The 224,489-nt window shown below is 71.1% G+C and carries 225 protein-coding genes, 4 tRNA genes and 2 pseudogenes (1 of these 231 cut by a window edge); 157 read left to right on the top strand and 74 right to left on the bottom strand.

Features of this window, described 5'->3' with window-relative positions; all coding sequences use genetic code 11:
• The 7 genes from pstB to GA0070619_RS25605 form a co-directional block, all read right to left on the bottom strand.
• On the bottom strand, positions 1-256 hold the 5' end (the start) of the coding sequence (pstB, locus tag GA0070619_RS25635; RefSeq protein ID WP_088950403.1) for a phosphate ABC transporter ATP-binding protein PstB. 521 nt of this gene lie to the left of the window's left edge; 256 of the gene's 777 nt are visible here — the first part of the coding sequence; the start codon lies at positions 254-256; the stop codon falls past the left edge of the window.
• A 17-nt stretch (positions 257-273) separates the two neighbouring features.
• Entirely contained in the window at positions 274-1,362 is a 1,089-nt protein-coding gene (gene pstA / locus GA0070619_RS25630; RefSeq protein WP_088950402.1) for a phosphate ABC transporter permease PstA, read from the bottom strand.
• Positions 1,359-2,450, bottom strand: coding sequence for a phosphate ABC transporter permease subunit PstC (gene pstC, locus GA0070619_RS25625; protein ID WP_088950401.1), 1,092 nt, complete (start codon positions 2,448-2,450; stop codon positions 1,359-1,361). The genes pstA and pstC overlap by 4 nt, the downstream gene beginning before the upstream one ends.
• A gap of 39 nt (positions 2,451-2,489) precedes the next feature.
• Positions 2,490-3,596, bottom strand: a complete 1,107-nt coding sequence (gene pstS, locus GA0070619_RS25620; RefSeq protein ID WP_088950400.1) for a phosphate ABC transporter substrate-binding protein PstS — start codon at positions 3,594-3,596, stop codon at positions 2,490-2,492.
• A 273-nt stretch (positions 3,597-3,869) separates the two neighbouring features.
• Positions 3,870-4,796 (bottom strand): mycothiol synthase, encoded by a 927-nt coding sequence (gene mshD, locus GA0070619_RS25615; protein WP_088950399.1) that lies wholly within the window; start codon positions 4,794-4,796, stop codon positions 3,870-3,872.
• Between the two features lie 61 nt (positions 4,797-4,857).
• On the bottom strand, positions 4,858-5,718 hold the full coding sequence (locus GA0070619_RS25610; protein WP_088950398.1) for a polysaccharide deacetylase family protein: 861 nt from the start codon (positions 5,716-5,718) through the stop codon (positions 4,858-4,860).
• Positions 5,719-5,868: 150 nt separating this feature from the next.
• Positions 5,869-6,588, bottom strand: a complete 720-nt coding sequence (locus tag GA0070619_RS25605; RefSeq protein WP_179781168.1) for a winged helix-turn-helix transcriptional regulator — start codon at positions 6,586-6,588, stop codon at positions 5,869-5,871.
• A gap of 243 nt (positions 6,589-6,831) precedes the next feature.
• Between GA0070619_RS25605 and GA0070619_RS25600 the strand changes: the two genes are divergently transcribed.
• The 7 genes from GA0070619_RS25600 (at position 6,832) to GA0070619_RS25575 (ending at position 11,967) form a co-directional block, all read left to right on the top strand.
• A complete protein-coding gene (locus GA0070619_RS25600) occupies positions 6,832-7,890 on the top strand; it encodes a hypothetical protein (protein WP_088950397.1) in 1,059 nt (352 codons plus the stop codon).
• Positions 7,891-7,994: 104 nt separating this feature from the next.
• On the top strand, positions 7,995-8,783 hold the full coding sequence (locus GA0070619_RS25595) for an LmeA family phospholipid-binding protein (protein WP_088952046.1): 789 nt from the start codon (positions 7,995-7,997) through the stop codon (positions 8,781-8,783).
• A gap of 92 nt (positions 8,784-8,875) precedes the next feature.
• Complete coding sequence (locus tag GA0070619_RS33975) at positions 8,876-8,953, top strand: Ms5788A family Cys-rich leader peptide (protein WP_310503780.1); 78 nt, start codon at positions 8,876-8,878, stop codon at positions 8,951-8,953.
• A 206-nt stretch (positions 8,954-9,159) separates the two neighbouring features.
• Positions 9,160-10,008 (top strand): sulfurtransferase, encoded by an 849-nt coding sequence (locus GA0070619_RS25590; RefSeq protein WP_088950396.1) that lies wholly within the window; start codon positions 9,160-9,162, stop codon positions 10,006-10,008.
• Positions 10,009-10,010: 2 nt separating this feature from the next.
• Complete coding sequence (locus tag GA0070619_RS25585; protein ID WP_088950395.1) at positions 10,011-10,331, top strand: DUF1416 domain-containing protein; 321 nt, start codon at positions 10,011-10,013, stop codon at positions 10,329-10,331.
• A 242-nt stretch (positions 10,332-10,573) separates the two neighbouring features.
• Complete coding sequence (locus GA0070619_RS25580; protein WP_412769123.1) at positions 10,574-11,065, top strand: winged helix-turn-helix domain-containing protein; 492 nt, start codon at positions 10,574-10,576, stop codon at positions 11,063-11,065.
• A 41-nt stretch (positions 11,066-11,106) separates the two neighbouring features.
• Positions 11,107-11,967 (top strand): hypothetical protein, encoded by an 861-nt coding sequence (locus tag GA0070619_RS25575; protein WP_088950393.1) that lies wholly within the window; start codon positions 11,107-11,109, stop codon positions 11,965-11,967.
• A 19-nt stretch (positions 11,968-11,986) separates the two neighbouring features.
• On the opposite strand, the gene GA0070619_RS25570 is transcribed toward GA0070619_RS25575, so the two are convergent.
• The 3 genes from GA0070619_RS25570 to GA0070619_RS25560 all read right to left on the bottom strand — a co-directional run bounded on the left by GA0070619_RS25570 (position 11,987) and on the right by GA0070619_RS25560 (position 14,872).
• Positions 11,987-14,041, bottom strand: a complete 2,055-nt coding sequence (locus GA0070619_RS25570; RefSeq protein ID WP_088950392.1) for an amylo-alpha-1,6-glucosidase — start codon at positions 14,039-14,041, stop codon at positions 11,987-11,989.
• Positions 14,038-14,418 (bottom strand): SCP2 sterol-binding domain-containing protein, encoded by a 381-nt coding sequence (locus GA0070619_RS25565; RefSeq protein WP_088950391.1) that lies wholly within the window; start codon positions 14,416-14,418, stop codon positions 14,038-14,040. The genes GA0070619_RS25570 and GA0070619_RS25565 overlap by 4 nt, the downstream gene beginning before the upstream one ends.
• A 79-nt stretch (positions 14,419-14,497) precedes the next feature.
• Entirely contained in the window at positions 14,498-14,872 is a 375-nt protein-coding gene (locus tag GA0070619_RS25560; RefSeq protein ID WP_088950390.1) for a DsrE family protein, read from the bottom strand.
• Between the two features lie 12 nt (positions 14,873-14,884).
• Here GA0070619_RS25560 and mtfM point away from each other — a divergent pair, with 12 nt between their 5' ends.
• Together mtfM and GA0070619_RS25555 are read left to right on the top strand one after the other, a co-directional pair.
• Positions 14,885-14,989: a small membrane protein MtfM gene (gene mtfM, locus GA0070619_RS33865; RefSeq protein WP_030327764.1), complete on the top strand. Its 105-nt coding sequence runs from the start codon at positions 14,885-14,887 to the stop codon at positions 14,987-14,989.
• On the top strand, positions 14,983-15,573 hold the full coding sequence (locus GA0070619_RS25555) for a heme-binding beta-barrel domain-containing protein (protein WP_088950389.1): 591 nt from the start codon (positions 14,983-14,985) through the stop codon (positions 15,571-15,573). The genes mtfM and GA0070619_RS25555 overlap by 7 nt, the downstream gene beginning before the upstream one ends.
• Here GA0070619_RS25555 and GA0070619_RS25550 read toward each other — a convergent pair whose 3' ends face one another.
• The gene (locus GA0070619_RS25550; protein WP_088950388.1) at positions 15,574-16,452 is read right to left on the bottom strand and encodes an aminotransferase class IV; all 879 of its coding nucleotides are present in this window, start codon (positions 16,450-16,452) and stop codon (positions 15,574-15,576) included.
• 69 nt (positions 16,453-16,521) lie between these two features.
• Between GA0070619_RS25550 and GA0070619_RS25545 the strand changes: the two genes are divergently transcribed.
• The 4 genes from GA0070619_RS25545 (at position 16,522) to GA0070619_RS25530 (ending at position 19,964) form a co-directional block, all read left to right on the top strand.
• The gene (locus GA0070619_RS25545) at positions 16,522-16,950 is read left to right on the top strand and encodes a Fur family transcriptional regulator (RefSeq protein ID WP_088950387.1); all 429 of its coding nucleotides are present in this window, start codon (positions 16,522-16,524) and stop codon (positions 16,948-16,950) included.
• Positions 16,947-18,059 carry a CAF17-like 4Fe-4S cluster assembly/insertion protein YgfZ gene (gene ygfZ / locus GA0070619_RS25540; protein WP_088950386.1) on the top strand — a complete coding sequence of 371 codons (1,113 nt, stop codon included), beginning with the start codon at positions 16,947-16,949 and terminating at the stop codon, positions 18,057-18,059. Before GA0070619_RS25545 ends, ygfZ begins: the two co-directional genes overlap by 4 nt.
• A 23-nt stretch (positions 18,060-18,082) precedes the next feature.
• Positions 18,083-18,910, top strand: a complete 828-nt coding sequence (locus GA0070619_RS25535) for a beta-keto acid cleavage family enzyme (protein WP_088950385.1) — start codon at positions 18,083-18,085, stop codon at positions 18,908-18,910.
• Between the two features lie 94 nt (positions 18,911-19,004).
• Positions 19,005-19,964: an asparaginase gene (locus GA0070619_RS25530; RefSeq protein ID WP_088950384.1), complete on the top strand. Its 960-nt coding sequence runs from the start codon at positions 19,005-19,007 to the stop codon at positions 19,962-19,964.
• A gap of 7 nt (positions 19,965-19,971) precedes the next feature.
• Here GA0070619_RS25530 and GA0070619_RS25525 read toward each other — a convergent pair whose 3' ends face one another.
• Entirely contained in the window at positions 19,972-20,769 is a 798-nt protein-coding gene (locus tag GA0070619_RS25525) for an alpha/beta fold hydrolase (RefSeq protein ID WP_088950383.1), read from the bottom strand.
• 111 nt (positions 20,770-20,880) lie between these two features.
• Between GA0070619_RS25525 and GA0070619_RS25520 the strand changes: the two genes are divergently transcribed.
• The 6 genes from GA0070619_RS25520 (at position 20,881) to GA0070619_RS25495 (ending at position 25,279) form a co-directional block, all read left to right on the top strand.
• Complete coding sequence (locus GA0070619_RS25520; protein WP_088950382.1) at positions 20,881-21,513, top strand: helix-turn-helix domain-containing protein; 633 nt, start codon at positions 20,881-20,883, stop codon at positions 21,511-21,513.
• Positions 21,510-22,289: a hypothetical protein gene (locus tag GA0070619_RS25515; RefSeq protein ID WP_088950381.1), complete on the top strand. Its 780-nt coding sequence runs from the start codon at positions 21,510-21,512 to the stop codon at positions 22,287-22,289. The genes GA0070619_RS25520 and GA0070619_RS25515 overlap by 4 nt, the downstream gene beginning before the upstream one ends.
• A gap of 71 nt (positions 22,290-22,360) precedes the next feature.
• Entirely contained in the window at positions 22,361-22,675 is a 315-nt protein-coding gene (locus tag GA0070619_RS25510) for a DUF2516 family protein (RefSeq protein WP_088950380.1), read from the top strand.
• Positions 22,672-23,559, top strand: a complete 888-nt coding sequence (locus GA0070619_RS25505) for an alpha/beta fold hydrolase (protein ID WP_088950379.1) — start codon at positions 22,672-22,674, stop codon at positions 23,557-23,559. The genes GA0070619_RS25510 and GA0070619_RS25505 overlap by 4 nt, the downstream gene beginning before the upstream one ends.
• Before the next feature lie 11 nt (positions 23,560-23,570).
• The gene (locus GA0070619_RS25500) at positions 23,571-24,308 is read left to right on the top strand and encodes an alanyl-tRNA editing protein (protein ID WP_088950378.1); all 738 of its coding nucleotides are present in this window, start codon (positions 23,571-23,573) and stop codon (positions 24,306-24,308) included.
• A 56-nt stretch (positions 24,309-24,364) separates the two neighbouring features.
• Entirely contained in the window at positions 24,365-25,279 is a 915-nt protein-coding gene (locus tag GA0070619_RS25495) for an SDR family oxidoreductase (RefSeq protein ID WP_088950377.1), read from the top strand.
• Here GA0070619_RS25495 and GA0070619_RS25490 read toward each other — a convergent pair.
• Genes GA0070619_RS25490 through GA0070619_RS25470 form a run of 5 tightly spaced genes read right to left on the bottom strand, consistent with a single transcriptional unit; the run spans position 25,270 to position 29,836 of the window.
• Positions 25,270-26,238 (bottom strand): helix-turn-helix transcriptional regulator, encoded by a 969-nt coding sequence (locus tag GA0070619_RS25490; protein WP_088950376.1) that lies wholly within the window; start codon positions 26,236-26,238, stop codon positions 25,270-25,272. The two genes, GA0070619_RS25495 and GA0070619_RS25490, sit on opposite strands and share 10 nt — an antisense overlap.
• A gap of 24 nt (positions 26,239-26,262) precedes the next feature.
• Positions 26,263-26,904: a response regulator gene (locus tag GA0070619_RS25485; RefSeq protein ID WP_088950375.1), complete on the bottom strand. Its 642-nt coding sequence runs from the start codon at positions 26,902-26,904 to the stop codon at positions 26,263-26,265.
• The gene (locus tag GA0070619_RS25480; protein ID WP_172862115.1) at positions 26,901-28,169 is read right to left on the bottom strand and encodes a sensor histidine kinase; all 1,269 of its coding nucleotides are present in this window, start codon (positions 28,167-28,169) and stop codon (positions 26,901-26,903) included. Before GA0070619_RS25480 ends, GA0070619_RS25485 begins: the two co-directional genes overlap by 4 nt.
• A gap of 11 nt (positions 28,170-28,180) precedes the next feature.
• Complete coding sequence (locus GA0070619_RS25475) at positions 28,181-28,915, bottom strand: ABC transporter permease (RefSeq protein WP_088950373.1); 735 nt, start codon at positions 28,913-28,915, stop codon at positions 28,181-28,183.
• A 12-nt stretch (positions 28,916-28,927) separates the two neighbouring features.
• Positions 28,928-29,836 carry an ABC transporter ATP-binding protein gene (locus GA0070619_RS25470; protein ID WP_088950372.1) on the bottom strand — a complete coding sequence of 303 codons (909 nt, stop codon included), beginning with the start codon at positions 29,834-29,836 and terminating at the stop codon, positions 28,928-28,930.
• Positions 29,837-30,034: 198 nt separating this feature from the next.
• On the opposite strand from GA0070619_RS25470, the gene GA0070619_RS25465 reads away from it, so the two are divergent.
• The 5 genes from GA0070619_RS25465 to GA0070619_RS25445 all read left to right on the top strand — a co-directional run bounded on the left by GA0070619_RS25465 (position 30,035) and on the right by GA0070619_RS25445 (position 33,954).
• Positions 30,035-30,826, top strand: a complete 792-nt coding sequence (locus GA0070619_RS25465) for an EI24 domain-containing protein (protein ID WP_088950371.1) — start codon at positions 30,035-30,037, stop codon at positions 30,824-30,826.
• Position 30,827: 1 nt separating this feature from the next.
• On the top strand, positions 30,828-31,343 hold the full coding sequence (locus GA0070619_RS25460) for an O-acetyl-ADP-ribose deacetylase (RefSeq protein ID WP_088950370.1): 516 nt from the start codon (positions 30,828-30,830) through the stop codon (positions 31,341-31,343).
• Entirely contained in the window at positions 31,309-32,574 is a 1,266-nt protein-coding gene (locus tag GA0070619_RS25455) for an ABC transporter permease (protein ID WP_231927152.1), read from the top strand. The genes GA0070619_RS25460 and GA0070619_RS25455 overlap by 35 nt, the downstream gene beginning before the upstream one ends.
• The gene (locus tag GA0070619_RS25450) at positions 32,571-33,299 is read left to right on the top strand and encodes an ABC transporter ATP-binding protein (RefSeq protein ID WP_088950368.1); all 729 of its coding nucleotides are present in this window, start codon (positions 32,571-32,573) and stop codon (positions 33,297-33,299) included. The genes GA0070619_RS25455 and GA0070619_RS25450 overlap by 4 nt, the downstream gene beginning before the upstream one ends.
• A gap of 70 nt (positions 33,300-33,369) precedes the next feature.
• Positions 33,370-33,954: a TetR/AcrR family transcriptional regulator gene (locus GA0070619_RS25445; RefSeq protein WP_088952045.1), complete on the top strand. Its 585-nt coding sequence runs from the start codon at positions 33,370-33,372 to the stop codon at positions 33,952-33,954.
• Between the two features lie 28 nt (positions 33,955-33,982).
• Here GA0070619_RS25445 and GA0070619_RS25440 read toward each other — a convergent pair whose 3' ends face one another.
• From GA0070619_RS25440 to GA0070619_RS25405, 8 genes are all read right to left on the bottom strand, one after another.
• Positions 33,983-34,879, bottom strand: coding sequence for a GNAT family N-acetyltransferase (locus GA0070619_RS25440; RefSeq protein ID WP_088950367.1), 897 nt, complete (start codon positions 34,877-34,879; stop codon positions 33,983-33,985).
• 1 nt (position 34,880) lies between these two features.
• Positions 34,881-35,294 (bottom strand): RidA family protein, encoded by a 414-nt coding sequence (locus GA0070619_RS25435; protein WP_088950366.1) that lies wholly within the window; start codon positions 35,292-35,294, stop codon positions 34,881-34,883.
• An 82-nt stretch (positions 35,295-35,376) separates the two neighbouring features.
• Complete coding sequence (locus GA0070619_RS25430; protein WP_088950365.1) at positions 35,377-36,384, bottom strand: LacI family DNA-binding transcriptional regulator; 1,008 nt, start codon at positions 36,382-36,384, stop codon at positions 35,377-35,379.
• A 20-nt stretch (positions 36,385-36,404) separates the two neighbouring features.
• Positions 36,405-37,844, bottom strand: a complete 1,440-nt coding sequence (locus GA0070619_RS25425; RefSeq protein WP_088950364.1) for a GH1 family beta-glucosidase — start codon at positions 37,842-37,844, stop codon at positions 36,405-36,407.
• The gene (locus tag GA0070619_RS25420) at positions 37,841-38,674 is read right to left on the bottom strand and encodes a carbohydrate ABC transporter permease (RefSeq protein ID WP_088950363.1); all 834 of its coding nucleotides are present in this window, start codon (positions 38,672-38,674) and stop codon (positions 37,841-37,843) included. The genes GA0070619_RS25425 and GA0070619_RS25420 overlap by 4 nt, the downstream gene beginning before the upstream one ends.
• Positions 38,671-39,660, bottom strand: coding sequence for a carbohydrate ABC transporter permease (locus GA0070619_RS25415; RefSeq protein WP_088950362.1), 990 nt, complete (start codon positions 39,658-39,660; stop codon positions 38,671-38,673). The genes GA0070619_RS25420 and GA0070619_RS25415 overlap by 4 nt, the downstream gene beginning before the upstream one ends.
• Positions 39,661-39,729: 69 nt before the next feature.
• On the bottom strand, positions 39,730-41,037 hold the full coding sequence (locus tag GA0070619_RS25410) for an ABC transporter substrate-binding protein (RefSeq protein WP_088950361.1): 1,308 nt from the start codon (positions 41,035-41,037) through the stop codon (positions 39,730-39,732).
• 184 nt (positions 41,038-41,221) lie between these two features.
• Positions 41,222-41,980 carry a maleylpyruvate isomerase family mycothiol-dependent enzyme gene (locus tag GA0070619_RS25405; protein WP_088950360.1) on the bottom strand — a complete coding sequence of 253 codons (759 nt, stop codon included), beginning with the start codon at positions 41,978-41,980 and terminating at the stop codon, positions 41,222-41,224.
• A 69-nt stretch (positions 41,981-42,049) separates the two neighbouring features.
• Here GA0070619_RS25405 and GA0070619_RS25400 point away from each other — a divergent pair, with 69 nt between their 5' ends.
• A complete protein-coding gene (locus GA0070619_RS25400; RefSeq protein ID WP_088952044.1) occupies positions 42,050-43,132 on the top strand; it encodes a UDP-N-acetylmuramate dehydrogenase in 1,083 nt (360 codons plus the stop codon).
• On the opposite strand, the gene GA0070619_RS25395 is transcribed toward GA0070619_RS25400, so the two are convergent.
• Together GA0070619_RS25395 and GA0070619_RS25390 are read right to left on the bottom strand one after the other, a co-directional pair.
• Positions 43,129-43,929: an SAM-dependent methyltransferase gene (locus GA0070619_RS25395; protein ID WP_088950359.1), complete on the bottom strand. Its 801-nt coding sequence runs from the start codon at positions 43,927-43,929 to the stop codon at positions 43,129-43,131. The genes GA0070619_RS25400 and GA0070619_RS25395 overlap by 4 nt on opposite strands.
• An 80-nt stretch (positions 43,930-44,009) precedes the next feature.
• The gene (locus GA0070619_RS25390; RefSeq protein WP_088950358.1) at positions 44,010-44,777 is read right to left on the bottom strand and encodes an SDR family oxidoreductase; all 768 of its coding nucleotides are present in this window, start codon (positions 44,775-44,777) and stop codon (positions 44,010-44,012) included.
• A 203-nt stretch (positions 44,778-44,980) separates the two neighbouring features.
• On the opposite strand from GA0070619_RS25390, the gene mshA reads away from it, so the two are divergent.
• The 3 genes from mshA to GA0070619_RS33970 all read left to right on the top strand — a co-directional run bounded on the left by mshA (position 44,981) and on the right by GA0070619_RS33970 (position 48,145).
• On the top strand, positions 44,981-46,345 hold the full coding sequence (gene mshA, locus GA0070619_RS25385) for a D-inositol-3-phosphate glycosyltransferase (RefSeq protein WP_088950357.1): 1,365 nt from the start codon (positions 44,981-44,983) through the stop codon (positions 46,343-46,345).
• A gap of 57 nt (positions 46,346-46,402) precedes the next feature.
• Entirely contained in the window at positions 46,403-46,918 is a 516-nt protein-coding gene (locus tag GA0070619_RS25380; protein WP_088952043.1) for a type III secretion system chaperone family protein, read from the top strand.
• A 360-nt stretch (positions 46,919-47,278) separates the two neighbouring features.
• Complete coding sequence (locus GA0070619_RS33970; protein WP_412535425.1) at positions 47,279-48,145, top strand: hypothetical protein; 867 nt, start codon at positions 47,279-47,281, stop codon at positions 48,143-48,145.
• Between the two features lie 371 nt (positions 48,146-48,516).
• Here the strand turns inward: GA0070619_RS33970 and GA0070619_RS25370 are convergent, their stop codons facing one another.
• Complete coding sequence (locus GA0070619_RS25370; protein ID WP_088950355.1) at positions 48,517-49,812, bottom strand: MFS transporter; 1,296 nt, start codon at positions 49,810-49,812, stop codon at positions 48,517-48,519.
• 98 nt (positions 49,813-49,910) lie between these two features.
• Complete coding sequence (locus GA0070619_RS25365) at positions 49,911-51,197, bottom strand: MDR family MFS transporter (RefSeq protein ID WP_088950354.1); 1,287 nt, start codon at positions 51,195-51,197, stop codon at positions 49,911-49,913.
• A gap of 152 nt (positions 51,198-51,349) precedes the next feature.
• On the opposite strand from GA0070619_RS25365, the gene GA0070619_RS25360 reads away from it, so the two are divergent.
• The gene (locus GA0070619_RS25360) at positions 51,350-52,117 is read left to right on the top strand and encodes a phosphoglyceromutase (protein ID WP_088952042.1); all 768 of its coding nucleotides are present in this window, start codon (positions 51,350-51,352) and stop codon (positions 52,115-52,117) included.
• Positions 52,118-52,182: 65 nt separating this feature from the next.
• Here the strand turns inward: GA0070619_RS25360 and phoU are convergent, their stop codons facing one another.
• A complete protein-coding gene (gene phoU / locus GA0070619_RS25355) occupies positions 52,183-52,836 on the bottom strand; it encodes a phosphate signaling complex protein PhoU (RefSeq protein ID WP_088952041.1) in 654 nt (217 codons plus the stop codon).
• 204 nt (positions 52,837-53,040) lie between these two features.
• On the opposite strand from phoU, the gene GA0070619_RS25350 reads away from it, so the two are divergent.
• The gene (locus GA0070619_RS25350; protein WP_088950353.1) at positions 53,041-54,324 is read left to right on the top strand and encodes a sensor histidine kinase; all 1,284 of its coding nucleotides are present in this window, start codon (positions 53,041-53,043) and stop codon (positions 54,322-54,324) included.
• Between the two features lie 23 nt (positions 54,325-54,347).
• Positions 54,348-55,031 carry a response regulator transcription factor gene (locus GA0070619_RS25345; protein WP_030329696.1) on the top strand — a complete coding sequence of 228 codons (684 nt, stop codon included), beginning with the start codon at positions 54,348-54,350 and terminating at the stop codon, positions 55,029-55,031.
• A gap of 237 nt (positions 55,032-55,268) precedes the next feature.
• Here the strand turns inward: GA0070619_RS25345 and GA0070619_RS25340 are convergent, their stop codons facing one another.
• Positions 55,269-56,066 (bottom strand): hypothetical protein, encoded by a 798-nt coding sequence (locus GA0070619_RS25340; RefSeq protein WP_088950352.1) that lies wholly within the window; start codon positions 56,064-56,066, stop codon positions 55,269-55,271.
• 80 nt (positions 56,067-56,146) lie between these two features.
• Here GA0070619_RS25340 and GA0070619_RS25335 point away from each other — a divergent pair, with 80 nt between their 5' ends.
• A complete protein-coding gene (locus GA0070619_RS25335) occupies positions 56,147-57,091 on the top strand; it encodes a Ppx/GppA phosphatase family protein (protein WP_088950351.1) in 945 nt (314 codons plus the stop codon).
• 75 nt (positions 57,092-57,166) lie between these two features.
• Positions 57,167-57,973: a sugar phosphate isomerase/epimerase family protein gene (locus tag GA0070619_RS25330; protein WP_088950350.1), complete on the top strand. Its 807-nt coding sequence runs from the start codon at positions 57,167-57,169 to the stop codon at positions 57,971-57,973.
• 29 nt (positions 57,974-58,002) lie between these two features.
• On the opposite strand, the gene GA0070619_RS25325 is transcribed toward GA0070619_RS25330, so the two are convergent.
• The 3 genes from GA0070619_RS25325 to GA0070619_RS25315 are packed head-to-tail and all read right to left on the bottom strand — an operon-like array spanning position 58,003 to position 60,050.
• On the bottom strand, positions 58,003-58,590 hold the full coding sequence (locus GA0070619_RS25325) for a CGNR zinc finger domain-containing protein (RefSeq protein WP_088950349.1): 588 nt from the start codon (positions 58,588-58,590) through the stop codon (positions 58,003-58,005).
• A gap of 19 nt (positions 58,591-58,609) precedes the next feature.
• Entirely contained in the window at positions 58,610-59,776 is a 1,167-nt protein-coding gene (locus GA0070619_RS25320; protein ID WP_088950348.1) for a glutathionylspermidine synthase family protein, read from the bottom strand.
• A 1-nt stretch (position 59,777) separates the two neighbouring features.
• Complete coding sequence (locus GA0070619_RS25315) at positions 59,778-60,050, bottom strand: hypothetical protein (protein WP_231927149.1); 273 nt, start codon at positions 60,048-60,050, stop codon at positions 59,778-59,780.
• 149 nt (positions 60,051-60,199) lie between these two features.
• On the opposite strand from GA0070619_RS25315, the gene GA0070619_RS25310 reads away from it, so the two are divergent.
• The 10 genes from GA0070619_RS25310 to GA0070619_RS25265 all read left to right on the top strand — a co-directional run bounded on the left by GA0070619_RS25310 (position 60,200) and on the right by GA0070619_RS25265 (position 70,147).
• Positions 60,200-61,120 (top strand): proline dehydrogenase family protein, encoded by a 921-nt coding sequence (locus GA0070619_RS25310; RefSeq protein ID WP_088950347.1) that lies wholly within the window; start codon positions 60,200-60,202, stop codon positions 61,118-61,120.
• Between the two features lie 103 nt (positions 61,121-61,223).
• Entirely contained in the window at positions 61,224-62,024 is an 801-nt protein-coding gene (locus GA0070619_RS25305) for an alpha/beta fold hydrolase (protein WP_088950346.1), read from the top strand.
• Positions 62,025-62,068: 44 nt separating this feature from the next.
• A complete protein-coding gene (locus GA0070619_RS25300; protein ID WP_088950345.1) occupies positions 62,069-63,358 on the top strand; it encodes a hypothetical protein in 1,290 nt (429 codons plus the stop codon).
• Positions 63,359-63,442: 84 nt separating this feature from the next.
• A complete protein-coding gene (locus GA0070619_RS25295; RefSeq protein ID WP_088950344.1) occupies positions 63,443-64,834 on the top strand; it encodes an efflux RND transporter periplasmic adaptor subunit in 1,392 nt (463 codons plus the stop codon).
• A complete protein-coding gene (locus GA0070619_RS25290; RefSeq protein ID WP_088950343.1) occupies positions 64,831-65,769 on the top strand; it encodes an ABC transporter ATP-binding protein in 939 nt (312 codons plus the stop codon). The genes GA0070619_RS25295 and GA0070619_RS25290 overlap by 4 nt, the downstream gene beginning before the upstream one ends.
• On the top strand, positions 65,766-66,950 hold the full coding sequence (locus GA0070619_RS25285) for an ABC transporter permease (protein ID WP_088950342.1): 1,185 nt from the start codon (positions 65,766-65,768) through the stop codon (positions 66,948-66,950). Before GA0070619_RS25290 ends, GA0070619_RS25285 begins: the two co-directional genes overlap by 4 nt.
• Before the next feature lie 212 nt (positions 66,951-67,162).
• Positions 67,163-67,372 (top strand): helix-turn-helix domain-containing protein, encoded by a 210-nt coding sequence (locus GA0070619_RS25280; protein WP_007465625.1) that lies wholly within the window; start codon positions 67,163-67,165, stop codon positions 67,370-67,372.
• A 270-nt stretch (positions 67,373-67,642) separates the two neighbouring features.
• Complete coding sequence (locus GA0070619_RS25275; protein WP_007465623.1) at positions 67,643-67,744, top strand: 30S ribosomal protein bS22; 102 nt, start codon at positions 67,643-67,645, stop codon at positions 67,742-67,744.
• A 173-nt stretch (positions 67,745-67,917) separates the two neighbouring features.
• Entirely contained in the window at positions 67,918-68,991 is a 1,074-nt protein-coding gene (locus GA0070619_RS25270) for an NAD-dependent epimerase/dehydratase family protein (RefSeq protein ID WP_088952039.1), read from the top strand.
• 298 nt (positions 68,992-69,289) lie between these two features.
• Entirely contained in the window at positions 69,290-70,147 is an 858-nt protein-coding gene (locus GA0070619_RS25265) for a lysophospholipid acyltransferase family protein (protein WP_088952038.1), read from the top strand.
• Position 70,148: 1 nt separating this feature from the next.
• Here GA0070619_RS25265 and GA0070619_RS25260 read toward each other — a convergent pair whose 3' ends face one another.
• The 3 genes from GA0070619_RS25260 to GA0070619_RS25250 all read right to left on the bottom strand — a co-directional run bounded on the left by GA0070619_RS25260 (position 70,149) and on the right by GA0070619_RS25250 (position 73,260).
• A complete protein-coding gene (locus GA0070619_RS25260; RefSeq protein ID WP_088950341.1) occupies positions 70,149-71,018 on the bottom strand; it encodes an HAD family hydrolase in 870 nt (289 codons plus the stop codon).
• A gap of 128 nt (positions 71,019-71,146) precedes the next feature.
• A complete protein-coding gene (locus tag GA0070619_RS25255) occupies positions 71,147-72,025 on the bottom strand; it encodes a DUF5667 domain-containing protein (RefSeq protein WP_374224941.1) in 879 nt (292 codons plus the stop codon).
• Between the two features lie 281 nt (positions 72,026-72,306).
• Positions 72,307-73,260: an ECF subfamily RNA polymerase sigma factor, BldN family gene (locus GA0070619_RS25250; protein ID WP_088950340.1), complete on the bottom strand. Its 954-nt coding sequence runs from the start codon at positions 73,258-73,260 to the stop codon at positions 72,307-72,309.
• 572 nt (positions 73,261-73,832) lie between these two features.
• Here GA0070619_RS25250 and GA0070619_RS25245 point away from each other — a divergent pair.
• From GA0070619_RS25245 to GA0070619_RS25235, 3 genes are read left to right on the top strand one after another with little or no spacing between them, the layout of a single operon-like run.
• On the top strand, positions 73,833-74,036 hold the full coding sequence (locus GA0070619_RS25245) for an AMP-binding enzyme (protein WP_088950339.1): 204 nt from the start codon (positions 73,833-73,835) through the stop codon (positions 74,034-74,036).
• On the top strand, positions 74,026-74,280 hold the full coding sequence (locus GA0070619_RS25240; protein WP_030329740.1) for a glutaredoxin family protein: 255 nt from the start codon (positions 74,026-74,028) through the stop codon (positions 74,278-74,280). Before GA0070619_RS25245 ends, GA0070619_RS25240 begins: the two co-directional genes overlap by 11 nt.
• Before the next feature lie 20 nt (positions 74,281-74,300).
• A complete protein-coding gene (locus tag GA0070619_RS25235; RefSeq protein ID WP_088950338.1) occupies positions 74,301-74,963 on the top strand; it encodes an HAD family hydrolase in 663 nt (220 codons plus the stop codon).
• Here the strand turns inward: GA0070619_RS25235 and GA0070619_RS25230 are convergent.
• Positions 74,944-75,597 carry a response regulator transcription factor gene (locus GA0070619_RS25230; protein WP_088950337.1) on the bottom strand — a complete coding sequence of 218 codons (654 nt, stop codon included), beginning with the start codon at positions 75,595-75,597 and terminating at the stop codon, positions 74,944-74,946. The genes GA0070619_RS25235 and GA0070619_RS25230 overlap by 20 nt on opposite strands.
• A 112-nt stretch (positions 75,598-75,709) precedes the next feature.
• Complete coding sequence (locus GA0070619_RS25225) at positions 75,710-77,014, bottom strand: sensor histidine kinase (RefSeq protein ID WP_088950336.1); 1,305 nt, start codon at positions 77,012-77,014, stop codon at positions 75,710-75,712.
• Positions 77,015-77,386: 372 nt separating this feature from the next.
• Here GA0070619_RS25225 and GA0070619_RS25220 point away from each other — a divergent pair, with 372 nt between their 5' ends.
• From GA0070619_RS25220 to GA0070619_RS25195, 6 genes are all read left to right on the top strand, one after another.
• On the top strand, positions 77,387-78,157 hold the full coding sequence (locus GA0070619_RS25220; RefSeq protein WP_088950335.1) for a redox-sensing transcriptional repressor Rex: 771 nt from the start codon (positions 77,387-77,389) through the stop codon (positions 78,155-78,157).
• Positions 78,154-79,551, top strand: a complete 1,398-nt coding sequence (locus tag GA0070619_RS25215) for a glutamyl-tRNA reductase (protein ID WP_088950334.1) — start codon at positions 78,154-78,156, stop codon at positions 79,549-79,551. The genes GA0070619_RS25220 and GA0070619_RS25215 overlap by 4 nt, the downstream gene beginning before the upstream one ends.
• On the top strand, positions 79,548-80,516 hold the full coding sequence (gene hemC, locus GA0070619_RS25210) for a hydroxymethylbilane synthase (RefSeq protein ID WP_088950333.1): 969 nt from the start codon (positions 79,548-79,550) through the stop codon (positions 80,514-80,516). The genes GA0070619_RS25215 and hemC overlap by 4 nt, the downstream gene beginning before the upstream one ends.
• Positions 80,513-82,093: a bifunctional uroporphyrinogen-III C-methyltransferase/uroporphyrinogen-III synthase gene (locus GA0070619_RS25205; RefSeq protein ID WP_088950332.1), complete on the top strand. Its 1,581-nt coding sequence runs from the start codon at positions 80,513-80,515 to the stop codon at positions 82,091-82,093. Before hemC ends, GA0070619_RS25205 begins: the two co-directional genes overlap by 4 nt.
• A 20-nt stretch (positions 82,094-82,113) precedes the next feature.
• Positions 82,114-83,097 (top strand): porphobilinogen synthase, encoded by a 984-nt coding sequence (gene hemB / locus GA0070619_RS25200; RefSeq protein WP_088950331.1) that lies wholly within the window; start codon positions 82,114-82,116, stop codon positions 83,095-83,097.
• 575 nt (positions 83,098-83,672) lie between these two features.
• Positions 83,673-84,194, top strand: a complete 522-nt coding sequence (locus GA0070619_RS25195; protein WP_088950330.1) for a helix-turn-helix transcriptional regulator — start codon at positions 83,673-83,675, stop codon at positions 84,192-84,194.
• A 59-nt stretch (positions 84,195-84,253) separates the two neighbouring features.
• On the opposite strand, the gene GA0070619_RS25190 is transcribed toward GA0070619_RS25195, so the two are convergent.
• From GA0070619_RS25190 to GA0070619_RS25180, 3 genes are all read right to left on the bottom strand, one after another.
• Positions 84,254-87,532, bottom strand: coding sequence for a lamin tail domain-containing protein (locus GA0070619_RS25190; RefSeq protein WP_088950329.1), 3,279 nt, complete (start codon positions 87,530-87,532; stop codon positions 84,254-84,256).
• A 93-nt stretch (positions 87,533-87,625) separates the two neighbouring features.
• A complete protein-coding gene (locus GA0070619_RS25185; RefSeq protein WP_088950328.1) occupies positions 87,626-88,642 on the bottom strand; it encodes a GNAT family N-acetyltransferase in 1,017 nt (338 codons plus the stop codon).
• 75 nt (positions 88,643-88,717) lie between these two features.
• The gene (locus tag GA0070619_RS25180) at positions 88,718-90,073 is read right to left on the bottom strand and encodes a lytic transglycosylase domain-containing protein (RefSeq protein ID WP_088950327.1); all 1,356 of its coding nucleotides are present in this window, start codon (positions 90,071-90,073) and stop codon (positions 88,718-88,720) included.
• A 55-nt stretch (positions 90,074-90,128) separates the two neighbouring features.
• Between GA0070619_RS25180 and GA0070619_RS25175 the strand changes: the two genes are divergently transcribed.
• Positions 90,129-90,344 carry an FmdB family zinc ribbon protein gene (locus GA0070619_RS25175; RefSeq protein WP_088950326.1) on the top strand — a complete coding sequence of 72 codons (216 nt, stop codon included), beginning with the start codon at positions 90,129-90,131 and terminating at the stop codon, positions 90,342-90,344.
• A gap of 152 nt (positions 90,345-90,496) precedes the next feature.
• Positions 90,497-93,337, top strand: coding sequence for an ATP-binding protein (locus GA0070619_RS25170; RefSeq protein WP_088950325.1), 2,841 nt, complete (start codon positions 90,497-90,499; stop codon positions 93,335-93,337).
• A gap of 153 nt (positions 93,338-93,490) precedes the next feature.
• Here the strand turns inward: GA0070619_RS25170 and GA0070619_RS25165 are convergent, their stop codons facing one another.
• Together GA0070619_RS25165 and GA0070619_RS25160 are read right to left on the bottom strand one after the other, a co-directional pair.
• Complete coding sequence (locus GA0070619_RS25165; RefSeq protein ID WP_088950324.1) at positions 93,491-94,030, bottom strand: phospholipase; 540 nt, start codon at positions 94,028-94,030, stop codon at positions 93,491-93,493.
• 180 nt (positions 94,031-94,210) lie between these two features.
• Positions 94,211-95,878 (bottom strand): glycoside hydrolase family 10 protein, encoded by a 1,668-nt coding sequence (locus tag GA0070619_RS25160; protein WP_088950323.1) that lies wholly within the window; start codon positions 95,876-95,878, stop codon positions 94,211-94,213.
• A 206-nt stretch (positions 95,879-96,084) separates the two neighbouring features.
• Here GA0070619_RS25160 and GA0070619_RS25155 point away from each other — a divergent pair, with 206 nt between their 5' ends.
• Entirely contained in the window at positions 96,085-97,581 is a 1,497-nt protein-coding gene (locus tag GA0070619_RS25155; protein WP_088950322.1) for an amino acid permease, read from the top strand.
• 50 nt (positions 97,582-97,631) lie between these two features.
• On the opposite strand, the gene GA0070619_RS25150 is transcribed toward GA0070619_RS25155, so the two are convergent.
• Genes GA0070619_RS25150 through arfA form a run of 5 tightly spaced genes read right to left on the bottom strand, consistent with a single transcriptional unit; the run spans position 97,632 to position 103,399 of the window.
• Positions 97,632-98,657, bottom strand: a complete 1,026-nt coding sequence (locus tag GA0070619_RS25150) for a glycoside hydrolase family 43 protein (protein ID WP_088950321.1) — start codon at positions 98,655-98,657, stop codon at positions 97,632-97,634.
• Positions 98,654-99,511: a carbohydrate ABC transporter permease gene (locus GA0070619_RS25145; protein WP_172862114.1), complete on the bottom strand. Its 858-nt coding sequence runs from the start codon at positions 99,509-99,511 to the stop codon at positions 98,654-98,656. Before GA0070619_RS25145 ends, GA0070619_RS25150 begins: the two co-directional genes overlap by 4 nt.
• Before the next feature lie 10 nt (positions 99,512-99,521).
• Positions 99,522-100,487: a carbohydrate ABC transporter permease gene (locus GA0070619_RS25140; protein ID WP_088950320.1), complete on the bottom strand. Its 966-nt coding sequence runs from the start codon at positions 100,485-100,487 to the stop codon at positions 99,522-99,524.
• Between the two features lie 6 nt (positions 100,488-100,493).
• Entirely contained in the window at positions 100,494-101,825 is a 1,332-nt protein-coding gene (locus GA0070619_RS25135; protein WP_088950319.1) for an ABC transporter substrate-binding protein, read from the bottom strand.
• A 59-nt stretch (positions 101,826-101,884) separates the two neighbouring features.
• Positions 101,885-103,399 (bottom strand): arabinosylfuranosidase ArfA, encoded by a 1,515-nt coding sequence (gene arfA / locus GA0070619_RS25130; RefSeq protein WP_088950318.1) that lies wholly within the window; start codon positions 103,397-103,399, stop codon positions 101,885-101,887.
• 146 nt (positions 103,400-103,545) lie between these two features.
• On the opposite strand from arfA, the gene GA0070619_RS25125 reads away from it, so the two are divergent.
• Positions 103,546-104,553, top strand: a complete 1,008-nt coding sequence (locus tag GA0070619_RS25125; RefSeq protein WP_088950317.1) for a LacI family DNA-binding transcriptional regulator — start codon at positions 103,546-103,548, stop codon at positions 104,551-104,553.
• 17 nt (positions 104,554-104,570) lie between these two features.
• Here the strand turns inward: GA0070619_RS25125 and GA0070619_RS25120 are convergent, their stop codons facing one another.
• From GA0070619_RS25120 to GA0070619_RS25110, 3 genes are all read right to left on the bottom strand, one after another.
• Positions 104,571-105,296, bottom strand: a complete 726-nt coding sequence (locus GA0070619_RS25120) for a methyltransferase domain-containing protein (RefSeq protein WP_088950316.1) — start codon at positions 105,294-105,296, stop codon at positions 104,571-104,573.
• 207 nt (positions 105,297-105,503) lie between these two features.
• Positions 105,504-105,812, bottom strand: coding sequence for a hypothetical protein (locus tag GA0070619_RS25115; protein WP_088950315.1), 309 nt, complete (start codon positions 105,810-105,812; stop codon positions 105,504-105,506).
• Between the two features lie 38 nt (positions 105,813-105,850).
• Positions 105,851-107,488 (bottom strand): ABC-F family ATP-binding cassette domain-containing protein, encoded by a 1,638-nt coding sequence (locus GA0070619_RS25110; protein WP_088950314.1) that lies wholly within the window; start codon positions 107,486-107,488, stop codon positions 105,851-105,853.
• A gap of 62 nt (positions 107,489-107,550) precedes the next feature.
• Between GA0070619_RS25110 and GA0070619_RS25105 the strand changes: the two genes are divergently transcribed.
• The 6 genes from GA0070619_RS25105 (at position 107,551) to GA0070619_RS25080 (ending at position 112,017) form a co-directional block, all read left to right on the top strand.
• Positions 107,551-108,321, top strand: a complete 771-nt coding sequence (locus tag GA0070619_RS25105; protein WP_088950313.1) for an ROK family protein — start codon at positions 107,551-107,553, stop codon at positions 108,319-108,321.
• A 111-nt stretch (positions 108,322-108,432) separates the two neighbouring features.
• On the top strand, positions 108,433-108,801 hold the full coding sequence (locus GA0070619_RS25100) for a tetratricopeptide repeat protein (RefSeq protein ID WP_088950312.1): 369 nt from the start codon (positions 108,433-108,435) through the stop codon (positions 108,799-108,801).
• A gap of 138 nt (positions 108,802-108,939) precedes the next feature.
• Entirely contained in the window at positions 108,940-109,194 is a 255-nt protein-coding gene (locus tag GA0070619_RS25095; protein ID WP_007465523.1) for a Smr/MutS family protein, read from the top strand.
• A 119-nt stretch (positions 109,195-109,313) separates the two neighbouring features.
• Complete coding sequence (locus tag GA0070619_RS25090) at positions 109,314-109,811, top strand: GNAT family N-acetyltransferase (protein WP_088950311.1); 498 nt, start codon at positions 109,314-109,316, stop codon at positions 109,809-109,811.
• 143 nt (positions 109,812-109,954) lie between these two features.
• Positions 109,955-110,971 carry a hypothetical protein gene (locus GA0070619_RS25085; protein ID WP_088952035.1) on the top strand — a complete coding sequence of 339 codons (1,017 nt, stop codon included), beginning with the start codon at positions 109,955-109,957 and terminating at the stop codon, positions 110,969-110,971.
• 104 nt (positions 110,972-111,075) lie between these two features.
• Positions 111,076-112,017 (top strand): threonine/serine dehydratase, encoded by a 942-nt coding sequence (locus GA0070619_RS25080; RefSeq protein WP_088950310.1) that lies wholly within the window; start codon positions 111,076-111,078, stop codon positions 112,015-112,017.
• A 52-nt stretch (positions 112,018-112,069) separates the two neighbouring features.
• On the opposite strand, the gene GA0070619_RS25075 is transcribed toward GA0070619_RS25080, so the two are convergent.
• Positions 112,070-114,490, bottom strand: coding sequence for a M28 family peptidase (locus GA0070619_RS25075; RefSeq protein WP_414855614.1), 2,421 nt, complete (start codon positions 114,488-114,490; stop codon positions 112,070-112,072).
• A 290-nt stretch (positions 114,491-114,780) separates the two neighbouring features.
• On the opposite strand from GA0070619_RS25075, the gene GA0070619_RS25070 reads away from it, so the two are divergent.
• The 7 genes from GA0070619_RS25070 (at position 114,781) to GA0070619_RS25040 (ending at position 123,534) form a co-directional block, all read left to right on the top strand.
• The gene (locus GA0070619_RS25070) at positions 114,781-115,980 is read left to right on the top strand and encodes a PP2C family protein-serine/threonine phosphatase (protein WP_088950308.1); all 1,200 of its coding nucleotides are present in this window, start codon (positions 114,781-114,783) and stop codon (positions 115,978-115,980) included.
• Positions 115,977-117,710, top strand: a complete 1,734-nt coding sequence (locus tag GA0070619_RS25065; protein ID WP_088950307.1) for a sensor histidine kinase — start codon at positions 115,977-115,979, stop codon at positions 117,708-117,710. Before GA0070619_RS25070 ends, GA0070619_RS25065 begins: the two co-directional genes overlap by 4 nt.
• Positions 117,707-118,159, top strand: coding sequence for a response regulator (locus GA0070619_RS25060; protein ID WP_088950306.1), 453 nt, complete (start codon positions 117,707-117,709; stop codon positions 118,157-118,159). Before GA0070619_RS25065 ends, GA0070619_RS25060 begins: the two co-directional genes overlap by 4 nt.
• Entirely contained in the window at positions 118,152-118,961 is an 810-nt protein-coding gene (locus GA0070619_RS25055) for an inositol monophosphatase family protein (RefSeq protein ID WP_088950305.1), read from the top strand. The genes GA0070619_RS25060 and GA0070619_RS25055 overlap by 8 nt, the downstream gene beginning before the upstream one ends.
• Positions 118,962-119,209: 248 nt before the next feature.
• The gene (locus tag GA0070619_RS25050; RefSeq protein WP_088950304.1) at positions 119,210-120,214 is read left to right on the top strand and encodes a coiled-coil domain-containing protein; all 1,005 of its coding nucleotides are present in this window, start codon (positions 119,210-119,212) and stop codon (positions 120,212-120,214) included.
• Between the two features lie 36 nt (positions 120,215-120,250).
• Positions 120,251-121,813: a fused MFS/spermidine synthase gene (locus GA0070619_RS25045; protein ID WP_088950303.1), complete on the top strand. Its 1,563-nt coding sequence runs from the start codon at positions 120,251-120,253 to the stop codon at positions 121,811-121,813.
• Positions 121,814-121,884: 71 nt separating this feature from the next.
• Positions 121,885-123,534, top strand: a complete 1,650-nt coding sequence (locus GA0070619_RS25040) for a serine/threonine-protein kinase (RefSeq protein WP_088950302.1) — start codon at positions 121,885-121,887, stop codon at positions 123,532-123,534.
• A 41-nt stretch (positions 123,535-123,575) separates the two neighbouring features.
• Here GA0070619_RS25040 and GA0070619_RS25035 read toward each other — a convergent pair whose 3' ends face one another.
• The gene (locus tag GA0070619_RS25035; protein ID WP_088952034.1) at positions 123,576-124,208 is read right to left on the bottom strand and encodes a potassium channel family protein; all 633 of its coding nucleotides are present in this window, start codon (positions 124,206-124,208) and stop codon (positions 123,576-123,578) included.
• An 80-nt stretch (positions 124,209-124,288) separates the two neighbouring features.
• Positions 124,289-125,623: a TrkH family potassium uptake protein gene (locus GA0070619_RS25030; RefSeq protein ID WP_088950301.1), complete on the bottom strand. Its 1,335-nt coding sequence runs from the start codon at positions 125,621-125,623 to the stop codon at positions 124,289-124,291.
• 141 nt (positions 125,624-125,764) lie between these two features.
• Between GA0070619_RS25030 and GA0070619_RS25025 the strand changes: the two genes are divergently transcribed.
• The 7 genes from GA0070619_RS25025 to GA0070619_RS24995 all read left to right on the top strand — a co-directional run bounded on the left by GA0070619_RS25025 (position 125,765) and on the right by GA0070619_RS24995 (position 133,017).
• Positions 125,765-126,889 (top strand): glycerophosphodiester phosphodiesterase, encoded by a 1,125-nt coding sequence (locus GA0070619_RS25025; protein ID WP_088950300.1) that lies wholly within the window; start codon positions 125,765-125,767, stop codon positions 126,887-126,889.
• Positions 126,890-127,411: 522 nt separating this feature from the next.
• Positions 127,412-128,611, top strand: a complete 1,200-nt coding sequence (locus GA0070619_RS25020) for a substrate-binding domain-containing protein (protein ID WP_088950299.1) — start codon at positions 127,412-127,414, stop codon at positions 128,609-128,611.
• A gap of 3 nt (positions 128,612-128,614) precedes the next feature.
• Positions 128,615-129,358 carry an ABC transporter ATP-binding protein gene (locus GA0070619_RS25015; RefSeq protein ID WP_088950298.1) on the top strand — a complete coding sequence of 248 codons (744 nt, stop codon included), beginning with the start codon at positions 128,615-128,617 and terminating at the stop codon, positions 129,356-129,358.
• Positions 129,359-129,414: 56 nt separating this feature from the next.
• Positions 129,415-130,140 carry an ABC transporter ATP-binding protein gene (locus GA0070619_RS25010; protein ID WP_172862113.1) on the top strand — a complete coding sequence of 242 codons (726 nt, stop codon included), beginning with the start codon at positions 129,415-129,417 and terminating at the stop codon, positions 130,138-130,140.
• On the top strand, positions 130,140-131,030 hold the full coding sequence (locus tag GA0070619_RS25005) for a branched-chain amino acid ABC transporter permease (RefSeq protein ID WP_088950297.1): 891 nt from the start codon (positions 130,140-130,142) through the stop codon (positions 131,028-131,030). Before GA0070619_RS25010 ends, GA0070619_RS25005 begins: the two co-directional genes overlap by 1 nt.
• Positions 131,027-132,130, top strand: a complete 1,104-nt coding sequence (locus tag GA0070619_RS25000) for a branched-chain amino acid ABC transporter permease (RefSeq protein ID WP_088950296.1) — start codon at positions 131,027-131,029, stop codon at positions 132,128-132,130. Before GA0070619_RS25005 ends, GA0070619_RS25000 begins: the two co-directional genes overlap by 4 nt.
• Positions 132,131-132,270: 140 nt before the next feature.
• Entirely contained in the window at positions 132,271-133,017 is a 747-nt protein-coding gene (locus GA0070619_RS24995) for an SDR family NAD(P)-dependent oxidoreductase (RefSeq protein WP_088950295.1), read from the top strand.
• 72 nt (positions 133,018-133,089) lie between these two features.
• Here the strand turns inward: GA0070619_RS24995 and GA0070619_RS24990 are convergent, their stop codons facing one another.
• On the bottom strand, positions 133,090-133,911 hold the full coding sequence (locus GA0070619_RS24990) for a hypothetical protein (protein WP_088950294.1): 822 nt from the start codon (positions 133,909-133,911) through the stop codon (positions 133,090-133,092).
• Positions 133,912-134,054: 143 nt separating this feature from the next.
• On the opposite strand from GA0070619_RS24990, the gene GA0070619_RS32565 reads away from it, so the two are divergent.
• The 3 genes from GA0070619_RS32565 (at position 134,055) to GA0070619_RS24975 (ending at position 139,217) form a co-directional block, all read left to right on the top strand.
• The gene (locus tag GA0070619_RS32565) at positions 134,055-135,926 is read left to right on the top strand and encodes an AfsR/SARP family transcriptional regulator (protein ID WP_157744081.1); all 1,872 of its coding nucleotides are present in this window, start codon (positions 134,055-134,057) and stop codon (positions 135,924-135,926) included.
• A gap of 39 nt (positions 135,927-135,965) precedes the next feature.
• Complete coding sequence (locus tag GA0070619_RS24980) at positions 135,966-138,089, top strand: RecQ family ATP-dependent DNA helicase (protein WP_088950293.1); 2,124 nt, start codon at positions 135,966-135,968, stop codon at positions 138,087-138,089.
• 201 nt (positions 138,090-138,290) lie between these two features.
• Positions 138,291-139,217: a hypothetical protein gene (locus GA0070619_RS24975; protein WP_088952032.1), complete on the top strand. Its 927-nt coding sequence runs from the start codon at positions 138,291-138,293 to the stop codon at positions 139,215-139,217.
• 125 nt (positions 139,218-139,342) lie between these two features.
• On the opposite strand, the gene GA0070619_RS24970 is transcribed toward GA0070619_RS24975, so the two are convergent.
• Entirely contained in the window at positions 139,343-139,759 is a 417-nt protein-coding gene (locus GA0070619_RS24970) for a helix-turn-helix domain-containing protein (RefSeq protein WP_088950292.1), read from the bottom strand.
• A gap of 244 nt (positions 139,760-140,003) precedes the next feature.
• Here GA0070619_RS24970 and GA0070619_RS24965 point away from each other — a divergent pair, with 244 nt between their 5' ends.
• The gene (locus GA0070619_RS24965; protein ID WP_088950291.1) at positions 140,004-140,462 is read left to right on the top strand and encodes a hypothetical protein; all 459 of its coding nucleotides are present in this window, start codon (positions 140,004-140,006) and stop codon (positions 140,460-140,462) included.
• On the opposite strand, the gene GA0070619_RS24960 is transcribed toward GA0070619_RS24965, so the two are convergent.
• From GA0070619_RS24960 to GA0070619_RS24945, 4 genes are all read right to left on the bottom strand, one after another.
• Positions 140,459-141,619 carry a class I SAM-dependent methyltransferase gene (locus GA0070619_RS24960; protein WP_088950290.1) on the bottom strand — a complete coding sequence of 387 codons (1,161 nt, stop codon included), beginning with the start codon at positions 141,617-141,619 and terminating at the stop codon, positions 140,459-140,461. The two genes, GA0070619_RS24965 and GA0070619_RS24960, sit on opposite strands and share 4 nt — an antisense overlap.
• Before the next feature lie 86 nt (positions 141,620-141,705).
• A complete protein-coding gene (locus GA0070619_RS24955; RefSeq protein ID WP_088950289.1) occupies positions 141,706-143,418 on the bottom strand; it encodes a DEAD/DEAH box helicase in 1,713 nt (570 codons plus the stop codon).
• 597 nt (positions 143,419-144,015) lie between these two features.
• Positions 144,016-144,243, bottom strand: coding sequence for a DUF3107 domain-containing protein (locus GA0070619_RS24950; RefSeq protein ID WP_088950288.1), 228 nt, complete (start codon positions 144,241-144,243; stop codon positions 144,016-144,018).
• Between the two features lie 64 nt (positions 144,244-144,307).
• The gene (locus tag GA0070619_RS24945; RefSeq protein ID WP_088950287.1) at positions 144,308-144,946 is read right to left on the bottom strand and encodes a TetR/AcrR family transcriptional regulator; all 639 of its coding nucleotides are present in this window, start codon (positions 144,944-144,946) and stop codon (positions 144,308-144,310) included.
• A 1,382-nt stretch (positions 144,947-146,328) separates the two neighbouring features.
• On the opposite strand from GA0070619_RS24945, the gene GA0070619_RS34175 reads away from it, so the two are divergent.
• The 6 genes from GA0070619_RS34175 (at position 146,329) to GA0070619_RS24910 (ending at position 153,479) form a co-directional block, all read left to right on the top strand.
• Positions 146,329-148,392, top strand: coding sequence for a hypothetical protein (locus GA0070619_RS34175; protein ID WP_414855645.1), 2,064 nt, complete (start codon positions 146,329-146,331; stop codon positions 148,390-148,392).
• A 23-nt stretch (positions 148,393-148,415) separates the two neighbouring features.
• Entirely contained in the window at positions 148,416-149,390 is a 975-nt protein-coding gene (locus GA0070619_RS24930; RefSeq protein WP_088950285.1) for an alpha/beta fold hydrolase, read from the top strand.
• A 5-nt stretch (positions 149,391-149,395) separates the two neighbouring features.
• Positions 149,396-150,250, top strand: a complete 855-nt coding sequence (locus tag GA0070619_RS24925) for a DUF3152 domain-containing protein (protein WP_088950284.1) — start codon at positions 149,396-149,398, stop codon at positions 150,248-150,250.
• Positions 150,251-150,352: 102 nt separating this feature from the next.
• Positions 150,353-151,174 carry a DUF3152 domain-containing protein gene (locus GA0070619_RS24920; protein ID WP_088950283.1) on the top strand — a complete coding sequence of 274 codons (822 nt, stop codon included), beginning with the start codon at positions 150,353-150,355 and terminating at the stop codon, positions 151,172-151,174.
• 123 nt (positions 151,175-151,297) lie between these two features.
• Positions 151,298-152,479: an adenylyltransferase/sulfurtransferase MoeZ gene (gene moeZ, locus GA0070619_RS24915; RefSeq protein ID WP_088950282.1), complete on the top strand. Its 1,182-nt coding sequence runs from the start codon at positions 151,298-151,300 to the stop codon at positions 152,477-152,479.
• A 58-nt stretch (positions 152,480-152,537) separates the two neighbouring features.
• Positions 152,538-153,479, top strand: a complete 942-nt coding sequence (locus GA0070619_RS24910; RefSeq protein ID WP_088952030.1) for a prenyltransferase/squalene oxidase repeat-containing protein — start codon at positions 152,538-152,540, stop codon at positions 153,477-153,479.
• Positions 153,480-153,535: 56 nt separating this feature from the next.
• Here the strand turns inward: GA0070619_RS24910 and GA0070619_RS24905 are convergent, their stop codons facing one another.
• The gene (locus tag GA0070619_RS24905; protein ID WP_088950281.1) at positions 153,536-154,777 is read right to left on the bottom strand and encodes a glutamate-5-semialdehyde dehydrogenase; all 1,242 of its coding nucleotides are present in this window, start codon (positions 154,775-154,777) and stop codon (positions 153,536-153,538) included.
• A gap of 90 nt (positions 154,778-154,867) precedes the next feature.
• The gene (proB, locus tag GA0070619_RS24900) at positions 154,868-156,025 is read right to left on the bottom strand and encodes a glutamate 5-kinase (protein ID WP_088950280.1); all 1,158 of its coding nucleotides are present in this window, start codon (positions 156,023-156,025) and stop codon (positions 154,868-154,870) included.
• 13 nt (positions 156,026-156,038) lie between these two features.
• Here proB and GA0070619_RS24895 point away from each other — a divergent pair, with 13 nt between their 5' ends.
• From GA0070619_RS24895 to GA0070619_RS24885, 3 genes are read left to right on the top strand one after another with little or no spacing between them, the layout of a single operon-like run.
• Complete coding sequence (locus tag GA0070619_RS24895; protein WP_088950279.1) at positions 156,039-156,353, top strand: MGMT family protein; 315 nt, start codon at positions 156,039-156,041, stop codon at positions 156,351-156,353.
• A gap of 32 nt (positions 156,354-156,385) precedes the next feature.
• Positions 156,386-157,798, top strand: coding sequence for an MFS transporter (locus tag GA0070619_RS24890; RefSeq protein ID WP_088950278.1), 1,413 nt, complete (start codon positions 156,386-156,388; stop codon positions 157,796-157,798).
• A gap of 21 nt (positions 157,799-157,819) precedes the next feature.
• A complete protein-coding gene (locus GA0070619_RS24885; protein WP_088950277.1) occupies positions 157,820-159,298 on the top strand; it encodes a pyridoxal phosphate-dependent decarboxylase family protein in 1,479 nt (492 codons plus the stop codon).
• A 91-nt stretch (positions 159,299-159,389) separates the two neighbouring features.
• On the opposite strand, the gene GA0070619_RS24880 is transcribed toward GA0070619_RS24885, so the two are convergent.
• From GA0070619_RS24880 to GA0070619_RS24860, 5 genes are all read right to left on the bottom strand, one after another.
• A complete protein-coding gene (locus GA0070619_RS24880; RefSeq protein ID WP_088950276.1) occupies positions 159,390-160,574 on the bottom strand; it encodes a hypothetical protein in 1,185 nt (394 codons plus the stop codon).
• The gene (locus GA0070619_RS24875) at positions 160,567-161,127 is read right to left on the bottom strand and encodes an RNA polymerase sigma factor (RefSeq protein WP_088950275.1); all 561 of its coding nucleotides are present in this window, start codon (positions 161,125-161,127) and stop codon (positions 160,567-160,569) included. The genes GA0070619_RS24880 and GA0070619_RS24875 overlap by 8 nt, the downstream gene beginning before the upstream one ends.
• Positions 161,128-161,318: 191 nt before the next feature.
• Positions 161,319-162,263, bottom strand: coding sequence for a hypothetical protein (locus GA0070619_RS24870; protein WP_157744080.1), 945 nt, complete (start codon positions 162,261-162,263; stop codon positions 161,319-161,321).
• A 138-nt stretch (positions 162,264-162,401) separates the two neighbouring features.
• The gene (locus GA0070619_RS24865; RefSeq protein ID WP_088950273.1) at positions 162,402-163,598 is read right to left on the bottom strand and encodes a hypothetical protein; all 1,197 of its coding nucleotides are present in this window, start codon (positions 163,596-163,598) and stop codon (positions 162,402-162,404) included.
• Positions 163,591-164,160: a SigE family RNA polymerase sigma factor gene (locus GA0070619_RS24860; protein WP_088950272.1), complete on the bottom strand. Its 570-nt coding sequence runs from the start codon at positions 164,158-164,160 to the stop codon at positions 163,591-163,593. The genes GA0070619_RS24865 and GA0070619_RS24860 overlap by 8 nt, the downstream gene beginning before the upstream one ends.
• A gap of 135 nt (positions 164,161-164,295) precedes the next feature.
• Here GA0070619_RS24860 and GA0070619_RS24855 point away from each other — a divergent pair, with 135 nt between their 5' ends.
• Together GA0070619_RS24855 and GA0070619_RS24850 are read left to right on the top strand one after the other, a co-directional pair.
• Complete coding sequence (locus GA0070619_RS24855; protein WP_088950271.1) at positions 164,296-164,877, top strand: NADH-quinone oxidoreductase subunit B; 582 nt, start codon at positions 164,296-164,298, stop codon at positions 164,875-164,877.
• A gap of 36 nt (positions 164,878-164,913) precedes the next feature.
• Positions 164,914-166,230: a DUF2252 domain-containing protein gene (locus GA0070619_RS24850; RefSeq protein ID WP_088950270.1), complete on the top strand. Its 1,317-nt coding sequence runs from the start codon at positions 164,914-164,916 to the stop codon at positions 166,228-166,230.
• A 16-nt stretch (positions 166,231-166,246) separates the two neighbouring features.
• On the opposite strand, the gene GA0070619_RS24845 is transcribed toward GA0070619_RS24850, so the two are convergent.
• A complete protein-coding gene (locus GA0070619_RS24845; protein WP_172862111.1) occupies positions 166,247-167,293 on the bottom strand; it encodes a glucose 1-dehydrogenase in 1,047 nt (348 codons plus the stop codon).
• A gap of 106 nt (positions 167,294-167,399) precedes the next feature.
• Between GA0070619_RS24845 and GA0070619_RS24840 the strand changes: the two are divergent.
• Together GA0070619_RS24840 and GA0070619_RS24835 are read left to right on the top strand one after the other, a co-directional pair.
• Positions 167,400-167,996: pseudogene (locus GA0070619_RS24840) on the top strand (NADH-quinone oxidoreductase subunit C); the annotation flags it as partial.
• Positions 167,997-168,238: 242 nt separating this feature from the next.
• Positions 168,239-169,201: a complex I subunit 1/NuoH family protein gene (locus tag GA0070619_RS24835; RefSeq protein ID WP_088950268.1), complete on the top strand. Its 963-nt coding sequence runs from the start codon at positions 168,239-168,241 to the stop codon at positions 169,199-169,201.
• A 9-nt stretch (positions 169,202-169,210) separates the two neighbouring features.
• Here the strand turns inward: GA0070619_RS24835 and GA0070619_RS24830 are convergent, their stop codons facing one another.
• Positions 169,211-170,230, bottom strand: a complete 1,020-nt coding sequence (locus GA0070619_RS24830) for a glutathione S-transferase family protein (RefSeq protein ID WP_088950267.1) — start codon at positions 170,228-170,230, stop codon at positions 169,211-169,213.
• A gap of 89 nt (positions 170,231-170,319) precedes the next feature.
• Between GA0070619_RS24830 and GA0070619_RS24825 the strand changes: the two genes are divergently transcribed.
• A complete protein-coding gene (locus tag GA0070619_RS24825) occupies positions 170,320-170,748 on the top strand; it encodes an ester cyclase (protein ID WP_088950266.1) in 429 nt (142 codons plus the stop codon).
• On the opposite strand, the gene GA0070619_RS24820 is transcribed toward GA0070619_RS24825, so the two are convergent.
• A complete protein-coding gene (locus GA0070619_RS24820) occupies positions 170,729-171,304 on the bottom strand; it encodes a Uma2 family endonuclease (protein ID WP_088950265.1) in 576 nt (191 codons plus the stop codon). The two genes, GA0070619_RS24825 and GA0070619_RS24820, sit on opposite strands and share 20 nt — an antisense overlap.
• A 95-nt stretch (positions 171,305-171,399) precedes the next feature.
• Between GA0070619_RS24820 and GA0070619_RS24815 the strand changes: the two genes are divergently transcribed.
• The 10 genes from GA0070619_RS24815 to GA0070619_RS24770 all read left to right on the top strand — a co-directional run bounded on the left by GA0070619_RS24815 (position 171,400) and on the right by GA0070619_RS24770 (position 181,562).
• Complete coding sequence (locus GA0070619_RS24815) at positions 171,400-172,017, top strand: NuoI/complex I 23 kDa subunit family protein (RefSeq protein ID WP_088950264.1); 618 nt, start codon at positions 171,400-171,402, stop codon at positions 172,015-172,017.
• Between the two features lie 25 nt (positions 172,018-172,042).
• Entirely contained in the window at positions 172,043-172,609 is a 567-nt protein-coding gene (locus GA0070619_RS24810) for an NADH-quinone oxidoreductase subunit J family protein (RefSeq protein ID WP_088950263.1), read from the top strand.
• The gene (gene nuoK / locus GA0070619_RS24805; protein WP_088950262.1) at positions 172,606-172,968 is read left to right on the top strand and encodes an NADH-quinone oxidoreductase subunit NuoK; all 363 of its coding nucleotides are present in this window, start codon (positions 172,606-172,608) and stop codon (positions 172,966-172,968) included. Before GA0070619_RS24810 ends, nuoK begins: the two co-directional genes overlap by 4 nt.
• On the top strand, positions 172,965-174,893 hold the full coding sequence (locus GA0070619_RS24800) for an NADH-quinone oxidoreductase subunit 5 family protein (protein WP_088950261.1): 1,929 nt from the start codon (positions 172,965-172,967) through the stop codon (positions 174,891-174,893). Before nuoK ends, GA0070619_RS24800 begins: the two co-directional genes overlap by 4 nt.
• A gap of 55 nt (positions 174,894-174,948) precedes the next feature.
• A complete protein-coding gene (locus GA0070619_RS24795) occupies positions 174,949-176,457 on the top strand; it encodes a complex I subunit 4 family protein (RefSeq protein WP_088950260.1) in 1,509 nt (502 codons plus the stop codon).
• Positions 176,458-176,512: 55 nt separating this feature from the next.
• Positions 176,513-178,012, top strand: coding sequence for an NADH-quinone oxidoreductase subunit N (locus GA0070619_RS24790; RefSeq protein WP_088950259.1), 1,500 nt, complete (start codon positions 176,513-176,515; stop codon positions 178,010-178,012).
• Between the two features lie 114 nt (positions 178,013-178,126).
• A complete protein-coding gene (gene htpX, locus GA0070619_RS24785; RefSeq protein ID WP_088950258.1) occupies positions 178,127-179,002 on the top strand; it encodes a zinc metalloprotease HtpX in 876 nt (291 codons plus the stop codon).
• Between the two features lie 147 nt (positions 179,003-179,149).
• Positions 179,150-180,409, top strand: coding sequence for an MFS transporter (locus GA0070619_RS24780; RefSeq protein WP_088950257.1), 1,260 nt, complete (start codon positions 179,150-179,152; stop codon positions 180,407-180,409).
• Between the two features lie 127 nt (positions 180,410-180,536).
• Entirely contained in the window at positions 180,537-181,064 is a 528-nt protein-coding gene (locus GA0070619_RS24775) for a dihydrofolate reductase family protein (protein WP_088950256.1), read from the top strand.
• A 228-nt stretch (positions 181,065-181,292) separates the two neighbouring features.
• The gene (locus tag GA0070619_RS24770) at positions 181,293-181,562 is read left to right on the top strand and encodes a zinc finger domain-containing protein (protein WP_088950255.1); all 270 of its coding nucleotides are present in this window, start codon (positions 181,293-181,295) and stop codon (positions 181,560-181,562) included.
• 237 nt (positions 181,563-181,799) lie between these two features.
• Here GA0070619_RS24770 and GA0070619_RS24765 read toward each other — a convergent pair whose 3' ends face one another.
• The gene (locus tag GA0070619_RS24765) at positions 181,800-182,438 is read right to left on the bottom strand and encodes an SAM-dependent methyltransferase (protein ID WP_088950254.1); all 639 of its coding nucleotides are present in this window, start codon (positions 182,436-182,438) and stop codon (positions 181,800-181,802) included.
• A gap of 164 nt (positions 182,439-182,602) precedes the next feature.
• Complete coding sequence (locus GA0070619_RS24760) at positions 182,603-183,097, bottom strand: YajQ family cyclic di-GMP-binding protein (RefSeq protein ID WP_088950253.1); 495 nt, start codon at positions 183,095-183,097, stop codon at positions 182,603-182,605.
• Between the two features lie 147 nt (positions 183,098-183,244).
• Here GA0070619_RS24760 and GA0070619_RS24755 point away from each other — a divergent pair.
• Positions 183,245-183,328: transfer RNA gene (locus tag GA0070619_RS24755), tRNA-Tyr, on the top strand.
• A 282-nt stretch (positions 183,329-183,610) separates the two neighbouring features.
• Here GA0070619_RS24755 and GA0070619_RS24750 read toward each other — a convergent pair.
• Entirely contained in the window at positions 183,611-183,964 is a 354-nt protein-coding gene (locus GA0070619_RS24750) for a hypothetical protein (protein WP_088952028.1), read from the bottom strand.
• A 594-nt stretch (positions 183,965-184,558) separates the two neighbouring features.
• Here GA0070619_RS24750 and GA0070619_RS32560 point away from each other — a divergent pair.
• The 52 genes and pseudogenes from GA0070619_RS32560 to rpsM all read left to right on the top strand — a co-directional run bounded on the left by GA0070619_RS32560 (position 184,559) and on the right by rpsM (position 224,414).
• Positions 184,559-184,699, top strand: a complete 141-nt coding sequence (locus GA0070619_RS32560; protein ID WP_157744079.1) for a hypothetical protein — start codon at positions 184,559-184,561, stop codon at positions 184,697-184,699.
• Positions 184,700-184,749: 50 nt separating this feature from the next.
• Complete coding sequence (locus tag GA0070619_RS24745) at positions 184,750-187,278, top strand: putative bifunctional diguanylate cyclase/phosphodiesterase (protein ID WP_088950252.1); 2,529 nt, start codon at positions 184,750-184,752, stop codon at positions 187,276-187,278.
• A 93-nt stretch (positions 187,279-187,371) separates the two neighbouring features.
• Positions 187,372-187,444 (top strand) — tRNA-Thr (locus tag GA0070619_RS24740).
• A 24-nt stretch (positions 187,445-187,468) separates the two neighbouring features.
• Positions 187,469-187,541: transfer RNA gene (locus GA0070619_RS24735), tRNA-Met, on the top strand.
• A 134-nt stretch (positions 187,542-187,675) separates the two neighbouring features.
• Entirely contained in the window at positions 187,676-187,843 is a 168-nt protein-coding gene (rpmG, locus tag GA0070619_RS24730; protein WP_007073056.1) for a 50S ribosomal protein L33, read from the top strand.
• A gap of 124 nt (positions 187,844-187,967) precedes the next feature.
• Complete coding sequence (locus tag GA0070619_RS24725; RefSeq protein WP_088950251.1) at positions 187,968-188,414, top strand: MaoC family dehydratase N-terminal domain-containing protein; 447 nt, start codon at positions 187,968-187,970, stop codon at positions 188,412-188,414.
• 1 nt (position 188,415) lies between these two features.
• Positions 188,416-188,808, top strand: a complete 393-nt coding sequence (locus GA0070619_RS24720) for a MaoC family dehydratase (protein WP_088950250.1) — start codon at positions 188,416-188,418, stop codon at positions 188,806-188,808.
• A gap of 129 nt (positions 188,809-188,937) precedes the next feature.
• Positions 188,938-189,010 (top strand) — tRNA-Trp (locus tag GA0070619_RS24715).
• Positions 189,011-189,224: 214 nt separating this feature from the next.
• Positions 189,225-189,617, top strand: coding sequence for a preprotein translocase subunit SecE (secE, locus tag GA0070619_RS24710; protein ID WP_088950249.1), 393 nt, complete (start codon positions 189,225-189,227; stop codon positions 189,615-189,617).
• A 39-nt stretch (positions 189,618-189,656) separates the two neighbouring features.
• Positions 189,657-190,379 carry a transcription termination/antitermination protein NusG gene (gene nusG, locus GA0070619_RS24705; protein ID WP_088950248.1) on the top strand — a complete coding sequence of 241 codons (723 nt, stop codon included), beginning with the start codon at positions 189,657-189,659 and terminating at the stop codon, positions 190,377-190,379.
• 186 nt (positions 190,380-190,565) lie between these two features.
• Positions 190,566-190,997, top strand: a complete 432-nt coding sequence (gene rplK / locus GA0070619_RS24700; RefSeq protein ID WP_088950247.1) for a 50S ribosomal protein L11 — start codon at positions 190,566-190,568, stop codon at positions 190,995-190,997.
• Between the two features lie 78 nt (positions 190,998-191,075).
• A complete protein-coding gene (rplA, locus tag GA0070619_RS24695; RefSeq protein WP_088950246.1) occupies positions 191,076-191,792 on the top strand; it encodes a 50S ribosomal protein L1 in 717 nt (238 codons plus the stop codon).
• 79 nt (positions 191,793-191,871) lie between these two features.
• On the top strand, positions 191,872-192,738 hold the full coding sequence (locus tag GA0070619_RS24690) for an ABC transporter ATP-binding protein (RefSeq protein ID WP_088952027.1): 867 nt from the start codon (positions 191,872-191,874) through the stop codon (positions 192,736-192,738).
• A complete protein-coding gene (locus tag GA0070619_RS24685) occupies positions 192,735-193,424 on the top strand; it encodes a hypothetical protein (RefSeq protein ID WP_088950245.1) in 690 nt (229 codons plus the stop codon). Before GA0070619_RS24690 ends, GA0070619_RS24685 begins: the two co-directional genes overlap by 4 nt.
• Positions 193,425-193,764: 340 nt before the next feature.
• Positions 193,765-194,310 carry a 50S ribosomal protein L10 gene (gene rplJ / locus GA0070619_RS24680; protein ID WP_030329872.1) on the top strand — a complete coding sequence of 182 codons (546 nt, stop codon included), beginning with the start codon at positions 193,765-193,767 and terminating at the stop codon, positions 194,308-194,310.
• 55 nt (positions 194,311-194,365) lie between these two features.
• Complete coding sequence (gene rplL, locus GA0070619_RS24675) at positions 194,366-194,755, top strand: 50S ribosomal protein L7/L12 (RefSeq protein WP_088950244.1); 390 nt, start codon at positions 194,366-194,368, stop codon at positions 194,753-194,755.
• A 570-nt stretch (positions 194,756-195,325) separates the two neighbouring features.
• Complete coding sequence (rpoB, locus tag GA0070619_RS24670) at positions 195,326-198,757, top strand: DNA-directed RNA polymerase subunit beta (RefSeq protein ID WP_088950243.1); 3,432 nt, start codon at positions 195,326-195,328, stop codon at positions 198,755-198,757.
• Positions 198,758-198,837: 80 nt separating this feature from the next.
• On the top strand, positions 198,838-202,725 hold the full coding sequence (locus GA0070619_RS24665; RefSeq protein WP_088950242.1) for a DNA-directed RNA polymerase subunit beta': 3,888 nt from the start codon (positions 198,838-198,840) through the stop codon (positions 202,723-202,725).
• 94 nt (positions 202,726-202,819) lie between these two features.
• Positions 202,820-203,188 (top strand): hypothetical protein, encoded by a 369-nt coding sequence (locus GA0070619_RS24660; RefSeq protein WP_088950241.1) that lies wholly within the window; start codon positions 202,820-202,822, stop codon positions 203,186-203,188.
• A gap of 601 nt (positions 203,189-203,789) precedes the next feature.
• Positions 203,790-204,170, top strand: coding sequence for a hypothetical protein (locus tag GA0070619_RS24655; protein WP_088952026.1), 381 nt, complete (start codon positions 203,790-203,792; stop codon positions 204,168-204,170).
• 515 nt (positions 204,171-204,685) lie between these two features.
• On the top strand, positions 204,686-205,060 hold the full coding sequence (rpsL, locus tag GA0070619_RS24650) for a 30S ribosomal protein S12 (protein WP_007465318.1): 375 nt from the start codon (positions 204,686-204,688) through the stop codon (positions 205,058-205,060).
• Position 205,061: 1 nt separating this feature from the next.
• The gene (gene rpsG, locus GA0070619_RS24645) at positions 205,062-205,532 is read left to right on the top strand and encodes a 30S ribosomal protein S7 (protein WP_007465317.1); all 471 of its coding nucleotides are present in this window, start codon (positions 205,062-205,064) and stop codon (positions 205,530-205,532) included.
• A gap of 75 nt (positions 205,533-205,607) precedes the next feature.
• A complete protein-coding gene (gene fusA / locus GA0070619_RS24640) occupies positions 205,608-207,704 on the top strand; it encodes an elongation factor G (protein WP_088950240.1) in 2,097 nt (698 codons plus the stop codon).
• Between the two features lie 212 nt (positions 207,705-207,916).
• Positions 207,917-209,110, top strand: coding sequence for an elongation factor Tu (tuf, locus tag GA0070619_RS24635; protein WP_088950239.1), 1,194 nt, complete (start codon positions 207,917-207,919; stop codon positions 209,108-209,110).
• A 350-nt stretch (positions 209,111-209,460) separates the two neighbouring features.
• The gene (rpsJ, locus tag GA0070619_RS24630) at positions 209,461-209,769 is read left to right on the top strand and encodes a 30S ribosomal protein S10 (RefSeq protein ID WP_007073037.1); all 309 of its coding nucleotides are present in this window, start codon (positions 209,461-209,463) and stop codon (positions 209,767-209,769) included.
• An 11-nt stretch (positions 209,770-209,780) separates the two neighbouring features.
• Positions 209,781-210,446 carry a 50S ribosomal protein L3 gene (gene rplC, locus GA0070619_RS24625; RefSeq protein WP_088950238.1) on the top strand — a complete coding sequence of 222 codons (666 nt, stop codon included), beginning with the start codon at positions 209,781-209,783 and terminating at the stop codon, positions 210,444-210,446.
• On the top strand, positions 210,443-211,093 hold the full coding sequence (rplD, locus tag GA0070619_RS24620) for a 50S ribosomal protein L4 (RefSeq protein WP_007465305.1): 651 nt from the start codon (positions 210,443-210,445) through the stop codon (positions 211,091-211,093). Before rplC ends, rplD begins: the two co-directional genes overlap by 4 nt.
• Positions 211,090-211,392: a 50S ribosomal protein L23 gene (gene rplW, locus GA0070619_RS24615; protein ID WP_007465304.1), complete on the top strand. Its 303-nt coding sequence runs from the start codon at positions 211,090-211,092 to the stop codon at positions 211,390-211,392. The genes rplD and rplW overlap by 4 nt, the downstream gene beginning before the upstream one ends.
• 12 nt (positions 211,393-211,404) lie before the next feature.
• Positions 211,405-212,244, top strand: coding sequence for a 50S ribosomal protein L2 (gene rplB, locus GA0070619_RS24610; RefSeq protein WP_088950237.1), 840 nt, complete (start codon positions 211,405-211,407; stop codon positions 212,242-212,244).
• Positions 212,245-212,256: 12 nt separating this feature from the next.
• Positions 212,257-212,538 carry a 30S ribosomal protein S19 gene (rpsS, locus tag GA0070619_RS24605; RefSeq protein WP_007465299.1) on the top strand — a complete coding sequence of 94 codons (282 nt, stop codon included), beginning with the start codon at positions 212,257-212,259 and terminating at the stop codon, positions 212,536-212,538.
• A 41-nt stretch (positions 212,539-212,579) separates the two neighbouring features.
• Positions 212,580-213,038, top strand: a complete 459-nt coding sequence (gene rplV / locus GA0070619_RS24600) for a 50S ribosomal protein L22 (protein ID WP_007465297.1) — start codon at positions 212,580-212,582, stop codon at positions 213,036-213,038.
• Positions 213,038-213,925 carry a 30S ribosomal protein S3 gene (gene rpsC / locus GA0070619_RS24595; protein ID WP_088950236.1) on the top strand — a complete coding sequence of 296 codons (888 nt, stop codon included), beginning with the start codon at positions 213,038-213,040 and terminating at the stop codon, positions 213,923-213,925. Before rplV ends, rpsC begins: the two co-directional genes overlap by 1 nt.
• 3 nt (positions 213,926-213,928) lie before the next feature.
• The gene (gene rplP, locus GA0070619_RS24590) at positions 213,929-214,354 is read left to right on the top strand and encodes a 50S ribosomal protein L16 (RefSeq protein ID WP_007465292.1); all 426 of its coding nucleotides are present in this window, start codon (positions 213,929-213,931) and stop codon (positions 214,352-214,354) included.
• Positions 214,354-214,590 (top strand): 50S ribosomal protein L29, encoded by a 237-nt coding sequence (gene rpmC / locus GA0070619_RS24585; protein WP_007465283.1) that lies wholly within the window; start codon positions 214,354-214,356, stop codon positions 214,588-214,590. Before rplP ends, rpmC begins: the two co-directional genes overlap by 1 nt.
• Positions 214,587-214,865 carry a 30S ribosomal protein S17 gene (gene rpsQ, locus GA0070619_RS24580; protein WP_030489590.1) on the top strand — a complete coding sequence of 93 codons (279 nt, stop codon included), beginning with the start codon at positions 214,587-214,589 and terminating at the stop codon, positions 214,863-214,865. Before rpmC ends, rpsQ begins: the two co-directional genes overlap by 4 nt.
• 97 nt (positions 214,866-214,962) lie before the next feature.
• Positions 214,963-215,331: a 50S ribosomal protein L14 gene (rplN, locus tag GA0070619_RS24575; protein WP_007465279.1), complete on the top strand. Its 369-nt coding sequence runs from the start codon at positions 214,963-214,965 to the stop codon at positions 215,329-215,331.
• Positions 215,328-215,648, top strand: coding sequence for a 50S ribosomal protein L24 (rplX, locus tag GA0070619_RS24570; protein WP_030489591.1), 321 nt, complete (start codon positions 215,328-215,330; stop codon positions 215,646-215,648). The genes rplN and rplX overlap by 4 nt, the downstream gene beginning before the upstream one ends.
• On the top strand, positions 215,648-216,214 hold the full coding sequence (gene rplE, locus GA0070619_RS24565; RefSeq protein ID WP_088950235.1) for a 50S ribosomal protein L5: 567 nt from the start codon (positions 215,648-215,650) through the stop codon (positions 216,212-216,214). The genes rplX and rplE overlap by 1 nt, the downstream gene beginning before the upstream one ends.
• A 1-nt stretch (position 216,215) precedes the next feature.
• Positions 216,216-216,401: a type Z 30S ribosomal protein S14 gene (locus GA0070619_RS24560; protein ID WP_007465272.1), complete on the top strand. Its 186-nt coding sequence runs from the start codon at positions 216,216-216,218 to the stop codon at positions 216,399-216,401.
• Between the two features lie 116 nt (positions 216,402-216,517).
• Positions 216,518-216,925 (top strand): 30S ribosomal protein S8, encoded by a 408-nt coding sequence (rpsH, locus tag GA0070619_RS24555; RefSeq protein WP_088950234.1) that lies wholly within the window; start codon positions 216,518-216,520, stop codon positions 216,923-216,925.
• Between the two features lie 16 nt (positions 216,926-216,941).
• On the top strand, positions 216,942-217,484 hold the full coding sequence (gene rplF, locus GA0070619_RS24550) for a 50S ribosomal protein L6 (protein WP_088950233.1): 543 nt from the start codon (positions 216,942-216,944) through the stop codon (positions 217,482-217,484).
• Positions 217,481-217,870 (top strand): 50S ribosomal protein L18, encoded by a 390-nt coding sequence (rplR, locus tag GA0070619_RS24545; protein ID WP_088950232.1) that lies wholly within the window; start codon positions 217,481-217,483, stop codon positions 217,868-217,870. The genes rplF and rplR overlap by 4 nt, the downstream gene beginning before the upstream one ends.
• Before the next feature lie 33 nt (positions 217,871-217,903).
• The gene (rpsE, locus tag GA0070619_RS24540; RefSeq protein ID WP_088950231.1) at positions 217,904-218,518 is read left to right on the top strand and encodes a 30S ribosomal protein S5; all 615 of its coding nucleotides are present in this window, start codon (positions 217,904-217,906) and stop codon (positions 218,516-218,518) included.
• Positions 218,518-218,700 (top strand): 50S ribosomal protein L30, encoded by a 183-nt coding sequence (gene rpmD / locus GA0070619_RS24535; protein ID WP_007465262.1) that lies wholly within the window; start codon positions 218,518-218,520, stop codon positions 218,698-218,700. The genes rpsE and rpmD overlap by 1 nt, the downstream gene beginning before the upstream one ends.
• Complete coding sequence (gene rplO / locus GA0070619_RS24530) at positions 218,700-219,143, top strand: 50S ribosomal protein L15 (RefSeq protein WP_088950230.1); 444 nt, start codon at positions 218,700-218,702, stop codon at positions 219,141-219,143. The genes rpmD and rplO overlap by 1 nt, the downstream gene beginning before the upstream one ends.
• A 234-nt stretch (positions 219,144-219,377) precedes the next feature.
• Positions 219,378-220,706, top strand: a complete 1,329-nt coding sequence (gene secY / locus GA0070619_RS24525; RefSeq protein ID WP_088950229.1) for a preprotein translocase subunit SecY — start codon at positions 219,378-219,380, stop codon at positions 220,704-220,706.
• Positions 220,707-221,360 (top strand): adenylate kinase, encoded by a 654-nt coding sequence (locus GA0070619_RS24520; protein ID WP_088950228.1) that lies wholly within the window; start codon positions 220,707-220,709, stop codon positions 221,358-221,360. It abuts the gene before it with no gap.
• An 87-nt stretch (positions 221,361-221,447) separates the two neighbouring features.
• Positions 221,448-222,299, top strand: a complete 852-nt coding sequence (map, locus tag GA0070619_RS24515; RefSeq protein ID WP_088950227.1) for a type I methionyl aminopeptidase — start codon at positions 221,448-221,450, stop codon at positions 222,297-222,299.
• A 169-nt stretch (positions 222,300-222,468) separates the two neighbouring features.
• Positions 222,469-222,997, top strand: a pseudogene (locus tag GA0070619_RS33965) (DUF1707 SHOCT-like domain-containing protein).
• A gap of 342 nt (positions 222,998-223,339) precedes the next feature.
• Complete coding sequence (infA, locus tag GA0070619_RS24505; RefSeq protein WP_007073013.1) at positions 223,340-223,561, top strand: translation initiation factor IF-1; 222 nt, start codon at positions 223,340-223,342, stop codon at positions 223,559-223,561.
• 91 nt (positions 223,562-223,652) lie between these two features.
• Positions 223,653-223,766: a 50S ribosomal protein L36 gene (gene rpmJ / locus GA0070619_RS24500; RefSeq protein ID WP_088952025.1), complete on the top strand. Its 114-nt coding sequence runs from the start codon at positions 223,653-223,655 to the stop codon at positions 223,764-223,766.
• 267 nt (positions 223,767-224,033) lie between these two features.
• Positions 224,034-224,414: a 30S ribosomal protein S13 gene (rpsM, locus tag GA0070619_RS24495; protein ID WP_088950226.1), complete on the top strand. Its 381-nt coding sequence runs from the start codon at positions 224,034-224,036 to the stop codon at positions 224,412-224,414.
• Positions 224,415-224,489: the final 75 nt, after the last annotated feature.

Here is a 224,489-nt window from a genome sequence, read left to right as displayed (position 1 = left end):
TGCGCCGGACCGCGGTGACGTCCACGTCCCGGTCGTAGATGTCCTGGTCGTCGATGGTCAGGCTGCCCTCGACCCGGGCACCCGGCAGCACCTCGTGCATGCGGTTGATCGACCGCAGGAACGTGGACTTGCCGCAACCGGACGGCCCGATGAGGGCGGTGACCGTCTTCGGCTCGACGGTCAGGTTGATGTTCTCGATCGCCTTGAATCCGCCGTAGTACGCGGTGACGTTCGAGGCTGAGACGCGCTTGGCCATGGTGGTACCTCCGGGGTTCATCGGCTGAGCCGGTTGCGACGGGCCAGCAGCTTTGCCGCGATCGTCAGGATGAGCACGAGGGCGACCAGGGTGAGTGCCGCGGTCCACGCCCGTGCCGGTGCGTACTTCGACGCGTCACCGGCCTGCTGGTAGACGAAGAGGGACAGCGACGACTGGTTGTTCTCGAAGGGGTTCGTGTTGATCGCGGCGCCGCCGCCGGCGACCAGCAGCACCGGCGCGGTTTCGCCAGCAGCGCGGGCGATGGCGAGCATGACGCCGGTGACGATGCCGGGCAGTGCCGTCGGCACCACCACGCGCAGGATGGTCTTCCATTTGGGTACGCCGAGCGCGTACGCGCCTTCGCGCAGTGGCGCCGGGACGAGGCGGAGCATCTCCTCGGTCGACCGGACGATGGTGGGCAGCATGAGCACGCTCAGCGCGAGCGCGGCGGCGAAGCCGGAGAAGCTCGGCCGGCCGTCGTTGAACCACGGCGACACGACCAGCACCCAGAACGCCAGCACGAAGAGGCCGGAGACGATCGACGGGATGCCCGTCATCACGTCCACGAAGAACCGGATCGCGAAGGCGAACTTGCCCCGGCCGTACTCGACGATGTAGATCGCGCAGAGAACGCCGAGCGGGACGGTGATCACTGTGGCGATGCCGACCTGCTCCAGCGTGCCGACGATCGCGTGGTACGCGCCGCCGTTGGCGTCCCGGGCCCCGATGTTGTTCATCGAGGTCTGGAAGAAGTTGGCGTCGAACCGCTCGGCGCCCTTGCTGACCAGCGTCCAGACCACCGAGACGAGCGGCAGCACCGCCAGCACGAAGGCGGAGTGGATCAGTGCGCTCCAGGTGCGGTTGCGCGCCGACCGGCGCCCCTCGACCGCGTTGGCGGCGGCGAAGAGCCCAACCAGGTAGAGGACCGCGCCGAGGACGACCACGAGGATCGGGCCGCCGATGTCGGTGCCGTAGACGATCACGGCGGAGAGGACCAGGGCTGCCACGGCGATGGCCGGGGCGGCGTACCAGGGCAGCCGCCTGGCCCGCAGCGAGGCGGGCTGGGCCGGCGGCCGGGTGCGGTGGGAGGTGACGGTTGTGGTCATGCGGCCGACTCCGTGAACTCCCGGCGGCGGTAGATGATCGCCCGCGCCGTGATGTTGACGATCAGCGTGATGGTGAACAGCACCAGACCGGAGGCGATGAGCGCGCCCCGGCCGGTCTCGTTCGCCTCGCCGAACGCGTTGGCGATGTTGGCGGCGATGGTGTTGCCGCCGTTCTGGATCAGGTTGAACGAGATGCCGAAGGTGATGCCGAGGGTGAGCGCCAGGGCGATGGTCTCGCCGAGCGCCCGGCCGAGGCCGAGCATCACCGCGGCGATGATGCCGGGGCGGCCGTAGGGCAGGACCGCGGTGCGGAGCATCTCCCAGCGGGTGGCGCCCAGGGCGAGGGCGGCCTCCTCGTTCGCGGTCGGCGTCTGGAGGAACACCTCGCGGGAGAGCGAGGTGATGATCGGCAGCACCATGATCGCGAGTACCAGGGCACCCAGCATGATCGACTTACCGAACGGGCCGTCGCCGCCGAAGATCGGGATCCAGCCGAAGTACTCGTTCAGCCAGACGGAGAAGTCCCGGACCGGGTTGATGAAGATGTCCCGCCCCCAGAGGCCGAAGACCACGCTCGGCACGGCGGCGAGGAGGTCGACCAGGAAGCCGAGCGCGGTGCCCAGCCGGCGGGGTGCGTAGTGCGAGAGGTAGAGCGCGATGCCCAACGCCACCGGCACCGCCATGAGCAGCGCCAGCGCCGAGCTGAGCACGGTGCCGAAGGCGAGTGTGCCGATGCCGAACTTCGGCTGCGTCTCGTTGGGAGACCAGCCCTCGTAGGACCAGAAGTTCTCGGTGTTGGCGCGGAGGGCCGGCACCGCCTTGGCGATCAGGAAGATCGCGATGGCGGCGATGATGACCAGAACGGCGGTGCCGGCGGCCAGTGTGAGACCGCGGAAGGCCCGCTCGGCGCCGAACTTGCGGCTGCGCGGCAGTGCGCCGCCGCCGCCCAGTCCGGTGCCGCCCGGGGAACGGGTGCTGACTGGTGCCTCGGCCACACGCGCCGAGGCACCGGCGGGCCACTCGTGACTCTGGGTCACGCGCGTCCCGCCGGTGCCGGCGTCGGCCGAGCGGTGAGGGGTTTCACCCATCTGCTCGCTCGATTCGGTTGCGGAGGTGGTGGGGTCGGGTCAGGAGAGGTTCTTGACCGCGGTCTCGACCTTGGTGCGGACCGTCTCGGGCAGCGGGGCGTAGCCCAGGTCGGTCAGCGAGGTCTGGCCCTCGGCGCTGGCGGCGTAGCCCAGCAGACCCTTGACCAGCTTCAACTTGTCGGCCGCGAGGCCCTTGCTGCAGACGATCTCGTACGTCGCCAGGACGATCGGGTAGGCCCCGGCCTCCTTGGTGTTGTAGTCGATCTTCAGCTTGAGGTCGTCGCCCTGGCCGTCGATCGCCGCGCCGGCGATGGTCTTGCCGGCCGCCTCGGCGGTCAGCGCGGCGAACTCGCCCGCGCCGTTACCGATCTTGGCCATCTTCAGGCCGGCGTTCTCGGCGAACGACCACTCCATGTAGCCGATGGAGCCGTCGGCGCCCTTGACCGAGCTGGCCACGCCGTCCGAACCCTTGGCGCCGGTGCCGCCCGGGGCCTTCCACGCCTTGGCCTTGCCGAGGGTCCAGTCGGTCTCGGCGGTCTTCGACAGGTAGTTGGTGAAGTTGTCGGTGGTGCCCGACTCGTCCGAGCGGTGGACGGTCTGGATGGTGGTCGACGGGAGCTTGGCGTCCGGGTTGTCGCCCTTGATCGCCGCGTCGTCCCACTTGGTGACCTTGCCGGCGAAGATCTTCGCCAGGGTGGCCGGCTTGAGCTGGAGGTTGTCCACGCCGCTGACGTTGTAGGCGACGGCAACCGGGCCGATCACCATCGGCAGGTGGATGGCCTTGCCACCGACGCACTTGGCGTCGGCCTGCGGCTGCTCCTCCGGCTTGAGCGCGGAGTCGGAGCCGGCGAAGTCGGCGGTGCCGGCGATGAACGCCTGGATGCCGGCGCCCGAGCCGGTCGGCTCGTAGTTGATCGTGGTGCCCTGGCACTTCTGCTGGTACGCCTTGATCCACTCGGCCATGGCGTTCTTCTGCGCCGACGAGCCCTGGGCGTTCAGCGTTCCGGTAGCGCAGTCGACCGCGGCGGTCGAGCCCGAAGCGCTGGCGCCGGAGGCGGGCTCGTTGTTGTCCGAGCCGCATGCACTGAGGCCGAGCGTCGCGGCAAGGGCGAGGCAGGCAATAGTGCCGTACCGCTGGAGCTTCACCTGAGGGGTTTCCCTTCGCGTCTGACTTGGCGCCCCGATCCCGGGGGCCGAGGACCGGCACTGACCGGCTGACACGAAAGTTAGAAGTGCCAGGTAGCCGGTTCGCCGGTCACAAGTGAACGCAGGGTGAACACGTGCGGCCCCCGAGGTGACCGCTTGCTGAGGGTGAGTTGTCCGTTAAGTGAACCGGGATACACCTGTCGGAAGTATGGGTATATTTCCGGTTCGACGTTATGCCGCCGACGCCCGGCCGTTACCCGCCGGTGACCGCGGTCAGCCCAGGTGGTAGTTGATGTGCGCGGACCAGCGGGCGAAGCCCAGCCGTTCGTAGAGCGCCACCGCTCCGGTGTTCGACTCGTCGACGTAGAGCATCACCCGGTCCAGGCCGCGCTTGTCCCGCAGGTACGCCAGCCCGGCTGTGGTCAGCGCCCGGCCGAGCCCACCGCCGTGCGCGGTCGGCTCCACTCCCAGGACGTACACCTCGCCGATCCGGGCCGACCCGGGGCGCTCGTGCACCTTGGTCCAGTGGAAGCCGAGCAGCCGCCCGGTCGAGGTCTCCTCGGCGAGCAGGAAGCCGGCCGGGTCGAACCACGGCTCGGCAAGGCGGGCCGCCAGGTCGTCCGAGGTCCACCGGCCCTGCTCGGGGTGCTCGGCGAAGGCGCGCGCGTTGAGACTGAGCCAGGTCGCGTCGTCCGCACCGGGTTCGAACGCGCGCAGCGCCACCCCGTCGGGCAGGCGCGGCTCGCCGAGCGGGGCGGCCAGTGGCCGGCGCAACTGCCAGAGCACCCGCGCCCGGGTGAAGCCGAGATCGACGCCGAGGGCGGCGGCGGACGGGTGGTCGCCGTGGGCCCACGCCCGCAGTGGCCCGGTGGCCGAGGCGAGCACGCCCCGGGCCAGTGCGCGGCCGGTGCCCCGCCGTCGGTACGCGGGGTGCACCACCAGCTCGACGCCGATGCCGCCGACGGGGTCGGTCGTGTCCAGGTGCGCGTACCCGGTCAGGGTGCCGTCGTCGGCGCGGGCGATCAGGTGCACGGCCGGGGCGTCCGGGTCGCGCAGTCGGAGCAGGACGTGCTCGTCGAGCGGGTCGGCGCCGTCGGTGTCGCCCGCGGAGCTGGCGAGGGCCAGCACGTCGGCGATGTCCGCCGGTGCCAGTCGGTCGGTCCGGGTCACCTGGTCGCTGGTCGGCTCCGCGCTGCTCATCCCGTCACCGTATCCGTTGCGTGTCGTGACGCCCGGACCGTCGCCGAGCGAATGCTGTGACTCAGGTCGGGTCGGTGGGCAGGGCCTCCAGGTCGAACCGCGCGGTCAGGTCGGGCAGGATCCGGCGCAACGCGTCCACGGTGCCCTGCCGGTCGCCGCCGGCGTCGTGCAGCAGCACCACCGAGCCCGGTTCGGCCTGGCTCAGGACCGTCGCGGTGATCTTGGCAGCGCCGGGTAGATCCCAGTCCGACGGGTCGACCGACCAGTGCAGCGGGGTCATGCCGAGCTGCCGCGCCACCGACACCACCGGGTACGTCCAGGCGCCGCCCGGCTGCCGGTACCAGACGATCGGCGCGTTCGGCACGGCCGCCCTGATCGCCTCGTTCGTGCGCAGGAGATCGGCCCGGATCGCGTCGGCCGACCGGGCGCCCAGGTCGACGTCGTGGTGCCAGGAGTGGTTGCACAGGGTGTGGCCGTCGCCCACGATCGCCTGGACCAGGTCGGGGTGGTTCTGAGCGTTCTCGCCGACCACGCAGAACGTCGCCTTCACATCGAATTCGCGCAGCATGGCGAGGACCTGCGGGGTGTACCGCGGGTCCGGCCCGTCGTCGAAGGTCAGCGCGAGCCGTGGGGAGCCGGTGGTGGCGTGCGCGCCGAACAGCTTGTCGCCGCCGCCGTCCCGCTCCGCCCCGTCCTGGCCGGCCTCGGTGGGGCCGTTGCTGGCGCCGGGGTTCGGGACGTCGCCCGGCTCGCCGTCGCTGGGCTGGTCGGCGTAGTGCGGCCCGTCGGCGTGCGCGGTGGGATGCCGGGGGGTCGGATCGACGACGAGGCTGCGGCCCAGCGCGTACGCCGAGCCGAGCAGCGCCGCCAACACCAGCGTCACGATTCCCGTCGCCCGCGCGGTCGAACTGACCCGCGTCATGGCTTCCGCCCGGTTTGCCGGCCAGGCCGACCCGTCGCCCCCGTGGTCACTGCGCGCACCGTCGCCCCTTTCTCCGACAAACCCGGCAGTCAGAATAGAACCGCCAAGCCGCGCAAAAAGGGCATATAGGAAAGCTGAGTGACTCGTCGATCAGACGGGCAGGGGCGCGTGCTCCGCCTCGGGCAGGGACCGTGACGGCGGGACGACGAACTTGTAGCCGACCTGGCGGACGGTGCCGATCATCGACTCGTACTCCGAGCCGAGCTTGGCGCGCAGTCGCCGGACGTGCACGTCCACAGTGCGGGTGCCGCCGAAGTAGTCGTAGCCCCAGACCTCCCGCAGGAGCTGGTCCCGGGTGAACACCCGCCCCGGGTGCTGGGCCAGGAACTTCAGCAGCTCGAACTCCTTGTAGGTGAGGTCGAGAGGGCGGCCCTTGAGCTTGGCCGCGTACGTGTCGGGGTCGATGGTCAGCTCGCCGGCCCGGATCGAGCCGCCGGCGCCGGCGGTCGCGTTGCTCAGGCGACCGACCGCGAGCCGCAGCCGTGCCTCCACCTCGGCGGGACCGGCCGAGGCGAGGATGACGTCGTCGACGCCCCAGTCGGCGTTCAGTGCGATCAGGCCGGCCTCGGTCACCACCGCGACCAGCGGCACGCCGAGCCCGGTGGCGTGCAACATCCGGCAGGTCGCCCGGGCCTCGCTCAACTCCGACCGGGCGTCCACCAGCACCGCGTCGGGGCTGGGGCCCGCGACCAGGGTGCGGACGTCGCGCGGCGCGGTGCGGACCGAGTGCGGCAACAGGTCGAGTGCCGGCAGCACAGCCGACGGTTCGCCTGCGCGCGCGGTCACCAGCAGCAGGATCTCCACGATCACCTCCGTCCCGGCGGCGCTCGGCCGCACGCGACCAGACACACTCGCGGGGGAGTGTGCTGAGAAATTGCGTGGTCCCGGCGTCGCTGACGGGCGGGGTAACGGGGTTGAGCGTAACCGATCGCCTCGGCCGCGCCGTCTGGCCATTTCCCGTTTGTCTACCTTGCCCCTGATCGTGGAGCAGATTTTAACGTTGCTGAAACCCGTGACCGTCGTGTCCGGCCGCCGGTCTGGCACGATCGGGTCGTGTTTCCCTCCACCTCGCCCGAGGCCGGCCGCGAATCGTGGCCCGCCGGGCCCCACCCGGGCCCGGCCGCCGCAGCGACGCGCGGCAACCCGCCCGCGCCGCGTACCGGTCCGGCCACCACCGACGGCGATCGCCGCGAACGAAGTGGGCCTCGCCGAGCCCGTCGCTCCGGCGAACCGGCGCGCCGATCCGAAGAAGAGATCGACGAGCCGGAAGAGGAGGTCATACCCCCGGTCGAGGTGCACCGTCAGCTCGCGATGACCATCGCCGGCTTCGCCGCGCTGCTCGGCGTCGGCCTGGTGCTCGGCGCGCAGACGTCCGGGCCTGGTCACCGGCTGCCGTTCGCCTTCATCATCTTCGGCGTCCAGTTGCTCTTCGTGCTCGCCTGGACGATCGCCATGCGCCCTCCCGCGATGCTGGTGGTCGCCGGGATCAGCGTCGTTGTCGCCGCACTCGCCGACATCGCCGCGGTGCAGACCGACGTCGCCGGTCTGGCGCCGCTGGGCTACCTGGCCGCCGGCGGCTTCCTCGCCGCGGTGCTCGGCCAGCTGGTCCGCCGCGTCGACCGGGTCCGGGTCACCGACTCCCTCGGCGCCACGCTGCTCATCGTGGTCGGAGTGGTGGCCTTCGGCACCCTGATCGTGCTCAGCCGGATCCCGGCCGGCACCCAGGCGATCACCGTCTGCCTGACGGCGAGCGGCGTCGCGCTGACCGTCGCTCGGCTCACCGACGCCGTACTGCCCTGGCCCCGGCTGGCCCCGCAGGTGCCCAGGGGCGCGGCTGGCGTGGTGGCCGGCGCGATGGTCGGCACGCTGACCAGCGCACTTCTCGGCAGCTACCTGGTGGCACCCTTCACGCCGACCCGGGCCGCCGTGATCGGCCTGGTCGCGGCGGTCGCCGCCGTGCTCTCCGACCTCGCCGTCGGGTACGCCGAGGCGGGCCGGCTGATGGCCGGAGAACCGCCCACCATGTGGGTGGCCCGGCACATGCAGGGTCCGCTCGGCGGTTTCGCCCTGGCGGCACCGGCCGCGTACGCGATGTGCATGCTCTTCCTCTGAGTCACGGTTGAGCCTGGAGCCGGTCGGGTACCTACGGGTGCGCCGCGCAGCGGCACCGGTGTGGACGACCCGTCGCGGTGCGGCGGGTGGAGACAGGAGGCGGCGTGGCGGAGGACTATCCGGCGGAGGGGGCGCGGCCCCGACGGCGCGGCCGCAAGCTGCTCATCGGCCTGTTCGTCCTGCTCCTGGTGGTGGCGGGGTTGCTGGTCGTCGCCGACCGGGTGGCGGTCGGGGTCGCCGAGCGGATGATCGCCGACCGGGTCCGCCAGGAGATCACCAAGCAGGGCGCGCAATCCGCCGAGCCCGATGTGGAGGTGGGCGGCACCCCGTTCCTCACCCAGGTGCTCGATGGCCGCTACCAGCGGATCACCATCAACCTGCGGGACGTGCAGGCCCCGGTCCAGGGCGACGTCGTGCGGCTGTCGGTGCTGGACGTGGACGCCCGCAACGTCCGGGCCTCACTGGACACCCTGCGCTCCGGCCAGGGTGACATCGTGGCGGACACGGTCGACGGCACCGGCACGATCAGCTACGACAGCCTCGCCGCGCTGCTGAAGCGTCCGGGGCTCACGCTTGGCGAGCAGAACGGCAAGCTCGCCGTCACGGGTCCGGCCGACATCCTCGGTCAGAAGATCACGATCAGCGGCACCGCCGACGTCACCGTCGCAGACAACGGCGCCGTCGCCCTGCGCTTCAACGACCTGGACGCCACGGGTCTGCCGAACCTGCCGCTGGCGCGCGGCCTGCTGAACAACTTCGCCAAGGACATCTCCATCGACGTGCCCCTGCCCGACCTGCCGTTCCAACTCGCCGTCCGGGAGGTCCGGCCGCTGGCGGAAGGGTTGGCGGTCACCGCCGACGCGAAGAACGTACCGATCAATTCCGTCAGCTGAGTGGGAACCCCATCCGGCCGGTGATCCGGTCGATTCCCGGATGGTGGTCGACTCAGTGGCAGCCCGGTCACTGGCTGGTAGGCTCCCTGGCCATGGGGACCCACCTCACCAAACGGCGCGCGGTCGACCTGTGCCGCGTGGCCACCTGCCTGTGTCGCCCCGTCATCTGACGGCGGGGCTGTCTCCGGCCGCCTGACGGCGGCCACCGGCACAGGGTTCTCGCACCCTCCGGTGATCCCACCGAATGCCCGGCAGCGGCGCCGTCGCACGAACCCGTGATCCCGTCCTTCCGCTGGGTCCCGCGCGTGGTGCGACAGCTACACCCATCAATGCTCGCGCGTTGGCTCACCATCCATCCTCACCAGGGAGTGATTCGATGAGTCGCGACACCGCACTCGTTTCGGCCGAATGGGCCGAGAAGAACCTCGACGCCCCGGGCGTCGTCTTCGTCGAGGTCGACGAGGACACCTCGGCCTACGACACCGGCCACATCGCCGGCGCCATCAAGATTGACTGGAAGACCGACCTGCAGGACCAGGTCCGCCGGGACTTCGTCAACAAGACGCAGTTCGAGGCGTTGCTCTCCGAGCGGGGCATCAGCAACGACGACACCGTCATCCTCTACGGCGGCAACAACAACTGGTTCGCCGCGTACGCCTACTGGTACTTCAAGCTCTACGGCCACGGCGACGTGAAGCTGCTCGACGGCGGTCGCAAGAAGTGGGAGCTGGATGCCCGCCCGCTGGTCACCGACTCGGTGGCCCGCCCGGCGACGCAGTACGTCGCGCAGGAGCCGGACACGTCGATCCGGGCCTTCCGGGACGAGGTCGTGGCCGCGATCGGCACCAAGAACCTGGTCGACGTGCGCAGCCCCGACGAGTTCGCCGGCCGGCTGCTCGCCCCCGCCCACCTGCCGCAGGAGCAGGCGCAGCGGGCCGGGCACATCCCCACCGCCATCAGCGTCCCGTGGTCCAAGGCGGCCAACGAGGACGGCACCTTCCGGTCCGACGACGAGCTGCGCAAGATCTACGGCGACGCGGGGCTCGACGACGGCAAGGAGACCATCGCCTACTGCCGGATCGGCGAGCGCTCCTCGCACACCTGGTTCGTGCTCCAGGAGCTGCTCGGCCACCGCAACGTCAAGAACTACGACGGTTCCTGGACCGAGTACGGCTCGCTGGTCGGCGTGCCGGTCGCGCTCGGTGACGAACCCGGGGAGGCCTGATCATGACGCTCCCCATCGCCGCGGGTTGCGCCGCACCGGACCAGGCCGCACCGTTGCCGGCCAGTCTGGACCTGGAGAAGGAAACCGTCATCACCGGGATCGTCCGCTCCACCGAGGACGAGCCGGTGCCGGGCGCGTACGTCCGGCTGCTCGACTCGACCGGTGAGTTCACCGCCGAGGTGGTGACCTCGCCAGCCGGCCAGTTCCGGTTCTTCGCCGCGCCGGGCTCCTGGACGCTTCGGGCGCTGTCCCGGCACGGCAACGGCGACACCGCCGTCACCGCTGGCCGTGGCGTCAACGAGGTTGGCGTCACCGTCGCCTGACCCACTGCTCTGATCGACCGGGGCCGGTCACCCTCCTGGGGTGGTCGGCCCCCGGTCGTGTGTTCGGCGATGCGCCGGTGGTGTGGGCCACCGCCGGTCACGGGTCCTCGGCGGTTACCGCCCTCCTGCCGGGACGGGCCGCGAAATCAATCGGCATACGTCACTATCTACTGGTGGAAATCACGGGTGAGGGTGGCATGTCCGGCGAAGAGGTTCCGATCGTCGTCTGCGTCAGCGCGGACATGTCGATGCGGGAGCGGGTGCTGCGTCAACTCGACGGGCTCGGCCCGGTGCTCAGCTGTGCCGACCTGACCGAGCTGCGCGAGCTGCTGTCGTCGCCGACCGCCCCGCCGCAGGCCCACCCCGCGACAGTGTCGCCCGCCGCTCCGGTCCGTCCCGCGATCGTGCCGCCCGGCGTGCCGCAGGGCCTGGTCAGGTGGGGTGAGCTGGTCGTCGACCGGGCAGGACATCGGGTCACCTGGCGCGGGGACCCGCTCCCGCTCACCCCCACCGAACGGGAGCTGCTCGCCCTGCTCATCGGCCCGCCGCTGGTGGTGTGGAGCTACGAACAGCTCTTCGCCGCCGTGTGGAGCGGCCCGTACCGGGGCAGCGCCATCCTGCACTCCGCCGTCAAGCAGCTCCGGCACAAACTGCGTGGTCTCCCGGGAGGGCCGCAGGTGCACACCGTCCAGGGGATCGGCTACCGGCTCGATCCACCACCCCGCTCGACCTGACCGCCGGTGGGCCGGCAGCACACCCGTGACACCATGGCCGGGTGAACGGTGCTGTCCAGACGGGTTGGGCTCCTTCGGCCGGTCCCACCGCGCCGCCTCCTGCCCGGTCGTGGCGGCGTTTGTTGCTGGCCGCGACAGCGGCCTGGGCCGTGTTGCTGGCCCTGCTCACCTGGACGTCGGTCCGCGACGACCCACCGACCGTGCGCGAGCAGCGGTCCCTCGACCAGGCCGGCCCGGTGGTCGACCGGGCGATCGGCGAGCTGGCCCGGGCGGCCGGTGCGGCCGGTCTGCTGGAGCTGGGCCCGGCGCGGATCGCGGAGGGTTGCCGGGTCACCCCGTTCGCCGACGGGGCGAGGTTGCGGCGTGACGTCGGGGTGCTCGCGCCCACCGGCTCCGAGCAGACCGTGCTGAAGGGGATCGCCGAGCGGCTGCCGGCGAGTTGGCGGGCCGGGGTGGGCCCCGGGCTGAACGGCATCGAGCTGTACGCCGACGCCGGAGAGTTCGTGGCCGTCCAGGGACGGCCGACCGCGGACGGTCGGGTGCGAGTGGTCGTCGACACCGGTTGCCGGCCGGTCGGCTCCGGCTACACACCGGTCGCGGCCACGGCAGGCCCGGAGGCCGCCGCCCTGACCGCGGCGCTGCGGGCGCTCGACCGCCCGGCCGACGCCGCGCCGGAGCTGGTCACCGCACCCTGCCCGGGCGGCGGGTCGGCCCACACCGTCCGTTCCGCTGAGGGCCCCGGCCTGGCCGCGCCGACAGCCGCGCTCGCCGCGCTGGCCGGCAACGCCCCACTGCTGGACCAACCCCCGGTGTACGCGTACCGCACCGGCCCGGTCACGGTGCTTGCCGAGCTCAACCAGGACGCGACCCGGTTGGCCGCCACCGTCGGCTGCCCGGGTTGAGCCGGGCGGCTCGCTCGGATCAGCCGCCGCCTGGCTGATCCTCACCGTCACGGCTCCGGCCCAACGCGTCGACCTTCCCCCACCGACCGGGGATGTCCAGCAGCTCGACCCGGCCCATGCCCGGTGGCACGGCCGGGTCGATGATCAGGTGCTCGCCCTGCGGCTCCAGGCCCAGCATCACCCGGAGCAGCAGCAGCGGAGTGCCGGTCGACCAGGCCTGCGGGCTGCACGCGGTCGGGTACTCCACCGGGTAGTCGGTGAGGTCGCGGGCGTAGCCGGCGAACGCCTCCGGCAGCCGCCCCTCGAAATAGCGGGACGCGGCCAGCATCGTGTCGCAGATCAGCCCGGCCTCATTTCGGAAGCCGTACCGCCACAGCCCCCAGGCGATGATCGAGTTGTCGAACGGCCACACCGTGCCGACGTGGTACCCGATCGGGTTGTACCGTCCCTCGTCCTCGGCGAGCGTCCGCACTCCCCAGCCGGAGAACAGGCGCGGCCCGAGCAGGTGCTCGACCACCTTGCCGGCGCGGGACTCGTCCACGATGCCGCTCCACAGCAGGTGCCCGATGTTCGAGGTGAGCGCGTCCACCTGCCGCCCGTCGGCGTCCAGCGCGAGCGCGTAGTACTCGCGGTCGGCGATCCAGAAGTCACGGTCGAACCGCCGCTTGAGGTCGGCGGCCTCCCGCTCCAGCCGGTCGGCGTACGCCGGGTCGTTCCAGAAGGTCCGGGCCAGCCGGGCGGCCCGGATCTTCGCGTCGTACGCGTACCCCTGAAGTTCGCAGGTCGCCCGGGGGAAGCCGGGCATCTCGCCGTCGGCGTACGAGATGGCGTCCCAGGAGTCCTTCCAGCACTGGTTCTGCAGACCGGTCTCCGGGTTGCGGGTCTGGTACCAGAGGTAGCCGGTGCCGAGCAGGTCCCCGTACGTGTCGATCCACTGCAACGCCGCGCGGACCTGCGGTTCCAGCTTGCGGACGAGTGTGGCGTCACCGGTCCACCGCTCGTACTCGTCGAGCAGGATGATGAACAGTGGTGTCGAGTCGGCCGACCCGTAGTACGGCGAGTGTGGCTGCTCCTCGAAGCCGGCGGTCTCGCCGTAGCGCAGCTCGTGCAGGATCTTGCCGGGCTCCTCGTCCCGGAAGTCGTCCACCCGGTGCCCCTGTAGTCCGGCCAGCATCAGGATGGTCGGGGGGACCAGCTCCGGCAGGAACGGCAGCACCTGCAACGAGGTGATGATGCTGTCCCGGCCGAACAGGGTCATGAACCAGGGCAGTCCGGCGGCGATCAGCCGCACGCCCAGGGCGATCGACTCGTAGCGCAGGGCGGCCAGGTCGTTCAGGCTGCGCCGGTACGCCCCGGCCAGTGGCTGGCAGTCGCAGCCGAGCTTCGGCGCCCGGTCGATCAGTTCCTGCTGCTCGGCCCGGATGGCGTCCGCGCTGCGGCTGCCGCCGTAGGGGAGGGTCGCGCGGATGTCCTCACCGCGCGCCCCGAAGACGACGCTGGACACGCGCAGCCGGGTGGTCCACCTGCCGTTGCGGGCTATCCGGATCCGGAAGGTCATCCCGGTGGTGTCGACCTGCCCCGGCGCACTGGTGCTGACCGTCGTCTCCCGGTGGAACGCCTCCCGGCGGTAGGTCAGCCGCAACTCGTTCTCGGCGACCGTGACAGTGGTGCGCCCCTGCTTCTGCCGGCGGTGCTTGATCTCGAACAGGTCGGCGAAGTCGGCCGCGATGTCGATCCGGACGGTGAACTCGACGTCCGCCTCGGTGTGGTTGAGGACGGTCAGTTCCTCCGCGAAGCTGCCCACGATCGCCCGGCTGCGGATCACCGACGCCTTGGCGTCCAGGTAGTGCGTGGGTTCGCCGGGGGCGAGGAAGAACTTGGTGCGGTACGACTGGGTGTCGTCGACGGAGAGGGCGTGCAGCCGCTGGCCGTCCAGGGTGAGCACCCACTTGGACAGGAACCGGGTGTCGAAGGAGAACAGCCCGGTGGGGAAGTCGTAGGACGGCTCGATGTCCCCCCGCCGGTCGCTGACCAGGAAGGTGTTGCCGTCCAGAATGCTGACGAGTTCCTTCACGTCGGTCGCCTGGCCGCCCGGCGGGCCACCTCACGGGGGTCGCGGGTGCCGGGTGGGTCGGGGAAGAACCGACGGAAGGCGAGGAAGAGCACCACGTTTCCGCTGAACGTGCTCTCGTTGCGTAGCACCGCCGCGACACCCTGCGCCTCGCCGGTGATCAGTCGATCGAAGAGGGCGGCGCTGCTGAACCAGATGGCGTCGGCCGGCCCGCGCTCGCGGCTGACCTGCACCGATCCGGGCCGCATCCGGACCAGCCAGTGCTCGGTCCGGTGGTCGCTGCCGAGGTCGATCTGCAGGGTTCCGTCGGCCAGGCCGCCCAGGACGTCCGGGGCGCGCGCCGGCAGTGATTCGAAGAACCTCTCCGCCGCCTCGGTCACATCCGAATCGTAGGCAGCCGTCCGAGATGTCGGGTCGGTATCGGCACTCCGCCCGGATCAGCCCCACCGGGTCGGATGGTCAGTAGACGAGTGCCTGCGCGCCCTCGGCCAACGCCTCCTCGACGAAAACCGCGGCGCCCGCGATCCGCACCCCGGGCAACACGTCGTCCGGGCCGATCTCCCGGCGGGCGGCGCACTGGGTGCAGGCAGTCACCCGGCCACTGGTCAGGATGACGTGCAGCAACTCGGCCAGCGGTGCGGAGTGCGGCAGCTCGAACTGTTGGGCGCGACCGGGCAGCGCGAACCAGGTCGATTCACCGGTCAGCCAGAGCGACACGTCCACCCCGGCCGCGACAGCCGTCGCGGCGACAGTGAATGCCTGCGCGCACCGCTCCGGGGCGTCCGCCCCTGCGGTGGCCTTGACGACGAGAGTGCGGGCCATGTGGCCCAGCATAGGATGGCCGGGATGGTTACCGAGATCGGGTTTGTCAGCCTGTTGGTCGCTGGCCTGGGCGGGCTCGCCGGTGGCCTGGTCTACCTTGCCGTACGCATTTCGAGAGGACGCTGGTGAGCGAGAACCCGCTGCAGCCGCCGTGGCTGAACGCGCCGCCGGTCGAGGAGTACCCGTTCGAGGAGAGCCACGACCTGCGGGTCGGGCCGAAGCTGCACCCCGCGCTGGACGGCCTGCTGCCCTACATCGGGCTGTGGCGCGGCCGGGGCAAGGGTGGTTTCCCCACCATCGAGGACTTCGACTACGCGCAGGAGATCCGGATCAGCCACGACGGCCGACCGTTCCTGCACTACGAGTCCCGCGCCTGGATCCTGGACGAGCAGAGCAAGCCGGTCCGGCCGGCCGGTCGTGAGATCGGCTGGTGGCGGCCGGTGCTGGTGGACGGGCGGGCGACCGACGAGCTGGAGGCGCTGCTGAGCACTCCGACCGGGGTGATGGAGTTGCACCTGGGCAAGCGCACCGGCACCCAGGTCGAGTTCGCCACCGACGCGGTGGTCCGGACTCCGACCGCCAAGGAGGTCACCGGTGGGAAGCGGCTCTTCGGCATCGTCGAGGGTGCGCTGCTCTACGCCCAGGAGATGGCCGCCATGGGCCATGGTCTCAGCCCGCACCTCTCCGCCCGGCTCGTCCGGGTCGGCGGCTGACTAGACCGGGAAACCCAGCAGGGCGTGCAGGGCGGGGGTGCGCGGGCAGCGAGCCCGACGCACCCCGTCCAGCGTGTGCACCTCGGCGGCTCCGCGTAGCGACGAGGTGAACCACAGGCCGTCCGCGGCGTGCAGCTCGGCCACCGTGGCCAGCCGCTCGGCGGTGTTCAGGCCCAGCTCGGCGGCGTGGGCGAGCAACCAGGCGACGGTCGTGCCGGCGAGGATGCCGGTTGTCGCGGCCGGCACCGTGCAGAGCGTGTCGTCGGTGAGCCACACCACGTTGGCCGTGGGGCCCTCCAGCGCGTAGCCGTCGGAGGAGACCCACAGCACGTCGTCCACGCCGGCCCGCCCGGCCCAGCGGCGGGCGGCGCTGCTGACCGCGTACGACGTGGATTTGATCCCGGCCGGCAGCCAGCTCAGCCCGGGGCGAGTGCCGGCGGGCACCCCCAGCGGCAGGGTGGCCACATTGATCCCGTTCCGCCGGGCTGCCCGGGAAGGCGCCGGCACCTCGGCCAGCGTGGCGTAGACCGTCGGGGGGCCGCCGGCCTCCGGGCCCCTCGTGCAGACCAGCCGGAGCGCCCCTTCCACGGGCGTCGGCCAGTCTGCGCGTACCTCGTCGAGCAGGTCGGTCAGCGCTGCGGTGGGGGGTAGGGGCAGGTCGATGGCCAAGGCCGCCGCGACCAGGCGGGCCAGGTGCTCGTCGCGCAGCCACGGCCGGCCGTGCCGCAGGTGCATGGTTTCGAAGATGCCGTCGCCGTGCAGGACGCCGAGGTCGTCGCCGCGAAGCACGGGGTCGCCGGTCGGAATCAGGCCGCGCCCGAGCACGGCGATCCGCGCGGTCGGGCCGGCCGTGACCTCCCCGCCGGACGACTTCACCATGACCGTCGAGCGTAGTGGCGGTCGATCGCGATGTGAGGAGCAGCCTGGTGGCCGAACTATGATCGGACGGTGTCCGAATCCTCCCTCGCGGAAATGCTGCGGGCCCGTGGGCTGCGGCTGACGGCCCAACGGCAGCTCGTCCTCCAGGCGGTGCTCGATCTGGGGCACGCCAGCCCGGAGCAGGTGCACACCGCCGTCCGGGAGGTCGCGGCCGGCGTCAACATCACCACCATCTACCGCACGCTTGAGCTGTTGGAACGGCTCGGCCTGGTCACCCACACGCACCTGTCGCACGGCTCACCGACCTATCACGCGGCCGGTGAGCACCAACACGTCCACCTGGTCTGCCGGGAGTGCGGCGCGATCGACGAGATCGATCCGGAGCTGCTGCGCCCGCTCGCCGACCAGTTGGCCACGCAGCGGGGGTTCCGGGTGGATATCGGGCACGTGTCACTTTTCGGCGTCTGCGTACGCTGCGAGAACGGGGACGACAAATGATCGACATCGCGGGCGCGGTGGCCGTCGAGGGCATCGACGAGGCCAGCCGTGACCAGCCGGATCCGGCGCATGTCGCGGCCGGGGTGCGGGGGGTGGCCGCACACTACGGCGACCCGCTGCGTGAGCAGCGCACCCTGGACACCGAGGTCGGTCTGGTCGACCGGTCGCACCGGGGGATCATCGCGGTGCCCGGGGAAGAGCGGGCCAGCTGGCTGCACACTGTCACCTCGCAGCACCTGAGCGCACTGGCCGCCGGTGAGGGCACCGAACTGCTGGTGCTGTCCCCGCACGGCCACATCGAGCAGCACGCCATGGTCGCGGAGGACGGCGAGACCACCTGGCTGGACACCGAGCCGGGGGCCACCGAGGGTCTGCTGGCCTACCTGAACAAGATGCGGTTCTTCAGCAAGGTCGAGCCGCGCGACGCGACCGCCGAGCGGGCACTGTTGTCCCTGGTCGGGCCGGCGGCGACGGAGGCGCTGAGCACGCTCGGCGTGCCCGGGCTCGCCGCGCCGGACCAGGTCGCGGTGCCGGGTCCGAAGTTCCCGCACGGTGCCGTGCCACTCCGGGCGAGCGCGCGGTACGACGTACGACCGCTGCCGATCGGTGGTTGGGCCCGCCGCGGCCCGCTCGGGGTGGACCTGCTGGTGCCCCGCTCAGCGATGGACCAGGTCGTGGCGGAGCTGCGCGGCGCGGGCGTGCCGGTCGCGGGGCTCTGGGCGTACGAGGCGATCCGGGTGGCCGCGCGCCAGCCCCGGGTCGGGGTGGACACCGACCACCGGACCATCCCGGCCGAGGTGGACCTGATCGGCCCGGCGGTGCACCTGGACAAGGGTTGCTACCGGGGGCAGGAGACGGTGGCCCGGGTGCACAACATGGGTCGGCCGCCGCGCCGCCTCGTACTCCTGCACCTGGACGGGGTGACCACCGACCAGCCGCCGGCGGCCGGTACGCCGGTGACCCTCGACGGCCGGGCGGTCGGCTTCGTCGGCACCGCGGTGCTGCACCACGAGCTGGGTCAGGTCGCTCTCGCCGTGATCAAGCGGAACGTCTCCGACGATGCCGCGCTGATGATCGGCGAGACCGCGGCGGCGATCGACCCGTCCTGAGCGGGCCGTCTAGGATCGCCGGCATGACAACAGGGACGTTGATCACGGTGGCCCCGACCGGCGCTGAGTCGGCCAAGGCAGAGGTGCCGGCGCTGCCGGTGACCCTCGACGAGTTGCTGCTCACCGCCAAGGAGTGCGAGGCGCTCGGCGCTGCCGTGATCCACGTCCACATCCGTGACGACGAGGCGCGGCCGAGCCTCGACCCGGTGCGCCTGGCCGACACGGTGGTGGCGCTGCGGGAGAGCACGGACCTGATCGTGCAGCTCTCCTCCGGCGGCGCGGTGACCGATCCGGAGGCTGCTCGGCTGGCCGTCCTCGATGCCAGGCCGGACATGGCCTCGTGCACGATGGGCACCGTCAACTTCGGCAACGACGTCTTCCTCAACCGCTGGGAGTTCATCGTCGACCTGCACACCCGGATGCAGGAACGCGGGATCGTGCCGGAGTACGAGATCTTCGACCTCGGCCACCTGTCCGCGTTGCAGCGGTTGCTCGGCAGGTACGGCCTGCCGGCCGGCGGGCACGTGCACGTCGACTTCGTGATGGGCGTGCCGGGCGGTATGCCGGGCACCACCGAGACGCTGGTCGCGGCGCACCGGATGCTGCGGGACCTGCCCGAGGGCACCACGTTCTCGGCCACCGGGGTCGGCCGCAGCACGATTCCGGTGCTGCTGGCCTCCCTGTCGACCGGCGGGCACCTGAGGGTCGGTATGGAGGACACAGTGACGTACGCCAAGGGCCGTCCGGTGGAGTCCAACATGCAACTGGTCGCCCGCGCTGTGGGTTTCGCCCAGCTCGCTCAACGCCCGCCGCTGACCACCGCCGAGGCTCGCGAGCTGCTCGGGCTGTAAGGCCGGGCCGGTCCCACGCTCCTGTCACCCGAGCGGAGGACCACCTGGTCACCCCGCCGACGGGCACCCCGGCACCGTCGGTACCGTCCAGCGCGTGACGAAGACGTACGAGGGTGGCTCTCCACTCGCCGAGGTGGTCCGTTCCGGGTTCGTGGAGGGGGCGCACCGAGGTTCGGTGGTGGTGCTGGACGCCGCCGGTGCGGCGGTGGCGTCCGCCGGGGACGTGACGTCGCCGATCTTCCCCCGCTCGGCCAGCAAGCCGATGCAGGCGATCGGGATGCTGCGTGCCGGCCTGCCGTTGACCGACCCGGCCGACGTGGCGCTGGTCTCGGCGAGTCACGCCGGTGAGGACTTCCACCTGGCCAGGGTCGGTGCGTTGCTCCAGCGGGCCGGGTTGGACGCCTCGGCCCTGCACTGCCCGCCCGACCTGCCGGTGGGCGTGGCCGCCCGGGAGGCCGTGCTGCGCGCCGGGGGCGGCCCGAACCGGGTGCAGATGAACTGCTCCGGCAAGCACAGCGGGATGCTGCTGACCTGCGAGGCCGCCGGTTGGCCGCTGGATGGTTACTGGCGGCCGGAGCACCCGTTGCAGCAGCGGTTGCGGGCGGCCATCGAGGAGTTCACCGGCGAGCAGGCGGCGGCGGTGGGCGTGGACGGTTGCGGCGCCCCGGTGCTTGCGGTGTCGCTCACCGGCCTGGCCGGGGCGTTCCTCCGGCTGGTCGACGCCGAGCCCGGCTCGGTGCCGCGAACGGTGGCCGACGCGATGCGCGCGTACCCGGAGATCGTCGGTGGCACCCAGGCCGACGACACCCGCTTGATGCGCGGCGTTCCGGGCCTGCTGGCCAAGGTCGGTGCCGAGGGCGTGATCGCGGTGGCCCTGCCGGGTGTCGGCGCCGTCGCACTGAAGATCGACGACGGCGCCGACCGGGCCCGGATGCCGGTGCTGGTGTCCGCGCTGCGCCGGCTCGGTGTGGACGCCCCGGTGCTGACCGAGTACGCCGAGGTGCCGCTCTTCGGCGGCGGTGTCCCGGTCGGCGCGGTCCGCCCGCTCTGGTGACTGTCGTCTAGCGCAGGAAGTCGAGCAGTGCGGCGTTGACCGGCTCCGGACGCTCCAGCGGCAACAGGTGTGCGGCGTCCGGCACGTCCGGCAGCCGTACCGCGCCGGGGACCTCGGCGGCGATCCGGTCGGCGAGCCGGCTGATGTCCGGTACGTCGGCGGCGCCGGCGGTGACCAGGACGGGCACTGTCAGCTCGCCGAGGCGGCCGATCGCCGGCGGCGTCAGCTCTCCCACCTCGACCGCACCGAGCGCCAACTCGGCGGCGAGCGCACGCTGGTCCATCTCCTGCGCGAACGCGAGGAGCGCGGGGTCGACGTCCTGCGGCTGGCGGCCCGGGCCGACCACCCAGAACCGCACCTCACCGGCAGCGCCGGCGACGAAGTCGTCGGGGTCGACCTCGCCGACCAGGTCGTCCCAGAGGTCGTTCGCCTCCTCGGACCACTCGTTGCCGGAGACCGCCGTGTCGAACAGCGCAAGTGCGCTCACCCGGTCGGGGTGGGCCAGTGCGGTGTCGATGGCGACCGCCCCGCCGAAGGAGCAGCCGACCAGGGCGGCACGGGGCAGGTCGAGCGCGTCCAGCAGGCCGGCCACGTCGTCGTGGTGCGCGAACGGGGTCGGCGGCAGCTCCGAGTCCCCGTAGCCGCGCAGGTCCGGGACGATCACCCGGTGGCGGGCGGCGAGCGCGGGAAGCTGCCCTCGCCACATCCGCCGGTCGGCGATGCCAGCGTGCAGCAGTACGACGGGCGAACCGGTGCCCGCCTCGTCGTACGCGATGCTTGCTCCATTGACTGTGATCTTGTGCACGGACGGACCGTACGGATCGGGGGAGCGGGGCGCAACCGTCCGCTGAGACCTTGCTAACTGTGGCTAGCGTTTTGCTTGCAGGAGCTAGCGCGGCCGGTTAGCGTCGCAGTCATGGCCACACCGAAGGACCTTCCCGACGTCGGCGGGTTCATCCGCGATCTTCGGCGGAACGCCAAGATCTCGCTCCGTCAGCTCGCCGAGCAGGCGGGGGTCAGCAACCCGTACCTCAGCCAGATCGAGCGCGGCCTGCGCAAGCCCAGCGCCGAGGTGCTCCAGCAACTGGCGAGCGCGCTGCGGGTCTCCACCCCGGCGATGTACCTGCGCGCCGGGCTGCTCGACGACAAGGAAGGCCACGGCGTGCTCGCGGCCATCGCCGTTGATGCCGACCTGACGATGGCCCAGAAGCAGTCACTCACCCAGATCTACGAGACGTTCCGCCGGGAGAACACCCGGCTGGCCGACGCCCAGGCCCCCGCCGAGGGCAGCGGCACCGGGTCCACCGGCGGCACGGTCGGGGCGACCACCCCGACCGATGTCGGCGGTCAGCCCGCCGACGTGGCCAATCTGGCCGCCACCGGCCCCACCACCGCAGGCGGCACCCCGACCGAGGCTGTACTCGAGTCGGTCGCCGTCACCGAGGCGGGCACCGCACCCGCCCCGGGCAGCACCAACACCCCCGAGAAGAAGGCCGCCGGGTCGGCGGTCCGCGAGGCCGCCACGGCGGCCGAAGAGGAGACGTCATGAGCGAGCCGAAGACCAACCGCATCCCCGCCCCGATCTACGCCGCCGCTGGCGCCGGTGAGCTGGCCATCGAGCAGTTGCGCAAGCTGCCGGCCGTGGTCGGCGTCCTCAGCACCCGGGTCGTCGCCGACCTGGGCGGTCGGGCCGTGCTGACCGGTTACGAGCTGCGCCAGAAGGCCACCGAGACCCTGCGTACCGCCAACGAGACCGCCGGCACGCTGCGCGAGCGGGCGCAGGCCGAACTGGACCTGGCCAAGCTGCGCGACTCGGCCGAGCTGGCCAAGCTGCGCGAGGCCGCCGACCTGGCCAAGCTGCGCGAGGTCACCGACCTCGACAAGCTGCGCGCCGCCGCGACCCGCAACGCCATCATGGTGTACGCGGGCGCCCAGGCCGCCCAGGAGCGGGCCTTCGCCGCGTACGGTGCGCTGGTCGCCCGGGGTGAGCGCGTCGTCGGCGCCGGTGTGCTGGAGGCCGCCGAGACGGTCAACGCCGACATCGAGGCCACCGAGGGTGTACCGGCGACCACTGCCGCCACCCCGGCTCCCACCGCCACCACGGCTCCCGCCACCACGGCCACGGCTCCCGCCACCACGGCCGCGGCTCCCGCCGCCACGGCCCCGGCCGACGTGCCGACCCCGGCCGACGTGGCCGAGATCGCCGAGGCCAAGCCGGCCGCCGTCAAGAAGGCAGCCCGTGCACCGAAGGCCGCCAAGCCGGCCGCGACCCCGTCGGCGAAGCTGCCCCGGGCCACCAAGCGGACCCGCCCGGCGGCCGAGTAGTTCGCCATGTCGACGACCCCGGCGGCGTCCTTGTCGGACGTAGCCGGGGTCCTCGACATAAGCTTGCCGGCATGGCCAACGCCGCGCCGATCTTCGCGTTCGAAGTCCGCTACGTGATCGAGCTGATCCTGCTCGTCTTCGCGCTGATCGTCCAGGGCGTCGCCCTGGTCCACGCGATCACCCAGCGCTCCGACGCCTTCCCCGCCATCGGGACACTTCCCAAGGGTGGCTGGATCGCCATCCTGGCGGTCTGTCTCGTGCTGACCCTGCTCGGCTTCGGGCCGATCAGCCTCTTCGGACTGATCGGCATCGCCGCCGGTCTCATCTACCTGCTCGACGTTCGGGTCGGCCTTCGCGACCTCAGCGACGGCAAAGGGTTCTGGTGAGAGGTTTCCGCTGGCCACCCCCACCGGACAGCGGCCCCCGCACCTGGGGGCCCGGTCCGGGTGGGCCGCGTACCGGCCGCCCGGCGCTGCCGGAGCCGGACACCGACCTGGTCGCCACCCCGCACGGCGTACGGCTGGAGCGGCTGGTCACCGGCACCGGTGACCCGGTGACCGTGTTCGCGCACGGGCTGGGCAACGGCATCGCCACCACCCGCCCGTTCGGCAGTGGGGTGACCGGCCGCAAGGTGTTCTTCCAGTTCCGTGGGCATGGCCGTTCCGAGGCCCCGGACGGGCCGTGGAACTACCTGGACCTCGCTCGGGACCTGCGGGCGATCGCGGACCTCGGCGGGGCCAGTCGGGCGTTCGGCGCGAGCCTCGGCGCCGGTGCCCTCTGCCGGCTGCTCGTGGAGAGCCCGGACCGTTTCGAGAAGCTGGTCTTCTTCCTACCCGCGGTGCTCGACCGGCCGCGTGGCCCGGTCGCGCAGGAACGCATCACGGACCTGCTGGAGGCGGTGGAGAGCGGGGACGCCTCGGCGGTCGCCGACGTCGTCACCCTGGAGCTGCCTCCTGCGGTGCGTAACACTCCCGCCGGCTGGGCGTACCTGCGGCAACGGCTCGACCAGCTGCTCCGCGACGGTCTGGCCGCCGGCCTGGCGGGCCTCGCCGAGCAGACGCCGTTGCGCGACACCACCGCCCTCGCTGCGGTGACCGCGCCAGCGCTGGTGATCGCCAACGCGGGCGACGACCTGCACCCGGTCGAGGTCGCCGAGCGACTCGCCGCCGCGCTGCCCCAGGCCACCCTGCACGTGTACGACCGGCCCGGCGTCCTCTGGTCGGAACGCGCCGACCTGCGGGACCGCATCGCCGGCTTCCTCAACGAGTAACGTGCCCTGTCATGGGCGTCACACAACATGGCCGGACGCACCGGCTCGACCTAGCTGACCCGACCCTGCGTGAGTGGACGTGCACGGTCCTGCACGCCGACGCCGAGCAGGGCATCGTGCTGGACCGCTCGGCGTTCTACCCGGGCGGCGGTGGCCAACCGCCGGACCACGGCGTGCTGCTGTGGCAGGGCGTGCAGACCCGGATCGTCGGCACCCGCAAGAGCGACGACCCGTACCTGATCCCCGCCGAGGGTGACCCACTGCCCCCGGCCGGCACCGAGGTCGTCGGCGCGGTGGAGGACGAGCGCCGCACCCGGCTGATGCGTACCCACTCCGGGCTGCACGTGCTCTGCGGTGTGGTGTTCCGCGACTTCGGCGCGCTCGTCACCGGCAACTCGATGGAACCGGGCGAGGCCCGGATGGACTTCAACCTCCCCGAGGTCCCGCCCGACTTCAAGAGTCGGATCGAGGAGCTGGTCAACGCCGAGGTGGCCGCCGACCGCTCGGTCGCCACGCGAGTGCTGCCGCGCACCGAGGCGCTGGCCCTGCCGGACATCATCCGTACCCAGTCCAATCTCATCCCGCCGGATGAGCAGGAGGTCCGGATCGTCGACATCGTCGGCCTGGACGTGCAGGCCGACGGCGGCACCCACGTCGCGTCCACCGCCCAGATCGGCAAGGTGCAGGTCGTGAAGGTGGAGAGCAAGGGCCGCGCCAACCGCCGGGTCCGCGTCCGGTTGGTGGACTAGGTCCGGGTAACGAATTCGGACGTCGGTTGTCAGGTATCGCTGACAACCTCGCAGGTATGACACAACCGCTCGCAGGAAAGATCGCGCTCGTCGCCGGTGCCACCCGGGGCGCGGGTCGGCAGATCGCCGTCCAGCTCGGCGCCGCCGGCGCCACCGTGTACGCCACCGGTCGCAGCAGCCGCACCGGTCGCTCGGAGATGGACCGGCCGGAGACCATCGAGGAGACCGCCGAGCTGGTCACCGAGGCCGGGGGCACGGGCATCGCCGTCCAGGTCGACCACCTGGTGCCCGAGCAGGTCCGCGACCTCGTCGCCCGGATCGACGCCGAGCAGGGCCAGCTCGACGTGCTGGTCAACGACATCTGGGGCGGCGACCCGCTGGTCACCTGGGACAAGCCGGTCTGGGAGCAGCCGCTGGACGCGGGCTTTCGGACCCTGCGACTGGCCATCGACACCCACATCATCACCAGCCACTTCGCCCTGCCGCTGCTGATCCGCAAGCCGGGCGGGCTGCTGGTGGAGATGGGCGACGGCACCAAGGCGTACAACGACGACAACTACCGGCTCTCCGTCTTCTACGACCTGGCCAAGGTGTCGGTCAACCGGCTCGCCTTCAGCCAGGCGCACGAGCTGAAGCCGCACGGCTGCACGGCGGTGGCGCTCACCCCCGGCTGGATCCGCTCCGAGGCGATGCTGGAGCACTTCGGAGTGACCGAGGACAACTGGCGCGACGGCGCTGCCACCGACCCGAACTTTCTCATCTCGGAGACCCCGGCCTTCGTCGGCCGCGCGGTGGCGGCGCTCGCCGCCGACGAGGAGAAGGCCCGCTGGAACGGCCAGTCCGTGGACGCCGGCACACTGTCCAAGGTGTACGGATTCACCGACCTCGACGGCAGTCAGCCGGAGGGGTTCCGGTACATCGTCGAGGTGGTCGACGCGGGCAAGCCCTCGGACGTCACCGGCTACCGGTAGAGCGCCCGCAGCCGGTCGGCCGCGTCGGTGAACAACCGCCGCAGCTCGGGCGGGCCGAGGACCTCCACCTCGGGGCCGAGCCCCAGCAGTTGGTGGTAGGCGACCTCGACGGACTCGACGGGCAGCTGGCCCACCACCCAGCCCTGCCCGTCGGGTGCTCCGGCGGCGGCGACCAGCTCGTCGTACACGAAGGGGGCATCCACCAGGTGCCGGAGCTGGCGCAGACCCGCCGGGCTGAGCCGGACGGTGACCTCGGCCCGCAGCACGGTCCGCAGAAACGACCCGGCCTGCTCGCGCCAGTGCCCGGCCAGGTCGAAGCCCTCGTCCCGCTCGAAGCTCTCCTCGCCCACCTCGACCCCGGTCACCCGGTCCACCCGATAGGTGCGGGTGTCGTCGTCGACCCGGCCGACCAGATACCAGACACCACTCTTGAGCACCAGCCCGTACGGCTGGACCCGCCGGGCCACCTCCCGGTCACCGCGCCGGTAGCGCAGCTCCACCACCCGGTCGCGCCAGACCGCCCGGGCCAGCTCGGTCAGCCACGGCGGCGGCGCGGTCTCCCGGAACCAACCCGGCACGTCCAGATGGAACCGCTGCCCGGCACGGGCCGGGGCGTCGCGCAGGGCCGGCGGCAGGGCGGCGAGCACCTTCAACTCGGCGGCGGCGACCGCGTCGGCGAGCCCCATGTCGCCAGCGGGGCCGGGCAGCCCGGAGAGGAAGAGCGCCTCCGCCTCGTCCCGGGTCAGCCCGGTCAGTCGGGTGCGGTAACCGCCGAGCAACCGGTACCCGCCGGCGCGGCCCCGGTCGGCGTAGACCGGCACCCCGGCGGCGGAGAGCGCCAACACGTCCCGGTAGACGGTCCGCTCGGAAACCTCCAGCTCCCGCGCCAGCTCACCCGCCGTCATCGACCCGCGCGCCTGCAACAACAGGAGCAGCGAGATCAGCCGGGACGCGCGCACCCGCCCATCCTGCCCGGCCCTCACTCACCGCCCGCCGGGGGTCAGCAACCCCCTGTCGTACGCGGTGGCCACCGCGGCGGCCCGGTCGTTGACCCCGAGCTTGGTGTACACGTGCAGCAGGTGCGTCTTGACGGTGGCCTCGCTGATGAACAGCCGAGCCGCCGCCTCCCGGTTGGAGGCACCACGGGCCACCAGGGTGAGCACCTCCAGCTCGCGCTGGCTGAGTGGCTCCTCGACCGGTGCACGCAACCGGCCCATCAACCGCCCGGCGACGCTCGGTGCGAGCACCGACTCGCCCCGGGCGGCGGCCCGTACCGCGCGGACCAGTTCCTCGCGGGGCGTGTCCTTGAGCAGATAGCCGGTGGCACCGGCCTCGATGGCGGGCAGCACGTCGGCGTCCGTGTCGTACGTGGTGAGCACCAGCACCCGGGCGGTGCTGCCGGAGCGGGCCAGCCTGCCGATGGCGGTCACACCGTTCATTCCGGGCATCCGCAGGTCCATCAGCACCACGTCCGGCCGGACCGTCGCGACCAGGGTCAACGCCTCCGCGCCGTCCGCGGCCTCGCCGACCACCTCGAAGCCGGGGTCGCCGGTGAACATCCCCCGCAACCCGTCGCGCACCACCGGATGGTCGTCGACGATCAGCAGCCGTATCGGGGCGGTCAACCGGCACCTCCCGGCAGCGCGGGGACGGACGCCGAAATGGCGGTGCCGCCTCCCGGTTCGGATTCGACGGCCAACTCGCCACCCACCCGGGTCACCCGCTGCCGCATCGCGGTCAGCCCGTACCCGCCGCCCGGCTCGCGGGGCGCCGGCTGCCCGGTGACGTCGAAGCCCGTCCCGTCGTCACGGACATCGAGGGTGACCACGTCCGTCATGTACGACAGGGTCAGCCCGACCCGTGACGCGGCAGCGTGCCGGGCCACGTTGGCCAGCGCCTCCTGGGCGGCCCGGAGCAGGGTCACCTCGACCTCCGGATGCAGGGGGCGGGGCGTTCCGGTGGTGGCGACCTCGGCCCGTACCCCGTTCAGAGCCGACCAGCGCCCGCCCAGCTCGACGAGCGCGTCTGGCAGCCGGGCTGTCTCCAACGTCTCCGGGCGGACGGCCCGCACCGAGCGGCGGGCCTCGGTGAGGCTCTCCCGCGCCAGTGCGAGCGCGTTGTCGACGTGCCGCCGCCAGTCGGCGGAGCGGTCGCGGGTCTGCTCGGCCGCCTCCAGTTGGGTGATGATGCCGGTCAACCCCTGGGCCAGGGTGTCGTGGATCTCTCGCGCCATCCGCTGCCGCTCGTCCAGCACGCCGGCCTCCCGTGCCTGGGTGAGCAGTTGGGCGTGCAGCCCGGCGTTCTCCTGGACCGTCTCGGTGAGTTGACGGTTGGCCTCGCCGAGTTCCGCCATCAACCGCCGACGTTTGACGTCCTCCTGTTCGGCGATCATCGCGAACCAGCTCACCGAGCCGGCCACCAGCAGGTTGAAGAGCACCAGCACCAGCCAGAGCAGCCAGTGCGACACCACCACCGACAGACCACCGCCCTGAGACGTGGCGACGAGGGCCGCCGTGGTCACCATCCCGGCGACCCGCCAACGCCCGGGCAGCACCGGGAAGGCGTGGATGTAACCGATCCAGGCGAAGAAGCCGTACCACGGACTGGCGGCCACGAGAGCGGCGGCGAACGTGAGCAGACCGGCGTAGTAGACCGCCATCGGCCTGCGCCGACTTTGCCAGCCGGGGTGCAGGGTCACGAACCAGGCGACCCAGCATCCGGCCGCCACGGCCACAGCGAGGGTCGGCACCGCCCCGGGGCTGGCGGGCGCCGGTGCGACGAGGGCCAGCAGGGTGCCCAGAGCCAGCCCGCCATACGGGAACACGCGATAGAGGGCAGCCTCGCGCTCTCGCCAACTGGTCAGACGGTCGTGCCCACCGCTGCTGGTCATCGCATCTCCGCTCACTCCCAGCGGAACAGTTTCGCCGCGCTGGCGCCGGCCGCCACGGCGATCACCGCCATTATCGCCAGGTGCAGCGGCTGCGGCGACGTGCCGGTCCAGGCGTCCAGAAGCGCCTGCACCCCGGGCGGCGTGTAGTCGCCGATCCGCGCCACGGCGTCCGGAAGCAGGAACCGGGGCAGGTAGACCCCGCCGAAGAACATGGTGACCAGGAACAGCGGCACGGCCAGAGCCTGCGCCGCCTTCGTCGTGCGGGCCACGGCGGCGACCAGCAGGCCGAGCGCCAGCAGCGCCGCCGTGCCGAGGACGAACGCCAGGGTGAAGCCGAGCGGGTGCCGAGGGAACGGCACCCCGAACGCCAACCGGCCGACGACGATGAGCAGCAGCGCGCTGGCCAGGATCCCGGCCAGGGCCAGCACCAGTTGCGCGGCGAGCAGAGCGGCCGGATGCGCCGGAGTGGTCGCCAGCCGACGCAGCACGCCGCGTTCCCGGTAGGTGGCCAGCACCGTGGGCAGCGTGTTCACCCCGACCATGGCGAGGGTGACCACCAGCAGCGACGGTGCGAAGTAGCTGACGAAGGTCTGCCCATCGAAGGTCGGATCCGGCTTGCGGAGCGAGGGGACCAATCCGAGCACCACCAGGATCACTGTGGGCAGCCCGATGGTGGTGAGCAGCGTCGGTATGTCCCGCAGGTAGAGCCGCGCCTCGATCCTCAGGATCTGACGGAAGGCGTGCATGCTTGCCCCTTTTCAGTCGACGGGCCGGTGCCCGGTCAGCTCGACGAAGGCGTCGTCGAGGGTGGACTGCTCCAGCCGCAGGTCGGCGGCGACGATCTGGTGGCGGGCGAGGACCGAGGTGACGGCGTGCAGCAGGTCACCGGTGCCGGTCACCACCACCTGGCTGCCGGTGCGCTGCACGGCGGAAACCTCGGGCAGGTCGGTGAGGAGCCGGTCGTCGACCGGGGCCGACGGCCGGAACCGGATCCGCTGCTCCGGAGCCACCGCCGACACCAGGCCCGCCGGGCTGTCCAGGGCGACGACGCGCCCCCGGTCGATCACCGCGACCCGGTCGCAGAGCCGCTCCGCTTCCTCCATGAAATGGGTGACCAGCACGATCGTCACTCCGCTGTCCCGGACCTGTTCGATGAGACCCCAGGTGTCCCGGCGCGCCTGCGGGTCCAGCCCGGTGGTGAGCTCGTCGAGGATCGCGATCTCCGGGTTGCCGACCAGGGCCAACGCGATGGAGAGTCGCTGCTTCTGACCGCCGGAGAGCTTCTTGTACGCGGTGTTCCGCTTCTCGCCGAGGCCCAGCTTGTCGATCAGAGCGGCCGGGTCGGCCGGGTTGCGGTAGAACGAGGCGTACAGCTCCAGCGCCTCCGCCACCCGCAGCCGGTCCGGCAGTTGGCTCTCCTGGAGTTGCACCCCGACCCGCTGCCGGAGCTGCGCCGCGTCCCGGCGGGGGTCGAGCCCGAGGACCGACACCCCGCCCCCGTCGGGGACACGCAGCCCGGCGACACACTCGACGGTGGTGGTCTTGCCGGCGCCGTTCGGGCCGAGCACGCCGAAGATCTCCCCGGGCTCCACCGTGAACGACACGTCCTGGACGGACACCAGATCGCCGTACCGCTTACTCAGGTGGGTCACCTCGATGACCGACATCGTGCCGCCCTTCCGCCGCTGGCTTCGTACCCCTCAAGGGTTGTCGGGGTGACCCGCCGGCGAATCGACTGGTCGGCGATGTTCGCCGGCGTTCCCGGTGGATCACTCCCGTCCGCCAACCGGTTGATGTGGACGCGAACAGTCGCTGCTACGGCTCCACCCGGCGGACCGGATCATCGCTCGATAGGCTGCTCGATCGTGGATGTCAGCAGAGTCGCCAGCCCGGTCACCGGAGTCGTCGGCCGTTTCTTCGCCGGGGCGGGGCTGCTCGTGCGGGGGCTGGGTCTCTATGTCCGCAGCCCGGGGTTGATGCTGCTCGGGGTCGTGCCGGCGCTGATCTCCGGCGCGTTCTTCCTGGCCGCGCTCGCCGCCCTGGTGTACTTCGTGGACGACCTCGCCGCGCTGGTCACCCCGTTCGCCGACGACTGGTCGAGCACCACCCGCAGCCTGGTCCGGGTGATCGCCGGGCTGGCCTTCCTGGGGCTCGGCGGTCTGCTCGGCGTGCTCACCTTCACCGCGGTCACCCTGGTCATCGGCGACCCGTTCTACGAGAAGATCTCCGAGCAGGTCGAGCAGCGGTACGGCGGCACGCCGGGCGCGGTGGACGTGCCCTTCTGGTCGTCGTTGCGGCGCAGCCTCGCCGACTCGGTACGACTGGTGGCGCTCACCGCGCTGGTCGGGATTCCGCTCTTCCTCGCGGGCTTCATCCCCGTGGTCGGCCAGACGGTCGTCCCGGTGATCGGCGCGGCAGTGGGCGGCTGGTTCCTCGCCGTGGAGCTGGTCGGGGCACCGTTCTACCGGCGCGGTATGCGGCTGCCGCAGCGCCGGACGATCCTGAAGGCCGATCGACCCACCGCGCTCGGCTTCGGGGTTGCCGTCTTCCTCTGCTTCCTCATCCCGCTCGGCGCAGTGTTGATCATGCCGGCGGCGGTCGCCGGCGCCACTTTGCTGGCCCGCCGATCGCTCGGCCAGTCCATCGAGAAGGACTGACATGGAGATCACCCTGGTCGAGGGGGACATCACCACGCAGCAGGTCGACGCCATCGTGAACGCCGCCAACTCGTCCCTGCTCGGTGGGGGCGGGGTCGATGGCGCCATCCACCGACGTGGCGGGCCGGCCATCCTGGCCGAGTGCCGGGCGCTGCGGGCATCCCGCTACGGCAGGGGTCTGCCCACTGGCCAGGCGGTGGCGACCACCGCGGGGGAGCTGCCGGCATGCTGGGTGATCCACACCGTCGGGCCGGTCTGGTCCGCCAGCGAAGACCGGTCGGCGCTGCTGCGCGACTGCTACGCCAACAGTCTCCGCGTGGCCGACGAGGTGGGCGCGACAACCGTGGCCTTTCCGCTGATCTCCGCCGGCATCTACGGCTGGCCGATCGACGACGCGGTCCGGCAGGCACTGACGGTGCTGCGCGCGGCCACGCCCGCCACCGTCGTCGAGGCCCGCCTGGTGCTGTTCGGGGCGGCGACCCATGCCGCGGCCAGCCGGGTCTTCGACGACGCCTGAGCGGTACGCCCGGCCACTGTCCCCCAGCAGGCGAGGCTTTGCCGACAGCGTGTTGATAAGATGCCGACATGATGTCGACAATCCACGAGGGCGGGCGCTGATGTTCCTCGCAATTCGTGAGCTGAGCTTCGCCCGGTTGCGGTTCGCTCTGATGGGCGCCGTGATCGCGCTGATCGCCGTGTTGATGGTGATGCTGTCGGGGCTGTCGGTCGGCCTGGTGCGCGACGGCGTTTCCGGGCTGCAGAACCTGCCGGTCACGTCGTTCGCCTTCGCGCACGGCGTCCAGCGGGACTCCGCGTTCTCACGGAGCGTCGTGGACATGTCGGCGGTCGACAGCTGGGGCGCCCAGCCGGGCGTCGCGGACGCGGCGCCGTTCGGAAACACGCTGGTGAATACTCGTACCGATCGGGGAACTGAGGTCGACCTCGCGCTGTTCGGAGTGCAACCCGACTCGTTCCTGTCGCCCCGGGTCAGCCAGGGTGAGCGGTTGGGCACCGCGGACGGGATCGTGGTGAGTCCCACGGCGCTGGACGCGGGGCTGCGGATGGGCGACACGGTCACCGTGGATCGGGTCGGTACGCGGCTGCGGGTCGTCGGTGTCACCGAGCAACAGGACACCTTCGGGCACGTGGACGTGGCGTACGTGCCGTTGGCGGCGTGGCAGGCGATCAAATCCGGCACCGCCCCCGACGCGGATCTGCCGTCAAGGGCCGCAACGGAGATCACGGCGGTTGCGGTCCGCGCGGACGATGGGAAGTCCGTCGATCTGACTGCGGGCGACGCCGCCACCGGAACCGAGAGCCTGACCCTGAAGGAGTCCTACGGGGCTTCGCCCGGATACACGGCCGAGACGACGACACTGCAGTTGATTCAGGGATTCCTGTACGCGATCTCGGCGCTGGTGGCCGGAGCGTTCTTCGCGGTGTGGGCGATCCAACGCAAGCCCGAGGTGGCCGTCCTGCGGGCGCTGGGCGCCTCGACCGGCTGGGTGCTGCGCGACGCGTTGACGCAGGCGTTCGTCCTGTTGGCGGTCGCTGTCCTCGTCGGCGTGGGGCTGGGGCTGGCTCTCGGTGCCTTCATCACCGGCAGCGGTGTCCCGTTCGCGTTGAGCATGCCGAGCATCTCCGCCGCCGCGATCGGCCTCGTTGTCCTCGGCCTGGTGGGAGCCGCCGCGGCGGTCATCCGCATCACCTCAGTCGACCCGGCCACCGCTCTGGGAGGAAACCGATGAGCAGCAGTCCCGCTCCGACCGCTTCGACCGCACCCGCTGACTCGTCCGAGCGGCTCGGCCTGGTGATGCGTGCGGTGTCCCTGCGGCACGGCGACGCCGCCGAGACCGTGCAGGCGCTCGACGACGTCGACCTGACGGTGCGACCCGGTGAGCTCGCCGCGATCGTCGGCCCGTCCGGTGCCGGCAAGTCCAGTCTGCTGGCCGTCGCCGGCGGCCTGGCCCGGCCCGACCAGGGGACCGTTACCGTGGCCGGTCAGGACATGACAGTGCCGAGCCGCCGCACACGGACCGCCCTGCGCCGCCAACATGTGGGCTTCGTGTTCCAGTCGGGCAACCTGCTGCCCGCGCTGACCGCCGTCGACCAGTTGCGGCTGCCCCTGCGGCTGGGACCACGGTCGACGCGGTCCGGCCGAGACCCGCTGGAGCTGCTCGCCGACGTCGGCATGACCGACAAGGCCGACCGGCGCCCGCACCAACTGTCGGGTGGCGAACGTCAACGGGTCGGGATCGCCCGAGCGCTGGTCACCGAGCCCAGCGTGCTGCTGGTCGACGAACCGACAGCGGCGCTGGACCGGGCGCGCAGCCACGACATCGTGCGACTGCTGGCCCACGAGGCCCGGCAGCGGTCGGTCGCGGTGGTCATGGTCACTCACGACCACGATGTGCTGGAATACTGTGACACCGTCTACGAGATGGTCGACGGCAAGCTCGCGGCCAGCAGCTAGCCACGACGGCAGGGTGCGGGCGCGGCGCACGACCAGGCCGGCCACGTCCGTCCGGAACAAGGGGGGCGGCGTGCCGAAGATCCAGGCCGCGACTGTCGCTGAGCACCGGGCCTCCCAACGCGCCGCGCTGCTCGACGCGGCCCGCACCCTGCTGTCGAAACACCCCGAGCAGATCCCCGGGCTGGCCGAGGTCGCCCAGCATGCCGGCCTCGCCCGATCCAGCGTCTACTCGTACTTCAAGTCCCGCGCCGACATGTTCGACGCACTCGTCATCGACACGTTCCCCCGCTGGTCGGCGTACGTCGAGAAGCACATGGACGAGGCCGCCGCCCCCGGGCCGAAGATCCAGGCGTACGTGGAAGCCAACCTGCAACTGGTTGCCCGAGGCGATCACGCACTGGCCCGTGCGCTGGCATCGGCCGGCAGCAGCGAGACACTCGCCTCGTCCAGTCGGCTCATGCACGACAGCCTGGAAGCCCCGCTGCGGGCCGCGCTCACGGACCACGGCTCGTCGGACCCGGTCCGCATGGCAGAACTGGTCCAGTCGATCGTCTACGCCCTGAGCCGGATGATCGAGGGAGGGCTTCCCCTGCGGACCGCAACCGGCCTCGCCCGCGAACTTCTCAGCCCGTACCTCGATCCCGACAGCGGCTGAAGGGCTCGGCCCGACCGGGCGACGACGATCAGCTCAGGTTGGCCAGACAGGACCACTGGGACGTCACCGGCCGGTAGCCCAGCCGGGCGTTGATCGCCAGCATCGGCGCGTTCGCCTCGTCGTTCGACGTGTACGCGACGCGTACGCCGTTCGCGGCGGCCCGGTGCAGCGCGGCCACCTTGGCCAGCCGCGCCAGCCCTCGGCCCCGGTAGGTCGGGATGCTGCCGGTGTAGTCCGACCACATCCGGTCCCCGTCCCGCTTCACCAGGCTGAACGCGACCACCTCACCACCGACCTCGGCCGCGATGCTGGACGCCTTGTCCAGCCCGAGGTTGTCCCACACGTCGTACTGCCAGCTCTCGTAGCTCTTCGCGTCGACGGGCACATCCCCCGGTTCGTCCGCCGCCGAGGCCACGTCCGCCGCGTACAGGAGGTGCGGGTCCAGGTCGGCGATCGGAAGCAGCCGCACCCCCGGAGGCGGGTCGGGCAGTGCGGGTGCCGGATTCAGGTCGAGCGCCGAGTAGCGCACCTCCCGGCTGGGCTCGTAGCCGTGCCGCCGGGCGTACGGCAGCGCGTCGGGCTGCGCCATGGCACGCACCCGGCGGATTCCCAACGGGCGGAGGAAGTCGGTCGCGGCGGTCAGCAGGGCGGTGCCGATGCCGTGCCGCCGGTGTTCCGGGTGCACGTGCAGCAGGTTGATGCCACCGACGTCCGCCGCCGATGTGGTGCCGATGCGTTCGGCGGACACCCAACCGACCACCCGCTCGTCGACCTCGGCCACGAACGCGGTCCAGTCCTCCTCGGGCGGCGGTTCGGCGATCATCTTCCGGGTCGACTCGACCCCGCGCACCAGGTACGGGTAGACAGTCGCCCGCAGGGCCACCACGGCCGGGGCGTCGTCGGGTCGCGCCACACGGATGCGCATGTCAGGCCTCCGTCCGTACGGCGGCGACGGCCTCTACCTCGACGAGCTGGTCGGTGTAGCCGAGCACGGCGACCCCGAGCAGGGTGCTGGGCGGGTCGTGGTCGCCGAAGAAGTCCCGCACCACCTCCCAGACGGTCACCAGGTCCTTCTGCTGCGACGATGCCACGTAGACGGTGGTCTTGACGACGTCGGTGGGCGTGGCGCCGGCCGCCGCGAGGGCGGTCTCCAGGTTCGCCATCACCTGCCGGGCCTGCGCGGCGTGGTCGCCCGGCGCGACGGTGCGGCCCTCGGCGTCCAGCGGGCACGCCCCGGCGGTGAACACCAGCCGGGCGGGCGGCTCGACGATGGCCGCGTACGCGTACTCGGCGACGTCGGACAGGGCGGGGACGTGCAGCAACGCGACAGGATCCGGCATGCCGGCGAGGCTAGCGACGATCACAGACCTGGGCGAACCATTAACCCCTGAAGTTGCGCGGATCTTGCCGCGGGCGGCGTGGTCAGGCGGAGGCTCGTCGGATCAGCTCGGTGGGGAGCATGACCGCCTGCTCGATCTCCTCCCCGGCGGCCAGCCGGAGCAGTTGGCGGGTCATCCGGCGGCCGAGTTCCACGATCGGCTGCCGGACGGTGGTCAGCGGTGGCTCGGTGTACGCGGCCGTCTCGATGTCGTCGAAGCCGACCACCGCGACGTCGTCGGGCACCCGCCGGCCTGCTTCGCGCAGCGTCCGCAGGGCGGCGTGCGCCATCAGGTCGGAGGCGGCGAAGACGCCGTCCAGGTCGGGGTGCTCGGTGAGCAGGCGCCGCATCGCCGCCGCACCGGACTCGCGGGTGAAGTCGCCGACGGCGATCAGCTCGGGCAGCCCCGCGTCGGCGACCGCGCTGCGGTAACCGCTGAGTCGCTCGATGCCGGCGACCATGTCCTGTGGGCCGGCGATGGTGGCGATCCGCCGCCGACCGATGTCGATCATGTGTCGGACGGCTGTGGTCACCCCGGCCACGTGGTCCACGTCGACGTACGGCACGGGCACGTCGCCGAGCGGCCGACCGCTGACCACCACCGGGATGCCGAGCCGCGCCAGCGTGCCGGGCAACGGGTCGGCGCCGTGCAGCGAGGCGAACAGCACCCCGTCGACGTGCCGACCGGTGGTGTACCGCTCGACCCGCTGATGCCCGGCCGGCGAACCGGCGAGCATCAGCACCAGTTGCTTGTCGGCCGCCTCCAGCTCCTGGCTGACGCCACGGATGATGCCGGGGAAGACCTGGTCGTCGGAGAAGACCCGGGTGGCCGCCTCCGGCATGACCAGGGCGATCGAGTCGGTGCGCTGGGTGACCAGGCTGCGGGCGGCCAGGTTGGGCACGTACCCCAGCTCGGCGACGGCCCGGGTGACCGCCTCCCGGATCGGCTCCGCGACGGTGGTGGAGCCGTTGACCACCCGCGAAACGGTGGCGCGGGACACCCCGGCCCGCGCCGCCACCGCTTCGAGCGTCGGCCGCTGTGCCGTCGTCATCGCGCCCTTCCCCCCGCTTGTCACAGCCCGTTCCGGGAGATCACCTCCTGGTACCACCGGGCGCTGGCCTTCGGTGTGCGCCGCTGGGTCAGGTAGTCGACGTGCACGATCCCGAACCGCTTGCGGTAACCCTCCGCCCACTCGAAGTTGTCCAGCAATGACCATACGAGATAACCGCGCAGGTCCACGCCCCGGGAGATCGCCTCGTGCGCCGCACGCAGGTGCCCGTCGAGGTAGGCGATGCGATCGGTGTCCATGACCTGCGTCGGCCCGTCGGGCGAGTCGGCGCCCGGCTTGTCAGGGAACGCCCCACCGTTCTCGGTGATCAGCAGGGGCACGCCGGGGTAGTCGATGGCGATCCGTTCCAGCAACCGGGTCAGCCCGGCCGGCTCGATCATCCAGCCCATGTCGGTCAGTGGCCCGGTCGGTGGCACGAAGTGCACAGCGCCCTCGGTGCCCGGGTAGGCGTCGTTGCCGGCACCGTCGGGTCGGCCTGCCACGTAACCGGGCGCGTAGTAGTTGATTCCCAGCAGGTCGATCGGTGCGGCGATCAGCTTCTCGTCACCGTCGCGGATGAACGTCGGCTCGATGATCCGCGCCACGTGCTCGCGGACGTCGTCCGGGTAGCCGCCGGCCAGCAGCGGGTCGAGGAAGATCCGGTTGTGCAGGCCGTCGACCAGGCGCACCGCGGCGGCGTCCGCCGCGCTCTCCGGGTCGGCCGGTCGCACGTCGGCCGGGTTGACGGTGATGCCGACGCTGCGCGCGCCGGCGGACCGCAGCGCCCGCGCCGCCAGGCCGTGGCCCAGCAGCAGATGGTGTACGGCGGTGAAGGCCGCTCCCGGGTCCTGCTCGCCCGGGGCGTGCACCCCGTTGCCGTAGCCGAGGTAGGCCGAGCACCACGGCTCGTTGAGCGTGGTCCACACGTCGATCCGGTCGCCGAGGCGGGCGTACACGGCGGTGGCGTAGGTGGCGAAGTGCTCGGCGGTGTCCCGGTTGGTCCAGCCACCACGGTCGCCCAGGGCCTGCGGCAGGTCCCAGTGGTAGAGGGTGACGATCGGGTCGATTCCCCGGTCGAGCAGCGCGTCGGTGAGGCGGTCGTAGAAGTCCAGCCCACGCGGGTTGGCCGGGCCGGTGCCGTCGGGCTGGATGCGGGGCCAGGCGACCGAGAAACGGTACGCCCGCAGGCCCAGTTCGGCCATCAACGCCACGTCGTCGGCGTACCGGTGGTAGTGGTCGCAGGCGACGTCGCCGGTGTGGCCCTGGTACACCTTGCCCGGCGTACGGCTGAAGGTGTCCCAGATGGACGGACCGCGACCGTCGTCGCGGGCCGCGCCCTCGATCTGGTACGCGGCGGTGGCCGCCCCCCAGAGGAAATGGTCGGGAAAACGGAGTTCGTCGACGCCACCGCTTCGCGGCGTCGTCGACGCCTCGTTGCTGTGCCTGCTGGTTCGCTCGCTCACGCCTTGACCGCACCTTCCATGATCCCGCCGATGATCTGCCGGCCGAACAACACGAAGACCAGTAGCAGGGGCAGCGTCGCGATCGCTGTCCCGGTGAACACCTGCGACATGTCCTGGTAGTAACCGTCCGACAGCGCCCGCAGGGAGAGCTGCACTGTGGGATTCGCCGGGTCGTTCAGCACAGCGTACGGCCACAGGAAGTCGTTCCAGGTGGTCATGAACGTGAGCAGGCCGAGCACGGCGGCGGCGGGGCGCAGCGCGGGCACGACGACGTGCCACCAGATCCGGGCGGTGCCGCAGCCGTCCATCCGGGCGGCCTCGATCAGCTCGTCGCTGATGGCCTGGCCGGCGTACTGCCGCATCATGAACACCCCGAACCCGGTGACCAGCACCGGGACGATCACCGCGGGCAGCCGGTCGTTCCACTGCAGCCGGGTCATCAGCAGGTAGAGCGGGATCAAGCCGAGCTGGGTCGGCACCATCATCGTCGCGATGATGACCAGCAGCAGCGCGTTGCGGCCGCGGAACCGCAGCTTGGCGAACGCGAACCCGGCCAGGCTGGAGAAGAACACCACGGACACGGTGACCGTGGTGGCCACGATCGTCGAGTTGATCAGGCCGGTGGCGAAGTACGCGTCGGTGTTGTCGAACAGCCGGGAGATGTTCGCGCCCAGGTTGCCGCCGGGGGTGACCGGGGGTGGCAGTTGGCCCATCGCGTCGTTGGAGCGGCTGGCGACGACGATCATCCACCAGATCGGGAAGATCGACAGGCCGGCCGCGACGACCAGGGCCAGGTAGGTGAGCGGGCTGGCCCGCCAGAGCCGGCTCATCGCGCCGATCCCTTCCGTGCGTCGGGGCGCGATCCGCCGCCGAGGCGGCGCAGGATCAGCACATTGACCACCGCGACGATCGCGATGAGCGCGAAGAGCAGCCAGGCGACCGCCGAGCCGTAGCCGAAGTTGTAGTGCGGGGCGAAGGCGTTCTCGAACATGTACATGGTCAGGGTCTGCGACTCGCGCAGCGGCCCGCCGCGGATCGGGTTGGTGCCGGAGTGGAACATCCGGGGCTCGGTGAAGAGCTGCAACCCGCCGATGGTGGCGATGATGGTGCAGAAGATGATCGTCGGCTTGAGCAGTGGCACGGTGACCGACCAGAACTGCCGCGCCCGGTTGGCGCCGTCGATCGCCGCGGCCTCGTACAGGTCCCTGGGGATGGCCTGCATGGCGGCCAGCAGGATCAGCGCGTTGTAGCCGGTCCACCGCCAGTCGACCATGGCGGAGATGGCCACCCAGGAGGCGAACCGGTTGGACTTCCAGCCGATCGGGTCCATCCCGACCAGGTCGAGCAGCCAGTTGATCATGCCGAACTCACGGCCGAAGAGCACTCCGAACACGATCGCCACGGCGGCGGTGGAGGTCACGTTGGGGACGAGCACCGCCATCCGCCAGCCGGTACGCGCCCGCAGGCCCCGGTTGAGCAGATTGGCCAGCCAGAGCGCGGCGAGCAGCTGTGGGACGGTGGAGATCACGAAGATGCCCAGCGTGTTGACCAGCGCGTGCCAGAAGTCGGTGTCGGCGAGCAGCCGCGTGTAGTTCTCGGCGCCGACGAACGGGTGGTCGGTGCCGAGCAGGTCCCAGTCGTGCAGCGAGACCCAGAAGGTGTACGCCAGCGGGTAGGCCCCGAAGATCGCGAAGATCAGGAAGAACGGGGCGATGTAGAGGTACGGCGAGAACCGGGTGTCGAGCCGGCTGAAGCGACCTGTCGGACGCGGGGGTGCCGGTGCGACCGGCGGGCGGGCTTCGAGCTGGGCGGTCATGCCCGGGGACTCCTTTCGCCGTGCGGGCGGGACTCCGGGGACCGGGGCCCGCCCGCACGATCGCTCGGGCTACTTGGCGGCGGCCTTCTTGGCGTTGGTCACCGCGTCCGTCCAGCCCTGCGCGGGGCTGCGCTGGCCCAGCTCCACGGTCCGCACGGCGTTCTCCACCTCGGTGCGGACGGCCTGGTTCTTCGGGCCCATGTAGACCGGCTTGAGGCTCTTCGCGCCGGTGCCGAAGATCGAGCCGACGGGCGCCCCGGAGAAGTACGTGTTGGTCGCGCCGGTGATCGCCGGGTCGTCGAGCGCCTGCGGGGACGAGGGCAGCGGGCCCTTGGCCTTGAACGCGCCGATCTGACCCTTGGCGCTGGTGAGGAACTTGGCCAGCTCGATCGCCTTGGCCTGGTGCTTGCTCTGCTTCGGCACGGCGAGGTGCGACCCGCCCCAGTTGCCGCCGTTGCCGGGCACCCGTGCGATGTCCCACTTGCCCTGGGCGGTCGGGCCCGCGTTGGCCTCGATGACGCCGGTCATCCAGGCGGGGCAGGCGATGGTGGCGAACTTCGACTGCTTGAAGGCGGACACCCACTCCTCCGACCAGGAGCCGTACTTGCCGGAGAGGCCCGAGTCGATGATGTCCATGGTGGTGTCGTAGGCCTGTCGCACGGCCGGGTTGCTGTCGACGACCAGCTTCTCGCTGGTGTCGTAGTAGCTGTAGCCGCTGCTGTTGCCGGCGGTCTGCAGCAGGATCGTGTTGAACGTGTTGGTGGCCGCGTCGAGGAAGGACGCCCCGGTCTTGGCCGCGGCGAACTTCTCACCGGTGGCGATGTAGTCCGGCCAGGTGGGCCAGAGCTTGGAGACCTCGTCGCGTTCGGTGGGCAGGCCGGCCTTCTCGAAGAGGTCCTTGCGGTAGCACATGGCGATGCCGCCGACGTCGGTGCCGAGGCCGATGAGCTGCTTGCCGTCGGCGGTCATGCCGGCGTTCCACTTCCATTCGAGGAAGTTGCCCTTGAGGTCGGCGGCGCCGTGGTCCAGCAGGTTGACGAAGTTGCCGGGGTTGGCCTTGTACTCGACCATCAGCCCCTCCTCGATGGCCACCACGTCGCCGGCGCCCCGGCCGGCGGCGAGCCACTGGGTGAGCTTCGGTGAGTACTCGTCGAGGTTGGTGCCGGTGCCGCGCTCGACGATCTTCACGTCGGGATTCGCGGTCATGTACTCCTGGTAGAGCTGCTCGTAACCGAACTGACCGAAGACGTCGACGGTCAGGGTGACGGGCCCGTCCCCGCTCTGCTCGTCGCCGCCACCGCAGCCGGCGGTGACGAGCAGGGCGGTGGTCGCGGCGAGGGCTACCGCGGCGAGCCGGCGGCGCGGGAAGACAGCCATGGGTTTCGACCTCTCTCAAGGTGGTCGGTGGTGGCAGATGGTTAAGAGAGCGCTCTCACGGACAGGGTGCTGGGACGTGTCCGGCCCTGTCAAGAGAGCGCTCTCTTTGATATTCGGACGTGACCCACGACGAGTTCGAGGGCGCCCCCCGTCAATGGGTGACGCCCTCGTCGAAGAGGCCCGCTCAGTCGGGGCGCAGACCCTCCAGCAGGCCCCGGTCGCCGGCGACATCCAGCGTCTCGAAGCTCACCCGACCCCAGAGCGCCAGCAGCAGGTCGCTCGCGTTGCCGCTGACCTGCGCCCGGGCATGGTGGTCGTCGTGGTCGAAGATGGTCGCGGTGTCGAGCAGCGCCACCCCCTCGCCGCGCAGCCGCAGATACCAGTCCTGGGCCGCGTCGGTCGCGGAAAGCTGCACCACCCCGTGCCAGTCGCCCGGCACGTGCCGCCGGCCCGCCGGCAGCCAGGTGTCCAGAACCTCGCTCACCCCGTCGGCCGCCAGCTTCGCCTCGACCGGGTCACCGGCCCCGATGGCGAGCTGGGCGTCCCAGCGGTGCACCGCCGTCTCGTGAGCCATCCGACGCGGCCAGAAGCCGGCCTTCTTCGGCTGCGGCGCCCAGTTCCACGCCGGTGCCTCCGGGTCGAGGCCGTCGAAGACGGTCAACAGCCGGTCGTACCCCTGCTGCCAGAGCTGGAGCGGGCTCACGCCCGGGTCCGCCTCGAGCGGCTCGCGGCGGGCCGGCTGCGCGGTCGCGCCGGAGCCGACGAACGACGACACCCAGTGATAGATGCCAGCGAGGTGCAGTGTCAGGTCGTTGACCGTCCAGCCCGGACAGGACAGCACCGGTGTCTCCGGCGGCGCCTCGGCCACCGCCGCCGCGAATGCCGGACCCTCCGCCCGGAGCGCCCCGATCCAAAAATCCTTGCTGCCCTGCAGTCTGCTCATCGCCATCCTCCCGGGGGTGCCGGGCGACCAGTGGGTGCCACGGCTACTACTCAGCCTAAGGTGAAGGGCGTGCCAGACGCCTCCGCCCAGCCGACAACCGCAGCCGATCGTGCCATCCCTGGTCCACTGGCCAGCTACACGACTCTAGGGATGGGTGGGTCGGCCGCCCGCATCGTCGCCGCCGGCAGCGCCGAAGAGATCATCCGCGCGGTCCGGGACGCCGACGAGCAGGTCCTGGTCCTGGCCGGTGGCAGCAACCTGGTGATCGGCGATTCCGGCTTCCCCGGCACCGTCGTCCTGGTGCGCTCCCGGGGCCTGCGCGTCGTCGCGGAGGACGCCGGGTCGGTCACCGTACGGGTCGAGGCCGGCGAACCGTGGGACGACCTGGTCGCCGCCACGGTCGCCAACGGCTGGGCCGGTCTGGAGTGCCTCTCCGGCATCCCCGGCTCGACCGGGGCAACCCCGATCCAGAACGTCGGCGCGTACGGCCAGGAGGTCGCCGAGACGATCACCGGCGTCGAGGTGTACGACCGGGTCGAGGGCACCCGCCAGATCATCCCCGCCGCCGACTGCGGGTTCGCCTACCGAGGCAGCATCTTCAAGTACGCGGACCGCTGGGTGGTGCTCTCCGTCGACTTCCGGCTCACCCGGTCCCCGCACTCCGGGCCGGTGCGCTACGCCGAGCTCGCGAGGGCGCTCGGTGTCGAGGTGGGCGACCAGGTGCCGCTGGCGGACGCTCGGGCGACGGTGCTGCGGCTGCGTGCCGGCAAGGGCATGGTGCTCGACGCCACCGACCCGGACACCCGCTCCGTCGGCTCCTTCTTCACCAACCCGGTGCTCGACGGGGCGACGTACGAGCTGCTCCGGGAGCGCGCCGCCGACATCGGTGACCCGCCCGCCTGGCCGGGAGCCGACGGCATGGTCAAGGTCAGTGCGGCCTGGCTGATCGACAAGGCCGGCTTCACCAAGGGTCACCCCGGCCCGGGCGGGACGGCCATCTCCAGCAAGCACACGCTCGCCCTCACCAACCGCAGCGGCACCGCCCACACCGCCGACCTGCTGGCCCTGGCCCGCGACATCCGCGACCAGGTCCACGCCCGCTTCGGCGTAACCCTCCACCCCGAACCAGTCCTGGTGAACTGCGCCCTCTAACCGACTCGCGCCGGGAGGGGCCAGGGGAGGGTCAACTCGCCCTGGCGCCAGCGGCTGGGGCCGTCGAGGATGGGCCAGCCGGTTTCGCGGAGGCGGCTCACCGCTCTGAGCCAGCGTTGGCGGGGGCCGAAGGTGGCGTACGGGGCGGCGGCCTGCCAGGCGTCGTCCAGCGCGCGGATCAGATCGTGCACCGGCTCACCGGGAACGTTGCGGTGGATCAGCGCCTTGGGTAACCGCTCGGCCAGCTCCGCGGGGCTGCCCAGCGTGGTGAGCTTCGCCGCGAGAGTCAGCGTCCGGGGGCCGTGGGCGTCGATCAGCAGCCAACTGGCGAGGCGGCCCAATTCGTCGCACGTGCCCTCGACGAGCGCCCCACCCGGGGCGAGCGCGGCGGTCATCGTCCGCCAGGCGTCCGGCACCTCGCTCTCGTCGTACTGTCGGAGCACGTTGAACGCGCGGACCAGCACCGGCCGGAGCCCGGCCAGCTCGAACCCACCCCGGGCGAACGTGAGGCCGGGTGGGTCGGCGGCCGGCGCCGCCGCGGCCACCCGGGCCGGGTCGATCTCCAACCCGACCAGCCGTACGTCCGGACGCACCCCCGCCGCCAGCCGAGCGCGCAACTCCACGGCGGTCACCGGGGTGGCGCCGTAGCCGAGGTCGACCACCAGAGGGTCGGCCGCCGCCGACAGCCGGTCGGCACAGGTGGCGACGATCCAGTTGTCCACCCGACGCAGTCGATTCGGGTTGGTCGTGCCCCGGGTGACCACGCCGAGCGGCCGACGCCGCGCCGCGCCGCTCATACCCGGCTCACTCCTCGCGCCTCACTGGCCGCTGGTGTTCGCGACTGCGGGGCTCGCAAACCCGGCTCACTCCTCGCGCCTCACTGGCTGACTCGGTGCACCTTGTGCTGGGCGGCCTGCGCCCGTGGCCGGACCACCAGCCGGTCGATGTTGACGTGCTCCGGGCGGGTGGCGCACCAGGCGATGCAGTCGGCGACGTCCTCGGCGACCAGCGGCCCCGGCACCCCGGCGTAGACGGCGGCCGCCCGTTCCGCGTCACCCTCGAAGCGGACCAGCCCGAACTCGTCGGTCTTCACCATGCCCGGGTCGATCTCGATCACCCGCAGCGGGCGGCCGCACAGCTCCAGGCGGAGGGTGCCGGCGATGGCGGTCTGCGCGTGCTTCGCCGCCGTGTAGCCGCCCCCACCTTCGTAGACGGTCAGGCCGGCGGTGGAGGAGACCACCACGATGGTGCCGGAACCGGACGCCTCCAGCGCGGGCAGCAGCGCCTGGGTGACCCGCAGCGTGCCGAGAACGTTGACGTCGTACATCCACTGCCAGTCGGCGACCGAGCCGGACTCCACCGGGTCCAGTCCACGTGCCCCGCCGGCGTTGTTGACCAGCAGGGTGACCGGCCCGGGTGCCTGGGCGGCGGCCTCGGCCAGCGCGGCCACCGACTCGTCCGAGGTGATGTCGCAGGTCACCGCTGTGGCCTGCCCGCCGGCGGCGGTGATCTCGGCGACCAGGTCGGCGAGGCGTTCGGCGCGGCGGGCGGCGGCGAGCACGTGGAAACCCTCGGTGGCGAGCCGACGGGCGGTGGCCGCGCCGATCCCGCTGGATGCTCCGGTGACGATGGCGACAGAGGTCATTTCGACATTGTCCCCCGGCCGCACGACCCACCCCGACCGGGCGCGGGGGCAACCGTTGACGGCGTCCCGTTGATGAGGTCCGTCACCCGTGGGGGCCGCGCCGGGAATTTCCGAAGCCCGATGGGGAAGATGACATCCGGCGTACAGGTTGACCGAGAAGCGCCGGTCGTGCGGACGGCATCAACCGTGGCAAAGGAGCGGATGTGGCGGAAATGCACACCGGTGTCGGGCGTCAGCGAGGTGCCCAACCGTGGCCCCGGCCTCGCCGCATCGCCACCCTGTCGGTACACACCTCCCCCCTGCACCAGCCCGGCACGGGCGACGCCGGCGGAATGAACGTCTACATCCTCGAAGTCGCCCGGCGGCTCGCCGAGGCCAACGTCGAGGTGGAGATCTTCACCCGGGCCACCTCCGGCGACCTCCCCCCGGTTGTCGAAATGGCGCCCGGCGTGCAGGTCCGGCACATCACCTCCGGGCCCCTGGAGGGCCTCACCAAGGAGGAACTGCCCGGCCAGCTCTGCGCCTTCACCGCCGGGGTGCTGCGTGCCGAGGCGTCGCGCCCGCCCGGGCACTACGACCTGATCCACTCCCACTACTGGCTTTCCGGCCAGGTCGGCTGGCTGGCCAAGGAGCGGTGGGGTGTGCCGCTGGTGCACACCGCGCACACCCTCGCGAAGGTCAAGAACGCCCAGCTCGCTGCCGGTGACCGACCAGAGCCGAAGGCTCGGGTGATCGGCGAGGAGCAGGTGGTCGCCGAGGCGGACCGGCTGGTCGCCAACACCCGGGTCGAGGCCAGTGACCTCCTCGATCGGTACGACGCCGACCCCGCCCGCGTGTCCGTCGTACAGCCGGGTGTCGACCTGGGCCGGTTCCGGCCCGCGCCGGGCGAGCGGTCCGCGGCTGCCCGCGAGGCTCGCCGCCGGCTGGGGCTGCCGGCCGAGGGGTACGTCGTTGCCTTCGTCGGTCGGATCCAACCGCTCAAGGCCCCCGACGTGCTGATCCGCGCGATCGCCGCGCTGCGGGAGCGCGACCCGGCACTGGCCGACCAGGTGACAGTGGTGATCTGCGGCGGGCCCAGCGGCAGCGGCCTGGACCGGCCGACCGCCCTGATCGAGCTGGCCGGCGCGCTCGGCGTCACCGACGGCGTGCGGTTCCTGCCCCCGCTCACCGGCGACGACCTGCCCGCGTTGTACCGGGCCGCCGATCTGGTCGCCGTGCCGTCACACAACGAATCGTTCGGGCTGGTCGCCCTGGAGGCGCAGGCCTGCGGTACGCCGGTGCTGGCCGCCGCCGTCGGAGGACTGGTCACCGCCGTACGGGATCACGTGAGCGGCGTACTGATCGACGGCCACGACCCGGTCGACTGGGCCCGTGCGCTGGGCCGCCTGCTGCCGGACCGGGCACTCCGGGCGGTGCTGGCCCGCGGCGCCGAGCAGCACGCCCGGCAGTTCTCCTGGGACCGCACGGTCACCGGCCTGCTCGGGGTGTACGGCGAGGCGATCGCCGGGCACCGCGCCCGACTCGCGGCGGACCTGGCCGGTGATCCGGCGCTGTCCTGCTCCTGGTGACCGGGTACACCGGTCGCCAACCGGTGCGTCGGCCGGGTCGGTCGTAGAGTGGGTCCGGTGAGCCCGAAGAGCGATCTTGCGACCCTGATCGAGTCGGTCTGTGCCGAGCGTGACCTGGCCTGGGAGTCGACCGGCCCCGGCTCGTACGCGGTGACCCTGCCGGGCACCCACAAGCTCAAGACGATCTGCAACCTGATCGTCGGCGAGCACGCGCTGCGTATCGAGGCGTTCGTGATGCGTCAGCCGGACGAGCGCCGCGAGGAGCTGTGGGCCTGGCTGTTGCAGCGCAACGCCCGCATGTACGGCGTCTCCTTCTCCACCGACGCGGTCGGCGACGTGTACCTGACCGGTCGGGTCAACCCGGCCGGCGTGGACGCCGACGAGTTGGACCGGCTGCTCGGTTCCGTGCTCACCTACTCCGACGAGTCGTTCGACACGATGCTGGAGATCGGCTTCGGCAGTTCGATCCGGCGGGAGTACGAGTGGCGGGTCAAGCGCGGCGAGTCGACCGCCAACCTGGCCGCGTTCGCCCATCTCTTCGAGCCCTCCGGCTCCGGTCCCGACCCGGCCTGACCACACAGCTGCACCGCGCTCGGCGCCCGCGCCTTCCGCGCCTCCGACATGAGGGTGGTTCGGACTGCTCCTGACGGGTATGCCGCACCGCGCGGTGCGGCAAGGGACCCCCGCGCGCCGAGGACGGAGTGCCAAGGAGCGGAGCATCCCATGGCTCAGCGGAACAGCTCAGGTCGCGGCGCGACTGCGACCAGGACGAAGCGACAGGCCGGCAACCAGACGCCGGGTACCCCGGGAGTCTCCGAGTCGGAGATCTCCCGGATGCGGGTGGACGACATCCGAGGGCAACTGCGCAAACGCGGGGTCTCCGGGATCTCCGCGCTGCGTAAGCCCGACCTGGTGAAACAGTTGGTGCGCTCGATGCGGGCCGGCGCGGGTCGGAGCAGCACCGGCCCGTCGGGTCGGGCCACCGGCACCAGGGCGTCGGCGGGTCGTGCCGCCGCCACCAAGAAGTCGGCGGCCAGGGCGGCGCCGAGCCGGGCGAAGGCCGCGCCGGCGAACAAGAGCGCACCGGCGAAGCGGGCCGCGGCGAAGAAGACGACCGCCGCCCGCAAGTCGACGGCGGCCAAGCGGACGACGGCGGCGAAGAAGACGACAGCCGCGGCGAAGAAGACGACAGCCGCCAAGAAGACGACGGCGGCGACGTCGACGGCCGCGCGCAGGACGGCGACGGCCCGTACGGCGCCAGCCCGCAAGGCGCCGGCGAAGAAGGCACCGGCGCGGCCGGCGGCGAAGCGTACGGCAGCGGCGAAGCGCACGACGGCGAAGCGGGCGGCGCCCGCCAAGCGCACCACGGCAAAGCGTGCGGCCCCTGCCAAGCGCACCGCGCCGGCCGGTGGCGGCGCGGCAGCCGGCGGGATCCGAACCGGACGGGGAACCGGACGGTCGGTCCGCAGCTCGCAGGTGATCTCGTCGTTGACGGATCGGCCGGAGCGGCCCGGGCGGAGCCTGATCACCGCGAATCACGAGGTGATCCAGCGCTGGGCCCGGGAACGCGGGGCAAAGCCGGCGACCATCGCCGGCACCGAGCGGGATGGTCGAGCGGGTGTGTTGACCTTCAACATCCCCGGATACCGGGAAAGCAGCCGGATTCGGGAAATCACCTGGGATGACTGGTTTTATACTTTCGACCTGCGCAAGCTGAACCTGATTTATCAGGAACAGATGCGTGACGGCCGGCAGAGCAACTTCTTCCGGACCGAGTCACCCGATCGGGAAGACGGTTAGGCGTTTGCGGGAATGGCTGCCGGGTACGCGGCTGTTGCCAATGACCGAGGCCGGAACAGCGGATACTCGCCAGTTGTGACGGGCGAGACAGCCGATCTGGGTTGAATCCAGAATCCGGGCGAACTAGCTTTATTGCACCGCACCACGCTTGGAAACGTTCGGGGGAGCGGCGGATCGATCAGATCCGCGCACCAGGCGAGGTGCGAGGGGACGGGTGGACAACCGTTGGGGGACGGTTACCACCTGTTTGGACCGGCGGCGTGAGCGGGCGACGCTTACGGGGGTGAGTGTCTGCCCGCCGCCGCCGGCCCCACCGGCGGGCGCCCACCATGACTTTCGGTCGTGGTGGGCGCTTTGCCGTGGAATGCCGATTACGCCGTTGGGACGCGGTCTGCGGTTGTTGTCGATTCCGGCAGGGCGGCCTGACGCAGCGCCGCGACGTGTCGTTCCCGCGGTGGCCCGGCCAGCAGATGCCCGAGCGCGGCCAGCAGGCCCACCCCACCCACGATCAGCCAGTGCAGGTCGCCGAGGTGCTGAAGGCTCACTCCGCCGAGGGTGGGAGCGATGAAGGCGGCTGCCGGGAACGTCAGGTAGAAGACCGACTGGTAGCGCGCGCGCAACTGCGGCGGTGCCAGGTCGGCGTTGATCTGCGCGTTGGGCGGGGCGGCGAGCATCGAGCCGATCGTCCAGACCACCGCTGCACCCAGGTAGACGGCCAGTTCGTCGGCGACGGCGAGCACCCCGAAGCCGAGCGCCAGCAGTGCGGTGGAGGCGGCCAGCACGACGTCCTTGCGGTGCCGGTCGATCAGCCGGGGCACGAACAGTTGCCCGATCACGATCAGCGCGCCGCCGAGTGCCACCACCACCCCGTACGCCGACGGGCCCAGGCCGTCCGCCCGCATGGCCAACGGCATGATCGTCGACGTCTGCATGGTGAGGACGGCCAGCACGAAGGTGAGCCCGACGAAGACCAGGAACGTGCGGTCGGTCAGCGCGGTGTGCAGCCCTGGCCGGCGGGGCCGGACGGACCTGGTGGCCGGACGAGCGGCCGGCGGACGGTCGGCTGTGGGCTTGGCCAGCCGCAGGGTTTCCGGCACCTTCCAGCCGATCACGGCGGCGGCGGTCAGAGTGGCACCGGCGTCGACCAGGAACAGCGCGGTGAAGCTCGCCTCGGCCAGCACCCCGGCGAGCAACGAGGCGACAGCCATGCCCAGGTTGAACGCCCAGAACTGGAGGTTGAAGGCGCGTGAGCGGCGTTCGGCGGGCACCACGTCGACGATCGCCGCGACGAACGCCGGGCTGGGCATCGAGTGGACCACGCCGACGAGCGCGGCGAGCACCGCGATCAGGAGAAGGGGTCGGCTGAAGGCGAGCGCCACCATCAGGGCGGCCGTTGCCAGGTGCGCGGCGAGCAGCGTCGCCCGGCGACCCCACCGGTCGGCGAGCACCCCGCCGAGCAGCACTCCGGCCGCTCCACCGGCCCCGTACGCGCCGACGACAGTGCCGGCCAGCCCGACGCTCGCCCCGCGTACGTCGGTGAGGTACAGCGAGAGGAACAGCATGGCGAAGGCGCCGGCCCGGTTGATCAGCAGGCCGGCCCAGAGGTACCAGAAGGTGGCGGGGAGTCCGCCTGCGGTGTCGTGCCACCAGCGCCGCGCGGCGTACAACCGGCCTCCCTACAGTTCAGTTTCTTAACCGTTTCACCTGCACGGTAGAAAACCCGGGCCGCCTCGCGCCAGTTGAAGCCCGAACCTCGGGCGTGTCGTCAGACGGCAGCCTCGGCGGGCTGGGACCCCCGGGTGGCGGTGACCGGTGTCAGCGCCTCGCCGGAGCGGCGCAGCGCGGCGGCACGCCGCTCCCGGGCCGGCCCCGACACGAGGTGGGCCACCGCGGTCACGACGCCGAGCGCGGCGCAGCCGTACCAGAGCGCGTCGTTGCCGATGTGCTCGCGCACCAGGCCGCCCAGGATCGGCGCGCTGGCCCCGGCGATCTGCCAGGAGAGGGAGAAGACGCCCTGGTAGCGGCCGCGCAGCTCGGCGGGGGAGAGCTCAGCGATCAGAGTGGAGTTGGACGGCGAGTTCAGCATCTCGCCCACCGTCCAGATCAGCACGGTCAGCCCGTAGAACCAGGCGGTGCCGGCGAACGCGGTCAGCCCGAACCCGACGCCCATCACCACGGACGCCAGCGCGAGCACGTGTGAGCGGCTCCGGCCCCGGATCAGTCGGGGCACGAAGAGCTGGCCGACCACGATCAGGATGCCGTTCAGCGCGATCACCGAGCCGTAGGTGGCCGGGCTCAGGCCGTCGTCGCCCATCGCGATCGGCAGCATCGAGATGTGCTGGAGGAAGACCAGCGCGGCGAACAGGTTGAGTGCCACGAAGCCGAGGTAGACCCGGTCGGTGAGGATCGTGCGCAGGGCGCCGCGCGGAGCCGTGGTGGTTGCGGTGGCGGTGACCGAACGGGCCTGTCGGGTCTCCGGCACCCGGCTGAAAATGATCAGCGCGGTGATCAGCATGGTGGCCGCGTCGACCACGAACAACAGCAGGTAGTCCGCCTGCGCGGCGAGACCGGCGAGGACGGCGGCGCAGGCGAAGCCCAGGTTGATCGCCCAGTAGTTGAGCGAGAACGCCCGCAGCCGGTCCTTCGCCGGCACCACGTCGATCATCATCGCGCCGAACGCGGGTCGGGCCGCCTCGGCGAACATGCCGAGCAGCAGGGCGCCCAGCGCCACCGCCCAGAGGTCCCGGGCCAGGCCGAGGCCGAGCATCATCGCGGCGGCGCCCACGTGTGCGGTGAGCAACGTCGGTCGCCGGCCCCACCGGTCCGCGAGAGTGCCGCCGGCGGTGGTGCCGAACGCGCCGCCGACGCCCCACAGGCCGATCACCAACCCGGCCTGCGAGGCCGAGAAGCCGCGTTCCTGGGTCAGGTAGATGGCGAGGAACACGAGGACGAACGAGCCGAGCCGGTTGATCAGGGTGCCCGACCACAGGTACCAGAAGGTGGTGGGCAGGCCGCCGGTGGTGTCCCGGAACCAGCTCCGCATCGTCCGCATATGGCGCCCCGCTTGCAAGTAATGACCGATATGACTGTCGCGCCTTACAACCCTAGTGGCGGGCCGAGCCGCTGGTCACCCGGATTTTCACGTGGTGGTCGTCACGACGGCTGCCCGCGTGTCCCCTCGGCGGTTGAGGCAGGATGATCCGCATGACTGCGAGCGAAGGGCCCACCGTCGGGACGCTGGTCCTGCTGCGACACGGTGAGAGCGACTGGAATGCCAAGAACCTCTTCACCGGTTGGGTGGACGTCGACCTGACCGAGAAGGGCGAGGGCGAGGCGAGGCGCGGCGGTGAGCTGATGCGCGAGCACAGCCTGCTGCCGGATGTCGTGCACACCAGCGTCATGCGCCGTGCGATCCGCACCGCCGAGCTGGCGCTCAACGCCGCCGACCGGCACTGGATCGCGGTGCGCCGGTCGTGGCGGCTCAACGAGCGGCACTACGGCGCCCTGCAGGGCAAGAACAAGAAGCAGACCCTCGACGAGTACGGCGAGGAGCAGTTCATGCTCTGGCGCCGGTCGTACGACACGCCGCCGCCGCCGATCGCGGACGACGACGAGTGGTCGCAGGTGGGTGACCCCCGCTACGCGCTGCTGCCGACCGAGCTGATGCCGCGTACGGAGTGCCTCAAGGACGTCGTCGACCGGATGCTGCCCTACTGGTACGACTCGATCGTGCCGGACATCCTGGCCGGCCGGACGGTGCTGGTGGCCGCGCACGGCAACTCGCTGCGCGCCCTGGTCAAGCACCTCGACCAGATCTCCGACGAGGCGATCGCCAAGCTCAACATCCCGACGGGCATCCCGCTGCGCTACGACCTCGACCCGCAGCTGCGCCCGCTCACGTTGGGCGGCACCTACCTCGACCCGATCGCCGCGAAGGCAGCCGCCGCGGCGGTGGCCAACCAGGGCCGCTGAGCTGTCGGAAAGGGCCCCCTGTCACGCGCCAAGCGATGACCGGGGGCCCTTTCTCGTCTCGTACGTCAGTTGCTGGTGGGCGCGCTCTGCCCGGTGATCAGGTAGATCACGTGCTCGCCGGCGTTGACCGCGTGGTCGGCGAAGCGCTCGTAGAAGCGACCCAGCAGGGTGGCGTCGATCGCGGTCTCCACCCCGTACGGCCAGTCGTCGCCGAGCAGCACCGCGAACAGGTTCTTGTGCAGCTCGTCCATGGCGTCGTCGTCGCCGTCCAGCTCGCTGGCGAGGTCGACGTCGGGCTTCGCCAGCACCGAGCCGATCTTCACCGCCATCCGGTCGGCGATCTCGGACATCTCGGTGAAGACCGTCCGTAGCTCGGCCGGGACGGCCGGGGAGGGGTGCCGGCGCAGCGCGGTCTTCGCCACGTGCTCGGCCAGGTCGCCCATCCGTTCGAGATCAGCGGCCACGTGCAGCGCGGTGATCATCGCCCGGAGGTCGGAGGCGACCGGCGCCTGTCGGGCGAGCAGGTCACAGACCCGCTCCTCGACGTGCCGGTAGAGGTCGTCGATCTCGGCGTCCCGCTCGATGACCGTCTCGGCGGCCTGCCGGTCGGCGGTGAGCAGGGCCCGGGTGGCCTGGCGCATGGCGGCGCGGACGCCCTCCGCCATGTCCACCAGCAGTTGGCTGACGATCTGGAGGTCGGCCCGGAACTCGTCGCGCATCATCACGTCCTGTGGTCGGTCGCCGCCGACGGGTGCCGGCGCAGGGGGTTGAGCAGGTGCGACGCCAACGGTAGGGCGCTCGGACGGACCCCGGATGAACCACGGTGAACGACGCCAGACGCGGGGGTGAACAGTTCTGAAAGTGAGGGTGGTTCGTCCCGATCTGTGTGGTAGCCAGGTTAACAATGACCCTACGATCGCCGGGTGGAGTGGGCAGTGGCGGTCGTGGTCGCCGTGGCGTTGGTGGCCGGGTTGGCCGCCGGTTTCCTGCTGCCCCGGTTCCTGCCTGCGCGGGACGGCCGCTCCACGTCGACGGGCGGCGCGAGCTCCCGCTGGAGCAGGGGGAGGCCCGCGATAGCCGACGAGCAGCAGACCGGCCTCGGCCGCCGGACGATCGACTCGCTCCGGGCTGGTGTCGTGGTACTCGACAACGACGACGAGCCCGTGCTGATCAACCCGGCCGCCCGCGCGATGGGGCTTCTCCGTGCCGGCAGCAGCCCCGGCTCGATAGCCGCGCACCCGCTGATCCGTACCCTTGCCGGCCAGGTGCGACGCACCGGCGTGCGGCGCGAGATCGAGCTTGACCTGCCCCGAGGTCGCGACAGCGCGGGCGAGAACCCGCTCGGCGTGCACCTGCGGGCGATGGGTCTGGGCAACGGTTTCGTCGCCGTCGAGGCGGTCGACGTGACCGAGTCGCACCGGCTGACCCGGGTGCGACGCGACTTCGTGGCCAACGTGAGCCACGAGCTGAAGACCCCGATCGGCGCGCTTCAACTGCTGGCCGAGGCCCTGCTGGACGCGACCGAACCGGCCGACGCGGCGGCGCCCGACCTCTCCGAGGACCTGGTGGCCGCCCGCCGGTTCGCCGAACGGATCCAGCACGAGTCGACCCGGCTGGGCCGGCTGGTGCAGGAGTTGTTGGAGTTGACCCGGTTGCAGGGCGCCGAACCGCAGCCGCCACCGGAGCCGGTCGCGCTGGACTGGGTGATCGCCGAGGTCGTCGATCGGACCCGCACCACCGCCTCCGCCCGAGGTGTCGCGGTGACCGTGGACGGTCAGCGGGGCCTCACCGCGTACGGCAGCGACTCGCAACTCGCCACGGCGGTGGCAAACCTTGTGGAGAACGCCATCAACTACTCCGGCGCGGACACCGCGGTGCGGGTCACCCTGCGCGGCGACGACGAGCACGTCGAGATCGCCGTCGCTGACCAGGGCATCGGCATCGCGCCCACCGACGTGGACCGGATCTTCGAACGGTTCTACCGGGCCGACCAGGCCCGCTCGCGTGCCACCGGTGGCACCGGGCTCGGGCTGGCGATCGTGAAACACATCGCGAGCAACCATGGCGGACGGGTCGAGGTGTCGAGCACTCTTGGTGGTGGATCGACGTTCACCCTCCGGCTGCCTGCCAGTCCACCGGACGACCTCCTGGCGACACTGCCGCCGGTTGGGATCGAGTCCGGTCCGACTGGGCTACGGCAGGTCTGACAGCAATGGAAAGGAAATCCCCGTTGAGCCGCGTTCTCGTGGTCGAGGACGAGGAGTCGTTCTCCGACGCCTTGTCGTACATGCTCCGTAAGGAGGGTTTCGAGGTTTCGGTCGCCGCGACCGGAACCGACGCCCTCACCGAGTTCGACCGGACCGGCGCCGACATCGTGCTGCTCGACCTGATGTTGCCCGAGATGTCGGGGACCGAGGTCTGCCGGCAACTGCGGCAGCGCTCGGCCGTGCCGATCATCATGGTCACCGCCCGGGACAGCGAGATCGACAAGGTGGTCGGGCTGGAGATCGGCGCCGACGACTACGTCACCAAGCCGTACTCGCCGCGGGAACTGGTCGCCCGGATCCGGGCGGTGCTGCGCCGGCAGAGCCCGGAGGTGGCCGAGGCGGGTGCCCCGACGCTGGCCGCCGGGCCGGTGCGGATGGACATCGAGCGGCACGTGGTGACCGTCGACGGCGGCGCTGTGCAGCTGCCGTTGAAGGAGTTCGAGCTGCTGGAGCTGCTGCTGCGCAACGCGGGCCGGGTGCTGACCCGTGGCCAGCTCATCGACCGGGTCTGGGGGGCCGACTACGTCGGTGACACCAAGACGTTGGACGTGCACGTCAAGCGCTTGCGCTCCAAGATCGAGCCGGAGCCGTCCGCGCCGCGTTTCATCGTCACCGTCCGGGGCCTGGGCTACAAGTTCGAGCCGTGATCGGCGTACCTGAAGGGGCCTGCGCTCGGCGCGGGCCCCTTCAGGCTGTCCGCCGATGTCGTAGACGAGTCAGCTCCAAAGGCGTCCCACCCGATGCCCCGGGCTCCTCGTCCGCAGCCGTCGTGGCGTCGCTCTCCAAGCGAGCGAGCAGCGCGGCGTGGCGGTTGATGATCTCGTCCGCGAGGCCGCCGAAGTCGGTGGCGTCTCGCCGTGCAGGGTCGTCGTCGCGTGGCCGCGTCACAGTTGGTCGGCGGGGTGCGGGGCGACCATCCCCTGATTCGTCCGGGCCGCGCACAGCTCGGCCAGCCGCTCGTACGCGGCGGCGCCGATCAGCGCGGTCAGCTCCGGCCCGTACGACAGGTACATCGGCTCGGCGCCGACGTGCGCGTCCGTCGAGGAGGTGCACCACCAGTCCAGATCGTGCCCGCCGGCTCCCCAGCCCCGCCGGTCGAACTCGGACAGGGTGGAGACCAGCACCTTGGAGTTGTCCGGGCGCTTGACCCAGTCCTGATCGCGGCGGATCGGCAACTGCCAACAGACGTCCGGCTTGTATTCCAGCGGGTGCACGCCGTCGCGCAACGCCTGGCCGTGCAGAGCGCAGCCACCGCCGCCGGCGAAGTCGGCGTCGTTGAGGAACACGCACGGGCCCTCGGCGCCCTGCGTGGCGGTGCGGCGGGCCGGGTTCTTGCCGTCGATGGTGTCCTCGTCGGTCCAGTTCTTGAACCCGCGCCGGAAGTGCTGCCAGGTCTCCGGGGTGAGCCGCTTGACGGCGTTGCGGACCCGCTTCTCGTCGTCCGGGTCGGTGAAGAACGCCCCGTGCGAGCAGCAACCGTCGGAGGCCCGACCGGCGATGATGCCGTGGCAGCCCTTGCCGAAGATGCAGGTCCAGCGGGAGAGCAGCCAGGTCAGGTCGGCCCGGATCAGGTGCGTCTCGTCAGCCGGGTCGGCGAACTCGATCCACTCCCGGGGAAAATCCAGTGGCACCTCGCGACTGCGCGGATCGCCCGGGTCGTCCACCAGCACACGGAGCTCCATCGTCACCCGGCCCAGCGTACGCGCGGTGACGTCCGCAGGCCGGCGAGCCGCGCAAACGTGTTGCGCCTAGGGTCTTCACCATGCGACTGGGTGTCCTCGACGTTGGATCCAACACGGTGCACCTCCTCGTGGTTGACGCGCACCACGGCGCGCACCCGTGGCCGGCGCACTCCGAGAAGGTGGTGCTCCGGCTGGCCGAGCAGATCGGCCCCGACGGTGCGCTGACCGAGGCGGGCGCCGACGGGCTGGTCAAGGCCGTCGGCATGGCGAAGGCGGCGGCCGCCGGGCTGGAGGCCGACGACCTCATCGCGTTCGCCACGTCCGCGGTGCGCGACGCCACCAACGCGGCCGACGTGCTCGCCCGGGTCCGGGACGAGACGGGGGTACGGCTGGCGGTGCTCTCCGGCGCGGACGAGGCGCGGATGACGTTCCTGGCCGTGCGGCGGTGGTTCGGCTGGTCGGCCGGTCGGCTGCTGGTGCTGGACATCGGCGGTGGCTCCCTGGAGATCGCCGCCGGGATCGACGAGGACCCTGCCGCCGCGGTCTCGCTGCCGCTCGGCGCCGGCCGGCTGACCCGGGAGCGACTGCGGGTCGACCCGGCCAGCGCGGCCCCGCCGTCGGCGGAGGCCGTCGAGAAGCTCCGCGAGTACGTGGACGGCCGGCTGGACAAGGTGGTCGACCAGATGACCGAGGTCGGCTGGGATCGGACGGTGGCCACCTCGAAGACGTTCCGCACCCTGGCCCGACTGGCCGGGGCGGCACCGTCCGGTTCGGGGCTCTGGGTGCGTCGCAGCCTGACCCGCGCCGGGTTGCGGCAGGTCATCGGTTTCATTCGGCACATCCCACCGGCGCAGCTCATGGAGCTGGAGGGTGTCAGTGCGGGTCGGGCCCACCAGTTGCTGGCCGGCGCGGTGGTCGCCGAGGCGGTGATGCGCCGCCTGGATCTGGACTCGCTGGACATCTGTCCGTGGGCGCTGCGCGAGGGGGTCATCCTCCGTCGGCTGGATCAACTCGAACCGATCTGAGCGGGCTCCCGGTTTCGGTCGGTTTGCCGGCGCTCGTCACGATGTCCCGGGCGCTGCCGGGCTACGCTGGTTGATGTGACTTCCCGCGTTCCCGTGCTCCTGTCCAGCTCGTCGGTCTTTCCCGAGCCGACCGCGGCGGCGTTCCAACTGGCTGCGGCACTCGGCTACGACGGCGTCGAGGTGATGGTCTGGACCGACGTGGTCAGCCAGGACGTTGGCGCGCTGCGCGGCCTCTCGGAGCACTACGGCGTGCCGGTGCTCTCGGTGCACGCGCCCTGCCTGCTGGTCACCCAGCGGGTGTGGAGCCCGGACCCGTGGGAGCGGTTGCGCAAGGCCGCCGAGCTGGCCGAGACGCTGGAGGCGCCGACCGTCGTGGTGCACCCGCCGTTCACCTGGCAGCGGGACTACGCGCGCAACTTCACCGAGGGGTTGGCCACCGTCGGGGACCGGTTCCCCGGGCTGCGCTTCGCCGTGGAGAACATGTACCCGGTGCGGATGGCAGGTCGGCAGTTCGTCCCGTACGTCCCGGGTTGGGATCCCACCGACACCGGCTACCCGTCGTACACCCTGGATCTGTCGCACTGCGCGGCCTCGCACAGCGACCCGCTGGAGATGGCCGACCGGATGGGCGCCGGCCTGGCGCACGTGCACCTCGGCGACGGCACCGGTGAGGGCCGCGACGAGCACCTGGTGCCCGGTCGTGGCACCCAGCCGTGCGGTGAGCTGCTCTCCTCGCTGGCCGGGCGCGGCTTCACCGGGTCGGTGGCGGTGGAGGTCGCCACCCGGGGCGCGAAGAGCCGCGCGGTGCGCGAGGCCGACCTGCGCGCCGCGCTGGAGTTCGCCCGCCAGCACCTGACCGCGCCGTCGCCTGTCGACGTCTGACCCGTCCGCCCGAACCGGGCGGGGCGGTGTCAGCTGACCGGCGAGAGCGAGTCGACGCCGGCGGTCGGCTGCGCGGCGACCGTCACCTGCTCGCCGATTGCCGCCCGCTTGCGGGCCCGGTGCGCCGCCACGTGCGAGCGGGTGGCGCACCGCTCCGAGCAGAACCGCCGGCAGCAGTTGGACGACGTGTCCAGGTAGACGTTGCCGCACCGCTCGTCGGCGCAGACCCCGAACCGGGCGCTGCCGTACTCGCAGAGCCAGACCGACAGCCCCCAGACCGCGCCGGCCAGGTATTCGGCACTGACCGAGGCGCCCCGGCTGGTGACGTGCATGTGCCAGTCGCTGGAGTCGTGCCCGGAGATGCGCGGCTGCACCGGAAACGCCTCCAGCAGCGCGTTCAGCTCGGTGACCGCCTGGCCGTCACGCCCGGAGGTGCCGTACTCGAAGACGTCGCGCAACCGCTTCTGGGCCCGTCGGAAGATCGCGACGTCCCGGTCCGCGACCTCGTCGCGCATCCAGGCGTTGTCGTCGGGGAAGAGGGCCCGCAGGTCGTCGAGGTCGTCCAGGCGGGCGTTGACCAGGTCAACACCGGTCCGGGCGTACGCGTCGAAGTTCACGCCCCCAACGGTAGACGACTCACGGGGTGCGCGGCGCGTCGATGTAGTGCGGCAGGAACCGCGCGTAGCCGTCGGTGATCAGGCTGGCGCTCTCCCGCACCCCCACCCCGGCCGATTCGCCGTCGACGATCCAGCTGCCCAGCACCGTCCGGTTGCCCTCGAACTGCGGCAGCGCCCGGAACTCCTGGTAGCACCAGCCCTCGTCGCCGTAGATCCCCGGGTTGGTGATCTCCTCGTCGGCGGTGACGATGCGCACCGAGCCGCCCTCCCGGCCGAGCAGGGGCTTGGCCACGTACTCGGACATGCCGCGCGGCGAGTCGAGGTACGCCGGGAGCAGGTACTCGTGGTCGGGGTACAGCTCCCACAGGACGGCGAGCAGCGCCTTGTTGGACAGCAGCAGCTTCCAGGCCGGCTCGATCCAGGTGGTCGGCGTGCCCGGGGCCAGCGCCGCCGGCCCGTACGGCTCGGCCAGCATCCACTCCCACGGGTAGAGCTTGAAGCACGTGGTCACCGGAAGGTCGTCGGCGTCGACGAAACGCCGGCCGTCCCAGCCGATCTTCTGGATCGGGAGCAGCTCGACGTCGAGGCCGGCCTGTCGGGCGGTCTCGGCGAGGTAGCCGGCGGTCATGTGGTCCTCGCCGGACTCCTCCTCGTTCGACCAGAGCACGTGCACCCGGCGCTCGTGCAACCCGGCCCCGATCTTGGCCCAGGCGCCGACCAGCCGCTCGTGCAGGCTGTTCCACTGATCCAGCTCCGGCCGGGTCTCCTCCAGCCAGTACCACTGGATGATGCTCGCCTCGACCAGTGCGGTCGGGGTGTCCGCGTTGTATTCCAGCATCTTCGGTGGCCAGGTGCCGTCGTACGCCAGGTCGAAGCGCCCGTAGAGGGTGGGTGGCGCCTCGCGCAGTGACCGGGCCACCGCGTCGGCCGCCCACTCCGGGATGCCGAACTCGGCGTACCGACGGTGGGTCACCACGTACTCGGCGGCGGCCACGGACATCCGGTGCAGCTCCTCGGTGGCTTCCTCCAGGCGCAGCACCTCGTCCAGGTCGAAGGCGTACGCGGCGGTCTCGTCCCAGTACGACATGATCCCGCCGTCCGGCAGCTCGGTGTCGACGTAGACCAGCCCCTGCTCCCGGATGGTGGTGTCCCAGTCGGGTCGGGGTGTGACCGTCACACGGCGCATGTCAGCCGCCGCAGGAGGCGAGGTGGGTGCCGAACCCGCCGCGATCGGGCAGAGCCGCGGTGGTCGGCTCCGGGGCGGCGCGACCGGCGGCGGAGTCGGGGACCCGCATCGCCAGCGCGACAGTGTCGCCGCCGCCGACAGGCCCGAGGGCGCAGTCGTCGTCATCGTCGTCGTCCGAGGTCATGTTGCAGCCGGAAAGGGCGAGCGCGAGAGCGGTGAGCGCGCCGAGCTGCACGGAGGCCGACCGGAGCCGGCGGCGGGGGCGTTGGTCCACGGCATCGTTGTAGCCGATCGGCGCCACCGCCGCCGTCCCGCCCCTGGGTCAGGAGGGGTTTTGTTGTGGAACGGACCCTTCCCGGCATCCGGGCGGGCCGCACCGCCGCCCCTCGGCGGGGGCCCTGGCAGGGGCGTTACGCTCGGCTCATGCTCCGTTCCGTCATCCTCGCCGCCTCCCGGTCATCCCAGGTCGAGCGGCTCGTCGCGACTGCCCCGTACACCCGGGACGTCGTCCGCCGGTTCGTCGCCGGCGCTGCCACCGACGACGCGTTGCGCGCGACCCGCGGGCTCGTCGACGACGGTCTCGCGGTCACCCTCGACCATCTCGGTGAGGACACCGTCACCCCCGAGCAGGCCGTCGCCACCCGCGACGAATACCTGAAGCTGCTGAAGATGCTCGCCGCCGCGGGGCTGACCCCGGCCGCCGAGGTGAGTGTGAAGCTGTCCGCGCTCGGCCAGATGTTCGACGAGCAGTTGGCGTACGACAACGCGCGGGCGATCTGCGCGGCGGCCGACGCGGCGGGCACCACTGTCACCCTGGACATGGAGGACCACACCACCACCGACTCGACGCTGGAGGTGCTGGGCAGGCTGCGCAAGGACTTCCCGTCGACCGGCGCGGTGCTCCAGGCGTACCTGCGCCGGACCGAGTCGGACTGCCGGGAGCTGTCCTCGGCCGGGTCGCGGGTGCGGCTGTGCAAGGGCGCCTACAAGGAGCCGGAGTCGGTGGCGTACCAGTCGGCCCGTGAGGTGGACAAGTCGTACGTGCGCTGCATGAACATCCTGATGTCCGGCGACGGCTACCCGATGCTGGCCACCCACGACCCTCGGATGATCGCCATCGGTGAGGACCGGGCCCGGTGGTTCGACCGGGGGCCGGAGCGCTTCGAGTTCCAGATGCTCTACGGCATCCGCCCCGAGGAGCAGGCGCGCCTCGCGGGCGAGGGTTACACAGTGCGGACCTACGTCCCGTACGGCGACGAGTGGTACGGCTACCTGATGCGCCGGCTCGCCGAGCGCCCGGCCAACCTGGTCTTCTTCGGCCGCGCTCTGATCTCCAAGAAGTAACCCGACATCGGTCGACGGGCCGGCGGTGACCCCCGGGGCCGCCGCCGGCCCGTTTCGCGTGATCCGGGTGACGACCTTGACCAGGAGCCTTAGCTTCTGAGCTGTGACAAGTGGCCAGGTGCGGCGCGACGGCGGACACATCGCGTACGAGGCGCACGGGCAGGGCCCGCTGGTCGTCCTCGTGCACGGCATGGGGGAGAACCGGGCGAGCTTCCGGCACCTCACGCCACTGCTGGTGGCAGCCGGTTACCGGGTCGCCTCGGTCGACGTCCGGGGGCACGGGGAGTCCAGTGCCGGCTGGCCCACGTACGCACCGGCCGAGGTCGGCGCCGACCTGTTGGCCGTGGTCCGCGACCTCGATGCCGGGCCGGCCGTGCTGGTCGGCAGCTCGTCCGGCGCCGCGGCGGTGGTCTTCGCCGCCACCGACGCCCCGGAGCTGGTCTCCGGCATTGTGCAGATCGGCGCGTTCGTCGGTCAGCCGAAGCTCAACCCGCTGCTGCGGTTGACGCAGGCCGCAGTGCTGCGCAGCCCGCGACTGTTCGGGAGGTTCCACAACACGCTCTTCCCGGTGCACCGGCCCGCCGACGACGCCGCGTACCGCCGGTCGATGGTGGCCAACCTGCGTGAACCTGGCCGGATGGCCGCGACGCGCGGCGTGATCGCGCCGACCGAGCCGCGCTGGACGGCCCGCGCCCCCCAGGTCCGGCAACCCGTGCTGGTGCTGATGGGTTCCAAGGATCCGGACTTCCCCGACCCGGGCGCGGAGGCCCGGGCCGCCCGCCGGCTCTTCCGCACCGCCGAGGCCCGGATGATCGAGGAGTCCGGCCACTACCCGCACGCCGACCGGCCGCAGCGCACCTCCGAGGAGCTGCTCGGCTTCCTGGCGGTGTGCACCGACGCCTAGGGTCGGCCTCGCCCCTCTCAGCAATTGGTCGTACCCTTCGGCGGGTGACTGACGGGGTGCAGCAGCCAGCACCACGGCGGCTCTGGCCGCTGTGGACGGTGCTCGTGGTGGTCTTCCTGCTGCTGGGCTGTGGCCTGCCGGCGCTGCTCGTCGTCGGAGTGATCCGGGAGAACGGCACCCGGTCCACGATCAGCCGGGCCGGCGTCTCGACGGCCGACGATCCCGCCACCACGGTGGCCCGAGGGCGGGCCGACCGGATGACCGCCCAGCTTCAACGGCAGTCCACGGCCCTGCTCGGCGGCGACCGCGCCGGTTTCCTCGCCGTCGCCGACCCCGCCGCGCACAGCGACCTGCGCCGCCGCTTCGCCGCCCTACGCGGGCTGAAGGTCACCGTCTGGCGGGCCGAGCCGAGCGGTCTGCCCGCGCCGATCACCGACAAGCCGGGCGAGTGGCGGCTCCTGGTGCGGTTCCAGTACTGCTTCGTCGCACCGAACTGCCAGCCCAGCCCGGTGCTGATCGGCACCCGCTGGCGGGAGAACGGCGACCAGCCCCGGTTGGTCGCCATGGAGGAATCCAGGTCGGTGGAGACCGGCACCCGCCCCTGGGAGATCAGCGACCTGGCCGTGGCGATCGGCGCGCGGACCATCGTCGCCACCACCCCGGCGCTGCGCGGCAAGCTGCCCGGCCTGCTCGCCCAGGCCGAGGCGGCGGCCAGGGTCGCCGACGGATACGCGGTGACCGGCTCGCCGCCGGACCGCTACCGGATCTTCTACGCCGGCCGGAACGAGTGGAAACGCTGGTACGGCGGCGACCGGCCAGAATGGACCGGCGGTTACGCCGTGACAGTGGGCGGCGGGCACCACGAGGTGGTGCTCAACGCCGACGGGCTGTCCAGCAGCGGCACCGACGACCTGCTCCGGCACGAGTTGACCCACGCGGCCTCACTGCCGGAGCGCGGCTACCCGGGCAAGGACACCTGGTGGCTGGTGGAAGGGCTGGCCGAGTTCGCCGGCGCCGGCGGCCAGGCGGTCGACCGGTACGAGGGGATCGCCGACGTACGGAAACTGGTCCGGGGCGGCTGGGATGGCCAGTTGGAGGGCATCAACCCCGCCGACGACGCCTCCGCCGAGCGGGTCGCCGCCAGCTATGGCATCGGCTACCTGGCCGTTCGGCATCTCGTCGACCGGTACGGGCCGCTGCGGTTGCTCACCTTCTTCAAGACCGTGGTGCACGATCGCAGGACCCTCGACGTGGCCGCCGAGAAGGCGTTCGGCGAACAGTGGTCGACGTTGCACGACGAGTGCGTCGCGTACGTCCGCGCCGCCACCGCCTGACCGACACCTCGTCGTCCAGGGCCTTCGGGCGGGAGTGACCGAGCGGCTCGCGGTCGCCGGGACGGCTGGTCGTACCATCGATGGGTGCGCCGCCCTCAGTTGTCGCGGCCCGCCAGCACCACGCGGCCCCGCCTGCTCATCGCCCTGACCGCCGTCGCCGTCCTCACCGCCACCACCGCCGCCTCGTGCGGTGACGACCAGCCCCCTGTCGCGCTCGCCTCGGCGGCCCGCAACCCGGTCAGCGAGGTCATCGACGCGCCGGCGACGGTGACGGCCCGGGCCGCCGCCACCCTGACCGCTCCCGCCGACGGCACCCTGTCCAGCCTGCGTGTCCAACCGGGACAGTCGGTGAAGCGTGGCCAGGTTCTCGCCGTGGTCGACTCGCCCTCCGCCCAGCAGCGGCTGCGGCAGGCGAAGGAGGCGTTGGACGCGGCGAAGCGCGCCGGGCGGGGTGTCTCGACGGGTGACCTGACCGGCAGCCGGCGCGACACCGACAAGGCCGCGAACGAGGCGTTCGACGCCGCCCGGAAGGCCGCCGAGAAGATCGCCGACCCGCAGTTGAAGAACGCGCTGCTGACCCAGGTGACGTCCGCCCAGCGGCAGTACGCTGCCGCCGCCCGGAGCGCCGACCAGGCCGTCCGCGCGGTGCAGCGGGGGATCAGCGGGCTGAACTCCGCCGTCGGCGCGCTGTCCGCGGCGCAGCGGCTCCAGGCACAGCAGGGGTACGACCTGGCGAAGTCGACAGTCGACGCGCTGACCCTGCGCGCTCCGATCGCCGGTGTGGTGCAACCCGGCGGCACCCGGGCCGGCGGCGGCGGGACCGGCGGCCTCGCCGGGCTGTTGGAGCAGGCCGGTGGCGCTCAGGCCGCAGGCCTCGACCCGTCGGTGCTGGCTCCCAGCCAGGGTGGACCGCCGGCCGGGGTGGACGACGCGGTCGCGGTCGGCGGCCGGGTCACCGCCGGCACGCCGGTGCTGACCGTGGTCGACACCGGGCAGTTGGGGCTGCTCGCCGAGGTGGACGAGACCGACGTGCTGCTGGTCAAGGCCGGTGTGACGGCCACTGTCGAGCTGGACGCCGTCACCGGCGCCAGCTACGACGCCACCGTCCGCTCGGTCGACGTGCTGCCCACCAGCTCCGCGCAGGGCGGGGTCAGCTACCGGGTGCGCCTCGCACTGGGCGCCGGGAAGCTGGCCGAGGACGAGCCCGCGCCGACGCCCCGCCCGGGCATGAACGCGATCGTCCACCTGCGGGTCCGCGAGGCAGCCGACGCGGTGACCGTTCCCGCCTCGGCGGTGTTCTCCGCCGACGGCCGGGACGCGGTCTGGGTGGTCCGCGACGGCAGGGCCGGCCGGGCGGCGGTGACAGTGGGCGTCCAGGGGTCGGATCTGGTGCAGATCCTCAACGGTGTCCAACCCGGTGACCGGATCGTGGTGCGCGGCACCGACCAGGTGCGCGACGGCCAGGAGGTGCGGTGACCGGCGCCCCGCCGGCGATCGAGGCGGTGGACGTGTCCCGGACGTACCACCTCGACGGGGTGTCCGTGGAGGCGTTGCGGGGGGTGTCGCTGGTCGTGCAACCGGGGGACTACGTGGCCCTGGTCGGCCCGTCCGGCTCGGGCAAGTCCACGCTCATGCACCTGCTCGGTGGGCTGGACCGCCCGACCGGTGGCCGTCTGGTGATCGGCGGGCGGGACGTCAACGCGCTGGCCCCGCCGGAGATGGCGACCCTGCGCAACGAGACGATCGGGTTCGTCTTCCAGGCGTTCCACCTGCTGCCGCGTACCTCGGCGGTGGAGAACGTGGCGTTGCCCCTGGTCTACCGGGGGGTGTCGGCCCGGCAGCGGCGGGAGCGGGCCGCGGCGATGCTCGGCCGGGTCGGCCTCGGGCACCGGCTCGACCACCGGCCCAACCAGATGTCCGGCGGTGAGCAGCAGCGGGTGGCGATCGCCCGCGCACTGGTCACCGAGCCGACGGTGCTGTTGGCCGACGAACCCACCGGCAACCTGGACAGCGTCACCGGCGCGGCGGTGCTGGAGCTGTTGGAGCGACTGAACGCGGAGTCCGGGGTGGCGCTGGTGATGGTCACCCACGATCAGGAGGTGGCGGCGCGGGCGCGTCGCCGGATCACGATGCGCGACGGCGCGGTCGTGGCGGACAGCGCCGCGGCCGTACGCCCGGCAGACGCGGACGGCGACGACCCGCACTCCGACCATGATCGACCGCCGTCCGTTGATCACGGTCGACCTGCGACACTGGTCCCCGCTCCCAGCGCGGAGCCCCGGTCCGCGTCCGGAAGCGGTCCGGGGCACCCGTCCGGTGGCTCCGGTGGCGCCGCCGGAGCCACCGGGCGCCTTCCGCGCGGGGCCGACCCGGGCGAGCCCGGTGTCCAGCGGCCCGGAGGTGCGATGTGAGGGTCGCCGAGGCGTGGCGGGTGGCACTGGACGCCCTACGGGCCAACCGGCTGCGCAGCGCGCTGACCATGCTCGGGGTGATCATCGGGGTGGCCTCGGTGGTCCTGCTGGTGGCCATCGGCACCGGCACCAAGCAGAAGGTCGAGCAACAGGTCGAGGGCCTCGGCTCCAACCTGCTGCTGGTCGTCCCCGGCCGGATCGAGGTGGGCAACGCGCCGGTGGTCTCGCCGCTGACCCTCAAGGACGTGGACGCCGTCACCAGGGTGGTCGGCGACCCGGACCGGGTGGCGGTCACCGTCGCCTCCGGTGCGACCGCGCGAGCCGGCGCCCGCTCGGACTTCACGACCGTGCAGGGGGTGCTGGAGACCACCCCGGCGGTGTTCACCCGGTCGCTGGCCCGGGGCCGCTACCTCACCGGCACCGACGTGGACACCAGTCGGCGGGTGGCGGTGCTCGGCGACTCGGTGGCCCGCGCGCTCTTCCCCGACCGGGACCCGCTCGGCCAGCAGGTGGCGCTGGCCGGGGTGCGGTTCCGGGTGATCGGCGTCTTCGCGCCACTGGGGCAGAGCCTCGGTGTCGACCGGGACGACGAGGTACACGTACCGGTGACCGCCGCACAGCGACTGTGGGGCACCCAGCGGGTGGACGGCATCGCGGTGAAGGCACCCGACCGGGAGCGCATCGACGAACTGGGCGAACGGATCGTCGCCGAACTCAACCGCCGCCACCCCGACACCGAGTTCAGCGCGGTCACCCAGCAGCAGATCCTCGGTGTGCTCGGCGACATCCTCGGCGTCCTCACTGGCGTCCTGGCCGCCATCGCCGGCATCTCGTTGCTCGTCGGCGGCGTCGGCGTCTCCAACATCATGCTGGTCAGCGTCCGGGAGCGGACCCGGGAGATCGGGCTCCGCAAGGCCGTAGGCGCGCGCCCGCGCGACATCGGGGTGCAGTTCCTGCTCGAAGCGGTGCTGCTCACCACGATCGGCGGGCTGACCGGGATGGCGCTGGGCGTGGGGACCGCCCTGCTGGTCAACGCGCTGTCGCCGATCCCCGCCGCGATCACCTGGTGGTCGTTGGCGCTCGCCTTCGGCGTCTCGGCGGTGGTGGGCATCGTCTTCGGGGTCGTGCCCGCGCAGCGCGCCGGCCGGCTCGACCCGGTGGTCGCGCTGCGCGCCGAATGAGCAGGGTCGGAGCAATCGGACGGCAGTCGCAGGCGGGCAGATACCGGAAGCACGGATCGGGTGAACCAGCGATCGAAGCATGATCAGTTGTACGAAGGGATCGCGCCGGTCACAACCGCCCCGCTACCGTACTGGTAACACGCGCGTCGCCGGCCCGGCCCGGAGCATCCGTCGGGTTGGCACGCGCCGGGCATGGGATGGGTCGGTGAGCCATGGCCGGGTCGCAGTCCGACGGACGGCTGTCGGAGGTCAAGTTCCTGACCGTCGCTGAGGTGGCGACGGTCATGCGGGTGTCGAAGATGACGGTCTATCGACTGGTGCACAGCGGTGAGCTCACCGCCGTCCGGGTCGGCCGCTCATTCCGGGTGCCTGAGCATGCGGTGCACGAATATCTTCGGGGTGCTTTTCAGGAAACCGCCTGAGCCACCGTTCCGCCCTCCAGGTGCCTTGTGACCGGCATCGGTGAGCGCGAGGAGTGAGCTTGCGAGCCCCGCAGTCGCGAGCGAAAGGTGGCCTCGACGGGGGCGCGTTGGTCCGGCTGACGCTCTCCGGCTACCCTGGAGCCCGACCGAGACCCCACCGGTGCGTCCCGCCGCCCAGACTGGTCCGGTCCGTTGTCCGCAAGCGGTCGCCGTCGCCACCTGCGTGGTGTCATCCGGTCCGCCCCGAACGTTGTATCGAAAGGCTGTCGTATGGGCTCGGTGGTCAAGAAGCGCCGTAAGCGCATGGCTAAGAAGAAGCACCGCAAGCTGCTGCGCAAGACCCGCGTCCAGCGTCGCCGTCTCGGCAAGTGATCGCCGCCGGGCTCGACGGACAGGCCGGCGGCGCATGCTACGCCGGAGCGCCCCCGGCCCATCCGACTGCCCGGCGTTCGGCCTCACTTGCCAAACTGTCGACCCCCGGAGGCTCAGGTGATCAGGCCGTGGTCGTCCCGGCTCGGTCCATCCTGCCGGGGTAGGTGCGTCAGATGACCCCCGGTGGCACCTCAGGTGCTCCGGGGGTCGTCGTCGTCACCGGGGTCGGCCGCTATCTGGGTGCCCACGTGGCGGCCCGACTCGCCGCCGACCCGCGGATCGAGCGGGTCATCGGCGTGGACGCACCGGACTCGGGCACCGAGTTCACCGACCTGCTCGACCGGGTCGAACGGATCCGCGTCGACAACGATGCGCTCGGTGGGCTCCTCGCCGACCTGGACGTCGACGCGGTGGTGCACCTCGCACTGGTCAGCTCTCCCGACCCGCAGCACGGTGGCCGGTCGGCCATGAAGGACCAGAACGTCATCGGCACCATGCACCTGCTGGCCGCGTGCCAACGGGCACCTCGGCTGCGCAAGATCGTGGTCCGCTCGTCCACCGCCGCGTACGGGGTGTCGTTCCGGGACCCGGCGGTCTTCACCGAGGAGACCGAGCCACGCGAGGTCCCGCGCGGCGGTTTCGGCCGCGACATCCTCGACCTTGAAGGCTACGTCCGCGGTTTCCGGCGCCGTCGGTCCGACGTCACCGCGACGGTGCTGCGCTTCGCGCCGTTCATCGGCTCGACCGCCGACACCACGTTGACCCGCTACTTCGCGCAGCCCTTCGTGCCGACCGTCTTCGGCCGTGACCCCCGTCTGCAGTTCCTGCACTTCGACGACGCGTTGGAGGTGCTGCACCGGTCGATCGTGGAAGATCACCCGGGCACGTACAACGTCGCCGGCCCAGGGGTGTTGTCGCTGTCCCAGGCGATCCGGCGAGCGGGACGGGTGGCCGTGCCGGTGTTGGAACCGGGCCTCTCCGGTGCCGCCGCGCTGGCCCGCTCCATGGGCTTCGGCCGTTACGGTCTGGACCAGGTCGACCTCTTCGTGCACGGCCGGGTGGTCGACACCAGCCGACTTGAGCAGGAGTACGGCTTCACGCCCCGCTCCACCGCCAAGGCGTTCGAGGACTTCATCCGCGCCCACCAGGGTGGGGTGGTGGTCACCCGGGGTCAGTTGGCCGTTGCCGAGCAACTCGTCCTGGACGGCATCCGGCAGGTCCGCTCCGCGGTTCAGGAGCGGCCATGAGCGCGAGGAGTCAGCCGGTTGCACGAGCCGCGCAGTCGCGAACCGAGGTGGCGTCATGACCGGGCCGGCAGAGGGGCGTGACCCGCAGGGGGTCGGACGCTTCGACGTACCCCAGCAGTCGCCCGCAGCGGACGCGGACCCGGCGCGGCGCAACGGTCATCGGCCGGCGGCGCAGGTCGCCCCGACACCGACGCCCACGCCGGCCGACGAGGTCGACACCGCAGCCACCGACGAGCCCGTCGGCGCGGACGCGGGCGCCCCGGTCGACGCATCGACGCCGGGTGGCACCCCGCCGGCCGTGGCGGACCGGCCGGGGGATCACTGGGACCGCAAGGTCGCCAACGGCCTGGCGTTCCTGCGCCGACGGCTCGCCGGCGACTACGAGGTTGACGAGTTCGGCTTCGACCCGGAGTTGACCGACGCGGTCTTCCACCCGCTGCTGAGGCTGCTCTACCGGGACTGGTTCCGCACCGAGGTCAGTGGGGTGGAGCACGTGCCGGTCGACGGGCCCGCACTGGTGGTCGGCAACCACTCGGGCACGGTGGCGCTGGACGCGTTGATCCTCTCGGCTGCGCTGCACGACAAGCACCCTGCCCACCGCTACCTACGGCTGCTCGGCGCCGACCTGGTCTTCCGGATGCCGGTGGTGTCCGAGCTAGCCCGCAAGACCGGCGGCACTGTGGCCTGCAACCCGGACGCCGAGCGGCTGCTCGGTGGGGGAGACCTGGTCGGTGTGTTCCCCGAGGGCTTCAAGGGGATCGGCAAGCTCTACGCCGACCGGTACAAGCTGCAACGGTTCGGGCGGGGCGGTTTCGTCTCGGCGGCGCTGCGCACGGGCACCCCGATCGTGCCGGTCGCCATCGTCGGTGGCGAGGAGATCTACCCGATGCTCGCCGACATCAAGCCCCTGGCCCGACTGCTCAAGCTGCCCTACTTCCCGGTCACGCCGACCTTCCCGTGGCTCGGCCCGCTGGGCATGGTGCCGCTGCCCAGCAAGTGGCTGATCGAGTTCTGCCCGCCCATCCCGACGGCCCACCTGACCGACTCGGCGGACGACCCGCTGGTGGTGTTCAACCTCGCCGACCAGGTGCGGGAGACCATCCAGCAGACCCTGCACACGTTGCTGGAGCGACGGCCCGACCCGTTCGGTCCCTGAGTCAGTCGGCGCGGCGGCGACGCTGCAACGCCAGGCCGGCGGTGACCGCGCCGGCGACCAGACCGGCCGCCGCGGTCGACGGCACGGCGATCTTGACCGCGCGCCGGCCGGTGCGGAAGTCCCGTACCTCCCAGCCGTGCTGGCGGGCCTGCCGCAGCAGGCTGCCGTCCGGGTTGACGGCCACCGCCCGGCCCACCGCACGGAGCAGCGGCAGGTCGTTGGCCGAGTCGCTGTAGGCCGCGCAGCGGGTCAGGTCGAGCCCTTCCACAGCGGCGAGCTGGGTGACCGCTTCGGCCTTCGCCGGCCCGTGCATCAGGTCACCCACCAACCGCCCGGTGTACGCCCCGTCGACGATCTCGGCCACCGTGCCGATGGCACCGGTCAGGCCGAGCCGGGCGGCGATCACCCGGCCGATCTCCACCGGCGCCGCGCTGACCAGCCACACCCGCTGGCCGGCGCCCAGGTGACCTCGGGCGAGCTGGTGGGTGCCGGCCCAGATCCGGGGAGCCATCATCTCGTCGAAGATCTCCTCGGCGAGGTGCTCCACCTCGTCGACCCGCCAGCCCTGGACGAAGGCCAGCGCGGCCTCCTTGGCCAGCGACATGTCACCGGCGTGCTCCCGGGCCAGCAGCCGGAACCGGAGCTGCTGCCAGGCGAACCGGGCCAGGTCGGAGGTGGTGACGTAGTTGCGGGAGGCGAGCCCACGGGCGAACCAGTAGATCGAGGCGCCCTGCATCATGGTGTTGTCCACGTCGAAGAACGCCGCGGCCGTCGAATCCGGCGCGGTGGCCGGGGCCAGGTCGGTCTCCGCCCAGCCCGCAGTGTGCCCCTCGGCGTCGGTGCTGACCGTCACCTTACGGCTGCGCGCCACGCGACTCCCTTCCTCACCGGTACGACGGATGCCTCCCAGCGAAGGGTAGCCGCCGGATACGGTCGACCGGCCGAGCACAGAACGAACTGTGGCGCGGCCGGTCGGACCTGCGGTATAGGGGGTGCGGGTCAGCGCGCCCCGGGGCAGGCGCTCGGGTTGGGGCCGAGGGTGTCACTGGCGGTCGGGGCCGGGAGGCCGCAGGCGATTGCCGCACGCAGTGCATCCGAACGTTCCCGGATGGTGTCCAGGAGGACCAGCGACCGCTGGGTCCGGGCCCGGTCGGCGCGGGTGCCCCCGTCGAGCAGGCCACTCACCGCCCGGCGTTGCCCCGAGACGAAGGTGTTGAGTGTGTCCAGGCTGCCCGGCTCGGCCCGCTGCACGGCGGCGGCGGTCAGCAGGCGTACGCCCTGCCGGGTGTCGGCGTCCATGTCGTCGAGGACCGCGCTGTAGCCGATCCGGTCGCCGCGCAGCTTGGCTGCCTCACCGACCCGGGTCCGGGCGAAGTCCAGGAAGAGCTGGCCGCGGCTGATGTCCGAGCTGGCCAGGGCGAGTTGCGCGCGTTCGGTCGAGCGCTTCATGCCGTAGAGCGCGTCGCCGGGCACGGCGTTCTCGCTGGCGGCGGAGATGCCGGAGACCGCGATGGCGCCGGCCGCGATGCCGATCAGGATCGCGCCCCGGGCTCGGGCCCGCCGAGCGGTGACCGCCGGAAGCAGCCGCCCGCGGGTCGTCGTCGTGGTGGTTGGTTCGCTGGCCGCCGGTGCGGTGCCCAGTCCTTCGCGTTCGGCGGTCGCGAGCAGCATTGCCCGCAGGCCGGTACGGAAGTCCGGGTTCACCTCGACAGCCGGAGGGTCGACGGTGAGCTGCTGACCCACCGCGACGAGCGGCGCGAGTTGACCGTCCACCCGGGATCGCACGTGGTGTCGTCGAGCGCCGTTGGCCTCGTCGAGAAGCTGCGCGAAGCGCTCGGCGCGCCGGCGGGAGAAGAGGATGTTGTCCACCGCAGGCACCTCCCTCTCGCTGGTCACGGCCGGTCGGCCGCGGTCGTTGCCAGCGACCGGGCGGCAGTGTGACACCACGGAGGTGAGGTGCCGCCGGCGTGCCGGTCGGACCTCGGTGTCCCGGGCCTGCCAGGACATCCACCGGTCGCACCCGGAGAAACGCGGCGGACCGGGCACGGGTTACGGGCCTGGCGGGCCGGAAATTACAGAAAGTGATCGTCGTCACCGGGCGGGACCGACTCTGACCTGCAAGGACGTTGAACGGCGTCCATCGGCCCCGCCGAAACAATCTACGGCTGGAAGCCGTCGGGCAGGAGGCGGGCCAGGGCGCGAACCGCCCGGTACTGGAGGGCTTTGATGGCGCCCTCGTTCTTGCCCATCGCACGGGCCGTCTCGGCGACCGAGAAGCCCTGGAGGAAGCGGAGCACGATGCACTCCTGCTGCTCCGGGTTGAGCTGTTTCACGGCGGTGAGCAGCGCGACGTTGGTGATGTGCTCCACCACCGCGGCCTCCGGGCTGCCCTCCGGGCCCCGGTCCTCCCGGTCGGCGTCGAGCACGTCGCCGGTGGTGACCTCCAGTCGGTAGCGGCCCGACTTGAAGTGGTCCGCGACCAGGTTGCGGGCGATCGTCACCAGCCAGGCACCGAGGTCGCGGCCCTGCCAGGTGAAGCTGCCGATCCGCTTGAGCGCGCGCAGGAAGGTGTCCGAGGTGAGGTCCTCGGCGAGTTGCCGGTTGCCGACCCGGAAGTAGACGAACCGGAACACGGTGTCCACGTACCGGTCGTAGATCAGACCGAACGCCTCGGACTCGCCGGCCTGGGCCCGCTCGATCAGCGTCCAGACCTCGGTGGCCGGGTCGGACGGGTCCGGGCGGCTCGGGAAGCCGGTCGGGGTGGTGGCGGTGGTGGCCGGCACTGCCGGGATCACCGCTGTCTCACCCGCCGCCGGGTCGGTGGTCACCGCTGGTGTGTCGCTGACCCGTCGACCCTGCGCTGGCAACGGCCGGGGCGGTACGGCGACGCGACCCCCGGGCGGTCCACCGTTTCCGCCCGGCACCGCGGGCCGTGGCGTCGGTTCGTTGTGGTGTGGTCGGCTGCGTGTCCGATGCGCCGCGCCGTCGCCCCGCACGGCGGTGCCGTGTGATTCGTCCAGCGGGGAACGGGCCATGGGCCGCTCGTTGACGTGGGAGCGGGCCGGCTGGCCGGTCAGGCCGAGCGGGCGTTCCGCGTAACCGAAGGTGGTCACCGGGCTGCCCCCGTCCCGTTGGCCACCGGACGGGCCGGTTTGTAGGTCATCGGGACGGGCCGACCGGGATCCCGGTCGGGCAGGACGGTCATGGGAGTTGCCGACGGGCGGCAATTCCCCTGGAGGTGCTGGTCCAATGCGCTCACAGGCACGGGGGCCTCCTCGGGCTGAGGGGTGTCGACTCACGGCAAATGGGGTGAGCCGACCCGAGTGATGATAGGGCCAACGTCACCCGCGCGTGGCAAGTCCGTTACACAAGGCGGAAGTATTTCCCGCTCCGCCGCACCGGTGGCGGACCGGTTGTCCGTCGTGTGCGTTTGACTTTGCATCGGCGCGGTGTTCCAGGATGGATCACCTGGTCGGGGGCTGATTGCCCGTTCGGCTGGGCCGCCGCGTCGAGTGGCGCGCCTGCTTGGCCGAGGCGTCTGTGGACGGTGCCGCCCGTCCCATCGACAGGACCTGGACGGCCCGCCGATGGCACACAGGTGAGTCCCGTTCATGGGACTTTCGCAGTGCGGCGCCGCTGGAGCCCGCCGCCGCGGCGCGCTTCGCCATAGGTCACCGGCCAGCAGGTGCTCACCGGCCACCCCGGGGTGGCCGAGTCGGCGGTACGGGGTGTGCCGCACCCGAGGACCGGCGAGACTGTGCGGGCGTACGTGGTGCCGGCGCCCTGCCGCCGTGCTCGGCAAGGTAAAAAGGTCCAGCTCCGGCCGGCGACGCCAGCCGACCCACCCGCACCCGCCGACACCCGCACGGAGGTAACCGATGGCCACTGACGCCCGGCTCGCCCTGATCACCCGACCCGGCTGCCACCTGTGCGACGACGCCAAGGCCGCACTCGACCGGGTGGTGGCGGTCACCGGCGACAAGTGGGTCGAGTGGGACGTCACCGGCGACGAGGGGCTGGAGCGGGAGTACGGGGACCGGCTGCCCGTGGTGATGCTCGACGGCAAGGAGCACGGCTACTGGCGGGTCGAGGAGGACCGGCTGCTGCGGGACCTGACCACCCCGCAGCTCTGAGCGGTGCCTAAGGTGCTCTGATGACCCCTGCGCACCCCCACCTCGTGTGGGACTGGAACGGGACCCTGCTCAACGACCTCAGCCTGGTGGTGTCCGCCACCAACGTCGTGTTCGCGAGCCTGGGCGGGCCGACGGTCACCCTGGACGAGCACCGGGTGCGTTTCCGCCGACCGATCGCCGAGTACTACGCCGAGGTGCTCGGCCAGGCCGTCGACGACGACGAGTTCGGCCGACTGGACCGGATCTTCCACGACGCGTACCGCACCGGGTTGACCACCTGTGAGCTGGCCGCCGACGCACGTACCGCGATGGCCGCCTGGCCGGGCGGCCAGAGCCTGCTCTCCATGTGGTTCCACGAGGAGCTGGTGCCGACCGTGCACACGTACGGGCTGACCGGCCACTTCGCCCGGGTCGACGGGCTGCGGGCCACGGTCGGCGGCGGCCGTAAGGCCGAGTCGCTCCAGCTGCACCTCACCGAGCTGGGCGTGGACGGCGCCTCGGTGGTGCTGATCGGTGACTCCATCGACGACGCGGACGCGGCCCTCGCGGTGGGCGGCCGTGCGGTGCTCTACACCGGCGGGTTCACCGACCCGGCACGGCTGCGTGACTCCGGTCACCCGGTGGCCGACACGCTCACCGACGCGGTGACCCTGGCCCGGGAGATCAGTTCCGCAGGTAGGTGAGGACGGCCAGCACCCGCCGGTGCTGCTCGGTGTCGGGCGGCAGGGTGAGCTTGGTGAAGATGTTGCGCACGTGCTTCTCCACCGCGCCGTCGCTGACCACCAGGGAACGGGCGATGGCGGTGTTCGAGCGGCCCTCGGCCATCAGGGCGAGCACCTCGCGTTCGCGGGGAGTCAGCTCGCTCAGCGGGTCGTCGCGGCGGCGCCGGGCAAAGAGCTGACCGACCACCTCCGGGTCGAGCACCGTGCCGCCGGCCGCCACCCTGCGCAGCGCGTCCAGGAACTCGTCGATCGCGGCCACCCGGTCCTTGAGCAGGTAGCCGATCCCGCCGCCGGCACCGCCGGTGGTGGCGAGCAGATCATCGGCGTACGAGACCTCGACGTACTGGGAGAGCACCAGGATCGGGGTACGCGGCACCAACCGGCGTGCCTCCACCGCTGCCCGCAGCCCCTCGTCGGTGTGCGACGGCGGCATCCGGACGTCGACGATCGACACGTCCGGGCGGTGCTCCACCACCGCCTCGACCAGCGCGTCGCCGTCGCCGACGGCGGCCACCACCTGGTGGCCGCTCTCGGTGAGCAGCCGGACCAGCCCCTCCCGGAGCAGGACGGCGTCGTCCGCGATCACGATGCGCATGGCTGTGTTGTCTACCACGTCCGGCCCGTAGTGGGGGCGCGGCGCGGGACTGATCACAGCATCTCCTTCGTTCGCGACTGCGGGGCTCGTAAACCCGGCTCACTCCTCGCGCTCACAGGGGAAGCTCAGCGCGGATCTCGGTGGGGCCGCCGGCCGGGCTGACCACCACCAGTTCACCGCCGGCGGCCCGGACCCGGTCGGCGATGCCAGCCAGCCCGTGCCCCTTGGCCAGGTGTGCGCCGCCCTGACCGTCGTCGCCCACCCGCACCTGGAGGTGGGTGCCCTGCCGGGCGACGGCCACCACGGCCTCGGTGGCTCGGGCGTGCTTGGCGACGTTGGTCAGCGCCTCGGACACCACGAAGTACGCGGTGTTCTCCACCGCCGGGTCGAGCCGCCCGCCCGGCGTGCCGAGCTGCGGATCCACCTGGAGCTCGATCGGGATCAGCCCACGCGCGGCGATCGCGGCCAGGGCGCTGGGCAGGCCCCGGTCGACCAGGATCGGCGGGGCGATGCCCCGGGACAGCGCCCGCAGCTCGGCCAGCGTGTCCCGGGTCTGGGTGACCGCCTCGTCGATGGTCCGGCCGGCCGCCTCCGGGTCGGACGCGAGCTGCATCCGGGCCCGGCTGAGGTCCATCGCCAGGCGGACCAGGCGCTGCTGGGGGCCGTCGTGGATGTCGCGTTCCAACCGGCGCAGCGCGGACGCCTCGGCGGACACGGCGGCCCGTTTCTGCTCCTCCAGCACTGTGATCCGGTCGCGCATCTCGGCCACCCCGGTCAGCATGGCCTTGGCGAAGCTGGCCTGGAGAAGCGCGCAACCCCGGATCACGATCGGCAGGGTGATCAGGAAGAACACCCCGATCGCGGTGTTCAGGCCGATTCGGGCGGTGGTCGAGTCGCCCAGGCCGAGCAGTTGGGCCAGGTCCTTGTCACCCTCGCCGTCGGCTCGGGGAAGGGCCCAGTCGTAGGCCCAGTACAGCGAGCCGGCGATCGCTCCCGCCCACCACACCAGGGCCACCACGAAGGTGCCGGCCGCCGCGATCAGCCGCAGGATGCCGTGCGCCAGGTCGAGCCAGGACTGGGCGTCCCGCATCGGCACGAAGATCCGCCGCCAGGCGTTCGCGCCCGCCTCGGGCAGCCGGTAGTGCGGCCGGATCCGGGGCTGCCGGAGCACCGCGGGCAGCCGCAGCCGCTCGATGTCGGCGAGCCCACGGGCGGCGTACAGGGTGCCGCTGAGGATCGGCAGGCCGACCACCGTCACCACCAGGCCGATGCCGACCGCGGTGCCGACGATGAGGACCACGAAGCTGGCCACCGCCAGGGGCAGGCCGAGCAGCACGTACCCGGAGTCGACGAAGAGTTGGCGGGGGATGCTCGGTGCCAGCGTCGGTTGGTCGCTGGTGGCGGCAACGGCGGTCATGCCCAAAAGGCTAGGCATTCGGGCTTCGGGTCCCCATCCCGAAGCCCTGCCTCTCCCCCGTAGTGCTGCCCCTACCACCTGGGGGGACGGTCCCTGTGAGGCTCGGCGCGGGATTGGTCAGAGAAGTCGGGATTGAGCAATAATCGCCCGGGTGGCGTGAGCGGAGGCCCGTCGGATCGATCTTGCGGAATGGAGGTGCTGGTGAGGTTGCGTGGCGCAGCGGCAAGATCGCGATTTGTGCACGTCTTCACAAGCGCCTACTCTGTGACTCCGACGCGCCCTGCTAGCACAGCCGGCAATCTCGGTCGCCAGCGGGAGTCCATAAGCGGCCGACCAGCGGAGTTGGCCGAGGATCGCACCGCACGGAGTCTCATGAGTCAGCACCGTCACCCAGGCGCGCCCGGCCGCGCCGGTGCCGTACCGGCGCTACCGGATCTGCCCGAGGCGACCGTCGCTCGGCTCCCGGAGTACCTGCGCGCGCTGCACAACCTCGCCGACACCGGGCACGAGACTGTCTCCAGCGAGGGCCTCTCCGCCGCCGCCGGTGTCAACTCCGCCAAGCTCCGCAAGGACCTCTCCCACCTCGGCTCGTACGGCACCCGGGGCGTCGGCTACGACGTCGCGCTGCTGATCGAGCAGATCGAGTTTGTGCTCGGGCTCACTCAACGCCGGGCGGTCGCCCTGGTCGGCGTGGGTAATCTCGGTCACGCCCTGGCCGGCTACGACGGCTTCGCGAGCCGGGGCTTCCGGATCGCCGCACTGCTCGACGCCGATCCCTCCCGGGTCGGTGAGGAGATCAACGGCCTGGTTGTCCGGCATGTCGACGACCTGCCGACGGTCGCCGCGGAGGAATCCCTGGCGATCGGCGTGATCGCCACCCCGGCCGCAGCCGCCCAGCAGGTCGCCGACCAACTGGTCGCCGTCGGTGTGACGAGCATCCTCAACTTCGCACCGTGCGTACTCTCGGTTCCGGAGGGGGTCGACCTACGCAAGGTCGACCTCGCCATCGAGCTGCAGATTCTGTCCTTCCACGAGCACCGCAAGGCATCGCTGACCGCGCTGCCCGCCACCGGCGGGTCCGCTCTCACCGCCCTGCCGGGCGGGTTCGCGGCCACCGACACCCAGGAGGCGATCGGCACGTGAAACTGCTCGTCGTCGGCGCGTCCTATCGGACCGCCCCGGTCGCCACGCTGGAGCAGCTGGCTGTGCCCCCCGCCGACCTGACCCGCACCCTGGACCGCCTGATCGCCCAGCCGTACGTGGCCGAGGCGGTGATCGTCTCCACCTGCAACCGGGTGGAGGTCTACGCCGCCGTGTCCGGTTTCCACGGCGGGCTCGGCGACGTCTGCGCCGTCCTGGCCGAGCAGGCCGGCAGTCCGCCGGCGGCGCTCGCCAGCCACCTGTACGTGCACTACGACACCGCCGCCGTCGACCACGTCTTCCGGGTCGCCACCGGCCTGGACTCGATGGTCGTCGGTGAGGCGCAGATCCTCGGGCAGCTGCGCGACGCGTACCACTGGGCCACTGGCGCCGACTCGGCCGGCCGGCTGCTGCACGAGCTGATGCAGCAGGCGTTGCGGGTCGGCAAGCGGGCCCACGCCGAGACCGGCATCGACCGGGCCGGCCAGAGCGTCGTCACCGCAGCGCTGGAGCTGGCCGCCGGGCACCTCGACGGCGACCTCGCCGGCCACCCGGCCCTGGTGGTCGGTGCCGGCGCGATGGGCTCGCTCGGGGTGGCCACGCTGTCCCGGCTGGGCGCCGGGCCCCTCACCGTCAGCAACCGGGGCGCCGACCGGGCCGTCCGGCTCGCCGAGTCGTACGGGGCGAGTGCGGCGCCGATGACCGAGCTGGCCAACACCCTCTCCACAGTGGACATCGTAGTGGCCGCCACCGCGTCCACCGAACCGGTCCTCACCCGTCCGGTGGTCAGCGCGGCGCTGGCCGAGCGGGACCCGGCCCGGGGCCCGCTGGTCCTGCTCGACCTGGCCGTCCCGCGCGACGTCGAGGATGGTGTCGCCGAGCTGCCCGGCGTCGAGGTGATCGACATCGACCGGATGGCAGCGCTGCTCGCCGACGGTCCGGCGGCTGCCGACGCCGCCGCCGTCGAACGGATCGTGCTGGCCGAGGTGGAGGGCTTCCTCACCTGGCTGCGCGGCGCCGACGTGGCACCCACCGTCGCCGCGCTGCGCGGCCGGGCCGACGACGTGGTCACCGCCGAGCTGCGCCGGCTCGCCCAGCGCCGCCCCGACCTCGGCGACGACCTGCGGGCCGAGGTGGCCCGCACCGTGCACCGGGTGGTGCAGCGACTGCTGCACCAGCCCACCGTCAAGGTGCGCCAGTTGGCCGCGGAGCCCGGCGGCGACCAGTACGCGGCCCTGCTGCGCGAGCTGTTCGACCTCGAGGTCCCGCAGACCTCTCCGGTGGACACCGTCCCGGACGTGCTGACCCCCGACCTCGGCGCGGCACTGCTCGGCACCGACCCGGTGTCCGGAGCCGACGCCACCGAGCCGACCCCGCCCACCGGAGGTGCGCGATGACCGCCCCCCTGCGCCTCGGCACCCGGGGCAGCGCCCTGGCGATGGCCCAGTCCAGCCAGATCGCCGAGGCGTTGACCGCCGCCACCGGCCGCCCGGTCGAGCTGGTGGAGGTGATCACCGCTGGCGACCGCTCCAACGCGCCGGTGCACCGGCTCGGCGTCGGGGTGTTCGTCTCCGCGCTGCGCGACGCGCTGACCGCCAGGACGATCGACTTCGCGGTGCACTCCTACAAGGATCTGCCCACGGCCGCCGCCGCCGGGCTGCACATCGCGGCGGTGCCGGCCCGACAGGACCCGCGCGACGCGCTGATCGCCCAGGGCGGGCGGACGCTCGCCGAGCTGCCGCCCGGTGCCACAGTGGGCACCGGCGCGCTGCGCCGTATCGCCCAGCTGCACGCCCTCGGGCTGCAACTGGAGGTCACCCCGATCCGCGGCAACATCGACACCCGCCTGGCGCGGGTGCTCGGCCCCGAGGCCGACCTCGACGCGGTCGTGCTGGCCCGGGCCGGGCTGGCCCGGATCGGTCGGACCGACACGATCACCGAGACCCTCGACCCGATGCTCATGCTGCCCGCACCCGCCCAGGGTGCGCTGGCGGTCGAGTGCCGGGTCGATGACCAGGACCTGGTCGAGCTGCTCGCGCTGCTCGACCACGCACCGTCGCGCGCCGCGGTCACCGCGGAACGCGCGTTGCTGGCGACCTTGGAGGCCGGGTGCAGTGCACCCGTCGCCGCCTACGCCGAACTCGCCGAAGGTGACGACGGCGATGAGATCTACCTGCGCGGGGCGGTGATCAGCCCGGACGGCACTCGTGACCTCCGGCTGTCCCGCACCGGAACGCCCGCCGACGCGGCGGAGATCGGTAAGGCACTCGCCGCCGAACTCCTCGACCTCGGCGCCGACTCGATCCTCGGCCACGAAGGACACACCGGCCCGGGGACCCAGCAATTTGGGAGCACAGAATGACCCGCACCCGTAAGCCCGTCGGCCGTATCGCGTTCGTCGGGGCTGGCCCCGGTGACCCAGGTCTGCTGACCCGTCGGGCACACGACGCCCTGGTCGACGCCGACCAGGTGATCTACGACCGGGGAGTCCCGGAGTCGTTGCTCGCCGTCGTTCGTGCCGATGCCAGGGACGATGCCGAGTTCACGCCGGCCGAGGGCGCGCCCGGGGACGTGGCGAAGGTGCTGATCTCCGCGGCCCGTTCCGGGTTGAACGCGGTGCACCTCGTCGCCGGCGACCCGTTCGGCCACGACTCGGTGGTCAAGGAGGTGCAGGCCGTCGCCCGCACCGCCGCCCACTTCGAGGTGGTGCCCGGCGTCGGCCAGGCCGAGGGTGTGGCCACCTACGCCGGTGTGCCGCTGCCGGGTGTGCGGACGGCTGCCGACGTCGAGGACGTCAGCACACTGGACTTCGAGGCGCTGGCCACGGCCGTCGGCCGGGGTTCGCTCGCGCTCGCCGTGGACGCCGGTGACCTCGCCGCCGTCCGGGACGGGCTGCTCGCCGCCGGGGTCGACGGCACCACCGGCGTCGGCGTGACCGGCGACGGCACCGGCGAGACCCAGTACACGACCACGTCGACAGTGGACAGCTTCGTGGCCGCCGCGCTCGGCTTCACCGGCCGGGTGGTGCTCACCGTCGGTGTCGGGGTGGGTCAGCGCGACAAGCTGAGCTGGTGGGAGAACCGCCCGCTGTACGGCTGGAAGGTGCTCGTACCCCGCACCAAGGAGCAGGCCGGCGTGATGAGCGCCCGACTGCGCGCGTACGGGGCGATTCCGTGTGAGGTGCCGACCATCGCGGTCGAGCCGCCGCGCACCCCGGCGCAGATGGAGCGTGCGGTCAAGGGCCTGGTCGACGGCCGGTACGCCTGGGTGATCTTCACCTCGGTAAATGCGGTCCGCGCGGTCTGGGAGAAGTTCGCCGAGCACGGTCTCGACGCCCGGCACTTCGGCGGCGTCAAGATCGCCTGCATCGGTGAGGCGACGGCGGACGCGGTCCGCGCGTTCGGCATCCAGCCGGAGCTGATCCCCACCGGGGAGCAGTCTTCCGAAGGGCTGCTGGCCGAGTTCTCCCCGCACGACGAGATCCTCGACCCGGTGGGCCGGGTGCTGCTGCCGCGCGCCGACATCGCCACCGAGACGCTCGCCGCCGGGCTCACCGAGCGCGGCTGGGAGGTCGACGACGTGACCGCGTACCGGACGGTGCGGGCCGCGCCGCCGCCCGCCGAGATCCGGGACGCCATCAAGTCGGGCGGCTTCGACGCGGTGCTCTTCACCTCGTCCTCCACCGTGCGCAACCTGGTCGGCATCGCCGGGAAGCCGCACGCCCGGACCGTTGTTGCCGTCATTGGGCCCAAGACGGCGGAGACCGCGACGGAGTTCGGCCTGCGGGTCGACGTCCAGCCGCCACACGCCTCGGTGCCCGACCTGGTGGAGGCGCTCGCCGCCTACGCCGTCGAGCTGCGCGAGAAGCTGGCTGCCATGCCGGCCAAGCAGCGCCGCGGCTCGAAGGTGCAGGGCCCGACCGCTCTGCGCTTCCGGTAGTCGTTCGAGGAGGCCCTTCCATGTCGTACCCCGAGATCCGGCCCCGCCGGCTGCGCCGCACCCCGGCGATCCGCCGGCTGGTGTCGGAGACCCGAGTCGACCCGGCCGAGCTGGTCGTGCCGATGTTCGTCAAGGAAGGGCTGACCGAGCCGCGGGCCATCGGTTCGCTCCCGGGGGTGCTCCAGCACTCCCGGGACTCGCTGCGCAAGGCGGCGGCCGAGGCGGTCCAGGCCGGCGTCGGCGGGATCATGCTCTTCGGTGTGCCGGAACGGCGCGACCCGACCGGCTCCGGCGGCATCGACCCGAACGGCATCCTCAACGTCGCCATCCGCGACGTGGTGGCCGAGGTGGGTGACGACACGGTGGTGATGAGCGACCTGTGCCTGGACGAGTTCACCTCGCACGGGCACTGCGGCCTGCTCACCCCCGACGGCGAGGTGGACAACGACTCCACCCTGGCCGCGTACGCCGAGATGGCGGTGGCCCAGGCCGCCGCCGGGGCCGGCATGGTCGGGCCGTCCGGGATGATGGACGGCCAGGTCGGCGTGGTGCGCCGGGCGCTCGACGCCGCCGGGCACCAGGATGTCGCCGTGCTGGCGTACGCCGTGAAGTACGCCTCCGCCTTCTACGGCCCGTTCCGGGAGGCGGTGGAGTCGGCGCTGGAGGGCGACCGACGCACCTACCAGCAGGACCCGGCCAACCTGCGCGAGTCGCTGCGTGAGGTGGCGCTGGACGTCGCCGAGGGCGCCGACCTGGTGATGGTCAAGCCGGCGCTGCCCTACCTCGACGTGGTGTCGGCGGTGCGGGCCGCGGTGGACGTCCCGGTCGCCGCCTACCAGGTCTCCGGTGAGTACGCGATGGTCGAGGCTGCCGCCGCGAACGGCTGGATCGACCGGGAGCGCGTGATGTTGGAGACGCTCACCTCGATCAAGCGGGCCGGCGCGCAGGTCATCCTCACCTACTGGGCGGTCGAGGCCGCCGGGCTGCTGCGCCAGCGCTACTGACCCCAGGTCCAACTCTGACCGCGCTGTCTTCCTAGCGTGCGGGGGCGGGCGCGGCACCGGCTTGCGCACGGCCGGCGCGTCCTGACCGCGTGTCCCGTCGGCGGGCGGCGCGGTTGAGCTTCCCGGCCGTACCGGCTCGTGGACCGACCGACCTGCGGACCGACCGGCCTGCGGCCTGCGGTCCTGCCGGCAATAACGGTTAGCGGAGCGTAACCATCTGACGAGCCGCCACCACCACCTCCCCTCCCGCCTTTGCTCTGCACCCCCGACGGCGACGCTCACCCTCCGCTCTCGGCGCATATTGAACTGCAGAGCAAAGGGGGCGGGCGGGGGATGGTGTGTCTGCTGGCGAGGTTGGGGATTCCCCTGGTCAGCCCGGTGGCGTGTCTGGCCTGGTCTGGGCTGCTCGACGGAGCAGCGTAAAGCCCCGTGACGCGCTGTAGTGGCGGTGCAATTGGTGCCGCGAGCACGGAGAGTGATCCGCCGGCCGTGGACGATATCCACAGGTCAGCTGGTTATCCACAGGCACGGTAAGCGGGATTGCGGCCAGCTCCACCAGGCGGGACGGTGGCGGCATGAGTGATTCGTCAACCTCAGCTGAGCCGGTCCTGCTCAGCGAGCCTTCCGACGCGCCCTGGCCCGCCGCCGGTATCGTCCGGGCGGTCCGCCGTCGCGCCGACCTGAGCCAGCGCGAGCTGGCCCGGTGGGCGGGTGTGCACCATGCCACCATTGGTCGGATCGAGGCCGGCCGCATGGTGCCGAGCATCGTCCTGCTCCGGCGCATCATCGGTGTGCTGGGCTGCCGGCTGGCCGTGGTGGACGAGTTCGGCCGGGTGCTCAAACCGATGCAGGACTGGCAGGACACGTACAACGGCGCGGAGCGTCGCTACCCGTCGCACCTCGACACCATTCTCGACCCTGAGCCGGGCGAATGGTGGGCGGACATCTACGGGCTGGCCCGCCCGCCCGAGACGTTCTACCGCAACCGGGCAGTTCGGGACGCGATGCGGCGCCGAAGCCAGTGGGAGGTGCGTGTGGCTCAACACCGGCACCTGCCCCGACCGCCGTGGCCCCCGCGCGGGGTGGTCTCACCTTGACACCAGCGAGGCCCGCCGATCCGGAACGGATCTGCGGGCCTCGCCGGGAAAACGCGACGTCAGTCGTCGTTGGTGATCGTGCCGACCGCGAGCGGGTCGGCCAGCCGTAGGCCGGGAACCCCGGCCACCAGCAGCGTCAGCTTCTCGTCCGTCTCCCGCTTACGGTCACCGCGCACCGACACCGGGAACACCACCGACGTCTGCCCGGCCGCCAACACCTTGCAACCGACGTACGGGTCGAAGTCCGCACCACCCTGAGCCGTGAGGCCGACCGTCGTGGCGCAGAGCAGCACCGGCTGGGACAGCGGCCGGGACACCGTGGCGGTGAAGGTGAGCTGCCTGGTGCCCTGGTTGCCCTCGACCACCGCCGTGTCGGCGACGGTCAACGACGCCCGGGACCGGAACCGGGCCACCTGCGGGTCGTGGTCGCTGGAACCCCGCGACCCGTCGCCGGTGAACTCGGCCGGCCAGTCGGCGTTGATGTGCGCGGCCCGCACCTGCACCAGGTCGCCGTAGAGCGCGTCGTTGACGAACAGGTGGTCGAGCGTCTGCGCCTGCCCCTCGAAGCTGTACGAGTATGCCGACGCCGGCACGTCCGCCACCAGGTTGTCCCACAGGTTGTGCAGGCCCGCCTCGTAGAGCGGTGCGAGCTGGTCCGAGGGAGTGGGCTGGCTGCCGGTCGCGATGGGATCGTCCGGGCGGGGGAAGACGTTCAGGTCCCCTCCGTAGACCACCCGGGCGGTCTGGTCGGCCGCCTCGATCGCGGTGACGATCGCGGCGCCGTAGCGCGCCTGCTCCCGCCGCTGCCCGACCCGGCTGTCCGGGCCCGAGGAGTAGTGGTTGCTGAGCGCGTAGAGGGTGAACCGCTCCGTCGAGCCGGGTGCGGCGGCCACTGTGAACTTGCCCAACTGGGGAGCGCGGGTGAAGACGTTGCTGCCGTCCCGACCGGTCGACGTGTCCACATCCGACGGCAGCACCGCGTTGAGGGCCTTCGGGTTCTGCACGTCCGCGTTGGCCGGCAACCCCGCAGCTCGGTACTGGACGGTCGGTGCCGAACCCAGCAGCGGGTCGTCCGCCGTCGCGGCCGCCAGCGACAACCGGTCCGTGCGGTAGAGGAAGGCTGCGGTGATCCCGCGGGCGTCCGCGCCGGTCCGGTCATAGGCAGCGGCGTACGCCGGCCCACCGGCTGCCGCCACCGCCAGCGCCAACTCCTGGATGCTGTCCGGAGCGCCGTCCGCGTTGTCGGTGTCACCGCAGCTCAACGTGGTGCCGGAAACCGTGCAGATGTCCTGGTCCTCGGCCTCCTGCACCAGGATCAGGTCCGGTGCGTGCAGATCCTTGACGATCTGGTCGGCGAGAGCACCGAGCTGCTGCCGGTAGTCCGCCTCACTGCTCGGCACGTAGTCGAACGGCGGGTTGACGCCCGGGCAGCCGGCATTGCCGGTGAAGTCACAGCCGTCGAACGGGTCGTCCCGGTAGTCGTACAGGTTCTCCACGTTATAGGTGGCGACGGCCACCTCCTGCGACCGGTCGGCCGGCTTGGGCGGGTTGTTCTTCGACGGGTCGGCCCCGGCGTCGAACTCCGCCCGCTCGACCTGGACGCCGTACTTCTCGAACGAGTAGTAGACCCCGCCCACCGCGTCCGCGCGCAGCGTGTCGAAGGTGTGCGCCGGCGGGAGCAGCGCGGCGCTGTCCCCGGCGGTGGCCTTCACACCCATGCTGCCGAGCAGCGTCCGCTGGCCGTTGCCGTCGTCGAAACGGCGGGTCGGGTCGTTGTCCAGCGGGTGCGAATCACGGAAGACCCGCCGGGTGTACGGGTCGGCGCGGTCCAGCAGTGGATCGTCCCGGTCAACCACCCACAGCTCGGCGTCGGCAGTGGACGAGAAGACGTCCCGCCCGCTCACCGCGCCGCTGCCCGCGCGTACCCGCATCCGGGTGCCCTCGTGCCGCTCCCAGAAACGCTGCGCGTCGGTCACCTCGATCGGTGGCACCGCGTCGGTGACCTCGACCGCGGTGTCCACGGCCAGCCCGCCGGCGATCCGGCGGACCAGCGAGGCGCCGGAGAGCTGGGTGAAGCCGAAGTACTCCGACACCCGGGCCCGCAAAACCACCTCGTCGCCGACCGTCGGGACATAACCGCCGACCAGTGAGGTGAACGTGCCCATGAACACGAAGATGCCGTCGGAACTGGTCGGGTCTCCGTCGGTGTCGCCCGTGCGGCTTTGGAGGAAGAAGCCGTGCTGCTCCGCCCCCGCCGAGGTACGCGCCAGGGTCAACTGGGTGATCACGCCGCGGACGTCGTACATCGTGCTGCTCGTGCCGTTGCCGCTCGCCGGTGCGAGCGGCGACCGGTCGCTCGGGCCGGACTCGGCGTCGGTGGTCGGACCCTGCACCTCGCCGACGGTCAGCTCCCGGGTCACCTGCACGACCAGCGCGCAGCTGGCGGTGCCACCGTCCGCGTCGGTCGCGGTCAGGGTGACGGTGTACGCCCCGGCGGTCAGGTCGGCGCTGGTGCCGACCGTTGCGCGGGCGGTGCCGCCCAACCCCTCCGCGGGGGTGAACGCGGTGCGGGTGATCGAGCCGCTGGTCGGGGTCGGGCTGACCCCCGTCACCGCCAGGTCGACGACCGTGTCATCGGGGTCGGTGGCGGTGACCTCGCGCGTCGCGGCCGTGCCCGCCGCGGTGACCAACGGCCCCCCGCAGGTCAGCGTGGCCGGCACGTCGACCGGGCCCCCGCCGTCGACTGTGTGCGCGCCGAGCCCGTCGAAGGTGTCGACCGGGAAGCCCGCCCACTGCGCGGCCGGGTCGAACGCGTCCGACGGGTCCGTGTCGCCGGCGGCCACGGTTGGCAGCCGGCGCAGGGTGTTGTCGGCGGTGCTGGTCGTGCCGGCCCCCCACTCGGCGCCCGGGTCGACCCCGACCTGACCGATCGAGTCGAGCACTGTGGTGCCCCGGCGCAGCACGACCGCGTCGTCACCGTTGAACAGGCTCGCTCCGCTGGTCTGGTCGGCCTGGGCGAGGATGGCGGCCCCGGCCGAGGCGCTCGCGAACACGAACGCGTCCCCAGCGGCCACGCTCCCGGTCAGCGCGATCGTGGTGGCCGTGGTGGAGCCGTTGAAGTAGAGCTGCAACTGGTAGCCGCCGGCCGTCAGGTCCACGGCGGCGCCGGTGCCGTTGAACAGCTCGATCGCCTTGTTGTTCGACGAGCCTTCGACGTACTCCGAAATGAACAGGTCGGTGGGCGCGGCGCTGGCCGCGGTGGGTGCGACGCCGAGCGCCGTGATGGTCACGGCGGCGGTGGCGGTCGCGAGCGCGGCGATTGAGCGGCGCGGGCGCATAGGGCCTCCACGATGGGTGGATGGGGTCGAACGCACGTTAAGGTGCGCGGCTGTCCGCCGTCCATCCCCAAGTGGACAGTTTCGTGAATTCCCTCAGCGGGGTGGGTCGAGGCGGTGCACCAGCTCAGCGACGTCGACGCTGTATTCGCACCAGTCCCGGTCGGACCGGTAACCCAACTCCGCGTTGACCTTCAGCATCGCCTCGTTGGCCTGCGCGTTCCAGGTCTGCACCTCGATCAGCTCCGGCTCGGCGGAGCGCAGCTCCAGCAGCATCCGAGCCTTGATCGCCCGGTCGATGCCGTAGCCCCGGTGGTCCTGCGCGACGATCGTGTCGTACTGGTCGGCACGGGTGGGGTGCTGCGCCGGGACCACCACCTCGGTCAGGCCGGCCACCTCGCCGCTCTGCTCGTGCCGGGCGAGCACGATGTACGGCTTCATGCCCCGCCGGTGCAGGGTGTCGAGGCTGTCGCGCAGCCGCTCCGGATCGTAGGAGCTGGGGCGCAGCTCACCGTCGTCGACGTCGCGCACCTCGGCCTTCGCCCGCGCGTACGCCTCGATCAGGTCATCCGGTGGCCCGCCGGGGAAGAACTCCAGGTGGTAACCCGCCCCGATGCCGGTCGCCATCTCGGCCAGCTCGGCCCAGTCGACAGCGGTCAGGTCGAGCACGCTGCGGGTCTCCACGTATTCCCGGGCGAAGCCGAGCGCCTCGTAGAAGGCCACCGCCGGCGTGTCGCCGACCACCTCCACCCCGATCGACTGGAAGCCCTCCTGGTAGACCCGGCGGGCGGCGCGCAACACCAGATCACGACCGAGACCGCTGCGCCGCACGGACGGGTGCACCAGCACCTCGAGCACGCCGATGTCACCGAGGAGCAGCACGTGCACCTGGCCGAGCACCGCGCCCGGGTCGCCGGGGTCGGTCGGCTCAGCCTGGGCGATCCAGGAGATCCGCCGCTCGCCGGGCATCACCTCGGCGAGGTATTCCCGCAGCGAGGTCTCCCGCCACGGCGGGTCCTGCGGCAGATCGGCCGCCAGGACCGCGTTCAGCGTCGCCAGCAGCGAAGCGATCTCGGCGGACGACGCGGTCCTGGGGTCCCACTCGCGCACCATCACCCGTCTAGCTTGCCGCTAACAGAGGCCGGGGGGAAGTGTCCAGTTCTCCAACGTATCGAGACGATCACTTCACTAGCGGCTGGCCCGTCCGTACTGGTTCGCGGTGTCGAAGACGTCCTGGGCGTAGCGCCGCACGTCGTTGTAGGAGAGGATCGCGTTCCACCAGTCGCCCGGAATGCTCAGGTTCCGGCCACCCTTGCAGAGGTAGTTTCCCGCTGCCAGGGCGGCGTCGTCCAGGTCGTGCGGGTCCTTCTTGCCGTCGTTGTCGGCGTCCGCGCCGATCTCCTGCCAGGTGGTCGGGATGAACTGCATCGGCCCGATCGCCTTGTCGAGGACCGGGTCTCCGTCGAGCGCCCCACGATCGGTGTCGATGATCCGCATCCGGCCGTCCTTGCCGTCCAGAGGCAGCCCGATGATCTTCGGCAGTGCCATGCCGTCCGGTCCCAACCGCGCGCCGTTGGCCGAGCCGTGCCCCGACTCGACCTTGCCGATCGCGGCCAGCGTGGTCCAGCTCAACGCGCAGCTGCGGTTGGTCTGGGCGAGCACCAGCTCGGCGTACCCGTACGCCTGCATGGCGGTCGCGGGGACACCGACCTTGGCACCGACCTGCTGAGCCCAACCGGCCAGAGCGTCCGAGGGTCGACCCCCGACCACCGGGCCGATGGCGGGCCCGGTCGGCAGCCCACTGCCGGGGAGGCCACCACCGGGCAGCCCACCGCTGGGCAGCGGGCCGGTCGGCACCGGTCCGGTGGGCAGCGGGCCGGTGGGGAAGCCGGACGGGGCCGCTGGCGGTACGGCCAGCGTAGCGGAGGAGTCGGCCGCGACCGGGCGCGGTGCGCGGATGGTGGCCGGCACGAGCAGCGCACCGGCCGCCGCGGTCGCGGCCACCAGTGCCAGCAGGAACACACCGGGCAGGGTGAGCCGACCGCTCGGCCGACGAGCCCAGGCGCGGGTCGCGTGGGCCGCGGAGGCCGCTGCCCGGCGTGGCTCCAGCCGTACCGCGTGCGCGAACGGCACCCGCCGCCGCCGGGCGGAATCGGACGCCGGCACGACGGGTACGCCGTCCACCATGGTCTTCGCCGGATCCGCGGTGGCGGCCTTCGCATCGTCGGCCACGGCGTCCGCCTTCGCGTCCTCCACCGTGGCGTCCGCGGTCTTCTGGTCCGCTGTCTTCGGGGTTGCGGTCTTCGGGTCCGCGACCGTGGTGGCCTCGACCTTCGCGGCCGGGTCGGCACCGGGGGCGGTCGGTGCGGGTGTTGCCGCTGGTGTGGTCGGCCCAGCCCCGGACCGTCCGCTCAGCCATGGCCTGCGGGGACGGGGCACCGCGCGCACCGGATCGGGCGCAGCCCCCGAGCCCTTTAGTGGGCCGTCCAGCGGCGCGGCCGGTCGTAACGGTTGCACACGCGTGTCGTCCTCACCGTCCACCACCCTTCGAGTATCACCCATGCCCCGCCGAATGCCAGATCCACGTACCCTGGGTGCCATGCCCCGGTACGAGTTCCGCTGCCGCGCCTGCGGAGACACCTTCGAGGTCAACCGTTCGATGGCTGCGGCCGGTGAGCCGGCCACCTGCCCACAGGGACACGCCGACACGGTCAAGCTGCTTTCCGCCGTCGCGGTCACCGGCCGGGGTGGTTCCGCCGGTGGTGCTCCGGCACCCGCCGGTGGTGGCTGCTGCGGTGGCGCCTGCGGCTGCTGATCGGGGCAGTTCTCCGCCGCCTGGTGGACAGTCCTTGCCGGGAGCGGGTCCGAGTGGCACCTTGAGGCGGCACCTGCCCGGCCGTTCTCACGATGCGTGATCGCTCGGATTCAGGCAGCATGAATCCGACGTCACGGGCGGAGGTTCCACGCATGTCGCCACGGATCCAGCTCCCGAGCGGTTGGGTGACTTTCGTGTTCACCGATATCGAGGGCTCGACCCGGCTGGCCCAACTGCTCGGTCCGGACTACCGACCGGTGCTCGCTGAGCATCGGCGGTTGCTGCGCCGGACGCTGGCCAGCACGGGGGGCGCGGAGCTGCTGACCGAGGGCGACTCGTTCTTCCTGGCCTTCGAGGACCCGGCGGCGGCGCTGACCGCCTGCCTGACCGCCCAACGGGCATTGTCCAACCACGACTGGCCCACAGCGGAAGCCGCACCCAGGGTGCGGATGGGCCTGCACACCGGTTACGCCGAGCCGCGCGACGGCGAGTACGCCAGCCCCGAGGTGCACCGGGCCGCCCGGGTGGCCGCCGCCGCCCACGGTGGGCAGGTGCTCTGCTCGGCGTCCACCGCCCGTCGGGCCGAGCCGTTGCCGCCCGGTGCGACCCTGCTCGACCTGGGCCTGCACCGGTTGCGCGGCTTCGACGACCGGGAGCGGCTGTTCCAACTCATCGCACCGGGCCTGGAGCGGCAGTTCCCCCGGCCCCGCACCGCCGACACGGTGCCGCACAACCTGCCGACCCAGGTGACCTCGTTCGTCGGTCGGCAGACCGAGCGCGTCGAGCTGGGCCTGTTGGTGCGACAACACCGCCTGGTCACCGTGCTGGGGGCGGGCGGCGCGGGCAAGACCCGCCTCGCTGTGGAGTTGGCCAGCGGCGTCGTCGAGGCATACCCGGACGGGGTCTGGTTCGTCGACATCGCCGCGGTGACCGACCCGGGGCTGGTGGCGTTCGCGATCGCTGCGGTGCTCGGCCTGCGACCCGAGCCGGGCCGGCCGATGCTGGACACCCTGGTCGAGTACGCGGCCAACCGCCGCATGCTGGTCGTACTGGACACCTGCGACACCCAACCGGCCGCCTGCGCGGAGGTGATCGCGCGGCTGCTGTCCGGTGGGAGCGGCGTACGGGTGCTGGCGACCAGTCGGGAGTCGTTCAGCCTGCCGGGCGAGGTGGTGTGGCGGATCCCGCCTCTCTCGGTCGACCCACGGCCGGACGGCGCGGAGAGCGACGCGGTGGCGCTCCTGCTGGACCGGACGGCGGCGGCGCGCGGCGGTCGGCAGCCGGATCCGGCCGAGTCGGCTGATCTGCGCCGGGTGGTGCAGCGGCTCGACGGGTTGCCGCTCGCCATCGAGTTGGCCGCAGCCCGGCTGCGGGTGCTCTCCGTCGGCCAGCTCGCCGAGCGACTGGACGACGTGCTCGGCACCTTGGACGCCGGACGGGAAGACCCGGAGCCGCCGCCGGTGGAGCGGGGCTGGTCCGGCAACCAGCAGGACACCGTGGACCTGGTCGCGGCGGCGGCCGGCGCGACACCGCCCAGCCCGGCGACCAGGGCGGTGCATCGCTCGGCCACCGAGCGGCACCTGACCATGCAGGCCACCGTCACCTGGTCGTACCGGACGCTGGGGCCCCGGGCCGCCCGCCTGCTGCGCTGGCTGGCGGTCTTCGCCGGGCCGGTTGACCTCGGCACGGTGGAGTGGCTGCTGGGCGACGACCCGCTGGACCCGCTGTCGGTGCTGGTGGACAAATCGATGGTCCTGGCCGAGCCGCGTGCGGCGGGCAGCACCTACCGGATGCTCGACCCCATCCGGGCGTACGCGGCGCGGCGGTTGGCCGAGGCGGGTGAGGAGCAGGCCGCCCGGAACCGGCACGTGGCCTGGTCGGCGCATGCGCTGGGCCAGGCACACCTGGGCCAGGACGGCCGGCCCGTCACGTTGTCGTTGTACGCCCTGGACCCGTTGGCCGGGGAGTTGCGCGCCGCGCTGCGGTGGTGCGCCACCGGTGGCAGTGCCCGTGCCGGTCTGGGGCTGGCTGGTGGCCTGGACCAGTGGTGGCTTGAGCGGGGCCTGGCCCGGGAGGGGCGGCTGTGGTTGTTCCGGCTGTACGGGCGGATCGCCGAAACGGGCGAGCGGATCCCGGAGGCGGAGCTGGCGGCGGCGTACCACATGCACTCGCTGCACGCCGGCGCCGACGGCGAGTTCGCGGAGGAGCTGCGCTACTCCCAGCGCGCGGAGGCAGCCGCCCGTCAGGCCGGTGACGCCGGGTTGCTGGCTCGGGTGCTCGCCGGCAGGGCCGCGCCACTGGTGGACATGGGGCAGTTCGTCGAGGCCGAGCGGGTGTGCCGGGAGGTCATCGACTGGGCGCACGGGCAGGACGTGGTCGGCGAAGCGCTGTTCGCGGTGTTCAGCCTGGCCGAGCTGCTGTGGCGGCGGGGCGCCCTGGAGGAGGCGGCCGACCTGCTCGGGGCGGTCCGCCCGGTGGAGGCGGCCCGGCCTGTGGAGCGGGGTCGGCGTTCGGTGGACATGCTGCTCGGGATGGTCGCGCTGGCCCGGGGAGACGTCGTCGCCGCACACGAGCACCTGCTGGTGGCGCTGCGTTCCCGGATGGGTCACGGCTACCACGGCCGGGCGTGCGACACGTTGAACGCGGTCGCGGTGCGCTGCGCCATCGGCGGGGACCGGTTGACCGCGGCTCGCCTGTTCGGGGCGGCGCAGGCCACCCGGGCGAGCATGCGGGCGACCCCGGGCATCTACGGCGGCTACTGGGCGGAGCAGCAGGCGCAGCTGCGTACGGTGCTGGGCGACGCGGCCTTCGACGACGCGTACGGCGAGGGTGCCGAGTTGGGGCTGGACGAGGCGGCGGCGCTGGCCCTCGACGTGGAACACCCGGACCTGGCGGCCGACTCGACCCGCTTCAGCACCGGCCTGTCCCAGCCAACCCCCCGTCGTCCCGCCGACCCGGACCGCCACCCGGCAACCCGAACCGAACGCGCCTAACCAACCCACCCAACCCCCAATCCCACCCGGCCCACCCCCACCCGCCGTCGTTGACCATGAAGTTATTGCTGCGACACGCCGGGCGGACGGGCAATAACTTCATGATCAACGGACGAAGGGGGTGGGGGTTGGGTGGGGGTTGGGGTTGGGGGGTTAGGCGCGGGCGGCGGCTGCGGCTTCGGCCTTGGCCTTCATTTTCGCGGCGCGGTCGATGTCGGCCTGCTGTACGGCCGCCACGGAACCGAAGACGCTGACCGCCTGGTAGTAGGTCCAGGCCAGGCTGTAGCAGGCCGGTCGGACGACTGCGTTGTACGTGGTGCAGACGCGCTTCAGGTCCTCGTAGAAGGCGCTGTCCAGTCGGGACTTGTTGGCGGGGAACTGGCCGACCGCCTTGTAGTTGCGGTAGCCGAAGTCGTGCCGGTAGCAGCCCAGGTTGAAGGTGAACCCGAGCGGGTTGTCCGGGCTGGACGAGCAGTAGTCGGTGGACCAGTTGAAGTTGTACTCGGCCCAGGGGGCCCGGTTGACCCGGGCGCTGTTCCAGGCGTTGTAGCTGGAGGCGCTGGTCTGCGTCCAACTGGACAGCACGGACAGCTTCTGCGCGGGGGTGACGGCGGCGGCGGGGGAGGCGATGGCGAGGGTGGCGAGCAGCGCGAGCGCGCCCGAGGCGAACAGGGTGGCGAGACGTCGGGGCACGGGTTACCTCCGCGGGGGTGGGCGGGTGGGACGGAAGTTACCGGCGGGTCACCGGATGTCGATCAGTTTCGATCAACTGATCAACTGCGCGGTATGTGCCTCGCCAACTATTGGTGACATCCGTTCAAACAGACGAATGCCCCGGGCACGCGAGGCGCCCGGGGCATTCGGGAGAACGGGTCAGCGCAGGACGAATGCCGGCGGGCTGGCCGGGCTCTCGTTGGCCGACCGGTCCAGCGCGGTCACCTGGTAGGTGTAGCGCTTACCGGGCACGGCCGAGGTGTCCACCCAGGACTGTGCCCCGCCGGGCGTGGCCCGGACGGTGTCGACCAGGTGCGTGGCGTCCGCCGTGCCACACCGGCCGGGCACTGTGGTGCCGTCGAAACGGTAGATCGCGTACGAGGTGGCGGTGCCGAATGGCCCGGCGCCGTCCGCCGGCTGACGCCAGGTCAGCCGTACTCCGTCTACCTGTCGGGCCGCCTTGGTGACCACCGGGAAGAGCAGTGGCTTGGCCGGCAGGTGCGTCATGGCCGGCACCAGCGCGGGCCGGGAGTAGTGCTCGGCCGCGTAGATGTCGGTGGCGCCGAGGCGGTTGGCCCGCACCTGGACGGCGGAGAAGTGCACGTTGCCCTGCACCTCCGGGTACGACCGGTTGAGCGTCAGGTGGTCGGACAGCTCGCGCGGGTTCTGCCAGAACGGCCCGTACGCCGGGTCGCCGCTCTTGTAGTCGGCCTGGCCGATGTAGAGCTGCACGCGGGTGCCGCGCACCGTCTCGGCCCACCACGGCACGAGCCGCGCGTAGTCGGCGGCCGGGTACTGGCCGATGTACCAGTAGAGCTGCGGCACCACGTAGTCGATCCACTCCTGCTTGACCCACTTGCGGGTGTCGGCGGAGATGATGTCGTACGACTGGCTGCCGGTGGTGTCCGAGCCGAGCGGGTCGGCGGTCTGGTTGCGCCAGATGCCGAACGGGCTGACCCCGAACTTCACCCACGGCTTCGCCGCCTTGATCTTGCCGTTCATCTCCTGGATCAGCAGGTTGATGTTGTCCCGCCGCCAGTCCGCCCGGTCGGTGAAGCCCCGGTTGTGTGCGGCGAAGGTGGCGTCGTCGGGCACCTGGTAGCTGCCACTGGGGTAGGGGTAGAAGTAGTCGTCGAAGTGCACGCCGTCGACGTCGTACCGGCTGACCGCGTCCATCATCGCGGTCTGCACGAACTCGCGTACCTCGGGGACTCCGGGGTTGTAGTAGAGCCGGCTGCCGGCCACGCCGGCCGGCGGGTAGGCGAAGGTCCAGTCGGGGTGCTGCCGGGCCGGGTGGCCGGGAGCGAGCAGGTTGAGGTCCGCGCCGGCGCCGCCGGGGGCCGGCATGGAGACGCGGTACGGGTTGAACCACGCGTGGAATTCCAGGTTGCGCTTGTGCGACTCGTCGACCAGGAACGCCAGCGGGTCCCAGCCCGGGTCCTGCCCACGGGTGCCGGTCAGGTACTCCGACCAGGGCTCGTACGGCGACGGCCAGAGCGCGTCGGCGGTCGGCCGGACCTGCACCACGACGGCGTTGTGGTTGAGCCGCTCGGCGAGGTCGAGCAGTTCCCGATATTCGGCCTGCTGTGCGGCGACCCGGTCCGGGCTGGTCTGGGACGCCTTGCTGGGCCAGTCGATGTTGACCACCGACGAGATCCACATGGCTCGGAACTGTCGCTTCGGTGTGGCGGGGTCGGTGGTGCAACTGGTGCTGGAGGTGCTGGTGGCGCTGGCCGTGTCGGGCGCCGCGTTCGCGGGGGCGGCGGCGACGAGGCTGCCGAGCAGGGTGGTGATCAGCCCGGCGGCTGCGAGGCGAGTTGGCTTCATGCGGTGTGTCCCTCCGTTGGGGCTCCCGTGTGATGAGCGCGGCACCCTCGGCAAGATTCGCCGACGGCTATCTACCGCTGGTAGGAAATTTTCACAGTCGGGCCGTTACCGCAAGGGCTCGTGGTTGACCATTCCCGTCGCTGGGTAGCAACGCCGGTCACCGGCCGCCACGGGGGTGGTCGCACGGTGGTGGGAGGGGTGAGCGCATGTCCGTGCTGCGCACAAAACCGATCAAGGACGTGATAGCTCAAGGTGAGGCGGACGGCAGCGACGGCCAACTGGGGCTGAAGAGGCGGCTCGGTGCGATCGACCTCACCGGCTTCGGCATCGGCATCGTGATCGGCACCGGCATCTTCACCCTCACCGGAATCGAGGCCCGCGACAGCGCAGGCCCGGGCGTGGTGATCTCCTTCGCCATCGCCGGCATGGTCGCCCTGCTGGCCGCGCTCTGCTACGCCGAGCTGGCCTCCAGCGTCCCGACCGCGGGCAGCGCCTACACCTACGCGTACGCCACGATGGGCGAGATCGTCGCCTGGATCATCGGCTGGGACCTGCTGCTGGAGTTCGCGCTCGGCGCCGCCGTGGTGGCCCGCGGCTGGTCCGGCTACCTGGCCGAACTGCTCGACCTGCCGACCCGCTGGTTCGGCGAGGAGGGCAGCACTGTCAACATCGGCGCCATCGCCATCGTGCTGATCCTCGGCATCGTCGCGATCGTCGGCATCCGGGAATCCGCCCGGATCACCAACCTGCTGGTGCTGGTCAAGGTGGCCATCTGCGTCTTCGTGGTGGTCGCCGGCCTGTTCTTCGTCAAGGCCGCGAACCTCACCCCGTTCATCCCACCGGCCGAGCCCGCCGGCAGCGGCGACGACGGCATCAAGCAGCCGGTCACGCAGGCGCTCTTCGGGCTGGAGCCGTCGGTCTTCGGCTTCGTCGGGGTGCTCAGCGCCGCCGCGGTGGTCTTCTTCGCGTACACCGGCTTCGAGGCCGTGGCCAACCTGGGTGAGGAGACCCGGAAGCCCAAGCGGGACCTCACCCTGGGTCTGCTCGGCACGCTGTTGATCTCCACAGTGCTCTACATCGGTGTCTCGCTCGTGGTGGTCGGGATGGTGCCCTACACGGAGATCGACCGGGGCGCCCCTATCGCGTCGGCGTTCGAGTCGGTCGGCGCGGGCTGGGCGGCGGTGCTGGTCTCCATCGCCGCGGTCGCCGGCCTGACCAGCGTCATCCTGGTCGACCTGGTGGCGATGGGCCGGATCGGGTTCGCCATCGCCCGCGACGGGCTGATCCCGCCCTCGATCGCGAAGGTGCACCCGCGCTGGGGCACCCCGTACCGGATCTCCGCGATCATGACGGTGGCGGTCGCGTTGCTGGCCGGTTTCCTGCCGCTGTCCGCGTTGGCCGACCTGGTCAGCATCGGCGCGCTCTGCGCGTTCGTGCTCGTGTCGGTCGCGGTGCCGATCCTGCGTCGCAAGCGCCCCGACCTGGAGCGGCCGTTCCGGGTGCCGTTCTCCCCGGTGCTGCCGATCGTCTCCGCGCTGGCCTGCTTCTACCTGATGCTCAACCTGTCGGTGGAGACCTGGCTGCGGTTCCTGGCCTGGATGCTGCTCGGCGCGGTCATCTACTTCGGCTACGGCCACCGCCGCAACCGGCTGGCCCAGCACGAACCGGCGGTTGCCCCGGCCCCCCGCGAACCGACCGCCTGACGGACACGTGCGGAAGGGCCCCAGCCTCGGGACCCTTCCGCACGGCCAGCTCAGGGGCGGGGTTGCGGCGTGGCCGTCGGGCCCTTGACGACCGGCTTGCCGTCTACCCAGGTCACCTCGTCGAGCCACACCTGCCGGCCCGGGTCGGTGCTGCCCTCCTGGCCCGGCGGCCAGGCGTGGTACAGCAGCCAGGTCCGCCCGTCCTTGACCACCATCGACGCGTGGCCGGGGCCCGAGGCGGCCTCGTTGCTCTTCAGGATCGGGTTCTCGCCTGCCTTCACGCACGGGCCGGTCGGGCCCTCGCAGACCGCGTAGCCCTCGGCGTACTCCGCCCGGTCGTACGCGTTGGCGGCGAAGAAGAGCAGCAACCGACCGTCCTGACGGTGGAAGAACGGCCCCTCGATCAGGGTGCCCTCCCACGGCTCGGTCTGCTTCAGCAGCTTCGTCGGCTCACCGACCAGGGTCAGGCCGTCGTCGGCGAGGCGCTGCGACCAGAGCCAGGTGTCCACCCCGATCGCGTTGCCGTCGTTCTTCCACAGCAGCCACAGACTGCCGTCGGTGTCCCGGTACGGGCTGGCGTCGATCGCCCCGCCCAGGTCGGCCTGGCAGATCAGCGGGCCGGCCGCGTCGTCGGAGTACGGCCCCTGCGGCGCGCTCGCCACCGCCCGCCCGACGCACTGCCGGCCGGACTCCCGGCCGGCGACCGTGTAGTAGAGCAGGAACACCTCCGGTGCGAGCTGGATCGCCTCAGGTGCCCAGGTCTTCCCGGCGTCCGCCCAGTCCGGCAGCGTCGGCAGGGCATCCCCGGCCTCGGTCCAGTCGACCAGATCGGTCGAGGTGAGCACCGGGACGTTGCGGCCGCCGGAGTTGGTGTGGAACAGGTACCAGGTGTCGCCCACCTGGATCGCCTGCGGGTCCGGGGCGTCGGTCTTCACGACCGGGTTGGTGAACACGCTGGAGTCGCTCCCGCTGCTCGTGGGGGTGGGTTCGGTGCCGTCGGAGCAGCCCGCGACGAGCAACGCGGCGGCGAGAACGATCGCCGCCGCGCCACGTCGCCGGACGGTCGTACGCGTCATCCCTTCAGACCGCTGCGGGAGACACCCTGGATGATGTGCCGCTGGGCCAGCACGAAGAGAATCAGCACCGGCAGGCTGGCCAGCACCGCGCCCGCCATGATCACCGGGTAGTCGGTGACGTACGAGCCCTGGAGCAGGCCCAGGCCCGGCGGCAGGGTGAGATTCTCCGGGCTGAACAGCACGAAGATCGGCCAGAGGAAGTCGTTCCAGTTGGTGAGGAACGACAGCACGGCCAGGGTGGCCAGCGCCGGCCTGGACAGCGGCAGCACCACCTTGTAGAAGATCTGCCACTGGTTGGCGCCGTCCAGCGTGGCGGCCTCCTCCAGCTCGTTCGGCAGGGAGAGGAAGAACTGCCGCAGGAAGAACACCCCGAACGCGCTGGCCGCGCCGGGCACCACGACCACGGCGAGGGTGTCGATCCAGTTGAGCTGGTCGACGATCAGGAAGTTCGGGATGATCAGCGAGGTCGGCGGGATGAACAGCGTCCCGACGATCAGTGCGAAGGTCACCCCACGACCCCGGAACTTCAGCCGGGCCAGGGAGTACGCGGCCATCGAGGCGGTGACCAGCACCAACGCCGAGTGCAGCGTGGCGGCCACCATGCTGTTGAGGAACCAGCGCAGCACCGGGTTCGCCGAGTTGTTGAGGATCTGCTCGTAGCCGTAACCGGCGAGCGGGTTCGGCAGCCAGCTCGGTGGGATCTGCTGGGCGGCCGTGTAGGTCTTCAGTGAGGTGATGACCATCCACACCAGCGGGACCAGGAAGATCAGGGCCAGGGCCACCAGGGTGGCGTAGAGCCCGACCCGGCGAAGCCCCGGTGCGGAGCCGTCGGTGGTCGGCGTGGGCGTCGTCATGGCGGTCCCCTCAGTCTTCCTTGTAGCGGAAGAGGCGGAAGTTGGCGATGCTCACGACCGCCAGCAGCAGGGCGAACACGATGCTCATCGCGGCGGCACGACCGGCGTTGTTGTTGCGCAGGCCCTCCTCGACGATGAACCACACCACAGTGCGGGTCTCCGTGCCGGGCGTCCCCTGGGTGATCAGGAACGACTGGCCGAACATGTTCGCCGAGGCGAGCACGGTCGTCGTGATCACGAAGAGCAGCACCGGCCGCAGCCCGGGCAGCGTGACGTTGCGGAATCGCTGCCACGCGTTCGCGCCGTCCATCCGGGCCGCCTCGTACAGCTCCGGCGAGATGTCCTGGAGGCCGGCCAGGTAGATCACCGCGTTGAAGCCGGAGGTCCACCAGACGGTCACCCCGACCAGCGAGATCCACGCCCACGGCATGTTGGTCACCCAGGGGGTGTCCGACGGCAACCCGACCACGCCGAGGAGCCGGTTGACCAGGCCCAGGTTGGCGTCGAGCAGGAACCGCCAGAGCAGGCCGATCACCGCGACACCCAGCACGTACGGAGCGAAGTAGATCGCCCGGAAGAACGTCCGGCCCGGGAAGGACCGGTTGAGCAGCAGCGCCAACCCCAGCGGTACGACCACCAGCAGCGGCACCGACAGCACAGTGAAGATCGCGGTGGCCCGGATGCTCTGCCACCAGTCGCCGTAGACGGCGGAGTCGCTGGAGAAGAGCTGCTTGTAGTTGTCCAACCCGACGAACGGCCGGTTGGGCAGCTGGAAGTCCCACTGGTGCACGCTCAGCCAGAGGCCGAGGATGATCGGCAGCAGGCCGAACACCCCGAACAGGACCAGGTAGGGGGCGAGGAACAGATATGGCGTCGCCCGTCCGGTCCGACCCGCCGAGGCGGCCCGGCGGGCTGCCTCGGCCGCCGGGGGCGGCGCGTCACCGCGCGCCGCCCCGACCTCGATCACGTCCGCCACGGGTTATCAGCTCCCGTACTTCTTGCGGTTGTCCTCGAGCTGCTTGTTGGCCTTCGCCACACCGTCGTCCAGCGCCTGCTTGGGCGACTTCTTGCCCAGCGCCGCCTCGTTGAAGGAGTTGTAGAAGGTGGTCATGACCTCGCCGAGACCCGGGGCCGCCGGCGGGAACGCCGCGTACTCCAGCTCGGGGGCGAGCGACGAGATCTCCGGCAGCGCCTTGAACTCGGCGCCCTCGCGGACGGCCTTACGGGCCGGGATCTGGCCGCCCTTCGCCCAGTCCAGCGAGTGCTCGCTGAGCCAGTTGATGAAGACCTTGGCACCGGAGACCTTGTTGGCGTCGTTGGCCCGCTGCTTCACGATAGTGAAGTTGTGCGAGTTGGCCCAGGCCGCCGGCTTGCTGCCGATCTGGGGGAGCGGAGCGACGCCCCACTGCACCTCGGGGCTCTTCTTCAGATCGTTGATCTGCCAGATGCCGTTCCAGGTGAAGGCGTTCTTGCCGCTCTTGAACGACAGGTAGTCGGCGTCCTGACCGACGTTGGCCGGCGAGAAGCCCTGCTTGATCATGTCGACCAGCCAGGTGCACGCCTCGACCGCCGGGTCCGAGTTGAAGGTGGCCTTGGCGACCTCGGCGTCGAACAGGGTGGCGCCCCACTGGTTGAGCAGCGAGTAGAAGGTCATGCCGCCGGTGAACTGGAACGGGCTGACCCAGAAGCCCTGGATGCCGGCCTTCTTCAGCTCGGTCAGCGCGGCGACGTAGTCGTCCTTGGTAGTCGGCGGCTTGTTCGGGTCCAGGCCGGCCTTCTGCATGACGGACTTGTTGTAGTAGAAGCCCAGCGGGTGCATGTCCAGCGGGATGCCGTACCGCTTGTTGTTGTAGAGCCCGCCCTTCCACACGGTGGGGGCGAAGTCGCCCTCGGCGAGCTCCAGGTTCTTGGCGACGTCGTCCAGCTCGGTGATCACGCCGCGGGCGGCGAAGGTGGCGAGCTGGTCCATGTGCATGACCGCGATGTCCGGGCCGTTGCCGCTGGAGGCCGCGCCGGGGAGCTTGTTGTAGTAGTCCTCCCACTGGTACGTGGCCACCGACACGGCGATGTTCTTGTGCTCGGTGTTGAACTGGTTGACCAGCGTCTTGAAGATCTCGCCGTCACCGCCGGTGAAGCCGTTCCACAGCTTCAGGTCCACCTTGGGGCCGGTGTACTCCTTGCCCCCGTTGCCCGCGGCCGGGCCGGAGGCGCTGTCGTCGCCGCCACCGCAGCCCGCGAGGGTCAGCGAGGCCGCGGCGCCGAGTCCGAGACCGAGGCCGAGCAGGCGACGCCGGCTCATGTCGTTCTGGATCATGCTTTATCTCTCCTTGAGGGGGACGGATGAATTGTGCCTGCTCAGAACCGGTGTGACACCTACGCGTTGGCCGGGCCGAAGCGGAGCACGCTCCAGGACACGGCGGGCAGGCGCACTGTGCACCGGCCGCCGTCGGGGGTGGGGGTGGGAAGGTCCCGAGGCGTCACCCGGTCGGGGTCGGCCTCGGTGTTCGTCGCCGACGGGTCAGACCCGGCAGCGATGCTCTGGAAGGACAGGCCGGACATACCCGGCAGCCCGCGCAGATCGATCTCCAGCGGGAGATCGGTGGAGCCCCGGTTGACCGCGAAGACGGTCAACTCACCGGTTTCCTCGTCGTGCACGGCGACGGTGTCGAGCACCGGCACGTCCCCGTACTTCTTCGTGTCGTAGCGCGGCGACACCGGGTCGGTGCGCAGCACGGTGCCCCGGGCGTACCGGGCGGTCAGCGCGAACGGGTGGAAGATGCTCTGCCGCCAGGCCGGGCCGCCGTTGCGGGTGCGGATCGGCGCGATCACGTTGGCGAGCTGGGCCTGCGCGGCCACCCCGACCCGGTCCGCGTGGCGCAGCAGGGTGATCAGCAGGTCGCCGACGACCACCGCGTCGACCGCTGTGAAGTCGTCCTCGATCAGCGCCGGAGCCTCGACCCAGCCGCGCCGGTCCAGGTCGGCCTGGAGGCGGGACTCGTACCAGACGTTCCACTCGTCGAAGGAGATCTTCAGCTTGCGCTTGTGCCGCTGCTTGGCGGCCACGTGGTCGGCGGTCGCGACGACCTCGGTGATGAAGTTGTCCATGTCGACGGCCGAGGCCAGGATGCTGGCCTGGTCGCCGTCGGACGGGTCGTAGTAGGTGTGCGCCGAGATGTAGTCGACGTGCTCGTAGGTGTGCTCCAGCACCGTCGCCTCCCAGGAGGCGAAGGTGGGCATCCGCCGGTTGGAGCTGCCGCAGGCGATCAGGCTGATCGACGGGTCGATCATCTTCATCGCGCGGGCGGCCTCGGCGGCGACGCGGCCGTACTCGTCGGCGGTCTTGTGGCCGACCTGCCACGGGCCGTCCATCTCGTTGCCCAGGCACCACAGCCGCACCCCGTACGGGTCCTCGGCGCCGTGCTTGCGCCGCAGGTCGGAGAGCTCCGTGCCGCCCGGGTGGTTGGCGTACTCCAGCAGGTCCAGTGCCTCCTGGACCCCGCGCGTGCCGAGGTTGACCGCCATCATCGGTTCGACGCCGGCCTCGGCGGCCCAGGTCATGAACTCGTCCAGCCCGAACGCGTTGGTCTCGATCGTCTTCCACGCCAGGTCGAGTCGGCGGGGCCGGTTGCCGACGGGGCCGACCCCGTCCTCCCAGCGGTAGCCGGAGACGAAGTTGCCGCCCGGATAGCGGACCACCGAGACGCCCAGCTCACGGGTCAGGTCCAGCACGTCGCGGCGCAGGCCCCGGGAGTCGGCGCTGGGGTGGCCGGGCTCGTAGATGCCGCCGTAGACGCACCGCCCCATGTGCTCGACGAATGAGCCGAAGAGGCGTCGGTCGGCCGGGCCGATGGAGAAGGCCGGGTCGATCGTCAGCTGCGCGGTCCGCAAGGGGGTGCCACCTTTCCTCGTGCCGATGCCGGGTGAGCGCGGTCACCGTTCACCCGGTGTCCATCGTTTCTACAACGTTGTAGGCAACGTTGTAAAGAGCTGATGACGAGGTATGGTGCGCTGGGTTACATCGGGGAGGTTGCGGAGTGCGACACAGGCTCAAGGACGTGGCTGAACGGGCCGGGGTGTCGGTGAAGACCGTCTCCAACGTCGTCAACGGCTACGTGCACGTTCGGCCGGACACCCGTGCCCGCGTCGAGGAGGCGATCGCCGAACTCAACTACCGGCCCAACCTCTCGGCCCGCCACCTGCGCAAGGGCCGCACCGGCGTGATCGCGCTGGCCGTTCCGGAACTGGACATCCCGTACTTCGCCGAGCTGGCCCGCTACGTGGTCAACGCCGCCGCCGCCTACGGCTGGACGGTGCTGATCGACCAGACCGGCGGTCGGCGCGAGCAGGAACGGGTGGTCGCCTCCGGCATCACCGACCACCTGATCGACGGGCTCATCTTCAGCCCGTTGGCGCTGACCGCTGAGGACCTGGCCGGCCTGGACGGCACACCCATGGTGCTGCTCGGCGAGCGGGTCGAACACGGCCCCGCCGACCGAGTGGTGATCGACAACGTGACCGCGGCCCGGGAGATCACCGCTCACCTGATCCAGCTCGGCCACCGCCGGATCGCCGCCATCGGCTCCCAGCGCACCGACGAGGGCGCCAGCGCCCGGCTGCGCCTGGCCGGCTACGCCGACGCGCTGCGCGCTGCCGGGCTCGACTACGACGAAACGCTGGTGGCGCCCGCGTCGGCCTGGCACCGTGCCGACGGTGCGGCCGCCATGCAGGGCCTGCTCACCTCCGGCGTACGCCCCGACGCCGTCTTCTGCTTCAACGACACGCTCGCCCTGGGTGCCCTACGCGCCCTGCACGAGGCGGGTCTGCGGGTGCCCGAGGACGTGGCGGTGGTCGGCTTCGACGACATCGAGGACGGCCGGTTCTCCATCCCCACCCTGAGCACCGTCGCCCCGGACAAGGAGAAGATCGCCCAACTGGCGGTCGAACTTCTCGCCAACCGCCTGGACGGCGACCGCACCGCCCCGGCGAAGGAGGTCTCCGCCCCCTACCGCCTGGAAATCCGCGAATCCACCCGGACCCCGTAAGCCGGTCGCCGGGCCGGTCAGTCGAAGAAGCGGGCCAGGTGGGACTTCGGGGCGGTGTCGGCGTCCGGTGGGAGCGGAGTCAGGTCGGCGAAGATCGAGGCGCCGTCGCAGCCGGCGTGCAGGGGATACCACCGTGGGGTGCCCGGTGGGCGGCCCTGGCAGATCCCCTTGAACGTCTGCACGTCCATCAGCCGGACGTGGGTCGGGTCGGCCACCGCGTTCACGTGCCCCCACCAGGGACTCATCACGTGCAGCACGCCACCCGGCCGCAGCACCCGGTGACACTCGTCCACCAGCGGCAGGAAGTCGATCAGGTGCTCCAGGATGTGCACCGCGAACAGGACGTCCACCGAGTTGTCCGCGAGTGGCAGCGAGCCGGACAGGTCCGCGACCGCGTTCACCCCCGGCGCCGGATAGATGTCCAGCCCCAGGTTGCTCGACCACTGCTTGGTCGGCCCGCAACCGAGGTCCACGACCACCGGCGCCCGCCCACCGATGCCGACCCGGCACCAGATGCCGTAGACGCCGGCCAGCCGGCCCACCAGGTCCCGTACCAGCCGTAACTGGCTCGGCTCGGCGACGTCTCCGCTGAGATGGGCCACCCCCCGGTCGAACCGCACCTCCACGGCGAGGCCCCGCAGCCGGTCGTCGTGTCGAGCCTGGTCCGCCCATGCCTGGGCGAGGGAATCGTCGATCGCCCGCAGCCGGTCGGCCGAGGGCGGAGTCAGTGCCAAAGCGACCATTCGGGCCACCTCCCGCCGCGCGATACCCGCAATCGCGCCCGGTATGCCCCGCTCGTCCGCGTCGTCGCCTGCCCCGGCGCGGCGGGCCATGGGCGTGTCGCGGGCCGGCGGGCAGAAGGCGATGAGCCCTATACCTGTGAGGCATAAATATGACTCACAGGTATAGCGGTCAACAGGGACACCAGCTCCAGCCCCGCGCGGGCCGGGTCAGCCCGAGAGGGTACGGCGACCGCCGCGCATCCGTTGGCGGGGTGGCGGCTCCGCGGGCTTCGGCCGCTTGAGGTGATAGCGGTGCAGCTCGTTGTTGCCGGGCAAGGACGGGTCCTCGCTCATCGCGACCAACTCCCAGCCCTGGTCACCGGCCCGGTTCAGGTGGGCCAGGGCAGTGTCGCCGTACGGCGTCACGTCGACCATCGAGCCGTCCGGGCCGTACCAGACGAAGACGACCTCCCAGCCGAGGTCGTTGGTCGCGGCCTGGCGGCGGCGGACCAGCAGGGCGTACTCCCACTTGAGCATGGCGTCATTCTCACCCCGCGCTGGCTCGCCGGCACGGATCAATCCTCGGCGATCCGCCCGCCGTCGACGCGGAGCCGCCGGTTCGTCTCGATCGCGGCCAGCATCCGCCGGTCGTGGGTGACCAGCAGCAGCGTTCCGGGGTAGCTGGCCAGCGCCGACTCAAGCTGCTCGATGGCGGGCAGATCCAGGTGGTTGGTGGGCTCGTCGAGCACCAGCAGGTTGACCCCGCGACCCTGGAGCAGGGCCAGCGCCGCCCGGGTCCGCTCGCCGGGGGAGAGGGTGGCCGCCGGTCGCGGCACGTGCGCCGAACGCAGCCCGAACTTGGCCAGCAGGGTCCGCGCGTCCGCCGGCGACATGTGGGGTACGGCAGCGTGGAACGCGTCGATCAGCGGCGCGTCGCCGAGGAACAACCCTCGGGCCTGGTCCACCTCGCCGATCACGACGCCGGGCCCGAGTGTGGCGGTGCCCGCGTCCAGCGGCAGCCGCCCCAGCAGCGCGGCCAGCAGGGTGGACTTGCCCGAGCCGTTCGCCCCGGTCACCGCCACCCGGTCCGCCCAGTCGATCTGGAGGTCGACAGGGCCGAGGGTGAACCCGCCTCGGCGTACCACAGCACCTCGCAGCGTGGCCACGACGGCGCCGGCGCGGGGGGCGGCGGCGATCTCCATCCGCAGCTCCCATTCCTTGCGCGGCTCCTCGACCACGTCGAGCCGTTCGATCAGCCGCTCGGTCTGCTTGGCCTTGGCGGCCTGCTTCTCGCTCGACTCACTGCGGAACTTGCGGCCGATCTTGTCGTTGTCGGTGGCCTTGCGGCGGGCGTTCTTCACGCCCTTCTCCATCCACCCACGCTGGGTGCGGGCACGTGCCTCCAGGCCGGCCTTGGTGTCGGCGTACTCCTCGAAGTCCGCGCGGGCGTGCCGGCGCGCCACCTCGCGCTCCTCCAGGTAGGCCGCGTAGCCACCGCCGTAGTGGTGCACCTGCTGCTGGGGCAGGTCCAACTCCAGGATCCGGGTCACCGTGCGGGTGAGGAACTCGCGGTCGTGGCTGACCAGCACCGTGCCGGCGCGCAGCCCCGTGACGAACTCCTCCAGGCGCTCCAACCCGGCCAGGTCCAGGTCGTTGGTCGGCTCGTCGAGCAGGAACACGTCGTAGCGGCTCAACAGCAGCGACGCCAGCCCCGCCCGGGCCGCCTGACCGCCGGACAACCCGGTCGTCGGGTGGTCCAGGTCCACCGCGAGCCCCAGGTCGGCGCTCACCTGCTCGGCGCGCTCGTCCAGGTCCGCGCCGCCGAGGGCGAGCCAGCGCTCCAGCGCGTCGGCGTACGCGTCGTCAGCACCCGCCGCCCCGGCGGTCAACGCCTCGGTCGCCGCGTCCAACGCCGCCTGCGCGGCGGTCACCCCGGTCCGCCGGGCCAGGAAGTCCCGTACCGTCTCGCCCGGTCGCCGTTCCGGCTCCTGCGGCAGGTGCCCGACGCTCGCGGAGGGCGGGCTGAGTCGCACGCTGCCGGCCTCGACCGGCAGCAACCCGGCGAGGGTACGCAGCAGCGTCGACTTGCCGGCCCCGTTCGGCCCGACCAGGCCGATCACGTCACCGGGGGCGACCACCAGGTCCAATCCGGCGAAAAGCGGGCGGTCGCCGTGCCCGGCTGCCAGGTCCTTGACGATCATCGTGGCGCTCATCAGGACGGCAGCCTATCCGGCCCCCCGCATACGAGCGGCCGGCAGCGGGCAGACTCAACGACGTGGTGACCACACTCGCGATCGACTGCGGCGGCGGAGGCATCAAGGCCTCCGTGCTCGACGAGGCGGGAACGATGCGGGCCCGGCCGTTGCGGGTGCCCACGCCGTACCCGTTGCCGCCTGAGCTCTTCGTCCGGACCCTGCTCGATCTGGGCGGGCGCCTGCCAACGGCGGACCGCCTGACCGTCGGCGTACCCGGAATGATCCGGCACGGGGTGGTGGTCGCCACGCCGCACTACGTGACCCGCAGCGGCCCCCGCAGTCGCGTCGACCCGGATCTGCTCGCCGAGTGGTCCGGCTGGGACGCGCGGGGCGCGCTGGCCGACGCGTTCGGGGTGCCGGCGCTGGTGCTCAACGACGCCGAGGTGCACGGCGCCGGGGTGGTCGCCGGCACCGGCTGCGAGCTGGTGCTGACCCTGGGCACCGGGCTGGGCAGCGCGCTCTTCGACGGCGGGGTGCTCGCACCGCACCTGGAGCTGTCGCACGCGCCGGTGCGGTGGGGCACCACCTACGACACGTACGTGGGTGAGCCGGAACGTCGGCGGCTCGGCGACGCCTTCTGGTCTCGCCGAATCCGGCAGGTGGTCGACGGGCTCCGCCCGGTGTTCCGCTGGGACCGGCTCTACCTGGGCGGGGGCAACTCCCGGCTGATCCGACCCGAGCAGCTGGCCCGGATGGGCGACGACGTGGTGGTGGTGCCGAACACGGCCGGGATCGTCGGCGGTGTCCGTGCGTGGGAGCTGTCCGTCGGCCGCCGGGACGCCCGCACCTGACCTTGTCGGTGCCGCAACTGACCCGATCGCGACTGCCGGGAACAGTCGCCAAACGCCCGGTGTTGTGCCAGCGTCGGAACAGGTGACGGTGCGACCCGAGGGGGTGGGCAGATGGATCTTCTGGCGGACTACCGGCGGGCGACCATGTTCTTCGAAACCGGTGACCCGAGCGGAGCGGCCCGACTGCTGGAGCCGATCATCGACGCCGAACCCGGCAACACGGCCGTACGGCAGTTGCTGGCCCGGGCGTACTTCCAGTCGGCGCAGCTCAACCGCGCCGAGGAGCACCTGCGGGAGCTGGTCGACCGGGACCCGAGCGACCACTACTCGCACCACGTGCTCGGTCGGACGCTGGAGCGGCTGAACCGGCACAACGACGCGCTGCGGCACCTGCGGATCGCCGCGGCGATGTACGCGACCAACGACGACTACCGGATCGCGCTGGAGCGGGTGGAGACCCGGGTGGGCAGCGCACGCTGAGCGTGGAACGGTGACATGGCAGGGGCGGTCCTCCGGGGCCGCCCCTTCGCCGTTCCGGGCCCGCCGCGGGCCGGCCGGTCCTCGTGAAACGGGCCCTAGGATGGCGGACATGGGACCTGACCGGCCGGGGACTGCGGCATGAAGCTCAAGCTGGACCTGCACGAGATCTTCAACAAGGGCCAGGACATCGACCGCGCGCTGCGCGGGATCATGGACGAGGCGGTGGCGAAGAAGGCCACCCTCGTCGAGATCATCCCCGGCAAAGGGTCCGGTCAGCTCAAGAAGCGCGTGCTGCGGTTCCTCGACCAGAAGGACGTCAAGCAGCTCTACCACCGCGTGGAGAAGGACTCGAAGAACTTCGGCAGGCTCTTCGTGCACTTCCGCTGGAAGTAGCGACGGCATTAGCGGCCTGTGCTTTAGATAGACCGCTCCGAAGTAAGAATCAATCTAGCTTCGGGTCCTGGTGATCATGGCTGGGATGCCTGAATGGCCGCGTCGGTCCTAGGATCGGGATGATGCAGGAGTCACCGCTGACGGTTCGGCCGGCGCGCTTGGCGGACGTTGCTTCGCTGGTGGAGTTGCGCCTCTCCAACGCTCAAGCGCACCTTGCTCTCGACGCCGCCATTTACCGCGTTCCGCAACGTGACGCGGTAGTGCGCCACTTCACCGCGATGCTGACCGACGAGGCCGGACAAGATGGCGTCCTCGTTGCTGAGGCTCGTGACGGCCAGGTCGTCGGGATGGTCGAGGTGCTGCGGCATTCCGATCCGCCCGAGCATCAGATCCTGCGTCCCGAGCCGTCGGCCCAGGTGCACACGGTTGTGCTGCCCGATGCCAGAGGACTTGGCGTCGGATCAGCGTTGCTGACGGCGGCCGAGCGGTGGGCAAGCGGCCGGGGGATCACGTATGTGTCGGCCGGCATCCACCACCGCAACGTCGATGCCGTGCGTTTCTACAGCCGGCACGGCTACACCGACGCCGGTCTTTCCCTCGGTAAGAGAGTGGATTAGCGACTGCGGTCTCGGTCATTCGAGCGAGATGATGACGGCGACGAGCAGTGACGAGGGCAGGGATCCGCGTGGCTACCAGGTTTCGGGGCACGTCAAGTGGACCGGCGCGCCGCCGCCCCGGATTTGGGTGGCTGGCCCGCAGGCTGCCGACCCGTGCGGTTGAGGCGGCGTCCCACCTCCAGGCGTTCGTGCTCTCCGGCGTGGTCACCGTGCTGGCCTTGCGGGCGTACCTGGAGGCCACCAACTATCCGCAGCTCGGCGGCGGTGGGCTGCACATCGCGCACGTGCTCTGGGGCGGCCTGCTGCTCGCGGTCGGCCTGGGGATCCCGCTGGTCTTCCTCGGCGAATGGCCGCGTACCGCTGGGGCGGTGGTCGGCGGCGTCGGGTTCGGGCTGTTCATCGACGAGGTGGGCAAGTTCGTCACCACCGGCACCGACTACTTCTACGCCCCGGCCGCCGCCATCATCTACGTCGCGTTCGCCCTGCTCGTCCTGCTCACCCAGGCGGTACGCGGACGTACCGGCCGGTCCCGGCTGACCTCGGCCGAGCGCACCGCCAACGCGCTGGACATGGTGCTCAGCGGTCTGCCCGCCGGGCTGACCGACCGGCGCCGGGCGGACGTACGGCGTCTCGTGCGGGGCGCCGGGCCGGCCACCGAGGCGGCCATGGAGCAGTTGCTGGACACGGTGCCTCGGCGGGAACCGTCCCCGGTCCGGTTCTGGCAGCGCGCGGCGGACCGATTCCGGCATCTCGCCGTCTGGGCGACCAGGCAGCGCTGGCTGGTCTGGCTGGTGGTGGCCTATCTGGTCGTGGAGCCGGTGCTGATCATGGTGGCGGTGCTGCTGGACGGTGTGACCGGAGAGCTGGACCAGGAGCGCGAGTGGGGTGCGGTGGTCGGTGTCACCGCCACTGCGCTGGTCACGGCGGTGCTCAGCCTGCGGGCGGCGTGGCTGCTGCGCCCGAACCGGCCCGAGGCGTTCCGGTTCTTCAAGCTCGCGCTGCTGGTCAACCTGCTGTTCGGGCAGGTTTTCAACTTCACTGTCAACCAGTTCGGTGCGGTTGCCGTGGTCGCGCTCGACCTGGCCCTGCTGGGGGTGGTGACCGCCGAACACCGCCGGCTGCGGCGCGCCGCCGACCGCGGTGACCATCCACCGCGCTGACGTGGGCGGACCTCGCCACTGTCGCAGAGGGCATCGGCGAAGGATGGCCGGCGAAGCTCCATAGGATGGCTCACCGACGACGGTCGTAGTGAGGGGCGTTTCCCATGGTGAACAGAAGCGACGTCGAGGCGGCGGCCGCGTTGGTGCAGGGGCGGGTGCGGGAAACCCCGGTCATCGCTGTCGACGGTGCTGACCTGGGCGTGTCCGGGCAGCTCAGCCTCAAGTTGGAGTTGCACCAGCACACCGGCTCGTTCAAGCCGCGCGGCGCGTTCAACCGGATGCTCCAGGGGCCGCTGCCGCCGACGGGGGTGATCGCCGCTTCGGGCGGAAACCATGGCCTCGCGGTCGCGTACGCGGCCCGGTCGCTGGGCGTGCCGGCGGAGGTGTTCGTGCCGGTGACCTCCTCGCCGGTGAAGGTGCAGCGGTTGGCCGGGCTGGGCGCCCAGGTGCGGCAGGTGGGCCAGCACTACGCCGAGGCGTTGGCCGCGAGCACCCAGCGGGCCGACGAGACCGGCGCGTTGGTCGTGCACGCGTACGACCAGCCGGAGGTGGTGGCCGGTCAGGGCACCGTCGGCCGCGAGCTGGAACGGCAGGTGAACGGGATCGACACCGTGCTGGTGGCGGTCGGCGGCGGCGGGTTGGTGTCCGGCATCGCCAGTTGGTTCGACGGGGCGGTACGTGTCGTCGCCGTCGAGCCCGAGCAGATCCCCACCCTGCACTCCGCGCTGAAGGCGGATGGGCCGGTCGACATCGAGGTGGGCGGTATCGCCACGGACTCGCTGGGCGCCCGCCGGATCGGTGACATCGCGTTCGACACCGCCCGCCGGACCGGCGTGGTGTCCGTGCTGGTCAGCGACGAGGATCTGGTGCGGGCGCGTCGGCTGCTCTGGTCGGAGCTGAGGGTCGCCGCCGAGTTCGGTGGCGCCACCGCGCTGGCCGCGCTGGTCGGCGGCGCGTATGTGCCGCAGGCGGGGGAGCGGGTGGCAGTGATCGTCTGCGGCGGCAACACCGACCCCAGCGACCTGGGCCCGGCCGCGCCGCACTGACGCCGAAGAGCGGCGGCCCGGCGGAGGAGGAACTCCGCCGGGCCGCTTCGGGTCAGATCGGATAGGTGCGGGCGACCGCCAGCATCTCGGAGCTGTGCGACCCGACGACGCCGACGGCCGGCGGCCGGGCGCGGAAGCCGGGCAGCGCGTCCAACCCGTCACTGGCGTCCATGACCCGGATCGGCACCGGTCCTGCGGAACGCTGGAGCGTGAGCGTGATCTCGACACCTTCCGGTGGCGGAGCATGGAAGACCAGTCCGAAGCCCCACCGGCGGCCACCCTGCTGCACGGGCACCACGCGGCCTGCCACCTCGGCCCGCAGCACCTTGGCGGTGACCGTCTCGACGTGCAGGGTGGCGACCCGGACCGCCCGCTGCGGGGTGAGTCGCAACCGCAGCGTGCGCTCGTCGCGGAAGGCGTTGTCGGCGAGCACGTCCAGCTTCGGGGCCGGCAGGTTCGCCGGCTGTGCCGGTCCGGCCCGCAGCTCACCGTCGCCGAGCCCGGGGAAGTCGTCGCCGACGTCGGCCGTCCCGTCCACGTAGCCGTCCGTCCACGACTGCGGGTCACTCTCGTGGCTGAGCCAGCGGGCCTGGCCGGTGCCGGCGTCCATCGCGTACATCAGGTGGGTGGGCGCGGGATGGTCGGCGTCGAAGCGGTCGACGCCCAGCCCGACCCCGGCGAGCACCACCGCCGCCACGGCCGTGGCGGCGGCCGGCAGCACGCCGAGCCGTCGGGCCCGCAGTGCCAGCAGGCCGCGCTGGCCGCCGGCCTGCGGGTGCAGCAGGTCGACCACCGGCAGGGCGGTCAGACCGAGCAGCACCGCGACCAGCGCGGCAACCCCGCCCATGCCCATCCCCAGCGCGGGGAAGAGCAGCACCACGGTGGGCAGCAGGATGACCACACCAACGGCCGCGGCGGCGGTCACGGCCACCACCGGCCACGGCCCGGTCTGCCGGGTACGCAGCGCGACCAGCCCACCGAGGGCGCCGGCCAGCGCCGGCACTGTGGTGAGGTACGCCCCGCCGGGCACCGCCACGGCGAGCAGCACTCCGAGCAGCGCCAGCCAGGCCAGCCCGCCGACCGCGAGTGCGGCCGGGCCGATCCGGCGGCGGGTCAGCGCGTACCAGGCGAACAGGATGGCGGCGGCGAGCGCCACGACGGCCAGGCGGTACCAGATCGGCCGGTACGGGTCGAGCAGCTCCGCGTACCCCGGTCGGATCGCGGTGATCGCCAGCCAGAGCAGTTGGGCGGCGACCGGCGCGACCACGATCGGCACCAGGGCCAGCCCGAAGCCGGCGGCGAGCCGGCCGACGCTGGCCCGGCCCTGCCGACGGGTCAGCCAGCCCAGTGCGGCGACCGCGGCCACCGCGAGCAGGGCCAGCGGCAGGGTGAGCGTGCCCGGGTAGCGGACGAGGCCGCCGGGGACCGGGAAGTAGGTCGCGTCGTGCCCGGAGCGCAGCTCGGTCAGGTCGGTCGAGCCGAACTCCCGGGCCAGGCCCAGCGCGTTGTCCCCGTGCTGCTGGAGGCTGCCCCGGTCCATGGCCTCCGGCGTGTCCAACGGTGTGTGGTAGATCGCGCCACCGTCGATGTACGCCGAGTTGAGCCCGATGAACTTCTGGTCCAGGAAAGCGGTGAAGTCGGTGTCGTTGGGCAGCGCCCGGTAGATCTCCACCGCGAACGAGGTGCCGACCGGGTGCGGTGCGGCCCGGCCGAAGATGTCCACCAGTTTCGCGTTGTTGCGGGACGTCTCGAACATGATCACCGGCCCGGTGGAGCCCCGCGCCTCCAGGTTGAGCACCACCCCGCCGTCGGCGGCCAGCGGGTGACTGGTCGCGAACGCCGCCGCGCCGCACAGACACGCCTCCTCGGCGTCGGTGAGCACGAAGACGATGTCGTTGCGCGGCCGAGGGCCGGTGGTCAGCGCGCGGGCCACCTCCAGGATGGCCGACGTGCCGGCGGCGTCGTCGTTGCCACCCGGCCCGGTCTGCACCGAGTCGTAGTGGGCGGCCAGGAAGACCCGACCGGTCGAGTCGGTGCCGGGCAGCCGGGCCACTACGTTGCGTACGCGGGCCACTGTCGCCCCGCCCGCCGCCCCGCTGAGCTGGCCGGCCTCCGGTGCCACAGTGTCCTGCACCTCGGTTTCCAGGCCCAGGCCGCGCAACTGCTGCTCAAGGTGCGCGCGGACCTGGTCGTTGGCCGGGCTGCCGGCGACGTGCGTCCGGGCGGCGATCACCTGGACGTCCTCGTACGCCCGGCTGGCGCTGAACTCACCCGCCGGCGCATCCGCCGGCTTCGGCGTCGGGGTGCGCAGGTCGAGCAGGCTGCCGGCGCCGACGGCGGCCAGCGCGACCAGAGCCGCAGCGGCGGCCAGGAGCCGCCGGCGAGGTCGCGTCAGGGCCCGGTCGGCAGGGGGTACGCCTGGAGCCGGACGGGCCGGCGTGCCCGTCGTGGCCGGGGTGGTGGGTGCGCCCACGGGAACTCCTCGGGGGGTGGTGGGGCCTGGGGTGGCACCATCCTGCCCGTCAGCGGTCACCGATGGGACGGCCGGTAGGCCCCCCATCGACCGCCCGCCCGGTTTGTCATCCGACGGGCAGTGATCCGCACCGCCCCCGCCCGCGCCGGAGCCATCGTGTTGTGTGCGACCGTTGTCTAATACAGGATCAGCAGGGCACTCGGAAGGAGCCCGACATCACCAGCGAACTCCCGCGCCTCGCGGCGGTGACCCGGCCGACCCGGGGAGCCGGTCTGACCGGTTCCCCAGTAGTGCCGTACCCGCACGGTGGTCTGGCGCGGCATGCCAACCTGCCACCTGGCGAGCGGTTGCGGGTGCTGCTGGTGGAGGACGACGAGGGCGACGCCTTCCTGGTCGGCGAGCTGCTCGCCGAGACGAACTCGATGATCGATCTGACGGTCGCCACCAGCCTCCGGGAGGCGCGACAGCGGATCGTCGACGTCGACTGCGTCCTGCTCGACCTGGGCCTACCCGACGCGCAGGGGTTGGACGGGCTGCGCCAGGTGCTGGAGATGTCCAGCGGCGCCGCGGTCTGCGTGCTGACCGGCCGCTCGGATGAGCACCTGGGCGTCGTGGCGGTCGCCGAGGGCGCACAGGACTACCTGGTCAAGGGTCAGGTCGACGGTGTGCTGCTGACCCGGGCGCTGCGCTACGCCGTTGAGCGTAAGCGCGCCGACGAGAACGCCCGACGGCTGCGCGAGGTCGAGTTGCGTCAGGCCGAGTCGGCGCGACTCGAACGCGGCCTGCTGCCCCAGCCGCTGATGACGACCGACCAGGTGGCGGTGCACACCTTCTACCGGCCCGGCCGGCACGCCGCGTTGATCGGCGGGGACTTCTTCGACGTGGTGCAGACCCGCCCGGACCGCATCGACCTGATCGTCGGTGACGTCTGCGGGCACGGGGTGGACGAGGCCGCGCTCGGCGTCGAGTTGCGGGTGGCCTGGCGGGCCCTGGTGCTCGCCGGAGTGCCGGACGACGAGGTGCTGCCCGCACTGGAGCAGGTCCTGATGAGTGAGCGCCGCCTCCAGGAGATCTTCGCGACGGTGGCCACCACCCGACTGGACCTGGATGCCAACCGGGCCACTGTCCGACTCGCCGGGCACCCGCCGCCGCTGCTGCTCTCCGGCGGCCGGGTCGCCCCGGTGCCCGCGCCCGGCGGCCGACTGCTGGGCGTACGACCCCGCCGGCCGATCGCCTACGACCTGGAGTTCGACACCGATGACTGGTCCCTGCTGATGTACACCGACGGCCTCATCGAGGGGCGGGTGGGAGCGGGCAACGAACGCCTCGACGTGCCGGGGCTGACCGGGCTGCTCGACGAGCCGGCCAACCGGTCGGTGTCGCTGCCCGAGCTGCCGGCCTGGCTGGTCGGCCGGGCCGAGCGGCTCAACGGTGGCGCGCTCGCCGACGACGTGGCCATGCTGCTGGTCAGCCGGGGTGGTGGCCGGTGAAGCCGGTGGTCGGCGGCTGGAGTCTGCGCCGCCGGGTCATCAGCCTGCTCACCGTCGTGGGCTTCCTGTTGATCGCCCTGGCCGGCGCGGAGGCGGCGATGGCCGCCCGCAACCGCACCCAGATCGACGCCGTCCTGAACGAGACCGGCCCGTTGCGGGTGCAGTCCCAGGAGCTGCTCAACGCGTTGCTCGACCAGGAGACGGCGATCCGCGGCTACGCGGTCAGCGCCGACCAGGACGACCTGATCCCCTATCGGGAAGGGCTCGCCCAGGAGAAGAGCGTCACCGCCTCGATGCGAGGGCTGCTCGACAACTATCCGCAGATCAGCCAGGAGCTGCGGACCGTCGAGGACCGCATCGCACAGTGGCGGCAGTCGGTCGCCGAGCCGGTGATCACCACCACCGAGCGCAGCGGCACCAGCGCGGGCCAGGCACTGGTCACCGAGCAGGCACGGCAGCAGTTCGACGACGTGCGCACGGCGGTCAACGACCTCCAGGAGGAGGTCCTGGCCGCCCGGGAACAGACCGCCAGGAACGTACGCACCAGCAGCAACGTGCTGGTCGTCCTGCTGATCGTCGCCGCCCTGGTGGTGGTCGTGGCCGGTGCGGTCCTGCTGCTCTCGCTGGACCGGATGGTGGTCCGGCCACTGACCGCCCTGGCCATCCAGGTCCGCGAGGTCGCCGAGGGCGACTACCAGCACCGCATCGCCACCGTCGGCCCGCCGGAGTTCATCCAGCTCGGCGAGGACGTGGACGCGATGCGTCAGAAGATCGCCGCCGACCTGGCCGAGGTGCGGGCTGCCCGCGAGCGCATCGAGTGGGTCAACAGCCAGCTCCAGAAGCAGGCCGAGGAGCTGACCCGGTCCAACCGTGACCTGGAGCAGTTCGCGTACGTGGCCTCGCACGACCTCCAGGAGCCGCTGCGCAAGGTGGCCAGCTTCTGCCAGTTGCTCCAGCGCCGCTATGCCGGGCAGCTCGACGAGCGGGCCGACCAGTACATCGCCTTCGCGGTGGACGGCGCGCAACGCATGCAGCGCCTGATCAACGACCTGCTCGCGTTCTCCCGGATCGGCCGGCTCACCACCGGTTTCGTCGAGGTCGACCTCAACAAGGTGATGGGCGACGTGGCCGGCCAGACCGAGGCCGCGCGGCAGTACGCCGACGCCGAGCTGACCTGGACGGACATGCCGGTGATCTCGGGTGAGGAACCCCTGCTCACCAACCTGCTGGCCAACCTGGTCAGCAACTCGATCAAGTTCCGGCGCGCGGACGTCGCGCCCAAGGTGCACATCTCGGCCCGGTTGGTGGGCGCCGAGTGGGAGATCACCTGTCAGGACAACGGCATCGGGATCGAGCCGGAGTTCGCCGACAAGATCTTCGTGATCTTCCAGCGGCTGCACTCGAAGGACGCGTACCCGGGCACCGGGATCGGGCTGGCCATCGTCAAGAAGATCGTCGAATACCACGGTGGCCGGGTGTGGGTGGACACCGACGTACCGGAGGGCACCGCGATCCGCTTCACCCTGCCGGCGCTCCCGGCGGACGTGCAGGCGGCTGCCGCTGTCGACTCGGCCGAGGCGCCGCCGGCCCTGGCGGCGGGCGACACGACGGCCTCGAACGAGGATCCGGCAGACTCGGCGGAGCAGTCCGGAGGGTCGGACCAGCCGGACCGGGCCGACGGGGCGCCGGAAAGCGGTAGAACGGGTGACATGAGGGAGACGGTGGGATGACCGCGCCGGCGGATGGCAAGAGCCCGATCGAGGTCCTGCTCGTGGAGGACGACCCGGGTGACGTGTTGATGACCCAGGAGGCGTTCGAGGAGCACAAGCTGCGTAATCGGCTGACCGTCGTCTCCGACGGCGCCGAGGCGCTCGCCTACCTGCGGCGGGAGGGCCAGTACGCCGACGCGGTGGCCCCCGACCTGATCCTGCTCGACCTCAACCTGCCCCGCCGCGACGGCCGGGAGGTGCTGGAAGAGATCAAGAAGGACGAGGAACTGCGCCGGATCCCGGTCGTGGTGCTCACCACCTCGCAAGCCGACGAGGACATCCTGCGCAGCTACCAGCTGCACGCCAACGCCTACGTGACCAAGCCGGTGGACTTCGAGCGCTTCATCTCGGTGGTCCGCCAGATCGACGAGTTCTTCGTCAGCGTGGTCAAGTTGCCGCCGCGTGGCTGACACCCTGCTCGACGACGTTGGCGACCTGCTCCGGGAGGCCGCCGACCAGGTCGTGCTGCCACTGTTCCGCAAGCTCGACGACGCGGACGTTTCGGAGAAGGCGCACGGTGAGGTGGTCACCGTCGCCGACCAGCGGGCCGAGGAGCTGCTGTCGGCGGGGTTGCGTCGACTGCGTCCGGGCTCGATGGTGGTCGGCGAGGAGGGCGTCGCCGACGACCCGGCGCTCCTGCGCCACCTGGGCGACGGTGGGGACGTCTGGTTGGTCGACCCGGTCGACGGCACCGCCAACTTCGCCGCTGGTCGCCGGCCGTTCGCCCTGATGGTGTCTCTGCTGACCGACGGGCGGCCGAACGCCGGCTGGATCCTCGACCCGCTCGCCGACACCCTCGCCGTGGGCTCGGCGGACGACGGCACCCTGCTCAACGGCCGACCGGTCGACACCACCGCCTCGCTGCCGCCGCTCGGCGATCTGCGGGGCGCGGCGATGACCAAGTTCCTGCCGCCGGAGATCCGGGACCGGGTCCGCGCCGGCGGTCGACACCTCGGTGAGCTGCTGCCCGGCCAGCACTGCGCCGGCCGCGAATACCTGGACATCCTCACCGGTGAGCAGCAGTTCGTCCTCTTCTGGCGCACCCTGCCGTGGGACCACGCCCCGGGCACCCTGCTGGTCCGCGCGGCCGGTGGCGTCGCCCGCAGGTTCGACGGCGCCGACTACCACCCCTCCGACGACGGCCGCGGGCTGCTCGTCGCGGCCAACGAGCAGATCTGGAACGAGGTACGCGACGCCCTACTCAGCCCCTGATCCGGGCACTGCGCGGGCTCCTGGACGCTCTGCGCGAGGCTTCTGGACGCTCTGCGCGATGGCGCTGGCACGCTCTGTCAACATCTGGGCGGCCCGGAGGTCAGGGGGATGGTCAGCAGCCCACAGTCCGGTATCGTGACCGGCGGTCTCCGCCAGCAGGCCGCCGACCGGCGCCGGCGGGGACGCCGCCGCGCAGTGGTTCACCGGGGGCCGGCGGTCGACGGAAGGACGCTTTCGTGCCCAGGACCATGCTCCGCCCGCGGCTCGGTCGCCGCACTCTGTTCGCTCTGCTCGCCGCCGTCGCGCTCGTGCTCGGCGGTGCCGCCGTGCCCGCGTACGCGGAGCCCGGCGAGGGGGGCAGCAAGAAGCTGCAGGACGCGTTGGAGCTGACCGCCAAGGGGCACATCGAGGCGAAGGCCAAACTGGACAACTCCAAGCGTCGCCAGACGGCGCTGACCGGTGAGTTGGCGGCGGTCGAGGGTCGACTGGTCGGGTTGAGCGCCCAGGTCGGCGAGGTGGCCGCCCAGTCGTACCGGGTCGGCCGGCTCACCCCGGCGACCATGCTGCTCAACACCAGCACGCCCCAGGCGTTCCTGGAACGCGTCAGCGACCTCGACATGATGGCCCAGCGCGACAGCAAGCGGCTGCGTGACCTCGTCGAGACTCGGGAGCAGGCGCAGCAGGCCAAGATCGCCATCGACGCCGAGGTCCGTGAGCAGCAGAAACAGCTCGCCGTGATGGCGAAGAAGAAGAAGGAGGCCGAGGCGGCGCTCGCCGAGGTCAGCTCGGGCAGCAGCAACGGGTTCAGCGGCGGCAGTTCCACCTCGGCGAAGCCGGCCCCGCGCAACTCGGACGGGTCCTGGCCGTCGGAGTCGTGCTCGGTGAAGGACCCGACCACCTCCGGCTGCATCACCCCGCGCACCCTGAACGCGCTCAAGCAGACCCAGGCGGCCGGCTACAAGCGGCACGTCTCCTGTAAGCGTGAGGGCGGCGGCGGCGAGCACCCGAAGGGGCGTGCCTGCGACTTCGCGGCCGCCACGAACGGCTTCGAGGATCGCAACGCGACCGGTGGCGACAAGGCGTACGGCGACAGCCTCGCCGCCTGGCACGTGCGAAACGCCGACCGTCTCGGCGTGCTCTACGTGATCTGGTACAGGCAGATCTGGCACCCCGGCACGGGGTGGCGTTCGTACAGCGGCAGCGGCAGCCCCGCCGCATCCCACACGAACCATGTTCATCTCTCGATGTACTGACCCGGAGCACCAGCTTCGCTGCGTACCATCGCGACGATGAGCACCCCACCGTCCGACGTAGCGGCCCCGCCGGCGTCCTCGGCCCCGCCCGTTGCGGTCACCGGCCGGGCGCTGCCCAACGGCCTGGCCGCCTTCCTGGTCTTCTTCTCCAGCGGCGCCGTGCTGGTGCTGGAAACCGTCGCGTTGCGCCTGGTCGGCCCCTACGTCGGGGTGACCCTCCAGGTGACCAGCTCGGTGATCGGCATCGCGTTGGCCGCGATCGCGTACGGGGCGTGGTCCGGTGGTTGGCTGGCGGACCGGCGCAACCCGCGTGGCCTGCTGGCACCGGCGCTGGTGCTGGCCGGCATCGCCACCGCCATCACCCTGCCCGTCGTCCGGTACGCCGGTGAGGTGCTGCGGGGCGGCGCGGCCAGCGCGATCCTGCTGCTGGTGGCGCTGGCCGTGTTCGTGCCGGCCGCCTTGCTGGCGGCCGTCACCCCGCTGGTCGTGAAGCTCCAGCTCGCCGACCTGCGCCGCACCGGCCAGGTGGTCGGTCGACTCTCCGGGATCGGCACGCTGGGCGGCATCACGGCGACCCTGCTCACCGGCTTCGTGCTGGTCGCCGCGCTGCGCAGCACCGTCATCCTGCTGACCCTCGCGGTCGCGCTCGGGCTGGTCGGCCTCGGCCTCGGCTGGTACCTGCGCCGGCAGGAGCCCACCGAGCTGCCCGGTCCGGCCCGGACCCGGGCCGCGCTGGCCGTGCTCGGCCTGGTCGGGGCAGGGCTGACCACCGTGGCGCCCAACCCGTGCGACATCGAGACGGCGTACCACTGCGCCCGGGTCACCGCCGACCCGGACCGGCCCACCGGACGGACGCTGCTGCTCAACTCGGCCCACCACTCGTACGTGGACCTCGCCGACCCGAAACACCTGGAGTACGCGTACACGAAGTGGATCGGCGCGGTCGCCGACGTCGCCGCGCCGGCCGGTCAGCGGCTGGACGCGCTGCACCTGGGCGGCGGCGGGTTCACCGTGCCGACCTACCTGACCGCGACCCGGCCGGGCACCGAGAACGTCGTGTTCGAGATCGACGGCGGGCTGGTCGAGCTGGGCGAGCGGGAGCTGGGCGTACGCCCGGGGCCGCAGCTGCGGACGGTGGTGGGCGACGCCCGCATGCTCGTCGTCGGCGAGCCGACGGACAGCCGCGACCTGGTGGTCGGTGACGCGTTCGGTCACCTGGTGGTGCCCTGGCACCTGGCCACCCGGGAGATGGCCGCCGAGGTCCGGCGGGTCACCCGCCCCGGCGGCGTATACGTGCAGAACGTCATCGACTACCCGCCGCTGCGGTTCATCCGTGCCGAGCTGGCCACCGTGGCGGCCGAGTTCCGGCACGTCGCGTTGATCGCGCCGCCGGAGGCGCTCGCCGAGGAGCAGGGTTCCAACTTCCTCATCGTCGGCTCCGACGCGCCGCTGCCGCTGGACGCCGTCCGCACCCGACTGAGCGAGGTGGACCCCAAGGTCAGCCTGCTGTCCGGCGCGGAGCTGACGGATTTCGTCGGTGGGGCGATGGTGTTGACCGACGACTACGCCCCGGTGGACCAACTGCTGGCGACCGCCTGAACGAGTGACAATCCTGACCGATTCCGATCCTCCGGGTGTAGGTCGGTTCCTTGTGGGCAACAACGCACACCATGGGTGGTGGGGACCGAAAGGGCGCGCAACTGCTCGATCAGCGGTACCGGCTGATCGAGCAGCTCGGCGCGGGTGGCATGTCGGTGGTCTGGCGTGGGTACGACGAGGTGCTCGGTCGCCAGGTCGCGGTGAAGGTGCTGGCCTCCCGGCTGGCCAGCGACCGGGCCTTCCGCCACCGGATCCGGATCGAGGCGCAGGCCGCCGCGCGGCTCTGCCACCCCAACATCACCAACGTGTACGACTACGGCGAGTCCGAGCAGGTCGGGCTGACCGTGCCGTACGTGGTGATGGAACTGATCGACGGCACCTCCCTGGCCAGCCGGCTGGGCCGGGAGAGCCAGCTTCCCTGGCGGGAGGCCATGACCATCGGCGCGGAGGTCAGCTCGGCGCTGGCCACAGCGCACGCCCGCGGTGTGGTGCACCGTGACGTGACACCGGGCAACGTGATGCTCACGTCGACCGGGGTCAAGGTTGTCGACTTCGGCATCTCCGCACTGGTGGGGGAGAGCGAGAAGGGGCCGGACGGCACGCTGCTGGGCACCCCCGCGTACCTCGCCCCGGAACGGCTGGACAACGGTCAGGTGTCCCCGGCCACCGACGTGTACGCCGTCGGGCTGCTGCTCTACCGGATGCTCACCGGCCGGCTGCCGTGGCAGGCCAACACCACGACCCAGATGTTGCGGGCGCACATGTACACCGACCCGGATCCGATGCCGGAGGTGCCGGGGCTGCCCGACGAGGTGACCGACCTGGTGCGGCGCTGCCTTGCCAAGCAACCCGCGGACCGGCCGGCGACCGCCGAGGTGGCCCGGACCCTCGCCGACGCGGCGGGGATGCTGGCGGCGGTGCCGGTCTCCCCGGCCGGAGGGCCGCTGGACCCGGCCGCGCTCGCCAGCGCGGGCACCACGATCCTGCCCTGGTCGGCGGAGACCGACGCGTTGCCGATCTCCCGTACCCGCCAACGGGACCAAAGGGTCCGCCAGCGGGTGAGCCGTCGTCGGCGGGTGGAGGCCGGGGTGGCCGCTGTCGGGCTGATCGCGGTCACCGGCGTGATGTGGGGGTTCACCTCGCGTACCCCGGCCAGCGGCGAGGGCCGGCCGACCACCGAGGCCCGGATGGGCCTGCCGGAGAAGGTGCCGTGCGAGGTGGCGTACGCGCTGCGCACGGACTCCGGCACCGACTTCGCCGCCGAGCTGACGTTGACCAACACCGGTGAGAGTGAGCTGCGGGACTGGGCGATGAGTTTCACCTTCCCCGGTCAGCAGACCGTCACGAAGGCGGAGCCCGCGCCGGTGCAGCAGCAGGGCAGCACCGTGCTGGTCCGGCCGGTGGCCGAGCGCACCACGCTGGCGCCCGGCGCGGCCGAGAAGCTCACCCTCACCGGCACGTACAGCGGGGCGAACCAGCTGCCGGTCGAGTTCCGGCTCGGCGACGTGGCCTGCGGCGTACGCGTCTCCGGGGTGGCCGGCAGCACGCCGTCCACCGCACCGGCGCGCACGGCGGCCACCACGACGAAGACACCACCCAAGGCCCCGCCGAAGGCGGCGACAGCTGGCGGCGGCCCGGGTTCGGGTGGCCCCAAGGCCAAGCCTGAGAAGCCCGGCAAGGGCAAAGGGCCGGGTGGTGGTCCGGGAAAAGCGGGAAAGTGACAAAGGGCAAGGGGAAGGGGCCTGGCGGTAAGAAGTGACGGTCAGCGTCGCCCCGCGAACCGTTGCACCTGGTCGATCCCACCCTCCACGACCAGCAGCCCACCCTGCGCCAGCGCTGTGTCGTCCGAGGCGTACCGGAAACGCTCACCGGGTGCCTTCGCGCCGATCACCCGGACCCCGGAACGCTCCTCGGGGCGCAGGTCGAGCAGGGTGCGCCCGACGAGCGACTCCGGCACCCGGACGGTGGCGATGGCGAAGTCGTCGTCGAACTCGATAAAGTCGAGCAGCCGGCTGACGATCAGGTGCGCCACCCGCTCGCCGGTCTCCGCCTCCGGGAAGATCACGTGGTGCGCGCCGACCGACGACAGGATCTTGGCGTGTTTCTGCGAGGTGGCACGCGCCCAGATCTGCGGCACACCCAGCTCGACCAACGCCAGCACGGTGAGGACGCTCGCCTCCACCGACGCCCCGATGGCCACCACCGCCCGGCCGAAGCTGGTGACGCCGAGCTGCCGCAGTGCACCGTCCTCCGTCGCGTCGGCCTGGACCACCCGGTCGAGCTGCGCCGAGAAGCGCTGCACCTGATCCGGGTTGCGGTCGACGGCCAGCACCTCGCGGTCCATCCGGTTGAGCGACGCGGCCAGATGGCAGCCGAAGCGACCCAACCCGATCACCACGATGCCGCCGCCGCCGCCGCCGCCGCCGCCGCCGCCGCCGTCCGATCGTCTCGCCGACACCTCGACCCTCCTCGCGCCTAGCCGACAATGGGTTGTTCCTGGGGGTAGCGGTAGAGCCTGCGCCGGGTGTTCAGGGCGATCGCCGACCCGAGGGTGAGCGGCCCGACCCGGCCGATGAACATCAGCACGGTCAGCACCAACTGGCCGCTGGCCGGCAGCTCGCTGGCCAGACCGACGGTGAGCCCGGTGGTGCTGAACGCGGAGGTGACCTCGAACAGGGCCGCGACGAACCGCACGCCCTCGGTGAGCAGCAGCAGGAGCATGGTCCCGGCCGTCACCAGCGCGACGCTGAGCAGGGCCACCGTCACGGCCTGCCGCTGACTCGCGGTGGCCACCCGGCGGTGCCCGACCGTCACGTCGGGCTCGCCGCGCAACTCGGCCCAGATGGTGAACGCGAGCAGGAAGAACGTGGACACCTTGATGCCGCCGGCCGTGCTGGCGCTGCCACCGCCGATGAACATCAGCACGATCAGCAGCGGGTAGCTCTCCTCCTGGAGGTCGGCGATGTTCAGCACGTTGAAGCCCCCGGTGCGGCTCAACGCGATCTGGGTGAACGACGCGAGCACCTTGCCCCCGACGTCGTACGAGCCGATGGTGCTGGCGTTGGTCCACTCGGCGGCGAGCAGGCCGACGAAGCCGAGCAGCAGCAGGACCACGCTGCCCCAGATGGTCAACTTGGTGGCCACCGCCCAGCCAGCCGGCTTGCGCCATTCCCGGGCGGCCTCGAACAGGGCGGGAAACCCCAGCCCGCCGACGATGGCCCCGAACGCCAGAGGCAGCGACACCCACGGATCACGGTCGAAGGCCAGCAGACCCTCGGTGTAGAGCGCGAAACCACCGTTGTTGAACGCCTGGACGGCGTGGAACACGCCCGACCACAGGGCCCGTCCGGGCGGATAGTCGTACGCCCACCAGAGGCGGCCGGCGACCACAGCCGTCATCACCGCCTCGCAGGCGAAGACGGTGATCGCGATCCGGCGCAGCAGCCGGCCCACGTCACCGATGCCGAACTCCGCCGTCTCGGCCTGCACCAGCAGCCGATTACGCAGGCCGAGCTGGCGTGAGACCACCAGGATGACCAGCGCCGCCGCCGTGAGGATGCCGAGACCACCGAGCTGGGTGAGCACGGTGATCACCACAAGGCCGGCGCCGGACCAGTAGTTGGGGGTGTCGTTGATCGCCATCCCCGTCACCGACACCGCCGACGTGGCGGTGAACAACGCGGTGACCAGGGGCGGGCGCTGATGCTCGATGGTCGACCAGCGGGTCATCAGCAGGCCGGTGCCCAGCAGGATCGGCACCAGGAACCCCAGCGGCACCAGCCGCACGGGGTTGCGGAAAAACCGGCGCACCAGACAATCTTCCTTTCCCGCCCGTCGCCCGGAGCGGGAACGCTCATTCCGGAGATTCACCTCCCGGCCAACCCTCGACCAACTGCCGGCCAATCCGGGGCGGTCTCCTGAAGCGGCTCACCCCCACGACAGGAGACGGCGTTGCGACGTACCCTTTCGACCCTCGGCCTGGCCGGCGTGCTGCTCGCCGCCGCCGCCATGGCCGTGCCCACCATTGCCGCCGCCGAGCCCTCGACCGGCGCGGACCGCACCCGGGCGAACGACCGGCCGATCGTGATCGGTCACCGAGGTGCCAGCGGCTACCGGCCGGAACACACCCTGGAGGCGTACCGGCTGGCGATCCGGATGGGCGCCGACTACATCGAGCCGGACCTGGTGTCCACCTCCGACGGCGTCCTGGTCGCCCGGCACGAGAACGAGATCTCCGGCACCACCGACGTGTCGACGCACCCGGAGTTCGCGGCCCGCAAGGCGACCAAGACCATCGACGGTGTCGCCGTGACCGGCTGGTTCACCGAGGACTTCACACTGGCCGAGCTGAAGACGCTGCGGGCCAAGGAACGGCTGCCGCAGGTCCGCGTGGCGAACACCGCGTTCGACGGCCGCTTCGAGGTGCCCACCCTCCAGGAGGTCATCGACCTGGCCCGGACCGAAGGGCGGACACGGGGCCGCACCATCGGCATCTACCCGGAGACCAAGCACCCGACCTACTTCACGTCGATCGGCCTGCCGTTGGAGGAGCCGCTGCTGCGGGTGCTGCGGCAGAACAAGCTGGATCGCAGGAACTCGCCGGTCTTCATCCAGTCGTTCGAGACGGCCAACCTGCGCAAGCTGAGCCGGATCACCGATGTGAAGCTGGTCCAACTGCTCGACGCCGCCGGCCGCCCGTACGACTTCACCGTCGCCGGTGACACCCGCGGCTACCAGGACCTCGTCACGCCGGCCGGGCTGAAGTGGATCGCCGGGTACGCCGACGGCATCGGGGCGAACAAGAACCTGCTCGTGCCCCGGGACGCCACCGGCGCCCTGCTCGCCCCCACCAACGTGGTGCGCGACGCGCACCGTGAGCGGCTGCTCGTGCACTCCTGGACGTTCCGCGCGGAGAACCAGTTCCTCCCGGTGGACTTCCGGATCGGCACCGACCCCAACGCGCGCGGCGACATCACCGCCGAGTACGAACTCTTCCTCGGCCTGGGCCTGGACGGCGTCTTCAGCGACCATCCGGACACCGCCGTCGCCGCCCTAGCCGGTCTCGCCGGGAACTGACCTCTCTGCCCGTCGGCGGGGAACCCGCCCGCCGAGCCGACCTCGGCCCGGAGCTGATCCGCTCCGAGCCGACCGCCGGGCCGATCACGCCCGGCCCACCCGCTGGCCCGCCGTCCGCCACCCGGACGGCGGGCCAGCGACACGTCCGGGGTCCGGACGCGGCAGCAACTTCACCGATGTTGCTGCCTTGCGGCGGGTTGAGACAGCAACAACAGGGATGTTGACGCGATCTTCGCCTGCTCGACGGTCATCGGCGCTGCCCGCGCGCGGTGGCCCACGACGGTCCCTGTGGTTGACCGATCGGGGCAGATGGGGCGAGGCGACACAGACCTCGGGTGGTCCGTGGAGGTTCAGGCCACCGGGAGCGCCGGCTCTCCGGTGACCGCGCGGCCCGTTGTAACCCCCGGCCACCTCATTCCTGTTACTTGTGTGTTTCCGCCACATAGCTCGTGGGTGACGTCACTTCTAGCGTGAGCCGTCACGAAGAAGTTCTCTCCCTCCGAGTCCTCATGTGGAGTCGCAATGACGGTCCGGACGACGCGGCGGGTGTTCCTCTCCGCCGCCACGATGATGGCCGCGGCGCTGGCCGCCACGGCCTGTGGTAGCCCGCAGGACACCGCCACCGGCGGCGGCGACAACGCCGCGCCGGTCAAGGTCGGCCTGGTGTACTCCCAGTCGGGTGCCCTGGCCAGCTATGGAAAGCAGTACATCGAGGGTTTCAAGGCGGGGCTGGACTTCGCCACCAAGGGCACCGGCAAGGTCGGTGACCGGAAGATCGAGTTGACCGAGGTCGACGACGCGGGCGACCCGGCCAAGGCGGTCTCCGCCGCGAAGGACCTGATCGGCAAGGGCGCGAAGATCATTGCCGGTTCCACCGCCTCGGGCGTGGCGCTCCAGGTCGCGCCGATCGCCGCGCAGAACAAGGTGCTGTTCATCTCCGGCCCGGCCGCCACCGACGCGGTGACCGGCGCGAACAAGTACACGTTCCGCTCCGGCCGGCAGTCCTACCAGGACGTGGTGACCGCCAAGTCGTTCATCGGCGACCCGGCCGGCAAGAAGGTCGTGGTCTTCGCCCAGGACGGCGCGTTCGGTGACGCCAACGAGGCAGCCGTCAAGGCCGTCATCGGCAGCGCGGGCGCCACCGTGAGCAGTGTCCGGGCGCCGGCCAGCGCCACCGAGTTCACCCCGTTCGCCAGCCAGATCAAGGCAGCGAAGCCGGACCTGCTGTTCGTGGCCTGGGCGGGCACCACCGCCCCGGCGATGTGGCAGACCCTCGACCAGCAGGGCGTGCTCTCGTCCACCACTGTCGTCACGGGCCTGGACATCCGCGCCTCGTGGCAGACCTTCGGCACCGCCGGCGCCAAGATCTCCTTCCTGTCGCACTACTTCGACGGTGCGAGCGACACCGAGGCCAGCAAGGCCCTGAAGGCGAAGGTCACCACCATCGACCTGTTCCACCCGGACGGCTTCGCCGCCGCCCAGATGGTGGTCCGCGCCGCGCAGGAGGGCGGGGACGACGTCGACAAGATGGTCACCGCCCTGGAGGGCTGGAGCTTCGACGGGGTCAAGGGCAAGATGACCATCCGGGCCGCCGACCACGCGCTGCTCCAGCCGATGTTCCAGGCCAAGCTGACCGGCAGCGGCACCGAATTCACGGCCACCGCGCAGAAGAGCCTCACCGGTGACGAGTCCGCGCCACCGGCCGTGGCGATGAAGGGCTGACCCATGCTCGCCACCCGCGGTCTGACCTGGCGGATCGGTGAGGTCGCCATCGTCGACAGCGTCTACCTCGACCTCGCGCCCGGGGAGTTCCTGGGCGTGATCGGGCCGAACGGCGCCGGCAAGACCTCACTGTTCAACCTGATCACTGGCCTGCGCCGGGCCACGGAGGGCCGGATAGTTCTGGACGGTCAGGACATCGGGGCGCTCCCGCCGCACCGGCGGGCCCGCCTCGGACTGGGCCGTACCTTCCAGGCGTCCTCGGTCTTCGGCTCGCTCAGCGTGCGGGAGAACGTCCGGCTCGCCGTGCAGGCGCACCGCGGGGGCTCGATGGCACTGTGGCGGCGGGCGGCGGCCGACCGGGAGGTCGCCGCCGCCGCCGACGCGGCGCTCGACCGGGTCGGTCTCGCCCACCGGGGTACGGCACTCGCCGGCACCCTGGCCCACGGCGAGAAGCGCAAGTTGGAGATCGCCCTGCTGCTCGCCGGTGAACCGCGGGTGATGCTGCTGGACGAACCGATGGCCGGCGTCAGCGCCGAGGACATCCCCGAACTGGTGGCCGTCATCAAGTCGCTGACCGGCGACAGCGGCCGGGCGGTGCTGATGGTCGAGCACCACATGGACGTCATCCTGGAGCTGGCCGACCGGATCGCCGTCATGCACCACGGCGCGCTGCTGGCCTGCGACACGCCGGAGACGGTGATGGCGAACCCCACGGTGCAAGAGGCCTACCTGGGGGAGTCGCTGTGAGCGCGAGGAGTGAGCCGGGTTTGCGAGCCTCGCAGTCGCGAACGGAGGCGGGCCTGATGGAACCAGTTCTCACTGTGGAGGACCTGTCGGTCCGGATCTCCGGGCTGCACATCCTCCAGGGGGTGTCCTTCGCGGTCGCCCCGACCGGCGTGACCGTCCTGCTCGGTCGCAACGGCGTCGGCAAGACCACCACGTTGCGCGCGATCGTCGGCCTCACCCCGCCCGCCGGGGAGGTCCGCGGCACCATCCGGATGGGTGCGCAGAACCTGCTGGCCCAGCGCACGCACCGGCTGGTCCGCGGTGGGCTCGGCTACGTGCCCGAGGACCGCTGCGTGTTCGCCGGCCTCACCGTCGCCGAGAACCTGCGGCTCGCCGAGCGGCGCGGCACCAGCCCGGCGTACGACAAGGTTTTCGCGCTCTTCCCGGAGCTGGACCGGCGCGGACGGCAACGGGCGGGCTCGCTCTCCGGTGGGCAGCAGCAGATGCTCGCGATCGGGCGGGTGCTGCTCAACGACAACCGGCTGCTGCTGGTCGACGAGCCGACCAAGGGGTTGGCGCCGAAGGTGGTGACCGAGGTGGCCGAAGTGTTGGAACGGGTCGCGGAGTCGGTGCCGGTGCTGCTCGTCGAGCAGAACCTGGCCGTCGTACGCCGACTGGCCCGCGATGCGGTGGTGCTGGCCGCCGGCAAGGTGGCCTGGACCGGCGACGCCCGTGAACTGTTGTTGGAGACGGCGCTGACGAAGTCGTTGCTGGGTGTCGGCTCGGCGGAGGTGTCCCACTGATGGGGACCGTGATTCTGTTGGCGTTGACCGGGCTGGGCCTGGCGGCGCTGTACTTCCTGGTCGCGTCGGGCCTGTCCCTGGTCTTCGGTCTGGCCGACGTGCTCAACTTCGCCCACGGGCTGTTCCTCGGCGTGGGCGCGTACGGCACCTGGTGGGCGGCGGGCAACCTGCCGGGCGCGGGCTCCGACGGATTCGGCTTCGTGCTCGCTGTCGCCTTCGGGGTGGCCGCCGGCACGCTGGTCGCGATCCTGGTCGAGCTGGTGCTGATCCGCCCGCTCTACTCCCGCACCATCGAGCAGGTGCTGGTGACCGTCGGCCTGTCCCTGGCCGGGGTGGCGTTGTTGCAGGCCACCTGGGGTGCGGACGCACGCCCGTTCCCGCGTCCCGACTGGACTCGGCAGGTGACCGGGATCCTCGGCGCGCAGGTGCCCAACGGCGGCCTGCTGCTGATCATCGCGGCGGTGCTGGTGCTCGGCGCGATCCTGGCGTTCCTGCGCTGGACAAGGTACGGCCTGGTGATCCGGGCCGGGGTGGAGAACCGGGAGATGGTGACCGCCCTCGGCATCGACGTCCGCAAGGCGTTCACGCTGGTCTTCGCGATCGGTGGGGCGGCCGCCGCGCTCGCCGGTGCGCTCGGCGGGGTCTACTTCGGCACCGTCTCGCCCGGTCAGGGCAGCTCGCTGCTGATCTTCGCGTTCATCGTGGTGGTGATCGGCGGGATGGGCTCGGTGGTCGGCTCCGCGTACGCGGCGGTCGTGGTCGGTCTGGTGCAGCAGTTCGTCAACTACTACGGCACGTCCGGGCTGGGCGACATCTGCGTGGTCGGGCTGCTGGCCGTGGTGCTGCTGCTGCGCCCGCAGGGCATCGCCGGAAAGGTGGCAACGGCATGACGGTGATCGACGCGCCTCCCGCGCAGGTGCCCGACGAGTTGACCCCGCAGCGGGGGCGGTGGCACCGGGTCCGCCCGTTCCTGCCGCTGGTCGCGCTGGTCGTGCTGGCGATCCTGCCGTACTCGACGATCTCCCTGCCGGGGATCTTCGAGGGACCGGTCAACTCGCCCGGCACCCTGCAACTGCTCGCGATCTGCCTGATCTTCGGCGGTCTGGCGGCCGGGTACGACCTGCTCTTCGGCCGGACCGGCATGCTCTCCTTCGGGCACGCGCTGTACTTCGCGGCCGGTGTGTACGGCACCGACATCCTCATCACCCGGGCCGGTCTGCCGCTGTGGCAGGCGGCGTTGCTGACCATCACCGGCGGGACGATCCTCGCCGCGCTGCTCGGCGCGGTGGCGCTGCGCACCGTGGGCATCGCGTTCGCCATGGTCACGTTGGCCTTCGCCCAGGTCGGCGCGATCCTGGTGGCCCGGGACTTCGGTGGGCTCACCGGTGGCGAGGAAGGTCTGCCGCTGGACGTGTCCGGGCTGCCCGCCGGGCTGGTGGGGGTGACGAACACTGTCAACCTGTACTGGCTGGCGCTCGCGTACCTGACGCTGGTGGTCTTCGTGGTGCACCGGGTGAGCGGTTCCCCGACCGGTCGGGTGCTCGCCGGGCTGCGTGACGACGAGCGGCGGATCGGTGTGCTCGGGCTGGACCCGTACCGCTACAAGCTGGTGGCGTTCACCCTCGCCGGCGGGCTGGCGTCGGCGGGCGGGGTGGTCTACGTCCTCATCGTCGGCGGCGCGTCGCCGCACATCACGTCCTCCGAGCTGACCCTGTCGCTGCTGGTCATGGTGGTGCTAGGCGGACCGGGCACCCGGTGGGGGCCGGTGCTCGGCGGTGTCCTCTACATGTACCTGGACCACCGGCTCACCGCGTTCGGCACGAGCGACGCGGTGGACAACCTGCCGGCTGTCCTCAGCCACCCGCTGAGCCAGCCGCTGTTCGTCCTGGGCACGGTCTTCATCCTGGCCGTCTACTTCTTCCCAGGAGGCCTGACGAGCCTGGCCCCCCGCCTGTCCCACCTAACCCGCACCCTCCGCCCCCCAAGCTGACCCCAACCCCAACCCCCCACCCCAACCCCCAACCCCCCTTCTGACCCCGTCGATCATGAAGTTATAGCCACGACACGCCGCGGCGGATGGCGATAACTTCATGATCGACGGGGTGTTGTCGCGGAGGGGAGGCTGGGGAGATGGACTCTCGGGTTGCTGTTGTCAGTGGGGGCGGGACCGGGATCGGGGCCGCCGTGGCGGAGGCGCTCGTTCGGGACGGGTACGACGTTCTGATCGTCGGGCGGCGCACGGACGTGCTGTCGGCCGCCGCCGAACGGATCTCCGCCGAATGTGGTCGGGCCGACGCCGTCAACGCGGTCACCGCCGACCTGACCGACCCGGAGCAGCTCGACCGGGTGCTCGCGGCGGTCGGCGGTCGGCCGGTCGACGTGGTGGTCAACAACGCCGGCGGCTATCTGGGCGGGGACACCGGCACCCTGGCCGGGACCGCCGCACACTGGCGGGCCAACCTGGACGCCAACGTGCTCACCGCCGTACTGCTGACCGAGGCGTTGCGGCCGGCACTGCGTCGCCCCGGCGGGCGGGTGATCCTGGTCAGCTCGATCGCCGCCCAGCGCGGCGGCGGCGGGGCGTACTCGGCGGCGAAGGCGGCCCTGCACGGCTGGGCGTACGACCTGGCGGCTCAGCTCGGCCCGGACCAGATCACGGTCAACGTGGTGAGCCCCGGCTATGTCGCCGAGACCGAGTTCTTCGGCGACCGGATGACCGCCGAGGGGCACGCGAAGCGGGTCGCGGCGACCCTGGTCGGGCGGGCCGGCCTGCCGGACGACATCGCCGAGGCCGTCCGCTATCTCGCCAGCCCGGCCGCCGGTTACGTCACCGGTCAGGTCCTCGGCGTCAACGGGGGCTCGGTCCTCGGTCGCTGATGCACGCGCGCGCCCATGAACGACGGAAGGGCGGCGGCCCCCCGTGTGGCCGCCGCCCTCGTGCGTCGTGGGTCAGCCGTTCAGCATCTCGTAGGCCATCGCCGGCGCCTTCGTCGCGGCGGAACCGGTCGGCACGCTGATCTTCGGCGAGGTGCCGTAGTCGGCGTAGGTGACGACGTAGTCGTACGCCTTCGCCTTGCCGGCGGCCGGGATCTTCAGCGTCAGCGAGGTCAGGTGCTTGTCCGGGTCGACAACTGCGGTGAACGGCACCGACTTGGCAGCTTCGCCGAGCGCTGCCGCCTCGCCCTCCTCCAGCACCTGGGCCGCGTTGCCAGTGCTCACGTCGACGACCCCGGCGTACTGCCCGGGGCTCTGCTCCTTGACGGAGGTGGCCGCCTCGATGAGCGGGCCGGCGTTGCCCTGGTCCGCACCGTCGTAGGCCGGGATGGTGTCGCTCTCGGCCAGCTTCGTGCGGTCCAGCTTCATCCACTTGTCCGGGAACTTCGGCAGGCCCGGCTGGCCGCTGAACTTCGCCTTCAGCCAGACCTCCTCACCGATGAGCAGGAACGACATCTTCGTGGTGATGCCATCGGAGCCCGGTGCGCCAGTGGTGTTGATCTCGACAGCCTTCGAAGCCGGGTCGACCCGTCCGCTGTGCGTGCTGGAGGAGTCCTTGCCGCTGAACTTGAACGTCCCCTCGGTGCCGTCCGGGACGGCGTCGAGGAGCGCCTGCTTCGGGTCGACGGTCGGGCTGGCGCTCGGGCCGTTCTGCGGTGCCGAGGCCGGTTCGCTCTTGGGCCCGCACCCAACCACCAGGGTGGTCGTGGCCAGCATGGCGGTGACCGCGCCCACCGTCCGTCGGATGGTGCTCGCGCTGCCCGTTGCCTGTGTCATCACATTTCTCTTTCTCGCTGCTTGGCTTGTGCCGATGACCATGTTGCCGCCGGGCACGGCGGTACGGCTGCCGATATGCTGCCGTCCGGCTGCCGGGCACTGCCGTCCGGCGATCGTCGGGGGTGTCAGGAGCGGAAATTCGCATGTCAGGAGCGCTGCGTTTCGAGATCCTCGGGCCCCAGCGGGCCTGGTTCGCCGACCGTGAAATCGACCTCGGTCCCGGCAAGCAGCGTGCGGTGCTGGCCGTGCTGCTGCTCTCCACGGGTCGTCCGGTGGCCACCGGGCAGATCGTCGAGGCGGTCTGGCCGGACGATCCGCCCGCGAACGGCCCCAACGTGGTGCAGAAGTACGTCGCCGGGCTGCGCCGGGTGCTGGAGCCGGACCGGTCGCCGCGTACACCGGGGCAGGTGCTCAGCCTGACCGACGCCGGCTATCTGCTGCGGGTGGATCCCGAGGCGGTGGACGCGGTCCGTTTCGAGCGGGGCGTCCAAGCCGCCCGGCGTCGGCACGAGTCCGGCGGTACGGAGCAGGCGCTCGCCGAGCTGACCGCCGCTCTGGACCTCTGGCACGGGGAGCCGTTCACCGGCTTCTCCGGTGCGGTGTTCGAGGCTGCCCGGCACCGCCTGGTGGAGTTGCGGGCCGTCGCCCTGGAGACCGGCGCGGAGCTGAAACTGGACAGCGGGCGGCACCGCGAGCTGGTCGGCGAGTTGGTCGAGTTGGTGGCCGAGTTCCCGGTCCGGGAGCGGCTGCGCCACCAGTACATGCTGGCGCTCTACCGCAGCGGACGGCAGGCCGAGGCGTTGGCCGCTTACCGGGATATCGACAGCCTGCTCCGGGAGGAATACGGCATCGGGCCCGGCGAGGCGTTACGCGAGTTGCACGGTCGGATCCTGCGCGCCGACCCGACCCTCACCGCCGGCGTCCCGGAAACAGGGTGGCCAGCTTCGGCTTCCGCCGCGCGGCAGGCGGAGAACAGGGTGCCGGCGCACCCGTCCGCCGACTCACATCCGGCTGCCCCGGCCGCACCGCCCTCCGCGCCACCGCCCGCCCAGGCCGTCCCGGCCCAGGCGTCGACCCCACCGCCCCAGGCGCCCCCACCGCCCCGGGCCTCTGGCCCATCGCCCCAGGCGACCCCACCGCCCCGGGCCTCGGGCCCATCGCCCCAAGCGTCGGGCCCGCTGCCCCAGGCGGCCGTCCCGCCGTACGCGGATCTGCCCTCGCCGCTGTACCCCGCTCTGGCCGGCCTGCCCGCCGGACAGCCGTCCCCGTTCGCGGTCGACCAGCCGCGCCGGGAGCGGCACCCGCTGCCGACGTGGGTGAGCGCCACCGCCACCGTCCTCGGCAGCCTCCTGCCGCTCCTGTCGTTCGGCACCGGGACCTGGCTGGTGATGCTGGTGTACGCGGTGCGGCGGCGCAGTCGATGGCTTGGCCTCGCGGCCGTCGGCTACCTTCTCGACGCGACACTGATGGTCGTCATGATGGCCACCGACGACCTCGAGCAGGAGGACTCGGCGGGGGAGGCCTTCCTCTGGCTCGGCGTGCTCTGCCTCTGCTGGCTGGTGGGCACCGCGCACGTCGTCCTGCTCAACCGCTGGGTCTGGGAACGCATCACCGGACGGCCACGCGTGGCGCAGGCCCGCGAAGAAGATCGCCGGATTCGCCGCGAACAGGCACGCAACCTGCTGCACCGCTATCCCTCGGCGCGTCTGGAGTTCGCGATCGGCCGCCCCGACCTGCCCCGCGCCTTCGACGACGGCGGGCTCGTGGACATCAACGCCGTACCCGACCACGTGCTCGCCACACTGCCCGGGCTCACCGACGCGCAACGCCGGCAGGTGGCGATGGACCGGTGGGTACGCGGCCCGTACGCGTCGATGGAGGAGTTGGCCGCGCGCTGCCCGCTGCCTCTCGCGGTTGTCGACGGTCTCCGCGGCGTCCTGCTGTTCCTGCCGCCGCCCGTCCTGCCGACGGACACGCCGGCGGCAGTGGAGGCGGGGCCCACTGTGCCCCGCTGATCGTGGGGGTTATCCGACTTGGGCTGGTAGAAATGCCGGGTGGAGACAGCAGAGCGGGCGGCAATCCGGGAGCGGGCCGAGGCGGTGCTGCGCCGGCTGGCCGGTGACCACGCCCGTCTGCGTGAGGACCAGTGGCGGGCCATCGAGGCGCTGGTCGTCGACCGGCGACGGGTGCTCTGTGTGCAGCGGACCGGTTGGGGCAAGTCGGCGGTCTACTTCGTGGCCACCGCCCTGCTGCGCGAGCGCGGGGAGCACGGCCCGACCGTCATCGTGTCGCCGCTGCTGGCGCTGATGCGTAACCAGGTCGAGGCGGCGGCCCGGGCGGGCATCAAGGCCCGCACGATCAACTCGGCGAACCTCGACGAGTGGGACGAGATCACCGCGGAGATCCAGACCGGTGCCGTGGACGTGCTGCTGATCAGCCCGGAACGGCTCAACAACCCGGACTTCCGCGACGGGGTGCTGCCGAAGCTGGCCGCCACCACCGGGCTGCTGGTGGTCGACGAGGCACACTGCGTTTCCGACTGGGGGCACGACTTCCGGCCGGACTACCGGCGGCTGCGCACCTTCCTCGCCGAGCTGCCCGAGCGCACCCCGGTGCTGGCGACCACCGCCACCGCCAACTCCCGGGTCACCCAGGACGTGGCGGAGCAGTTGGGCGACGCCCTCATCCTGCGCGGCACCCTGGATCGCGAGTCGTTGCGCCTCGGGGTCCTCGACCTGCCCAGCCCGGCACACCGGCTGGCCTGGCTCGCCGACCACCTCGATCAGCTCCCCGGCTCGGGCATCGTCTACACGCTGACCGTCGCGGCAGCGGGGGAGACGGCCGAGTTCCTGCGGTCCCGGGGTTACCCGGTGGCGTCGTACACCGGGCAGGCCGAAGACGCCGACCGGCGCGCCGCCGAGCAGGACCTGCTCGACAACAAGATCAAGGCGTTGGTCGCCACCAGCGCCCTCGGCATGGGCTTCGACAAGCCTGACCTGGGCTTCGTCGTCCACCTCGGCGCGCCGCCCTCGCCGATCGCGTACTACCAGCAGGTCGGCCGCGCCGGCCGCGCCGTCGAGCACGCCGAGGTGCTGCTGCTGCCCGGCGTCGAGGACGCCGCCATCTGGCGATACTTCGCCTCGCTGGCGTTCCCACCGGAGCAGCAGGTGCGCGCCGTGCTGGCCGCCCTGCACCCCGACCGCCCGCTCTCCACCCAGGCCCTCGAACCGCTCGTCGACCTGCGCCGTACCCGCTTGGAGCTGATGCTCAAGGTGCTCGACGTGGACGGCGCGGTCCGCCGGGTGCGCGGTGGATGGCTCGCCACCGGCGAGCCCTGGGTCTACGACGAGGCCCGGTTGCGCCGCGTCGCCGAGGCACGCACCGTCGAGCAACAGGCCATGCGGGAGTACGCGACCACGTCCGACTGCCGGATGCGGTATCTACGGGAACGCCTGGACGACACCGGGGCGACCGACTGCGGCCGGTGCGACAGGTGCGCCGACCCGCTCTTCTCCGCCGACGTGTCGACAGCCGCGCTCGCCGCCGCGCAGACCTTCCTCGGCCGCCCCGGCGTGGAGATCGCCCCGAAGAAGCTCTGGCCGACCGGGTTGGACGCGGTGGGCGTACCCCTCAAGGGCCGGATCGCCCCCGCGGAGCAGGCGTTGCCGGGCCGTGCCGTCGGGCGCCTCTCGGACCTCGGTTGGGGTGGCCGGTTGCGTGATCTCGTCGGCCCGGAGGCGCCGGACGCGCCGGTGCCCGACGACGTCGTCGGCGCGGTGGTGGAGGTGTTGAAGGCGTGGGCGCACGGCGACGACCCGTGGCCCCGCCGGCCGGTGGGGGTGGTCGCGGTCGGTTCGCGGCGACGGCCCCGACTGGTCGGGTCGCTCGCCGAGCGGATCGCCGCCGTGGGCCGGCTGCCGCTGCTCGGCGAGGTCGTCCCGGCCGGTCCGGGCGGTCCGACCGGGCCGCGCGGCAACAGCGCCCAACGGGTACGCGCGCTGCACGACACCTTCACCGTGCCGACCGACCTGGCGGACGCCCTGACGGGCCTGGACGGCCCGGTGCTGCTCGTCGACGACCTGATCGACTCGGGTTGGACGATGACGCTGGTGGCTCGGGCCCTGCGCCGGGCCGGCGCGCCCGACGTGCTCCCGCTCGCCCTCGCCGTCGCCGGCTGACCCGCCGGGCGCGGGGCGGGTGGGAAAGTTCCCGGGCGGCGTCGAATGCGACCGTCGCCACGCCGTCCGGGCGTCGGCCTGGGCCGCCCCGACGCGGCGGTACCGTGGGCGGTATGACCGACCAGCAGCCCGTCACCCGCGCCCACGACGTCACGGGTAGGACCGCCGTCGCCGAGGCGGGCCACGTGCTGGGTGTCGGCGGTGCCTGACCAGGTCTCCGCCGCGCCGGACCGGAGCACGCTCCGGCTGGCGCTGGTGGTCGGTGGGCTGGTGCTGGCGGTGCTGCTCGGTTTCGGCCTCGGCCGGATGAACACGACAGGCACCGCCACCGGCAGCCCGTCGTTGGCCGCCGATCACACCGACCCACCGGGGACCGGGCCGCACAACCACGGCAGCGCCGCGAGCACCGATCAGGGCACGGCCACCGAACCGGGCGGTCTGGCGGTCAGCTCAGCCGGGTTCACCCTGGCGCCCCTGACGACCGAGTTCGCGGCCGGCAGGCCCGGTCAGCTCCGCTTCCAGGTGCGCGACGTGCAGCGCCGGCCCGTCACCCGCTTCGCCGTCGTGCACGACAAGCCGATGCACCTCATCGTCGTCCGCCGGGACCTGACCGGTTACCAGCACCTGCACCCGACCATGGCGGCGGACGGCACCTGGTCGGTGCCGTTGACCCTCGCGCAGTCCGGGGTCTGGCGCGCGTACGCCGATTTCACCGTCGTCGCCGACAACGGCGCGCAGACCGCGGTGACCCTCGGCGCGGACCTGGTCGTGCCCGGTGACTACCAGCCCCGTTCGCTGCCGGGTCCGGCCACCTCGACGACGGTGGACCAGTTCACGGTCGGCTACCAGGGCATCCCGCAGGCGGGGGCGACAGTGCCGCTGACGTTCCGGGTCGACGGTGCTGGCGGCGCCGCCCCTCTGGAGCGGTACCTCGGGGCGTACGGGCATCTGGTGGCGTTGCGCGAGGGCGACCTCGGCTACCTGCACGTGCACCCGGAACCAGAGCTGGTGGACGGCCAGATCAAGTTCTGGCTGACCACCCCCGGCCCCGGCCGCTACCGCCTGTACCTGGACTTCCAGGTAGGGACCGAAGTCCACACCGCCGAGTTCACCCTCACGGTCCCCTAATCCCACCCGGCGCCCGACCCCGACCCGACCCTGTTGATCATGAAGTTATTGCCATGCCCTGCGGCGTGTCGCGGCAATAACTTCATGATCAACGCGGGGCTGCGGGGTGCGTGGGGCGTGGGGGGTTAGCCGGCTCGGCGGATGGGGCGGCGGGCCAGGTAGCGGAGCAGGTCGCGGATGTGGTGCTTCTCCTCGGCGGGGACCGTCGGGTCGGCCAGCCGGTCCAGGATGGCGCGGACGTCGGCTTCGACGGGGCCGTCGTCATGGCGTCGACGGGGGGTGGGGCCGGCGTCGGGCAGCCCGAGCGCGCGGAACGCGGCAGCGACCGGTAGGTCCAGTGCGGCGCAGAAGCCGCGCACCTTGGCCAGCTCGGGATAATCCTGCCAGTCACCCGCCAACCAGCGGAACACGGTGGAGCGTCCCACGCCCGTGTGCGAGGCAAGATCGGTCACGGTCCAGCCACGTTCGTCACGAGCGTCATCGATGGCGCGCCGGACGAAGCGGGCGAAGGCCATCTGCGGTGATACCTCGGCTGATCCCATCCCTGTGTGTCTTTCCCCCTGCCGCAGCACCGGGACGATGCGCCTTTCCGAGGGTAGTACGCCCACAGCCGGAAACAATTGACTGACCGCACAATCTGTCCCGTGGACGAGACTTTTCCGCGACAGCATGATGCCGACCGAAAATTGCATCAAGCGATCACTATCGTTCTTCCACTAAGCTCGGTGCCCGTCCCGGCATGGTCTCGTCTGCCGCGTCCGACCGCACCACCGCCCGAGGAGCACCATGGCCGAACCGAGCCGCCCCCAGCCGTACCAGCCCGGTGCGGTGAGCCTGTTCTTCGTTGCCAAGGCCGGCGTCTTCGCTGCCGCGTTCTGGATCTGGCTGCTGGTTCTGGTGCTCCGCACCAGTTCCGCGACCGGTCTCCAGGTGCTAGCCGCCACCGGCGCGATCACCACCACGCTGGTCGCGGTCGTGCTGGGTGCCCGGATGGCGTTGCAGCACAGCGCTGCCATTCGGCACGCCGAGACCAAGAAGCTGCTGGTGGACATCTCCTGGAACGCCTTCGCCGCCGCCGGCAACGCCGAGAGCGCGGGCAAGGTCGTGCCCTTCCCGACCGTCCTGGGCGACGGTGAGCGGGCCACTCAGCGCAACGGCGGCGACCGGATATCGGTCCTCGACCGTGGCGCCGGTGAGCGCAACGGTGCCCGGGACCGCAGTGGCGGCAGCGATCGCCGTCGCTAGGCGGCGGTTTCCTCGGCGGCGGAGAGCAGGGTCTCCAGTCGGGGTGTGACCTGCCACTGGTCCACCAGTTCGCGGTACTCCGCGTTCTGCTGTTCGCTGGCCTCGCTACCGGTGCGGCGGGCACGGATCAGCAGGTTGCGTGGCGTGTGCTGGGAGTCGACGAACTCCACCACCTCGGCCCGGTACCCGTGCACCCGCAACAACCCGGCGCGCAGTGCGTCGGTGAGCACGTCGGCGAACCGCTCGCGCAGGATGCCCTGCCGGGTCAGCAGCTCGTACGGTGCCGGGGTGGGGTGGGCGCGGAGCTGCTTCGCCAGGTCGTGGTGGCAGCACGGCGCGGCCAGCACCCAGCGGGCCTCCCAGCGCACTGCGCGGGCCAACGCCTCGTCCGTGGCGGTGTCGCAGGCGTGCAGCGCCAGCACCAGGTCGGGTGCGGGGTCGACGACGGCGTCGGCGATCGTGCCGGCGACGAAGCTGATCTGGTCGGCCCAGCCCAGCCGCTGCGCCAGCTCGGTGTTGCGTCGCCGCTGGTCCTCCCGGACGTCCACGCCGATCAGTTGGACGTCGAGCCCTCGACTTGCCAGGTAGCGGTACGCGGCGAACGTGAGGTACGCGTTGCCGCAGCCCAGATCGACCACCCGCAGCGAACCGGTCAGATCGTCGGGCAGGGTCGCGGCCAGGGCACGCAGGAACGCGTCCACCTGGCGGCGTTTGGCCGCCGAGCCGCCGATCTCGGCGAAGATCGGGTCACCGGGGTCGAGCAGGTATTCCTTCGCCCGGTCGTTCCCGCTCGGTGTGGCCGCCGGGCGGGACGTCGCGGCGCGGTGCACCTGCGCCTCGCCGGACTTGGTCACCCGGAGTTGGAGCGTCGCGTCGGCCGTCTCCACGTGCCAGTTGCCGAACGGTTCGGCCAGCAGCTCGTCGATCGCCTGGATCGCCTCCGGACCGGGGGCGACGTTGCGGGTGTACGGGCGCGTGCCGTCGGAGGTGGCGATCTGCAGTCGCGGGCCGGCCTTGAGCCGTACCGGCCGCAGTTCGGCCCGAGCCACCACGGGATGGCGCCCACGGCGTCGTCCGGCGGCGACCGCCCGGGTCAGCGCGGGGTCGAGCAGCAGCGCCCGAACCTCGGTCAGGGCAACATCCAGTGGTTCCGGCATCGTTCCATCTTCGGCAGGTGGGGTGGGAAGGGAACATCCCCCGTACCGCGCGAGGCGGTGCGGGGGATGTCAGGTGTGGCTGTGGGTCAGTCCGCGGTCGCCTCGGCCGGCGTACCCGCACCGGAACCGCCACCGCGGCGGCGCCGGCGGCGGCGCGGCTTCGACGGTTCGCCGTCGGACGCGGCGGCCGGCTCGGCGTCACTGCCAGGATCGGCGGAGATCACCGCGGTCGGCTCGCCCACGACCGTCTCGCCGGCCCGGCGGCGACGCCGGCGGCGCGGGGTACGGGTGCCTTCGTCGGTGGTGTCGCCAGCCTCGGCGATCGCCGGTGCCTCGGCCTCGGCCGCTGCCGGCGTGCCGGCGTCGGAGCGGTCGCGGCGGCTGTCGCCCCGACCACGGCGCTCCCCTCGCCCCTCGCCACGGCTCTCACCGCGTCGGGGGCTCCGGCCGCCACCGCTGTCGCCCCGACGGGAGCGCGTCGTCCCGCCCAGGTCCTCTTCGATCTCGGCGGACAGCCCGGCGCGGGTGCGCTCGGCCGTCGGCAGGGTGCCGCTGACCTCGGTCGGGATGTGCAGGTCGGTGTAGAGGTGCGGCGACGTGTGGTACGTCTCCGGCGGCTCCGGCATCTCCAGACCCAGGGTCTTGTCGATGATCCGCCAGCGCGGCATGTCGTCCCAGTCGACGAAGGTCACCGCGACACCCGTCGCGCCGGCCCGGCCGGTCCGACCGATCCGGTGGGTGTAGGTGTCCTGGTCTTCGGGGCAGTCGTAGTTGATGACGTGGGTGACGCCGGTGACGTCCAGCCCTCGGGCCGCCACGTCGGTGGCGACCAGAATGTCGATCTTGCCGGCCCGGAAGGCCCGCAGCGCCCGCTCGCGGGCACCCTGGCCGAGGTCACCGTGCACCGCGGCGACCGCGAACCCGCGGAAGTCGAGGTCCTCGGCGACGCGGTCGGCGGCCCGCTTGGTGCGGGTGAAGATCATGGTCAGCCCACGCCCCTCCGCCTGGAGGATGCGCGCCACCACCTCGACCTTGTTCATCGAGTGGGTGCGGTAGACCAGCTGCTGGGTCTGCGGCGACGGACCGGTCTCGGCGGTGTGCCCGGCGTGGATCGTCATCGGCTGGCGCAGGAAGCGCCGGGACAGGGTGACGATCGGGTCCGGCATGGTGGCCGAGAAGAGCATCGTCTGCCGGTCTTCCGGAAGCATCGCGAGGATCTTCTCGACGTCGTCGAGGAAGCCCAGGTCGAGCATCCGGTCGGCCTCGTCGAGGACGAGCGCGTGCACCCGGTCCAGACGGAGGTGCTTCTGCTTCTGGAGGTCCATCAGCCGGCCCGGGGTGCCGACCAGGATCTCGACGCCCTTGCGCAGCGCGTCGATCTGCGGCTCGTACGCGACGCCGCCGTAGATCGGCAGCACCCGGACGCCCCGCGTCCGGCCGGCGGCGGCCAGGTCCTTGGCGACCTGGATGCCCAGCTCACGGGTGGGGACGACGACCAGCGCCTGGGGGACGCCGTCGCTGCCCTCGCCCGGCGCGAAGACGCGATCCAGCAGGGGCACGCCGAAGCCGAGGGTCTTGCCGGTGCCGGTGGGCGCTTGACCGATCAGGTCGACTCCGCGCAGCGCGATCGGGATCGCGTATTCCTGGATGGCGAAGGCGCGGGTGATGCCCGCCGCGGCCAGGGCCTCGACGGTCTCGGCGCGGGCGCCGAGTGCGGCGAACGTGGGGGCCTCCGGTCGAACCGGGGCAGTGGGGGCCAGTTCCTGGCCGTCCATCAAATCTTGAGTCAGGTCGCTCATGTGGATGTGGGGGTGCCCTCTCGTGGGTGCGCCCGTCATGTCCTCAGGGCGCGTTCGGTATGACGCGGGCCACACGGTCGGCGGCAGATTGCCGAGCCGGACCGGGCCGCACGCGCGCCGCGGGCTGAGCTTCGATCAGATCGGCGCCCACGGCAACTGCTCCATGCTACCTGAACAGGGATGCGCCCGTCCCGATTCCCACCCGGCCACTCGTCACGCGGGGCAAGTAATTGTGACCTACGTCACGTCGATCCGCCTCGTGGGATGCCCGTTGGCCTGCGCTCGTGTCCACGCCGAGCATCCCCGGTCCCGCGCTGGAAGAACCGGACCGGGCGGCTGGCCGGCTCTCCATGTGAGGGCGGCGGCTGGTCGGCGAGGCGTTGTCCCAGGCGAGCCCGTTTCGCCGCCGAGCGGGTCGCAATCACCGCGCTGATCGCGCGGGGCGACCGGGTCGACGTGCCGGGGCTGTTCGGCAGGCTCACCGCCGCGCACACAGCGCGGATGGCCGCCGCCGGGCTGAACAACTGACCGCCCGGGAAGCCGGTGCCGGCCTGCGGCAGGTGGGCCGATGCCGACCTGCCGCGATGGCCGGACCGGTCAGCGGACGGTGAAACCGACCGCCCGGGACGACGCCTCGGCGATCTCGACGTAGGCGACCTTCTCGACCGGCACGATGACCCGTCGGCCCTTCTCGTCGGTCAGGGAGAGCGTGCCGCCGTTACCGGCGAAGGCGTCGGTCACGATCTGCTCGATCTCGGCCGGCGACTGCGCGCTGTCTACTACCAGCTCACGCGGCGCGTACTGCACGCCGATCTTGACCTCCACTGTGCCTCCTCAACTGGGGCGAAAGAACCGCCCTGCGAAGGCTATCCGATCACGGGGTCGGCGGTCAGGCTGACTCACCTTGCAGCGGGAAGCTCGCGATGCCCCGCCACGACAGCGCGGCCACCAGCGCCTCGGCCTCGGCCTTCGGCACCTGCCGGCCACCGGCCAGCCAGAACTGCGCGGCCGTCTCCGCGGCACCGACCAGCCCGGAGGCGAGCAGCTCGGCGTGCGACCGGCTCACGCCGGTGTCCGAGATGATGGTGTCGGTGATCGCCGCGATGCAGCCCTGCTCGACCCGCTCCACCCGTTGCCGCACCGCCGGGTCGTTGCGCAGGTCCGACTCGAAGACGAGCCGGAACGCCTCGCTCTCGTGGTCGACGAAGTCGAAGTACGCCCGCACCGACGCGCTGACCCGTTCCTTGTTGTCGCTGGTGCCGTGCATCGCGTCCTGCACCTGAGCGACGATGGCGTCACAGTGCGTGTCGAGCAGCGCCAGGTAGAGATCCATCTTTCCGGGAAAGTGTTGGTAGAGCACGGGCTTCGAAACCCCGGCCCGCTCGGCGATGTCGTCCATCGCGGCGGCGTGGTAACCCTGTGCGACGAACACCTCCTGCGCCGCAGCGAGAAGCTGCTTACGACGCGCGGAGCGGGGCAGACGGGTGGGTCGTCCAGCGGTCTGTGCACCGTTGCCCGCAGCGGTCATGGGTTCCTCCGAGTTCTCCGTACGAGCCGGCATTTTCCCCCCAGACCGGGCGAGGCCCGCGACCACCGTCGTGGAAATGGCCCGCCGCTGTAACTTATCGCCACTCTCGGCACACGGTAGCCTCAGCGGGGGCGACCAAGGAGCGCGCGGTGAGTGAAACAGGTCAACCCGGAGCCGCTACCCCGGGAGAGCACGGTGACGGAGCGGGTCAGCACGACGACCCGACCCGTTCCGTCAGCGGGTGGGCACCCCCGGCGGGTGGGTGGCCGCGAGCCGCCGACCACGAGGATGCCCGGGAACAGGCGCCGCGTTGGCAGCCGGACCCCGCGTCCGGCTGGCGCACCTCCTCCACCAGGCATGGCGACCTGCCGTCGCCGCTGGCCGGGCTGCCGGGTGACCTCGATCCGCCGACCCGGGTCAACGGCCATAACGCCAACGGTGTGCACCATCCCGATGACGCCAACGGCGTCCGTCGCCCCGGCCTCGAACCGACAGTGGGACGTCCCACGCCGGTGAGCGCACCCCCCGGGCTGCCCGTCGAGGGCCGGCCCGAGCCGGCCAGCGACCGACTGGTGGTGCCTGCCCAACGTCCCGCCCCGCGTGTGGAGCAGGGGGTCGACGAGCCCGACCGCTCCGCCGCCGATCCGGCCGCCGCCCACCGCGCCCGCTGGGCCGAGCCCGGCCTGCCCACCTCCGCGCCGCCTGCGGTCCAGGTGCCGCCCGTCGGCACCGCCGCGTCGGGTTTCGAGGTGCCGCCCGGCTTCCACGCGCCCAACGCCGAGCGGCTGGCCGCCGAGGACCCACCGGCCGCCGGGTCACGCGACCGGCGGGACCCGCTCGCTCCGGAGCACCAGGCAGCACCGGGACGCACCTCGGGGCCGGCCGGGCCCGCCGACGCGACCGAGCCGGCTCGCGCCGCCGAAGGCCCCCGCCCGGGTGACGCGCACCGGGCCGGGGAATCGTCGGCCATCGAGCCGGACTGGTCGGGGCCGAGCTGGAACCGCCCGAGTTGGGGCGGTGGCTGGGCGCCGCCCTGGTCCCGTCCGGACGACGAGCCGGCTGGTCCGCCGACCACCGACGAGTCCGCGCCGGGTTGGGTCGCCGAGCCCATCCAGCCGTACGAGCCGGTGCGGGCCGGGTCACCCCGCCCGTACGAGCCGGTCCGCGCCGAGCCGCCCCGCGGGTACGACCCCGTCCGGAGCGACGTCGCGTCCGAGGCGGCGCCGGAGCGCCCGGCCGAACCGACCAGCGGGCCGCCGGCCGGCCGGCCGACCTGGGCAGCCCCGCCCGCTGTCCCGCCCACCGATCGCCCGCTCCGGGCTGTCGACCCGGACCAGCCCCCGACCGGCGAGCCGGGCGTGCCGTCGTCAGGCACGCCGCCGCTGGTCCCGCCGGGCACGCCGCCACCGGCCGTGGAGCGCCCGGCCTGGGCAGGCGGCCCGACGCCGACCAGCGGTCCGCCGGCCAACCGGCCGTCCTGGGCCGGGTCCGGCGCCAGCCGTACGCCCCGGATCGACCGGCCGTCCTGGGCTGGCGGTGCGGCCGATCCCGAGCCCACCAGTGGCCCGCCGGCGCGGCCGTCCTGGGCCGGGGGTTCCGACGCGGCCTCGACCGGTACGCCGTCGGTCCGCCCGTCGTGGGCTGGCGGTGCCGCCGAGTCCGAGCCGACCAGTGCGCCGCCGGCGCGGCCGTCCTGGGCTGCCAGCCCGGCATCGGCCGACGCGCCACCGCCAGCGCCCGCCGGGCCACCTCCCGCACTGGCCGAGGCGCCACCGGCTCCGGCGGGCCCGCCCCTGGTCGCCGAGCGCCCCACCTGGGCTGGCGGGCCGCCCACCAGCCCGGTGAGCACCGCGCCGGAAGAACGGCCGGACTGGTCCGAGGGCCGCATCCCCGCCACCCCCGTCGACCGTCCCTCGTGGGGGGCGATCCAGTCGTCCATGCCCCGTGGGGGTGACGACGGCGAGGCCCCGGGCATGCCACGGCCCGAGATCCGACCAGCCACCGCGCCATTCCGGCTCCGCCCGGCGACGCCAGACCTGCCCGGCCCGTCTCCCGTCGACTCGCACCGCCCGGCCGCGCCGACCAACGCCCCGTCACCCGGCGACCTCACGTCGTCCTCGACGGGCTCGACTCCGCCCCCTGCCACGAACGGGTCCGAGCCCCACGACCGGCCAGGACCCGTGTCCGCCTCCCCCTATGCGGCTCGCCGATCCGCACCCGACCCGACGTCGTCGTCCGAACCGGCCGACGACGCCCGGCAGTCGGACCCGAAAGCGGTGGTGCTGCCGCAGCGCGTCCCCGCAGAACCGGACGTGCCCGTCGTGCCGGAGCCGCCAGCTGTGGAGCCACCCGCCGAAACTCCGGAACTCGCCCGCATCGCCACCCACCTTCGTCGGGACGACGAGCCAGCCCCGTTGCGGGAGCGCCCCGAGGGGTTCGACGTCAACGCGATCCTGGACGCCGTCCGCGAGGTGGCCGGTGTCCGCGACGCTGCGCTGCGTCGTACCCCGGCGGGAGCGCACAGTCTCCGGCTCGACCTGGCCGACGGCGCCGACCCGGCGGAGGTGAGCCGGCAGGTGGCCCGGCTGCTTCAGGATCGGATGGGGCTGGCCGCCGCCCCGCAGAACGTGCCCGGTCTGCCCAGCACGCCGCCCCCGCCGGTTCGCCGTCGCGTTGCCGAACCCCGGGCCGCCGAACGGCGTACCCCGGAGCAGAGCGTGACCGTACGCGATGCCGCCGCCGAAGCGCGTACCGGTGAGGTGCGGGCGGTCGAGACGCCGACGAGCGGTCGTCCGTCGGGTGCTCGGGTGGAGGCCATGCCGGCAGGCATTGAGCAGAGGCCCGCCACCGACATCTCGCGCCGCCGCCGGTCGAACGCCCCACACCGGGGTCGCGCCACGGTAGAGGAGCCGGGATCGGTCTCGGCCGCGCCGGCCGGTGGCGCGACCGGGAGCCCGGCGACGCTCGGCACGTCGTACTCCGGTGGTCAGGTGACCACGACGGAGTCGGCGCCGTCCCGACCGCTGGACACCGGCGGCACGCCGGGGCCCCGGGTGGTGATCGACCACGTGCAGGTCAGCACCTTCGGCCTGGACGCGAACGTGGAGGTCCGGCTGCTGGCCGGGGGCGACAGCGCCTCCGGGTACGCGACCGGGCCGGCGGTGGACGGCTACGTGCTGCGGCTCTGCGCGGTCGCGGCCGCCGCCGCGGTGGACGAGTTGCTGCGCGGCGCCGAGAACGCCGAGCGGGGGCGCTGCTTCGTCGAGCACGCGGCGGTGGTGCCGTTCGGCAACTGCGAGGTGGCCACCGTGGTGGCACTGCTCGTCTGTGAGGGCTGGGTCGAGCAGCTCGCAGGCTCGGCTCTGGTCGCCGGTGATCCCCGGCAGGCGGTGGTCCGGGCGACCCTCGCGGCGGTGAACCGTCGGCTGGAGGCGCTGCTGTCCTGAGTGGTCCGAGGCAGACTGGAACGATGAGACGCGCCACCCTCTGGCCGGACCACCTGCTTCCCGACCACCATGTCCCGCCACCGTGGCCGGGCAGGGAGGTCCGCCTCGACGGCCGGGTCACCTACGTACGGGACACCCCGGCCACCGCCGCCGGCGCGGAGCCGGCACTGTACGTGCACGGGCTGGGCGGGTCGTCGCAGAACTGGACCGACCTGGCCGGGTTGCTCGCCGACCGGCTCGATGGTCAGGCCATCGACCTGCCCGGCTTCGGCCGTAGCGAGCCGGGCCCCCGCTACACGATTCCGGCGTTCGCTGATCTGGTGGTCCGCTGGATCGAGCACTCGGGTCGGGGCCCGGTTCACCTGTTCGGCAACTCGCTGGGCGGCACGGTCGCGGTCCAGGTGGCCGGGCTCCGGCCCGACCTGGTCCGTACGCTCACCCTGATCTCCCCGGCGCTGCCGTTCCTCGACTTCCGTCGCTCGTTGCAGGGGCGGATGCTGCCGGTGCTCGCCATCCCGCGCGGCGAACGGCTGGTCGCCCGGCACCTCACCCAGCTCGCTCCCGAGGTGATGGCCCAGCAGGTGCTGGAGGCGTGCGTCGCCGATCTGAGCCGCATCTGCGACCAGCGCCGGGCCGAGGCGCTGGAGGAGATCCGGGTCCGGTACGAGGCGGAGCACTACGCCGCCGCGTACGTCCGGACGTTCCGCGGTCTGGTCTCCAGCTTTCTGCGGGCGTACCTGCCCGGGCCGGGCTCGCTGTGGCGCCTCGCCGAGGCGGTGCGCGCACCGACCCTGGTGGTGGGCGGCCGAGCGGATCGCCTGGTCGACGTGCGGGTCGCGCCGCAGACCGCCCGGGTCATCCCGGACAGTCGGCTGATGATGCTCGACGGTGTCGGTCATGTGGCGCAGTTGGAGGTGCCCCGGCTGGTTGCCCGGGCGGTGGTCGGCCTGCTCGCCGAAACGGGGGACACCGTTAGGCGGCCTGATCTGGCAGGCTGACGTGGATGCCCAGCTCAGCCCCCCTCCCCGGTCGCCGTCAGCGACGCTTCGCGCTGTTCGCCCAACTGGTGGCGGTGGTGTTGGCGGTCGGCGCGGTGGTGACAGTGGTCGCCGAGGGGCCGGGTGGGCACCCCGCTGCCGACCGGTTGGCCGCCGACGAGATCGCCTCGCTGCCGCCGCTGGTGGCCGCGCCACTGCCGCCGTCGGTCAGCCCGTCGCCCTCCGAGGCGGTTCCGTCGAGCCCGTCTCCGGTGCTGCGGGCGCCCGGTGCGGTCCCGAGTGCCGGCACGGGGAGTTTCGGCTATGACGCCCGTTCCGGCCCGGTGCTGGGTCGTGCGGGTGAGCTGCGGCGTTACCGGGTCGCTGTGGAGTCGGGCAGCAACGAGGACGCCGCCGAGTTCGCGCTGGCGGTGCAGACGGCGCTCGCCGGGCCGGGCAGTTGGGTCGACAGCGGCAGGTTGCGGCTTCAGCAGGTGCCCGGGGCCGCGCCTCGTGACTTCACCGTCTATCTGGCCACCGCCCGTACGGCGGGTCGGATGTGCGCCGACGGTGGGGTGGACATCCGGGTCGGGGGTCGGCCGTACACGTCCTGCCGCGCGCCCGGCCAGGTGATCATCAATCTGGATCGGTGGCGGCTGTCCGTGCCGCACTTCGTCTCGGCCGGAGTGCCGCTGGCGGTCTACCGGACGTACGTGGTGAACCACGAGGTGGGGCACCAGCTCGGGCATCGGCACGAGCGCTGCCCGGGGGCGGGCAGGCCGGCGCCGGTGATGATGCAGCAGACGCTGTTCCTCAACGGGTGCCGGGTCAACCAGTGGCCGTACCTCGACGGGCGTCGTTACGCCGGTCCTGCCCTCTGAGCGACGGGCCGACACGCCGACCTTCCAGCCCTCCATGAGGCGTCTTGCGGCAATAGTGGCAAATCCGGAGAAATGCCCGAATAATCTGGCAGGCTCGACGTCATGACGCCGTCGTCCCGTTACGGCCCACCCCAGCCGCCCGACCCGTCGGGCCGTTCGGCGTACGTGCGTCCCACGCTCGTCCGGATGCACCGGCGCCGCCGCCGCAGCCTGCTGCTCGGCCTTCTCGTCCTCGCCACCGCGATCGGCGTTACGGTCTACCGCACCGGCGAGCCGCCAGCTGAGACTCCCGCCACGACCCAGGGCGGCATGGGTCACGGGGGCGGTGTTCCCGCGCACCCGGTGCCCACCAGCTATCCGTCGGTCGGAGCGGGACGATTTACCGCAGTCGACGGCGAGACACCCGAGCACGGTGCGGACGGTCCGCTGCGCCGTTACCGGGTCGCTGTCGAACGTGGCACCGGCCAGGACGCCGACGCGTTCGCCGCCACTGTCGACGAGGTGCTGGGTGACCCGCGCAGTTGGATCGCCTCCGGCGACCTGCGGGTGCAACGGGTGGCCGACGCGGGGGCCGCCGACTTCACCATCTACCTGGCCACCCCGGTCACGTCCGAGCGGATGTGCGCCGAGGGCGGGCTGACCACCGAGCGCTACACCTCCTGCCGCCTGCCCGGCCAGGTCATCATCAACCTGGCCCGCTGGATGGAGGCGGTCCCCGACTACGGCGCCTCGCTGGACACCTACCGCACCTATGTGATCAACCACGAGGTGGGCCACGAGTTCGGCGAGGAGCACGAGGCCTGCCCCGGGCCGGGGGAGCCCGCGCCGGTGATGCAGCAGCAGACGTACGGCCTGAACGGCTGCGTCGCCAACGCCTGGCCCTACCTCGACGGCCGTCGCTACGCGGGTGACATCGTCCCCTGATCGACCGGGTCGTCGGTTATTCCCGCTCCCGCATCGCGGGCCACGTGTCGTCCCTCATGGCCGAGCAGGGCTCCGGCGAGCAACAATGGCGCGGTTCACACCGCCGATCCCGGGGAGTCCACCGTGTCGTTGCCCCCGCTCGTCGAGCCCGCCGCCGAGCTGACCGTTGACGAGATCCGCCGCTACTCGCGCCACCTGATCATCCCGGATGTCGGGGTGACCGGGCAGAAGCGGCTGAAGAACGCCCGGGTGCTCTGTGTCGGCGCCGGTGGCCTCGGGTCACCCGCCCTGATGTACCTCGCCGCGGCCGGGGTCGGCACCCTCGGCATCATCGACTTCGACACCGTCGACGAGTCCAACCTCCAGCGTCAGATCATCCACGGCGTGTCCGACATCGGCCGGTCCAAGGCCGAGTCCGCCGCCGCGTCGATCCGTGAGATCAACCCGCTGGTCAACGTGGAGATCCACAACACCGCGCTGGACCGGGAGAACGTCCGCGAGATCTTCGCGCAGTACGACCTGATCGTCGACGGCACCGACAACTTCGCCACCCGCTACATGGTCAACGACGCGGCGGTGCTGCTCGGCAAGCCGTACGTCTGGGGCTCGATCTACCGCTTCGACGGCCAGGCCTCGGTGTTCTGGGCCGAGCACGGCCCCTGCTACCGCTGCCTCTACCCGGAGCCGCCGCCGCCCGGCATGGTCCCCTCCTGCGCCGAGGGTGGCGTGCTCGGTGTGCTCTGCGCGTCGATCGGCTCGATCCAGGTGAACGAGGCGATCAAGCTGCTCACCGGCATCGGTGAGCCGCTGGTCGGCCGCCTGATGGTCTACGACGCCCTGGAGATGGAATACCGCAAGATCAAGGTCCGTAAGGACCCGAACTGCGCGCTCTGCGGCGAGAACCCGACGGTCACCGACCTGCTGGAAGACTACGAGGACTTCTGCGGCGCGGTCTCCGAGGAGGCCCAGGAAGCGACGCTCGACGCGACGATCACGGCACTCGAACTCAAGGAGTGGCAGGACGCCGGCAAGGATATCTTCCTGGTCGACGTCCGGGAGCCGGCCGAGTACGAGATCGTCCGCATCCCCGGTTCCACGCTGATCCCCAAGGGCGACATCATCTCCGGCGAGGCCCTCGCGAAGCTGCCGCAGGACCGGCAGATCGTGCTGCACTGCAAGTCCGGCGTCCGGTCCGCGGAGGCGCTCGCCGCGCTCAAGGCGGCGGGTTTCCGGGACGCCGTGCACGTGCAGGGCGGCGTGCTCTCCTGGATCAAGCAGATCGACCCGGCGCTGCCCGCGTACTGATCGATGTGCCGGGGTGGCCCACACCGCCGCCCCGGCAATCGACGCACGTGACGCCGCTCTGCCCTGGCACCCGGAGCGACGCAGCCACTCCGGGCCAACCGATTCTCCGAGGCGGAATCGCGTCTGCGCAGGTAGCGTTCCTGCCGTGGTCGACTTGGAAGCGGCGATCGGGTTCGTCGTGGCGCATGGGGACGCGGTGGAACGAGCCCGCCTCTCCTGGCTTCGCAACGGCACCGCCGTGCCCCCCGAGCTGCTGGAGACGGCCGAGATCGGCCAGTCACCCGACGGTGGTTGGCCGGCCACCTGGGGCGGTGCGATGGCCTCGATCGACGCCACCTGTTTCCGGCTCGCCGAGTTGGACGACCTGGGTGCGCTCGGCCGCCCCGCCGCTCGCCGGGCGCTCGACTGGCTGGCGTCGCGACAGCAGGCCGACGGCAGTTGGGACGAGGACGCGTCGCTGGCCGACTCGGCCCCGGAGTGGGCCCGGCCCGGCGATCCGGAGGCCGGGTTCCTCCAGTCGGCCAACGCCGGTTTCTGGCTCACCGTCGCCGGCCTGGACGCCCGCGCGTCGGGCCCGCTCGACCATCGGGTCGGTGGGGCGTACGCCGGGGTGGTGCAGGCGGCGGCCCACTCGCTCGCCGCGCGGCTGCGCCCGGACGGTAGCTGGCCCTCGTACCTCGCCGCCGGCTGGCTGAGCGCGGCCGTGCTGCACCGGCAGGAGATGTTCCAGGAGTCGGCGCGGATCCAGGTGGTGCTCGCCGAACGGATGCCGAAGATGTCCCCGGGGGACGTGGCGTGGTTGGCATCCACGCTGCGCCGGGCCGGCATCGACCCGCAGGACTGGATCATGGTGCGGGCGTTGCGCCGGTTGACCGAGACGCAGCGCAGCGACGGCGGCTGGGAGAGCGACGACGGCCACCAGTTCGACGTGCACGCCACGTTGTCCGCGATCCGGGCCGCCCGGCCCGCGACGGCCGGAGCCGCCTCGCAGCCGGGCTGAGGCCGGCCTACAGCCTGCCCAGATCCTCGGTCGGGCCGAGGACCTGGACACAGGCCTCAGCGCAGGTGCCCGTCCCCGGTGACGACGTACTTGGTGCTGGTCAGCTCGGGCAGACCCATCGGGCCGCGGGCGTGCAGCTTCTGGGTGGAGATGCCGATCTCCGCGCCGAACCCGAACTCGCCCCCGTCGGTGAACCGGGTGGAGGCGTTCACCATCACCGCCGCCGCGTCCACCCGGGCGACGAAGTCGCGGGCCGCGCTCGCCGAGTCGGTGAGGATCGCCTCGGTGTGCCCGGTGCCGAAGCGGCGGATATGTGCGACCGCCGCGTCCAGCGAGTCGACCACGGCGACCGAGATGTCGGCCGACAGGTATTCGGTGGCGAAGTCCTCCTCGGTGGCCGGGACCACGGCGGCGGAGTAGGCGGCCACCTCTGGGGAGCCGTGCACTGTCACCCCGGCCTCGGCGAGAGCGGCCAGCATCGGCGGCAGGAACGCGTCGGCGACGCCCGCGTGCACCAGCAGTGACTCGGCGGTGTTGCAGGTGGAGAGGCGCTGCGTCTTGGCGTTCAGCGTCACCGCGACGGCCTTGGCCACATCGGCGGCGGCGTCGACGTAGACGTGACAGTTGCCCACCCCGGTCTCGATCACCGGAACGGTCGACTCCTCGACCACCGTGCGGATCAGCGACGCGCCCCCGCGCGGAATCAGCACGTCGACGAGCCCACGGGCTCGCATCAGCTCCTTGACCGAGTCGCGGGAGCTGGCGTCGAGCAGCTGCACCGCGTCGGCCGGCAGCCCGGCGTCGGCGACCGCGTCCCGCAGCACCGCAACCAGCGCGGCGTTGGAGTGCGCCGCCGAGGACGACCCGCGCAGCAGCGCCGCGTTGCCGGACTTGAGGCAGATCCCGGCGGCGTCCACTGTCACGTTGGGTCGCGCCTCGTAGATGATGCCGACCACGCCGAACGGCACCCGGATCTGGCGCAGCTCCAGCCCGTTGGGAAGGGTCGAGCCGCGGACGACCTCGCCGACCGGATCGGGCAGCGCGGCCATCTGGCGCAGCGCGTCGGCGATGCCGGCCACCCGGCCGGCGTCGAGGGCGAGCCGGTCCAGCACGGCCGCGCTCAGCCCGGCCTCCCGGCCGGCTGCCAGGTCCGTCTCGTTGGCGGTCAGGATCTCCGGGGTACGCGCCACCAGCGCGTCGGCCATCGCCACCAGCGCGGCGTCCTTGGCCGTACGCGTGGCCACGGCCAACGTCTCTGCCGCCACCCGGGCGCGTCGGGCCTGCTCGCTGACGCTCATGCCGGCACTCCGCTGCGCTCCGTGCCGCCCTGAGGCACCACCGCCCTGAGCCGATGATTCGTTCGCTGACGCTCACTCACTGTTGACTCCTTAGAGCAGCACCAGGTCATCGCGGTGGACGACCTCTCGTTCGTACGCCGGGCCGAGCGCCGCGGCGAGTTCGGAGGTGGAGCGGCCGAGCAGCCCGGGCAGCTCCACCGCGTCGTAGTTGACCAGCCCTCGGGCGACCGGCGCGCCGGCGGTGTCCACCAGATCCACCGGGTCACCAGCGGTGAACGTGCCGTCCACGGCGGTGATGCCGGCGGGCAGCAGCGACTTGCGCCGCCCGACGACGGCGGCCACCGCACCCGGGTCGAGGTGCAGCCGCCCTCGGGGCGAGGTGGCGTGGGCCAGCCAGAACAGCCGGGCCGTCGGGCGCTGCCGCTGCGGGTGGAACAGGGTGCCGACCGGCTCGCCGGCCAACGCCGCACCGGCCAGGTCGGCGGCGGTGAGCACCACCGGGATGCCGAAACCGGTGGCGATCCGGGCGGCCTCGACCTTGGTCACCATGCCGCCGGTGCCGACACCGGACCGGCCGGCCCCGCCGATGGTGATTCCGGCGAGATCCGCGTCGCCGTGGACCTCGGTGATCCGGGTCGACTGCGGCTTGGCGGGGTCGCCGGTCCAGAGCGCGTCCACGTCGGAGAGGAGCACCAGCAGGTCGGCGTGCACCAGGGCGGCGACCAGCGCGGCCAGCCGGTCGTTGTCGCCGAACCGGATCTCCTGGGTGGCCACCGTGTCGTTCTCGTTGACGATCGGCACCGCCCGCAGGTCGAGCAGCTTGCGCAGCGTTCGGTACGCATTGCGGTAGTGCGCGCGCCGGGTCACGTCGTCGACGGTGAGCAGCACCTGCCCGACAGTGCGGCCGTGCCGGGCGAAGCTGGCCGCGTACCGGCCGATCAGCAGGCCCTGCCCGACGCTGGCGGCGGCCTGCTGGGTAGCCAGGTCGCGCGGGCGTCGGATCAGGCCGAGTGGGGCGAGGCCGGCGGCGATCGCGCCGGAGGACACCAGCACCACCTCGCGGCCTTCGGCGGTGAGCCGACCGAGGGTGTCGACCAGCGTGTCGACGCGCTCGTCGGCCAGGCCGCCGGTGGCGGTGGTCAACGAGGATGATCCGATCTTGACGACGACCCGCCGGGCCGTCGTGACTGCGTCGCGCACCCGCCCATTCTGCGTGGTCACGGCCGCATCGCCCGGCGGCGTTCCCATATGGTGGCCGATTGTGACACCTGACGAGTACGTCGAGGCGGTGCTCGACCTGGTCGAGCGGATCCCGGAAGGCCGGGTGATGTCGTACGGCGGGGTCGCCGACGCCCTGGCCGAGCGCTCGGGCCGTGCCTCGGCTCGGCTGGTGGGCAACATCATGGCCCGCCACGGCGGTTCGGTGCCCTGGCACCGGGTGGTGACCTCCGCCGGCCGGCTGCCGCCGGGCCACGAGAGGGAGGCGCGGGCCCGGCTGCGCGCCGAGGGGGTGCCGTTGCGCGGCGAGGGCGTGGACATCAGGGCGGCCCGTTGGTCGCCTGATGAGGGGATGTGACCGCCGTCCAAACGTGAGTAGCATTCGGCCCCATGAAAACGCAGCCGGGCGCCGGCTCGTCAGCCAACGGCCGGCTGCCCCGTGGCGTGCACGCCGGGTACGCGCTCGGCTCGCTGGCCACCGGCGCGTTCGGCACCGTGCCCGGACTGCTGCTGCTGCCGTACCTGACCGACACGCTGGGCGTGGCCGCCGGCCTGGCCGCCCTGCTGGTGCTGCTGCCCAAGGCGTGGGACGTGCTGGTCAACCCGGTCGCCGGGCGGATCTCCGACCGCACCCGGTCACGCTGGGGCGCTCGCCGGCCGTACCTGCTCGTCGCCGGTCTCGGGCTCGCCGTGCTGTTCGCGGCCATCTTCGCCGCGCCCTTCGGCAACGGTCCGGCCGCCGTGGCGTACGTGGCGCTCGCCTTCCTGGCCACCGCCACCGCGTTCGCGTTCTTCCAGGTGCCGTACGTGGCCATGCCGGCCGAGATGACCGACGACTACGCCGAGCGCACCCGGCTGATGACCTGGCGGATCGCCGTGCTGGCGCTGGCCATCCTGGTCTCCGGCGCGGTTGCCCCGCTGGTGGTGACGGCCGGCGGCGACGGCGTGCCCGGGCACCGCTGGATGGGGCTGTTCGTGGCGGCGCTCATCGTCCTCGGCGCCCTCGGCGCGTTTCTCGGCACCCGGTCCGCGCCGAGGGGTGTGGTGGGCGGCAGCGAGCCGACACTGCGCGCCCAACTCGCCGTGGCCGGCGCCAACCGGCCGTTCCGGGCGCTGCTGATCTGCTTCGTGGTGCAGTCCGCGGGCGTGGCGACCATCCTCGCCGGGGTCAATTACTTCGCCGGGCAGGTCCTGCGCGACGAGCAGAGCGGCCCGACCCTGCTCTTCGTCTGCTTCGTCGGGCCGGCACTGCTGGTGATGCCGCTCTGGTCCCGGGTCGGCGCCCGGTTGGGCAAGCGGGTCGCACTTGTCGTCGCCGCGCTGATCCTCACTGCCGGGGCGCTCGCCCTGGTCGCCGCCCCGGTGCTGCCACCGGTCGCCGTCTACCTGGTGGTCGCGGTGCTCGGCGTCGGGTACGCCGGGCAGCAGGTGTTCGCGCTGGCCATGCTGCCGGACTGCATCGCGTACGACACGGCGCGCACCGGACGGCGGCAGGCTGGCGTCTTCACCGGCCTCTGGACCGCCGGGGAGACCTTCGGTCTGGCCCTCGGCCCGGGCATCTACGGCCTGGTGCTCCAGCTCTCCGGGTACGTCTCCTCCGACACGGGCACGGCCGCCACCCAGTCCGACACGGCACGGCTGGGCGTCCTCCTCGGGTTCACGGTCCTCCCGGCCCTGCTGATCGGCCCTCCGATCCTCCTCCTCCGCCGCTACACCCTGACCCCCGCCGTGCTGGCAGCCGCCACTAGCAACGGACGCGTCGATCATGGAAATGTGGTGGGGGATGAAAGCGGCAAAACCTAAAAAGAAAGGCACCACGACTCCATGATCGACGAGAGCAGGGTTGCGGGCGGGGCACTGTCGCCCGACGGGGTGGCCGCGGATGTCGCGCTGGCGGAGGTTCGCCAACTGCGTGCCGCCGACCGGCCCACGCACGGCGGGCGTCTGTTCGCGTACGTCTATGACCCGGCGGTGCCTGGGCTGGACGACCTCGCTGCCGCCGCGCACCGGGAGAGCGCCCACGTCAACGGGCTCGACCCGACCGCTTTCCCGTCCCTGCTGGCCATGGAGAACGCGCTTGTCGGCGCTGCCGGCCGGGTGCTCGGCGGCGGGCCGGGCACGACCGCGCCGGACGTCGTCGGCAGCGTCACCAGCGGCGGCACCGAGTCGCTGATCCTCGCGGTCAAGGCGGCCCGGGACGCCCACCCGGAGATCGCCGAACCCCGGATCGTGGTGCCGTCGAGCGCGCACGCCGCGTTCGCCAAGGCGGCGCACTACCTGCGGGTGGCGCTGGACGTGGTGCCGGTCTCGGTGGACACGTTGCGCCCCGACCCGGCCGCGATGGCCGCCGCGATCCGCCCGGAGACGGTGCTGGTGGCCTGCTCCGCGCCGTCGTACGCGCACGGGGTGGTGGATCCCGTCGCGGAGATCGCAGGCGCGGCCGCCGAGGCCGGGGTGCGCTGCCACGTGGACGCCTGCTTCGGCGGCTGGACCCTGCCGTACCTGCGTCGCCTCGGTGAGCCGGTGCCGGCGTTCGACTTCGCGGTGCCCGGCGTCACCTCCATGTCGGTGGACCTGCACAAGTACGCGTACGCGCCGAAGGGCGTGTCGGTGCTGCTGCACCGCGACGCCGCGCTCCGTGCGCCGCAGTACTTCGCGTACGCCGACTGGCCCGGCTACACGATGATCAACCCGGTGATCGCGTCCACCCGTTCGGGAGGGCCGATCGCGGCCGCGTACGCCACCCTGCGACACCTCGGCGACGCCGGCTACCTGCGGCTGGCCGGCGTCACCCGGGACGCGGTCGCCGGCCTGGCCGACGCGGTCCGCGCCGTTGACGGGCTGCGGCTGATGGCCGAGCCGGAGTCCACGGTGGTCTGCTTCACCGCGACTGACGACGGCCCCGACCTGTTCGTCCTGGTCGACGAGCTGACCGCACGCGGCTGGCACACCCAACCCCAGCTGTCGTACGCCGGCCTGCCGGCAAGCGTGCACCTCACGGTGACCGCCTCGGTCGCGCCCCGGGTGGCCGAGTTCGGCCCGGACCTGGCCGACGCGGTGACGGCGGCTCGGGCGACCGGCCCGGTCGCCCTCCCGCCCGAACTGCGGGCGCTGGCGACGTCGCTGACCCCGGACGCGCTCACCCCGGAACTGGTTGCCGGCCTGGCCGCCGGGCTGGGCCTCGGCACCGGGGCCCTGGATCGGATGGCGGCCGTGAACACCCTGCTCGACGCGGCCCCGGCGCGGTTGCGGGAACGACTGCTTGTGGAGTTCGTGGGCTTGCTTCAACGTCCCGCCTGGTGACGCGGCGACGACCGTGTGCCCGTCGTCCGGAGCAGCCACGGACGGTGGTACGGCACGCCGGGAATTCGGGCGTGCTGTACCACTGGATGGTTCATCGGTAGCGGTAGCGGTCCTCGTTGTCCTCCTGCGCCGACTCGAACAGCGGGTTGTCAGCGGCACCGATCGGCCTGACCCGGGCGATGCCGCTGCCGCTCATCGTGCTCTTGTCCCGCAGCCCGAGCTGGAGGGTGCGCGTAGCACCGGGAGCGAGGGGTCCGATGCGGCAGGTGAGTGGCGACTTCGACGGGGGTCCGCCCGCGCAGACGGACCAGCCTCCGCCCTCGGCGACGGCACCGGGCTGCAAGCCCAGGTTCAACTCGACGAGGGCGGCGGGCGTCGTACCGACGTTGCGGACAACGACCTCCATCGTGCCGGTTCGGGTCCCGTCGGGCTCCTTCGGACCCCAGGAGAAGTCGGCGGCCGTCACCGAGAGGTTCACGAGGTGTGGATTCGGACCGAAGGTCGTCGGCCCGGAGGTCTGCGCGAAGGCGTCACCCGTCCAGCGATAGCTCCGCCACTGCCGCTGCGACCACCTGGCGTCCCAGCCGCCCCCGGGCGCGAGGTCGCCGACCTGCACCCTAACCGTGCCGCCGTCCACCACATCAAGTGCGAACAGCCACTGTGGCTTGTCGCGGGTGCTCGCCACCACGCGGCCGAGCGTGATCACCTCGTTGTCCTCGTTCCGGTCGAAGGCGACCACCTGCATCGGTCCGCCCGTGCCGAGCACGCACTGCACGAGCGCCACGGTTTCCACCGCACCATCCCCGTCCACGTCCCCGTGGTCGAGCACCATGAGCCAGTTCGTGCCCTCACGAGCGTCAGCGGTGAGCCGGATCTGTGACGTCGGGCAGCCCGGACCGGCCCGCCACGCCGGCAGGGTCACCGGAGTCTCCAACAGCTTGGCTCGACTGATGCGACCGTCGGGCACTGTCGAGGTCGGGCTGGCGCTGGTCACGGAGGGACTGGGGATGTCGCTCGGCGTCGGCGACGCCGACACGCTCGGCGTCGGCTCGACCGGGCCCGGCTGAGGGTCCGGGCCGTTCGTCGCCGCGTACCCGATGGCGGAACCGCTGAGCAGCGCGAGCGCCGCCGTGGTCGTCGCGGCCAGCCGGCGCCGGCCGCGCTGCCGTGCGGCCCGACGGACGGCGGCGGGCCCGGGCGCCTCGACCTCCGCCAGCACGGTACGGCGGTAGCGGGCGAATTCCTCGGCGATGCCGAGGGGCTCCTGCTCAGACATCCCGCACCTCCTCGTTGGGGTCGTGCAGGTGGGTCGCGAGTGCCGCCCGGCCCCGGTGCAGCCAGGACTTGACGGTCCCTTCCGCGACCCGCTCCTGGTCGGCGATCTCGGCGACCGTCAGGTCGGCGAGGTAGTGCAGGATGACGGCCCGCCGCTGCTTCGGCGGCAACTTCGCCAGTGCGGCGTCGACCGCGACCCGGTCGGGGCTCGGCCCCGCGACGTGTGTCTCCCGCTGCCGCAGCAGCCACGACTGGGCGGTCCGCAGTCGCCGCCACCGGTTGTGGCCGAGGTTCCAGGCGACCCGACGAACCCAGGCCAGCGGATCCTCGTACCCGGCGAGCCGGTCCCAGCGGGTGTAGGCCCGGCAGAACGCCTCCTGGACGAGGTCCTGCGCCTGCCCACGGTCGCCCGTGTATGCGGTCAGCTGCACCACCAGCCCGCGAAAGTGCGCGTGGTAGAAGTCGTCGAAGACCAGCTTCGTCGGTGGTAGGACGGCGGTGCCCGGCCAGTCCGGTGGACGCCCGCCCACACCTTCGTCTCTCGTCACAACCACCCGTCCTCCCCCGCGGTAGCCACGGGCGTACGTCCGCCCGCATCGATCACACAGCCGGACGCGCCAGCCGGTTGCGGGGTACCGGCGGAACTGTCTGTCGGGTCCCGGACAGCTGCTCGGGTGCGACCCCGGCGACGACGAGGGCCCGGGACCGCAGTGGTCCCGGGCCCTGGTCGGGCGGTGCCGCGTGATCAGGCGGCTGCCACGGTGAACGAGGCGGTGTTGTCGCTCGGGTCGGCGTCCGCCACCACGGGGCCGTCCCACTGGGTGTCGAGCTGGAAGGTGGCGGCACCGAGATCACCCGGGACGGTGCCGGGCTCCGCCCGGAGCAGCACATCGAAGCTCCGCTCCTCGCCGGCCATGAAGCGCCCGCCCGGGACGACGAAGTTGGTGAAGAAGCTCGGCATGTCCTGCGGGTCGGTGCCCCAGATCTGCACGCCGGCCGGCAACGTGGTCGCTTCGCCGAAGAGGAGATCGTGTGCGGCGTCACCGGCCCACCGGACGGTCACCGGCAGTCGGCCCTGGTAACTGCCGTCCTCCTGCCGCACCAGCGTGGCCGCGGCGGCCGTGCTGATCGACGCTCGTGCCTGGCTGTCCTGCACGTACGGCACGGGGTTGCGCAGAGAGCCCGAGGTGGAGCGGAAGCGCGCGGCGAAGCTCTCCGCGTCCCCGATCGCCTCGCTGCCGTCGCCGACGTTCACCTCGACCCTGCCTCCCCTCGCGATCATCGCCACGCCGCGTGGCGTGGTGAGCGCCTGGAAGGCGACAGTGAACGACCGCCGCTCGCCCGGCTTGAGGTTGTCGCCGGGCACCGAGCAGTTGACGACCCGGCGGTTGTCCTGCAGGCCCTGGAACCCGCACGCGCTGTCCGGCGACAGGTTGCCGATGGAGCCGGCGACCGGCTCGACGATCGTGACGCTGAAGTAGGTGTCGGCTCGACCGCGGTTCGTCACCGTGATCGGCAGGTTGCCCTGGTAACCGCGCTCGGTCGGGTTGAGCACCAGCTGGCCCACCGAGACGTCAGCGTCGAGGCCGTGGCCGGCAGGTGCCGCCGCGGCGGGTGCGCTGAACGCCAGCAGCGCCGCTGCCGGGCCGAGCACAAGGGCGGCCAGCCGCCGTACGGTGCGTGTGGTCATGTCGAAGTCCTCCCGTGGATCCCCGTTGCTGGGCGGCGGCATCTCCGTCGCCCGATGGTGTGCACACGTCCTATGTGGATGGTTGGTTGCGGCTGCGCCTGTCGCCAATCTGACACCGCGGCCCGGGTCGTCGCGCGGCTAGCCGGCCGTCTTCAGCTCGACCTCGTTGTCCTTCCATTTCAGGTCGCTCCACCACCGCTCCTGGGAGTCGTAGTGGATGACCTGCAGGTTCGGCGGATTGTCGATGCTCGGCGGCGCGTAGCGGAACGTGAAGGTGTACGTCTTCCGATCCCCGGCCGGCAGGCCGTCCAGGACGCAGGCGTCCGGCCCATCGGAGCGAACCTCCCGGCACCGGGCCAGGTCCCCGCCGGCGGGCTCCCCAACTGTGTAGAAGTTGCTGAACCCGAGCAGGGGCACGTCCACGGGTCCCTTGTTCACCACCGTGACGGTCAACGTTGCGGCCCGCTTGCCCTTCGCGTCCGGTGCCCCGACGATCAGGTCACCGGCCGTCAGGGTGAGGTCGGTCAGCCGGGGGTCGACCCCGAACTTCGTCGGCCCGGCGGTCTGGTCGAACCGCTCGCCGGTCCAGGCGTACGTCCGCCACTGCCGCTGCGGCGCCCACTCCGGAATGCTGCAGCAGGGCTGGATGTCCGCCACGTGCACCCGGATCTCTCCGTCGGCCTGCACGGCGAAGTCCGTGACGTCGTCCATCCCCTCCCGGGTGCCGACCACTCGGCCCATCGTGACCACGCGGCCGGCCCCGTCCCGGTCGAAGGCGATCACCTGCTTGGCCGAGGCCTCGCCTTGGCGGCAGGCGACCAGGGCGACCGTCTCAGTGGCACCGTCGCCGTCGAGGTCGGCGTAGCGGGGTTCGCCCAGCAGCGTCGGCACCGAGTCCTGTTGCGACCCGGACCGGAGCCGGACTTCGTCGGTGAGGCAGGTCGTCGGGGCGCCCTGCGGCCAGCGCGGCAGGGCGAGTCGGGCGGCGAGCAGCTGCGACCGGGTGATCCGACCGTCCGGCGCGGCCGAGGTGGGGCTGGCCGTGCTCGGTGCGGGCGAGGTGGGCGGGGTGGGCGAGGCGCTCGTCCCCGACGGGGTCGGAGTCACGGTCTGAGCCGGTCCGGGCTCCGGCGGCCGGTGCAGGGCTGCGTTCGCGCCCACCGGGATCGCCACGGCGAGCACCACGGCCGCCGCGGTGACCATCGAGGTACGCCGGCGCCGACGGCGGATTGTCTCCCGCACCGCAGCCGTCCCGGCCGGGCGCACCGCCGGGGCGTACGCCTCGCGGAACGCGGCGAACTCGCCGCCGACCAGGATATCGTCGAGCTCAGTCATTGTCGTTCACCTCGTCTGTGGTGGCCAGGCTGACCGCCAGAGCCGCCCGGCCTCGGTGCAGCCAGGACTTGACAGTGCCTTCCGGCACTCCCTCCTGCGCCGCGATCTGCACGACGCTGAGATCGGCCAGGTAGTGCAGCACCACGGCGCGGCGCTGGTTGGTCGGCAACTGGGCCAGGGCGGCGGTGAGCGCGACCCGGTCCGGCCCCGGCCCCGGCATGTGCTCCTCGCGCTGCCGGTGCAGCCACGACTGGGCTGTCCGCAGCCGCCGCCAGCGGCTGGTGGCCAGGTTCCAGGCGACCCGACGCACCCAGGCCACCGGATCGTCGTAGCGGGACACCCGCGACCAGCGGGCGAACGCCCGGCAGAACGCCTCCTGCACCAGGTCCTGTGCCTGCGACAGGTCACCGCAGTAGGCGGCGAGTTGCAGCGTCAACGACCGGAAGTGCGCATGGTAGAGCCCGTCGAAGTCGATCACCTCGCGCTCCTGCGAGCGCGCCGACCGCTCCGCGGTCCCCTCGGGTGGCGGCTCGTCGAGCCGTGGCTCCCTCATCACCGTCATCTGGTCCTCCCCGTACGCGTGCCGCCAACGCGGTCACGTCGGTCACACGCCCCGACGCGGGTATCGGTTGCGCGGGTTGCCGCCGTGGTGCCTGTGATTGACTGTCGACTCGGAGACAGTTGAGGGAGGCCCGAGGTGCAGCTACCGGCAGTGCTCGGTGAGCCGATCCGGTTCGTGCTGAACTGGGGGCGCCGCTACTCGCTCTGGGTCTTCAACTTCGGGCTGGCCTGCTGCGCGATCGAGTTCATCGCCACCAGCATGGGTCGACACGACTTCATCAGGCTAGGCGTGATCCCGTTCGCGCACGGCCCCCGGCAGGCCGACCTCATGGTCGTCTCCGGCACCGTGACCGACAAGATGGCCCCGGCCATCAAGCGGCTCTACGATCAGATGCCCGAGCCGAAATATGTCATCTCGTTCGGCGCGTGCTCCAACTGCGGCGGCCCCTACTGGGACTCGTACTCGGTGACCAAGGGCGTCGACCAGCTCATCCCCGTCGACGTGTACGTGCCCGGCTGCCCGCCGCGCCCGGAGGCGCTGCTGCACGGCATCCTGCGCCTACAGGAGAAGATCGCCGCCGAGCAGTCCGGCATCGGGGGAGTGCCCCAGCGCGATGTGCTCGCCGCGCCGCTGGACGCCCCGCCCCGCGAGGCCGCCGCGCCACGCTCGGTCGACTCGCTCACGGCCGCGCCGGTGCGCCCACCCACCGCGAGCTGACGCCGGTGCTCGCCGGGCCCGGCTAGCCTGCGCACTATGAGCAATTCCGTGGACCAGCGGTCCGCCCACATCATCGACGTGCTCACCGAGGAGTTCGGCGCGTCGATGGCTGTCGACCCGGCCGCCTTCCGCCGCAAGTTTCGCAAGATGGCCGCGTCGCCGTTCGCCTTCTACCGGGGCAGCGCGGCGCTGTTCTACGCCGACCAGCTCGGCGACTTCGCCGACGACCGGTTCCTGGACGGACGGACCAGCCGGGTGTGGATCCACGGCGACCTGCACGCGGAGAACTTCGGCACCTACATGAACGCCTCCGGGCAGCTGGTGTTCAACGTCAACGACTTCGACGAGGCGTACGTCGGGCCGTTCACCTGGGATCTGCGGCGGCTCGCGGCCAGCGTGGCGCTGCTCGGCTACGGCAAGGCGCTCTCCGACACGGCGATCGGCGATCTGGTGGCCGGCTTCGCCCGGTCGTACCTGACCGAGCTGCGGGCGATCGCCGCCGGAGGGGACGACGCGATCGGCTCGATCACCCTGGAGAACGCCGACGGTGTGCTGCGCCGGGTGCTTCAGCAGGCCCGGCTCAACACCCGCGTCGACCTGCTGGCCGCGCAGACCACCATCGACAACTACGAGCGACGGTTCTCCATCGGCGACGGGGTCTTCGAGATCGACGACGCCACCCGGGACCGGGTGCGTGCCGCCTTCCAGGACTACCTGGGCACCCTGCCGAACGCTTCGACGCAGCTTCGGCCGGTGGCGGCGCGGATCAAGGACGTGGTGCTGCGCAAGGGGGTGGGCATCGGCTCGGCCGGGCTGCCGTCGTACAACCTGCTGCTGGAGGGGCACACCCAGGCCCTGGAGAACGACGTCGTGATCTACATGAAGCAGGCGCAGGTGCCGGCGGTGGCGCGGTACGTCACCGACGAGTCGGTCCGCGGCTACTTCCAGCACCAGGGTCACCGGACAGCCGAGTCGCAGCGCGCGTTGCAGGCACACGCCGACCCGTGGCTGGGCTTCACCGAGCTGGACGGGGCGGGGCAGCTCGTCGCCGAGGTCTCCCCGTACGCCGCGGACCTGGACTGGTCGGACGTGAACGAGCCGGAGGAGCTGACCGGGGTGCTCGTCGACCTCGGCCGGGCGGTGGCCCGGATGCACTCGGTCGCCGACGACGAGTCCAGTCACGACCTGGTGGACTATTCCACCGAGGAGGCGATCGTCGCGGCGGTGGACGCCGACGAGCCGGGCTTCGTGGCCCACCTGGTGGACTTCGCCCACGCGTACGGGGTGCGCGCCCGGCAGGACCACCAGCTCTTCGTCGACCTGTTCCGCAACGGCCGGCTGCCGGGCATCTGATCGGGCGTGGCGTCGCTCAGGACGCGAACTCCAGCACCACCTTGATGTCGTCCGGCCCCGGGGTGTACGCGTCGGCGTACCTGTTCACCGGCACCCGACGGGTGATCAGCGACTCGAGCCAGACCTGGTCGGCGCCGGCCAGCGCCTGCGCGGCCATGTCCCAGTGCCGCCGGTTGGCGTTCACCGAGCCGAACACCACGTTGTTCTCCAGCACCAGCTCCCGGTTGAGTGCGCCGGCGTCGAAGTTGATGGTCCGGCCCCCGCTGGAGACTCCGGCCAGGCAGACGATCCCGGTGGGGCCCGCCTTGCACATGACGTCGAGGACCACGGTGGGCGCACCGGTGCACTCGATCACCACGTCCGGCTCGAAGGGCAGGTCGTTGACCGGCACCGTGTGGTAGGTGGCGCCGAGCCCGGCGACCAGCTCCGGCTTCGGCCCGTCGGTGTTCCGGTCCAGCACGTGGACGGTGAGCCCGCGCTGGGTGGCGAGCAACGCGGCCAGCAGCCCGATCGGCCCGGCCCCGGTCACCAGGACGGTCTGCGGCTGCCACTCGGCCCGGTGCCCGATCCGCTCGATGTGGTCCCAGGCCTTCGCCACCACAGTGGTCGGTTCCAACAGCACGCCGACCTGGGCCAGCGCCGGGTCGAGCGCGACCGCGAACTGGGGCTCGATCCGCCAGCGGTCACGGGCGAACCCGGGTAGCGCCTTGATGCCGTGTTCGGTGTACTGGCCGTTGCGGCACATGTCCCACTCGCCGACCGCGCAGTTGGGGCAGGGGACCGGGTCGGGATGCCGGACGATGCCGGCCACCAGGTCGCCGGGTTGCATGGTCCCGCTCGGGTCCTCGATCACCCGGCCCAGTGACTCGTGCCCGATGACCAGGCGGTCCCGCCCCGGTGGCGCCTCGCCGTACTCTCCGGCGATGATCTCGTGGTCGGTGCCGCAGATCCCCACCGCCAGTGCCTCGACCAGGACCGAGCCTTCCTCGGCAGCCGGCTCCGGCTGATCCTCGACGAGGCTCAGCGAGTTGGCGACCCCGGGTTTCACAGTCACAGCGCGCACGCCCTCATCTTTCCCCGCCGAGGGCTGCGCCGCGCCCAAAGCCGGCAGATCATCTGGCATCGGCGGCGGCCAGGGCCCGGGCCCGGTCGGCACTAGGATCAGCGGCATGACTCCCGAAGCCATCGGTGCTCGGCTGGTGGCGCTGCTCGCGCCGGTCGAGGCGACCCCGTCGGTCTCCGGCGGGCAGCGGTTCGCCCGGGCCACCGTCGACGTGCCGCCGGAGAGCTGGCTGGTCGCCGTTCGCGCGGCCCGCGACGACACCGAGCTGGCCTGCGACTTCTTCGACTGGCTCTCCGCCGTCGACGAGTTGGCCGAGGGCTTCGACGTGGTGGCGCATCTCTGGTCGACGCGGCTGCGGCACGGTGTGCTGCTGCGTACCCGGTTGCCGCGTGCCGAGGCCACTGTCGCCTCTGTGGTGGACGTCTACCCGGGTGCCGCCTGGCACGAGCGGGAGACGCACGAGATGTTCGGCATCGACTTCGCCGGCCACGGCGAGCTGCGTCCGCTGCTGCTGCCCCCGGAGTTCGAGGGTCACCCGCTGCGCAAGGAGTTCGTGCTCGCTTCCCGGGTGGCCAAGCCCTGGCCGGGCGCGAAGGAACCGGGCGAGTCGGAGGCCGGCGGTGGGCGTCGACCGATCCGCCCGCCGGGTGTTCCGGCTCCGGGTGAGTGGGGCCCCACGCCCACCCCGGCCGGCGCGGGTGGTGTGGGGGAGGGGCCGCGTGGCGGCACCCCGGCCAGACCCGCCGGTGACCGTCCGGCGCGGCCCGCTCCGGGGGCCCGTCCGGCGCGTACTCCCCGGTCTGGCGCGGCCGACGACGGACCGGCCGTGCCCGAGCAGCCCGCGTCCGCTGCCGGCCCGGGCTCACCCGACCAGCCGGCGCCCGGCCCGGTCGCGGACCCGCCGGCCCGCGCCGAGCGCACCGACGACGATGGGGGTACGACCTGATGCCGCTCTGGGTGGAGCTGGTGCTGCGGGTGGGTGGCGTGCTCGTCGCGTTCCTCACCCTGCCGTTGCTGGTGGGCCAGGCCGAGCACAAGGTGATGGCGCACATGCAGGGCCGGCTCGGCCCGATGTACGCGGGCGGCTTCCACGGTTGGGCCCAGCTGGTCGCGGACGGGGTCAAGTTCGTGCAGAAGGAGGACGTGACCCCACGCGAGGCGGACCGGGCGGTGTTCCGGCTGGCCCCGGTGGTGGCCCTGGTGCCCTACCTGCTGGTGCTGCTGGTCATCCCGCTCGGCCCGAACGACCTGGTCGGGCAACCTCTGGACATCGGCTTGTTCTTCGTGCTGGCCGTGGTCGGTGTCGGGGTGGTGGCGGTGCTGATGTCGGCGTGGGCGTCGGCCAACAAATACAGCCTGCTCGGTGGGTTGCGGGGTGCCGCACAGCTGCTCGGTTACGAGCTGCCGCTGGTGCTGGCCGCCGCGTCGGTGGCGATGGCGGCGGGCACGCTCAGCCTGTCCGGCATCGTCGAGGCGTGGCAACCGTGGTGGCTGCTCTGGCAGGCGCCCGCGATGATCATCTTCTTCGTCGCCGGGGTGGCCGAGATTCGCCGGCCGCCCTTCGACATGCCGGTGGCCGACTCGGAGCTGGTCTTCGGTTACATGACCGAATACACCGGGCTGCGTTTCGCGTTCTTCCTGCTCGCCGAGTACGTCGGCATCGTGGTGATCGCCGCGCTGACCACTGTGCTGTTCCTCGGCGGATGGCAGGGCCCGTTCGCGGACGACCAGTTGGGTTGGCTCTGGACCCTGCTGAAGGTCTTCGCCGTGTCCTTCGTGATCATCTGGCTCCGGGTGTCCTACCCCCGGCTGCGTGAGGACCAGCTCCAGCGGCTCTGCTGGCTGGTGCTGGTGCCAGCGTCCCTCGCCCAACTGGTCCTCACGGCAGCCGTCCGCGTCGCCCTGTAGGAGCGCCGCTCAGCGCAGCGGGGTGTGTGCGGGGTCGACGGGCTCGGCCGGCGGCGGGGGTGGGGTGCCGTCGCCGAACGGGCGGCCACCCAGCGTTTCCCGGCCGTGCGGGGTGAGCCAGTTCGACAGGTCGGGGCCGAGCGGCACGATCCCGGTCGGGTTGATGTCGCGGTGCACCTCGTAGTAGTGCCGCTTGATGTGGTCGAAGTCGATGGTGTCGCCGAAACCGGGGGTCTGGAACAGGTCCCGGGCGTACGCCCACAGCACCGGCATCTCGCTCAGCTTCTGCCTGTTGCACTTGAAGTGACCGTGGTAGACGGGGTCGAAGCGGACCAGGGTGGTGAACAGCCGCACGTCGGCTTCGGTGATGGTGTCACCGACCAGGTAACGCTGGTCGGTCAGCCGCTCGGTCAACCAGTCCAGCCGGTCGAAGAGCTGGTGGTACGCCTTGTCGTACGCCTCCTGGTTGCCGGCGAAGCCGCACCGGTAGACGCCGTTGTTGACGTCCCGGAACACCACCGCGTTGACCTCGTCGATCTGCGCCCGCAGGTGCTCCGGGTAGAGCTGCGGAGCGCCGTCGCGGTGGTACGCGCCCCACTGCGTCGACAGGTCGAGGCTCATCTGCGAGTAGTCGTTGGTCACCACCTGCCCGGTCGGCACGTCCACGATCGCCGGCACGGTGATGCCGCGCTCGTAGCCGGGGAAGCGCTTGAAGTACGCCTCCTGGATGCGCTCGATGCCGAGCACCGGGTCCCGGCCGTCCGGGTCGAGGTCGAAGGTCCAGCTCCGGGCGTCGTGGGTCGGGCCGGCCACCGCCATCGAGATGGCGTCCTCCAGGCCGAGCAGCCGTCGCACGATGATCAGGCGGTTGGCCCACGGGCAGGCCCGACTGACCGCCAGCCGGTACCGGCCCGGCTCCACCGGGTACCCGTCCCGCCCGTCCTCGGTGATCCGAGTGGCGATGTACCGCTGGTCGCGGGTGAACTCGCCACCCGGCTCGACGTACTTCCCGCCTGTTTCCTCGCCCACGTCACCCTCCCGGTCTGGTCAGTGTCTCTACCCCATCCTTACGGATCTACCGCTCAGCGACGCGGAGTGGACCCGGTTACCCTGCCGGCATGACGGATGTGGAGGCCGCGGCCCGCCGGTTCATCGCCGACGTGTGGAACGCTCGCCGGGAGGAGTCCGCGTACGAGTTGATCGCCGACGACTGCCCGGGGCTGGGCGGCACCGGGCCGGAGGCGACGCTGGCCTGGCACCGCGAGCGGCGGGCGGCCTTCCCGGACCTGCGCTACAAGATCGTGGACGTGGTGGCGGCCGGCGAGCGGGTGGCCGTGCACTGGCGGGCGGCCGGCACGCACGCCGGGCAGTTCGGGCCGGTGCCGCCGACCGGGCAGGTGGTCAGCTACTCCGGTGCGACGTTCCTGCGCTTCGACGCGGCGGGCCGAATCGTCGAGGTGTGGAGCTGCAACGAGCTGTTCCAACTGCTCCAACAACTCGGAGTCGAAATGCTGCCCCCGACCGGCGTCAGCGGACCCGGGGCGTGATCCGACTGATCGCCAGGTTGATCGGGAAGGGCTCGCCGGTGTCGACGAACTTCGTCCACCGCCCCGTCTCGCTGTAGACCTCGTTCACCGCGTCGATCCGGTAGGTGACGACCTCCAGCGCGCCACCCTGCGTCTCGATCCGCCAGTAGAACGGGATCCCTGCCTGGGCGTACAGCGCCGGCTTCAACACCCGGTCGATGGAGCGGGTGCTCGGTGAGACGATCTCGACGGCAAGGACCACCTCGTGTGGCTCGTACTTCGACGGCTCCCGCGCCGCTGCGGTGGCCGTGGTGATCAGCACGTCGGGGATGAAGGACCGCGTGCGGTTGATCCGCACCTCGACGCCCTGGGTCACGTCGTAGCCCTCGGGGCAGTCAGCGTGCAGCTCGGCCATCAGTAGCCCAGCGATGATTTGGTGCGTGCGGGTGGGGGAGGGGGACATCAGCAGCACTCCATCGAGCAGTTCCCGGCGGCGGCCATCCTCGGGCAGCGCATCCAGATCGTCAGTCGTCCACTCGCTCTCGGGCGGGTAGTCGCTCTGCAGCGCGGCGGTCATGGCAGGTCCTTCCAGGTGCGTTCGTTCTCCCCGCGACCACGGTACCGCCCTGGACCTGTGGGTGGTGGTCGCGCGCGCCGGGGCCACAGGGCAGGATGGTCGGCATGAGCGACCCCAGCGAGCACGGCGACCCGGCCAGCGCCACCGGTGCGCGTGGCCTGCCCGGCGCGGGCCTGGTGAAGGGGTTGGCGGTCACCCTCAAGACGATGACCAGCCGGACGACCACCCAGCAGTACCCGGACGTCGCCCCTGAGCTGCCACCCCGCTCGCGTGGCGTGATCGCGTTGTCCGAGGAGAACTGCACGGTCTGCATGCTCTGCGCCCGCGAGTGTCCGGACTGGTGCATCTACATCGACTCGCACAAGGAGGAGGTGGCGGTGCCCGGCGCCGCCCGCCCCCGCCAGCGCAACGTGCTCGACAAGTTCGACATCGACTTCTCGCTCTGCATGTACTGCGGCATCTGCATCGAGGTCTGCCCGTTCGACGCGCTCTACTGGTCGCCGGAATTCGAGTACGCCGAGTACGACATCAAGGACCTGCTGCACGACAAGGACCACCTGGGTCAGTGGATGGCCACGGTTCCGCCGCCGCCCGCGCACGACCCGAACGGTGAGCCGGCCAAGGAGGAGACCGCCGCCGCGCGCAAGGCGGCCGCCGCCCGTCCGGCCCCTCCATCGGTACGCCCCGACGCCGACCAGGACCCCGCGTCGTGACCGCCCGAGCCGGAGAGGCGGCCCGGTGACCGGAGCGGATGTGCTGCTGCTCGCCCTCGGCGCGGTGGCGGTTGGCGCCGGCGTGCTGGTGGTGACCACGAAACACCTGGTCCGGGCCGGGCTCTACCTGGTGGTGTGCCTGGGCGCGCTGGCCGGTGACTTCCTGGTGCTCAGCGCCGAGCTGGTGGCCTGGGTGCAGGTGTTGATCTACGTGGGCGCGGTGGTGGTCCTGCTGCTGTTCGCGGTGATGCTTACCCGGGCCCCGATCGGTGCCTCCGACGACCTGGACCGGCCCGGTTGGCCGGCCGCCCTGATCGGTGGCGGCGCCGGGCTCGGGCTGACCGTCCTGCTCGTCGACGCGTACCGCTGGAGCAGCGTCGCGCTTCCCGCCGCGGGCACCGCCGAGCGGCTGGGGGAGCAGATCTTCCAGTCCTGGGTGCTGCCGTTCGAGGTGCTGTCCGTGCTCCTGCTCTCCGCGCTGGTGGGCGCGATCGTGCTGTCCCGGCCGGACATCGGCCGACCCGTCCCGCAACGCGACGCCACGGCAGCACCGGATGCCCGGGTCGACGTCGAGCCCGGGGGGCGCCGGTGAGGCCGGTCATCCCGTACGTCACCGCCGCGCTGCTGTTCGGCCTCGGCGTCTACGGCGTGTTGCGCCGCCGCAACGCGGTGCTGGTGCTGATGTCGGTCGAGTTGATGCTCAACGCGGTCAACCTGATCCTGGTCACCGCGGACACCACCGCCCGCGCCGTGCTGCCGCACTCGGGGCAGGTCTTCGCGTTGTTCGTCATCGTCCTCGCCGCCGCCGAGATCGGCGTGGGGCTGGCGATCGTCCTCCAGCTCTACCGGTTGCGGGCCACCGTCGTGGTGGATGACGTGCCGCTGACCGAGCCGGCGCAGCCCGTCGACGGGCGAGAGCCGGCCGTCCTGGACACGGAGGCTCGCCGGTGACCGGGCTGATCGGGGTGCTGCTGCCCGCCGTCCCGCTGGCCGCCGGCCTGCTCGGCCTGCTGCTGCCACCGGCCCCACGGGGCAACAGCGCGACCGGCGGCGATCGGGCCCGCAACGCGGCCGTCGCGCTCGGCGTCAGCGGTGCGGCCGTCGCGCTGGCGTTGGCCGTCGCGCTGCTGCTGACCGTCGACGGGCCGACGGAGACGTCGACCACCTGGGTCGACGTCGGCGGGCTGATGGTGACCCTCGGCGTACGGCTGGACGGCGCCGCCGCACTGGTCGCCGTGGCGGTCACCGCGGTCGCCCTGGCGGTGCAGGTCTACTCGATCGGCTATCTGCGACGCGGCCCGCACGACGACATCGACGTCGACCACCGCTACCCGCCGTACGCGGCCCAGATCAGCCTCTTCACCGGTGCGATGCTGCTGGTGGTGGTCGCCGGCGACCTGATCATGCTGCTGGTCGGCTGGGAGGTGATGGGCCTCTGTTCGTACCTGCTCATCGCCCACGACCGTCGACTGCCCGGCGCGCCGGCCGCCGCGATGAAGGCGTTCCTGGTGACCCGGGTGGGTGACGTCGGGTTCCTGCTCGGCATCGCGCTGCTGGGCGTGTCGACGGGCAGCTTCCGGATCGCCGACGTGCTCGCCCACGACCACTCCGGCGTGACGTTGACCGCTGCCGGCCTGCTGCTGCTCGCCGGTGTCGCCGGCAAGAGTGCGCAGTTCCCGCTGCACACGTGGCTGCCGGACGCGATGGCCGGTCCGACGCCGATCTCGGCGCTGATCCACGCCGCCACGATGGTCGCCGCCGGCGTGTACGCCGTTGCCCGCCTCTACCCGTTGTTCACGGCCGCGCCGGTGACGCTGACCGTGCTCGGGGTGGTCGGCGCGATCACCCTGCTGCTCGGTGCGCTCGCCGCCACCGCGCAGGACGACATCAAGCGTGTGCTGGCCTGGTCGACGGTGTCCCAGTTGGGTTACATGACCGGCGCGCTGGCGGTCGGCTCCCCGTCTGCGGCGCTGTTCCACCTGCTCACCCACGCCGCGTTCAAGGCGCTGCTGTTCCTCGCCGCCGGCGTGGTCATCCACGCGGTCGGCACGACCCTGATGTCGGAGATGGGCGGGCTGCGGCGCAGCATGCCGGTGACGTTCTGGTGCACCGTGGTGGGCCTGGGTGCGCTGGCCGGGGTGCCGCCGCTCGCCGGTTTCTGGAGCAAGGACGGCGTGTTGACGGTCGCCGAGTCCGCCGCGTTGGAGGGCACCGGCCCGGCACCGTCGTGGGTGGGCTGGCTGGTGTGGATGGCCGGGCTGCTCGGCGTGGCGATCACCGCCTGGTACGCCGGCCGGCTGCTGCTGCGCGCCTTCTTCGGCACACCACGCCTGCCGCTGGTCCGCCCGCACGACCCGCCGGCGGTGTTGCGCTGGCCGGTGCTGCTGCTGGCCGTGCCGGCCGCGCTGCTCGGTCTGGCCGGGTTCGTCGGGGCGTTCGCCGATCGCCTGCGCTTCCCGACCGTGCCGGTGGCGGGCTCCGAGGACGGCCTGGTCCACGTGGGGCCGGGGATGCTGCTGCCGCTCGCGTTGCTGCTGGTCGGCGCCGGGCTGGTCACGCTGGGCTGGCGTCGGGACCCGACCGCCGACCCGGCGGTCGCGCTGGGCCCGCTGCGGCCGGTCTTCGCCCGCGCGTTCCGGCTCGACGACGTCCAGCACACCCTTGTCGTACGTCCCGTCCGCGCGCTGGCCCGCGTAGCGCGCACCGGCGACGAGGTGGTGGTGGACGGCGCGGTCGATGGCAGCGGCCGGGCCGCGTCCGGTCTGGGCGCGGGGCTGGCCACGCTGCACCGAGCGGCGTTGCCCCGGGCCGCCGCCGGTGTGCTGGCCGGCGCGCTGCTGATCGGGCTGGCCGCCGTAATAGGGGTGAAGCTGTGAGCGCGAGGAGTGAGCCGGGTTTGCGAGCCCCGCAGTCGCGAGCGAAGGCGATCCAATGACGTTTGGGCAGGTGTTGCTGGTCGCCGTTCTGGCGGTGCCGGCGCTCGGCGCGGTCGCAGTGGCGGCGACTCCCCGGGACCGGGCGGCCCGGCTGGTCGGCACTGTCGCGGCGGCCCTGACCCTGCTGGCCGCGGTGCCGCTGGTGTTCCGCGGTCGGGGTTGGGTCGCCTGGTCGGCCGGTGCGCCGGCGGTGCGCCCGTGGCACCAACTGGACCTGCCCTGGGTGCCCGGCCTGGAGTTGCGCTTCCACCTCGGCGTGGACGGCATCTCGTGGCCGCTGGTGGTGTTGACCGCGCTGCTCACGTTGCTCTGCTGCGCGTACACGATGTGGCGGGTTCCGGACGGCGGCAGTGGCCGGGCGTTGGTCGCGTTGCTGCTGGTGGTCGAGGTGGGCATCCTGGGCACCTTCCTCGCCCTGGACCTGGTGCTGTTCTTCCTGTTCTTCGAGGTCGTCCTGCTGCCGATGTACGCGATCATCGCCGGCTGGGGTGGCGCGGACCGGCGTCGGGCGGCCCGCAAGTTCGCGCTCTACACCCTGTTCGGCTCGGTGTTGCTGCTGGTCGGCGTGTACGTGGTGGTCGCCGCCGCCGGCACCGCCGACGTGGTGGCCCTGACCGGCGGTGCGGGGATGTCCAGGGGCACCCAGCTGGCCGCGTTCACCCTGCTGGCGTTGGCCTTCGCGGTGAAGAGCCCGCTGTGGCCGTTGCACTCCTGGCTGCCCGACGCGCACACCCAGGCGCCAACGGTGGGCAGTGTGGTGCTGGCTGGCGTGCTGTTGAAGATGGGCACCTACGGTCTGATCCGGGTGGCGGTGGGGGTGGCGCCGGAGGGCGCCCGCTGGGCGGCGCCGGTGCTCGGCGTGCTGGCCGTGGCCGCGATCCTGGTCGGCTCACTGGTCTGCCTGGCCCAGTCCGACGTCAAGCGGCTGATCGCGTACTCCAGCGTGGGGCACATGGGCTTCGTGCTGCTGGGCGTCGCCACGCTGACCACCATCGGCATCCAGGCGGCGTTGATCGGCAACATCGCGCACGGGGTGATCACCGCTCTGCTGTTCTTCCTGGCCGGGGCGGTGAAGGACCGGACCGGCACGGGCACCCTCGCCGAGTTGTCCGGGCTGCGGGAGACCGCGCCCCGGTTGGCCGGTCTGCTGGCGTTCGCGGCTGTCGCGTCGCTCGGTCTGCCCGGGCTGGCCGGTTTCTGGGGTGAGGCGTTCGCGGTGATCGCGGCCGTCCAGGTGGGCGGCCCGCTCTGGACCACCCTCGGGGTGCTGGCCGCGATCGGCGGTGCGCTCACCGCGGCGTACTTCCTGCGGTTGCTGCGCCAGGTCACCCACAACCGTCCGAGCCCCGCCGTGGGGCGGGTCGGCCCCGGCCTGGCCGGTGCGGAGCTGACCGCGTGGGTGCCGCTGGTGCTGCTCGCGTTGGCCATCGGGCTGGCCCCGGCGCTGGTCCTCGGCGTCGCCGAGGCTCCCGTCGACGCCCTGATCGGGGTGGTCTCCCGGTGAGCGCCAGGCGTACGGCGAAGCGGAGCCCCGCAGTCGCGAACAGAGGCAGGCTCACATGAACGTGGTGCAGAGCGTGGACAGCGTCGCGCTGCTGCCGGCCTACCTGGCCGCCGGCACCGCAGTGCTCGTGCTCCTCACCGACCTGCTGCTGGCCCGGCCACGGGCCACCATCGTGGTGGCCGCGCTGGGCGCGCTCGCCACCGCCGTCGGCGCCGCCCTGGTCGGCGCGGCTGGGGAGCGGCGGACGTTCTGTGTCGGCGCGGACTGCTCCTGGATCTTCGGCGGCCGGGCGGCCCTCGTCGGCGCGGTGGTGGCCCTGCTCACCCTGGGCGTGCTCGGGCTCTCCGCACCCGCGTTGCGGGCGGGGCGGTCGCCGGTGGGGGAATACTGCTTCCTGCTGGCCTGCTCGATGACCGGCGGCGTGGTGCTCGGCGCGGCCGGCGACCTGATCACTCTGATCGTCGCCCTGGAGACGCTGACCCTGCCGCTGTACGTGCTGGTGGGCCTGCGTCGGGGGAGCCTCGCCAGCGCCGAGGCGGCGGTGACGTTCTTCGTGGTCAGCGTGGTGGCGACCACGCTGACCCTGCTCGGCGCGGCGCTGCTGTACGCGGTGACCGGTGGGCTGCACCTGGACCGGCTCGGCGCGTTGCTCGCCGAACGGCCGGAGTTGCGGGACCTGCCGCTGACCACGGCCGCGGTGGCGGTGCTGCTGGTCGGGCTGGCCTTCAAGGTGGCGGCGGTGCCGTTCCACGCGTGGGCGCCGGCCACCTACGACGGCGCGCCGCTGCCGGTGGCCGCGTACCTGTCGACGGCGTCGAAGCTGGGCGGCCTGGTCGCACTTCTCGCCGTCGTGCAGCGGGCACTCCCGCCGGATCAGACCGGCCCGGTGCTCGCCCTGCTCGCGGTGCTCACCATGACCGTCGGCAACCTGGTCGCGCTGCGCCAGCGGCGTACCGTCCGGCTGCTGGCCTGGTCGTCCGTCGCGCAGGCCGGCTACATCCTCGCCCCGCTGGGGGCGTTGGCGCTGGCCGCCGGTCGCACCGACGAGGCACGCTCCGCCGCGTACGCCGCCGCGATGGCGTACGCCGTCTTCTTCGTGGTGTTGGAGTTGGCCGCGTTCGCCGCTGTGACCGCGCTGCGCCCGGCCGGTGCGGACGGCGGCACGCTGGACGACCTCCGTGGGGCGGCCCGCAGGCACCCCTGGCGGGCTGCGGCGCTCGGTCTCGCGCTGGTGGGCCTGGCCGGCCTGCCGCCGGGGCTCGCCGGCCTGTTCGCGAAGGTGACAGTGGTCCGGGCGCTGCTCGACGGTGGGGCGGCCTGGCTGGCGCTCGTGGTGGCGCTGAACGCGGTGATCGGGCTCGCCTACTACCTGCGGGTGACCGCCGCGCTCTGGGCACCGGCGACGACGCCCGGCCCGGCCGCGGCGCAAGCCGGTGGCGGTGCGGCTGCCGTACCCGTGGTGGGTGTGGTGGCCGTGGTGCTGGCGGTGGCGACGGTGGCCGCCGTGGTGCTCGGCGTCGCCCCGCAGTTGGTGCTCGATCTGGCCGGCCGCTGACCTGACCTGCGCTTCGTCTCAGTGAACTCTCAGCGTTGAGACGGATGGTTGGTGGGTACCGGGTTGTTACACCGGTCAGCGGATCCCGGCGATCCGTGCACCGAAGGAGACATCGTGCACCACAACCGTCTGAAGACCGCAGCGCTGCTTGGCCTGCTCAGCGCCCTGATCCTCGCGGTGGGCTACTGGTTCGGCGGCAGTGGCGGTCTGGTCATCGCTGTCGTCGTCTCACTGGTCATGAACGGCGTCACCTACTTCTACTCCGACAAGCTCGCACTGCGCTCGATGAGGGCGCAACCAGTCACCGAGGCACAGTTCCCCGAGCTGTACCGGATGGTGCGGGAGCTGGCTACCGACGCCCAGCAGCCGATGCCGCGCCTCTACGTGAGCCCGACCTCGCAGCCCAACGCGTTCGCCACGGGTCGTAACCCGCAGCACGCGGCGGTGTGTGTCACTCAGGGGATCACCGAGATCCTCGACTACCGCGAGCTGCGCGGTGTGATCGGGCACGAGCTGTCACACGTCTACAACCGGGACATCCTGATCTCCAGCGTGGCGGCGGGTCTGGCCAGCATCATCACCCTGCTGGCGAACCTCGCCTTCTTCATCCCGCTGGGCGGCGGGGACGACGAGGACCGGCCGAACCCGGCCGTGCTGCTGCTCACACTGATCCTCGGCCCGATCGCGGCCACGGTGATCCAGTTGGCGATCAGCCGGAGCCGTGAGTTCCAGGCGGACGCCTCGGGTGCCGAGTTGAGCCGAGACCCGCTGGCCCTGGCCAGCGCGCTCCGCAAGATCGACGCGGTGGCCCGCCGCCGGCCGTTGCCGGCCCAGGGCCAGCTCACCAGCACCGCGCACCTCATGATCGCTAACCCGTTCCGGGGCGGCGGCATGGCGGCGCTCTTCTCCACCCACCCCAAGATGGAGGACCGGGTCGCCCGGCTGGAGCAGATGGCCGCCAACGCGGGGCCGGTGCAGTTCCAGCGCTGACCCGCTGCTGATTCACGCCTCCGCCCGTACCCGGTCACGCCGGGTACGGGCGGAGCGCTGTGTCGAGGCTGATATCCGGTGTCGTCCCGTCCGGCGGCGGCGTTAGGGTCGTAACGGCTCACGCTCATTACATTTTCGGAGGTTTCGGTGGCCGCGCTGCGTCAGTACCTGGGTGTGTGGCGGATCCCGGGCGCACCGATGCTGCTGATCACCGGCATCATCGGGCGACTCGGGATCGGCATGACCCCACTGGCGCTGCTCCTGGTGGTCGAGCAGGTGACCGGGCGGTACGCGCTGGCCGCCATCGCGGGCGGGATCTACGCCGTCGCCGGCGCCGCGCTCAGCCCCGTGGCCGGGCGGGTCGCCGACCGGGTCGGCCCCACCCCCGTCCTGCTGGTCACCGCCGTGGCCCACCCAGTGGCGCTCATCGCGCTGCTGCTGGCCAGCCGCTCGGGTGACGACGTCCTACCCACCATCTACCTCGCCAGTGCCGTGGCCGGCGCCACGTACCCGCCGCTCACCGCCGCCATCCGTAACGCCTGGAACGACCTGACCAGCCCCAGCTCCGGCCGGTATGCCCTGCGCAACACCGCGTTGGCCGCCGAGACGTCGCTGTTCGAGATCGTCTTCGTGCTCGGCCCGCTGCTCGTCGCCGGCTTCGTGCTGTTCGCCGACGCGGCAGCCGCGCTGATCGGCGCGGCAGTGGTCACCCTGGTCGGCACGACCGCCGTGGCCCTCGGCGAGGTGATGCGCGGCTGGCGCCCGCACGCGAAGGAGCACCACGCCAGAGGGCTCGGGCCGCTGCGGGTCGGTGGATTCCCGGCCCTGCTGGTCTGCGTGGCCAGCCTCGGCATCGCGTTCGGCGCCGCCGGGGTCATCGTCCCGGCGTACGCGAGCGGCCACACCACCGACGACCCGGAGAGCCTGGCCGGCATTCTGCTCGCCGTCTGGGGGGTCGGCAGCGCCATCGGCGGGTTCTGGTTCGGCGTCCGCAAGCCGGCACCGAACATGACCCGCCAGTTCGCCCTGCTGCTCTCCGCCGTGGCCGGCACCTTCGTGGTGTTCGCGGTGATGCCCACCCCGCTGGCGCTGGGCGTCGCGTTGGTCGTCGGCGGGGCCGCCATCGCGCCCGCGCTGACCCTGGAGAACACCCTGGTCGGCCGGATCGCCCCGGCCGGAATGCTGAACGAGGCGTACACCTGGGTGGTCACCGTGGCGGTCGCGTCGAGCGCGGCCGGCGGCTCGGTGGCCGGCCTGATCGTGGACCACACCGGCGGCGTCAGCTGGGCGTTCCTCTTCGCCGGAGCGGCCGTCGCAGTCGGGGCCGCGGTCGCCGCGCTGCCCGCCGGGCCCATCGCCCGTGCGGAAAACACGGCGGTACGCGCCGAACAGCCCGTGGCGGTCTGACCCCGCTGCATTCCGAGGGCGTGCGTTCCGTGCGGTCTTGATCCACTCGGGTTCCTTGAATTCGGGGTGTTCCTGCGCGGCGGATACCCCGAATTCAAGGAACCCGAGTTCCGCCTACCCTGGGCTCATGGCCAAGGTTCTATATTCGGCGACGGCGTCACTCGACGGCTACATCGCCGGCCCCGGCGGCGACATGTCCTGGCTGACCGACCACCTCGGCGGCGAAAACCCGACGGCGGAGCGCCTGCTGCACAGCGTCGGCGCGATCCTGGCCGGCAACGGCACCTTCGGCGGCGACGACCCGAACCGCGGCACCGACAGCGAAGGCGCGTTCGGCGGCCAGTACCACGGGCCGGTGTTCGTCCTCACCCACCAACCACCGGCCGAGCCACCCGCCGACGTCACGTTCGTCGGTGACCTGCACACCGCCGTCGCCCAGGCCAAGGAGGCCGCCGGGGACCGGTACGTCAACATCCTCGGCGCGAATGTCGCCAAGCAGTGCATCGAGGCTGGTCTGCTCGACGAGATCCTGATGTTCTTCGCCCCGGTGCTGCTCGGCGACGGGGTGCGCATGTTCGACCACCCGGGCGGCACCAAGGTGCGGTTGGTGCCACTGCCCGGCGAGACCGAGCACTGGTACAGCGTCGTCTACTGAACCCGACTATCCATGCCTTGTCGTCGATGGACTCCCGCCTGACGAGCGGAGCGAGCCGCCGCCAGGCTGGGGCGGTCGACGCCGACCCGGTGGTTGACGACGGCCTGGGTGGGTCCATGCCGACCCGGAGGTTCATACCTGCATGGGCGTTTCGACGGCCGACCGCTGAACCCCGCCGCTCGGCAACTGAATCCGTTTCAGGTCGTGTATCCCGGGAACGACGCTGCCATGCCCGACCCCGACCCCGATCCCATGGAAGAGCGTGCGAAGAGCGCGGTGCGCAAGGTCCATCGGGCCGCTACCCGGCATCAGGACGACGACCTGCATCAGGCGGCGGTGGAGATCAGCCGCATGGCTGGTGAACTGGGGCACGACCCGGGCTCGATCGAGGATTGGCGGCGCTGCCCGGTGTGCGGGGCAGAGCCGGGGGCGCTCTGCATCCAGGTGCCGGGGCACGCCATGGTCGACGGTGTGCATCCGGAGCGGATCAGGCAGTAGGACACGGCGGCACGGCGCGCGGTCTGCGCCGTCACGGTGATCGGCGATCAGCCGTACCCGCTCTGAGACGTGTGGGTCGACGATTCCGAGCATCCGGCGCGGGAACTGCGCCGGCTGCACGGCGTCTTTCGGGAAGAGGTGCTGCCGACCATCCGGGGGATGCCGACCCGCGACGACCCCATGGGCGAACCGCCCGGCAGGCGCTCGGGGCAGAGATAGGGCAGCGACCAGTTGGCGTCAGTGCCGGAACGTGAAGATGGTTCCCGCAGGGTCCAAAGGTTGTGGAGAACCTTCGAACCGGTGAACGCCCACCGAGAATTGCACATCCTCTGGAGCGTGGAATGCGTGCTCCACGAAGCCGGCATCCCGGAGCCACTCCCGTACAGCTGGCGTCAGGTCCGGGTCTCGCCGGGTCCTGGTCCAGATCACGGTGGCACCCTCAGCGCACAGCCGCGGCAGGGCAGCAACGGTTCGCTCCACGTCTGCGTCTGAGATGTTGCCGAAGACCCCGACCATGAGCACCAGGTCGGCCGGAACGATCCCCGCATACGCGGAGAGTTGGCCCCCGTCGGTATGCCTGATCACGATGTTGGAGATCCCGGCCTGATTGGCGGCGGCCTGAGCGGCAGTCACATTGCCCGAGTCGAACTCAAGCAGGGTTCCGCGTACACGCTGAGCATCAGCCCTTGAGGCGAGGACGCCGATTAGGTCATGACCCTGCCCTGCGCACACGCTTATCGCAGTCAGCCGTTCGTCGAAGCGCTGATCCAGCCACGAGACAATGTGCTGCTGGACCAGCCGCAGCCGACGAGACAGCGGGGAGTTTTCGTCGGCGTACGGCTCATGCCATGCCTGCCAGTGACTCTGGGCGGTCATCTGGGTCAGCTTTGCAGAGCGCCGACGGCTCGGCCAGGGATCCTGTCCGGGCCGTGACCAAGCCGTCGGGAGCCGATCGTGAGCGACCGATACCGACCAGAAGTGACGGCGTACGCCCAGGTGACTCGCACTGTCGACCCGTTACCAGGCCGGCGGTCGCCGCCTTACCTGTAGTTGTTGAACTGGAGGGCGACGCCGAAGTCCTCGCCCTTGAGCAGCGAGATGACAGCTTGGAGGTCGTCCCTCTTCTTGCCGGTGACCCGCAGCTGGTCGCCCTGGATCTGCGCCTGCACGCCCTTGGGGCCCTCGTCGCGGATCTTCTTGCTGATCGCCTTGGCCTTGTCCGTCTCGATGCCCTGGATCACCTTGCAGTCGATCTTGAAAATCTTGCCGGACGGGCGCGGCTCGCCAGCGTCCAACGACTTCAGCGAAATGTTCCGCTTGACCAGCTTCTCCTTGAACACGTCCAGTGCGGCGAGGACCCGCTCCTCGGTCTCCGCCTGAAGACCGATCGCCTCCTCGCCGGACCAGGAGATCTCCGCACCGGTGCCGCGGAAGTCGAACCGCGTCGCGAGCTCCTTTTCCGCCTGCCGAAGGGCGTTGTCGACCTCCTGGCGGTCAACCTTGCTCACGATGTCGAACGACGGGTTCGCTGCCATGTTTCTGCTCCTGCTGTCCGGCGGTCTGGGCTTGCCGTCGGCCGCCGACCAGCGGCACGACCCCCTGACCGTACCCGGTTGCGGAGGTCCCGGGGGAAGCCGCTATCCTTGCTTCCGCCGCCGCGTTACGACGCGGTGGGGTGCCCTGGCGGGTTGCCCGAGCGGCCAATGGGAGCGGACTGTAAATCCGTCGCGAAAGCTTCAGAGGTTCGAATCCTCTACCCGCCACCAGGTGCAGATACGGCCCCTGACCAGCAGAGATGCTGATCGGGGGCTGTTGTCGTTTGTCTGGCCGGGTCCGGCTGAGTCCAGCCGTCGACAACTGGTTGTGGCAGATAGTGGGCGGGCAGATCGGTCTGGGCGCTCGACGAGCCGCGGCGGTCGACCTGCGCCGCCCGGCTCCGGTGATGCCGCCGGCATCAGCCACGGTGCTGCCTCTCGTCGGCGTCGTCCAGCACAACAGGCCCCAGGCCGTCGGGATCATCCGATGACGCCCCCGCCGCCGGCTGGCGGCTACCGGAACTCGTGTACGACCTCGATCAGCCCGACGATGTGAGCGTTGAACTCGTCCAGTTCCTCGGCCGGCACCCACAGCTCCAGAATGGTCTTTCCGCCTGCCTGGCGGACCGGGTAGCGGCTCAGGAAGTCCGACTCCACCCGGAAGCGGGTCACGTAGCCGACGCCCGACGCGGGCACGTTCCAGTCCCGGGCGATCATCACCGCGTAGTCCTCGTTCAGGACCGGGTAGAAGATCGGCTGATCCGGCAGGCGCGGCGGCCATGCCCGCCATCCGGACTCGCGGACGAGAGCCAGCTCGTTCGGCCCGGTTGGGCGCCACAGCACCGTCGTACCGTCATCGCTGTTCATGTCGACCTCGCCGTTCGGATTCTTGGTGAGCCCGGACAGTATCGGCGGGCCGGCACCCGAGACCACCCCATTCGACTCGCGCTCGGGGTGGGCCAATGACGGCTCCGACCCTGGCTGGCCTCCACCGGATCGCCCGGACTCGGCCGGGGCTCTGGGCGTAGTCCATCGATGCCTGTCGTGGTGAGTCATCCCGCCGACAGCTCTCCGAGGGGCTGCTATCGCCCTCGGCGTCGGCGTGTGGCTTGTCCGTCTAGGCCACTTGTGTCCAAGGCGTAAACGGGTATGGTGGTCGATGTATTTGGCTGCCCGGGGTGCGAGGCGGTCGGTCACGGGGAGTGATCACAAGCAACGAGCCAGGTGGTGCGCCGCAGCATGGGTGAAATGTGCTGATGGTCGTATCAAGCGCCGACCGAATTGCCTGACGCGCGGAACGGGCCCTGATCTGGCACTGCACGACACAGCGGGCTGTCCGAAGGGCGCGACCTAGTCAACGCTCGGACCGGTCCCGCACCGAGCGCTTCTCCGCATACGGGCCGTGTGGCACGATCGTGGAACCTCCACCATCCCTGTGACACTTCCCCGACAGGAGCAAAAATGTCTGGTCGAACGCTGGGCCGGCTGCTTGGCTCGTTCTTGGTGCTTTCCGCCCTCGCGGCCGGCGTCTTCGTCGGTGGCCCTTGGGACGGGTACATGCACACGGCGGACTTCATCTGGAACATGCCGGCACCCCACTGAGGAACACAATCTCGACGATGTAGACCAGCGGGGCGGTGAGGGGGCTTTGCATGGCGGGTAGCGGCCGCGCGGGCCCCCGCTCCACCGAGCGTGCCTGGCTCATCACCGGGCCAATGGCGCTGCTGGCCGTCGTCTGCTCCACAGTCGTCGGCCTGGTTGCTCCTGAGCCGTTCGGGGAATGGCCGCTCGCAGCCGCCCTGCTGGTCGGCATGGTGGCCGCAGGCCTTCCGGTGCTCAACTTCACCGTTCGCCGTCAGTCGATCGGGGTGACCCTCACCGAGATTCCGTTGGTGATGGCGTTCTACCTCGTCCGGCCACTGACGGTGGTCACCATCTACACCCTCGCGGCCGTCATCACGCACCTGCGGCATCGCTTCGGTGCGACGAAGTTCTGGTTCAACGTCGCTCGAGCCGCTGCCGGCTCGTCACTGGCGGTCCTGGTGCTGCAGGTCCTGCCGTCCGTGCAGGGTATCGGCCCCGGCACCTGGCTGATACTTTTCGTCGCGGCCAGTATGGTCAACGTGGTGAGCCTGCTCTCCGTGGCCGGAGTGCACACGCTCCTGCAGGGATGGCAGGTGGGCTGGGAGGCCATCCGACGGTGTCCGCCGGCACTGCTCACCGCTGCCATCAACATCGCCAGCGGTCTGGTCGTCCTCATTCTCATCGCGGTCACCTGGTGGTCGCTGCTGCTGTTGGCGGCCCTCGTCGTCGCCCTCTCCATCGTCTATCGCGCGTACGCGCAGTTCTTCCGACAGCACCGCACCCTCGCCGACATGTACGAGCTGAGTCGGGCGGTGGTCGAGAGCGGCCAGGACGGCACCCTGGCGGACGCGCTCCTGCTGCGGGTGCGCGCGCTGATGCAGGCGGAGTACGCCACGCTCTGGTTACCCGCTCAGGGCCGGCATCCGGAGGTGCTGCTGACTGCGCGCAATGACGATCCCGGTCTGCTCGACCTCGCCAAGACCCCGGCGGTCCTGCGGAAGCGGGCTCGCGACGAAGGTCGCGTCGTCGCGGTCGGGCGTGGCATGACCACCGACGCCGACCTGCGTGGCGAGTTGGCCGGGCAGAGGGTCAAGGACGTGATCGTGCTGCCACTGCGGTCTGGTCAGGTCATCATCGGCACCCTTGAGGTGGCCAACCGGCTCGGCGACAGCAACTACTTCGTTCGCAAGGACGTGCCGTTGTTCGAGACGGTGGCTGCGCACGCGGCCGTCGCCCTGGAAAACTCCCGGCTGGTCGACCGACTGCGACACGACGCGTACCACGATGCCTTGACGCGGCTGCCCAACCGGCGCCGAATCACCGGCGCGCTGGAAGAGGCGGTCAAGATCCGTGCGCCCGGTGAGGTGGTGGCGCTGCTGCTGTTCGACGTGGACGGGCTGCGGCAGGTCAACGAGTCGTTGGGCCACGCCGCGGGGGACAAGGTCCTGGCCGAGGTCGCCAACCGGTTGCGCGCCAATGCTCCGTCGTCGGCGCTGGTCGGCCGTGCGAGCGGCGACGAGTTCCTGGTGACGTTGCGGTTGGAGAGCGCCGAGGCGGCACTTGAGCTGGCCGGCCAGTTGCGTGAGCAGATCCGCGACGAGATGGTCTTCAACGCGCTCACCCTCGACGTCAACACCGCTGTCGGGGTGGCCGTACACCCCGATCACGGCAGCGATGCGGCGACCTTGCTGCTCCGGGTCGACCTGGCGGCCACCGCGGCCAAGTCGGTGCCGGGCAGCGTGCAGCTGTTCACCCCCGCGCTGGAGTCCCGTTCACTGCGCCGGTTGGGTCTGGCCGGCGATCTGCGCCGAGCACTGGACCAGAACGAGCTGGAGGTCTACTTCCAGCCCAAGGTGACTCTGCGGGACCGCCGCCTGGTGGGTGTGGAGTGTCTGGCCCGCTGGGAGCACCCGGCGCACGGCACTGTCGCGCCCGAGGACTTCGTGGCGGTGGCCGAGCACACCGGCCAGTTGAGCCGGCTCACCGAGGTGGTGCTCCGGGAGGGCCTTCGGCGCAGCCGGGACTGGGCGCTGGCCGACCAGCCGCTGCCCATCGCGGTCAACCTCTCGGCTCGTACGCTCACCGACCAGCACTTCCCGGACCGGGTCCAGGAGTTGTTGACCGAGTACGGGGTGCCGGCGCAGCGGCTCACCCTGGAGATCACCGAGTCGGGGGTGCTGGACGGCACGGACCGGCCGATCCCCACCCTGCAACGGCTGCGGGATCTCGGCGTACGGCTGTCGGTGGACGACTTCGGCACGGGTGACTCGTCCCTGGCGCACCTGCGCCGGCTGCCGGTGCACGAGGTGAAGGTGGACCGTTCCTTCGTGCAGGGCATGGCGACCGACCCGGGGGACCTGGCGATCGTCAACGCCGTGGTGACCCTCTCACAGCAGTTCGGCCTGGCGGTGGTGGCCGAGGGCGTGGAGAGCGAGTTGACCCTGGAGCTTCTCCAGGACATCGGCTGTGAGATCGGGCAGGGCTTCCTGTTCAGCAGGCCACTGCCGTACGAGCGGTTGGCTGCCTGGTTCGGTGCCCAGGTCGAGCCGGAGACGGTCGCCAGCGGGGAGCTTCCGCGCCTGCGTGTTGTGCCCTGAGCAGTGCGCGGACGATCACCGGGGATCCGATTTCACCTGTCGAGCCGGGCCGTGTACTCTTACTCCTGCGCGCCCCACGGGGAGATCGCGCAGGCCCCCTTAGCTCAGTCGGCAGAGCGTCTCCATGGTAAGGAGAAGGTCTACGGTTCGATTCCGTAAGGGGGCTCGAGGGTTCAGCTGGACCCATCGCAGCGGTGTAGCTCAGATGGTAGAGCAAGCGGCTCATAATCGCTGTGTCGCCGGTTCAAGTCCGGCCACCGCTACTCTCGTCTTCCGGGCTCGTTGCCGGTGGTCGTAAGAAAATGGGCGCTTCTGGCGCCCACTTTGCATGTCCGCGCTGTCAGCGTCTAGGCTGGCGCGTCGTAGTTGTTTCCGTTAGCGAGGAAGGCACTCCGCCGTGGCGAAGGCTACCGATGTCCGGCCGAAGATCACTTTGGCGTGTGTGGAGTGCAAGGAGCGCAACTACATCACGCGCAAGAACCGGCGTAACGACCCCGACCGCATCGAGCTGAAGAAGTTCTGCCCGCGCGACGGTCGGCACACGGTCCACCGCGAGACCCGCTGACCCGGGGCCGGCTTCGCGCCGGCCGCTGTCGAAGCTTTCAATCGCCGATCTGACCGGTTTGGCGCGGCTCCGCCGCCGCCTGCCGACCGGATCGGCGATTGTGCTTTCCGTGTAGGTTCGCGGCATGTCTCTGGACCCTTCCTTCGTCGGCCGGACCTATCCGCCGACCGCCCCCTATCAGGTGGGCCGAGAAAAGATCCGTGAGTTCGCGAGCGCCATCGGCGCCACCGACCCGGCTCATCACGACCCGGAGGCCGCTCGGGCGCTGGGCCACTCCGACGTGGTTGCCCCGCCGACCTTCCCGGTGATCATCACGATGGCCGCGAGCAGCCAGATCATCGAGGATCCGGCCCTGGGCGTGGACTACAGCCGGGTGGTGCACGGCGACCAGCGGTTCGCGTACACCCGGCCGGTGGTCGCCGGCGACGAGCTGGTCTGCACCAACACCATCGAGGACGTCAGCACCCGGGGCGGGCACGGTTTCCTGACCACCCGCACCGACGTGAGCACCGTCGGCGGTGACCCGGTCGTGTCCGTCTGGGCCAAGTACGTCGTACGCGGGGAGGCCTGAGATGGAGTTGGCAGCACAGACGTTCCGGGTGACCCGCGCGGACCTGGTCCGCTACGCCGGCGCCTCGGGCGACTTCAACCCGATCCACTGGAGCGACCGGGTCGCCACCAAGGTGGGTCTGCCCGGGGTGATCGCCCATGGCATGTTCACCATGGCGCTGGTCGGCCGGGCGATCACCGAGTGGGCCGGGGCACCGGACGCGGTGGTCGAGTACAACGTCCGTTTCACCCGGCCCGTGGTCGTCCCCGACGACGACCAGGGGACCGAGATCGAGGTCACCGCGCGGGTCCGTGAGGTGACCGAGGACGGCCTGACCCGGATCGATGTGACGGCGGTCTGCGGGGGCGAGAAGGTGCTCTCACAGGCACGGGCGACCATCCGTTCGACCCGCTGAACTCTCCCCGCCACGCGTGGCGGGGAGACCGGTTGGGAAAGTCGGGTGGCTACCCGTACACTGGTCCGCCGTGGGGCAAGTGACCCCTGCTCGGTCGTCTGTGGCCGCGTGGGGCGAGTGTTGCCACATAGGGGTGTAGCTCAATTGGCAGAGCAGCGGTCTCCAAAACCGCAGGCTGCAGGTTCAAGTCCTGTCACCCCTGCGCCTCAGGCCTGACCGTTCCCGTGGGTCGCGCCGCCAGCTTGGCGGCGTCCGGCCCGTGGTGGTGGCATCGGCGGGGTGGTTCCGAGGCAATCGGGGCCCTCCGGATGATCCACCGGCCGCGGCCCGTCGCGGGACGGTTAGGCCCGGCCGGCGTGACCAGCGCCGCGTACGCCACTCGGCGTGCGACCCGAGATTCCGCGACGGAGGGCGAAGTGGCCGACAACAAGCGGCACGGCGAGGACGCCGGCGACGATCGTCTGGACGACGAGGTCGTCGACGACGTAGCCGACGACGACGCCTCCAGCGCGGACGAGCCGGTATCCCGGGGAGGCACCGCCACGCGGTCCCGCGCCCGGGCAGAGTCGGCAGACAGCCGACCGACCACCCGGTCGGAAACGGGTCGGGTGGGCGTGTTCGGCCGCATCGCCCGGTTCTTCCGCGAGGTCGTAGCCGAACTGCGTAAGGTCATCTGGCCGACCCGCAAGGAGTTGCTGACCTACACCGCCGTGGTGGTGACGTTCGTCGCGGTCATGCTGACGATCGTCGGTGTGCTGGACTACGGCTTCGCCAAGGTCGTGCTGTTTGTCTTCGGCAACTCGGACTGACCGGCTGCCTCCAGCCGATAGTGACGGAAGTGAGCGAGCGTGCCTGAGTACGACGAGACCGCCGGACAGGTGGACGAGCAGTCCACGGTCGCGACGGCGGCTGGTGACGAGTCGGTTGAGGCCGCCAGCGAGCCGGAGTTCCCAACGACCGAGCCCGCACCGGACGAGGAGTTCGACGCAGTTGCCGAGCTGAGGCAGAAGCTGCGCTACGCGCCGGGTGACTGGTATGTGGTGCACTCTTACGCCGGCTACGAGAACAAGGTCAAGACCAACCTCGAGACCCGGATCACGAGCCTCGACATGGAGGACTTCATCTACCAGGTCGAGGTGCCGACCCGGGAAGAGGTCGAGGTCAAGAACGGTAAGCGTTCCCAGATCCAGGCCAAGGTCTTCCCGGGCTACATCCTGGTCCGGATGGAGCTGACCGCCGAGTCGTACTCCTGTGTCCGTAACACCCCGGGCGTGACCGGCTTCGTCGGCGCGACCGACCGGGCCGACCGGCCCGCCCCGCTCTCCCTCGACGAGGTGCTGAAGTGGCTGGCACCGGCCGTCGAGACCGAGCAGAAGAAGTCGAAGCCGGAGATCAAGGTCCTCGACTTCGAGGTGGGCGACTCCGTCACCGTCACCGACGGCGCGTTCGCATCGCTGCCGGCCACCATCAGCGAGATCAACGCCGACCAGCAGAAGCTCAAGGTGCTGGTGTCGATCTTCGGTCGCGAGACCCCGGTGGAGCTCAACTTCAACCAGGTCGCCAAGATCTGACTGGTCGTCGGCGGCGGGCCTGCCCGCCGCCGACGTCGGCGTATGCCCTCCCGCTCGACCTCGGCGGACGAGTGGGCTGCGGCCTGCGCTACTCTTGAATGTCGCCGCTGTCGCACCGCGCTGACCGTGCGCGCTCCGAGGGCGGCGACAGCCGCATTTTCCCAGCTCCAAGCCCCAGGAAGTGACATGCCTCCGAAGAAGAAGCTCGTCAAGACGTTCACGCTTCAGCTGCCGGCGGGCCAGGCCACGCCGGCGCCGCCGGTCGGCCCCGCGCTCGGCCAGCACGGCGTGAACATCATGGAGTTCTGCAAGTCCTACAACTCGCAGACCGAGTCCCAGCGGGGCGACATCGTCCCCGCCGAGATCAGCGTCTACGAGGACCGGTCCTTCACCTTCGTGCTGAAGACCCCGCCCGCTGCCCGGCTGCTGATCAAGGCCGCCGGTGTGCAGAAGGGCTCGGGTGTTCCGCAGTCCGAGAAGGTCGGCTCGGTCAGCCGCGCCCAGCTGCGTGAGATCGCCGAGAAGAAGATGGCCGACCTCAACGCCAACGACCTGGCCCAGGCCGAGAAGATCATCGCCGGCACCGCCCGGTCGATGGGCATCACCGTCAACGACTGACGTCGGCCAAAGCCTTCGACCCGACCGTGGGAGGGCTCGCGCCGAGCGGCCCGCCAGAGACCACAGGAGTAATCAGCAATGCAGCGCAGCAAGAGCTACCGCAAGGCCGCCGATGTCATCGACCGGTCGAAGCTCTACACCCCCTCCGAGGCCGTGAAGCTGGCCAAGGAGACCACCAACGTCAAGTTCGACGCCACGGTTGAGGTCGCCATGCGCCTCGGCGTCGACCCCCGCAAGGCGGACCAGATGGTCCGCGGCGTGGTCAACCTGCCGCACGGCACCGGTAAGACCGCCCGCGTGATCGTGTTCGCCAGCGGCGCGAAGGCCGAAGAGGCCGCCGCCGCGGGTGCCGACGAGGTGGGCACCGACGAGTTGGTCGCCCGGATCCAGGGTGGTTGGCTGGACTTCGACGCGGCGATCGCCACGCCGGACCAGATGGCCAAGATCGGCCGGATCGCGCGGATCCTGGGCCCGCGCGGTCTCATGCCGAACCCGAAGACCGGCACTGTGACCATGGACGTCACCAAGGCGGTGCAGGACATCAAGGGTGGCAAGATCACCTTCCGGGTGGACAAGCACTCCAACCTGCACCTGATCATCGGCAAGGCCTCCTTCACGGAGAGCCAGCTGGTGGACAACTACGCTGCGGTGCTCGACGAGGTGCTGCGTGCCAAGCCGTCCGCGTCCAAGGGCAAGTACCTCCGCAAGGTCATCCTGACCACCACGATGGGCCCGGGCGTCCCGGTCGACCCGAACCTGGTGAAGAACCTCCGGGAGGACCAGGCCGAGGCCTGAGCCGACAGTTCGCTCCGCCGGGGCGTCGCCACGATTGTGGCGGCGCCCCGGCGCGTTTGAGATGTGGCAGGCTCGGCCCATGCGGCTGGAAGACGTCTGGTTGCGGTACCACCGGCGCGGGCCGTGGGTGCTGCGAGGCATCGACGTGCACATTGGTCCGGGCGAGGCGGCTGTCGTGCTGGGCCGCAACGGGGTGGGCAAGTCGACACTGCTCCAGGTGGCCGCCGGCGTGCTCCGGCCGGGCCGGGGCCGGGTCACCGGCCGCCCGACGCGGGTGGGCTGGGTGCCGGAGCGTTTCCCGGCCGACCAGCCGTTTACCGTGGCCCGTTATCTCACCGGCGTGGCCCGGGTCGCGGGTTTGCGCGGAGCGGCGGCCGACGAGGCGGTGACCTCCTGGACCGACCGGCTCGGGTTGTCCGCCTTCCGCTCGGTCCGACTGCCCGAGCTGTCCAAGGGCACCGCGCAGAAGGTGGGCCTGGCCCAGGCGATGCTGCGCCCGCCGGGCCTGCTGGTGCTCGACGAGCCGTGGGAGGGGCTGGACGCCGCCACCCGCGAGCTGGTTCCCGAGCTGATCGCCGAGGTGCTCGCCGCCGACGGCGCCGTTCTGGTCAGCGACCACCGTGGCGAGACGATCCGGCTGCCGGCCGCGCGCCGCTGGCTGGTGGCCGACGGTTCGCTGACCGAGGAGACGTCGTCGGCGGACGAGACGTTCGCCGTGGTCGAGGTCGCGGTGCCGGCCGCGCGGGTCGCCGGCACCGTCGCCCGGTTGCGCGCCGAGGGCCACCACGTCCTGGGAGTACGCGCCGACGCCTCCACCGCCGCCGTGCAGGCGCGACCCGCCGCACCGTCGATCCGATCGGCGGCCGGTGAGCCGACACCCGCGCAGTCCGGGGCCGACCAGGGCGTCGACCCGATGATCGAGCCAGCAGCGGGGGAGGCCCGGTGATCCCCCTGGTGCGGATGAGGTTGGCCGGTTTCCTGCGGACCGGGCGAGCGGTGGCCCCGTTGCTCGCCGGCCTGGTCGTTCTCGGCACCCTCTACGGCGGTGGCCGTGCGCAGCCGGCGGAGGCGTACGGCGTCTCGGCCGTGGTCCTCTTCCCGGTCGTCGCCTGGCAGACCAAGATCCTTCTGGACGTGGAGCCAGACGTGCAGCGCCGCCTGGCGCAGGTGGCGGTCGGGGTGGCTCGCGAGCGGCTTGCCGGGCTCCTCGCCGCCGGTGTGGCGGCTCTGGTGACGGTGGCCGTGGCGCTGCTCTTTCCGTGGCTGGTCGGCGGGGTCTCCGGCCCGGTCGACCCGGGGGACCGGTCGATCCCGGTCGGGCTCGCGCTGGGAGTGTGGGCGCACCTGCTCGCCGTACCCGCTGCGGTTGCCCTCGGCGCGCTGGCCAGCCGGGCGTCGGTGGGCGGTGCCGGTTACGGCGTCGCGGTGCTGGCCCTCGGCGGGGTCGGCGCGGTGGTGCTCGGCCTGAGTGGGTCGGTGGCCCCCTGGCTGGCGCCGCCGATCATGGCCGCCGCACGCACCACCGGCGGCGACGCGGCCGCGCTGACCCTGCTGGGGTTGAGCGGGTGGGCGCTGGCCTGGAGCGCTGCGGTGCTCGGCGGCTATCTGTGGCGGCGGCGGGCCCAGGGCTGACCGCTGCCAGCGTCCGTGGCGCGGCTCACCCACCGCGATTTGGCGCTGGTGGCCGGGGCGCGTACTCTTCAACCGTCATCCGTGTTCTCACGGATGAGGAACCACCCAGAGACCGCTGGTCACCGTGCTTCGGCACGGTCGAAGGCCCCGCGACATCGGGCGACCCGCGTAGGGCGGCAAGCGTAACTCGGCAGTGTTCATGGTCCGCCGACCGTGATGATCTGTCGGCCCTCGCCCCGTGCGCCCTGCGCCGGGGCTTTTTCGTTGTCGCGCTGCCTCCGCCCCCGTTCCCGCCTCGGCGGTGACGGGGACCAGCCTCGAGTAACGAGAGAGGAGGGACATGGCGGACAAGCCGATCCGGGCCGACAAGGCCACGGCCGTTGCTGAGCTGACCGAGAGCTTCCGCAGCTCGGGCGCCACCGTGCTGACCGAGTACCGCGGTCTGACGGTTTCCCAGCTCACCCAGCTTCGGCGCTCGCTCGGCGCCGACACCAGCTACACGGTCGCGAAGAACACGCTCGCGAAGCGTGCTGCGACGGACGCGGGCATCACCGGCCTCGACGAGCTGTTCACCGGTCCTACCGCGCTGACTTTCGTTTCGGGCGACGTCGTCGAGGCGGCGAAGGGGCTTCGCGACTTCGCGAAGGCCAACCCGAAGCTCGTCATCAAGGGCGGTGTCTTCGAGGGCAAGGCCATTTCCGCGGCCGAGGTCACGAAGCTTGCCGACCTGGAGTCCCGCGAGGTGCTGCTGGCCAAGCTGGCCGGCGCGATGAAGGGCAACCTGAGCAAGGCCGCGGCCCTGTTCCAGGCCCCGCTGTCGAAGACCGCCCGCCTGGCGGCAGCTCTGCAGGACAAGCGCGAGAAGGAGGGCGCCGAGGCGGCCTGATGGCCCCCACGGCGCACCAGTTCTTACTTAACAGAATCAGGAAAGGACGCCAGATATGGCGAAGCTCAGCACTGTCGAGCTGCTCGACGCGTTCAAGGAGATGACGCTGATCGAGCTCTCTGAGTTCGTGAAGCAGTTCGAGGAGACCTTCGAGGTCACCGCCGCGGCTCCGGTCGCCATGGCGGGCCCGGGTGGCGGCGGCGGCGCTGCTGCTGCTCCGGTCGAGGAGGAGAAGGACGAGTTCGACGTCATCCTCGAGGCTGACGGCGGCAAGAAGATCCAGGTCATCAAGGTCGTGCGTGAGCTGACCGGCCTGGGCCTCAAGGAGGCCAAGGACGCGGTCGAGTCCGCGCCGAAGGCCATCCTGGAGAAGGTCAACAAGGAGACCGCCGACAAGGCGAAGGCCAAGCTCGAGGGCGAAGGCGCCAAGGTCACCCTCAAGTGACCTGAGCTCCACCAGCGCGCGTGTCCCGGCTCGTGAGCCGGTACACGATCGCATCGCGGCGGGCGGTGATCCGACACGGATCGCCGCCCGCCGTGTTGGTGGATCCGGCGCCGACCGGCCCTGAGCTGGGCTCCGACGACCGGCACCATTGACCCGAACGAGCGTGACGGGTCGCCCTCCGGTGGGAAACAAGGGACAACCCGGATACCGGCTCTTGACGCGGCCCGGGCTGCCAGGCACGCTGACACCAGCAAGACACCGCGCTTGCGACGGCCATGATGTGGGTATGACAGCGGTGGCACCATCGCCGCAGTAACCCGAGCGGCCCAGTGGGGACGTTGCGTTCTGAGCGGCCCGGCAGACCCCGGTTGACGGGGGCCGAGGCACGTTCCGCAAACTACCTGCGGGGTGGGCTGGACAGCGGTTAGCCTCTCGGCTACACTGCTAGTTTGCGCTGCCTTCCGACTTGACCCCTGCTCGGAAATGTCCGTTTACGGATATTTCTGGTGGGGTCATTGGAGTGCACGCGTACCAGCCGTTCTGCAGCACCGGTCCTCGGAAGGACGCATCTTGGCAGCTTCCCGCCCTGCGAAGACCAGTCGTACGTCGAGCGCATTCGCTCCCCGCCGAGTTTCATTCGGCAGGATCACCGAACACCTCGAGGTCCCCAACCTCCTTGCCATCCAGAACGAGTCCTTCGACTGGCTCGTCGGCAACGAGGCTTGGCAGGGCCGGTCGGCGGACGACCCGCACGCACGCTCGGGTCTCGCGGAGATCCTTGAAGAGATCAGTCCCATTGAGGACTTCTCCGGCACCATGTCGCTCTCCTTCTCGGCGCCACGCTTCGACGAGGTCAAGGCCTCGATCGAGGAGTGCAAGGAGAAGGACCTGACCTACTGCGCTCCGCTCTTCGTGACCGCGGAGTTCACCAACAACACCACTGGCGAGATCAAGAGCCAGACGGTGTTCATGGGTGACTTCCCGATGATGACGCCCAAGGGCACCTTCGTCATCAACGGCACCGAGCGCGTCGTGGTGAGCCAGCTCGTCCGGTCCCCGGGCGTGTACTTCTCCAAGGAGCCGGACAAGACCTCCGACCGCGACCTCTCCAGCGTCAAGGTCATCCCGAGTCGGGGTGCCTGGCTGGAGTTTGACATTGACAAGCGCGACACGGTCGGCGTTCGTATCGACCGTAAGCGTCGGCAGGCCGTCACGGTCCTGCTCAAGGCCGTCGGATGGTCGGCTGAGCGGATCCGCGAGCGGTTCGGCTGGTCCGAGCTGATGATGACCACGCTCGAGAAGGACCACATCGCCGGCGCCGACGAGGCCCTGCTCGATATCTACCGCAAGCTGCGCCCTGGCGAGCCGCCGACGCGCGAGAACGCCCAGACCCTGCTCGACAACCTCTTCTTCAACCCGAAGAGGTACGACGTCGCCAAGGTCGGGCGCTACAAGTTCAACAAGAAGCTCGAAGTTGGCGTGCCGATCACCACTGGCACGCTGACCGAGGACGACATCGTCGCCACCGTGGAATACCTGTGCCGGCTGCACGCCGGTGAGGACGGCTACGAGGCCGACGACATCGACCACTTCGGCAACCGTCGTCTGCGCACCGTGGGTGAGCTGATCCAGAACCAGGTTCGGGTCGGCCTGTCCCGCATGGAGCGGGTCGTCCGCGAGCGGATGACCACGCAGGACGTCGAGGCGATCACGCCGCAGACCCTGATCAACATCCGCCCGGTGGTGGCGGCGATCAAGGAGTTCTTCGGTACGTCGCAGCTGTCCCAGTTCATGGACCAGACCAACCCGCTGGCGGGCTTGACCCACCGGCGCCGGCTGAGCGCGCTCGGCCCGGGTGGTCTGTCCCGTGAGCGGGCCGGCTTCGAGGTCCGCGACGTGCACCCGTCCCACTACGGCCGGATGTGCCCGATCGAGACGCCGGAAGGCCCGAACATCGGCCTGATCGGCGCCCTGTCCACCTTCGCCCGGGTCAACCCGTTCGGCTTCATCGAGACGCCGTACCGGAAGGTCGTCGAGGGTCGGGTCACCGACCAGATCGACTACCTGACCGCGGACGAGGAGGACCGGTTCGTCAAGGCCCAGGCCAACGCGCGCCTGAAGGCTGACGGCACGTTCGCCGAGGAACGGGTGCTCTGCCGTCGTAAGGGCGGCGAGACCGAGGACGTCGTCCCCGGTGCCGTCGACTACATGGACGTCTCGCCCCGGCAGATGACCTCGGTCGCGACCGCCATGATCCCGTTCCTCGAGCACGACGACGCCAACCGGGCACTGATGGGCGCGAACATGCAGCGCCAGGCAGTGCCGCTGGTCAAGGCCGAGGCGCCGCTCGTGGGTACGGGCATGGAATACCGGGCCGCGGTCGACGCTGGCGACGTGGTTGTCGCCGAGGTCGGCGGTGTGATCGAGGATCTCTGCGCCGACTACGTCACCATCCACCAGGATGACGGCCACCGCCGGACGTACCTGCTGCACAAGTTCCGCCGCTCCAACGCCGGCTCCTGCGTCAACCAGAAGCCGGTGGTCTTCGAGGGCGACCGCGTCGAGGCCGGTCAGGTCATCGCCGACGGTCCGTGCACCGACGAAGGCGAGATGGCACTCGGACGCAACCTGCTGGTGGCGTTCATGTGCTGGGAGGGTCACAACTACGAGGACGCGATCATCCTGTCGCAGCGCCTCGTGCAGCAGGACGTGCTCACCTCGATCCACATCGAGGAGCACGAGGTCGACGCCCGGGACACCAAGCTCGGTCCGGAGGAGATCACCCGCGACATCCCGAACGTCAGCGAGGAAATGCTCGCTGACCTCGACGAGCGCGGCATCATCCGGATCGGTGCCGAGGTCGTCCCCGGTGACATCCTGGTCGGCAAGGTCACGCCCAAGGGTGAGACCGAGCTGACCCCGGAGGAGCGACTGCTCCGCGCGATCTTCGGTGAGAAGGCGCGTGAGGTTCGGGACACCTCGCTGAAGGTGCCGCACGGCGAGACCGGCACGGTCATCGGTGTGCGCACGTTCTCCCGCGAGGACGGCGACGAGTTGCCGCCGGGTGTCAACGAGCTGGTCCGGGTCTACGTCGCCCAGAAGCGCAAGATCCAGGACGGCGACAAGCTCGCCGGCCGGCACGGCAACAAGGGCGTCATCTCGAAGATCCTTCCGATCGAGGACATGCCGTTCCTTGAGGACGGCACCCCGGTCGACATCGTGCTCAACCCGCTCGGTGTGCCGAGCCGGATGAACATCGGCCAGGTTCTGGAGACCCACCTCGGTTGGGTCGCCAAGACCGGTTGGAAGGTCGAGGGTGACGACGCCGACTGGAAGCGCCAGCTCCGCTCGATCGACGCGCACGAGTCCGAGGGGGACACCAACGTGGCCACCCCGGTCTTCGACGGTGCCCGCGAGGAGGAGATCTCCGGTCTGCTCGAGTCGAGCCTGCCCAACCGGGACGGCAAGCAGCTGATCGGGCGTACCGGCAAGGCGCAGCTGTTCGACGGTCGTTCCGGCGAGCCGCTGCCCGACCCGATCGCGGTCGGCTACGTCTACATCCTGAAGCTCAACCACCTGGTCGACGACAAGATCCACGCTCGTTCGACCGGGCCGTACTCGATGATCACGCAGCAGCCGCTGGGTGGTAAGGCGCAGTTCGGTGGTCAGCGTTTCGGTGAGATGGAGTGCTGGGCGATGCAGGCGTACGGCGCCGCGTACGCCCTGCAGGAGCTGCTCACGATCAAGTCCGACGACGTGCTCGGCCGGGTGAAGGTCTACGAGGCCATCGTCAAGGGCGAGAACATCCCGGAGCCGGGCATCCCGGAGTCGTTCAAGGTGCTGCTCAAGGAGCTGCAGTCGCTGTGCCTCAACGTCGAGGTGCTCTCCAGCGACGGTGTGGCCCTGGAAATGCGCGAGACCGACGACGAGGTGTTCCGGGCCGCTGAGGAGCTGGGCATCGACCTGTCCCGGCGCGAGCCGAGCTCGGTCGAAGAGGTCTGAGGTGAGCGGTCGGGGGCCGGTTCGCCGGCCCCCGACCCCGCCCGAGAATTAGCAGTACAGACGACGACATAGGGGACATAGTGCTCGACGTCAACTTCTTCGACGAGCTGCGCATTGGTCTCGCCACCGCCGACGACATCCGTCAGTGGTCGCACGGCGAGGTCAAGAAGCCTGAGACGATCAACTACCGCACCCTGAAGCCGGAGAAGGACGGGCTCTTCTGCGAGAAGATCTTCGGTCCGCAGCGCGACTGGGAGTGCTACTGCGGTAAGTACAAGCGCGTTCGGTTCAAGGGCATCATCTGTGAGCGCTGCGGCGTCGAGGTGACTCGCTCCAAGGTCCGTCGTGAGCGGATGGGGCACATCGAGCTCGCTGCTCCGGTGACCCACATCTGGTACTTCAAGGGCGTTCCGAGCCGGCTGGGCTACCTGCTGGACCTCGCCCCCAAGGACCTCGAAAAGATCATCTACTTCGCCTCGTACGTCGTGACGAGCGTGGACGCGGAGTCGCGTCACCGTGACCTCTCGACGATCGAGAACGAGATCCTGGCCGAGAAGCGGCAGTCCGAGAACAGCCGTGACTCGGAGATCGAGAAGCGCGCCGCCAAGCTCGAGGCCGACCTGGCCGAGCTGGAGGCCGAGGGCGCGAAGGCGGACGTCCGGCGCAAGGTCAAGGAGGGCGGAGAGCGCGAAATGCGCCAGATCCGCGACCGGGCCCAGCGCGAGATCGACCGCCTGGACGAGGTGCTGGACACCTTCCGCAAGCTGGAGCCGAAGCAGCTCGTCACCGACGAGCTGCTCTACCGCGAGCTGCGCGACCGGTTCGGTGAGTACTTCACCGGTTCCATGGGCGCGGAGGCGATCAAGGCGCTGGTCCAGAACATGGACCTCGACGCCGAGGCCGAGAGCCTGCGGGAGACCATCCGGTCCGGTAAGGGCCAGCGGAAGATCCGGGCGCTCAAGCGGCTCAAGGTCGTGGCGGCGTTCCTGAACACCCGCAACTCGCCGCTCGGCATGGTGCTGGACTGCGTCCCGGTCATCCCGCCGGACCTGCGCCCGATGGTGCAGCTCGACGGTGGCCGGTTCGCGACCTCGGACCTGAACGACCTGTACCGCCGCGTGATCAACCGGAACAACCGCCTCAAGCGGCTGATCGACCTCGGTGCTCCCGAGATCATCGTCAACAACGAGAAGCGGATGCTCCAGGAGGCCGTCGACGCGCTGTTCGACAACGGCCGTCGCGGCCGGCCGGTCACCGGCCCGGGTAACCGCCCGCTCAAGTCGCTGTCCGACATGCTCAAGGGCAAGCAGGGCCGGTTCCGCCAGAACCTGCTGGGCAAGCGTGTCGACTACTCCGGCCGTTCGGTCATCGTGGTCGGCCCGAAGCTCAAGCTGCACCAGTGCGGTCTGCCCAAGCAGATGGCCCTGGAGCTGTTCAAGCCGTTCGTCATGAAGCGGCTGGTGGACCTCAACCACGCGCAGAACATCAAGTCCGCCAAGCGGATGGTCGAGCGTCAGCGCCCGGTCGTGTGGGACGTGCTGGAAGAGGTCATCGGCGAGCACCCGGTGCTGCTCAACCGGGCGCCGACCCTGCACCGCCTGGGCATCCAGGCCTTCGAGCCGCAGCTGGTCGAGGGCAAGGCCATCCAGATCCACCCGCTGGTCTGCACGGCGTTCAACGCCGACTTCGACGGTGACCAGATGGCGGTGCACGTGCCGCTGTCCGCCGAGGCTCAGGCCGAGGCTCGGATCCTGATGCTGTCGTCGAACAACATCCTCAAGCCGGCCGACGGTAAGCCGGTCACCATGCCCACCCAGGACATGGTCATCGGGCTCTACCACCTCACCCACCTCACCGCCGGTGAGAAGGGCGAGGGCCGGGCGTTCAGCTCGGACGCCGAGGCGCGGATGGCCTTCGACAACGGTGAGCTGCACCTGCAGGCGCCCGTCAAGATCCGCCTTCGTGGTGTGGTCGAGGTCGACAACGGTGCCGGCGCCGAGGCGTGGTCCGCTCCGGAGGGCTTCGTCGAGGGTGACGCGCTGACCGTGGAGACCACCCTGGGTCGGGTGCTGTTCAACGAGACGCTGCCGCAGGGCTACCGCTTCGTGAACTACGAGATCCGCAAGGGTCAGCTCTCCGCGATCGTCAACGACCTCGCCGAGCGCTTCCCCAAGGTGGCGCTGGCCGCCACCCTGGACGGGCTCAAGGAGGCCGGTTTCCACTGGGCCACCTGGTCCGGCGTGACGATCGGCATGGAGGACGTCATCGCTCCGCCGCGCAAGGCGGAGATCCTGGCGAAGTACGAGAAGGAAGCCGACCGGATCGACAAGCAGTACCAGCGTGGTCTGATGACCGCCGAGGAGCGTCGCGGCGAGCTCATCGAGATCTGGACCAAGGCGACCAACGAGGTCGCCAAGGAGATGGACACCGCGCTGCCGCAGGAGAACCCACTGTGGAAGATGATCCACTCGGGTGCCCGCGGTAACCTGCTCCAGCTCCGGCAGATCGCAGCGATCCGTGGTCTGGTGGCCAACCCGAAGGGCGAGATCATCCCGCGGCCGATCAAGGCCAGCTACCGGGAGGGTCTGTCCGTGCTGGAGTACTTCATCTCCACGCACGGTGCCCGTAAGGGTCTCGCTGACACCGCGCTGCGGACCGCCGACTCGGGTTACCTGACCCGTCGTCTGGTGGACGTCTCGCAGGACGTCATCATCCGTGAAGAGGACTGCGGCACCGACCGGGCGATCCCGATGCAGATCGGCGAGAAGCTGGACGGCAAGCTCGTCGTCCACACCCACGCCGAGACCAGCGTGCACGCCCGGACGCTGGCCGACGACATCAAGGGGCCGGACGGCACCGTGGTGGCCGAGCGCGGCCAGGACATCAACTCCATCGGGGTCGACAAGATCGTCGCCGCCGGTGTGGAGACGGTCCGGGTGCGCAGCGTGCTCACCTGCGAGTCCAAGCTGGGTGTCTGCGCGGCCTGCTACGGCCGGTCGCTGCCGACCGGTAAGTCGGTCGACATCGGCGAGGCGGTCGGCATCATCGCCGCCCAGTCCATCGGTGAGCCCGGTACGCAGCTGACGATGCGTACCTTCCACACCGGTGGTGTCGCTGGTGAGGACATCACCCAGGGTCTGCCGCGTGTTCAGGAAATCTTCGAGGCTCGGGTCCCGAAGGGTAAGGCGCCCATCGCCGACACCCCCGGCCGGATCCGGATCGAGGACGGCGAGCGCTCGCGCAAGATCATCGTGGTGCCGGACGACGGCAGCGAAGAGATCGTCTACGACAAGATCTCGAAGCGCGTCAAGCTCCGGACCCACGACGGCGGTCACGTCGCGGTCGGCGAGAAGCTGACCGAGGGCACCATCGACCCGCACGAGCTTCTGCGGATCATGGGTCCGCGGGCGGTCCAGGTCCACCTGACCAGTGAGGTCCAGGAGGTCTACCGCTCGCAGGGTGTGCTCATCCACGACAAGCACATCGAGATCATCATCCGCCAGATGCTCAAGCGGGTGACGGTCATCGACTCCGGCTCGACCGAGTTCCTGCCGGGTGTGCTGGTCGACCGGGCGCTGTTCGAGTCGGAGAACCGCCGACTCGTCTCGGAGGGCGGCGAGCCCGCCGCTGGTCGTCCGGTGCTGATGGGTATCACCAAGGCCTCGCTGGCCACGGACTCCTGGCTCTCGGCGGCCTCCTTCCAGGAGACCACCCGGGTGCTGACCGACGCTGCGATCAACTCGCGCAGCGACTCGCTGGTCGGCCTCAAGGAGAACGTGATCATCGGAAAGCTCATCCCGGCCGGTACGGGCATCAGCAAGTACCGCAACGTCCGGGTGGAGCCGACCGAGGAGGCCAAGGCCAAGGTCTACTCGATGACCGGGTACCCGGAGACCGACTACGGCTTCGGGCCGGCCGGCGGGCAGGCTGTGCCGCTGGACGACTTCGACTTCGGGTCGTACCGCTAAGCACCGATCGCACGACGAGGCCCCCGGTTTCCGCCGGGGGCCTCGTCGTGTCCGGACCCACCCACCCCCGGGCCGAGTTCGGCATGATGGGGGTATGACGACCGCACCCGGGCAGGTGCCCGTCGCGCAGCAGGGCCTGCGCCACCCGCTGGACCCGGATCCGGCCCGTGCCACGAAGGCGCGGGCGGTCTTCGCGCTGGGGTTGCTCGGCATGCTGACCGGGCTCTTCATCGGCGGGGTGGTGCCGGCGACGGTGGCGCTGCAACTGGCCCGGCAGGCGCGCCGTGAGGCGTACGCCTCGGGGGGTTTCCTGACCGGCGGCGCCTGGCTGCGACGGGGGGAGCGGATGGCCTGGACCGGCCTCGTGCTGGTCGCGGTCACCGTGGTGGCCGCGGTGGTGATCGGGGTGGTGCGGTTGGCCGGCGCGCCGTTCGGCCATGACTACCCGGCGAACATGGACTGAGCCGCCCGTGGCCGCGCCGGGCGCGGACGGCGGTGCCCTCGGCGGTAGCCTGGCCGGTGTCCGCCGTGCGGCGGCGGTGCCCTTTCGACAGGAGGACCTCGTGACGGAACCGGCGCGGCCCCCTGCGGACGAACCGGCCGGTCATCCGGACGCGCCGACCCCGCCCGAGCCGAGTGACTGGGCGCGACCGGACCCGAGCAGCGAGCCGCACCCGCCCGCGGCCACGCCGAGCGCGCCGTCATCGCCGGCGCCGTCATCTCCCGCGCCGCACCCCGGCTGGGGCGCGACCACCCCGACCGGCTCCAGCCAGCCGTACCCGGTCTCCGGTGCGCCGACCCCGCCGGGTTGGGGTCCGCCGTCGTCTGGGCCTGGCGCACCTCCCGGTTGGGGTCCGCCCTCGTCCGCGCCTGGCGTGCCTGCGGGTTGGGGGCCGCCGTCGTCCGGACCTGGTTCGCCTCCCGGTTGGGGGCCGCCGCCGTCCGGGCCCGGCGTGCCTGCGGGTTGGGGTCCGCCGCCACCGGGTCACGCACCCGGTTGGGGTGGCATGACCGGGCATCCGGTGCCGCCGCCCACCGATGACCAACGCCGGCCGCCGAAGCGGGTGGAGATGGTTCCCGGCACGCCGTTCGGTGTCGTGCACCTGGACGTGGCGCCGGTCACCTCCGGGTTGGCCGTCGGGGCGCTGGTGGCCGGGGTGGCCTCGGTCCTGGTCTCGCTGCTGGTGATCTGCTTCGGGGTGAGCTTCAAGGACGACGGCGGGGCCTGGGCCTCCGGAGCGTTCACCGTGCTCGGGGTGCTGGCCGGCGTGGCGGCGATCGTCACCGGTCTGCTCGGTCAGCGGCAGATCCGTCGGCCGGTGGCGCCTCCCGCGGTCCGGTTCACCGGCCGTGGGCTTGCCGTGGCCGGAATCAGCTGTGGCGTGGCGGGAGGAGTGCTCAGCCTCCTGGGCCTGGGCCTGGCACTGCTTCTCACCCTGGCCTGAGGCCCGTCACCGTCCGGTCCGCGATGCGGAGGCCCCGCGGTGACTGCCCGGTGCCGGCCTGGTGCCGGCCCGGGGCCGACGGGTGGCCGCGCGGGGAAGCCGGTACACTTGTGTCTGCAGGTGCCCATCGCGGGCGACGGGGCAGGACGAGATCCGGCCGGCGGATGTGAGACAGTCGCCGGGCCATTCCGTTTTGACCTGGGCGGTTGTGGTAGGTACTCTTTCCCCTTGTGCCCGGGCATGCCCGGGCAACTCGTGCGTGCGCTGTCCCCGGAGTCCGGGCGGCGGCACGACAAGCCAAAGATCCGGGGCGGGGCGACCCGCGCACCGGTGAACAAACCCGGTACGCACGCGAAAGCGTCGCAACGGGGCCGTGACGAGGGCGACACGCCCGACCGCGGGTGCCGGGGTCTCCGCAAGGTGACCCTGGTCGGAATGTAGGAGAGCCGGTCATCAGGCCGGCTAACGAGCGACGGCGCGGCCGCGAATGCGGCCGAAGGGAGCGGAGAAACCCGGTGCCCACGATCCAGCAGCTGGTCCGAAAGGGCCGCCAGGCGAAGACGACCAAGACCAAGACCCCGGCGCTGAAGGGTTCCCCTCAGCGGCGCGGCGTGTGCACCCGCGTGTACACCACCACTCCCAAGAAGCCGAACTCGGCGCTGCGCAAGGTCGCTCGCGTGAAGCTCAGCAGCCAGATCGAGGTGACCGCCTACATCCCGGGCGTCGGTCACAACCTCCAGGAGCACTCGATCGTGCTCGTGCGCGGTGGCCGGGTGAAGGACCTCCCCGGCGTGCGTTACAAGATCGTTCGCGGCTCGCTGGACACCCAGGGTGTCCGCAACCGCAAGCAGGCGCGCAGCCGTTACGGCGCGAAGAAGGAGAAGAGCTGACATGCCGCGTAAGGGACCCGCTCCGCGGCGGCCACTGGTCGCTGACCCGGTGTACAACTCGCCGCTGGTCACCCAGCTGGTGAACAAGATCCTGCTCCGCGGCAAGCGTCAGCTCGCCGAGTCGATCGTCTACGCGGCCCTCGAGGGCTGCCGCGAGAAGTCCGGCACCGACCCGGTCGTCACCCTCAAGCGGGCGATGGACAACGTCAAGCCGACCCTCGAGGTACGCAGCCGTCGTGTCGGTGGCGCCACCTACCAGGTGCCGGTCGAGGTCCGCCCGACCCGGGCGACCACGCTGGGCCTGCGCTGGCTGGTCACCTACTCCCGCGCTCGTCGCGAGAAGACCATGGTCGAGCGGCTGATGAACGAGCTGCTGGACGCGAGCAACGGCCTCGGTGCCGCCGTCAAGCGGCGCGAGGACACGCACAAGATGGCCGAGTCGAACAAGGCCTTCGCGCACTACCGCTGGTAACACCCTGGTTCCGGCGCCCTCGCGGCGCCGGAACCGCCACCAGTTGAGTCGAGACGACGATAAGTAGGGATTGAAGTGGCCGCCGCAGACGCGCTCGCCAACGTACGCAACATCGGCATCATGGCGCACATCGATGCCGGTAAGACCACGACCACCGAGCGGATCCTGTTCTACACCGGCATCACGTACAAGATCGGTGAGGTCCACGAGGGCGCTGCCGTCATGGACTGGATGGAGCAGGAGCAGGAGCGTGGCATCACCATCACCTCCGCTGCTACCAAGTGTGAGTGGAAGGGCCACACGATCCAGATCATCGACACGCCGGGCCACGTCGACTTCACGGTCGAGGTCGAGCGGTCGCTGCGGGTTCTGGATGGTGCGGTCGCGGTCTACGACGGTGTCGCCGGCGTGGAGCCGCAGACGGAGAACGTCTGGCGGCAGGCCGACAAGTACAACGTCCCGCGTATGTGCTTCGTCAACAAGCTCGACCGGACCGGCGCCGACTTCTTCCGCTGCGTGCAGATGATGATCGACCGGCTGAACGCCACCCCGCTGGTGCTCCAGATCCCGATCGGGCTCGAGGGCGACCACATCGGTGTCGTCGACCTGATCGGCATGCGCGCTCTCACCTGGCGTGGGGAGACCCAGAAGGGTGACGACTACGCGATCGAGGAGATCCCGGCCGAGCTGGCCGACTCCGCGGCCGAGTGGCGCGAGAAGCTGATGGAGACCCTGGCCGACGTCGACGACTCGGTGATGGAGAAGTACCTGGAAGGCGAGGAGGTCTCCCCCGAGGAGATCAAGGCCGCCATCCGGCGTGCCACCATCGCCGGCAAGGCCAACCCGGTGCTGTGCGGCTCGGCGTTCAAGAACAAGGGCGTCCAGCCCATGCTCGACGCCGTGGTCGACTTCCTGCCGTCGCCGCTGGACGTTCCGGCCATCGAGGGCACCGCGCCGGACGGCGAGACGCCGCTGCTCCGCAAGCCTTCCAAGTCGGAGCCGTTCTCCGGTCTGGCCTTCAAGATCCAGACGGACAAGCACCTCGGCAAGCTCACCTACGTCCGGGTCTACTCCGGTCTTCTCGAGTCCGGTTCCCAGGTGGTCAACTCCACCAAGGACCGCAAGGAGCGGATCGGCAAGATCTACCAGATGCACGCCAACAAGCGCGAAGAGCGTCCGACGGCGCAGGCCGGCGACATCATCGCCGTGCAGGGTCTCAAGCAGACCACCACCGGCGACACGCTCTCCGACCCGGCGAACCCGGTGATCCTGGAGTCGATGACCTTCCCGGAGCCGGTCATCTCGGTGGCGATCGAGCCGAAGACCAAGTCCGACCAGGAGAAGCTCGGCACCGCGATCCAGCGGCTGGCCGAAGAGGACCCGACCTTCCGCGTCCGCTTGGACGAGGAGACCGGTCAGACGGTCATCTCCGGCATGGGCGAGCTGCACCTGGACATCCTGGTCGACCGGATGCGGCGTGAGTTCAACGTCGAGGCCAACGTCGGCAAGCCGCAGGTGGCGTACCGCGAGACCATCCGCCGCAAGGTGGACAAGGTCGAGTACACCCACAAGAAGCAGACCGGTGGTTCCGGCCAGTACGCCCGCGTCATCGTGAGCGTCGAGCCGCTGCCGCTGGACAACGAATCGCCGACCTACGAGTTCGCCAACGCCGTCAGCGGTGGCCGCATCCCCCGGGAGTTCATCCCGTCGGTGGACGCCGGTGCGCAGGACGCGCTTCAGTACGGCATCCTGGCGGGCTTCCCGCTGGTGGGTGTGAAGCTGACGCTGCTCGACGGCCAGTACCACGAGGTCGACTCGTCGGAAATGGCATTCAAGATCGCCGGCTCGATGGTGATGAAGGACGCGGCCCGCAAGGCCGATCCCGCGCTGCTCGAGCCGATGATGGCCGTTGAAGTCACCACTCCTGAGGAGAACATGGGTGACGTCATCGGTGACCTCAACTCCCGCCGCGGCATCATCCAGGCGATGGAGGAGCGCAGCGGCGCCCGCATCGTCCGGGCTCTGGTGCCGTTGTCGGAGATGTTCGGCTACGTCGGCGACCTGCGGTCGAAGACCCAGGGCCGGGCTAGCTACAGCATGCAGTTCGACTCCTACGCCGAGGTTCCGCAGAGCGTCGCGAAGGAGATCATCGCCAAGGCAACGGGCGAGTAACGCCCTGAGCAGGTGATTCGTGGTTGGTCGCGGGAGGTTTCACCCGCCCGCGGCCACCACGATCGGATCGCGTGAGACCGGGCCTGTAGGCTTCATCGCCGCAGAACCCACAATGGCTTCCCGGCCTTCTGGCCGGAAAGGCTGTCGACAGAGTCCTAAGCGCCGACCGGCGCGCCGGGCGTACGAACCAAGAAGTCCACAGGAGGACACCAGTGGCGAAGGCTAAGTTCGAGCGGACTAAGCCGCACGTCAACATCGGCACCATTGGTCACATCGACCACGGTAAGACGACGCTGACGGCGGCCATCACCAAGGTCCTGCACGACCAGTACCCGGACCTGAACCCCTACACGCCGTTCGACGAGATCGACAAGGCGCCGGAGGAGAAGGCCCGCGGCATCACGATCTCGATCGCGCACGTCGAGTACCAGACCGAGTCGCGGCACTACGCGCACGTCGACTGCCCTGGGCACGCCGACTACATCAAGAACATGATCACCGGTGCCGCGCAGATGGACGGCGCGATCCTGGTGGTCGCGGCGACCGACGGCCCGATGCCGCAGACCCGCGAGCACGTGCTGCTGGCCCGTCAGGTTGGTGTGCCGTACATCGTCGTGGCGCTCAACAAGAGCGACATGGTCGATGACGAGGAGCTCCTGGAGCTCGTCGAGCTCGAGGTCCGTGAGCTGCTCTCGTCGCAGGAGTACCCGGGCGACGACCTGCCGGTGGTTCGGGTTTCGGCGCTGAAGGCCCTCGAGGGTGACCCCGAGTGGACCGGCAAGCTGCTGGACCTGATGACCGCGGTCGACACCTCGATCCCGCAGCCGGAGCGCGAGGTCGACATGCCGTTCCTGATGCCGGTTGAGGACGTCTTCACGATCACCGGTCGTGGCACCGTCGTCACCGGTCGCGTGGAGCGCGGCGTTCTCCTGCCGAACGAGGATGTTGAGCTCGTCGGTATCAAGGAGAAGAGCTTCAAGACCAAGGTCACCGCGATCGAGATGTTCCGGAAGACCCTGGACGACGCCCGCGCAGGCGAGAACGTCGGCCTGCTGCTGCGTGGCACCAAGCGCGACGAGGTCGAGCGCGGCATGGTCGTCGTGAAGCCGGGCTCGAACACCCCGCACACGGAGTTCGAGGCGACGGTCTACATCCTCTCCAAGGAGGAGGGCGGCCGGCACACCCCGTTCTTCCAGAACTACCGCCCGCAGTTCTACTTCCGGACCACGGACGTCACCGGTGTCGTCACCCTTCCCGAGGGCACCGAGATGGTCATGCCGGGCGACAACACCACCATGTCGGTGAAGCTGATCCAGCCCATCGCCATGGAGGAGAACCTCAAGTTCGCGATCCGCGAGGGTGGCCGCACCGTCGGCGCCGGGTTCGTCACCAAGATCATCAAGTGAACTAGGTAACCCCGATTAGACCCGCCGCCGGTCGTGCGGCATACTAGTCAGGTTGCGTAACGACAGTTCGTCGCCTGTGTTCGGCTTTCGCTGAACCTCCGGGTGGCGAGGCAGTCGAGCGTAGGGTGGTTGGCGGCCCAGTCGCCAACCACCCTCGCACGGCGTTCAGGTCGCGGTAATGCGATCGGCGCCTTGACCCACCGCGCGGTCAGCACCGCTCCGGAACCACGGGGCGGAGCCCGATCCGAGGGCGCGACACGCCCGACCGCGGGGGTCGGCGAAGTGGGCCTGTACCAGCCGGTACAGGCGCCCGCAACACAGCGGCATCGAGAGAAGGAACAGAAGCCACCATGGCGGGACAGAAGATCCGCATCCGGCTCAAGGCCTATGACCACGAGGTCGTCGACTCCTCGGCTCGGAAGATCGTCGAGACGGTGACGCGCACCGGGGCGCAGGTCGCGGGCCCGGTGCCGCTGCCCACGGAGATCAACCGTTTCTGCGTTATCCGCTCGCCGCACAAGTACAAGGACTCGCGCGAGCACTTCGAGATGCGCACGCACAAGCGGCTGATCGACATCATCGACCCGACCCCGAAGACGGTCGACTCGCTCATGCGCCTCGACCTGCCGGCTGGCGTCGACATCGAGATCAAGCTGTAGGGACCGGACAAATGGACAGGCAAGTCAAGGGGATCCTGGGCGCCAAGCTCGGCATGACCCAGGTCTGGGACAACAACCGTGTTGTTCCCGTGACCGTGGTCGAGGCCGGCCCGTGCGTCATCAGCCAGGTTCGTAGCGCCGAGAAGGACGGTTACTCAGCGGTCCAGCTGGCGTACGGCATCATCGACCCGCGCAAGGTCAAGAAGCCGATCAGCGGCCACTACGCCAAGGCGGACGTGGCGCCGCGCCGGCACATCGTCGAGCTGCGCACCACGGACGCTGGGGAATACTCGCTCGGCCAGGAAGTCACGGTCGAGGAGTTCCCGGCCGGCCTCACGATCGACGTCACCGGCAAGACCAAGGGCAAGGGCTACGCCGGCCCGATGAAGCGGCACGGCTTCCACGGTCTGGGCGCCGGCCACGGTGTCGAGCGCAAGCACCGCTCGCCCGGCTCCATCGGCGCCTGCGCCACTCCGGGTCGTGTCTTCAAGGGCACCCGGATGGCCGGCCGGATGGGTGGCGTGCGGTACACCGTGCAGAACCTCACCGTCCAGGCGGTCGACACCGAGAACAACCTGCTGCTCGTCCGGGGTGCCATTCCTGGTCCCAAGGGCGCGCTGGTTCTGGTCCGGACCGCGGCCAAGAGCAAGGTGAAGAAGGGCGGTGCGGCCAAGTGACCACCGTTGACGTGCGCACCGTCGAAGGCACCACCAGCAGCTCGGTCGAGTTGCCGGCGGACATCTTCGACGTGCAGGCCAACGTCGCGCTGATGCACCAGGTCGTGGTGGCCCAGCTCGCGGCGGCCCGACAGGGCACGCACAAGGCCAAGACCCGCGGCGAGGTCGCCGGTGGCGGCAAGAAGCCGTACAAGCAGAAGGGCACCGGTCGCGCCCGCCAGGGCTCGATCCGCGCGCCGCAGTTCGCCGGCGGTGGCGTCGTGCACGGTCCCGTGCCGCGCGACTACAGCCAGCGGACCCCGAAGAAGATGAAGGCCGCCGCTCTGCGGGGTGCCCTCTCCGACCGGGCACGCGCCGGGCAGGTGCACGTCGTCGAGGCGTTCGTCTCGGGCGAGAAGCCGTCGACCAAGGCGGCCCTGGCCACGCTGACCAAGCTCACCGAGGCCCGTCGGGTCCTGGTCGTGCTGAGCAGCACCGACGAACTGAACTGGGTGTCGCTGCGCAACGAGCCGCGGGTGCACCTGATCGAGTCCGGCCAGCTGAACACGTACGACGTGCTGGTGGCCGACGACGTGGTCTTCACCAAGGACGCCCTGGACGAATTCCTGGGCGTGCCCGCCGAGACCACCGAGGAGGGTGGCAAGTGAGCACCATCGCCGACCCGCGCGACATCATCGTCGCGCCGGTCGTCTCGGAGAAGAGCTACAGCGAGCTGAACCGGAACTGGTACACCTTCCTGGTGCACCCGGACGCGAACAAGACCGAGATCAAGATCGCTATCCAGCAGATCTTCAACGTCCGCGTCCTGACGGTCAACACGCTCAACCGCCAGGGTAAGCGCAAGCGCACCAAGACCGGCTTCGGTCAGCGCAAGGCGACCAAGCGGGCGATCGTGAAGCTGGCTGACGGTGACCGCATCGAGGCCTTCGGCGGCCCGGTCAGCTGAGGGGTGTAGACAATGGCTATCCGTAAGTACAAGCCGACGACGCCGGGCCGACGTGGCTCCAGCGTCGCTGACTTCGCCGAGATCACCCGGTCCACGCCGGAGAAGTCGCTGCTGGCTCCGTTGCCGAAGAAGGGCGGGCGTAACGCCCACGGCCGGATCACCACGCGGCACCACGGCGGCGGTCACAAGCGCCAGTACCGTCTGATCGACTTCAAGCGGGTCGACAAGGACGGCGTGCCGGCGAAGGTCGCTCACATCGAGTACGACCCGAACCGCACGGCGCGCATTGCGCTGCTGCACTACGCCGACGGCGAGAAGCGGTACATCATCGCGCCGAAGGACATGAAGCAGGGCGACCGCGTCGAGTCCGGTCCGGGCGCCGACATCAAGCCCGGCAACAACCTGCCGCTGCGCAACATCCCGGTCGGCACCACGATCCACAACGTGGAGCTGCGTCCGGGTGGCGGGGCCAAGCTGGCTCGTTCCGCCGGCGTCGGCATCCAGCTGCTCGGCCGCGAGGGCGCGTACGCGACCCTGCGTATGCCGTCCGGCGAGATCCGGCGGGTGGACGTGCGCTGCCGCGCGAGCGTCGGCGAGATCGGCAACGCCGACCAGTCGAACATCAACTGGGGCAAGGCCGGCCGGATGCGGTGGAAGGGCAAGCGCCCGACCGTCCGTGGTGTCGCCATGAACCCGGTCGACCACCCGCACGGTGGTGGTGAGGGTAAGACCTCCGGTGGTCGCCACCCGGTCAACCCGCAGGGTAAGCCCGAGGGCCGCACCCGCCGTAAGGGCCAGCCGAGTGACCGGCTGATCGTCCGCCGCCGCTACGCCACGCGTAAGCGCGGCTGAGGGAGATAAGACATGCCTCGCAGCCTGAAGAAGGGCCCGTTCGTCGACGACCACCTGCTCAAGAAGGTGGAAGTACAGAACGACAAGGGTTCCAAGAACGTGATCAAGACCTGGTCGCGGCGCTCGACGATCATCCCCGAGATGCTGGGGCACACGATCGCCGTGCACGACGGACGTAAGCACGTCCCGGTGTTCGTGACCGAGGCGATGGTCGGGCACAAGCTCGGCGAGTTCGCGCTGACCCGCACGTTCAAGGGTCACGAGAAGGACGACCGGAAGAGCCGTCGGCGCTGACGCCGCGGGCATACGGATAGAGGGAACAAGGGGTTACAGCGATGCCAGGAAAGGGCGACGCTCCGGTGCTTCCGGGCGCGCGGGCGGTTGCGCGGCACGTGCGCATCTCGCCGATGAAGGCGCGCCGGGTGGTCAACCTCGTCCGCGGCCTGCCCGCGAAGGAGGCGCTAACGGTGCTGCAGTTCGCGCCGCAGGCTGCGAGCGAGCAGGTGTACAAGGTGCTCGCTAGCGCGATCGCCAACGCGGAGAACAACGAGCGGCTGGACCCTGACGCGCTGCTCGTCAGCGAGGCCTTCGTTGACGAGGGCCCGACGATGAAGCGGTTCCAGCCGCGGGCGCAGGGTCGGGCGTACCGAATCCGCAAGCGCACCTGCCACATCACTGTGGCGGTCGAAGCGGTCGCGCCGGCAGCGCCGAGGAAGGCCGCGGCGAAGAAGGCCGCCCCGGCCACGGAGGCCGCACCGGCCGAAGCGCAGAGCAAGACGGAGGACGCCGAGTAATGGGTCAGAAGGTTCACCCCACTGGGTTCCGGCTCGGCATCTCGACCGACTGGAAGTCCCGCTGGTTCGCGGACAAGCTCTACAAGGACTACATCGGCGAGGATGTCAAGATCCGCCGCATGATGTCCAAGGGCCTCGAGCGTGCCGGGATTTCCAAGGTCGACATCGAGCGCACCCGCGACCGGGTTCGCGTCGACATCCACACCGCCCGGCCGGGCATTGTCATCGGCCGTAAGGGCGCGGAGGCCGACCGGATCCGCGGCGAGCTGGAGAAGCTCACCGGCAAGCAGGTTCAGCTGAACATCATCGAGGTGAAGAACCCCGAGTCGGACGCCCAGCTGGTTGCGCAGGGCGTGGCCGAGCAGCTGTCCAGCCGGGTCAGCTTCCGTCGGGCGATGCGCAAGGCGATGCAGTCGGCGATGAAGAACCCGGTCTGCAAGGGCATTCGGGTTCAGGTCTCGGGTCGCCTCGGCGGCGCCGAGATGAGCCGGACCGAGTTCTACCGTGAGGGCCGGGTTCCGCTGCACACGCTGCGGGCCAACATCGAGTACGGCTTCTTCGAGGCCCGTACGACGTTCGGCCGGATCGGTGTCAAGGTCTGGATCTACAAGGGCGACGCCGTTCCGGGCCGGGAGGCTCCGGCCGAGGCCGGTCCGTCCCGCCCGCGTCGTGGTGAGCGTGGCGACCGTCCCGAGCGTCCGCGCCGTGGTCGGTCGGGTTCGTCCGGCACCACGGCTGGTGGCACCGAGGCCGGCCGGGCTGCTGCGACCACCATCGCGCAGCAGGCCGAGACGCCGAGTGGCGAGCCGGTCGACAGCGCAGCTGTCGCCGCAACGGCTACCGCTCCGGCCGCGACTCAGCCGGCAGAAACGCAGCAGGAGGGCTGACAGATGCTGATGCCGCGCAAGCCCCCGAAGGGCTTCCGCAAGCCGCACCACCCGGACCGCAGTGGCGCGTCCAAGGGTGGTAACCGGGTGGTCTTCGGCGAGTTCGGGATCCAGGCTCTCGAGCCGGCGTACGTGACGAACCGGCAGATCGAGTCGGCACGTATCGCGATGACTCGCCACATCAAGCGTGGTGGCAAGGTCTGGATCACGATCTTCCCGGACCAGGCCCTCACCAAGAAGCCTGCCGAGACCCGGATGGGTTCCGGTAAGGGTTCGCCCGAGTGGTGGGTCGCCAACGTCAAGCCGGGGCGGGTTCTCTTCGAGATGTCCTTCCCCAACGAGCAGATCGCGCGAGAGGCCATGCGTCGCGCGATCCACAAGCTCCCGATGAAGTGCCGCATTGTTACGCGCGAAGTGGGTGAATCCTGATGGCAGCGGGCGTTAAGGCGACCGAGCTGCGTGAGCTCTCCGAAGAGGAGCTGGTCACGAAGCTGCGGGAGGCCAAGGCGGAGCTGTTCAACCTCCGCGTGCAGGCCGCAACCGGGCAGCTGGACAACAACCGGCGGCTGCAGGTCATCCGTCGGGAGATTGCCCGGATCTACACGATCATGCGTGAGCGTGAGCTGGGGCTCTCGGCCGCGCCGACTGAGGTGACTGCATCATGACCGAAGAGACCGCCACCGCCGCCGCGCGGTCGCGCCGCAAGGTCCGCGAGGGCCTGGTGATCAGCGACAAGATGGACAAGACCGTCGTGGTCGAGGTCGAGGACCGGGTTCGGCACGCGCTGTACGGCAAGATCATGCGCCGTACGGCCAAGCTGAAGGTGCACGACGAGCAGAACGCCGCTGGCACCGGCGACCGGGTTCTCATCATGGAGACCCGGCCGCTGAGCGCCACCAAGCGTTGGCGGATCGTGGAGATCCTGGAAAAGGCCAAGTAGCGAAGGCTCGAGCCCGGCGTTGCGTCGGGCGTAGGTTCCGCCAGGCTCCGGCCGGCCGCTACGGCGGCCGGAGAACCGGCAGACATAGGAGATAGACGTGATTCAGCAGGAGTCGCGACTGCGCGTCGCCGACAACACGGGTGCTCGGGAGATCCTGTGCATCCGGGTTCTCGGTGGCTCGGGTCGGCGCTACGCGAGCATCGGCGACGTCATTGTGGCCACGGTCAAGGACGCGATCCCGGGTGCCGGTGTGAAGAAGGGCGATGTCGTCAAGGCAGTCGTCGTTCGCACCGCCAAGGAGAGGCGTCGGCCGGACGGCTCGTACATCCGCTTCGACGAGAACGCCGCCGTCATCATCAAGGACGGCGGGGACCCGCGTGGTACCCGCATCTTCGGCCCGGTGGGCCGGGAGCTGCGGGACAAGCGGTTCATGAAGATTATCTCCCTCGCGCCGGAGGTGTTGTGACCGTGAAGGTCAAGAAGGGCGACACGGTCGTCATCATCGCCGGCAAGGACAAGGGTGCCAAGGGCAAGGTCATCGCGGCCTACCCGCGGCAGGACAAGGTCCTGGTCGAGGGCGTGAACCGGGTCAAGAAGCACACCCGTATCAGCACCACCCAGCGTGGCGCCAAGACCGGCGGCATCGTCACTCAGGAGGCCCCGATCCACGTCTCGAACGTGCAGGTCCTGGACTCCGACGGCAAGCCGACCCGCGTCGGTTACCGGTTCGACGACAACGGCCAGAAGGTCCGCATCGCGCGTAGCACCGGTAAGGACCTGTGATGACCACGGCTACCGAAAAGACCCTGCCGCGCCTCAAGGAGCGGTACCGCAACGAGATCGTGGCCCAGCTGCGTGAGCAGCACAGTTACGGCAACCCCATGCAGGTGCCGCGGCTGGTCAAGGTCGTCGTCAACATGGGTGTCGGCGAGGCTGCTCGCGACGCCAAGCTGATCGACGGCGCGGTCCGTGACCTCGCCACGATCACCGGCCAGAAGCCGCAGGTGCGGCGGGCGACCAAGTCCATCGCGCAGTTCAAGCTCCGCGAGGGCATGCCGATCGGCGCGAAGGTCACCCTTCGTGGCGACCGGATGTGGGAGTTCCTGGACCGGCTGCTCTCCATCGCGCTGCCGCGTATCCGCGACTTCCGCGGCCTGGACGGGCGCAAGCTGGACGGGCACGGCAACTACACGTTCGGTCTGACCGAGCAGTCGGTGTTCCACGAGATCGACCAGGACCGGATCGATCGCCAGCGGGGCATGGACATCACGGTGGTCACGACCGCCACGACCGACGACGAGGGCCGGGCGCTGCTCAAGCTCCTGGGCTTCCCGTTCAAGGAGAACTGAGATGGCCAAGAAGGCGCTGATCATCAAGGCGGCCGCGAAGCCGAAGTTCTCGGTTCGCGCGTACACCCGCTGCCAGCGGTGCGGGCGTCCGAAGGCGGTCTACCGCAAGTTCGGGCTCTGCCGGGTCTGCATCCGGGAGATGGCTCACCGCGGTGAGCTGCCGGGCGTGTCCAAGGCTTCCTGGTAAGGGCGACCGCGTCCCGGCCGTCGGCCGGGAACTCCTGCACCGATTAGGTATTGCTCTTCGCCGTAGGCCCGGGGCTGATGCCCGGGGAACCCCGGCGAGAAAGGCTGACGAAATCCATGACGATGACCGACCCGATCGCAGACATGCTCACGCGTCTGCGTAACGCCAACCAGGCGTACCACGATCAGGTGAAGATGCCCTACTCCAAGATCAAGGCGAACATCGCCGAGGTCTTGAAGGCCGAGGGTTACATCGCTGCCTGGTCGGTCGAGGAGCCCGAAGAGGGCGCCGTCGGCAAGCGACTGGTCGTCGAGCTGAAGTACGGCCAGAGCCGCGAGCGGAGCCTGGCCGGCATCAAGCGCGTGTCCAAGCCCGGTCTCCGGGTGTACGCCAAGTCGGACGGGCTCCCGCGGGTGCTCGGTGGGCTGGGCGTGGCGATCATTTCGACGTCCCAGGGGCTGCTGACCGACCGGCAGGCCCGCAAGCGGAGTGTTGGCGGGGAAGTCCTCGCCTTCGTCTGGTAACGGGAGACTGGTAGAAATGTCGCGAATTGGACGTAAGTCGATCCCGGTGCCAGCCGGCGTCGACATCACGATCGACGGGCAGACCGTCAAGGTCAAGGGCCCGAAGGGCCAGCTTGAGCACACCCTCGCCGAGCCGATCACGGTCGAGCGGGCCGAGGATGGGCAGCTGAGCGTCAACCGGCCGAACGACGAGCGCAAGGCCAAGGAACTCCACGGCCTGAGCCGTACGCTGGTCGCCAACATGATCGTCGGTGTCACCGAGGGCTACCGCAAGAGCCTGGAGATCGCCGGCACCGGTTACCGGGTCACCGCCAAGGGTTCGGACCTCGAGTTCGCGCTCGGGTTCTCGCACCCGGTGGTCGTCCCCGCCCCGGCGGGCATCACCTTCACGGTGGAGCGGCCGACCCTGTTCCACGTGGCTGGCATCGACAAGCAGCAGGTCGGTGAGGTCGCCGCCAACATCCGGAAGATCCGCCCGCCGGAGCCCTACAAGGGCAAGGGCGTGAAGTACCAGGGCGAGGTCATCCGCCGCAAGGCTGGAAAGGCAGGTAAGAAGTGAGCGCCACGCTGCTCAAGCGCCGCCGCGGCGTTGCCGCCAAGCGCGCCGTCGGGCGTGCGCGTCGGCACTTCCGCGTCCGCAAGAACGTCAGTGGTACGGCCGAGCGTCCGCGCCTGGTCGTCACCCGCTCGCTGCGGCACATGGTTGCCCAGGTCGTCGACGACACCAAGGGTCACACCCTGGCGTCGGCGTCGAGCCTGGACGCCTCGCTGCGTGGTACGGAGGGCGACAAGAGCGCCCTGGCCGGCAAGGTGGGCGCGCTGCTCGCCGAGCGGGCCAAGGCCGCCGGCGTCTCCAAGGTCGTCTTCGACCGCGGTGGCAACCGGTACGCGGGGCGAGTCGCCGCGCTTGCCGACGCCGCCCGCGAAGCCGGGCTCGAGTTCTAACAACCCCGTCACGAGAGATAAGGAAGGCTGCTGATGCCAGGTCAACAGCGCCGTGGCGGCGGGTCCGGTGGCAACGAGGGTGGTCGCCGCGACAACCGCCGTGAGGGCGGCCGCGGAAACGCGCCCGTCGAGAAGACCCCGCACCTTGAGCGGGTCGTCGCGATCAACCGCGTCGCCAAGGTCGTGAAGGGTGGTCGTCGCTTCAGCTTCACCGCCCTGGTGATCGTGGGCGACGGCGACGGCACGGTCGGCGTGGGCTACGGAAAGGCCAAGGAGGTGCCCGCGGCCATCGCCAAGGGTGTCGAGGAGGCCAAGAAGCACTTCTTCAAGGTTCCGCGGATCGGCCAGTCGATCCCGCACCCGATCACGGGTGAGGACGCCGCTGGCGTCGTGCTGCTCAAGCCGGCATCGGCCGGTACGGGTGTCATCGCCGGTGGTCCGGTGCGCGCCGTGCTGGAGTGCGCCGGGATCCACGACGTGCTCTCGAAGAGCCTCGGCTCGTCGAACCCGATCAACATCGTGCACGCCACCGTGGCGGCCCTGAAGGGGCTTGAGTCCCCCGAGCAGGTCGCGGCGCGTCGTGGTCTGCCGGTGGAGGACGTCGCGCCGGCAGCCATGCTGGCGTCGCGTGCGGGGGTGGCTCGCTGATGGCACGTCTGAAGGTCACCCAGCTCCGGTCCGGTATCGGGACCAAGCACAACCAGCGTGAGTCGCTGCGTTCGCTCGGTCTCAAGCGGATCAACGACGTGGTGGTCAAGGAGGACCGGCCCGAGATCCGCGGCATGATCTTCACTGTGAGCCACCTCGTGAAGGTCGAGGAGGTCGAGTAATGACGATCAAGGTTCACCACCTGCGCCCGGCGCCCGGTTCCAAGACCGCGAAGACCCGTGTGGGTCGCGGTGAGGGTTCCAAGGGCAAGACCGCTGGTCGCGGTACCAAGGGTTCCAAGGCCCGTAAGAACATCTCGGCGGCGTTCGAGGGTGGGCAGATGCCCATCCACATGCGCCTTCCGAAGATGAAGGGCTTCAAGAACAAGTTCAAGGTCGTCTTCCAGGTGGTCAACCTGGACCGGCTCGCTGAGCTGTTCCCGAATGGTGGTCAGGTCGGCCCGCTGGAGCTCGTCGAGTCCGGCGCGGTCCGCAAGGGTCACCCGGTCAAGGTCCTCGGCACCGGGGATCTCGGCGGTGTGGCGCTCCAGGTGTCTGCGCACGCGTTCAGTGCGTCGGCCAAGGAGAAGATCGCTGCTGCCGGTGGCTCCGCCACCGAGCTGTAAGGCGTACAACCCATGGCGCCCGTTCAGTTGTGAGCAACTGGACGGGCGCCATGGTCTGCCTGGGGCCTTAGCGCCCGGTAATATCGGAATCGATTTATGTAGTCGGGCGCATCTGCCCGGACCGGGGTGGGGCTGTTAGAGTCCCATCCCAGCCATGGATTGCGGGCGCTCGCCCGTGATCCACCCCGACCCGCCAGGGATCACCGGCGGCCCGCCTCGCGCAGGAGGAAGAAGTTGCTGTCCGCCTTTCTCAGTGCGTTCCGTACGCCTGACCTGCGCAAGAAGCTGCTGTTCACAGTAGGCATCATTGCGGTCTACCGGCTGGGCGCGACGCTCCCCAGCCCGGGCGTCTCGTACGGCAACGTGCAGAAGTGCCTCGACACCATCCAGGGTGACACCACCGGGGTGGTGAACCTGCTCAACCTCTTCTCCGGCGGAGCGCTGCTACAGCTCTCGGTCTTCGCGCTGGGCATCATGCCCTACATCACCGCGTCGATCATCCTGCAGCTGCTGACCGTCGTGATCCCGCGTCTGGAGCAGCTCCGCAAGGAGGGCCAGGCCGGTCAGGCGAAGATCACGCAGTACACGCGCTACCTGACCCTCGGCCTCGGTGTGCTCCAGGCCTCGGCCTTCGTGGCCCTGGCCCGCTCCGGGCAGCTGTTCCAGAACAAGTGCGACCAGTTCCCGATCATCCCCACCGGCACCGGCATCCCGGACTGGCTGACCCTGACCATCCTGGTGATGACGATGACCGCCGGCACCGGCATGGTCATGTGGCTCGGTGAGCTGATCACCGACCGCGGCGTCGGCAACGGCATGTCCGTCCTGATCTTCACCTCGATCGCGGCGCGGCTGCCCAGCGAGGGCTGGCAGATCAAGACCAGCAAGGGCTGGGACATGTTCGCCCTGGTCATCGCGCTGGTCCTGGTGGTCATCACCGCGGTCACCTTCATCGAGCAGGCGCAGCGCCGCATTCCGGTGCAGTACGCCAAGCGGATGATCGGCCGGCGGATGTACGGCGGCACCTCGACCTACATCCCGTTGAAGGTCAACCAGGCGGGTGTCATCCCGGTCATCTTCGGCTCGTCGCTGCTCTACCTGCCGCAGCTGGCCCTGCAGTTCTTCGATCAGACCGACCCGGGCAAGACCCAGGCGTGGATCCAGAACAACCTGGTCAACCCGAGCAGCCCGATCTACATCGCGGTCTACTTCCTGCTGATCATCTTCTTCACGTACTTCTACGTCTCGATCACGTTCAACCCGACCGAGGTCGCGGACAACATGAAGAAGTACGGCGGGTTCGTGCCGGGCATCCGCCCGGGCAAGCCGACCGCCGACTACCTGGACTTCATCCTCAGTCGGATCACCCTGCCGGGCGCGCTCTACCTGGGCGTCATCTCGATCCTGCCGAACTTCTTCTTCATCTGGCTGGACAACCAGCAGTACCAGAACTTCCCGTTCGGCGGCACCGCTGTGCTCATCATGGTCGGCGTCGGTCTGGAGACCGTTAAGCAGATCGAGAGCCAACTCATGCAGCGGAACTACGAAGGGTTCCTGCGGTAGATGAGACTCGTTCTGGTTGGCCCGCCGGGGGCGGGCAAGGGCACACAGGCCGAGTTCATCGCCGCGCACCTCTCGGTGCCGAAGATCTCGACCGGAGACATCTTCCGGTCGAACGTCACCCAGGGCACGCCGCTCGGGGTCGAGGCGAAGCGCTACATGGACGCGGGCGAGCTGGTTCCGGACGAGGTCACCATCAACATGGTCCGGGACCGGCTGGCCGAGCCCGACGCCAGCGAGGGTTTCCTTCTCGACGGTTTCCCGCGGACCACTCCGCAGGCGGCCGCTCTGGACAAGCTCCTCGCTGACCTGGGCACCGCGCTCGATCTGGTCCTGGAGCTGGTGGTCGACGACGACGAGGTGATCCGGCGGCTCTCCGGCCGGCGCACCTGCCGGGGTTGCGGCAAGATCTGGCACGTCGAGTTCGACGCCACGACCAGGCCCGGCATCTGTGACCGGTGCGGCGCCGAGCTGTTCCAGCGCGACGACGACAAGCCGGAGACGATCGCGACGCGGCTCCGCGAATACAGCGAGAAGACCGCACCCCTGGTCGACTACTACGGCGCTCAGGGCAAGTTGGTCGGGATCGACGCCACCGGCCCGGTGGAGGACGTGACCACCCGGGCCATCGACGCCCTGCGGTCGTACGGCGGCTGAGGTCCGGCCGGGCCACGGCGGATAGAGTGCGAACAGCGGGGTACGCGTTATGTGCCCCGCTGTTCGGCAACGAAAGGTAATCGCTCCATGCGTCGTCCCCAGCTGGACATCCAGCTGAAGACCCCTGACCAGATCGAGAAGATGCGGGCCGCCGGGCTGGTGGTCGCCGAGGCGCTCCGCCGGATGCGGGAGGCTGTCGCCCCCGGCGTGAGCACCGCCGATCTGGATGCCATCGCCGAGTCGACCATCCGCGAGGCAGGTGGCGTTCCGTCGTTCAAGGGCTACCACGGTTTCCCGGCGTCGATCTGTTCCTCGGTCAACGAGCAGATCGTGCATGCCATCCCGTCGCCGAAGCAGGTGCTACAGGCCGGTGACCTGATCTCGATCGACTGCGGTGCGGTCCTGGACGGGTGGCACGGCGACTCTGCGATCACCGTCGGGGTCGGCGAGGTCGACCCGGCTCTGCTGAAGATGGCCGCGGTCGCCGAGGACGCGATGTGGGCCGGCATCGCCGCCGCCGCTCGCGGTGCGGCCAGCGGCAAGGGCCGACTCACCGACATCTCGCACGCGGTAGAGACCGCCGTCCGCAAGGGTGGCCGGTACGGCATCGTCGACGGCTATGGCGGGCACGGCATCGGCACCGAGATGCACCAGGACCCGCACGTGCTCAACCACGGTCGGCCGGGCAAGGGCCCACGCCTGGTCACCGGCATGGCGTTGGCCATCGAGCCGATGATCACGATGGCGTCCCCGCGTACTGTCGAGTTGTCCGACGGGTGGACGGTGGTGACCCGCGACGGCTCGGTGGCGGCGCACGTCGAGCATTCGATGGCTCTGCTGCCGGACGGGGTCTGGGTGCTGACCGCGTTCGACGGCGGCCGGGCCCGCCTGGGCGACCTGGTGACCGCCCGCCAACCCGCCGCCTCCAAAACCCCCTGAAAACCTCCCACACCCAGGGCCTCCACCCCCGGCACCGCCCGTTGATCATGAAGTTGTGGTCACGACACGCCGGCGCCGGTGGCGATAACCTCATGATCGACCGAGCCCTGGGGTGGGACATGACTGGCGTGACGGTGGCATGCTTGCCGGCATGGACGGGCGCGACGGGATGCGAGCCTCGGACTCGGACCGTACGGCGGTGGCCGACCGGTTACGGGTCGCCCTCAACGAGGGTCGGCTGGATCTGCACGAGTATGACGAGCGGTTGCAGCGTGCCTACGCCGCGCGCACGTACGCCGAGTTGGACGGGCTGCTGACCGACCTGCCGCCGGTTGCGTCGGTGGAGCGTTCGGCGCTGTCGCCGCTCACCCCGGCTGCCCCCGCCGAGTGTCGGTGACCAGCCTGCGCCGGTGGCGCGCGGCGTCACGGCCCGCTGGCTGGCCGAGGTGTGGCTGCCGTACCTGAAGGTGATCGCGATCGTGGTGACCATCTGGGCGGTGACGTCGCTGCTCAGTCAGGACCTGCTCTACTTCTGGCCGGCCTGGGTGGCGGGGCCGTGGGGCGCGGTGCTGGCGGTGCAGACGGTCACCGGGCTGGCCGGGGGAGAGCCAAGGCGCCAAGCGGTCAAGCGACAGCGCAAACGGGCAAAGCGCAAACCCCCCACCACCAACCCAGAAAATCCCCCACCAACCCCCTGACCCCCAACCCCAACCAATCCCCCAGACCCCACACACCCCGCCCGTCGATCATGAGGTTATCGCCGCCGTTCCCGGCGTGTCGTGACGCTAACTTCATGATCAACGAGGCTACGGGTGGGGCCCCGGGGGTGGGGGGCGGGGGTGGGTGGGTGGCCGGTTTGGCGTGCGAGTGCAGGCCGGCGTACACTTTCAGATCGGCGCACAGCGTCCACTCCGGCATGCCCACCCTGCGCTTCGGTGGGACCTGGAGCCGCGGCTGGCGCGGTCTTCTGATTCTGATCAGATTTCCGTGTAAGACGTTGTGGGCCGCCCGGAGCAATCGACGTCAGGACAGCGGAGGACATGCCGAAAAAAGACGGAGCCATTGAGATCGAGGGTCGGGTCATCGAGCCCCTGCCGAACGCCATGTTCCGGGTGGAGCTCGCGAACGGCCACAAGGTGTTGGCTCACATCAGCGGCAAGATGCGGCAGCACTACATCCGCATCCTTCCGGAGGACCGGGTCGTCGTCGAACTTTCGCCGTACGACCTGACCCGCGGGCGCATCGTCTACCGCTACAAGTAGTCCTGACGACGACCGGGAAGTCCCGTGTCCGTCTTCGACGTCTGGTGTCGTGCAACGCGCGTCCCCGGGCCAGATGGGAAGTAAGGCAACCGTGAAGGTCAAGCCGAGCGTCAAGAGGATCTGCCAGAAGTGCCGGGTTATCCGCCGGCACGGCCGGGTCATGGTCATCTGCAGCGACCCGCGCCACAAGCAGCGCCAGGGCTGACTCAGCCCGTCCGGCCGTAACACCGGCCGGGTGGCGTTGGTCCAGGCGGATCCTCAGCGACACACACATCACACATGCTCGTCCCAGCCACGAGCGGTACGCGAGACGTACTCCTGCGTGGCTGACCCCCGGTCGGAGGCCGGGGCCCGCTCGGGCAGCGACCGTTCCCGGTCGCCGGCGCTCACCGCGTCGGAAGGACGGGACAGTCGGTAGCGGGATGGGACGGGTCCACACCTCCGCCACACATCATGAGGAGTACGCCCGCACATGGCACGTCTAGTCGGCGTGGATCTCCCCCGCGAGAAGCGGATGGAAATCGCGCTCACCTACATCTTCGGGCTCGGTCGCACCCGCGCCCAGGAGACACTCGCCGCTACCGGCATCTCGCCGGACAAGCGCGCTCGGGACCTCACGGACGAGGAGCTCGTGCAGCTCCGCGACCACATCGAGGGCAACTACAAGGTTGAAGGCGACCTGCGCCGCGAGGTCGCCGCTGACATCCGCCGCAAGGTTGAGATCGGCTGCTACGCCGGCATCCGGCACCGCCGGGGTCTGCCCGTGCGTGGCCAGCGGACCAAGACCAATGCACGGACCCGCAAGGGCCCGAAGCGGACCGTCGCCGGCAAGAAGAAGCCCGGCAAGAAGTAGTTCTTAACCGGATGACGGGGTCGGCCGCCGCCGAGGTGGGTCAGGCCGCAACCCAATCCGGAAAGTCAACTAGGA

It is taken from the genome of Micromonospora zamorensis (genome assembly GCF_900090275.1).
Taxonomy (GTDB): Bacteria; Actinomycetota; Actinomycetes; order Mycobacteriales; family Micromonosporaceae; genus Micromonospora; species Micromonospora zamorensis.
Note: the sequence above shows the minus strand (reverse complement) of the source record. Positions and strands in the feature narration are given on the sequence as shown.

Bases quoted from the DNA above. Each gene is read 5' to 3' on its own strand.
- GA0070619_RS25000 (WP_088950296.1), top strand. From the start codon at position 131,027: ATGACGGTGATCGACGCGCCTCCCGCGCAGGTGCCCGACGAGTTGACC.
- rplE (WP_088950235.1), top strand. From the start codon at position 215,648: ATGACCACGGCTACCGAAAAGACCCTGCCGCGCCTCAAGGAGCGGTAC.
- GA0070619_RS25240 (WP_030329740.1), top strand. From the start codon at position 74,026: ATGGCCACTGACGCCCGGCTCGCCCTGATCACCCGACCCGGCTGCCAC.
- rpsH (WP_088950234.1), top strand. From the start codon at position 216,518: ATGACGATGACCGACCCGATCGCAGACATGCTCACGCGTCTGCGTAAC.
- phoU (WP_088952041.1), bottom strand. From the start codon at position 52,836: ATGCGCGACGAGTTCCGGGCCGACCTCCAGATCGTCAGCCAACTGCTG.
- GA0070619_RS25050 (WP_088950304.1), top strand. From the start codon at position 119,210: ATGCTCCGCCCGCGGCTCGGTCGCCGCACTCTGTTCGCTCTGCTCGCC.
- GA0070619_RS32560 (WP_157744079.1), top strand. From the start codon at position 184,559: ATGTCTGGTCGAACGCTGGGCCGGCTGCTTGGCTCGTTCTTGGTGCTT.
- GA0070619_RS25440 (WP_088950367.1), bottom strand. From the start codon at position 34,879: ATGCGCATCCGTGTGGCGCGACCCGACGACGCCCCGGCCGTGGTGGCC.
- rpsJ (WP_007073037.1), top strand. From the start codon at position 209,461: ATGGCGGGACAGAAGATCCGCATCCGGCTCAAGGCCTATGACCACGAG.
- GA0070619_RS25365 (WP_088950354.1), bottom strand. From the start codon at position 51,197: ATGCGGACGATGCGGAGCTGGTTCCGGGACACCACCGGCGGCCTGCCC.
- infA (WP_007073013.1), top strand. From the start codon at position 223,340: ATGCCGAAAAAAGACGGAGCCATTGAGATCGAGGGTCGGGTCATCGAG.
- GA0070619_RS25515 (WP_088950381.1), top strand. From the start codon at position 21,510: ATGAGCGAGCCGAAGACCAACCGCATCCCCGCCCCGATCTACGCCGCC.
- GA0070619_RS24885 (WP_088950277.1), top strand. From the start codon at position 157,820: ATGATCGACGAGAGCAGGGTTGCGGGCGGGGCACTGTCGCCCGACGGG.
- map (WP_088950227.1), top strand. From the start codon at position 221,448: ATGCGTCGTCCCCAGCTGGACATCCAGCTGAAGACCCCTGACCAGATC.
- GA0070619_RS25310 (WP_088950347.1), top strand. From the start codon at position 60,200: ATGCTCCGTTCCGTCATCCTCGCCGCCTCCCGGTCATCCCAGGTCGAG.
- GA0070619_RS24770 (WP_088950255.1), top strand. From the start codon at position 181,293: ATGCCCGACCCCGACCCCGATCCCATGGAAGAGCGTGCGAAGAGCGCG.
- GA0070619_RS24520 (WP_088950228.1), top strand. From the start codon at position 220,707: ATGAGACTCGTTCTGGTTGGCCCGCCGGGGGCGGGCAAGGGCACACAG.
- GA0070619_RS24775 (WP_088950256.1), top strand. From the start codon at position 180,537: ATGGCCAAGGTTCTATATTCGGCGACGGCGTCACTCGACGGCTACATC.
- GA0070619_RS25060 (WP_088950306.1), top strand. From the start codon at position 117,707: ATGACCGCGCCGGCGGATGGCAAGAGCCCGATCGAGGTCCTGCTCGTG.
- GA0070619_RS25235 (WP_088950338.1), top strand. From the start codon at position 74,301: ATGACCCCTGCGCACCCCCACCTCGTGTGGGACTGGAACGGGACCCTG.
- GA0070619_RS25435 (WP_088950366.1), bottom strand. From the start codon at position 35,294: ATGCCGGATCCTGTCGCGTTGCTGCACGTCCCCGCCCTGTCCGACGTC.
- GA0070619_RS24965 (WP_088950291.1), top strand. From the start codon at position 140,004: ATGGCCGAACCGAGCCGCCCCCAGCCGTACCAGCCCGGTGCGGTGAGC.
- rplO (WP_088950230.1), top strand. From the start codon at position 218,700: ATGACGATCAAGGTTCACCACCTGCGCCCGGCGCCCGGTTCCAAGACC.
- GA0070619_RS25045 (WP_088950303.1), top strand. From the start codon at position 120,251: ATGAGCACCCCACCGTCCGACGTAGCGGCCCCGCCGGCGTCCTCGGCC.
- GA0070619_RS25160 (WP_088950323.1), bottom strand. From the start codon at position 95,878: ATGAAGCCAACTCGCCTCGCAGCCGCCGGGCTGATCACCACCCTGCTC.
- rplL (WP_088950244.1), top strand. From the start codon at position 194,366: ATGGCGAAGCTCAGCACTGTCGAGCTGCTCGACGCGTTCAAGGAGATG.
- GA0070619_RS25415 (WP_088950362.1), bottom strand. From the start codon at position 39,660: ATGACCGCCCAGCTCGAAGCCCGCCCGCCGGTCGCACCGGCACCCCCG.
- GA0070619_RS24660 (WP_088950241.1), top strand. From the start codon at position 202,820: ATGACGACCGCACCCGGGCAGGTGCCCGTCGCGCAGCAGGGCCTGCGC.
- rplK (WP_088950247.1), top strand. From the start codon at position 190,566: ATGCCTCCGAAGAAGAAGCTCGTCAAGACGTTCACGCTTCAGCTGCCG.
- GA0070619_RS24825 (WP_088950266.1), top strand. From the start codon at position 170,320: ATGACGGATGTGGAGGCCGCGGCCCGCCGGTTCATCGCCGACGTGTGG.
- mtfM (WP_030327764.1), top strand. From the start codon at position 14,885: ATGGTTACCGAGATCGGGTTTGTCAGCCTGTTGGTCGCTGGCCTGGGC.
- GA0070619_RS25585 (WP_088950395.1), top strand. From the start codon at position 10,011: ATGACGCTCCCCATCGCCGCGGGTTGCGCCGCACCGGACCAGGCCGCA.
- GA0070619_RS25270 (WP_088952039.1), top strand. From the start codon at position 67,918: ATGACCCCCGGTGGCACCTCAGGTGCTCCGGGGGTCGTCGTCGTCACC.
- GA0070619_RS25020 (WP_088950299.1), top strand. From the start codon at position 127,412: ATGACGGTCCGGACGACGCGGCGGGTGTTCCTCTCCGCCGCCACGATG.
- GA0070619_RS24850 (WP_088950270.1), top strand. From the start codon at position 164,914: ATGAGCAATTCCGTGGACCAGCGGTCCGCCCACATCATCGACGTGCTC.
- GA0070619_RS25275 (WP_007465623.1), top strand. From the start codon at position 67,643: ATGGGCTCGGTGGTCAAGAAGCGCCGTAAGCGCATGGCTAAGAAGAAG.
- rpsS (WP_007465299.1), top strand. From the start codon at position 212,257: ATGCCTCGCAGCCTGAAGAAGGGCCCGTTCGTCGACGACCACCTGCTC.
- GA0070619_RS25580 (WP_412769123.1), top strand. From the start codon at position 10,574: ATGTCGATGCGGGAGCGGGTGCTGCGTCAACTCGACGGGCTCGGCCCG.
- GA0070619_RS25535 (WP_088950385.1), top strand. From the start codon at position 18,083: ATGACAACAGGGACGTTGATCACGGTGGCCCCGACCGGCGCTGAGTCG.
- GA0070619_RS24960 (WP_088950290.1), bottom strand. From the start codon at position 141,619: ATGCCGGAACCACTGGATGTTGCCCTGACCGAGGTTCGGGCGCTGCTG.
- GA0070619_RS24560 (WP_007465272.1), top strand. From the start codon at position 216,216: ATGGCCAAGAAGGCGCTGATCATCAAGGCGGCCGCGAAGCCGAAGTTC.
- GA0070619_RS25010 (WP_172862113.1), top strand. From the start codon at position 129,415: ATGGAACCAGTTCTCACTGTGGAGGACCTGTCGGTCCGGATCTCCGGG.
- hemB (WP_088950331.1), top strand. From the start codon at position 82,114: ATGTCGTACCCCGAGATCCGGCCCCGCCGGCTGCGCCGCACCCCGGCG.
- GA0070619_RS24890 (WP_088950278.1), top strand. From the start codon at position 156,386: ATGAAAACGCAGCCGGGCGCCGGCTCGTCAGCCAACGGCCGGCTGCCC.
- GA0070619_RS25510 (WP_088950380.1), top strand. From the start codon at position 22,361: ATGGCCAACGCCGCGCCGATCTTCGCGTTCGAAGTCCGCTACGTGATC.
- GA0070619_RS24990 (WP_088950294.1), bottom strand. From the start codon at position 133,911: ATGACACAGGCAACGGGCAGCGCGAGCACCATCCGACGGACGGTGGGC.
- rpsC (WP_088950236.1), top strand. From the start codon at position 213,038: ATGGGTCAGAAGGTTCACCCCACTGGGTTCCGGCTCGGCATCTCGACC.
- GA0070619_RS24955 (WP_088950289.1), bottom strand. From the start codon at position 143,418: ATGAGCGACCTGACTCAAGATTTGATGGACGGCCAGGAACTGGCCCCC.
- GA0070619_RS25610 (WP_088950398.1), bottom strand. From the start codon at position 5,718: ATGACGCGGGTCAGTTCGACCGCGCGGGCGACGGGAATCGTGACGCTG.
- GA0070619_RS25495 (WP_088950377.1), top strand. From the start codon at position 24,365: ATGACACAACCGCTCGCAGGAAAGATCGCGCTCGTCGCCGGTGCCACC.
- GA0070619_RS25100 (WP_088950312.1), top strand. From the start codon at position 108,433: ATGGATCTTCTGGCGGACTACCGGCGGGCGACCATGTTCTTCGAAACC.
- GA0070619_RS25080 (WP_088950310.1), top strand. From the start codon at position 111,076: ATGGTGAACAGAAGCGACGTCGAGGCGGCGGCCGCGTTGGTGCAGGGG.
- GA0070619_RS25395 (WP_088950359.1), bottom strand. From the start codon at position 43,929: ATGAGCGGCGCGGCGCGGCGTCGGCCGCTCGGCGTGGTCACCCGGGGC.
- GA0070619_RS25550 (WP_088950388.1), bottom strand. From the start codon at position 16,452: ATGGTGAAGTCGTCCGGCGGGGAGGTCACGGCCGGCCCGACCGCGCGG.
- GA0070619_RS24920 (WP_088950283.1), top strand. From the start codon at position 150,353: ATGACGCCGTCGTCCCGTTACGGCCCACCCCAGCCGCCCGACCCGTCG.
- GA0070619_RS24725 (WP_088950251.1), top strand. From the start codon at position 187,968: ATGTCTCTGGACCCTTCCTTCGTCGGCCGGACCTATCCGCCGACCGCC.
- GA0070619_RS25320 (WP_088950348.1), bottom strand. From the start codon at position 59,776: ATGCGCCGTGTGACGGTCACACCCCGACCCGACTGGGACACCACCATC.
- rpsG (WP_007465317.1), top strand. From the start codon at position 205,062: ATGCCGCGTAAGGGACCCGCTCCGCGGCGGCCACTGGTCGCTGACCCG.
- rplJ (WP_030329872.1), top strand. From the start codon at position 193,765: ATGGCGGACAAGCCGATCCGGGCCGACAAGGCCACGGCCGTTGCTGAG.
- GA0070619_RS24690 (WP_088952027.1), top strand. From the start codon at position 191,872: ATGCGGCTGGAAGACGTCTGGTTGCGGTACCACCGGCGCGGGCCGTGG.
- GA0070619_RS24865 (WP_088950273.1), bottom strand. From the start codon at position 163,598: ATGACTGAGCTCGACGATATCCTGGTCGGCGGCGAGTTCGCCGCGTTC.
- GA0070619_RS24970 (WP_088950292.1), bottom strand. From the start codon at position 139,759: ATGGGATCAGCCGAGGTATCACCGCAGATGGCCTTCGCCCGCTTCGTC.
- GA0070619_RS25225 (WP_088950336.1), bottom strand. From the start codon at position 77,014: ATGACCGCCGTTGCCGCCACCAGCGACCAACCGACGCTGGCACCGAGC.
- GA0070619_RS25560 (WP_088950390.1), bottom strand. From the start codon at position 14,872: ATGCTGGGCCACATGGCCCGCACTCTCGTCGTCAAGGCCACCGCAGGG.
- GA0070619_RS25205 (WP_088950332.1), top strand. From the start codon at position 80,513: ATGACCCGCACCCGTAAGCCCGTCGGCCGTATCGCGTTCGTCGGGGCT.
- rpsQ (WP_030489590.1), top strand. From the start codon at position 214,587: ATGACCGAAGAGACCGCCACCGCCGCCGCGCGGTCGCGCCGCAAGGTC.
- GA0070619_RS25015 (WP_088950298.1), top strand. From the start codon at position 128,615: ATGCTCGCCACCCGCGGTCTGACCTGGCGGATCGGTGAGGTCGCCATC.
- GA0070619_RS25115 (WP_088950315.1), bottom strand. From the start codon at position 105,812: ATGCTCAAGTGGGAGTACGCCCTGCTGGTCCGCCGCCGCCAGGCCGCG.
- GA0070619_RS24765 (WP_088950254.1), bottom strand. From the start codon at position 182,438: ATGACCGCCCAGAGTCACTGGCAGGCATGGCATGAGCCGTACGCCGAC.
- GA0070619_RS25195 (WP_088950330.1), top strand. From the start codon at position 83,673: ATGAGTGATTCGTCAACCTCAGCTGAGCCGGTCCTGCTCAGCGAGCCT.
- GA0070619_RS24835 (WP_088950268.1), top strand. From the start codon at position 168,239: ATGCCGCTCTGGGTGGAGCTGGTGCTGCGGGTGGGTGGCGTGCTCGTC.
- GA0070619_RS25590 (WP_088950396.1), top strand. From the start codon at position 9,160: ATGAGTCGCGACACCGCACTCGTTTCGGCCGAATGGGCCGAGAAGAAC.
- pstA (WP_088950402.1), bottom strand. From the start codon at position 1,362: ATGACCACAACCGTCACCTCCCACCGCACCCGGCCGCCGGCCCAGCCC.
- GA0070619_RS25135 (WP_088950319.1), bottom strand. From the start codon at position 101,825: ATGATCCAGAACGACATGAGCCGGCGTCGCCTGCTCGGCCTCGGTCTC.
- rpsE (WP_088950231.1), top strand. From the start codon at position 217,904: ATGCCAGGTCAACAGCGCCGTGGCGGCGGGTCCGGTGGCAACGAGGGT.
- GA0070619_RS25470 (WP_088950372.1), bottom strand. From the start codon at position 29,836: ATGTCGGTCATCGAGGTGACCCACCTGAGTAAGCGGTACGGCGATCTG.
- GA0070619_RS25155 (WP_088950322.1), top strand. From the start codon at position 96,085: ATGTCCGTGCTGCGCACAAAACCGATCAAGGACGTGATAGCTCAAGGT.
- GA0070619_RS25460 (WP_088950370.1), top strand. From the start codon at position 30,828: ATGGAGATCACCCTGGTCGAGGGGGACATCACCACGCAGCAGGTCGAC.
- GA0070619_RS25120 (WP_088950316.1), bottom strand. From the start codon at position 105,296: ATGGTCGCTTTGGCACTGACTCCGCCCTCGGCCGACCGGCTGCGGGCG.
- rplP (WP_007465292.1), top strand. From the start codon at position 213,929: ATGCTGATGCCGCGCAAGCCCCCGAAGGGCTTCCGCAAGCCGCACCAC.
- GA0070619_RS24930 (WP_088950285.1), top strand. From the start codon at position 148,416: ATGAGACGCGCCACCCTCTGGCCGGACCACCTGCTTCCCGACCACCAT.
- rplF (WP_088950233.1), top strand. From the start codon at position 216,942: ATGTCGCGAATTGGACGTAAGTCGATCCCGGTGCCAGCCGGCGTCGAC.
- rpsM (WP_088950226.1), top strand. From the start codon at position 224,034: ATGGCACGTCTAGTCGGCGTGGATCTCCCCCGCGAGAAGCGGATGGAA.
- GA0070619_RS25480 (WP_172862115.1), bottom strand. From the start codon at position 28,169: ATGACCAGCAGCGGTGGGCACGACCGTCTGACCAGTTGGCGAGAGCGC.
- rpmC (WP_007465283.1), top strand. From the start codon at position 214,354: ATGGCAGCGGGCGTTAAGGCGACCGAGCTGCGTGAGCTCTCCGAAGAG.
- rplB (WP_088950237.1), top strand. From the start codon at position 211,405: ATGGCTATCCGTAAGTACAAGCCGACGACGCCGGGCCGACGTGGCTCC.
- GA0070619_RS24720 (WP_088950250.1), top strand. From the start codon at position 188,416: ATGGAGTTGGCAGCACAGACGTTCCGGGTGACCCGCGCGGACCTGGTC.
- GA0070619_RS25340 (WP_088950352.1), bottom strand. From the start codon at position 56,066: ATGGAGCTCCGTGTGCTGGTGGACGACCCGGGCGATCCGCGCAGTCGC.
- rplA (WP_088950246.1), top strand. From the start codon at position 191,076: ATGCAGCGCAGCAAGAGCTACCGCAAGGCCGCCGATGTCATCGACCGG.
- rplV (WP_007465297.1), top strand. From the start codon at position 212,580: ATGCCAGGAAAGGGCGACGCTCCGGTGCTTCCGGGCGCGCGGGCGGTT.
- GA0070619_RS25430 (WP_088950365.1), bottom strand. From the start codon at position 36,384: ATGACGACGGCACAGCGGCCGACGCTCGAAGCGGTGGCGGCGCGGGCC.
- GA0070619_RS24760 (WP_088950253.1), bottom strand. From the start codon at position 183,097: ATGGCAGCGAACCCGTCGTTCGACATCGTGAGCAAGGTTGACCGCCAG.
- GA0070619_RS25280 (WP_007465625.1), top strand. From the start codon at position 67,163: ATGGCCGGGTCGCAGTCCGACGGACGGCTGTCGGAGGTCAAGTTCCTG.
- GA0070619_RS25220 (WP_088950335.1), top strand. From the start codon at position 77,387: ATGAGTCAGCACCGTCACCCAGGCGCGCCCGGCCGCGCCGGTGCCGTA.
- GA0070619_RS24995 (WP_088950295.1), top strand. From the start codon at position 132,271: ATGGACTCTCGGGTTGCTGTTGTCAGTGGGGGCGGGACCGGGATCGGG.
- GA0070619_RS25520 (WP_088950382.1), top strand. From the start codon at position 20,881: ATGGCCACACCGAAGGACCTTCCCGACGTCGGCGGGTTCATCCGCGAT.
- GA0070619_RS24790 (WP_088950259.1), top strand. From the start codon at position 176,513: ATGAACGTGGTGCAGAGCGTGGACAGCGTCGCGCTGCTGCCGGCCTAC.
- GA0070619_RS25170 (WP_088950325.1), top strand. From the start codon at position 90,497: ATGTCGCCACGGATCCAGCTCCCGAGCGGTTGGGTGACTTTCGTGTTC.
- GA0070619_RS25450 (WP_088950368.1), top strand. From the start codon at position 32,571: ATGAGCAGCAGTCCCGCTCCGACCGCTTCGACCGCACCCGCTGACTCG.
- GA0070619_RS33975 (WP_310503780.1), top strand. From the start codon at position 8,876: ATGGGGACCCACCTCACCAAACGGCGCGCGGTCGACCTGTGCCGCGTG.
- GA0070619_RS24880 (WP_088950276.1), bottom strand. From the start codon at position 160,574: ATGTCTGAGCAGGAGCCCCTCGGCATCGCCGAGGAATTCGCCCGCTAC.
- rpmD (WP_007465262.1), top strand. From the start codon at position 218,518: ATGGCACGTCTGAAGGTCACCCAGCTCCGGTCCGGTATCGGGACCAAG.
- GA0070619_RS32565 (WP_157744081.1), top strand. From the start codon at position 134,055: ATGTCAGGAGCGCTGCGTTTCGAGATCCTCGGGCCCCAGCGGGCCTGG.
- rplC (WP_088950238.1), top strand. From the start codon at position 209,781: ATGGACAGGCAAGTCAAGGGGATCCTGGGCGCCAAGCTCGGCATGACC.
- GA0070619_RS25410 (WP_088950361.1), bottom strand. From the start codon at position 41,037: ATGGCTGTCTTCCCGCGCCGCCGGCTCGCCGCGGTAGCCCTCGCCGCG.
- mshD (WP_088950399.1), bottom strand. From the start codon at position 4,796: ATGAGCAGCGCGGAGCCGACCAGCGACCAGGTGACCCGGACCGACCGA.
- GA0070619_RS24750 (WP_088952028.1), bottom strand. From the start codon at position 183,964: ATGAACAGCGATGACGGTACGACGGTGCTGTGGCGCCCAACCGGGCCG.
- hemC (WP_088950333.1), top strand. From the start codon at position 79,548: ATGACCGCCCCCCTGCGCCTCGGCACCCGGGGCAGCGCCCTGGCGATG.
- GA0070619_RS25190 (WP_088950329.1), bottom strand. From the start codon at position 87,532: ATGCGCCCGCGCCGCTCAATCGCCGCGCTCGCGACCGCCACCGCCGCC.
- GA0070619_RS25095 (WP_007465523.1), top strand. From the start codon at position 108,940: ATGAAGCTCAAGCTGGACCTGCACGAGATCTTCAACAAGGGCCAGGAC.
- GA0070619_RS24795 (WP_088950260.1), top strand. From the start codon at position 174,949: ATGACGTTTGGGCAGGTGTTGCTGGTCGCCGTTCTGGCGGTGCCGGCG.
- GA0070619_RS25110 (WP_088950314.1), bottom strand. From the start codon at position 107,488: ATGAGCGCCACGATGATCGTCAAGGACCTGGCAGCCGGGCACGGCGAC.
- GA0070619_RS24820 (WP_088950265.1), bottom strand. From the start codon at position 171,304: ATGACCGCCGCGCTGCAGAGCGACTACCCGCCCGAGAGCGAGTGGACG.
- GA0070619_RS25335 (WP_088950351.1), top strand. From the start codon at position 56,147: ATGCGACTGGGTGTCCTCGACGTTGGATCCAACACGGTGCACCTCCTC.
- GA0070619_RS25150 (WP_088950321.1), bottom strand. From the start codon at position 98,657: ATGACGCGTACGACCGTCCGGCGACGTGGCGCGGCGGCGATCGTTCTC.
- ygfZ (WP_088950386.1), top strand. From the start codon at position 16,947: ATGATCGACATCGCGGGCGCGGTGGCCGTCGAGGGCATCGACGAGGCC.
- GA0070619_RS24905 (WP_088950281.1), bottom strand. From the start codon at position 154,777: ATGAGCGTCAGCGAGCAGGCCCGACGCGCCCGGGTGGCGGCAGAGACG.
- GA0070619_RS25405 (WP_088950360.1), bottom strand. From the start codon at position 41,980: ATGAGCAGACTGCAGGGCAGCAAGGATTTTTGGATCGGGGCGCTCCGG.
- GA0070619_RS24945 (WP_088950287.1), bottom strand. From the start codon at position 144,946: ATGACCGCTGCGGGCAACGGTGCACAGACCGCTGGACGACCCACCCGT.
- GA0070619_RS25360 (WP_088952042.1), top strand. From the start codon at position 51,350: ATGACTGCGAGCGAAGGGCCCACCGTCGGGACGCTGGTCCTGCTGCGA.
- GA0070619_RS24860 (WP_088950272.1), bottom strand. From the start codon at position 164,160: ATGACGGTGATGAGGGAGCCACGGCTCGACGAGCCGCCACCCGAGGGG.
- GA0070619_RS25185 (WP_088950328.1), bottom strand. From the start codon at position 88,642: ATGGTGCGCGAGTGGGACCCCAGGACCGCGTCGTCCGCCGAGATCGCT.
- GA0070619_RS25500 (WP_088950378.1), top strand. From the start codon at position 23,571: ATGGGCGTCACACAACATGGCCGGACGCACCGGCTCGACCTAGCTGAC.
- GA0070619_RS25420 (WP_088950363.1), bottom strand. From the start codon at position 38,674: ATGAGCCGGCTCTGGCGGGCCAGCCCGCTCACCTACCTGGCCCTGGTC.
- GA0070619_RS25040 (WP_088950302.1), top strand. From the start codon at position 121,885: ATGGGTGGTGGGGACCGAAAGGGCGCGCAACTGCTCGATCAGCGGTAC.
- GA0070619_RS24925 (WP_088950284.1), top strand. From the start codon at position 149,396: ATGCCCAGCTCAGCCCCCCTCCCCGGTCGCCGTCAGCGACGCTTCGCG.
- GA0070619_RS25175 (WP_088950326.1), top strand. From the start codon at position 90,129: ATGCCCCGGTACGAGTTCCGCTGCCGCGCCTGCGGAGACACCTTCGAG.
- GA0070619_RS24815 (WP_088950264.1), top strand. From the start codon at position 171,400: ATGGTCGGCATGAGCGACCCCAGCGAGCACGGCGACCCGGCCAGCGCC.
- GA0070619_RS25455 (WP_231927152.1), top strand. From the start codon at position 31,309: ATGCCGCGGCCAGCCGGGTCTTCGACGACGCCTGAGCGGTACGCCCGG.
- GA0070619_RS25230 (WP_088950337.1), bottom strand. From the start codon at position 75,597: ATGCGCATCGTGATCGCGGACGACGCCGTCCTGCTCCGGGAGGGGCTG.
- GA0070619_RS33970 (WP_412535425.1), top strand. From the start codon at position 47,279: ATGCGGGCCGGCGCGGGTCGGAGCAGCACCGGCCCGTCGGGTCGGGCC.
- pstC (WP_088950401.1), bottom strand. From the start codon at position 2,450: ATGGGTGAAACCCCTCACCGCTCGGCCGACGCCGGCACCGGCGGGACG.
- GA0070619_RS25090 (WP_088950311.1), top strand. From the start codon at position 109,314: ATGATGCAGGAGTCACCGCTGACGGTTCGGCCGGCGCGCTTGGCGGAC.
- proB (WP_088950280.1), bottom strand. From the start codon at position 156,025: ATGGGAACGCCGCCGGGCGATGCGGCCGTGACCACGCAGAATGGGCGG.
- GA0070619_RS25145 (WP_172862114.1), bottom strand. From the start codon at position 99,511: ATGACGACGCCCACGCCGACCACCGACGGCTCCGCACCGGGGCTTCGC.
- GA0070619_RS25005 (WP_088950297.1), top strand. From the start codon at position 130,140: ATGGGGACCGTGATTCTGTTGGCGTTGACCGGGCTGGGCCTGGCGGCG.
- GA0070619_RS25475 (WP_088950373.1), bottom strand. From the start codon at position 28,915: ATGCACGCCTTCCGTCAGATCCTGAGGATCGAGGCGCGGCTCTACCTG.
- GA0070619_RS25390 (WP_088950358.1), bottom strand. From the start codon at position 44,777: ATGACCTCTGTCGCCATCGTCACCGGAGCATCCAGCGGGATCGGCGCG.
- GA0070619_RS24745 (WP_088950252.1), top strand. From the start codon at position 184,750: ATGGCGGGTAGCGGCCGCGCGGGCCCCCGCTCCACCGAGCGTGCCTGG.
- GA0070619_RS24870 (WP_157744080.1), bottom strand. From the start codon at position 162,263: ATGACCACACGCACCGTACGGCGGCTGGCCGCCCTTGTGCTCGGCCCG.